This is a genomic window from Pseudomonas sp. SK2 (genome assembly GCF_016772395.1).
Classification (GTDB): Bacteria; Pseudomonadota; Gammaproteobacteria; order Pseudomonadales; family Pseudomonadaceae; genus Aquipseudomonas; species Aquipseudomonas taiwanensis.
This window is the reverse complement of record NZ_CP061944.1, coordinates 2,925,179-3,148,477: the sequence shown is the minus strand read 5'-3', so window position 1 is coordinate 3,148,477 and position 223,299 is coordinate 2,925,179. Positions and strand designations below refer to the sequence as shown.

208 protein-coding genes, 9 pseudogenes and 2 riboswitches (2 of these 219 only partly in view) are annotated in these 223,299 nt (G+C 62.1%); of the genes and pseudogenes, 102 read left to right on the top strand and 115 right to left on the bottom strand.

The window, feature by feature from the left end:
- Positions 1–572: the beginning of a winged helix-turn-helix domain-containing tetratricopeptide repeat protein gene (locus IF103_RS14090; protein WP_023381027.1), read on the bottom strand. The gene continues 994 nt to the left of window position 1, outside the view; only the first 572 of its 1,566 coding nucleotides appear in the window; it begins with the start codon at positions 570–572; the stop codon falls past the left edge of the window.
- A gap of 242 nt (positions 573–814) precedes the next feature.
- Between IF103_RS14090 and IF103_RS14085 the strand changes: the two genes are divergently transcribed.
- Both IF103_RS14085 and IF103_RS14080 read left to right on the top strand, forming a co-directional pair.
- The gene (locus tag IF103_RS14085; RefSeq protein WP_202675416.1) at positions 815–1,558 is read left to right on the top strand and encodes an SDR family oxidoreductase; all 744 of its coding nucleotides are present in this window, start codon (positions 815–817) and stop codon (positions 1,556–1,558) included.
- Positions 1,559–1,595: 37 nt separating this feature from the next.
- Positions 1,596–2,009, top strand: coding sequence for a cupin domain-containing protein (locus tag IF103_RS14080; RefSeq protein ID WP_023381025.1), 414 nt, complete (start codon positions 1,596–1,598; stop codon positions 2,007–2,009).
- A 3-nt stretch (positions 2,010–2,012) separates the two neighbouring features.
- Here IF103_RS14080 and IF103_RS14075 read toward each other — a convergent pair whose 3' ends face one another.
- Positions 2,013–2,516: a CinA family protein gene (locus tag IF103_RS14075; protein WP_202675415.1), complete on the bottom strand. Its 504-nt coding sequence runs from the start codon at positions 2,514–2,516 to the stop codon at positions 2,013–2,015.
- A 193-nt stretch (positions 2,517–2,709) separates the two neighbouring features.
- Here IF103_RS14075 and IF103_RS14070 point away from each other — a divergent pair, with 193 nt between their 5' ends.
- Complete coding sequence (locus tag IF103_RS14070) at positions 2,710–2,943, top strand: PLD nuclease N-terminal domain-containing protein (protein WP_023381023.1); 234 nt, start codon at positions 2,710–2,712, stop codon at positions 2,941–2,943.
- A gap of 225 nt (positions 2,944–3,168) precedes the next feature.
- Here the strand turns inward: IF103_RS14070 and IF103_RS14065 are convergent, their stop codons facing one another.
- From IF103_RS14065 to ligD, 9 genes are all read right to left on the bottom strand, one after another.
- Positions 3,169–4,026: an SDR family oxidoreductase gene (locus IF103_RS14065; protein WP_027906757.1), complete on the bottom strand. Its 858-nt coding sequence runs from the start codon at positions 4,024–4,026 to the stop codon at positions 3,169–3,171.
- 134 nt (positions 4,027–4,160) lie between these two features.
- Positions 4,161–4,574, bottom strand: a complete 414-nt coding sequence (locus IF103_RS14060) for a low affinity iron permease family protein (protein WP_027906756.1) — start codon at positions 4,572–4,574, stop codon at positions 4,161–4,163.
- A gap of 134 nt (positions 4,575–4,708) precedes the next feature.
- Positions 4,709–5,044 (bottom strand): hypothetical protein, encoded by a 336-nt coding sequence (locus tag IF103_RS14055; protein WP_027906755.1) that lies wholly within the window; start codon positions 5,042–5,044, stop codon positions 4,709–4,711.
- Between the two features lie 173 nt (positions 5,045–5,217).
- Complete coding sequence (locus IF103_RS14050) at positions 5,218–5,877, bottom strand: glycosyltransferase family 2 protein (protein WP_023381019.1); 660 nt, start codon at positions 5,875–5,877, stop codon at positions 5,218–5,220.
- The gene (locus tag IF103_RS14045; RefSeq protein ID WP_023381018.1) at positions 5,874–6,473 is read right to left on the bottom strand and encodes a class I SAM-dependent methyltransferase; all 600 of its coding nucleotides are present in this window, start codon (positions 6,471–6,473) and stop codon (positions 5,874–5,876) included. Before IF103_RS14045 ends, IF103_RS14050 begins: the two co-directional genes overlap by 4 nt.
- A gap of 9 nt (positions 6,474–6,482) precedes the next feature.
- A complete protein-coding gene (locus IF103_RS14040; protein ID WP_023381017.1) occupies positions 6,483–7,238 on the bottom strand; it encodes a PIG-L deacetylase family protein in 756 nt (251 codons plus the stop codon).
- The gene (locus IF103_RS14035; RefSeq protein ID WP_023381016.1) at positions 7,235–8,275 is read right to left on the bottom strand and encodes an acyl-CoA dehydrogenase family protein; all 1,041 of its coding nucleotides are present in this window, start codon (positions 8,273–8,275) and stop codon (positions 7,235–7,237) included. The genes IF103_RS14040 and IF103_RS14035 overlap by 4 nt, the downstream gene beginning before the upstream one ends.
- A complete protein-coding gene (locus IF103_RS14030; protein ID WP_023381015.1) occupies positions 8,272–8,520 on the bottom strand; it encodes a hypothetical protein in 249 nt (82 codons plus the stop codon). The genes IF103_RS14035 and IF103_RS14030 overlap by 4 nt, the downstream gene beginning before the upstream one ends.
- Positions 8,520–10,988, bottom strand: coding sequence for a DNA ligase D (gene ligD, locus IF103_RS14025; RefSeq protein ID WP_202675414.1), 2,469 nt, complete (start codon positions 10,986–10,988; stop codon positions 8,520–8,522). Before ligD ends, IF103_RS14030 begins: the two co-directional genes overlap by 1 nt.
- A gap of 153 nt (positions 10,989–11,141) precedes the next feature.
- Here ligD and IF103_RS14020 point away from each other — a divergent pair, with 153 nt between their 5' ends.
- Both IF103_RS14020 and IF103_RS14015 read left to right on the top strand, forming a co-directional pair.
- The gene (locus IF103_RS14020; protein ID WP_023381013.1) at positions 11,142–11,603 is read left to right on the top strand and encodes a hypothetical protein; all 462 of its coding nucleotides are present in this window, start codon (positions 11,142–11,144) and stop codon (positions 11,601–11,603) included.
- Positions 11,603–11,833: a metallothionein gene (locus IF103_RS14015; protein ID WP_023381012.1), complete on the top strand. Its 231-nt coding sequence runs from the start codon at positions 11,603–11,605 to the stop codon at positions 11,831–11,833. Before IF103_RS14020 ends, IF103_RS14015 begins: the two co-directional genes overlap by 1 nt.
- A 49-nt stretch (positions 11,834–11,882) precedes the next feature.
- Here IF103_RS14015 and IF103_RS14010 read toward each other — a convergent pair whose 3' ends face one another.
- The 6 genes from IF103_RS14010 to IF103_RS13985 all read right to left on the bottom strand — a co-directional run bounded on the left by IF103_RS14010 (position 11,883) and on the right by IF103_RS13985 (position 20,431).
- On the bottom strand, positions 11,883–12,311 hold the full coding sequence (locus IF103_RS14010; RefSeq protein ID WP_023381011.1) for a hypothetical protein: 429 nt from the start codon (positions 12,309–12,311) through the stop codon (positions 11,883–11,885).
- A gap of 39 nt (positions 12,312–12,350) precedes the next feature.
- Positions 12,351–13,298, bottom strand: a complete 948-nt coding sequence (locus IF103_RS14005) for a lysylphosphatidylglycerol synthase domain-containing protein (RefSeq protein ID WP_104881622.1) — start codon at positions 13,296–13,298, stop codon at positions 12,351–12,353.
- Complete coding sequence (gene clsB / locus IF103_RS14000; protein ID WP_027906751.1) at positions 13,295–14,500, bottom strand: cardiolipin synthase ClsB; 1,206 nt, start codon at positions 14,498–14,500, stop codon at positions 13,295–13,297. Before clsB ends, IF103_RS14005 begins: the two co-directional genes overlap by 4 nt.
- Positions 14,497–15,270 carry an endonuclease/exonuclease/phosphatase family protein gene (locus IF103_RS13995; protein ID WP_202675413.1) on the bottom strand — a complete coding sequence of 258 codons (774 nt, stop codon included), beginning with the start codon at positions 15,268–15,270 and terminating at the stop codon, positions 14,497–14,499. The genes clsB and IF103_RS13995 overlap by 4 nt, the downstream gene beginning before the upstream one ends.
- The gene (locus tag IF103_RS13990; RefSeq protein WP_023381007.1) at positions 15,267–16,184 is read right to left on the bottom strand and encodes a DUF72 domain-containing protein; all 918 of its coding nucleotides are present in this window, start codon (positions 16,182–16,184) and stop codon (positions 15,267–15,269) included. The genes IF103_RS13995 and IF103_RS13990 overlap by 4 nt, the downstream gene beginning before the upstream one ends.
- Before the next feature lie 134 nt (positions 16,185–16,318).
- The gene (locus tag IF103_RS13985; RefSeq protein WP_023381006.1) at positions 16,319–20,431 is read right to left on the bottom strand and encodes a CheR family methyltransferase; all 4,113 of its coding nucleotides are present in this window, start codon (positions 20,429–20,431) and stop codon (positions 16,319–16,321) included.
- A 186-nt stretch (positions 20,432–20,617) separates the two neighbouring features.
- On the opposite strand from IF103_RS13985, the gene IF103_RS13980 reads away from it, so the two are divergent.
- On the top strand, positions 20,618–20,860 hold the full coding sequence (locus IF103_RS13980) for a hypothetical protein (RefSeq protein WP_023381005.1): 243 nt from the start codon (positions 20,618–20,620) through the stop codon (positions 20,858–20,860).
- 63 nt (positions 20,861–20,923) lie between these two features.
- Here the strand turns inward: IF103_RS13980 and IF103_RS13975 are convergent, their stop codons facing one another.
- Both IF103_RS13975 and IF103_RS13970 read right to left on the bottom strand, forming a co-directional pair.
- Positions 20,924–21,304 (bottom strand): hypothetical protein, encoded by a 381-nt coding sequence (locus IF103_RS13975; protein ID WP_023381004.1) that lies wholly within the window; start codon positions 21,302–21,304, stop codon positions 20,924–20,926.
- A gap of 110 nt (positions 21,305–21,414) precedes the next feature.
- The gene (locus tag IF103_RS13970; RefSeq protein WP_023381003.1) at positions 21,415–21,915 is read right to left on the bottom strand and encodes a DUF4142 domain-containing protein; all 501 of its coding nucleotides are present in this window, start codon (positions 21,913–21,915) and stop codon (positions 21,415–21,417) included.
- A gap of 232 nt (positions 21,916–22,147) precedes the next feature.
- Between IF103_RS13970 and IF103_RS13965 the strand changes: the two genes are divergently transcribed.
- From IF103_RS13965 to IF103_RS13950, 4 genes are read left to right on the top strand one after another with little or no spacing between them, the layout of a single operon-like run.
- Entirely contained in the window at positions 22,148–22,333 is a 186-nt protein-coding gene (locus IF103_RS13965; RefSeq protein ID WP_104881625.1) for a hypothetical protein, read from the top strand.
- Between the two features lie 38 nt (positions 22,334–22,371).
- Positions 22,372–23,682, top strand: a complete 1,311-nt coding sequence (locus IF103_RS13960; RefSeq protein WP_202675412.1) for an iron-containing redox enzyme family protein — start codon at positions 22,372–22,374, stop codon at positions 23,680–23,682.
- Positions 23,682–24,635 carry a methyltransferase gene (locus tag IF103_RS13955; protein WP_104881627.1) on the top strand — a complete coding sequence of 318 codons (954 nt, stop codon included), beginning with the start codon at positions 23,682–23,684 and terminating at the stop codon, positions 24,633–24,635. Before IF103_RS13960 ends, IF103_RS13955 begins: the two co-directional genes overlap by 1 nt.
- Positions 24,636–24,642: 7 nt before the next feature.
- Positions 24,643–25,767, top strand: coding sequence for a carboxylate-amine ligase (locus tag IF103_RS13950; protein ID WP_104883587.1), 1,125 nt, complete (start codon positions 24,643–24,645; stop codon positions 25,765–25,767).
- A 257-nt stretch (positions 25,768–26,024) separates the two neighbouring features.
- Here IF103_RS13950 and IF103_RS13945 read toward each other — a convergent pair whose 3' ends face one another.
- The 4 genes from IF103_RS13945 to IF103_RS13930 all read right to left on the bottom strand — a co-directional run bounded on the left by IF103_RS13945 (position 26,025) and on the right by IF103_RS13930 (position 28,956).
- Positions 26,025–26,564 carry a type 1 glutamine amidotransferase domain-containing protein gene (locus IF103_RS13945; RefSeq protein ID WP_023380998.1) on the bottom strand — a complete coding sequence of 180 codons (540 nt, stop codon included), beginning with the start codon at positions 26,562–26,564 and terminating at the stop codon, positions 26,025–26,027.
- 93 nt (positions 26,565–26,657) lie between these two features.
- Positions 26,658–27,899: an MgtC/SapB family protein gene (locus tag IF103_RS13940; protein WP_023380997.1), complete on the bottom strand. Its 1,242-nt coding sequence runs from the start codon at positions 27,897–27,899 to the stop codon at positions 26,658–26,660.
- Entirely contained in the window at positions 27,884–28,705 is an 822-nt protein-coding gene (locus IF103_RS13935; RefSeq protein WP_104881630.1) for a helix-turn-helix domain-containing protein, read from the bottom strand. The genes IF103_RS13940 and IF103_RS13935 overlap by 16 nt, the downstream gene beginning before the upstream one ends.
- A 2-nt stretch (positions 28,706–28,707) precedes the next feature.
- Complete coding sequence (locus tag IF103_RS13930) at positions 28,708–28,956, bottom strand: hypothetical protein (RefSeq protein WP_027906748.1); 249 nt, start codon at positions 28,954–28,956, stop codon at positions 28,708–28,710.
- 372 nt (positions 28,957–29,328) lie between these two features.
- Between IF103_RS13930 and IF103_RS13925 the strand changes: the two genes are divergently transcribed.
- A complete protein-coding gene (locus IF103_RS13925; protein WP_023380994.1) occupies positions 29,329–30,255 on the top strand; it encodes a universal stress protein in 927 nt (308 codons plus the stop codon).
- A 27-nt stretch (positions 30,256–30,282) separates the two neighbouring features.
- Here the strand turns inward: IF103_RS13925 and IF103_RS13920 are convergent, their stop codons facing one another.
- On the bottom strand, positions 30,283–30,831 hold the full coding sequence (locus IF103_RS13920; RefSeq protein WP_023380993.1) for a GNAT family N-acetyltransferase: 549 nt from the start codon (positions 30,829–30,831) through the stop codon (positions 30,283–30,285).
- Between the two features lie 187 nt (positions 30,832–31,018).
- On the opposite strand from IF103_RS13920, the gene IF103_RS13915 reads away from it, so the two are divergent.
- The 5 genes from IF103_RS13915 to IF103_RS13895 all read left to right on the top strand — a co-directional run bounded on the left by IF103_RS13915 (position 31,019) and on the right by IF103_RS13895 (position 35,385).
- Positions 31,019–31,933, top strand: a complete 915-nt coding sequence (locus tag IF103_RS13915) for a universal stress protein (protein WP_027906746.1) — start codon at positions 31,019–31,021, stop codon at positions 31,931–31,933.
- 2 nt (positions 31,934–31,935) lie between these two features.
- Entirely contained in the window at positions 31,936–33,303 is a 1,368-nt protein-coding gene (locus IF103_RS13910; RefSeq protein WP_202675411.1) for an MBL fold metallo-hydrolase RNA specificity domain-containing protein, read from the top strand.
- A 55-nt stretch (positions 33,304–33,358) separates the two neighbouring features.
- Positions 33,359–33,967, top strand: coding sequence for a hypothetical protein (locus IF103_RS13905; protein ID WP_104881632.1), 609 nt, complete (start codon positions 33,359–33,361; stop codon positions 33,965–33,967).
- A gap of 61 nt (positions 33,968–34,028) precedes the next feature.
- Positions 34,029–34,733 carry a phosphoribosyltransferase gene (locus IF103_RS13900; protein ID WP_202675410.1) on the top strand — a complete coding sequence of 235 codons (705 nt, stop codon included), beginning with the start codon at positions 34,029–34,031 and terminating at the stop codon, positions 34,731–34,733.
- Positions 34,726–35,385 (top strand): dienelactone hydrolase family protein, encoded by a 660-nt coding sequence (locus tag IF103_RS13895; RefSeq protein WP_252189403.1) that lies wholly within the window; start codon positions 34,726–34,728, stop codon positions 35,383–35,385. Before IF103_RS13900 ends, IF103_RS13895 begins: the two co-directional genes overlap by 8 nt.
- 18 nt (positions 35,386–35,403) lie before the next feature.
- On the opposite strand, the pseudogene IF103_RS13890 reads toward IF103_RS13895, so the two are convergent.
- From IF103_RS13890 to IF103_RS13880, 3 genes and pseudogenes are all read right to left on the bottom strand, one after another.
- Positions 35,404–36,771: pseudogene (locus IF103_RS13890) on the bottom strand (erythromycin esterase family protein).
- A 95-nt stretch (positions 36,772–36,866) separates the two neighbouring features.
- Entirely contained in the window at positions 36,867–37,436 is a 570-nt protein-coding gene (locus IF103_RS13885) for a GNAT family N-acetyltransferase (RefSeq protein ID WP_023380986.1), read from the bottom strand.
- A 110-nt stretch (positions 37,437–37,546) separates the two neighbouring features.
- Entirely contained in the window at positions 37,547–38,143 is a 597-nt protein-coding gene (locus tag IF103_RS13880; RefSeq protein ID WP_158664634.1) for a universal stress protein, read from the bottom strand.
- On the opposite strand from IF103_RS13880, the gene IF103_RS13875 reads away from it, so the two are divergent.
- Both IF103_RS13875 and fnr read left to right on the top strand, forming a co-directional pair.
- Positions 38,114–38,527 (top strand): hypothetical protein, encoded by a 414-nt coding sequence (locus tag IF103_RS13875; protein ID WP_158664635.1) that lies wholly within the window; start codon positions 38,114–38,116, stop codon positions 38,525–38,527. The two genes, IF103_RS13880 and IF103_RS13875, sit on opposite strands and share 30 nt — an antisense overlap.
- 120 nt (positions 38,528–38,647) lie before the next feature.
- Positions 38,648–39,379: a fumarate/nitrate reduction transcriptional regulator Fnr gene (gene fnr, locus IF103_RS13870; protein WP_049818693.1), complete on the top strand. Its 732-nt coding sequence runs from the start codon at positions 38,648–38,650 to the stop codon at positions 39,377–39,379.
- Here the strand turns inward: fnr and IF103_RS13865 are convergent.
- Complete coding sequence (locus tag IF103_RS13865) at positions 39,354–40,085, bottom strand: ferredoxin reductase domain-containing protein (protein ID WP_023380983.1); 732 nt, start codon at positions 40,083–40,085, stop codon at positions 39,354–39,356. The two genes, fnr and IF103_RS13865, sit on opposite strands and share 26 nt — an antisense overlap.
- 194 nt (positions 40,086–40,279) lie before the next feature.
- Here IF103_RS13865 and IF103_RS13860 point away from each other — a divergent pair, with 194 nt between their 5' ends.
- The 3 genes from IF103_RS13860 to IF103_RS13850 all read left to right on the top strand — a co-directional run bounded on the left by IF103_RS13860 (position 40,280) and on the right by IF103_RS13850 (position 43,782).
- Positions 40,280–40,840 (top strand): Hsp20/alpha crystallin family protein, encoded by a 561-nt coding sequence (locus IF103_RS13860; protein WP_027906740.1) that lies wholly within the window; start codon positions 40,280–40,282, stop codon positions 40,838–40,840.
- 62 nt (positions 40,841–40,902) lie between these two features.
- Complete coding sequence (locus IF103_RS13855) at positions 40,903–41,367, top strand: CBS domain-containing protein (RefSeq protein WP_023380981.1); 465 nt, start codon at positions 40,903–40,905, stop codon at positions 41,365–41,367.
- Positions 41,368–41,406: 39 nt separating this feature from the next.
- Complete coding sequence (locus IF103_RS13850) at positions 41,407–43,782, top strand: phosphoketolase family protein (RefSeq protein WP_202675409.1); 2,376 nt, start codon at positions 41,407–41,409, stop codon at positions 43,780–43,782.
- 7 nt (positions 43,783–43,789) lie between these two features.
- On the opposite strand, the gene IF103_RS13845 is transcribed toward IF103_RS13850, so the two are convergent.
- The 3 genes from IF103_RS13845 to IF103_RS13835 are packed head-to-tail and all read right to left on the bottom strand — an operon-like array spanning position 43,790 to position 46,759.
- Positions 43,790–44,215, bottom strand: coding sequence for a potassium channel family protein (locus tag IF103_RS13845; RefSeq protein WP_023380979.1), 426 nt, complete (start codon positions 44,213–44,215; stop codon positions 43,790–43,792).
- 27 nt (positions 44,216–44,242) lie between these two features.
- Positions 44,243–46,084: an ATP-dependent zinc metalloprotease FtsH gene (gene ftsH / locus IF103_RS13840; RefSeq protein ID WP_186598186.1), complete on the bottom strand. Its 1,842-nt coding sequence runs from the start codon at positions 46,082–46,084 to the stop codon at positions 44,243–44,245.
- 27 nt (positions 46,085–46,111) lie between these two features.
- On the bottom strand, positions 46,112–46,759 hold the full coding sequence (locus IF103_RS13835; protein WP_023380977.1) for a BON domain-containing protein: 648 nt from the start codon (positions 46,757–46,759) through the stop codon (positions 46,112–46,114).
- 197 nt (positions 46,760–46,956) lie between these two features.
- Between IF103_RS13835 and IF103_RS13830 the strand changes: the two genes are divergently transcribed.
- The 4 genes from IF103_RS13830 to IF103_RS13815 all read left to right on the top strand — a co-directional run bounded on the left by IF103_RS13830 (position 46,957) and on the right by IF103_RS13815 (position 52,148).
- Positions 46,957–47,211 carry an Lpp/OprI family alanine-zipper lipoprotein gene (locus IF103_RS13830; protein ID WP_041925689.1) on the top strand — a complete coding sequence of 85 codons (255 nt, stop codon included), beginning with the start codon at positions 46,957–46,959 and terminating at the stop codon, positions 47,209–47,211.
- A 5-nt stretch (positions 47,212–47,216) separates the two neighbouring features.
- Positions 47,217–49,499: a heavy metal translocating P-type ATPase gene (locus tag IF103_RS13825; protein ID WP_027906736.1), complete on the top strand. Its 2,283-nt coding sequence runs from the start codon at positions 47,217–47,219 to the stop codon at positions 49,497–49,499.
- A 110-nt stretch (positions 49,500–49,609) separates the two neighbouring features.
- Positions 49,610–51,229 carry a chaperonin GroEL gene (groL, locus tag IF103_RS13820; RefSeq protein ID WP_023380974.1) on the top strand — a complete coding sequence of 540 codons (1,620 nt, stop codon included), beginning with the start codon at positions 49,610–49,612 and terminating at the stop codon, positions 51,227–51,229.
- Positions 51,230–51,257: 28 nt separating this feature from the next.
- Positions 51,258–52,148 carry a universal stress protein gene (locus tag IF103_RS13815; RefSeq protein WP_202675408.1) on the top strand — a complete coding sequence of 297 codons (891 nt, stop codon included), beginning with the start codon at positions 51,258–51,260 and terminating at the stop codon, positions 52,146–52,148.
- A 15-nt stretch (positions 52,149–52,163) separates the two neighbouring features.
- On the opposite strand, the gene IF103_RS13810 is transcribed toward IF103_RS13815, so the two are convergent.
- Positions 52,164–53,123 carry a ribose-phosphate diphosphokinase gene (locus IF103_RS13810; RefSeq protein ID WP_202675407.1) on the bottom strand — a complete coding sequence of 320 codons (960 nt, stop codon included), beginning with the start codon at positions 53,121–53,123 and terminating at the stop codon, positions 52,164–52,166.
- Between the two features lie 155 nt (positions 53,124–53,278).
- Here IF103_RS13810 and IF103_RS13805 point away from each other — a divergent pair, with 155 nt between their 5' ends.
- Entirely contained in the window at positions 53,279–53,770 is a 492-nt protein-coding gene (locus IF103_RS13805) for a BCAM0308 family protein (protein ID WP_023380971.1), read from the top strand.
- A gap of 55 nt (positions 53,771–53,825) precedes the next feature.
- Here the strand turns inward: IF103_RS13805 and IF103_RS13800 are convergent, their stop codons facing one another.
- A complete protein-coding gene (locus IF103_RS13800) occupies positions 53,826–54,815 on the bottom strand; it encodes a universal stress protein (protein ID WP_041925688.1) in 990 nt (329 codons plus the stop codon).
- 68 nt (positions 54,816–54,883) lie between these two features.
- Here IF103_RS13800 and IF103_RS13795 point away from each other — a divergent pair, with 68 nt between their 5' ends.
- The gene (locus tag IF103_RS13795; protein WP_104881634.1) at positions 54,884–55,774 is read left to right on the top strand and encodes a universal stress protein; all 891 of its coding nucleotides are present in this window, start codon (positions 54,884–54,886) and stop codon (positions 55,772–55,774) included.
- Between the two features lies 1 nt (position 55,775).
- Here IF103_RS13795 and IF103_RS13790 read toward each other — a convergent pair whose 3' ends face one another.
- Complete coding sequence (locus IF103_RS13790) at positions 55,776–56,348, bottom strand: phosphoribosyltransferase family protein (protein WP_023380966.1); 573 nt, start codon at positions 56,346–56,348, stop codon at positions 55,776–55,778.
- A 271-nt stretch (positions 56,349–56,619) separates the two neighbouring features.
- On the opposite strand from IF103_RS13790, the gene IF103_RS13785 reads away from it, so the two are divergent.
- The 3 genes from IF103_RS13785 to IF103_RS13775 are packed head-to-tail and all read left to right on the top strand — an operon-like array spanning position 56,620 to position 60,111.
- Positions 56,620–57,813 (top strand): cation:proton antiporter, encoded by a 1,194-nt coding sequence (locus IF103_RS13785; RefSeq protein WP_027906732.1) that lies wholly within the window; start codon positions 56,620–56,622, stop codon positions 57,811–57,813.
- A 55-nt stretch (positions 57,814–57,868) separates the two neighbouring features.
- Positions 57,869–59,200 (top strand): putrescine-ornithine antiporter, encoded by a 1,332-nt coding sequence (gene potE / locus IF103_RS13780; RefSeq protein WP_023380964.1) that lies wholly within the window; start codon positions 57,869–57,871, stop codon positions 59,198–59,200.
- Positions 59,197–60,111 (top strand): transporter substrate-binding domain-containing protein, encoded by a 915-nt coding sequence (locus tag IF103_RS13775; RefSeq protein ID WP_104881636.1) that lies wholly within the window; start codon positions 59,197–59,199, stop codon positions 60,109–60,111. Before potE ends, IF103_RS13775 begins: the two co-directional genes overlap by 4 nt.
- Here IF103_RS13775 and IF103_RS13770 read toward each other — a convergent pair.
- Together IF103_RS13770 and IF103_RS13765 are read right to left on the bottom strand one after the other, a co-directional pair.
- Positions 60,108–61,139 (bottom strand): hypothetical protein, encoded by a 1,032-nt coding sequence (locus IF103_RS13770; RefSeq protein WP_023380961.1) that lies wholly within the window; start codon positions 61,137–61,139, stop codon positions 60,108–60,110. The genes IF103_RS13775 and IF103_RS13770 overlap by 4 nt on opposite strands.
- Positions 61,140–61,277: 138 nt before the next feature.
- On the bottom strand, positions 61,278–62,696 hold the full coding sequence (locus IF103_RS13765) for a DUF2252 domain-containing protein (protein WP_049818691.1): 1,419 nt from the start codon (positions 62,694–62,696) through the stop codon (positions 61,278–61,280).
- A 240-nt stretch (positions 62,697–62,936) separates the two neighbouring features.
- Between IF103_RS13765 and IF103_RS13760 the strand changes: the two genes are divergently transcribed.
- Both IF103_RS13760 and IF103_RS13755 read left to right on the top strand, forming a co-directional pair.
- Positions 62,937–63,374, top strand: a complete 438-nt coding sequence (locus tag IF103_RS13760; RefSeq protein WP_104881638.1) for a YeeE/YedE family protein — start codon at positions 62,937–62,939, stop codon at positions 63,372–63,374.
- A 1-nt stretch (position 63,375) separates the two neighbouring features.
- Positions 63,376–63,798 carry a DUF6691 family protein gene (locus IF103_RS13755; RefSeq protein WP_023380956.1) on the top strand — a complete coding sequence of 141 codons (423 nt, stop codon included), beginning with the start codon at positions 63,376–63,378 and terminating at the stop codon, positions 63,796–63,798.
- A gap of 45 nt (positions 63,799–63,843) precedes the next feature.
- Here IF103_RS13755 and arsJ read toward each other — a convergent pair whose 3' ends face one another.
- The 3 genes from arsJ to IF103_RS13740 all read right to left on the bottom strand — a co-directional run bounded on the left by arsJ (position 63,844) and on the right by IF103_RS13740 (position 66,577).
- Positions 63,844–65,076 carry an organoarsenical effux MFS transporter ArsJ gene (gene arsJ / locus IF103_RS13750; RefSeq protein WP_023380954.1) on the bottom strand — a complete coding sequence of 411 codons (1,233 nt, stop codon included), beginning with the start codon at positions 65,074–65,076 and terminating at the stop codon, positions 63,844–63,846.
- A 9-nt stretch (positions 65,077–65,085) separates the two neighbouring features.
- On the bottom strand, positions 65,086–66,090 hold the full coding sequence (locus tag IF103_RS13745; RefSeq protein ID WP_202675406.1) for an ArsJ-associated glyceraldehyde-3-phosphate dehydrogenase: 1,005 nt from the start codon (positions 66,088–66,090) through the stop codon (positions 65,086–65,088).
- A 130-nt stretch (positions 66,091–66,220) separates the two neighbouring features.
- Positions 66,221–66,577 carry a metalloregulator ArsR/SmtB family transcription factor gene (locus IF103_RS13740; RefSeq protein WP_023380951.1) on the bottom strand — a complete coding sequence of 119 codons (357 nt, stop codon included), beginning with the start codon at positions 66,575–66,577 and terminating at the stop codon, positions 66,221–66,223.
- Positions 66,578–66,772: 195 nt separating this feature from the next.
- Here IF103_RS13740 and IF103_RS13735 point away from each other — a divergent pair, with 195 nt between their 5' ends.
- The 4 genes and pseudogenes from IF103_RS13735 to IF103_RS25210 all read left to right on the top strand — a co-directional run.
- Positions 66,773–67,312, top strand: coding sequence for a chalcone isomerase family protein (locus tag IF103_RS13735; protein ID WP_202675405.1), 540 nt, complete (start codon positions 66,773–66,775; stop codon positions 67,310–67,312).
- Complete coding sequence (locus tag IF103_RS13730; protein ID WP_371919393.1) at positions 67,309–67,857, top strand: DUF3833 domain-containing protein; 549 nt, start codon at positions 67,309–67,311, stop codon at positions 67,855–67,857. The genes IF103_RS13735 and IF103_RS13730 overlap by 4 nt, the downstream gene beginning before the upstream one ends.
- A gap of 42 nt (positions 67,858–67,899) precedes the next feature.
- Positions 67,900–69,426 (top strand): cryptochrome/photolyase family protein, encoded by a 1,527-nt coding sequence (locus IF103_RS13725; protein WP_202675404.1) that lies wholly within the window; start codon positions 67,900–67,902, stop codon positions 69,424–69,426.
- Positions 69,423–69,545: pseudogene (locus IF103_RS25210) on the top strand (DUF2256 domain-containing protein); the annotation flags it as partial. The gene IF103_RS13725 and the pseudogene IF103_RS25210, both read left to right, overlap by 4 nt.
- Here the strand turns inward: IF103_RS25210 and IF103_RS13715 are convergent.
- From IF103_RS13715 to IF103_RS13685, 7 genes are all read right to left on the bottom strand, one after another.
- Positions 69,543–70,031 (bottom strand): DUF2878 domain-containing protein, encoded by a 489-nt coding sequence (locus IF103_RS13715; RefSeq protein WP_027906724.1) that lies wholly within the window; start codon positions 70,029–70,031, stop codon positions 69,543–69,545. The pseudogene IF103_RS25210 and the gene IF103_RS13715 overlap by 3 nt on opposite strands.
- On the bottom strand, positions 70,031–71,293 hold the full coding sequence (locus tag IF103_RS13710) for an SAM-dependent methyltransferase (RefSeq protein WP_023380945.1): 1,263 nt from the start codon (positions 71,291–71,293) through the stop codon (positions 70,031–70,033). The genes IF103_RS13715 and IF103_RS13710 overlap by 1 nt, the downstream gene beginning before the upstream one ends.
- Positions 71,268–72,077, bottom strand: coding sequence for a DUF1365 domain-containing protein (locus tag IF103_RS13705; protein ID WP_104881640.1), 810 nt, complete (start codon positions 72,075–72,077; stop codon positions 71,268–71,270). The genes IF103_RS13710 and IF103_RS13705 overlap by 26 nt, the downstream gene beginning before the upstream one ends.
- Positions 72,074–73,321 (bottom strand): NAD(P)/FAD-dependent oxidoreductase, encoded by a 1,248-nt coding sequence (locus IF103_RS13700; protein ID WP_023380943.1) that lies wholly within the window; start codon positions 73,319–73,321, stop codon positions 72,074–72,076. Before IF103_RS13700 ends, IF103_RS13705 begins: the two co-directional genes overlap by 4 nt.
- 6 nt (positions 73,322–73,327) lie before the next feature.
- Positions 73,328–74,080, bottom strand: a complete 753-nt coding sequence (locus IF103_RS13695) for an SDR family NAD(P)-dependent oxidoreductase (protein ID WP_027906723.1) — start codon at positions 74,078–74,080, stop codon at positions 73,328–73,330.
- Positions 74,077–74,499, bottom strand: a complete 423-nt coding sequence (locus tag IF103_RS13690; RefSeq protein WP_202675403.1) for a nuclear transport factor 2 family protein — start codon at positions 74,497–74,499, stop codon at positions 74,077–74,079. The genes IF103_RS13695 and IF103_RS13690 overlap by 4 nt, the downstream gene beginning before the upstream one ends.
- 106 nt (positions 74,500–74,605) lie before the next feature.
- Entirely contained in the window at positions 74,606–75,052 is a 447-nt protein-coding gene (locus IF103_RS13685; RefSeq protein ID WP_023380940.1) for a PAS domain S-box protein, read from the bottom strand.
- A gap of 147 nt (positions 75,053–75,199) precedes the next feature.
- Here IF103_RS13685 and IF103_RS13680 point away from each other — a divergent pair, with 147 nt between their 5' ends.
- Entirely contained in the window at positions 75,200–76,087 is an 888-nt protein-coding gene (locus IF103_RS13680) for a MerR family transcriptional regulator (RefSeq protein ID WP_202675402.1), read from the top strand.
- A gap of 51 nt (positions 76,088–76,138) precedes the next feature.
- Here IF103_RS13680 and IF103_RS13675 read toward each other — a convergent pair whose 3' ends face one another.
- A complete protein-coding gene (locus IF103_RS13675; protein ID WP_023380938.1) occupies positions 76,139–77,260 on the bottom strand; it encodes a mechanosensitive ion channel family protein in 1,122 nt (373 codons plus the stop codon).
- Between the two features lie 305 nt (positions 77,261–77,565).
- On the opposite strand from IF103_RS13675, the gene IF103_RS13670 reads away from it, so the two are divergent.
- From IF103_RS13670 to IF103_RS13660, 3 genes are all read left to right on the top strand, one after another.
- Positions 77,566–77,880, top strand: coding sequence for a hypothetical protein (locus IF103_RS13670; protein WP_027906722.1), 315 nt, complete (start codon positions 77,566–77,568; stop codon positions 77,878–77,880).
- A 74-nt stretch (positions 77,881–77,954) separates the two neighbouring features.
- Positions 77,955–78,251 carry a DUF6555 family protein gene (locus tag IF103_RS13665; protein WP_023380936.1) on the top strand — a complete coding sequence of 99 codons (297 nt, stop codon included), beginning with the start codon at positions 77,955–77,957 and terminating at the stop codon, positions 78,249–78,251.
- Between the two features lie 222 nt (positions 78,252–78,473).
- Entirely contained in the window at positions 78,474–78,692 is a 219-nt protein-coding gene (locus IF103_RS13660; protein ID WP_104883610.1) for a hypothetical protein, read from the top strand.
- A gap of 201 nt (positions 78,693–78,893) precedes the next feature.
- On the opposite strand, the gene IF103_RS13655 is transcribed toward IF103_RS13660, so the two are convergent.
- Entirely contained in the window at positions 78,894–79,808 is a 915-nt protein-coding gene (locus tag IF103_RS13655; protein ID WP_104881643.1) for a LysR family transcriptional regulator, read from the bottom strand.
- A 183-nt stretch (positions 79,809–79,991) separates the two neighbouring features.
- On the opposite strand from IF103_RS13655, the gene IF103_RS13650 reads away from it, so the two are divergent.
- From IF103_RS13650 to IF103_RS13640, 3 genes are read left to right on the top strand one after another with little or no spacing between them, the layout of a single operon-like run.
- The gene (locus IF103_RS13650; protein ID WP_104881644.1) at positions 79,992–81,329 is read left to right on the top strand and encodes a nucleobase:cation symporter-2 family protein; all 1,338 of its coding nucleotides are present in this window, start codon (positions 79,992–79,994) and stop codon (positions 81,327–81,329) included.
- Positions 81,330–81,388: 59 nt separating this feature from the next.
- Positions 81,389–81,895 (top strand): nucleoside deaminase, encoded by a 507-nt coding sequence (locus IF103_RS13645; RefSeq protein ID WP_023380932.1) that lies wholly within the window; start codon positions 81,389–81,391, stop codon positions 81,893–81,895.
- A complete protein-coding gene (locus IF103_RS13640) occupies positions 81,892–82,242 on the top strand; it encodes a hydroxyisourate hydrolase (protein WP_104881645.1) in 351 nt (116 codons plus the stop codon). Before IF103_RS13645 ends, IF103_RS13640 begins: the two co-directional genes overlap by 4 nt.
- 120 nt (positions 82,243–82,362) lie before the next feature.
- Here IF103_RS13640 and IF103_RS13635 read toward each other — a convergent pair whose 3' ends face one another.
- The 6 genes from IF103_RS13635 to IF103_RS13610 all read right to left on the bottom strand — a co-directional run bounded on the left by IF103_RS13635 (position 82,363) and on the right by IF103_RS13610 (position 88,566).
- Positions 82,363–83,307, bottom strand: coding sequence for a PDR/VanB family oxidoreductase (locus IF103_RS13635; protein ID WP_104881646.1), 945 nt, complete (start codon positions 83,305–83,307; stop codon positions 82,363–82,365).
- Positions 83,304–84,734: an amidohydrolase family protein gene (locus tag IF103_RS13630; RefSeq protein WP_023380929.1), complete on the bottom strand. Its 1,431-nt coding sequence runs from the start codon at positions 84,732–84,734 to the stop codon at positions 83,304–83,306. Before IF103_RS13630 ends, IF103_RS13635 begins: the two co-directional genes overlap by 4 nt.
- 16 nt (positions 84,735–84,750) lie before the next feature.
- Entirely contained in the window at positions 84,751–85,554 is an 804-nt protein-coding gene (locus tag IF103_RS13625) for an ABC transporter permease (protein ID WP_202675401.1), read from the bottom strand.
- 10 nt (positions 85,555–85,564) lie between these two features.
- Positions 85,565–86,413 carry an ABC transporter ATP-binding protein gene (locus IF103_RS13620; RefSeq protein WP_202675400.1) on the bottom strand — a complete coding sequence of 283 codons (849 nt, stop codon included), beginning with the start codon at positions 86,411–86,413 and terminating at the stop codon, positions 85,565–85,567.
- A 66-nt stretch (positions 86,414–86,479) separates the two neighbouring features.
- Entirely contained in the window at positions 86,480–87,505 is a 1,026-nt protein-coding gene (locus IF103_RS13615) for an aromatic ring-hydroxylating dioxygenase subunit alpha (protein WP_023380926.1), read from the bottom strand.
- A gap of 41 nt (positions 87,506–87,546) precedes the next feature.
- A complete protein-coding gene (locus IF103_RS13610) occupies positions 87,547–88,566 on the bottom strand; it encodes an ABC transporter substrate-binding protein (protein WP_104881647.1) in 1,020 nt (339 codons plus the stop codon).
- A 636-nt stretch (positions 88,567–89,202) separates the two neighbouring features.
- Between IF103_RS13610 and IF103_RS13605 the strand changes: the two genes are divergently transcribed.
- Positions 89,203–90,009, top strand: a complete 807-nt coding sequence (locus IF103_RS13605; protein WP_023380924.1) for an outer membrane protein OmpK — start codon at positions 89,203–89,205, stop codon at positions 90,007–90,009.
- Between the two features lie 222 nt (positions 90,010–90,231).
- Complete coding sequence (locus IF103_RS13600; RefSeq protein WP_023380923.1) at positions 90,232–91,023, top strand: substrate-binding domain-containing protein; 792 nt, start codon at positions 90,232–90,234, stop codon at positions 91,021–91,023.
- A 345-nt stretch (positions 91,024–91,368) separates the two neighbouring features.
- Here IF103_RS13600 and IF103_RS13595 read toward each other — a convergent pair whose 3' ends face one another.
- The 7 genes from IF103_RS13595 to IF103_RS13565 form a co-directional block, all read right to left on the bottom strand.
- Entirely contained in the window at positions 91,369–91,992 is a 624-nt protein-coding gene (locus tag IF103_RS13595) for a TetR/AcrR family transcriptional regulator (RefSeq protein WP_027906716.1), read from the bottom strand.
- Between the two features lie 2 nt (positions 91,993–91,994).
- Entirely contained in the window at positions 91,995–92,597 is a 603-nt protein-coding gene (locus IF103_RS13590; protein ID WP_023380921.1) for an NAD(P)H-dependent oxidoreductase, read from the bottom strand.
- 352 nt (positions 92,598–92,949) lie between these two features.
- Positions 92,950–95,358, bottom strand: coding sequence for a TonB-dependent siderophore receptor (locus tag IF103_RS13585; protein WP_202675399.1), 2,409 nt, complete (start codon positions 95,356–95,358; stop codon positions 92,950–92,952).
- A gap of 80 nt (positions 95,359–95,438) precedes the next feature.
- A complete protein-coding gene (locus tag IF103_RS13580) occupies positions 95,439–96,437 on the bottom strand; it encodes a FecR domain-containing protein (RefSeq protein WP_202675398.1) in 999 nt (332 codons plus the stop codon).
- Complete coding sequence (locus IF103_RS13575) at positions 96,434–96,940, bottom strand: sigma-70 family RNA polymerase sigma factor (RefSeq protein ID WP_104881652.1); 507 nt, start codon at positions 96,938–96,940, stop codon at positions 96,434–96,436. Before IF103_RS13575 ends, IF103_RS13580 begins: the two co-directional genes overlap by 4 nt.
- 271 nt (positions 96,941–97,211) lie before the next feature.
- On the bottom strand, positions 97,212–97,538 hold the full coding sequence (locus IF103_RS13570) for a DMT family transporter (protein WP_104881653.1): 327 nt from the start codon (positions 97,536–97,538) through the stop codon (positions 97,212–97,214).
- Between the two features lie 76 nt (positions 97,539–97,614).
- The gene (locus IF103_RS13565) at positions 97,615–98,733 is read right to left on the bottom strand and encodes an SLAC1 anion channel family protein (RefSeq protein ID WP_252189402.1); all 1,119 of its coding nucleotides are present in this window, start codon (positions 98,731–98,733) and stop codon (positions 97,615–97,617) included.
- Here IF103_RS13565 and IF103_RS13560 point away from each other — a divergent pair.
- Both IF103_RS13560 and IF103_RS13555 read left to right on the top strand, forming a co-directional pair.
- Complete coding sequence (locus IF103_RS13560) at positions 98,732–99,688, top strand: GlxA family transcriptional regulator (protein ID WP_104881655.1); 957 nt, start codon at positions 98,732–98,734, stop codon at positions 99,686–99,688. The two genes, IF103_RS13565 and IF103_RS13560, sit on opposite strands and share 2 nt — an antisense overlap.
- A 276-nt stretch (positions 99,689–99,964) precedes the next feature.
- Positions 99,965–100,720 carry a bestrophin-like domain gene (locus IF103_RS13555; protein ID WP_104881658.1) on the top strand — a complete coding sequence of 252 codons (756 nt, stop codon included), beginning with the start codon at positions 99,965–99,967 and terminating at the stop codon, positions 100,718–100,720.
- 116 nt (positions 100,721–100,836) lie between these two features.
- Here the strand turns inward: IF103_RS13555 and IF103_RS13550 are convergent, their stop codons facing one another.
- Positions 100,837–101,418, bottom strand: coding sequence for an MliC family protein (locus IF103_RS13550; RefSeq protein WP_202675397.1), 582 nt, complete (start codon positions 101,416–101,418; stop codon positions 100,837–100,839).
- A gap of 448 nt (positions 101,419–101,866) precedes the next feature.
- On the opposite strand from IF103_RS13550, the pseudogene IF103_RS24920 reads away from it, so the two are divergent.
- Positions 101,867–102,070 (top strand): annotated as a pseudogene (locus IF103_RS24920) (IS5/IS1182 family transposase); the annotation flags it as partial.
- A 92-nt stretch (positions 102,071–102,162) separates the two neighbouring features.
- Here the strand turns inward: IF103_RS24920 and IF103_RS13545 are convergent.
- Entirely contained in the window at positions 102,163–103,092 is a 930-nt protein-coding gene (locus IF103_RS13545; protein ID WP_023380913.1) for a LysR family transcriptional regulator, read from the bottom strand.
- A 244-nt stretch (positions 103,093–103,336) separates the two neighbouring features.
- On the opposite strand from IF103_RS13545, the gene IF103_RS13540 reads away from it, so the two are divergent.
- Together IF103_RS13540 and IF103_RS13535 are read left to right on the top strand one after the other, a co-directional pair.
- Positions 103,337–103,663: a nuclear transport factor 2 family protein gene (locus IF103_RS13540; RefSeq protein ID WP_023380912.1), complete on the top strand. Its 327-nt coding sequence runs from the start codon at positions 103,337–103,339 to the stop codon at positions 103,661–103,663.
- Entirely contained in the window at positions 103,660–104,442 is a 783-nt protein-coding gene (locus IF103_RS13535; RefSeq protein ID WP_023380911.1) for an SDR family oxidoreductase, read from the top strand. The genes IF103_RS13540 and IF103_RS13535 overlap by 4 nt, the downstream gene beginning before the upstream one ends.
- Positions 104,443–104,602: 160 nt before the next feature.
- On the opposite strand, the gene IF103_RS13530 is transcribed toward IF103_RS13535, so the two are convergent.
- The gene (locus IF103_RS13530) at positions 104,603–105,604 is read right to left on the bottom strand and encodes a zinc-dependent alcohol dehydrogenase family protein (protein ID WP_041925507.1); all 1,002 of its coding nucleotides are present in this window, start codon (positions 105,602–105,604) and stop codon (positions 104,603–104,605) included.
- A 106-nt stretch (positions 105,605–105,710) separates the two neighbouring features.
- Between IF103_RS13530 and IF103_RS13525 the strand changes: the two genes are divergently transcribed.
- Together IF103_RS13525 and xth are read left to right on the top strand one after the other, a co-directional pair.
- Positions 105,711–106,610, top strand: a complete 900-nt coding sequence (locus IF103_RS13525) for a LysR family transcriptional regulator (protein ID WP_027906708.1) — start codon at positions 105,711–105,713, stop codon at positions 106,608–106,610.
- Positions 106,611–106,855: 245 nt separating this feature from the next.
- Positions 106,856–107,644: an exodeoxyribonuclease III gene (xth, locus tag IF103_RS13520; RefSeq protein ID WP_023380908.1), complete on the top strand. Its 789-nt coding sequence runs from the start codon at positions 106,856–106,858 to the stop codon at positions 107,642–107,644.
- Positions 107,645–107,648: 4 nt separating this feature from the next.
- Here xth and IF103_RS25425 read toward each other — a convergent pair.
- Positions 107,649–107,744: pseudogene (locus IF103_RS25425) on the bottom strand (hypothetical protein); the annotation flags it as partial.
- Positions 107,745–107,821: 77 nt separating this feature from the next.
- On the opposite strand from IF103_RS25425, the gene IF103_RS13515 reads away from it, so the two are divergent.
- Positions 107,822–107,977, top strand: a complete 156-nt coding sequence (locus tag IF103_RS13515; RefSeq protein ID WP_177429940.1) for a hypothetical protein — start codon at positions 107,822–107,824, stop codon at positions 107,975–107,977.
- Positions 107,978–108,273: 296 nt separating this feature from the next.
- Positions 108,274–108,789, top strand: a complete 516-nt coding sequence (locus IF103_RS13510; protein WP_186598210.1) for a cupin domain-containing protein — start codon at positions 108,274–108,276, stop codon at positions 108,787–108,789.
- A 168-nt stretch (positions 108,790–108,957) separates the two neighbouring features.
- Here IF103_RS13510 and IF103_RS13505 read toward each other — a convergent pair whose 3' ends face one another.
- Positions 108,958–109,407, bottom strand: a complete 450-nt coding sequence (locus IF103_RS13505) for a carboxymuconolactone decarboxylase family protein (protein ID WP_023380906.1) — start codon at positions 109,405–109,407, stop codon at positions 108,958–108,960.
- A 183-nt stretch (positions 109,408–109,590) separates the two neighbouring features.
- On the opposite strand from IF103_RS13505, the gene pdxR reads away from it, so the two are divergent.
- The 4 genes from pdxR (at position 109,591) to tcuB (ending at position 115,094) form a co-directional block, all read left to right on the top strand.
- Entirely contained in the window at positions 109,591–111,105 is a 1,515-nt protein-coding gene (gene pdxR / locus IF103_RS13500; protein ID WP_027906707.1) for a MocR-like pyridoxine biosynthesis transcription factor PdxR, read from the top strand.
- Positions 111,106–111,408: 303 nt separating this feature from the next.
- A complete protein-coding gene (locus IF103_RS13495; protein WP_104881666.1) occupies positions 111,409–112,329 on the top strand; it encodes a LysR family transcriptional regulator in 921 nt (306 codons plus the stop codon).
- A 148-nt stretch (positions 112,330–112,477) separates the two neighbouring features.
- Positions 112,478–113,932 (top strand): FAD-dependent tricarballylate dehydrogenase TcuA, encoded by a 1,455-nt coding sequence (tcuA, locus tag IF103_RS13490; RefSeq protein ID WP_202675396.1) that lies wholly within the window; start codon positions 112,478–112,480, stop codon positions 113,930–113,932.
- The gene (tcuB, locus tag IF103_RS13485) at positions 113,913–115,094 is read left to right on the top strand and encodes a tricarballylate utilization 4Fe-4S protein TcuB (protein WP_023380902.1); all 1,182 of its coding nucleotides are present in this window, start codon (positions 113,913–113,915) and stop codon (positions 115,092–115,094) included. Before tcuA ends, tcuB begins: the two co-directional genes overlap by 20 nt.
- Before the next feature lie 60 nt (positions 115,095–115,154).
- Here tcuB and IF103_RS13480 read toward each other — a convergent pair whose 3' ends face one another.
- Positions 115,155–116,048, bottom strand: a complete 894-nt coding sequence (locus tag IF103_RS13480) for a LysR family transcriptional regulator (protein WP_023380901.1) — start codon at positions 116,046–116,048, stop codon at positions 115,155–115,157.
- Positions 116,049–116,195: 147 nt separating this feature from the next.
- On the opposite strand from IF103_RS13480, the gene IF103_RS13475 reads away from it, so the two are divergent.
- The 4 genes from IF103_RS13475 to IF103_RS13460 all read left to right on the top strand — a co-directional run bounded on the left by IF103_RS13475 (position 116,196) and on the right by IF103_RS13460 (position 121,393).
- Entirely contained in the window at positions 116,196–117,275 is a 1,080-nt protein-coding gene (locus IF103_RS13475; protein WP_023380900.1) for a 4-oxalomesaconate tautomerase, read from the top strand.
- A gap of 63 nt (positions 117,276–117,338) precedes the next feature.
- The gene (dctA, locus tag IF103_RS13470) at positions 117,339–118,652 is read left to right on the top strand and encodes a C4-dicarboxylate transporter DctA (protein ID WP_023380899.1); all 1,314 of its coding nucleotides are present in this window, start codon (positions 117,339–117,341) and stop codon (positions 118,650–118,652) included.
- A gap of 123 nt (positions 118,653–118,775) precedes the next feature.
- Entirely contained in the window at positions 118,776–120,080 is a 1,305-nt protein-coding gene (locus tag IF103_RS13465; RefSeq protein ID WP_023380898.1) for a CitMHS family transporter, read from the top strand.
- A gap of 59 nt (positions 120,081–120,139) precedes the next feature.
- On the top strand, positions 120,140–121,393 hold the full coding sequence (locus tag IF103_RS13460) for an OprD family porin (RefSeq protein WP_202675395.1): 1,254 nt from the start codon (positions 120,140–120,142) through the stop codon (positions 121,391–121,393).
- Between the two features lie 497 nt (positions 121,394–121,890).
- On the opposite strand, the gene IF103_RS13455 is transcribed toward IF103_RS13460, so the two are convergent.
- Positions 121,891–122,241 (bottom strand): hypothetical protein, encoded by a 351-nt coding sequence (locus IF103_RS13455; RefSeq protein ID WP_202675394.1) that lies wholly within the window; start codon positions 122,239–122,241, stop codon positions 121,891–121,893.
- A gap of 162 nt (positions 122,242–122,403) precedes the next feature.
- On the bottom strand, positions 122,404–122,868 hold the full coding sequence (locus IF103_RS13450; protein ID WP_023380895.1) for a PA2171 family ribosome-binding persister protein: 465 nt from the start codon (positions 122,866–122,868) through the stop codon (positions 122,404–122,406).
- Between the two features lie 214 nt (positions 122,869–123,082).
- Between IF103_RS13450 and IF103_RS13445 the strand changes: the two genes are divergently transcribed.
- Positions 123,083–123,607, top strand: coding sequence for a hypothetical protein (locus IF103_RS13445; protein ID WP_023380894.1), 525 nt, complete (start codon positions 123,083–123,085; stop codon positions 123,605–123,607).
- A gap of 116 nt (positions 123,608–123,723) precedes the next feature.
- Here IF103_RS13445 and IF103_RS13440 read toward each other — a convergent pair whose 3' ends face one another.
- The 3 genes from IF103_RS13440 to IF103_RS13430 form a co-directional block, all read right to left on the bottom strand.
- Positions 123,724–123,981 carry a DUF2790 domain-containing protein gene (locus IF103_RS13440; protein ID WP_081669618.1) on the bottom strand — a complete coding sequence of 86 codons (258 nt, stop codon included), beginning with the start codon at positions 123,979–123,981 and terminating at the stop codon, positions 123,724–123,726.
- A 65-nt stretch (positions 123,982–124,046) separates the two neighbouring features.
- Positions 124,047–124,517 carry a cyanase gene (gene cynS / locus IF103_RS13435; protein WP_023380892.1) on the bottom strand — a complete coding sequence of 157 codons (471 nt, stop codon included), beginning with the start codon at positions 124,515–124,517 and terminating at the stop codon, positions 124,047–124,049.
- 30 nt (positions 124,518–124,547) lie between these two features.
- Positions 124,548–125,207: a carbonic anhydrase gene (locus tag IF103_RS13430; RefSeq protein ID WP_023380891.1), complete on the bottom strand. Its 660-nt coding sequence runs from the start codon at positions 125,205–125,207 to the stop codon at positions 124,548–124,550.
- Positions 125,208–125,317: 110 nt separating this feature from the next.
- On the opposite strand from IF103_RS13430, the gene cynR reads away from it, so the two are divergent.
- Positions 125,318–126,265: a transcriptional regulator CynR gene (gene cynR, locus IF103_RS13425; RefSeq protein WP_104881673.1), complete on the top strand. Its 948-nt coding sequence runs from the start codon at positions 125,318–125,320 to the stop codon at positions 126,263–126,265.
- Between the two features lie 305 nt (positions 126,266–126,570).
- Here the strand turns inward: cynR and IF103_RS13420 are convergent.
- The 10 genes and pseudogenes from IF103_RS13420 to IF103_RS13375 form a co-directional block, all read right to left on the bottom strand.
- Positions 126,571–126,705: pseudogene (locus IF103_RS13420) on the bottom strand (AbrB/MazE/SpoVT family DNA-binding domain-containing protein); the annotation flags it as partial.
- Between the two features lie 369 nt (positions 126,706–127,074).
- On the bottom strand, positions 127,075–127,536 hold the full coding sequence (locus tag IF103_RS13415) for a type II toxin-antitoxin system YhaV family toxin (protein WP_023380887.1): 462 nt from the start codon (positions 127,534–127,536) through the stop codon (positions 127,075–127,077).
- Positions 127,536–127,853: a type II toxin-antitoxin system PrlF family antitoxin gene (locus IF103_RS13410; protein WP_023380886.1), complete on the bottom strand. Its 318-nt coding sequence runs from the start codon at positions 127,851–127,853 to the stop codon at positions 127,536–127,538. The genes IF103_RS13415 and IF103_RS13410 overlap by 1 nt, the downstream gene beginning before the upstream one ends.
- Positions 127,854–128,453: 600 nt before the next feature.
- Positions 128,454–128,759 (bottom strand): hypothetical protein, encoded by a 306-nt coding sequence (locus tag IF103_RS13405; RefSeq protein ID WP_023380885.1) that lies wholly within the window; start codon positions 128,757–128,759, stop codon positions 128,454–128,456.
- 32 nt (positions 128,760–128,791) lie between these two features.
- A complete protein-coding gene (locus IF103_RS13400; protein ID WP_023380884.1) occupies positions 128,792–129,205 on the bottom strand; it encodes a hypothetical protein in 414 nt (137 codons plus the stop codon).
- Positions 129,206–129,252: 47 nt separating this feature from the next.
- Positions 129,253–129,861, bottom strand: a complete 609-nt coding sequence (gene hxsA, locus IF103_RS13395; protein ID WP_023380883.1) for a His-Xaa-Ser repeat protein HxsA — start codon at positions 129,859–129,861, stop codon at positions 129,253–129,255.
- Positions 129,858–131,087 (bottom strand): His-Xaa-Ser system radical SAM maturase HxsC, encoded by a 1,230-nt coding sequence (gene hxsC, locus IF103_RS13390; RefSeq protein WP_023380882.1) that lies wholly within the window; start codon positions 131,085–131,087, stop codon positions 129,858–129,860. The genes hxsA and hxsC overlap by 4 nt, the downstream gene beginning before the upstream one ends.
- A 5-nt stretch (positions 131,088–131,092) precedes the next feature.
- Positions 131,093–132,580: a His-Xaa-Ser system radical SAM maturase HxsB gene (hxsB, locus tag IF103_RS13385; RefSeq protein ID WP_202675393.1), complete on the bottom strand. Its 1,488-nt coding sequence runs from the start codon at positions 132,578–132,580 to the stop codon at positions 131,093–131,095.
- On the bottom strand, positions 132,577–132,876 hold the full coding sequence (gene hxsD / locus IF103_RS13380; RefSeq protein ID WP_027906702.1) for a His-Xaa-Ser system protein HxsD: 300 nt from the start codon (positions 132,874–132,876) through the stop codon (positions 132,577–132,579). Before hxsD ends, hxsB begins: the two co-directional genes overlap by 4 nt.
- 210 nt (positions 132,877–133,086) lie before the next feature.
- Complete coding sequence (locus IF103_RS13375; RefSeq protein ID WP_023380879.1) at positions 133,087–134,001, bottom strand: LysR family transcriptional regulator; 915 nt, start codon at positions 133,999–134,001, stop codon at positions 133,087–133,089.
- A 205-nt stretch (positions 134,002–134,206) separates the two neighbouring features.
- Here IF103_RS13375 and IF103_RS13370 point away from each other — a divergent pair, with 205 nt between their 5' ends.
- The 6 genes from IF103_RS13370 (at position 134,207) to pgm (ending at position 144,146) form a co-directional block, all read left to right on the top strand.
- Positions 134,207–135,229: a zinc-dependent alcohol dehydrogenase family protein gene (locus tag IF103_RS13370; protein WP_023380878.1), complete on the top strand. Its 1,023-nt coding sequence runs from the start codon at positions 134,207–134,209 to the stop codon at positions 135,227–135,229.
- Between the two features lie 468 nt (positions 135,230–135,697).
- A complete protein-coding gene (locus tag IF103_RS13365) occupies positions 135,698–137,080 on the top strand; it encodes a hypothetical protein (protein WP_104881674.1) in 1,383 nt (460 codons plus the stop codon).
- Complete coding sequence (locus tag IF103_RS13360; RefSeq protein ID WP_104881675.1) at positions 137,080–138,435, top strand: aminotransferase class I/II-fold pyridoxal phosphate-dependent enzyme; 1,356 nt, start codon at positions 137,080–137,082, stop codon at positions 138,433–138,435. The genes IF103_RS13365 and IF103_RS13360 overlap by 1 nt, the downstream gene beginning before the upstream one ends.
- Positions 138,436–138,514: 79 nt before the next feature.
- Positions 138,515–140,164: a VRR-NUC domain-containing protein gene (locus tag IF103_RS13355; protein WP_027906699.1), complete on the top strand. Its 1,650-nt coding sequence runs from the start codon at positions 138,515–138,517 to the stop codon at positions 140,162–140,164.
- A complete protein-coding gene (locus IF103_RS13350) occupies positions 140,161–142,422 on the top strand; it encodes an ATP-dependent DNA helicase (protein ID WP_202675392.1) in 2,262 nt (753 codons plus the stop codon). Before IF103_RS13355 ends, IF103_RS13350 begins: the two co-directional genes overlap by 4 nt.
- An 86-nt stretch (positions 142,423–142,508) precedes the next feature.
- A complete protein-coding gene (gene pgm / locus IF103_RS13345) occupies positions 142,509–144,146 on the top strand; it encodes a phosphoglucomutase (alpha-D-glucose-1,6-bisphosphate-dependent) (RefSeq protein ID WP_104883819.1) in 1,638 nt (545 codons plus the stop codon).
- A 106-nt stretch (positions 144,147–144,252) separates the two neighbouring features.
- Here pgm and IF103_RS13340 read toward each other — a convergent pair whose 3' ends face one another.
- The gene (locus tag IF103_RS13340) at positions 144,253–144,951 is read right to left on the bottom strand and encodes a pirin family protein (protein ID WP_023380872.1); all 699 of its coding nucleotides are present in this window, start codon (positions 144,949–144,951) and stop codon (positions 144,253–144,255) included.
- Positions 144,952–145,126: 175 nt separating this feature from the next.
- Between IF103_RS13340 and IF103_RS13335 the strand changes: the two genes are divergently transcribed.
- The gene (locus IF103_RS13335) at positions 145,127–147,631 is read left to right on the top strand and encodes a UvrD-helicase domain-containing protein (RefSeq protein WP_202675391.1); all 2,505 of its coding nucleotides are present in this window, start codon (positions 145,127–145,129) and stop codon (positions 147,629–147,631) included.
- 7 nt (positions 147,632–147,638) lie between these two features.
- Here the strand turns inward: IF103_RS13335 and IF103_RS13330 are convergent, their stop codons facing one another.
- Complete coding sequence (locus IF103_RS13330; RefSeq protein ID WP_353843713.1) at positions 147,639–152,516, bottom strand: NEL-type E3 ubiquitin ligase domain-containing protein; 4,878 nt, start codon at positions 152,514–152,516, stop codon at positions 147,639–147,641.
- Between the two features lie 231 nt (positions 152,517–152,747).
- On the opposite strand from IF103_RS13330, the gene IF103_RS13325 reads away from it, so the two are divergent.
- The 3 genes from IF103_RS13325 (at position 152,748) to IF103_RS13315 (ending at position 156,062) form a co-directional block, all read left to right on the top strand.
- Entirely contained in the window at positions 152,748–153,674 is a 927-nt protein-coding gene (locus IF103_RS13325; protein ID WP_023380869.1) for an alpha/beta fold hydrolase, read from the top strand.
- A 76-nt stretch (positions 153,675–153,750) separates the two neighbouring features.
- The gene (locus IF103_RS13320; RefSeq protein WP_023380868.1) at positions 153,751–154,164 is read left to right on the top strand and encodes a VOC family protein; all 414 of its coding nucleotides are present in this window, start codon (positions 153,751–153,753) and stop codon (positions 154,162–154,164) included.
- Between the two features lie 218 nt (positions 154,165–154,382).
- On the top strand, positions 154,383–156,062 hold the full coding sequence (locus tag IF103_RS13315; RefSeq protein ID WP_023380867.1) for an MFS transporter: 1,680 nt from the start codon (positions 154,383–154,385) through the stop codon (positions 156,060–156,062).
- 86 nt (positions 156,063–156,148) lie between these two features.
- On the opposite strand, the gene IF103_RS13310 is transcribed toward IF103_RS13315, so the two are convergent.
- Positions 156,149–156,718 (bottom strand): hypothetical protein, encoded by a 570-nt coding sequence (locus IF103_RS13310; protein WP_023380866.1) that lies wholly within the window; start codon positions 156,716–156,718, stop codon positions 156,149–156,151.
- A gap of 142 nt (positions 156,719–156,860) precedes the next feature.
- On the opposite strand from IF103_RS13310, the gene IF103_RS13305 reads away from it, so the two are divergent.
- The 7 genes from IF103_RS13305 to IF103_RS13275 are packed head-to-tail and all read left to right on the top strand — an operon-like array spanning position 156,861 to position 163,141.
- Positions 156,861–157,538 (top strand): thermostable hemolysin, encoded by a 678-nt coding sequence (locus IF103_RS13305; RefSeq protein WP_023380865.1) that lies wholly within the window; start codon positions 156,861–156,863, stop codon positions 157,536–157,538.
- The gene (locus tag IF103_RS13300; protein WP_027906695.1) at positions 157,528–158,988 is read left to right on the top strand and encodes an AMP-binding protein; all 1,461 of its coding nucleotides are present in this window, start codon (positions 157,528–157,530) and stop codon (positions 158,986–158,988) included. Before IF103_RS13305 ends, IF103_RS13300 begins: the two co-directional genes overlap by 11 nt.
- Positions 158,989–159,000: 12 nt before the next feature.
- Positions 159,001–159,681: an iron-containing redox enzyme family protein gene (locus IF103_RS13295; protein WP_023380863.1), complete on the top strand. Its 681-nt coding sequence runs from the start codon at positions 159,001–159,003 to the stop codon at positions 159,679–159,681.
- The gene (locus IF103_RS13290) at positions 159,668–160,474 is read left to right on the top strand and encodes an SDR family oxidoreductase (protein WP_023380862.1); all 807 of its coding nucleotides are present in this window, start codon (positions 159,668–159,670) and stop codon (positions 160,472–160,474) included. Before IF103_RS13295 ends, IF103_RS13290 begins: the two co-directional genes overlap by 14 nt.
- Complete coding sequence (locus IF103_RS13285; protein ID WP_023380861.1) at positions 160,471–161,112, top strand: tetratricopeptide repeat protein; 642 nt, start codon at positions 160,471–160,473, stop codon at positions 161,110–161,112. Before IF103_RS13290 ends, IF103_RS13285 begins: the two co-directional genes overlap by 4 nt.
- 2 nt (positions 161,113–161,114) lie before the next feature.
- Positions 161,115–161,777: a response regulator gene (locus IF103_RS13280; RefSeq protein ID WP_023380860.1), complete on the top strand. Its 663-nt coding sequence runs from the start codon at positions 161,115–161,117 to the stop codon at positions 161,775–161,777.
- Complete coding sequence (locus IF103_RS13275; protein WP_027906693.1) at positions 161,774–163,141, top strand: ATP-binding protein; 1,368 nt, start codon at positions 161,774–161,776, stop codon at positions 163,139–163,141. Before IF103_RS13280 ends, IF103_RS13275 begins: the two co-directional genes overlap by 4 nt.
- A 6-nt stretch (positions 163,142–163,147) precedes the next feature.
- On the opposite strand, the gene IF103_RS13270 is transcribed toward IF103_RS13275, so the two are convergent.
- The 4 genes from IF103_RS13270 to IF103_RS13255 form a co-directional block, all read right to left on the bottom strand.
- Positions 163,148–163,534 (bottom strand): VOC family protein, encoded by a 387-nt coding sequence (locus IF103_RS13270; protein WP_023380858.1) that lies wholly within the window; start codon positions 163,532–163,534, stop codon positions 163,148–163,150.
- 170 nt (positions 163,535–163,704) lie between these two features.
- Entirely contained in the window at positions 163,705–164,976 is a 1,272-nt protein-coding gene (locus IF103_RS13265; RefSeq protein WP_202675390.1) for a carbohydrate porin, read from the bottom strand.
- Between the two features lie 111 nt (positions 164,977–165,087).
- Entirely contained in the window at positions 165,088–167,505 is a 2,418-nt protein-coding gene (locus IF103_RS13260; RefSeq protein ID WP_202675389.1) for a glucose/quinate/shikimate family membrane-bound PQQ-dependent dehydrogenase, read from the bottom strand.
- A 298-nt stretch (positions 167,506–167,803) separates the two neighbouring features.
- Complete coding sequence (locus IF103_RS13255; RefSeq protein ID WP_023380853.1) at positions 167,804–168,157, bottom strand: cupin domain-containing protein; 354 nt, start codon at positions 168,155–168,157, stop codon at positions 167,804–167,806.
- 116 nt (positions 168,158–168,273) lie between these two features.
- Here IF103_RS13255 and IF103_RS13250 point away from each other — a divergent pair, with 116 nt between their 5' ends.
- Positions 168,274–169,173 (top strand): LysR family transcriptional regulator, encoded by a 900-nt coding sequence (locus IF103_RS13250; protein WP_027906690.1) that lies wholly within the window; start codon positions 168,274–168,276, stop codon positions 169,171–169,173.
- Between the two features lie 24 nt (positions 169,174–169,197).
- Here the strand turns inward: IF103_RS13250 and IF103_RS13245 are convergent, their stop codons facing one another.
- Positions 169,198–169,809 (bottom strand): LysE family translocator, encoded by a 612-nt coding sequence (locus IF103_RS13245; protein ID WP_027906689.1) that lies wholly within the window; start codon positions 169,807–169,809, stop codon positions 169,198–169,200.
- A 101-nt stretch (positions 169,810–169,910) separates the two neighbouring features.
- Between IF103_RS13245 and IF103_RS13240 the strand changes: the two genes are divergently transcribed.
- Positions 169,911–170,879: a GlxA family transcriptional regulator gene (locus IF103_RS13240; RefSeq protein ID WP_027906688.1), complete on the top strand. Its 969-nt coding sequence runs from the start codon at positions 169,911–169,913 to the stop codon at positions 170,877–170,879.
- Between the two features lie 20 nt (positions 170,880–170,899).
- On the opposite strand, the gene IF103_RS13235 is transcribed toward IF103_RS13240, so the two are convergent.
- From IF103_RS13235 to IF103_RS25415, 5 genes and pseudogenes are all read right to left on the bottom strand, one after another.
- Complete coding sequence (locus IF103_RS13235) at positions 170,900–171,751, bottom strand: CAP domain-containing protein (protein ID WP_023380848.1); 852 nt, start codon at positions 171,749–171,751, stop codon at positions 170,900–170,902.
- A 173-nt stretch (positions 171,752–171,924) separates the two neighbouring features.
- Entirely contained in the window at positions 171,925–172,536 is a 612-nt protein-coding gene (locus tag IF103_RS13230; protein WP_041925504.1) for a cell wall hydrolase, read from the bottom strand.
- Positions 172,537–172,584: 48 nt separating this feature from the next.
- Positions 172,585–173,502, bottom strand: a complete 918-nt coding sequence (locus IF103_RS13225) for an AEC family transporter (RefSeq protein ID WP_202675388.1) — start codon at positions 173,500–173,502, stop codon at positions 172,585–172,587.
- 179 nt (positions 173,503–173,681) lie between these two features.
- Positions 173,682–174,194: pseudogene (locus IF103_RS25420) on the bottom strand (methyl-accepting chemotaxis protein); the annotation flags it as partial.
- A 393-nt stretch (positions 174,195–174,587) separates the two neighbouring features.
- A pseudogene (locus tag IF103_RS25415) lies at positions 174,588–175,505 on the bottom strand (methyl-accepting chemotaxis protein); the annotation flags it as partial.
- A gap of 533 nt (positions 175,506–176,038) precedes the next feature.
- Between IF103_RS25415 and IF103_RS13215 the strand changes: the two are divergent.
- Positions 176,039–177,358, top strand: coding sequence for a Na+/H+ antiporter family protein (locus tag IF103_RS13215; RefSeq protein WP_023380842.1), 1,320 nt, complete (start codon positions 176,039–176,041; stop codon positions 177,356–177,358).
- A gap of 12 nt (positions 177,359–177,370) precedes the next feature.
- On the opposite strand, the gene IF103_RS13210 is transcribed toward IF103_RS13215, so the two are convergent.
- The 3 genes from IF103_RS13210 to IF103_RS13200 all read right to left on the bottom strand — a co-directional run bounded on the left by IF103_RS13210 (position 177,371) and on the right by IF103_RS13200 (position 181,980).
- The gene (locus tag IF103_RS13210; RefSeq protein WP_023380840.1) at positions 177,371–178,378 is read right to left on the bottom strand and encodes a FecR family protein; all 1,008 of its coding nucleotides are present in this window, start codon (positions 178,376–178,378) and stop codon (positions 177,371–177,373) included.
- Positions 178,379–178,548: 170 nt separating this feature from the next.
- On the bottom strand, positions 178,549–180,318 hold the full coding sequence (locus tag IF103_RS13205; protein ID WP_023380839.1) for an acyl-CoA dehydrogenase C-terminal domain-containing protein: 1,770 nt from the start codon (positions 180,316–180,318) through the stop codon (positions 178,549–178,551).
- 39 nt (positions 180,319–180,357) lie between these two features.
- On the bottom strand, positions 180,358–181,980 hold the full coding sequence (locus IF103_RS13200) for an acyl-CoA synthetase (protein WP_202675387.1): 1,623 nt from the start codon (positions 181,978–181,980) through the stop codon (positions 180,358–180,360).
- 194 nt (positions 181,981–182,174) lie between these two features.
- On the opposite strand from IF103_RS13200, the gene IF103_RS13195 reads away from it, so the two are divergent.
- The 5 genes from IF103_RS13195 to IF103_RS13175 all read left to right on the top strand — a co-directional run bounded on the left by IF103_RS13195 (position 182,175) and on the right by IF103_RS13175 (position 187,622).
- A complete protein-coding gene (locus tag IF103_RS13195; RefSeq protein WP_104881688.1) occupies positions 182,175–183,581 on the top strand; it encodes a sensor histidine kinase in 1,407 nt (468 codons plus the stop codon).
- A gap of 14 nt (positions 183,582–183,595) precedes the next feature.
- Complete coding sequence (locus tag IF103_RS13190) at positions 183,596–184,228, top strand: response regulator transcription factor (RefSeq protein WP_104881689.1); 633 nt, start codon at positions 183,596–183,598, stop codon at positions 184,226–184,228.
- Between the two features lie 164 nt (positions 184,229–184,392).
- Positions 184,393–184,866: a MarR family winged helix-turn-helix transcriptional regulator gene (locus tag IF103_RS13185; protein WP_023380833.1), complete on the top strand. Its 474-nt coding sequence runs from the start codon at positions 184,393–184,395 to the stop codon at positions 184,864–184,866.
- A gap of 30 nt (positions 184,867–184,896) precedes the next feature.
- Positions 184,897–186,090, top strand: coding sequence for an HlyD family secretion protein (locus IF103_RS13180; RefSeq protein ID WP_023380832.1), 1,194 nt, complete (start codon positions 184,897–184,899; stop codon positions 186,088–186,090).
- Entirely contained in the window at positions 186,087–187,622 is a 1,536-nt protein-coding gene (locus tag IF103_RS13175; RefSeq protein ID WP_023380831.1) for a DHA2 family efflux MFS transporter permease subunit, read from the top strand. Before IF103_RS13180 ends, IF103_RS13175 begins: the two co-directional genes overlap by 4 nt.
- A gap of 42 nt (positions 187,623–187,664) precedes the next feature.
- On the opposite strand, the gene IF103_RS13170 is transcribed toward IF103_RS13175, so the two are convergent.
- Complete coding sequence (locus IF103_RS13170) at positions 187,665–188,855, bottom strand: type II secretion system F family protein (protein WP_202675386.1); 1,191 nt, start codon at positions 188,853–188,855, stop codon at positions 187,665–187,667.
- Positions 188,856–188,866: 11 nt separating this feature from the next.
- Positions 188,867–189,292, bottom strand: coding sequence for a type II secretion system major pseudopilin GspG (gspG, locus tag IF103_RS13165; protein ID WP_104883830.1), 426 nt, complete (start codon positions 189,290–189,292; stop codon positions 188,867–188,869).
- Between the two features lie 185 nt (positions 189,293–189,477).
- Here gspG and IF103_RS13160 point away from each other — a divergent pair, with 185 nt between their 5' ends.
- The 4 genes from IF103_RS13160 to IF103_RS13145 all read left to right on the top strand — a co-directional run bounded on the left by IF103_RS13160 (position 189,478) and on the right by IF103_RS13145 (position 194,829).
- Entirely contained in the window at positions 189,478–190,074 is a 597-nt protein-coding gene (locus tag IF103_RS13160; protein ID WP_023380828.1) for a lytic transglycosylase domain-containing protein, read from the top strand.
- A gap of 118 nt (positions 190,075–190,192) precedes the next feature.
- Positions 190,193–191,650 (top strand): sensor histidine kinase, encoded by a 1,458-nt coding sequence (locus tag IF103_RS13155; RefSeq protein ID WP_202675385.1) that lies wholly within the window; start codon positions 190,193–190,195, stop codon positions 191,648–191,650.
- A 292-nt stretch (positions 191,651–191,942) separates the two neighbouring features.
- Positions 191,943–193,436 carry a sensor histidine kinase gene (locus IF103_RS13150; protein WP_202675384.1) on the top strand — a complete coding sequence of 498 codons (1,494 nt, stop codon included), beginning with the start codon at positions 191,943–191,945 and terminating at the stop codon, positions 193,434–193,436.
- The gene (locus IF103_RS13145; RefSeq protein ID WP_104881691.1) at positions 193,405–194,829 is read left to right on the top strand and encodes a sigma-54-dependent transcriptional regulator; all 1,425 of its coding nucleotides are present in this window, start codon (positions 193,405–193,407) and stop codon (positions 194,827–194,829) included. Before IF103_RS13150 ends, IF103_RS13145 begins: the two co-directional genes overlap by 32 nt.
- 31 nt (positions 194,830–194,860) lie before the next feature.
- Here IF103_RS13145 and IF103_RS13140 read toward each other — a convergent pair whose 3' ends face one another.
- Both IF103_RS13140 and IF103_RS13135 read right to left on the bottom strand, forming a co-directional pair.
- The gene (locus IF103_RS13140) at positions 194,861–196,213 is read right to left on the bottom strand and encodes a GntP family permease (protein WP_023380824.1); all 1,353 of its coding nucleotides are present in this window, start codon (positions 196,211–196,213) and stop codon (positions 194,861–194,863) included.
- Positions 196,214–196,324: 111 nt separating this feature from the next.
- A complete protein-coding gene (locus IF103_RS13135; RefSeq protein WP_023380823.1) occupies positions 196,325–196,864 on the bottom strand; it encodes a gluconokinase in 540 nt (179 codons plus the stop codon).
- 207 nt (positions 196,865–197,071) lie between these two features.
- On the opposite strand from IF103_RS13135, the gene gnuR reads away from it, so the two are divergent.
- The 3 genes and pseudogenes from gnuR to IF103_RS25405 all read left to right on the top strand — a co-directional run bounded on the left by gnuR (position 197,072) and on the right by IF103_RS25405 (position 199,522).
- A complete protein-coding gene (gnuR, locus tag IF103_RS13130) occupies positions 197,072–198,091 on the top strand; it encodes a transcriptional regulator GnuR (RefSeq protein WP_023380822.1) in 1,020 nt (339 codons plus the stop codon).
- 111 nt (positions 198,092–198,202) lie between these two features.
- Positions 198,203–198,937 (top strand): annotated as a pseudogene (locus tag IF103_RS25410) (PAS domain-containing protein); the annotation flags it as partial.
- 12 nt (positions 198,938–198,949) lie between these two features.
- Positions 198,950–199,522, top strand: coding sequence for a methyl-accepting chemotaxis protein (locus tag IF103_RS25405; protein WP_412458212.1), 573 nt, complete (start codon positions 198,950–198,952; stop codon positions 199,520–199,522).
- Here the strand turns inward: IF103_RS25405 and IF103_RS13120 are convergent.
- The 7 genes from IF103_RS13120 to IF103_RS13090 all read right to left on the bottom strand — a co-directional run bounded on the left by IF103_RS13120 (position 199,497) and on the right by IF103_RS13090 (position 206,006).
- Positions 199,497–202,769: a transporter substrate-binding domain-containing protein gene (locus IF103_RS13120; RefSeq protein ID WP_202675383.1), complete on the bottom strand. Its 3,273-nt coding sequence runs from the start codon at positions 202,767–202,769 to the stop codon at positions 199,497–199,499. The genes IF103_RS25405 and IF103_RS13120 overlap by 26 nt on opposite strands.
- Before the next feature lie 13 nt (positions 202,770–202,782).
- Positions 202,783–203,397, bottom strand: a complete 615-nt coding sequence (locus IF103_RS13115; RefSeq protein WP_023380819.1) for a response regulator transcription factor — start codon at positions 203,395–203,397, stop codon at positions 202,783–202,785.
- A 216-nt stretch (positions 203,398–203,613) separates the two neighbouring features.
- Positions 203,614–203,856 (bottom strand): DUF1272 domain-containing protein, encoded by a 243-nt coding sequence (locus IF103_RS13110; protein ID WP_023380818.1) that lies wholly within the window; start codon positions 203,854–203,856, stop codon positions 203,614–203,616.
- 66 nt (positions 203,857–203,922) lie between these two features.
- Positions 203,923–204,675 (bottom strand): precorrin-4 C(11)-methyltransferase, encoded by a 753-nt coding sequence (cobM, locus tag IF103_RS13105; protein WP_027906681.1) that lies wholly within the window; start codon positions 204,673–204,675, stop codon positions 203,923–203,925.
- 32 nt (positions 204,676–204,707) lie between these two features.
- Positions 204,708–205,118 carry a cobalamin biosynthesis protein gene (locus tag IF103_RS13100; RefSeq protein WP_202676168.1) on the bottom strand — a complete coding sequence of 137 codons (411 nt, stop codon included), beginning with the start codon at positions 205,116–205,118 and terminating at the stop codon, positions 204,708–204,710.
- The gene (locus IF103_RS13095) at positions 205,118–205,810 is read right to left on the bottom strand and encodes a CbtA family protein (protein WP_023380815.1); all 693 of its coding nucleotides are present in this window, start codon (positions 205,808–205,810) and stop codon (positions 205,118–205,120) included. The genes IF103_RS13100 and IF103_RS13095 overlap by 1 nt, the downstream gene beginning before the upstream one ends.
- A 10-nt stretch (positions 205,811–205,820) precedes the next feature.
- A complete protein-coding gene (locus tag IF103_RS13090; RefSeq protein WP_023380814.1) occupies positions 205,821–206,006 on the bottom strand; it encodes a CbtB domain-containing protein in 186 nt (61 codons plus the stop codon).
- A 94-nt stretch (positions 206,007–206,100) separates the two neighbouring features.
- Positions 206,101–206,322: riboswitch (cobalamin riboswitch) on the bottom strand.
- 2,144 nt (positions 206,323–208,466) lie between these two features.
- On the opposite strand from IF103_RS13090, the pseudogene IF103_RS24915 reads away from it, so the two are divergent.
- From IF103_RS24915 to IF103_RS13070, 5 genes and pseudogenes are all read left to right on the top strand, one after another.
- Positions 208,467–208,603 (top strand): annotated as a pseudogene (locus tag IF103_RS24915) (IS481 family transposase); the annotation flags it as partial.
- A gap of 34 nt (positions 208,604–208,637) precedes the next feature.
- A riboswitch (cobalamin riboswitch) is annotated at positions 208,638–208,846 on the top strand.
- Positions 208,847–208,941: 95 nt separating this feature from the next.
- Positions 208,942–210,009: a cobalamin biosynthesis protein CobW gene (gene cobW / locus IF103_RS13085; protein ID WP_023380813.1), complete on the top strand. Its 1,068-nt coding sequence runs from the start codon at positions 208,942–208,944 to the stop codon at positions 210,007–210,009.
- A gap of 3 nt (positions 210,010–210,012) precedes the next feature.
- On the top strand, positions 210,013–213,774 hold the full coding sequence (gene cobN / locus IF103_RS13080) for a cobaltochelatase subunit CobN (RefSeq protein ID WP_202675382.1): 3,762 nt from the start codon (positions 210,013–210,015) through the stop codon (positions 213,772–213,774).
- A 1-nt stretch (position 213,775) separates the two neighbouring features.
- Positions 213,776–214,777: a magnesium chelatase ATPase subunit I gene (locus IF103_RS13075; protein ID WP_023380811.1), complete on the top strand. Its 1,002-nt coding sequence runs from the start codon at positions 213,776–213,778 to the stop codon at positions 214,775–214,777.
- 110 nt (positions 214,778–214,887) lie between these two features.
- The gene (locus IF103_RS13070) at positions 214,888–215,448 is read left to right on the top strand and encodes a vWA domain-containing protein (RefSeq protein WP_027907332.1); all 561 of its coding nucleotides are present in this window, start codon (positions 214,888–214,890) and stop codon (positions 215,446–215,448) included.
- A gap of 112 nt (positions 215,449–215,560) precedes the next feature.
- On the opposite strand, the gene IF103_RS13065 is transcribed toward IF103_RS13070, so the two are convergent.
- Positions 215,561–215,827 (bottom strand): hypothetical protein, encoded by a 267-nt coding sequence (locus IF103_RS13065; protein ID WP_023380809.1) that lies wholly within the window; start codon positions 215,825–215,827, stop codon positions 215,561–215,563.
- Between the two features lie 344 nt (positions 215,828–216,171).
- On the opposite strand from IF103_RS13065, the gene IF103_RS13060 reads away from it, so the two are divergent.
- A complete protein-coding gene (locus tag IF103_RS13060) occupies positions 216,172–217,497 on the top strand; it encodes a sigma-54 dependent transcriptional regulator (RefSeq protein ID WP_023380808.1) in 1,326 nt (441 codons plus the stop codon).
- A gap of 68 nt (positions 217,498–217,565) precedes the next feature.
- On the opposite strand, the gene IF103_RS13055 is transcribed toward IF103_RS13060, so the two are convergent.
- From IF103_RS13055 to fapC, 5 genes are all read right to left on the bottom strand, one after another.
- Positions 217,566–219,788, bottom strand: a complete 2,223-nt coding sequence (locus IF103_RS13055) for an LTA synthase family protein (RefSeq protein WP_502709906.1) — start codon at positions 219,786–219,788, stop codon at positions 217,566–217,568.
- Between the two features lie 103 nt (positions 219,789–219,891).
- The gene (fapF, locus tag IF103_RS13050) at positions 219,892–221,172 is read right to left on the bottom strand and encodes a fibril amyloid transporter FapF (RefSeq protein ID WP_023380806.1); all 1,281 of its coding nucleotides are present in this window, start codon (positions 221,170–221,172) and stop codon (positions 219,892–219,894) included.
- A 50-nt stretch (positions 221,173–221,222) separates the two neighbouring features.
- Entirely contained in the window at positions 221,223–221,969 is a 747-nt protein-coding gene (gene fapE, locus IF103_RS13045) for a fibril amyloid subunit FapE (RefSeq protein WP_027907334.1), read from the bottom strand.
- Between the two features lie 33 nt (positions 221,970–222,002).
- Positions 222,003–222,683, bottom strand: coding sequence for a fibril amyloid maturation endopeptidase FapD (fapD, locus tag IF103_RS13040; RefSeq protein WP_023380804.1), 681 nt, complete (start codon positions 222,681–222,683; stop codon positions 222,003–222,005).
- A gap of 68 nt (positions 222,684–222,751) precedes the next feature.
- Positions 222,752–223,299: the end of an amyloid-like fimbrin subunit FapC gene (fapC, locus tag IF103_RS13035; RefSeq protein WP_023380803.1), read on the bottom strand. 988 nt of this gene lie beyond the right edge of the window; 548 of the gene's 1,536 nt are visible here — the last part of the coding sequence; its start codon lies off the right edge, out of view; its stop codon occupies positions 222,752–222,754.

Sequence of the window (223,299 nt, the reverse complement as noted above, 5' to 3'; positions counted from 1 at the left end):
ACGCCCAGGGCCTGGCCGACCTGTTGCACGTCGACACGCTGGCCCTTGAAGGTGAAGCTTGAGTTGCGGGCGATGACGAACAGCCAGCGGATGCGCGACAGGGCGGCGATGATGTCCTCGACCATGCCATCGGCGAAGTAGTCCTGTTCGGGGTCGCCGCTGAGGTTCTGGAACGGCAGCACCGTGATCGAGGGTTTCTCGGGGAGGCTGGGCCCGACAGGGGCGCTCACAGGCCCGGTGGGAACAGGCGCTTCGGTGCTGCAGGCTTCGCGGACCCGGGCCACGAAGCGGTAGCCCTTGCGCGGCACGGTGCGCAGCAGACGTTGTTCCTCACCGGTATCGCCGATGGCTTTGCGCACGGCATTGATATGGCTGGTGATGGTCGACTCGGAGACGATCTTGCCGTTCCACACGCGGGCCAGCAATTCATCGCGGCCCAGCACCCGGTCGCGGTGGCTGACCAGTTGCAGCAGCAGGTCGAACACCTGCGGGCCGATGGTCACGGCCTGTCCGCGCTGAGTCAGCTCCCGACGCTGCTCGTCGAGCACATAGTCGTCAAACTCGAATGGCACGTGATGTCCTCGCGCGCGCCCTAGGCTCGGTGTCCGAGGCGACTGTTCATGGGGGTTGTTCGATGATACGGCAGCGCATCGCCGGCTGCACATGCTTGGGCGCGGTTTGAACGGTTTGGACGCAAATTCAAGCGTGCCTGGAGGCAAATCCAGCCTGCCAGCAAGGCTTTTGCCGCGGCGACGGCACACACTGCATGCCTGACGACGGCAAAGGTTGCGGTCGAGCACGCGGAGAGAGCGCCATGAAAATCGTGGTCATCGGAGGCACCGGTCTCATTGGTTCCAAGCTTGTCAACGGCCTGCGCGAGCGAGGCCATCAGGCCGTCGCCGCAGCACCGAGCACAGGGGTGAACAGCGTCACCCGCGAGGGGCTGGCCGAAGCGATGAACGGGGCGGATGTGGTGGTGGATGTCGCCAACGCGCCGTCCTGGGAGGACCAGGCCGTACTCGCGTTCTTCGAGACGTCCACCCGTAACCTGTTGGCCGCCGAGAAGGCGGCAGGGGTCGGACACCATGTCGCGCTGTCGATCGTGGGCAGCGAGCGGTTGCCGGAAAACGGCTATTTCCGTGCCAAGGTCGCTCAAGAGGCGCTGATCGAGCAGTCTGGGGTGCCCTACACCGTGGTGCGCGCCACCCAGTTTTTCGAGTTCGTCGAAGGCATTGCCCAGTCGGGAGCGGTGGGTGAGGAGATTCGCCTGTCACCGGCACTGTTCCAACCCATGGCGGCGGACGATGTGGTTGAGGCGCTCACCGACGTCGCGCTGGCGGCGCCAGCCAATGGCACGCTGGAGATCGCCGGTCCCCAAGCCACTCCGCTGGATGAGTTGGTACGCCGTTTCCTGCGGCGCAAAGGCGATGCGCGCAAGGTGGTGGCGGACGTCCACGCACGCTACTTCGGCGCCGAACTCGATGACAAGTCGCTGACCCCTGGCAAGGTGGCGCGGCTTGGCAAGACACGCTTTGAAGACTGGCTGGCGCGCCAGTGAACCCATGCAACCCCTACCGAACAGAAGGAGCTTCGCCATGTTCAGTCGCACTCTCCTGGTCGCCGCGTTCACCGCGCTGACCCTCACCCCGGTACTGGCCGCCGAACGGCCGGTCAGTAAAGTCACCGTGGTCTTTGACCACCCACTGCCGAACGTGCCGGGCAAGAGCATGCGCGGGGTGATCGTCGATTATGCCCCGGGCGCCGCGTCCCCTGCCCACCGACACCCGAAATCCGCGTTCATCTATGCAACGGTGCTCGAAGGTGAAGTACGCAGCAGTGTGAATGGTGAACCAGCCAAGGTCTACAAACCCGGTGAAAACTGGTACGAGGCGCCAGGGGCGTTTCATGGTGTCAGCGCCAACGCCAGCGACAGCAAGCCCGCCAAGCTGATGGCCGTGTTCGTGCTCGACAGCAGCGAAACAGTGTTGGTGACGCCGAGCGAGAAGTAAGCCTCAGGCGCGCTCGCCGCGAAGCCAGCGCTGGTGGTAGTGCGCGAGCCGGGTCAGCCCGAATAGCGCGCCTTGCTGCATGACCTCGGAGCGATCTCCGAAGAACCGCTGGGTTCGTGTGAAAACAGCCACGGGTTCCCCGGCGAATGCCCAGGCAAAGCACAGGGTGCCTGGCGCAACACCGTCCTGTCGCTCGGGCCCGGCCACGCCAGTGGTGGCGATGACCACATTGGCGTCGCTGTCGCGCAGGGCGCCCAGGGCCATTTCCCATGCCACTGCCTCACTGGTGAGGCCGTATCGTTCGATGGTCCTGGGGGCGACGCCGAGCAAGCGTTTCTTGGCAGTCGGGGAATAGACCACATACCCGCTTTCGAGTACTTCTCCGGTGCCGGGCACTGCCGCTAACAAGGCCACCATGCAACCCGCCGTGCAGGACTCAGCTGTGGTCAGGATCAACCGATGATCCTTGAGATAGCCGAGCGTGGCCAATACAGGTTCGGTTTCCATCAGGGGATCGACTCGTCTGTTGTTGTGCGGTGGACGCCATCCAGGGCTATTTGGTTCAGCGTTCGTTGGCCCCGATCATCCCTTGCATACGGATCGGCCTGAACTTGTTGCCACTGGCGGCTTCCTCTGTGTAATAGGCAGCAATCGCTGCACAGCGATGCGGCCAGTTGCGCACAAAGAAGGAGAGCGCGCCATGAATGCCCCTGTGACTTATTTCTGGATTGCCGTCGCCGTGATCATCCTGCTGGTCGACCTCTGGGCAATCGTGAGTGTTTTTCGTAGCGACAAGTCAGATACGACCAAGGTGGTGTGGTCCTTGATTCTCGTGGCGCTGCCGATAGTCGGGCTCGCCCTCTGGGGCGTGGCCGGGCCGCGCGGAATCAAGCGCGGCACCGGACCAACGTCCCCCGAACACAGCAAGGGATAGGAGTGCAGCATGAGCAAGGCAGACCCGTCGCAAAACACTGACACCCAGCAAAACCCCAAAGGCGAGCAGGAGAGGGATAACGACGCACTACGTCCAGACGGCTCGACGGGCACCTCCCACGACTCCACCGCTCAGAAAGCCGCGCGTGGACAGGGTCGACCCAAACGCTGAAATGGGCCCTGTGGTTGGGTGGCAAGGCTCGCCGCAAAGGCGAGCCTGCGTTTCTCACAGGATCGGTTTACCCCCGGTGACAGCATAGCGCGACCCGCTGATGTAGCTGGCTTCATCCGAGCCAAGCAGCACGTAGATTGGTGCGACCTCGACAGGCTGACCTGGCCGCCCCATGGGATAGCCAGAACCGAAGTTCCTGACAGCTTCGTCCGGCATTGTGGCCGGGATCAGGGGCGTCCATATCGGGCCTGGGGCTACGCTGTTGACGCGAATCCCACGCTTGGCGAGCAGCTGCGCCAACCCAGCCGTGAAGTTGGCAATGGCACCCTTGGTGGTGGCATAGGGCAGTAGTTTTGGCGAGGGGTCGTCGGAGTTGACCGAGCTGGTATTGATGATCGAGCTGCCCTCGGGCATGGAAGGCAAGGCCGCCTGGCAAATTCGGAAGATGGCGGTGATGTTGGTGTCGAAGGTCTTCACCCACTCGTCATCGTCGATTTCTTCGAAGGTCTCGTGGGACATCTGGAACGCCGCGTTATTGACCAAGATATCGATTCGACCGAACTGCTTGACGGTCTTCTCGACGATGTCACGGCAAGTTTGCTTTTGGGACAGGTCTCCCGGCAGCAGCAGACATTGTCGACCGGCGTTCTCCACCCAGCGCGCGGTTTCCTTGGCGTCTTCGTGTTCGTCGAGATACGCGAGGGCAACGTCGGCGCCTTCGCGGGCATAGGCGATGGCCACAGCCCGGCCAATACCGCTATCGGCTCCGGTGATCAACGCCACCTTCCCGCTCAGTCTATCGTGACCGGTATAGGACTGCTCGCCACAGTCGGGATACGGGTCCATTTTTCGTTGCGAACCTGGCACGTTTTGCGGTTGGGAGGGAAAGGGGGGAGTAGGGTAGGGGTGCATGGTAAAAACTCCTGCGGTTGAGAAGGCTCATACCTGTTCGAAACACCGGCCCGCGGCGCGTTGGCTCCGATGTGCAGTCGACTCGACGAGTGGTACTCCCCCGGCCGCCGGCTACAGCGCGACGGCGCCTGGGATCAGCGCTGCGCGTCGTCGCCAGCTGCATCCCGGGGTGGCGCCTCAGGGCTGTCTGTTTCGTTTTCACCCTGGCAGCCCATGGCCTGGTAAGCTTCGCGCAGCTTGTGTATCTGCCGGTTGTCCAGGTCCTCGAGGTCCAGCACCGAGCGTTGAGCCGATTTCGTGGCGCGGATGAGCTCGTCGAGCTTCACATGAATGATGTCGTTGTCGCGGTTTTGGGTGTTCTGGATAAGAAAGACCATCAGGAAGGTAATGATCGTCGTCGACGTATTGACGATCAGTTGCCAGGTATCGTTGTAGTGAAACCATGGTCCGGTTGCAGCCCACAGGGCGATCAGCAATAGAGCGGTGAAGAAGGTGCTCGGTTTACCGGCATGGTGGGAAAGCCATTGGCAGAACTGCGCGAATTTCATGGTGTTGACTCCACGAGGATCTACAGAATCTGACCTCCGTGGGAGCGCTGAGTCTTATTTTTCGGACTGTGCGGCGATGGCATGTCATGCGTAGGCCCAGTGCCAAGGCGATCCTTCGCCTCGGCCTACGTGGTTTAGCGGTTGTCGTCGGTCATGCCGCTGTCTTCGTCCTGGACGGTTTGTGAGTTGTCGTCCATGTCCTGGGGACGGCGATTGTCGGATTGGGTGTCGGCCCCATGCCCACCTTTTGCGCCTTGCTGATTCGCACCGCTCGCACGCTCAAGGTCGCCACGCTGTTTGTCCTCCCACGATCCCTGGCCGCCCTGCTGCCGCTCCTCAGGCCTGCCTCCGGTCGTTTGGCCACCTTTTTGTCCTGCCTCGGACGTGCGGCCAGGGTCGTTGGCGCGGCTGCCCTGGGCGTTCTGGGAGGTACCACCTTGCTGTCCACTTCTATCTTGTTCGTTAGCCATGGTCTTGAACCTCGTTTGTTCACACAGAAAAGACTGTGTTTACGTGTGAGATCAGGCAGCAGGCGATTGCTCCACTCACTTTCGAACGAGCAGACAGGGTGCACGAAATACCCAGCGCTCAATGGGTTGCGTCGTAAAAGCCGGGGTCTTGCGCAGACCCTGGCGCGCCGTCATCACAGCTGACGTTCCAAGCGAGTAAGGTAGTCGGCGAAGCCGCCCTTCGCCCGGCCATCCCGCCGGCTGCTGGTCGCCACGCTGTGTTCTGCGGTCCAGACGATCTGCGCGCCACTGGCTTCCAGCGCCAGCACCAACTGCACATCCTCATGGGCCGGTAGCGGTTGGAAACCGCCGACGTGCTGATAGGCCTCGGTACACACGCCGAGGTTGGCTCCGTGAATATGCCGATGACCCTCCAGGGCCTGGTAGCCGCTACGGTACAGCTCGCGCAGCGCGTGACTGTGCCAGGGGTGCCAGCGCTCGATGTGCACCGTGCCGCAGACCACATCGGCATGCCATTGCAGTTGCGACACCAGCCAGTGCTCCGGAACGCGGCTGTCGGCATCGGTGAATGCCAGCCAGCGGGCGCCCCGGGCGATCATCCGCGCCGCGCCCGCTCGCCGGGCAATGCCGACATTACCGGCTTGCAGTGCAAGGGTTTGCACGCCATGGCGGTGGGCGATAAGCGCACTGGTGTCGCTGCAGCGGTCCAGCACCACCAGCACCTCGACGGCAAGTCCAGCCGCTTCAGCGCGTGCAGCCGCAGCCTTGATCGCCCTTAGGCAGCGTCCCAGGCGCCGGGCCTCGTTGTGGGCGGGTACAATGACGGCGATCATTGGCAGCGCTCTTGCAGGTCCACCACGCTGGGCTGGCATGACCAGTATTCGAGCAGAAAGTCCGCCTCTTCGTGGCGCACCAGGGGGTAGAGCGGTAGGTGACGGGCCAGCAGGGCGTGTACCTCGCGACCATCTTGCGGACAACCGGCGATAGGATGGCGCCAGTGGCAGGCGAGCAACCCCCCCTCGTTGGCAAGGCTCGCCACCGATTGTTCGATCACTTGCAGCCAGTCGGTCGGGTCTAGGTAGTAGCCGATCTCGCTCAGTACCACCAGGTCGAATGTCCCGCCTGGCCAGTCGCCCGGCAAGTGCCCCTGTTCGACCAGGGCGTGGGGTGCGCCCGTCAGGCGATGGCGAGCCAGGGATACGGCGGTGCTGTCGATGTCCTGGCACAGCAGGCTGGCGCAGCGTTCGGCCAACAGCACGCTGAGCTCGCCGTTGGCGCAGGCCGGTTCGAAGATGCGCGCGTAGCACTGGCGAGGCAGGCAGGCCATCACCAGGTCACGCTTGCGGCGCTCGTACCAGCGGGTGCGGAAGGCCCATGGGTCATCGCTGGCGGCATACAACTCGGCGAAGTACTGCGCGTCGAGGCTCATGGCGACTCCTTATAGGAAAAGCAGTTCGAAGGGTTGCAGTAGGCATGTCTGCAAAGGCGCTGGCAGCACTGGAGGACGATCGCCATCGGGCTGCAGTTGGCTGGCGTGCGCGGCCAAGGCCTCCCGCTTGCGTGCCAGGCGTGCTTCGTCCACCTGCAGGCGATGCGCCCGAGGCCAGGGCAGGCGAGGGTCGTCAGGCTCGGCCCAGTGCCAGGCCCACACCGGCGCTTCGGCCAGTTGTGCCCGGCGCGACAGGGCCGCCCGCGCACCGGCGCGGCCAGCGGCCTCATGGTCGCAGTGGCCGTCGCCGCGCCAGGTGGTCAGCAACAGGTCGTCGGGTTCCAGTAGCTGCTCCAGGTGGTTGACCAGGAAGGCTTCATCGCGCGGCAGGGCTCCGTCCTTGAGGTTGAGCCGTCGCCAGTCAAGGCGGGTGAGGTCCAGGTCCAGGTGCTGCAAGGCATGTCGACTCTCCAGCGGGCGCTGGTGACGCAAGCGGTGCTCGGTCCAGTACGCGGAATCGCGGTGGCTGCCCTCACCATTGGTGGCGGATATCAGCACCAGCTCGTTTTCGCGCCCGCGAAAGCTCGCCAGCAGCCCGCCCGCCATGAGGATTTCGTCGTCTGGATGCGGCGCCAGCAGCACCAGGCGCCGGCCAGGAGGGCACAGCTGCTCGGGCGTCAGCCAGCTCGCGCGTGCCAGGTGCGCGGAATGCTGCCATTCACTCCACGGCGTGCCGGAGGCTGCCTGAATCAAGTTTTCGCTCATAAGTGCCATGCTCCTGGCGGAAGGTGGGTCACTTGCCGGCCCAATTCGGCCAAGTCTCGTTCGGCGTGGCTTTGACGCAGGTAGACCGGGAGGTCCGCGCTGAGCCGGGCGAAGTGGCTGCTATGACAGAACGGCGTAGCGCCCAGTGCCCGGCCAACGTGGTGAATGACCTGTTCGACCGCCTGCTCGACCTGGGCGCGGGTACGGCGCACCTCGACGCTGGCGTCGGCCTGGGGGTGCCTGTCTATCCAGGCCGCGCATTCGCGAAGCGCGGCGCGGGCCCCCTGCAAGGCGGCATCGACCGCTCCCAGGTGAGCGTCGGCGTGCGGATCGGGCCGAGGCTTGCGGCACTGTTCGCGCAGGTACTCGGCCAGCGCCTCGGCCGCACCGTACCAACAGGCCGCGATGCCTGCGCCGCCGTGCCAGAAGCCCGGTCGCGACAGGTATTGACCCGGCAAGCCGACGGCCAGCCCCGGCGAGTCGTCGAATGTGACGGTGACACTGGCGGTATGGGCCATGCCCACGGCTTGCCAGTGATCGGCCTGAACCTGCTGGCTGGGGTGCGCCATCTCGATGACGACCAGCTGTGGCTGGTCGTGTGCCCAGGCGGTGATCAGCGCACGGTCGATTTGCAGCGCGCCCGAACACCAGGCCTTGCGGCCTTGCAGGCGTACCTGATCGCCAGTGCGCTGGACGATGTGGGTCCGGGCATTCGGCGGTTCGGCCGCCCAAACGCCCCAGATGCCCATTTGCGTAAGCTGCGCCGCGCCACATTCGGCAAGGATCGCCAGGGCATCGGTATGGCCTTCGTAGAGTTTCGCCAGACCTAGATCGCAAGCCGCCACCCGCGCCAGGGCTTGCCAGCGTTGCAGGGTCTTGCCTTGGCCTGGGAGCGGCAGCAAGTCCAGGTGGTCGGCCTGCAAGGCATGCAACAGCGCTGGCAGCGAGCCTGCCAGGTCGATAGGGCGCGGTCGTGCGCCGAAGCGCTGCAGCAGCCGGTCGAGATGGCCTGGGTCGAAATCCGGGTCGAGACTCATGGGCTGCTCCCTCCTTGCACATTCTTCTTCCACCCCCGCAGGTTCATGGCGCACAGACAGAACTGCAGGACGATCAATGCCCAGGCTTGCACCTGCCAGCCCCATGCCACCCAGAGCACGTTGCTGCCAATGAAGCAGCAGAATCCCATGCGTCGCCGACGGGGTTGGCGCGAGCCGATGCACCAGGCCGCTGCGAGCGTGAGCAGCATCGCCGGCCATTGCAGCAGGTCGATCAGCCCCCCCATCAAGCGAGCCCCAGTTGCTTGCGCATGCGTGCGGTGATCGACTGCCGGGTCTTGCTCATCTCGGCCCACGGGTCGTCCACCTGCGCCAGCCGTTCGTGCAGGTTGCCGATGTTCCATTGGTTGGCCCCCTTGAGCTGCGTCAATTCCTCGCGCCAGATCGGTACCGACACCGGCAGGCCTTCGCGCGCGCGCAGCGAATAGGCGGCCACGGTGGTGGCGCCTTTGCCGTTGCGCAGGTAGTCGATGAAGATCTTACCCACCCTGTTTTTGGGCCCGGACACGGCGCTGAGCCGATCCGGGAAGAGGTTCGCCATGTGTTCGACGATAGCGTGACTGAACTCCTTCACGTGCTCCCATCCGGCTCTGCGGGTCAGCGGCACGACCAGGTGCATGCCCTTGCCGCCACTGGTCTTGAGGAACGTCTTCAGGCCCAACTCATCGAGCAGGGTGAGGGTCAGCTGGGTGGCCTCGAGCATGGCTTTCCACGGCAGTGCCGGGTCAGGGTCCAGGTCCAGGACGAAGCGGTCGGGGCGGTCGAAGTCCTTGTCGGTGGCGTTCCAGGTGTGAAGTTCCAGCATGTTCATCTGCACCGCTCCCAGCAGGCTGTCGGCGCGGTTGAGCACCATCGCCGCCTGGCCGGCTTCGGCCTTGCTGTAGCTGACGACATGGGGAATGTGCAACTGACCGGCGTTCTTCTGAAAGAACAATTCACCGTCAAGACCGTCCGGTGCGCGAACCAGCGCCACGGGACGGTCCTTGAGTTGTGGCAGCAGCCAGTCGGCGACCTGTGCGTAGTACTGCGCGATCTGGCGTTTGGTGGTGCCGCTGGTCGGGTCGATGACACGTTCGGGGTGGGTGAGGCGTAATTTGCCCAGCCCGTTCGGCTGAGCCGTCGTTGCGGTCTTGGCGGGCACGGCGCGCTCCAGGTCGATGGCGGTTGCAGGCTTGTCGTCGCGCAGGCCGTGGAATACCGAGTGGCGCACGATGCCGCTGCGGGTCATCTGGGCGTAGGCGACCTCGGCCAGCAGGCGCGGTTTTAGCCAGTGCACGCCGCGGGCATCGGCCCCGGTCGGCGGCTTGGGCAAGGGTGGCGTGGCGGTCTGAAGTGGTTTCAGACGGTCGCGGATGCTCGCCAGGGTGGCGGCGCTGAAACCGGTGCCTACCTTGCCGGCGTAGCGCAACTGGCCGCTGTCTTTGTCGTGCAGGGCCAGCAGCAGGGCGCCGAAGCCGTGACGGCTGCCTTTGGGATCGGTGTAGCCAACGATCACGAATTCCTGGCGCTGCTTGCACTTGAGCTTGATCCAGTCGCTGCTGCGCCGGCTCATGTAGACGCTGTCGGCACGTTTGCCGATCAGGCCTTCCAGTCCGAGCCAGCAGGCGCTGGCGAGCAGTGAGTCGACCGGTTGGTTGAAGTCCTCGGAAAACTTAAGCGTGTCCGATGTGTTGTGCTCAAGCAGTTTGGCCAGGGTTGCCCGGCGGTCTTGCACGGGCAGTTCACGCAGGTCCTTGCCGCTCAGGTACAGCAAGTCGAACAGGTAATAGGTGATGTTGTCGTCGTGTTCGGTGTCGAAGGCGTTCTGCAGGGCCTGGAAGTCGGTGCCGCCGTTCTCGTCGACCACTACCATCTCGCCATCCAGCCAAGCCGAATCGAGCCCGAGCGCCTTGAGTGCCTCGACCTGGCGCGATAGCTTGGCGCTCCAGTCGTGACCATTGCGGGTGAACAGGCGCACATCGTCTGCGTCGATGCGGGCCAGGATGCGGTAGCCATCGAACTTCACTTCATAGTGCCAGTCGCCGCTGGGGGGCGAATCGACCAGGGTGGCCAACTGGGGTTGAAGCTTGTCCGGCAGGGCGCTGGGTTTGGCCTTGCGCCTGGGCTTGGCGGGTCTGGCGTTGGTCGGGCGCCGCGGCAGCAGGGTACGGTCGCTGAGCACGCTGTCCGGCAGGGCCTCGACGATGCTGTAATCGGCTTCGCTGCGGGCCTGGTCGTCATGGGACTTGACCAGCATCCACTGCTCTTTCTTGCCGGCCAGATGGGTGCGGAACAGGTTCCAGACACCCGACAGCTTCTCGCCTTGCAGGGCAAAGCGCAGCTTGCCTTTGGCATAGGCTTCGCGCGGGTCGCCCTCGGGCTCCCAGATGCCCCGATCCCAGACGATCACGTCCCCGGCACCGTAGTGTCCCTCGGGGATGTGGCCTTCGAAATTGGCGTAGTCCAGCGGGTGATCCTCCACATGCACAGCCAGGCGCCGGACCTTGGGGTCGAGTGAGGGGCCCTTGGGGATCGCCCAGCTTTTCAAGGTGCCATCGAGTTCCAGGCGAAAGTCATAATGCAGGTGGCTGGCGTCATGCTTCTGAATGCAGTACTGCAGCCCATGGGCGGGGCGTGCGCGTGCGCGCTTGCCAGCCGGCTCGGGGGTGGCGTTGAAGTCGCGCTTGCGCTGGTACTCCTGCAGGGGCTTGGCCATGGCGGGCTCCGAAACGATTCGCGGGTCTCTAGAGTGGGAGAGGGCGCAGGAACGGGGAGTTCCAAAAAAAGCGAGGCGCGCACAGCCAGAAACTCTGAATCATTTACCCATGAGGGTAGTCGACCGAATGAAGCCCACAGACGGAGAACCCTCATGGCTACACCCGATGACCCAAGACCTCAGGTCGAAATAGACGACACCGAAGACCGTATGGGCAGTGTCCATGAACTGGATTTCAGCGAGCGCCGCGATGAGCGCAGGGGTCGCATCGGCGACGAGCGTCCGGCGCGGGAGGTGCACGAGGACTATCCGCCCCGGCGCGTCGCCGAAAGCGGCATGACCGGTGGCGAAGCCCTCAGTGACAGCCTGCACGAGGACAATGTCACCCTCGATGACCTGAGCCCCGATACGCTGCTGGACGAAACTGGCGCCCGCGATCCCCATGAGCCGGGGACGGGGGGCGGCCCGGCGGACAAGACCTTGCGTCAGGTCCAGGCCCATGAAATTGGCGGTGGCATTGGTTTGGACGAGGCTGAACTGGCGCGCTCGGCACCCTTGGACGGCGAGCCGTGGACCGATGAAGTCACACCTGAAGACGACCGGAGAGCGCCCTGATGAACGAGCAACGCTGTTCCTGCAACCCTTGTTCCTGCACCGTCGACGCCAATGCCGTGGTCCAGGATGGCAAGGCCTACTGCTGTGAAGCGTGCGCGACGGGTCACCGTAACGGTGAGCCTTGCCGCGTGGCCGAATGCAAATGTGGCGAAGCCACCCAGCCCAAGGAAAGCAGCGTCGATAACGCCCTGGATGAAACCTTCCCGGCGAGCGACCCGATCTCACCTTGAGGCGCGGCGCGGGGCAAGCCGTGTACCGGTTCGCCCCGCCCTGATCACCTCAGTGAGTCTGCCAGATACCATTGTTGCGCTCGCAGTCACTGCGCGCCTGGCCAAGGCTTGGGGTGTCGTAGTAGTAGGTGATGATCCGCGCATCCTTCGGCACCTGCGGGCGGGTCGAGGGTTCATCGCGCCCCGCGGCGTCCGGGTTGGCCAAGGTCTCCTGAGTCAGCGGCGCGATGCAACTGCCAACGCTGCCGTCGCTGCAGCGCTCGACCTTGCGCTTCTGGCTGTTGAGCATTTCCTTGCTTTCATTGCTGCAAGACCAGGCAATCGCTTCGGAAGGCATGTTGCCGAAGGTGTAGCAGGTACGTTGTTGCACCGGTTTGACCGCTTCGCTGGAAGACCGGGTGACCACCTCGCAGCCTTCGGCCAGCGCATCTCCGCTGGCCAGGGCGCCCAGCAGTGCCACACACAATAAGCATCGCATGATGTACCTCCCGGGCCAGACGGCCCATCGACGCTTGCCTCAGGCCTGCCCGGCCTGCTGGCGCAGGGTCCTGGCGCGCTTTTCCAGGATCAGGTAGGTGATCACCGCCAGCACCAGCGGTATCAGGTAGTACAACGTCCGATAGCCCAGCAGGGCGGCTACCAGCGTGCCTTGGCCGAGTTGACCGTGCAGCAGGGCAAGGAACACCGCCTCCAATACCCCTAGCCCGGCCGGAATATGCGCAACCACGCCGGCCAGGCAACTGATCAGCAATACACCCAGTACCGAGGGGTAGAACAGCTCAGGTGGCAGCAACAGATGAATCAGCGCCGCCATCAGGGCCCAGTTGCTGGCGCCGAGCACCAGTTGGCACACCGCCAGGCGCAGGCTCGGCAAGGCGATCTCATGCCCTCGCAGGTGCCACGTCCGGCGCTTGGCGAAGGCGCAGGCAAGCAGATAGACCACCGCGATCGCTACCATGAGCACGCCCACCAGGCGCAGGCCGAGGGTACCCAGTGCCCAGCTTTCAGGCAGTTTGACCAGGCTCAAGGCGAACACCGTGCCGGCCAGCAGCATATAGCCCATCCAATTGGTGAGCAGGCCCAGGGTCAGTATGCGCGTGATGGTCGCCGTATCCAGTCCCAATCGACTGTACAGGCGGTAGCGCAGGGCCACACCGCCAACCCAGGTGGTGAAGTTGAGGTTGAACGCATAGCAGACGAACGCCACTGGCAGTACCTGTCGGGCTGGCAAGTGGTGGCCGGTGTAGGCACGGGCCAGCAGGTCGTAGCTGGCGAACACCAGGTAGCTGCACAGTGCCAGTAGCAGGCCAAGGGCCAGGGTCGAGGGCCGGTAGGCCAGCAGTGACTGGCGAACTTCGGACCAGTCCAGGTTGCGCGCCAGGGTGAACAGCAGTACCGGGATCAGCACCACGAACAGCAGCGTCAACAGACGCTTGCCCCAGGTCTTCCAACGTTGCCCGCTCATCCGGTTTTGCCTCCGCGGTAATCCACCGGCGCCGTGAGGTCCACTTGCACGGACTGCAGGCGCTGGCGGTGTGCCGGGAACCAACCGGCGATGCGCGGGAAGTAGCGAGTGATATGGAAGCCGAGGAAAATCAGCGGCGCACGCCACCAGTAGCCGCGTACCATCCGTTCGAGGGTCACGGTCTTGCAATGCTTGCTGGCCAGTTCGCTCAGGTGCTCGTGCAAGCCATGGTTGAACGCACGATCGCGGATCAGCAGGTTGGCTTCGAGATTGAACGACAGGCTCAGCGGGTCAAGGTTGCTGGAACCGACGGTGGACCAGTGGTCATCCACCAAGGCCACCTTGCCATGCAGAGGCCGCTGGCAGTACTCGCGGATGCGCACATTGTCGCGCAACAAGTAGTTGTAGAGCAGGCGCGATAGGCTACGAACCCAGCGCATGTCCGGTTGGCCCTGAAGAATCAGGGTGACGTCAACGCCGCGCCGTGCGGCGTTGCGCAGTTCGCGCAGCAGGCGATAGCCGGGGAAGAAGTAGGCATTGGCAACGATGATGCGGTGCTTGGCCTCGCGAAAGGCCTGCAGGTAGCACACCTCGATATCGTTGCGGTGGTGACGGTTGTCGCGTTCCACCAGCAAGGCACTGGCGGTGCCGGCAGGGGGGCTGGCCGAGGGCAACTGGCTGATGCTTTCGAGCACGGGCGCAAGCAACCGGCAACTGGATGCATGCACCTGCGCCACCACCGGGCCTGCGACCTCCACGGCATAGTCCTGCTTGGCTTGCGGCCCGAAGTCGCCCAGGTGGTCGGCGCTGTAGTTGATGCCGCCGAGGAAGGCGCGCTGACCGTCGATGACCACCACCTTGCGGTGCAGGCGGCGGAACAGGTTGGTGCGCATGCCGGCCAGCTTGGGCTGGGGATCGAACGCATGGAAGCGCACCCCGGCCTCGGTCATGGAGGAAATGAAGTCATCGGGCAGGTCGGCGGTGCCATAGCCGTCCACCGCCACCTCGACCCGCACGCCTCGTCGGGCCGCGTCGATCAGCGCCTGACGCAGGGACTGGCCGACCTTGTCGTCGAAGATGATGAAGGTTTCCAGCAGGATCTCGTGCCGTGCCTGGGCCATGGCCTCGAACACCCGAGGGTAATATTGCTCGCCGTTGATCAGCAGTTCGACGTGGTTGCCGTCGCTCCAAGTGTGTTTCACAGGGTCACCTCCGCTACCAGGGGGGCATGGTCGGAAAGATGCGACCAAGGGTATCGGGACAGCACCCGCGCTTCGCTGGCCTTGGCATTGCGCAGGTAGATGCGATCCAGGCGCAGCAGCGGCAGGCGGGCAGGGAAGCTGCGCGCCGGTTTGCCAAAAGCTTCGGCCAGGTGCCCGGACAGCAGTGCATCGGCCCTCAGTCGCCAGTCGTTGAAGTCACCGGCGACGATGACCGGCTCGTCCGCTGGCAGGCTGTCGAGCAACCCCAGGAGCAGGCCGACCTGGCGCTGACGGTGCTCCTCGCGCAAACCCAGGTGCACGCAGATGGCGTGCATTCGCTCATGGCCGGGCACTTCCAGTTGGCAATGCAGCAGGCCGCGCTGCTCGTTGCCGTGGATCGACACGTCGAGATTGTCGTAGGCGCGGATCGGAGACTTCGACAGCAGGGCATTGCCATGGTCGCCATGGGGATAGACCGCATTTCGACCGTAGGCGAACTCAGGCCACATGCTGTCGGCGAGAAATTCGTACTGGGGTTCCTGCGGCCAGGTTGGATGGCGCTCGGCATGCCACTGATGGCTGCCATGCACTTCTTGCAGGAACACGAGGTCGGCACCGGTAGCGCGCACGGCTTCGCGAAGCTCAGGGAGGATGAAGCGGCGGTTGAACAGGGTGAAGCCTTTATGCACGTTCAGGGTGAGCACTGTCAGGCGATGCACCGCGCTCGCCTCGTCGATCACGCAGCTTGCGGTAGGTAGGGTCCGGTTCATGACTGCACCTGCGGTTCGACGCCAGGCTCGGTCACAAGCTCACCGTCCAGGCCGAGTTTACCCAGCAGGCGGCGCGCATCGTACGGGGCATGCACCTTCTGGTCGTTGTCGAAATAGCAGTACACATCGCGAGAGGCGCGTCTGGCCGGTGCGCGCTGCATCACCAGCTCGGCATCATCTGGCTGGCTACCGGCAGCCCAGGCCTCGATACGCAAGCGCCAACGGCGCAGGGCTTTGGCGGTGTAGCCACTGCTGTAGAGTTCGACATCGCCGTGCAGGCGCAGGTAGACGAAGTCGGCGGTGACATCCTCGACGTACGGCCATTTGCCGGCGCTGTCGGCCACTACCAGGGCCACCTTGTGTCGACGCAGCAGGTTGATGAAGGTGTCGCACAGGAAGCTTGGGTGACGGATTTCCACGGCATGACGGAGCCGGGCATTGCCGCCAATGGCGGTACCGCCATTGTCCTTGAGGCGCGCGGCAGCTTGCCCTGCGCATTCGCGGGCAGCCTTGCGATCACGGGGCAACTTGCCGAGGAAGTCGCTGAAACGCTGGGCGTCGAATTTCAGCGTGGCGGGAAACTGCCACAGGAATGGGCCCAGTTTGTCGCCCAGCAACAACGGGCCGGACGCGAAGAAGTTGGCAAGCGCCTCGTCGATGTCGCGCAGCCTGCGCACATGGGTGATGTAGCGCGGCGCCTTGACCGAGAACACGAACCCGTCCGGTGTCTGGTCACGCCAATGGCAATAGCGTTCCGGTGTCTGCAACGCATAGAACGAGCCATTGATCTCGATGCTGTTGACCGCCCGCGAGGCGAACGCCAGTTCATCGTCCTGGCGCAGCCCCTTGGGGTAGAAGTCCTTGCGCCATGGACCATAGCGCCATCCGGAAATACCAATGCGAATCTCGCTCACGCCAGCTCCCCTGCATTCGTGGACTCACCTCTAGCGACCCGTGGTGGGGTGCAAGGGTTCACCACGATTGACGAGCGGGCCGCCGGGACAGCAGGTAGACTCGTGCGGCACAGCGCCAGGCGCCAGCCGCGCGATCAGCGGGTTTGCGCGCCGTTCAGGCGTTCAAGGGTTTCGATCAGGTCCTCGTAACCGACAGGCTTGTTCAAGTGTCGGTCGAAGCCGGACTGTCGCGATTTGTGTTGATCGGCGCTGGCGCCGTAGCCGGTCAGGGCAATGGCCGGAACGTAGCGAAGATGCTCAAGGCCACGCAGTGCTTTGATCAGCGCGTGTCCATCCATGCCGGGCATGCCGATATCGGAAATGATCACGTCATATCGCGCATCCGCCGCTGAGGCCAAGGCCAGGTGTGGATCGCTGTAGGCATCGACTTCGGCATTTTCCATGAGCAGTAACTGCTCCATCACATCCAACACATCGACCGAGTCATCCACCAGTAATATGCGGATACCGGCGAGCCGCCCCTCAGGCACTGCATCGCTAGCCTGTTCCTGGGTTTGCTGAGTGTATTCGCATAACGGCAGGGTGATGGTGAAGGTGCAGCCCTGGCCAAGCCCTGGTGACTGTACGCGCACGTTACCGCCATGGGCCTCGACCAGTTGGCGTACCAGGGAAAGGCCGATGCCGAGGCCTTCGCGGCCATGGCTGGTGGGGGCGGCCTGGCTGAACAGTTCGAAGATGTTTTCCAGCGATTCTTCGGCAAGCCCAATGCCGTGGTCGATCACCTGCAGTTGCGCATGCTCGTCCAACTGCGTGAGCACCAGCAGGATCTCGCCATCGGCGGGGCTGAATTTCAGCGCGTTGTTCAGCAGGTTCCAGATAATCTGTTCCAGGCGCGTACTGTCTGCCATGACATACACCGGCGCGCCATTGGCTGGCAGCGTCAGGCGCACGCTACAACCGCGTTGTTCGCTGCAGGCCACCGAGTGGATACCCTGCAGCACAGCGCACAGGTCGACCGGCCGGGTCTGGAGCTTGAGCTTGCCCGTACGTATGCGTGCGACATCGAGCAGGTCGTCGATGATACGCGCCTGGCTGGCGACCGCTTCGCAGATCACGCTGACGGCCTTGTTCGCCGCGCTGGTACTCTTGACCGGAGGCAGACGTCGCAGGATATCGGCATTGAGCTGGATGAGGTTCAACGGATGCTTGAGCTCATGGGACATGACCGCGAAGAACTCATCCTTCATGTGGCTGGTGACCTGCGACTCGGCCAGTCGCTTGCTTTGCTCGTCGTGAAGCCGCTTGTGCCCTGTCAGGTCGCGGGCGATCTTGACGTAGCCGCGCAGGCTGTTGCCCTTCAGGCGCGACACTTCGCCGCTGCAATAGAAGCGACTGCCGCCCTTGCGCACATGCCAGCGCTCGTCCTGGCCGCGACCCTGCAGGCGAGCGGTGCGAAGTTCACGCTCCGGCACCCCGTTCTCGCGGTCTTTCTCGGTGAAGAGCAGCGAAAAGTGCTGGCCCAGCACTTCGTCCTTGGCGTAACCGAATATCAGCGCAGCGCCGGTGTTCCAGTCGATGATCAAGCCTTGTTCGTCGAGCAGGATGATGGCGAAGTCGTGGGTGCTCTCCGCGACCAGGCGCATGCGCTCTTCCCCTCGTCGCAAACGTTCTTCGGCAGCGCGACTCTTGGTGATGTCGATGAACGTCAGCACGGTGCCATCGACGTTCTGTTCATTGGCCCGATAGGGCAACAGGCGGGCCAGGTACCAATGCTGGTCATTGCCGATCACCTCGCGCTCTAGCGTGGTCTCGCGCTCGATCACCGCGCGCGCGTCGTCCGCCAGCCCTGGGTAGTCCAGGCGGTGGGTGATGTCGAGCAGCGAGCGGCCGGTATCGACCGGCAGCATGCTGAAGATATCGGTGGCCCGGGGGGTGAACCAGCGGATGCGCAGGCTGCGGTCGACGAACACTGTCGCGATCTGGGTGGAGGCGATCAGGTTGCTCAGGTAATCGTTGATCTTGTCGGTTTCATCGACCTTGGACTTGAGCTCGTAGTTGACCGTCAGTAACTCTTCGTTGATCGACTGCAGTTCTTCCTTGCTGGTTTCCAGCTCTTCGCTGGCAAGGCGCAGTTCTTCGTTGATCGCCTGCATTTCCTCGTTCGAAGCGGTCAGCTCCTGGCTGGAGATCTCTGACTGCTCGATGGTTTCCTGCAACTGTTGGCGGGTTCGCTGAAGTTCGCGCTCCAGGGTGTTCAACACCATGCCGTCGGTCTGCTCGGCAATGGCCGGGCCGTGCGCGTCGGCTTCGCTCACCTGGAAGACGACCAGCAGGCATTCGCTGCCGCTGGGCTCGTCCTGGTGTGGCTGGACCTGCATCTTTACTTCGATACGCTGCTCATCGACAGCGACGATGACCGGGCCTGAGGTGACCAGTTGGCCGGTGTTCTGGGCTTGTAGCACGGTACTGCGCAAGGTCGGTCGAAGCGGCACCAGCACCAGGTTCAGCAGGTTGTGACTGAGTTCTCCCCCTGGGTGGCGCAGAAAGCGGCCGACCCCTTCGCTCATGTGCAAGATGTTGCCGTCGGCGTCGATGATCAGGCTTGGTGGCGTGCGCCTGGCCAGTGCGCGGTGATGGATCTCGGCATAGGACAGCTTGCGAACGGGCCTGGTCTTGACCCGCGCCACCTGCGACTCGGGCGCCTGCAGGCGGGCGGTGCGACGCGCAGGCTCCACCTCCCTGGCCTTGAAGATACGATGGCGTTTGTCCACCGGAATGAACAGATCGGCAGCCGCATCCGCCGACTCCGATGAACCCAGAAACAGGTAGCCCCCTTTGCGCAAGGCGAAGTGAAAGATTCGCAGGATTTCGTGTTGCACTTCTCGGTCAAGGTAGATGAGCAGGTTACGGCACACGACCAGGTCGAGTTGGGAGAAGGGTGGGTCGGACAGCAGGTTATGGCGGGCGAACAAGACCTTTTCGCGGATGTCCTTGCGCACCCGGTAGTGCTGGTCTTCCTTGATGAAGAACTGGCGTAACCGCGCGGTAGGCACATCGGTGGCGATGGCATCAGGATAAACACCCAGGCGGCCGACATTGATAGCGCGTTCGTCAAGGTCGGTGGCGAACACCTGAATCCTGGCGCTACGTTGCTCCCGCGCCAGTTGTTCGGTGGCCAGCATCGCCAGACTGTAGGCTTCCTCGCCGGAAGAGCAGCCTGCCGACCAGATGCGCACTTCGCGCTGCGGATCTTCGCCGCTCTGGTCATGGCTAAGGCCGGGCATCACATGCTGTTGCAGCGCCTCGAAGGCGTCACGGTCGCGGAAGAAATTGGTCACCCCGATCAGCATGTCGGCGAGCAAGGCACGGCTCTCCTCGGGGTGTTGCTCCAGGTAGTCGCGATAGCCGGCCAGGTCGGTCTGCGCGGTGACATGCAGGCGCCGTTCAAGCCGACGCAAAACCGTTGCGCGCTTGTAGTGCTGGAAGTCATGCCCGGTGGTGGCGTGCAGACGGGCCAGGATGTCGTCCAGGAGCGGATCGCTTTGCTGTGGGTCGCCTGAGCGCTCGCCCAGGGCAGGGGGCAGGCTGTCGTCGTCTATTTCAGGCAGTTTGACCTCGCGTGCCGTGCGCCACAGTTCCACCAGCTTCCCAGGGATCTGGGCCACTGGAAGCACCAGGTCGACCATGCCGGTGTCGATCGCCGCCTTGGGCATGTCGGCGTACAGCGCATCGTCGGGTGCCTGCACCAGGGTCACACCGCCTTGCTCCTTGATTCGCGACAAACCCACTGCGCCATCGCTGCCGCTACCGGAAAGAATCACGCAAAAAGCATGATCCTTGTGCACATCGGCCAGGTCCCTGAAGAACAGGTCGATGGCGACATGATCGCCGCGACTGCGCCTGGCTGGGCTGACGCGCAGGTAGCCGTCGTTGGTGGACAACCGGTTGGCCGGAGAAATCACATAGACATGGTTGCGCTCGATCGGCACCGGCTCGCTCACCTGACAGACGGGCATGCGGGTGACCCGCTGGATCAAGCGGTCGGCCTGGCTCTGATGGTCCGGCGACAGGTGCAATACGACGACGAACGCGACGCCGCAGTCGGCCGGCATGTGCTGGAAGAACGTCTGGATCGCCTCCAACCCGCCAGCCGATGCGCCGATGCCTACGACCGGGAAATCCAGATGGCTGGGGCTGAGCGCCGGGTTGTGCGGTGCTGCGAGTGTAGTCTTGCTGGACGACTTCATGGGCACGAACCTTGTGCGGACCGGGTAGGGTCCCTGTATGAATCATGGGCATTGGCAGCGATTATAGGCTTCACATCATCCGAGCGACGAGGGTTTGGCGACGTCGCGATGACGATCTCGCCCGATCCGGGTGAACGTCGCCCGGCGGATGGACTCTCACTGCAATGAGCACCGAGGAGTCTTGCCATGAGCATCGAACGCAGCATCCCAGAGCTTGAAGCCTGGTACGCCCAGTACGACGACACCAGCTACCGCACCGAGTCGCCGGATGCCTACCACCACGCTTTGGTCCGCACCGCCGAGGCCTTGCGTGACGATGGCGCCATCGACTGGGACGATTGGCTGGCACTCAAGGCGCTGGCCGATGAAGCCCACGTGCGGGCGCTTGAAGATGCCGTGCAGGCCCATGTGAGCGATCCGGATGCATGACCGCTCAAGGAGCTGGCCAGCATCCGTCAAACCCAAGCAGGCCGCCGACGTGCGTCGAGCATCTCAACCATGCTTGCCTAACGCCTCGACCAGTTCTGCCTTGCTCATGGTCGAGCGGCCTTTGATGTTCTTGCTCCGCGCTTCCTTGAGAAGGCTCTGCTTGGTTTGCGTGTTCAGCGACGTACTCGATGTACGTGAGTGCCCCTGACGTGTTTGCGCCGCCCGCTTGGCCGAATCCGAACGGGCGGTGGACTGGGCCTTCGACGAGGCGGCTTTGCCCGAGCCGCCTGGCTTTTCGCCGCCGCCCGATTGCTTGTTGACCGTTGCCCAGGCGCGCGCCTCGGCTTCGTCCTTGGACAGGCCTTTATGCTCGTAGCGCTCTTCGATGTGTTCAGCCTTGCGCTTTTGGGTGTCGGTGTATTTGTCTTTGTCTCCACGTGGCATGCTGTTCTCTCCGCGTTCGAGTGATACAAGGTCACAGAACCGTTGAGCAATGGGGCAGGATGGCTGCCCCATTGGCGTCGGGCCTACCGTCGCCTGGCCTGTCGGCTGGGTTATTTGCCGTGAGTCGTCTGCAAAGCTTTGGCCTGCTCGAGGTGATGTTCCAGCGTCGGCAGTTTTTCGCTGGCGAAGGCCTTCAGCTCTGGTTTGTCGGAGGATGTCGACTCCTTCTTGAACAGCTCCACGGCTTTTTCGTGCGCATCGACCTGGTTGTTGACATAGGAACGGTCGAAGGACGCTTCGCGCCATTCGAGGATCATTTTTTTGACCTTGTCGGTCAGCGCCGCTTCGTCGGGCACGCTGATGTCAAGCTTGCGGGCGATTTCGCCCAGCTGCTGGTTGGCCTTGGTATGGTCGGTGACCATCTGCTGGGCATATTTCTTGATGTCGGCGTTCTGGCTTTTTTCCTGGGCAAGGTTACTGGTGACCACCTCGGCGATGCCTGCCTCGATCGCCGCGTCGACGAAATCGTCCGAAGAGGCCGCCTGGACCTGCAGCGAAGCAAGGCTCATCAACAACGTGACGCCTGCGAGTTTCAAGAAGGGTTGGCTCATGTCTGACTCCTTCGTTCAGTTGGCGCGACCTCGATGTCGCATTCGGTTGAGCCAGGCGAGGGCGGGAAGGTTTAGTTTTTCTTCGATCATCGTGATGGCTACCCGCGCCTCCCGATGCACCCCGCCCCGGTATTTAGCGCCGTTCATCCACTGCAGGGTAAAAAAAACGAATCCAGCCGCGTCGAGCGCACTCGTTCGTTATGAACCCTCGCAACTACAACCGGAGCCCGACATGAAATACACCCTGCTCCCCACGGTGCTGCTCGGCGCCAGCCTGACGCTGCTCGGCGGCTGTTTCGACCGTGATTCAGATCATCCCGCCAAGGATGCGGACCCCAGCAAGCCGTCCTTGCAGATGGAGCAACCCGATACACCCACCACTCATCCGAGCCCCGAGACCAAGCCCCAGAATCCCTGAGCGAGGTGCGGCCCATGAGGTTGATACCGTTAGAAATCATGCAGCAGTCAGTCCGGGTTGTGCCGGACGATCCGCAGCGGCAGTACTCGGCAATGCTGCAGTCGGGTGGCTACGACGCGCGGGAGTGGTTGGCCGGTCAACTTCAGCGGACGATATCGATGACCGATGATTTGCCGGACGATCCCGCGGATTTGGCGCAGTGGTCGGTCGATCATGCCGCCCGGGTCGCCGCAGAGCATGCGCGTTACCTGGCGCAGCGGCGTGAGGGCGCACCACGGCGGTTCTTCGCCAACCGGGCACAGGCCCTGTGGTTCCTGCAACAGGTCGCCCCGACCAAAGAGGTGGATGGCGCTTGGCTGCACGGAACGCTCAAGCACTGGCAAGATCCACGGTTCCATGGGCTGATCCGTACCTTCCTAGAAGAACTGGGCGATGGTGACCTCCGCTGCAACCATGTGTTGATCTACCAGCGATTGCTGAGCCGCCTGGGTTGTGACCAAGGGCTGCCTTTGGACCCGTCGCGGTACCTGCAAGGCGCGGTGCAGTTGGCCTTGGGGCGCAACGTCGAGCAGTATTTGCCGGAGGTCATTGGCTACAACCTGGGGTATGAACAGCCGCCTTTGCACTTGCTGATCACCACCCACGAGTTGGCCGAACTGGGCATCGATGCTCATTACTTTCAGCTGCACGTCACGATCGACAATGCCGCCAGCGGTCATGCTCGTCGCGCATTGCAAAGCCTGTTCCTGCTGATGCCGGGGCCGTCGGAAAAAGCCTGCTACGAGCGAGTGCGCAGGGGCTATCGTCTCAACGATCTTGGGCTCGACACGGCCTCGCTGATTGCGTCCTTCGACCTGGAAACGGAGTTGTTGGCCGCCTTGCAACGCAAGCGGGTATACGGCCAGTTCATGCACAGTGACCGTTGCCGCCTGCAAGGTCGGACCATCAACCAATGGCTGGCCGATGCCAGCGCGTTACCCGGCTTCCTGCGCGCCCTTGAAACGCAACAGTGGGTGCAACGAGGCGAGGCGCCTTCGAATAGCCGGTTCTGGGCCTTGATCGACGGACCGCATGCCGCGATGTTTGGGGTTTTCACCGCTTACGAAAAGCAGCTCTGGCATGACTGGATTGCCGGTGACAGGGCCGGCGTGCCGTATCGGCGCGTCGCACCGGGGCACTGGGAGCAGGGTTTGGCCTTGGAAGAGGGCGGGCCGGCCACGCAAGGGCTGCCTCGTGTCGAGTGCATGATCGAACGGATGTCCGGTAACCATCACGCCGAGCCCGATGGACTGCGCGCCACCCGCGATTTCATTCTTGCCACCGGCTTGACCCACGCAGGAGAGTGCTGATGTTGCTTGACCAGAACCAAGCTTATGCCGACCAGGCACTGTTGCACCTGGGGCGGCGCCTCAGCGCCGACGGTTATCGTTTCACCTGCGTGACCCCAGCTACCCATGCTCGCGTCAACGACCGGACCGCCGCCCAGCAGGCCCACGACCTGCGGGATGTGTTCGGCTGGAGCCGGCCGTTCCCGGCCTCGCTGATCAGCAGTGACGAGTTGGCCCAGTTGAAAACCGCTGGTGTGGTGCAGGCGCAGGGTGAGCTATTGCGCAGCGCGGTGCGTTGGTCGAGCCTCGACAACCTGTTGCTGGTCCATTCCGCGTGGCCGACCGACAGCCACGACGCGGTGTTCTTCGGTCCCGATAGCTACCGATTCGCCCAGGTGATACAGGACTTTCTGCAGCACAGTCCCCGGCGCGTGGAACATGCGGTCGACCTTGGCTGTGGCACCGGCATCGGCGCGCTGATCATCGCCCGTGCAGCCCCCCATGCGCAGGTTTGCGCGGTGGACATCAACCCTTTGGCGTTGCGTTATACCGCCATCAACGCTGCACTGGCGGGGGTGGCCAACGTGTCGGTCGAGCCCAGTGACCTGCTCGATGGCATCGGCGCGAACTTCGACCTGATCGTTGCCAATCCGCCTTACATGCTCGACGCCCAGCAGCGCGCCTATCGCCATGGTGGCGGTGCGCTCGGAGCCGAGCTTTCCCTGCGCATCATCGAACAGGCGCGCGAACGCCTGGTCATGGGTGGCACGTTGTTGCTGTACACCGGGGTCGCGATCGTCGACGGTCGCGATGCCTTGCTGGACGCTGTGCGCCTACGCCTGGCCGGGCCTGCCTTCAGTTGGCATTACCGTGAGCTGGACCCGGATGTATTCGGTGAGCAACTGCTCGAACCAGGCTACGCGCATGTCGAACGCATCGCCGCAGTAGCACTGACCCTGACTCGCATCGCCTGAGTGCACGATGGTCAGGGCGCAAGGGTTCGGCATCGAAGAGGAATACTTGCTGGTCGACGTTACCCGTGGCGACGTCCTGGCCAGGCCGTCGCACGCAGTGGCGCGCCGTTGCCGTGAAGTGGTGGGCGAGCATTTCGCCGAGGAAATGTTCTACAGCCAGATCGAGGTCGCTTCACCGGTGTTGGCCAACCTGCATGAAGCGCGCAGCTATTTCACCGAATGTCGACACAATCTGTGCAGCGCGCTGGCGCAGGAGGGGGTGGCCCTTTATGGCGCTGCCAGCCATCCCACGGCGCGGTGGCAACGCCAGCATGCCCGGGACCAGAATCACTACCGCCAGGTATTCGACGACTATCAAATGGTCGCCCGCCGTAGCCTGCTCTCGGGGCTGCATGTGCACGTGGGGGTGGCGCCGGAGATCGACCGCATGCAGCTGATCAACCAGATGCTCTGCTGGTTGCCGCTGTTGCTCGTCCTGACCACCTCTTCGCCGTTCTGGTGCAGCCAAGTGACCGGTTACCAAAGTTACCGACGCGTGGTCTGCGGGGAGTGGCCGCACATGGACATGCCAGAGCCGCTGGCTGACTGGAATGCCTACCTGCGCTACAGAACACTGCTCCAAGGTATAGGCGGGCTTGCCGAAGACGGCGACTTCTGGTGGGCGATCCGCCCGTCGCGGCGATTTCCGACAATCGAGTTGCGCATCTGTGATGCGTGCCCACGCTTGGAAGACGGCCTGGCCATCGCCGGGCTGTTCCGTCACCTGGTAGAGCAGACGCTGCGGGTTCGTCAGCATTGGCAGCCGCTCGGCCCCGAGCAACGTTGGATCATCCAGGAGAACTACTGGAGGGCGCTCCGCCATGGCGGCAATGGCATGTTCATAGGCGCGCACGACAGGCAACCGGTGACCGCCCATGGCTGGCTGGCACAGCTGCAGGGCCTGGTACCCGCCGACACCCAGGATGCCGAGCACGCATTCGGCCACGCTGCGCGTATCCTCCAGGACGGCAGTAGCGCTCAACGCCAACTGGCCGCCTTCGAGCGCGCCCTCGCCCAGGGGAGAGACCGGCGCCAGGCCTTCCGGGCGGTGGTCGACCAAGTGGTGGGCGAGATGACGCCGGCCACAGGTTGACGCCGGCGAACCCGTCACTCAACCATCGGATTGCTCTTCTGGCGGGACTTGGTCCTCTGGCCAGTCCGGCGCCTCGGTTTCGGAGTCTGGTGCAGGCATCGGTTCACCTGGGTTGTGGGGGACGTCATCGACATATGGGTCTGGGGCATTGGGATCGTGCATGACGAGGTACCTCCAGTAGCGGATGGGTACCTCTTTAGGTCATGGGGCCGCGCGCGACGTTCAATTCACTTGCAGCGGCGGTGTCAACGCGCAGCTCAAACGGCCAGGGCGCGGACCAACTGGTCGTTGAACGCGGGAATGTCATCGGGCTGACGGCTACTGATCAGGTTGCCATCCACCACCACCTCTTCGTCCACCCAGGTGCCGCCTGCGTTGCGAATGTCATCCTGCAGTGTCTTGTAGCTGGTCATCCGCTTGCCCTTGGCCAAACCGCTCGACACCAACAGCCAGGCGCCATGACAGATCACTGCCAACGGCTTGTTGGCCGATTGATGGCTTTTGACCAGTTTCTGCGCGCCGGGAATCAGCCGAATGGTATCGGAGTTCTGCACGCCGCCGGGCAGCACCAGCGCATCGTACAGATCCAGATGCGCATTCTCGAAGGTGGCATCGACGGCGAATTCGTCAGCGGGCTTGTCGTGGTTCCAGCCCCGCACAGTGCCTTCCTTGTCGCTCAGGATATCGACCACGGCGCCATTGTTTTGCAATGCTTCGCGGGGGCCGGTCAGCTCGACTTGTTCGAATCCATCGGTGACCAGAAAGGCCACGCGCTTGCCATTGAGTGGTGCACTCATCGTCATAATCTCCGTTTTTCGATAGACCTGGAACAGGAGGCCTGTCCGACGGGTGCAAAGTTCCTGCGCAATGCCCGAGTGGCGTTCGACAAGTCAGGTCACTAAAAGCCCCAGCCACATCGCGCCAAGAATGATCAACTGTGCCGGGGCGAGGTAACGTGCGAATGCGAAGCCGCCATTGCTGAACGCCAGTACGCATTTGGTCAGGCTATTGCCCGTCACTGCCATCATCCCTGGTACCACGACATCGGCTGTCCCCAGCTGTCCTGCCACAACCAGCGAGGCTACCGATGCGGTGGCTGCGTGGGCATCGCCCATCCCGCCGAGGAAGGCCGCGATACTAACGCCGCTGTGGCCCAGGTGGTGAAGCAGGAATGCCGAGAACAAGGCGATTCCGGCCAGCGCCAGGGTGATGATCAAGGCTGTCCAGAGGTTGAAGGCGCCATCGCCCTGAGGTGCCGGGCACGCGCCTTGGTCGTTGCGCCAAGGTGCCAGTAACAAGGTTCCGTAAACCACCGTAACCCCTACACCGAGCCCGATCGAGGCCATGAAAGGTTTCAACAGGCGGCGGTCGACGATGCCCAGTACCAAGGCGAATTGCGCGATGCTGGCGAGGTTGGACAACACGGCCGCGGCGGCCAGGGATTTTACGGCAGCGACGCGTTGACGGGCTTGATGGGCAAGCAGCGCAATCGTCGCCGTGCCCGAGGCGAAGCCGGATGCGATGGCGCTCAGGGGCAAGCCGTAGCGTGGGCCGACCAGACGCAAGGCAATGTGCCCCAGCGCACCGACGGTCATCAGCAGCACGACCAGCGTACAGAGGGTGCGAGGGTTGAGTGCGCCATACGGCCCCATGAACCTGTCCGGTGTCGACGGCAGCACCACCAGCGCCATCGTCAACAGCATCAAGCCATCGCGCAGCTCTTGCTCGTTCAGTTGCTGGAGCACGAAATGATGCAGCTCGCGGCGCAGTGCCAGGAGCAGGGTCAGTACCACGCCGACAGCGGTGGCCAGTTCTGGTTCCTCGAGGCTCAGTGCTCCGAGGGTCAGCACCAGCAGCAGGGCGATTTCGCTGGTGACTTCGGGGTCTCTGTCGGCATGTTTGTGGTAATGCATGCACAACATCAGTACCAGGCCAAGGCTGGCGAACCCGACCAGCATGGGCCCGGCCAGCAACATGCTGACGTAGCCCAACAGGGCGGTGATGGCGAAGGTCCGGAGGCCGGCGGCGGCATGGTCTTCATTGCGGCCTTTCTTGCGCTCGCGCTCAAGCCCCACCAGCATGCCGATGCCCAATGCCACGGCGCCGTGGCTGATATTCACCGCGTCGAGCATGGCGCCTTCGGGTTGTCCTTGGGCGCGACGTCCGCGCCGCCTTGCTCAAGGGCTATCAAGGCTGGCAGATTGAGTATCTCGACAAGCCTGCCACGCATGCTGACGATACCCAGCGCACGCAAGCGGGCGACCGAACGACAGACGGTCTCAAGCCGCAGTCCCAGGTACGAGGCCATGTCTTCCCGGGACATGCGCAGCATGAAACCGTGGGCAGAATAGCCCCGGCTGACGAAGCGCCGTGACAACCCCACCAGGAAGCTGGCCAGGCGCTGCTCGGCGGTGAGGTTGCACAGCATCAACACCCGTTCATGCTCGCGCACGATTTCCCGACTCATCAAACGGTTCAGGCTTTGCTGCAGGACGGGAAAGTCGTGTGCCAGGGCCTGCAGCCGGCGGTAGGGGACAGGGCACACCTCGCTGTCTTCCAGGGCAATGGCATCGCATACGTGGTGTTCGGTGGCGATGGCGTCGAGGCCAAGCACATCGCCCGGCATCCAGAAATTGATCACCACGCCCTGGCCTTCGGCACTGTTCAGGCTGGTCTTGAAGCTGCCGCAGCGCACGGCATAGAGCGTTGTCAGCGGGTCATTGGCGTTGAACAGCGCGGCGCCTTTGCGAACACGCAGGCGTGGGCCGATCAGGGCGCCCAGGCAACTGTTGTCTTGCACCGGAAGACCGGTGGGCAGGCACAACCCGCTGACACGGCACTCGGTGCACAGGGTCGTGAGCGGTTTCAGGTGGATCGGCGTCGCGGGACTCGACGCTGGCGGTTGGTCGAGCAAGGTCACGTTCAGTAGGCCAGTCATTTTCAGGCCTCCTTCGCGCATCGGAGATCTGCCTGAGTGGCCATCCGAGCATTGGCTTTACCCGTGCTGCCCATGCCGGGGCGTGGTGACCAGTCGGCAAGCATGTCGCGTGAATGGGGTGCATTGAGACGGGCGTTAAGCCGATCGACGAAGGCTTGCGCTTCGTCGGGCGTCGTGAAGCTCACCCGGCAGTCGTCCATGCGGACCCACCAGCGGTTCTGTTCAGGGCTTGTTTCGACGTAGATGTTCATGGAAGCCTCCAGAAGCATGCATGAGCAAACCAACTGCAAATCCATGCGAAACGAAGGCATCCCTGCCAGCAACAGGGGTGGTTCAGGGCGTATTGGCCATTTTCGTCACGCCATTGGGCGGGTTGGCGAATGATTCATGGCCGACTTCGCAGGTTGTCATGAGCGTCATGGCACGCCTCCAGGGAGTTCGATGATTGTTGTTGGTATAGAGTCAGGTTGCGCCGTAAACGCCAGGAAGCTTTGATCCGCATCAAATTCTCGCGCAGCTGGCATCGCCGTTTGTCCGTCCAGTGGTTCAGTTGATAAACGTCAAGTCCGCATAGGGCGGTTCAGGGATGATCCAGGGACACTTCCCAAACGCTGAGGTGCGCCATGGACAACCCGCAAAGACTTCTGCTGATCGCTTCGCCTCTGATGCGGCGCACCCCGGTCTACGACCGTGCGGCGGCGCTGGCCAAGGCCAAGGGCATGGCCCTGCATATCGTGGCGTTTGACTACCTCGAAGGCCTTGCCACCGCGGGCTTGGTCAACGACCAGGCCCTGGCGGTGATGCGCGAAGGCTATGTACAGCAACACCGTGAATGGCTGGAAACCCAAGCGCTGTCGATGCGCCGCAATGGGGTGACGGTCACCACCGAAGTGGTATGGGTCCAGCATCCGCTGGACGAGATACTCGTGCACCTGCGCGAGCAGCCTTTCGCCATGCTGATCAAGGCCTTCGAGCATGAACCCTGGTGGGCACGGGCAATGTTCACCTCGCTCGACATTCAGTTGCTGCGGGAAACCCGCATTCCCCTGCACCTGGTTCACCAGGCCAGCCATGCGCTGCCGCGCAAGATTCTGGCGGCCGTGGACCTGTCGCGCCCGGAAGACCAGTTCGAGGGCTTCAACGACCAGATCATCAGCGAGGCGCTGAAGCTGGCATTACAGTGCAATGCCCAGATCGAGTTGCTATATGCCTACGACATGGGGTCGATGTACCTGGACGCCGGCGGCAGCCGCGAGCATTCATTCCTGTTCGACTCCAACCTGGCCCAGACACTGCACGAGGCGCAAAGCGATGCCTTCCAGGCACTTGCCGAGCGCAATGGAATCGCCGCCGAACACCGCCACCTGCGCTTGGGAGACCCGGCCAAGGTGCTGGCGCTGTTCATGGAGAACAACGATATCGACGTACTGGTCATGGGCAGCTACCACCATCACGGCATCGGCTGGTTCATCGGCAGCACTGCCGAGCGGGTGTTGAATCGCTTGTCCAGCAGCGTGCTGGTGATTTCACCGGAGCATTCCCAAGGCTGAGAGACAAGGCCCCAAAGGGCCTTGTCTTCAGGTGCGAAGGTCAAGTTCGTGAATGATCTCGCTGACATCGCCACCCAAGTAGCGTGAGCTGAAGCCCAGGCCCTTGGTCAGCCGGTGCATGGCATAGTTGTTCGCCAGGTCCCTGGAAATCATGCAGTGAAAGCCGTTGCGCTTGGCGGCTGCGATCAGGTGCTGCATCAGCAACCGGCCCAGCCCCTTGCGCTGCCATTGTTCGTCCACGGCGACGGCGCATTCGCAGAGGCGGCTGCCGGGCACGCTGGCATACCGGCTTACCCCGATCTGGTGCAACTGGCCATCTGCATGGACCAGGGCAACGTAGGCTTCGCGCTGGTGGTGATCCACTGGCATTTGCTGCGCATCCAGGCTTGGCACGCCGCCACTGAGCCCAGCGATCAAGCGGAAACGTCGGGCTTCGTAGGCGATCGTGCTGAGAAAGCGGCGGTCCCTTTCGCGGTCCTCTTCTCGCAGCGGACGGATCAGTACGGCAGCGCCGTCCGAAAGCTTCTCGATCCAATGCTCGCCCGTATCTGGCTGGTCAGCCTGCTGCTTGTTCATGTCGCCTCCCGATTACCTGGTCGATGCTTGCTGCAGCCGTTGTACCGTGCTGGGCGGCGCCGGTTCTGACAATCGTCAAGTTCAGGCGCGGCAGGTGGTTTTTCTGATCTGCATCAAGCGCGCATCAGCCTGCCTCCGGACAATCGCCTACATCATCACGCCAGCCGCGCAAGCCCGGAGGTTCGCCATGGGTCAATATCGACAACTGCTGGTGCTGCTCACCGAGGTCGATCCGCATTCGGCCGCGCTGCGCAGGGCCCTGGCCCTGGCGCATGTCAGTGGTGCCAGCGTGCATGTACTGGGCTTGTTCGAACCGACGCAGGAGCACCTGTTGCGTGAAGAGCGATTGAACGAGGCCGATATCCAGCGCCAGTTCGACCACTACCGTGTACGGCTGGCAGGTTTGGTCGAGCGTCACCGTGGCAGCGGTGTCGCCTTGACGGTCGACAGCCTGCAGGCGGACGACATCCGCAGCCAGGCCCTCGACTACATCAGCGAACTGCAGCCCGACATGGTCATCAAGGACAGCGAAGCGACGCCAACCATGGTGCGACTGTTCAGCACGCCCCTGGATTGCGCCTTGATGCGGGGCCTGAAGGGCATCACGCACTTCGTGCCGGCGGCAGCGGTGTCGCTGCCCCAGCGCGTGCTGGTCGCCGTTGACACTTCCTTCAGCGAAACCCCCGAGGTCCAGGCATCCTTCAATCGTGGGCTGATCCGTGCCGCGCAGGCGCTGGCACTGCAATGCGATGCACAGTTGCACCTGCTCTCGGCCTACAACCTGGCCGGCGTATTCGCCTCGGACATGAACGTCACCCAGGCGTGGATCGATGAGATGCGCAACGCCTTGAAGGAGCCGTTCGACACCTTGGCGGACACTGAGGGGGTCGCGGCGAATCGCCGCCATTTCATGGAAGGTGGCCCGGTGCAAGTGATTCGCGAGCAGGTCGCTGCGCTGGATATCGACGCGGTGGTCATGGGTGTGGTGCAGCCCAAAGGGCTGGACAAGCTGCTGGGCGATACCACCGAGCGCATCGTCAGCCGTCCACCGTGCAGTGTCCTGGCGGTTCACCCTCAAGCGGTCGAAACCCTGGAGCCCTAGCCATGCAACTGACATTTCTCGGTGGTACCGGGACCGTGACCGGCAGCAAGTTCCTGTTGACCCGCGACAGCAGCCGTGTGCTGATCGACTGCGGACTGTTCCAAGGTTACAAGCAACTGCGCCTGCGCAACTGGGAACCGCTTCCGGCGGCGCTTCATGCACTCGATGCGGTGGTGCTGACCCATGCCCATCTCGACCACAGTGGTTATCTTCCAGTGCTCGCACGGGAAGGCTATGCCGGTCCGATCTACGCAACCCCGGCCACCTGCGCCTTGGCCGAGATCCTGCTGCTCGACAGTGCCCGATTGCAGGAAGAGCAGGCCGAGCATGCCAACCGCCACGGCTACTCCAAGCATTCACCGGCACGCCCGCTGTACACCGAGCAGGATGCGAAGCGCGCCTTGGCACTGCTGCGCCCTGTGGAGTTGCATCACCCGATCATGGTCGTGCAAGGCATGGAGCTGCTGTTGCGCACGGCCGGGCACATACTTGGCGCGGCAACGGTGCAGATCAAGGTCGATGGCCAGACGCTGGTCTTCTCCGGGGACCTTGGCCGGCCACAGGACCCGATCATGCGCGCGCCTGAACTGATCAGGACGGCAGACGTGCTGCTGGTGGAATCCACCTATGGCGATCGCCAGCACCCAACCGGATCAACCGAGCAATACCTTGCCCAGGTCATCAACCAGACCCTCCTGCGCCATGGCATCACGTTGGTACCGTCATTCGCCGTCGGTCGTGCCCAGTTGCTGATGTACTACCTGTACAAGCTCAAGCGCGATGGCCTGATACCCGACATCCCGGTCTACCTCAACAGCCCGATGGCCACCGATGCAACCGCCCTGTACCAGCAGTTCAGAAGCGAGCATCGCTTGACGTCCACGGAATGCGCGGCAATGTGCAGGGGCACGCATATCATCCGTACGGTCGATGAGTCCCGGCATCTGGATCAGCTGCGGGAACCTTCGGTGATCATCGCCGCCAGTGGCATGGCGACTGGTGGACGGGTGCTGCACCATCTCAAGGCGTTGGCCCCCAACCCACGCAACAGCATCCTGTTCTCGGGTTTCCAGGCCGGTGGTACGCGCGGGGCTGATATCGTCGCCGGTGCACACAACGTCCGCCTGCATGGCGAAGACGTGCCCATCCGGGCCCAGGTGCATGCCATGGAGAACCTTTCAGCGCATGCCGATGCCGACGAGATCATGGAGTGGCTGCGCGGATTCGCCCGCCCGCCACGCCAGACCTACGTCATCCATGGCGAGCCCCATGCCGCCGACACGCTGCGACGGCGGATCAGCATCGAGCTCGGTTGGCAGGTCTGCGTGCCCGAGTACCAGGAAACCGTTGCCATTGACCCAGTGCGCTAGCGTGGGCCGGGAGGCTGTCATGGAAACACAAGCGAGGGCGAAACTCCGGGCCTGGATGCATCGGCCACGGGGTAGCCTGGGGTGGATCGTGGCGATCTTGGCATTGCTCATGGTGGCCGCTACCTACCGGTCGTTGAGCCCAAGCTGGCGTCTGCCCATGCAACACCCGTTCGTGCTGCTGGCTTTGCTGGCCTTGTGCGTGGCGTTGGGCTGGGTGGTGCAGCGTGGCGTCAAGCGCACGGTCGGCAAGACCATTTTCAATGGTCAGGCCACGGGCTGGCAGGCTCGGCTTGCCTTCCTGCGCTCGGTCACCCAGGAGTCGAATGTTCTTTTAGGCCTGTTGCTGCTGCTGGCGTTGCTCGCTGGCGGCACGCTTTGGCTGGCGGGGCGCTCGGTGGACCGTATCGTGGAGAATTGCGCAGACAACTTGCAGGCCCAGGTGAACACCCCAGGGGATGAGAAGCTCACGGCACTGGTCGGCAAGCCGGTGTGTACCTGCCTGGCGCAAACGTTCCTCGATCGCAATGGCGTGATCCGCCTGGCCTTGTTCGAAACGCCGATGCGGGAAGTGAGCGCATACAAGGCGTTGACGGCGGACGATGAACAGCGCTGTCTCGAGCAGTTCGACCTGCTACCTGAAGAAGCCCGGGCGACGGCGCCTTGAAGGGTGGTAGTGCTTGCCAGTAGGTGAAACGACAGGCGCCGTCTCGGCGCGGGAGGTTTCCATGTCACATGATCTTGCGCGTCGCACCCTGTACCCCGACCGCGCTGAAGCCGGTCGCTGCCTGGTGGCGCCGTTGAGCCAATACGCCGAACGGGCTGATGTAATCGTGCTCGCCTTGCCACGGGGCGGGGTGCCGGTGGCTTACGAGGTCGCCATCGCCCTCAAGGTTCGCCTGGACCTGCTGGTGGTGCGCAAGCTTGGCATGCCATCGCACCCGGAATATGCCATGGGCGCGATCGCTGGGGGAGGGGTGAAGATTCTCAATGACGATGCATTGCGGGCCTATCCGGTCGATCGGGCCCTGCTTGAGAGCGTGATAGCCAGGGAAACACAGGAACTGAGACGTCGTGAGTGCGCCTATCGGGGTGGCCGACCTCCGCTTCGGCTCAAAGACCAGACCGTGATCCTGGTCGATGATGGCCTGGCAACCGGGGCCTCGATGATGGCGGCCATCCAGGCGGTGCGTGCCCAATCGCCAGCGCGGATCGTGGTCGCGGTGCCGGTCGCGCCACCGGAAACGCTAGAGGCCCTGTGGAGCGAAGTGGACGAGGTGATCTGCCCGCTGGTGCCCGATCGGATGGTTTCGGTCGGCTATTGGTACCAGGACTTTCCGCAGACCTCGGACGAGGAGGTCATGGCGCTGATGGACAAGGCCGGGATCGCAGCGTCGTCCGGGGGCCGTGGCGGGGAGGCTGAAGATGACTGAGGTAGTGCTGCGCTCGATGAAATGGCCCGGCGTCGAACTGCTCGCGGACCTACGGTTACCCACCAACACCCAGGCCTTGGTCATTTTCGCCCATGGCAGCGGTAGCGGTCGGCTGAGCGCCAGAAACCAGTATGTGGCGGACGTGCTCGCCAGTCGCGGCCTCGGCTCGTTGCTGTTTGACCTTTTGACCGAGCAGGAGCAGCGACTGGACAACCAGACCGCCGCGCTGCGCTTTGATATTCCGCTGCTGGCGAAGCGGCTTACGGATGTCATCGATTGGGTTGGCCAGGACCCCGACCTTGCTAGCTTGCGCATTGGCGTGTTCGGCGCCAGTACGGGTGCAGCGGCGGCTTTGTGTGCGGCGGCCGAGCGCCCGGAGGTGGTGGCGGCGGTGGTCAGCCGGGGAGGGCGCACCGATCTGGCAGGCGAAGCGCTCAAGCGGGTACAAGCCCCGACCCTGCAGATCGTTGGTGGCAGGGACGTTCAGGTCCTGGAACTCAATCGTCAGGCCAGTCGGATGCTGCTTTGCGAGCATCGCTTGGAGGTAGTAGCAGGTGCTTCGCACCTGTTCGAAGAGCCTGGCACCCTGACCGAAGTCGCCGTTCTGGCGGGTGACTGGTTCGTCACCCACCTGCAAGACCCATCCCCTTGAGCCTTGCAGGCCGGATGTTCAGACGCCGAACGGATAGGTTTCGTCCTCCGGTTCAAGGTGTTGTTGTTTCGGCAGAGGCAGGGCGTCAACCGGTTGGGTCTGTTCGATCCAAAGCAGGGCGTCGAATTGCTCGGCCAGCACTGCTTCGAAGTAATGGCTCAGCCGTTCGCTCTCCGGTCGGTAGATGACGCCGATCGCGCGTTCGAGCAGTGGCATTGACAAGATGCGACGAAGCTCCTTGCGCTGTGGGTCTCGCCAGTCGGTCAAGGAAGCCGGTACGCCTGCCAGGCGGAACTGGTGCTCCCAACTGTCCGACCGCGAAGGACGGATGTCCTTGATCAGCATGTCGCCATCCCAGTCACTGGCGGCGGCCACTTGTCCGCGGTCGGTGGCCATGCCGATCAGCACGGCGTCCCGGCCAAACGCGTGGCGGCACAGTTGGCCGATGTTGAATTGGCCTTTCCAGCCCATTTACGTGGCATCGGCGTTGCCGATGTGAGAGTTGTGTGCCCAGACCACGGCTTTGGCGTGTGGCCCGCGATGTTCCAGCAGTGCGCGCAGGGTATCGAACATGTGCCGGTCGCGCAGGTTCCACGAGGCAGTCGAGCCTCGGTAGATCGCCCGATAGTATTGTTCTGCGGCGATGATCACGCGTGCGTTCTGGGTGGCATTGAAAAACGCTTCATCATTGCGGATCAGGCCCGACAGCTGATCGGCCAGCATCACATTCAGTTGTTCGACCACAGGCTGCTCGCAGGGCATGACGCCACCCCGTTCGACGAAGTGGCCATACAGTGTCGGGTCATCCTGCCAGGGCGTCAGGCAACCATACCGTCGGCGCGCTTCGCGGGCCAGGTGCGGATCTGTCCGGTCCAAAAAGGCCAGCACTTCGTGAATGGAGTTGCGCAGGCTGTAGACGTCCAGGCCGCGAAACTCCACGCGGCGGTCGACGGCGAGCAGGCGATTATGCCCATGCAGCCAGTGGGCGAATGCCTTGACCTCGCTGTTGCGCCACATCCAGGTTGGGAAACGGCTGAATATATGGCGCTTCCATGCCGAATGAGCCAAGCCCCGCACGTACTGGTCAACGTGCCCTGCATCCGGCCAGTCGGCTTCGACGGCCACGATGTTGAAGCCGTGCTGTTCGATCAGCCGCCGGGTAATGGCTGCACGGGCGCGATAGAACTCGCTGGTGCCATGGCTTGCCTCGCCCAGCATCACCACACGGGCGTCGGCGTAGCGATCGAACAGCGCGGCGAAGGCGGGGGACTCGAGGTCGGGCAAGGGTTCGGCGAATTGATGCAGCAGGGGGGCGATCTCCGCGCTGTCGACCTGGTATTGCTTGCCGTAGAGCATTTCCATCAGTTTGCGCGAGTTACCGTTCATGGATACCCTCCTCGTGCGGATGTGGCCGCAGGTCGTGGGGCGAAGAGCGGGTGGGGCAGCGCTGTGGCCACCCCAGGCGCTGGCGCAACGACGCTTCAGGTCAGGTTCAGGCGATGGATGACCTGGGTCGGGTCATCCGGGTCGGTGCTGGTGGTGAATCCTGCCGCCTTGGCCAGGTCACGCATCGCCTGGTTGGCGGCCGAGTCGATCGAATACATCTGTCGTAGGCCCTTGGCCCGGGCATGATCGGTCAGGTGCTTGAGCAAGAGTCGACCCAGACCATGGTGCTGCCAGCTGTCGAGCACGGTCACGGCGCATTCGCATTCATCCTTGCCGGCAATGGCGGCGTAACGGGAAATGCCCACCTCTTGCAGCTCGCCGTCCACATGGGCGAGGGCGACGTAGGCCGCTTGGCGGTCCTGGTCGACCGCCATCAACTGGTCGAGCATTGCCTCACCGGGCTCCTTGATCTGGCACAGGAAGCGAAAATGCCGCGACTGCGGTGACAGCCGTTCGATGAAGGCCCTCTCGCGCTCCCGGTCCTTGGCTTGCAGCGGTCTGATCAGCACATGGGTGCCATTGTCGAGGGCTTCGATCCAATGCTCGCCCGCAGGCTTGGGAAACGAGGGCGCGGTGTATTGGCGGGAGGGTTCTGTAGGAGCCATGGCAATAATCCTCGTGTGTCGGGAATGGACAATGGAGCTTCAGTTTCGACGCTTGGCCCTGCGCGGACTTGATAGTTGTCAATTGCCTGCCCTCCAGCGGGTGTCACCTGTCAGGCAGGGAACAACAGCGGATCGTCAAGGCTCGCCCAGGCTTGGGTCGCTGGCTGCATTGCCCTGTTCGGTGCGTTGACCACCAAAAGGCTGCAGGTGAGGTGGCTCAGCAAATAGCGCAGTGTCTCGTGCTGGCGCAGGTTATAGGCATTGGCGATCACCACCAGGTCGTATTCGCACCGATTGGCATAGGCGCAGAGGGTATGGGCGCAAGAGCCGACGATCAGGTGATGGTGAAGCGTCGGTATCCCAAGCTGCCCAGCAAATGCCTTGAACGTGGCGGCCAAGGTTTCGTACCTTGGGATTTCTGCCAGGCTGTAGTGCTCGCTATGGCGCAGCAGCGCCGCCTGGTCGTAGACCGAAAACAGGTGCATCTTGCCTTTGCGGGCCTGGCATACGGCCTTGGCTACCTCGATGACGTGGGCATTCAATGCCCGTTCGTCGAGGTCTTCGCAGCTTGCTGGCGCGGCGACGAACAGCTTCTCCAGGTTGGGCGCCACCTGTTCGCGAGCGAACAGCACCGGGCAGGGAGCTTTTTCCAGCAGTTGCAGGTCCAGGTTGGCCTGATGCGCCGCCTCGTCGGCGGCATGGTCCATGACCACCAGGTCCGCGCCACAGCGCGTGACTTGCGCCGCGACGCCGTTTGCCGTGGGTTTGAGTACCGTGACATCAGGACTGACACGAAGGCCCCTGGACGCAAGATGGGAGGCCCGCTGTTTCAGGTACGACTCGACGGACGGTTTCTGCCCGCCAAGGGATGGGGCACGCAGCGCGGCAAGCGAAACACTGGCGTCCAAGGCCATTGCCAATTCGGCGCTTTGCTCAACCGCCGGGCTGTATCGATCATCGCAAGGGGCGATCAAAAGCAAGTGATTGATTTTCATAAATGGGGCCTTCTGTCTGGACTGAGCATCGATCGAGCCGCACTGGCTGCTTGCAACCTGCCGACAGTCGAGCATGAGAGCAGCGCGCAGACCTGACTTGATCTTCATCAAGCCTTGAGCAGGACGGCGTGACCCTTGGTCGGAGGGCGCGAAAAGGCCGGGGGAACCAGCTAATTTGTATTAATACCCCCCATGCACATTAGCGGAGGCATGGTCATGTCAGGCTCACTGGATATGGGGGCAAGGCCCCATGTGAAGTGCCTTGCGTGTTCGTTGAGCCGGCTTTGCCTGCCCGCCAGCCTCAGTGCCGACGAAGTGGACAAGCTGGAGCGAATCGTGCGCCGTAACCGCCCGTTGAAGAGGGGCGAGTATCTGTTCAAGGCCGATGAGCCGATGGAGCACGTGTTCGCCCTACGCTCAGGGGCGATCAAGAGTTTCCTGCTCGATACCGAGGGCAACGAGCGGATTACCGGTTTCGTCCTGCCGGGGGAGATGCTGGGGCTGGACGCCATTGGTGCAAGGCATTATCGAAGCTATGCCCTGGCGCTGGAGGTTTCGCTGGTGTGTTCCATCAGGCTGGATCAGCTGGTCGACCTGTCGGGGCAGATCCCAGGCTTGCGTTACCAGCTGTTGCATATGCTGAGCATGGGGATTCAGGGCAAGGATGAGCACTTGCGCTGCTGCCACGGCCGAGCCGAACAGCGGCTTTCGATATTCCTGCTCGGCATGTCGGCGCGTTATCACGAACGCGGCCTGCGCGCAGACGTCTTCAACCTGCCGATGTCCCGTGGCGATATCGCCAACTACCTGGACCTTACCCTGGAAACCGTCAGTAGGCTGTTCAGCCGTTTCACCCAGGCAGGGTTCGTGAAATGCGTCGGGCGGGAAGTTCGGCTGGTCGACTTGCAAAGCCTGCTGAACCTCAGCCGGCTGGAGGAACCCACTTGAGCGCAGCCAGGACCCTGTCATAGCGCTGGACCGGCCCTCCCAGTGGACAGTGATCCCCCCAGGTTGGCCGAGGCATATGGTCGGTCCGCAGCCAGATGCGCTGTGGCGATATCCCCTTTTGCCAACACAGGCGTGCTGCTTGTCGAGCCACCTGGGGCGGCGCGCAGCAGTAGACCGTGTCTGGCCTGAATGCTTGCAGTTGCTGTGTCAGTTGCATCCATCCGCTTGAGGGGTCGCGCGGCGCCGTCGTTTGCGCGCGAAGCCATGGCCGGCATTCAGCGGGCAGGTGCTCCAGCGCCAAGCCCTCGTGTAGCAAGCGCACCTGTACCCAAGGCAGCCAGCAGCGGACCTCATCGAGCATGCACAATAGCGCCAATATCCCTTCGCCCCGTGTGATCGCCAGCAGGCGCGCACTCTGCAAGGGCACTGGCCAGCCGCTGCCCAACGGGCCTGAATACCCCAGCAGCTCGCCTGGCTGCCCCAGCGGGTGCGCACCGTGGGTAGTCACCACGAACCGTCCATCCACTCCGGGCAGGCTGACGTAGCTGCATGGCCAGCGCTCGGTGCGATTGGCCAGCAGGCAATACTGGCCTGGCATCGCCTCGGTGAATTGCGGGCTGCACTGTGCCAGGCGCAGGCATTGTTGAATACCCGGGCCAGGGAAGGTTTCCAGCAAGCGGACACGCTTGCCGTCGTCCCGCTCCATAGTCGCCTCGATAGTGTCTGGATGGACCGCACTGTTTTCAGGCTAGGCGTCTGCCAGAACGGGACTTTGATCAGGATCAAACCGACAAGCGATGGCAGCAGCGCGCTGATTGATAAAGGTCAAGCGCGGGGTTGCCTGCCCGCGCACGATCGAGGTGTCTCCCTGGGAGGCATTACTCATTCGAGGAGGTCGCCATGTCCGAAGCAGCCAAGAAAGTACCTGTCACTCCCGCAGCCACCCAACCTGCCAAGGCTTCTCCACCCGGCACCGAGCCGTCGGACCTGTGGCGGCCGTTCCAGCAGCTGCGGCGCCAGATCGACAGCCTGTTCGACGATTTCGGGCGCCGGCCATTGCGCATGCCGTTCAGCCACACCCCATTCGATGTCGAGCCGTTCTGGCGCCGTGAGCTGTTCGCCCATGGCATGCCGGCAATGGATATCAGCGAACTGGCCGATGAGTTTCGCATCAGTGCCGAACTGCCAGGTGTGGACGACAAGGACATCGAGATCAAGCTGGTCAATGGCAATGTGGTGATTCGCGGCGAGAAGCAGGAAGAGGTCGACGAAAAGCGTAAGGAGTACCACCTGTCGGAGCGGCATTACGGCAGCTTCGAGCGGGTCTTCCAACTGCCCCGTGAAGTCGACGCTGAAAAGATCAATGCCCAGTTTGCCAAGGGCGTACTGTTGGTGCACCTGCCCAAGCGCGCCGAAGCGATTCACCCTGAAAAAGTGATTCCTATCAAAAGCAGCAAGTGATTGACCCGACCGATTTCAGGAGCAGGGACGCTCCGCCTTCGCATTCCAAAAGGTAGAACATCATGTCCATTGGCAAATACTGCAACCGGGATGTGGTCACAGCGCCCCCCAGCATTTCCATCTACGCCGCGGCGCGGATGATGAGCCGGTACCACGTCGGGGACCTGGTGCTGGCCGAGCCTGTCGACCGCGACCGTTGCCGGCCCATCGGCCTGATCACCGACCGTGACCTTGCGCTGAGGATCATCGCCCGCAACCCTCCTGACCAGGAAGACCTGCAGGCCATCGACGTGCTGCCACGTCCATTGATCACCGCGAACCAGAACGAAGACCTGTTCGATGTGATTCTGAACATGCGGCGAGCCAACATCAGGCGGATCCCGGTGGTCGATGACTTTGGCCTATTGGTCGGAATCGTCACCGCGGACGACTTGGTGGGGCTGTTGGCCGACCACCTGCACGAGCTGACGTTGCTGATCCGTCAGCAGAGCCGGCGGGAAGAAGATATCCGCGCCGGGGACATCTGAACCCCATGCGCGTGCGCGCCATCGACAGAGGGGGCGATCATGAACGATTTTCCAGGCACCGAGGAACTGGAATGGCTGGATGCCTACTGGCGGGCCGCGAACTACCTTACCGTTGGCCAGATCTACCTGCAGGGCAATCCCTTGCTGGCCACGCCGCTGAAGCTGACCGACATCAAGCCTCGGTTGCTGGGGCACTGGGGCACGTCGCCAGGGCTCAACCTGATCTACACCCATCTGAACCGGCTGATCCGCCATTACGACCTGAACATGTTGTTCGTCGCCGGCCCTGGCCATGGCGGCCCGGCCATGGTTGCCCAGGCGTACCTGGATGGCACCTACACCGAGCTGAACCCTGCGATAGAACGGAACGCGCAGGGAATGGCGCGGTTGTTTCGTCAGTTTTCCTGGCCGTACGGCATTGGCAGCCATGTCGGCCCGCATGTTCCGGGTTCTCTGCACGAAGGTGGCGAGCTGGGCTATGCCTTGGTCCATGCCTATGGCGCAGCCCTGGACAATCCGCAGCTGATCGTGGCCTGCGTCATCGGCGACGGCGAGGCGGAAACCGGAGCGCTGGCGGCGAGCTGGCATTGCAACAAATTCCTCAATCCCGCGCGCGACGGTGCGGTACTGCCGATCCTGCACCTCAATGGCTACAAGATCGCCAACCCGACGGTGCTGTCGCGGATCAGCGAGGACGAGTTGACCAGCCTCATGTATGGCTACGGTTATGATCCTTATTTCGTCGAGGGCGACGAACCGATGGAGGTGCATCGGGCGTTGGCCAGGACGCTGGATGTGATCTACGAGAAAATCTGCCAGATCCAGCGGCTTGCCCGGCACACCGAGGCGGGCCAAGCCATCGACCGGCCATTGTGGCCGGTGCTGGTCTTGCGCACCCCAAAAGGCTGGACGGGGCCGACGTTCGTCGATGGGCAGCGGGTAGAGGGAACCTGGCGCTCCCATCAACTGCCCCTGGGAGACCTTCGCAAGCCACTGCACTTGCAGCAGTTGCAGCAATGGCTGGAAAGCTACCGGCCGCATGAATTGTTCGATGCCCAGGGCGCGTTGTTGCCGGAACTGGCCGCGCTGGTCCCGACCGGGCGGCGGCGCATGAGCGCGAACCCACATGCTAATGGCGGGCTGCTGTTGCGAGCGCTGGACCTTCCGCGCTTCAGCGACTACAGCGTGAAGATGGACGGGCCTGGACGCGTACGCGCAGAGGCGACCCGGGTTCTGGGCAGCTACTTGCGCGACGTGATCAAGAACAGCCTGGTGTCCCGCGATTTCCGCCTGTTCGGCCCTGACGAGACGGCTTCCAACCGGCTGGATGCGGTATTCGAGGCGATCTGCAAGGTCTGGCTGGACCCCCACGGTGCCGAGGATGACCACCTCGGTCCAGATGGCAGGGTGATGGAGATTCTCAGCGAGCAGATATGCGAAGGTTGGCTGGAGGGTTACCTGCTGACCGGCCGCCACGGCTTGTTTTCGTGTTATGAAGCGTTCATCCACATCGTCGATTCGATGATCAACCAGCATGCAAAATGGCTCAAGACAGCCGCCGAAGTGCCGTGGCGCAAGCCGATCGCTTCGTTGAACATCCTGCTGACCTCGCATGTCTGGCGTCAGGACCACAACGGCTTTTCGCACCAGGACCCAGGTCTGCTGGACCTTCTGGCGAACAAGAAGGCCGATCTTGCGCGTATCTACCTGCCCCCGGACGCCAACTGCCTGCTGTCCGTGGCTGACCATTGCCTGCGCAGCCGTGGCTACATCAATGTGATCGTTGCCGGCAAGCAACTGGAGTGGCAGTGGCTGGATGGGCAGGCGGCGAACCTGCACTGCCAGGCTGGCATCGGGCGTTGGGCATGGGCCAGCCATGACGATGACCTGCCGGAGGTGGTCCTCGCCTGCGCAGGCGATGTGCCGACGCTGGAAGTGCTGGCGGCGGTAACCCTGCTTCGTGACGACGTCGCCGACCTGCGGGTCAGGGTGGTGAACGTGGTCGACCTGATGGCACTGCAATCACCGCTACAGCATCCGCACGGCTTGCCCGACAGTGACTTCAATGCGCTGTTCACCGAAGAGCAGCCGGTGATCTTCGCCTTCCATGGTTACCCGGCCCTGGTTCACCGCCTCATCTACAAGCGTGCCAACCCGCAGCGTTTCCATGTGCATGGCTTTCGTGAGGAAGGGGCGACCACCACGCCGTTCGACATGGCGGTCATCAACAACCTCGACCGCTACCAGCTGGTGCTGGATGTGTTCGAACGCGTGCCTCGCCTGCAAGCGCAGGTGGAGCGGGCGCGAACCCGCTACTGGTCGACCATGGAAAAGCACAAGCTGTACCTGATCGAGCATGGCGAAGACATGCCTGAGGTTGCGCAATGGCACTGGACACCGCACCCAGACGCCTGAACCGGCGCTATTTGGCTTTCCAGTATTTCTGCATTTCGAGGAACAGGAACGACGCGGTCCAGGTGATCAGCACCAGGCCTGTCAACGCTTGCAGGCCGGTGAGGTACTTGAGATGACCGGTAGGGGCGATGTCGCCAAAGCCTATCGTGGTGTAGGTGGTAAAGGAAAAGTACACGCAATCGAGCAAGCTGCCGTCGAAGTTGCCACTGAGCGTGCCCCAGCCCTCGGCGTGGGCCATCAGGTAATACACCAGGGCGAAACACCAGACCTCCAAGGCATGGGCCAGCAGCGCGCCAAACACGCCAGCGACGATCCGGAACCGGCTCCACAGCTTCAGCCGCGGTAGCCAGTCGTTCAGGCGAAGCAGGCATTCGTAGTGGATGATCACCACCAGGATCACCACCAGCATGTTGATCAATGTGACGGTGAGCATGGTCGGTACTCGGATTGGATCGGTCTGTCATTTGGCCGCATCGACCAGATTATAGGTGGCAGGCTCCTTGGCCAGGGGCAGCAGCGCGGGGAATTCTTCCGGGGTGATGGTTTCCTTGGCCAATAACAGGCGTGCCCCAGCGTCCAGGTCGGAACGTCGCTGTTCGAGCAACGTCCGGGCACGGGCGTAGGCTTCCTCCAGCAAGCCGCGAATACCCAGGTCGATTTCCCTTGCGGTCTGCTCCGAGTAGTCCTTGCGCTCCTGGCGCAACAACGATTCGCCCAGGTAGCTGGCCTGCTGCCGCTCCAGCACTGCCTGGCCCAGCTCCGTGCTCATGCCGAAGCGGGTAATCAGCTGGCGGGCGATGTCGGTGGCGCGTCCCAAGTCGTCAGCGGCTCCGGTGGACACCTGGCCGAATACCAGGCTTTCGGCGGCCCGCCCGGCCATCAGTACGACGATCCGGTCGCGCAGCATCTGCGCGCTGATCAGGTAGCGGTCATCGGTCGGCCGTTGCAGCGTGAACCCCAGCGAGCCAGCGGCTCTGGGGATGATCGACACTTTGTGCACCGGGTCCATCGCCGGCAGGCTGCTTGCCGCGAGTGCGTGGCCCATTTCATGGTACGCCACAACCTGGCGTTCATCGTCGCGCAGCACGTTGCCCTTGCGCTCCACGCCTGCCACCAGGCGTTCGACGGCAGCGGTGAAGTCCTGCAGCTCAACCCATTGGCTGGCGCGCCGGGTGGCGACGATGGCGGCTTCGTTCACCAGGTTGGCCAGGTCGGCGCCGGTCAGGCCAGGGGTGATCTCGGCAATGCGTTCCAAGTCCAGGTCGTTCTTGTAGACGATCTTGTGCAGGTGCACCTTAAGGATCGCCAGGCGGCCCTTGCGGTCGGGGCGGTCGATCAGGATCTGCCGGTCGAAGCGTCCGGCGCGCAGCAGCGCCGGGTCCAGTATCTCAGGGCGATTGGTCGCTGCCAGCAGCACGACACCTTCGCGTGGATCGAAGCCATCGAGCTCGGCCAGCAGTTGATTGAGGGTCTGTTCCTTCTCGTCGTTGCCGCCCAGGCTGCCGATACCACGCATCTTGCCCAGGGCGTCCAGTTCGTCGATGAAGATGATGCAGGGCGCTGCGCGCCGGGCCTGGTCGAACAGGTCGCGCACCCGCGCCGCGCCCACGCCGACGAACATCTCGACGAACTCCGACCCGGAGATCGAGAAAAACGGTACCGCCGCCTCTCCGGCGATGGCCTTGGCGACCAGGGTCTTGCCGGTGCCAGGGGGGCCGACCAGCAACGTGCCCTTGGGCACATGCGCCCCCAGGCGGGCATAGAACGCTTGGTTCTTGAGAAAGGACACCACTTCGGTGAGCTCGCCCTTGACGTCGTCTATGCCCGCCACATCGGCGAAGGTGACCTTGGTATCGCGCTCGACATAGACGCGCGCACGTGACTTGCCCACGCTCATCAACCCGCCCAACCCCTGTTTGTCGGTCACGCCACGAAACAGGAAGAACCACAGCGCCAGCATCATCATCAGCGGCATCAGCCAACCCACCAGGCTCGTCAGGTTGCTGTCCTCGGCTACCCCAGTGAAGGTAACGCCCGTACGGCCCAATTGCTCGCTCAACTGCGGGTCGACCCGCACCGTGGAGAACACCGAACGCCCGGCGATCGGTTCCTGCAATGTGCCCAGGATGCGGTCATGTTCGATCCGCAGCTCACTGACCTTTTGCTGTTCGAGCAATTGCAGGAACTGGCTATAGGAGATGGTCTGAACGGCCGCTCGGTTGAACAGGCCGAACTGGATGGCGGCGAGCACGGCCAGGCCGATTGCCAGCAGGTATAGCGTCCAGGGCTGATCTTTGTTCATGACCGTCTCTCCTGGTGGGCCGCCGGGCTAGGCGATCAACAGGTAGTCTTCAACCTTGCTTACGCCAGGCACTGCCCAGGCAGCGCGCTCGACCACTTCCCGTTCACGAAGCAAGTGCACCTTGCCTTCCAGCCGGACCACACCGCCGTTGACGGTAATGCGGATGCCCTCGGCCTGGATCTCTGCGCTGCGCTTGAGGGCCTGTTCGATGCGATGGCGGATATCGCTGGCATTGGCCCGCGCCTTTAAGGTGATGCGATTGTGCACGCCGACCACGCCCGACAGACGCCAAACCGCTTGCTCGATCACTTCCTTCTGGTATTGCCAGTCCAGTTCGCCTTCCAAGGTCACCGTGCCTTTGTGAACGGTGACCTTGATGCCCTCGACATTGGCATCCGAGCTCCAGGCGATGATCTTCAGGGCGCGGCTGGCAATGGTATCGTCCGCAGTACCTTCGAGCTTGTTCAGTCGGACTTCGATTTCCTCGGCCAGCCCACGCACGCCTTTCATGGCTTTGACGGTGCGCTCGGCACTGATCTTCTGGGCATAACTGCTGACGTGGCCGGACAGTGTGACCACGCCATCCTGCACCGTCACACCGATGCTGGCGGCATTGATGTCAGGTTGAAACGCCAACTCTTCAAGCACCAGGTCGCGCAAATCAAGGTCGTTCATGATGGTCTCCGCTATCCATTGGAAAGGTGGGCCGAGATGCCCTCAGCCCATGTTTCTACCCTCCAGCGGTACCACGCGATTGACAAAGGTCAAAACCGGCGCGCTACCGTACGCCTGGCGAGATTGATAAATGTCAGGCTGCGGTGAGTGCCGGTGCCGATACTAGGGGTGTCTTGAGCATGCGCGAGGGCACCACCATGCAACGCTATCTGCTTGCCGGCTTGTCCAGCCTGCTGCTGGTATTGGTTTGGGGATGCACGCCATGGCACGCTGAGCAATACGACGCACGGCTGGAGTCGGCCGAGAACAACGCGGCGACCGCGCGCTTGCGGGCCGACCAGGTGTGCTACCGCATCGATATGGTCGAGCAGACCGCCAACGAGGCGTTGCGCAGAGCGACACAGGCCCAGGAACAGGTCCAGCAGTTGCTCCAGCAGGCCAAACGCAAGTAACGGCCATGTCACGTCGATGGCTGGACCCAAGCCTGTTGCTGGTCTGCGTCCTGTCCCTGCTGTTGGGCGGGCTGGTCTATGCCGCGCAACAGCCGGTTTGGGCGGCGTTGATCTGGGCCGGCGGCAGCGCGCTCATGGCAGTGGTGCTGGCGGTGGAAATGGTCCAGCGCCTGGCCAGGCGTGAGGCGGGCATCGACCTGATCGCGCTGATGTCGATTGGCGCGGCCCTGGCCCTGGAGCAAATGCTGGTGGGCGCCGTGGTTGCGCTGATGCTGGCCACGGGGCGTGCCTTGGAGACGCTCAGCCTGCGTCACGCCGAGCGCGAATTGCGCGCACTGATCGACCGGGCGCCACAGCGGGCCTGGATTCAGGAGCAGGAGGGCTTGCGTGAGGTGCCGGTCGACGCAGTCCGCGCTGGCCACCGCGTCCTGGTGCGCCTGGGCGAAATCGTGCCAGTGGACGGGTACTTGCAGTCTGAGCAGGCGACTCTGGACGAAGCTGCGCTGACCGGCGAATCGTTGCCCGTCACCCGCCATGCCGGTGAGCCGGTGGCCAGTGGCGTGACCAACACAGGCGCGCCGCTGCTCCTGTTGGCCACCCGTACCGCAGCGCAAAGCACTTACGCGGGCATCGTGCGACTGGCCGAAGCGGCACGTCAGTCACGGGCACCGTTCGTGCGCCTGGCCGACCGCTACGCACTGGCGCTGATCCCGTTGACATTGCTGATGGCTGCGCTGGCGTGGTGGGCCAGTGGCGATGTGCAGCGGGTGCTCGCCGTGCTGGTGGTCGCCACGCCTTGCCCGCTGATACTGGCTGTGCCGATTGCCATCATTTCAGGCATTTCGAGGGCTGCACGGCGCAACATACTGGTGCGTGACGGCGAGGTGCTCGAAGCCCTCGCCGGCGTGCGCCAGGTGTTCCTCGACAAGACCGGGACCTTGACCAGTGGCCATGCCCAGTTGCAGTCGATCGAGGTGAGGGGGCAGGGCGCGCCCTTGCAGATGCTGCAGCTGGCCGCTTCGTTGGCCCAGTCATCGACCCATCCGATTGCCCAGGCCATTGTTCATGCTGCCCGATTGCGCAACGTGACGCTGACCGCCGCCCAGCAGGTGGAGGAAAGCCCCGGCCAGGGGCTCGCCGGGGTTGTGCACGGCAAGGCTGTACGCTTGGGTGCCCTGGCCTATGTGCAGCAGGAGAAAGACGATGGGCACTGGGCACAGGAGCGTTTGCAGCAACTGGACTACTTGGCCAACAGCGGCAGTTTCGTGGCGGTTGACGGTGAGTTGAAAGCGGTACTGCGGCTGGCCGATGACCTGCGCCGGGAAACCCCCCAGACACTGCGACGCCTGCGGGCGCGAGGGATCGACAAGGTGGTCATGCTCACCGGTGACCGCCCGGAAACCGCGGAAATGGTCGCGCTGGCGGCGGGTATCGACGAGCTTCGCTCAGGGCTCTCGCCAGAAGACAAAATTCGCCTGGTGCAGGAGGGCTGCCGTACGGCCCCCTCGCTGATGGTCGGCGACGGCATCAACGACGCACCGGCATTGGCGGCGGCCGATGTCGGGGTTGCCATGGGGGCTTCTGGCGTGACGGCCTCCGCCCAGGCGGCCGGTGTGGTGTTGCTGGTCGATCGGCTCGATCGCTTGGTCGAGGCCCTGGATATCGCCCGGCATGCCGTGTACATCGCCCGGCAGGGAGTATGGGTGGGGATGAGCCTGTCGTTGCTGGCGATGGTGGTTGCAGCCGCCGGCTACCTGCCGGCATTGCTGGGGGCGGTGTTGCAGGAAGGTATCGACCTGTTGATCATCGTCAACGCCTTGCGTGCGCTAGGCCCCTTGACGGCCAGGCAACGCAGCGGGCTTGCCGTCGAGGACCTGGATCGGTTGCAGGACGAGCATCGGCAACTCGACGGGTTGCTGACGGAACTGAGCCAGATGGCCTGCGACTTCGCCAAGCGTCCCATCGAGCAGGCGCGGGCTGACCTCGGCAGGCTGGTCACCGGGCTGCATGACCTTCTGGAGCGCCACGAGCGCGATGACGAGCGTCGTCTGTACCCGCTGCTGAGCCGCTTCATGCCCGGCGAAGACCCGTTGTCGGCGATGAGCCATACCCACCGGGAAATTTTCCGCCTCATCCATCTTCTGTCCTGCATGAACCACGATTTCAGTCAGGCGGCAGCGAGCCCGAGCGCAGATGACATCCAGCACCAGCTGATACGCCTGGACACCTTGGCAAAGTTGCACTTCGACCAGGAAGAGGCCCTTTACCGGTACCTGGATCAACGCTGAGCGCAGCGTTCAGCGCCTTGTAGGGTTGATAAAAATCAAGCACCCAATGTGGTGGAGCGGGATGCTGGCAGCAGCTGTTTCATGCCCTAGCCTACACGGGAGGCAATACCATGCCCCACAGCAAAATGCTGTTCCGCTCTGCAGCGCGGGAGAAAATTCTCAGTGGCGCCACCCAGCTCGCCGATGCCGTGCGCGTTACGCTAGGGCCCAAATCGAAATCGGTGCTGATGCAGAGCAGTTGGGGTAAGCCGACCGTCTGCAACGATGGAGTCACCATCGCCAAACGGGTCGATCTGCAGGACCCAGAGGAAAATCTTGGCGCCCAGATGCTGCGCCAGGCGGCCGAACGCACCGGTGAAGCGGTGGGGGATGGCACCAGTACCGCGACAGTGCTCGCCCACGCGATCCTGGCCGACGGCGTGCGCAACGTGGTGGCCGGGGCCAGCGCCATCGACCTCAAGCGAGGCCTGGACAGAGGGCTGGCGTTGGTCATGACATCGCTGCTGGCGCAGTCACGCCAGGTCAGCACTGCCAAGGAAAAAGCCCAGGTGGCGACGTTATCGGCGCACAACGACCCGTTGATTGGCCAGTTGGTCGCGGATGCCCTGGAGAAGGTCGGCGTGGAAGGCGTGGTCAGCGTGGAGGAATCCAAGACCACCGAAACCGTGGTCGAAATCATGGATGGCATGCGCTTCGACCGGGGCTATGTGTCGCCTTACTTCGTCACCGACACCGAGAAGATGCAGGTCGAGCTGACCGATGCTTGTGTCTTGCTGTGCGATCACAAGATCGGCGCACTCAACGATCTGCTGCCCCTGCTGGAACAAGTGGCGAAAAGCGGTCAGCCGCTGGTGGTGATCGCCGAAGACATCGACGGCGAGGCCTTGACCACGCTGGTGGTCAACCAGATCCGCGGCGTGCTGCGAGCGGTGGCCGTGAAGGCTCCTGGGTATGGCGACCGGCGCAAGGAAATGCTCCAGGACATCGCGGTGCTCACGGGGGCGACCCTGGTGTCGGCGGAGCTTGGCATCAATCTCGATCAGTTGCAGTTGTCCCAGCTCGGCCAGGTGCACCGTGCGGTGGTGTTGAAAGACAGTACGGCGTTGATCGGTGGCAAGGGCACCCAGCAAGCGGTGGCTACCCGCGTTGCGCAGATCCGCGCCCAGATCGAGGCCAGCACCAGCGATTACGACCGGGAAAAACTGCATGAACGCCTGGCCAGGCTTGCGGGTGGTGTGGCAGTGATCCGCGTCGGGGCACCGTCCGAAGCGGAGATGAAAGCGCGCAAGGACGCGTTGGATGATGCCCTGGCCGCCACCCGCGCGGCCATCGCCGAAGGCATGGTGCCTGGCGGTGGCCTGGCTTTGCTCAAGGCGGTGCCTGCGTTGCTCGCTGAAGAGGCGGGCAGCGAAGGTGATATACGCACCGGCTTGCAGATACTGCGCCGTGCGCTGGAGGCCCCAGCGCGGATGATTGCCGAAAATTCCGCGGTGGACGCGGGCGTGGTGGTGGCACGCATGCTCGCCGAAACGGGCAGCATCGGGTTCGACGCGGCGGCCAACACCTACGTCGACCTGTACGAGGCCGGCATCATCGACCCCACCAAAGTGGTACGCATCGCCCTCGAGAACGCAGTCTCAGTCGCCAGCATCCTGCTGCTGACCGAGGCAACCATGACCGATATCCCGGAAAAGACAGCACCTTTGATGCAACCCCCATTGCCTGAGTGATCAGGCGAACCGATCGTCGGAGGCTACCATGAGCCACTATCAACGCCTGTTGCTGATCCTGCGCCCTGCATTGCGCCAGTCCTGTGCCTTGGAACAGGCGGCCGCCCTGGCCAGGTCAAGTTCGGCCAGCCTGCACATCGTGGGTTTGCTGGAATCGCTGGACAAGCTCAGGTTCCTGGAGACAGGTGACCATCAGAGCGAGCGGCAGGCTTACCTGCAATCCCAGCAGGCGCAGCTCGAAGCGCAGGCCCAGGTGCTGCGGGCATCGGGTGTGCAAGTGACGACGGAAGTCGCCTGGAGCAGCGATCTGCAGGCGGATATTCTCGAACATGCCCTGGAGATGCAGCCGGATGTACTGCTCAAGCAGGTCGAGCGCGAACCGGTGCTCAAGCGGGCCTTCTTTACCCCATTGGACTGGCAGTTGCTGCGGCATTGCCCGATCCCGGTCTACCTATTGGGCGCAGCCAGACCGGCCTTGCCTCGCCAGATCGTCGCGGCGGTAGACGTGGCCGATCCATCGCCCGAGGGCCAGGCGCGCAATGACAGCATCGTCCAGCAGGCCAATGCGCTCGCGTTGCAGACCGGCGCGCAACTGGACCTGCTGTTCGCGTGCGACCTGACCATGGCCTACATGGGCGACATGGGATATGGCGCCTGGGCCATTGACGACGTCGGCGAGTCCCTGCGCCAGGCACTGGAGGAGGATTTCAAGGCGGTGGCTGACCGCTATGGCGCTCCGGCCGAGCGCAGGCACTTCATACTGGGCCGCCCGGTCGCGGTGCTGAGCGAATACGTCGAAACCCATCCGGTGGACGTGATCGTCATGGGCAGGCCGCTCGCCCGGGGACTGGACCGACTGTTCGGCAGCACCACGGAGCATGTGTTGTACCAGATTCCCTGCAATATCCTGGCGGTGTAAGGCCCGGCGCCGGAGTCATGCGTCCAAGCCCCGGCGGCAGGCAAGCAAGTCGGCAACCAGGGCGCTGGTATCGACGATATCCAGCTGTTCCAGACATCGCACGGGTAGGCGAAAGGGCGAGATGCTGTCGGTCACCAGTACTCGTTCGAACGCACAGCTGTCGAACAGCTCGCCACCTGTAGTGAACAGGCCATGGGTGGCTGCGGCCAGTATGCGGGTGGCGCCGGCCTGCCGGCAGGCGTGGGCAGCGCGGAGCAGCGTCTGCCCCGTGCTGATCAGGTCGTCGAACACGATGACGGTGCTGCCTGCCACATTGCCAACCAGATGTTCGCCGCTCAGGCCCGTCGGCTGGCGATGCTTTTCCATCATGGCCACCGAAACCGGGCGCGCCAGCAGGTCCGCCAGGACCTGGCGAAACTGCTCGGCGCGTTTGATACCACCGATATCCGGCGAGACGACCGTGACAGCCTCTTCTCCGAGCAGCGGGGCCAGGTGTTGGGCGAATAGCTGGGTGCATTGCAGGTTCCAGCTCGGGATTCGGTAGGCGTTGTCGAAGGCGCTGGGGTTGTGTACGTCCAGCGCGACCACGCGGTCGATGCCGCAGCTTTCCATCAGCCGGGCTACATGGCGGGTAATGGTCGCGTCCTGAAACTCCACCTTGCGGTCCTTGCGGCCATAACACAGGTAAGGCGTGACAGCTGTCACCTGGCGGGCACCGGCGTCCTTGAGCGCACCACAGAAGAACAGCAAGCGGCACAGCTTGTCGTGCGCGCTGTGGTGCGCGTCACCAAAGAGCGAATGGAAGACGATGACCGATCGACCGTCGACCGACTCGGCAGGCCAGCATTTGTGTTCTCCATCCTCGTAGTCGCGCTCTTCATGCGCAGACAGCTTCCAGCCCAATCGTTGCGCCACGGCATGACCATAGGCCTGGCTGCCTTGCACGGCGAACAGTAACGGTGGTGTGTCATTCATGCCCTGCGCTCCAGAGGTCGTTCACAGCAACATAAGCGGCATGCCACTGCGCGGTTTGACGATTATCAAGTCGAGCATAGCCAGCGGGCGGACACTGGGCATGTCAGAGCATGCAATGGCCTGCGCCCCCTACACCCTGCACGGAGAGTACGCCAATGGACAAATACCAGAAAAGCCACAAGGACAAACTGTTCAAGCCGCATCCGTTCGACCCCTATGCCACGGCGCATCGTCCTGCTGGCAGTGCGCGTTGTCCGCAATGTGGCGCTGCCTACCATGGAGGCGAGTGGCACGCCCATGGGGCGACGGGGCCTGGGCCGGTTGAGTCGATCGTCTGCCCGGCATGCCGGCGCATCGAAGACCGTGCCGCTGCCGGACAAGTGCGGGTGTCGGGCCGTTTTCTGGCAGCGCATGAAGAGGAGATTCGCAAACTCATGCACAACGTGGAGCAACAGGAAAGGCAGACGCATGTTCTTGAGCGCTTGATCGCGATCGACTACCAGCAGGGCCAACTGGTGGCAACCACCACTGGCACGCACCTGGCCAACCGCATCGGTCATGAACTGGAGGCCGCCTACGATGGCGCGTGCAGCTACCGCTATAGCGACAGCGATGTGTACTTGAGTGTCGATTGGCATCGAGACTGAGGTCGCCTGGCCTGGTTTCACTCCAGGGAGGAGGTGAAACCAGGCGAGCGATCGTTCAACCGTGGATCGCCAGAATGCTGGAGTGAACCTTGTACAGGGTTTGCTCGGTGGTACTTCCGACCACCTTGCTCACCCCCTCATGGTACAGCGTGCCCATCACCACCACATCGAAGCCATGCTGGTTGGCGTATTCGCTGACCACGTTACGGGCAGCGCCTCTCACCAGGTGCAGATGATCTGGCTTGATGCCGTAGCGGCCGCCGAACGCTGCCATGCGCTCGCGCGCACGACCCGACATTTCCTCGACCAGTTTGTCAGTCCAGGCGACGGGGGCGGCGGCATAGGCAACGAAGCTTGCACTGGGTTCATAGGCCTGCAGCAGATGCAGTTGCGCCTTGCATCGCTGTGCCAGGGCCTGTGCCGATTGCAGGATGTGGTCGTTGAGCTTGTCGATCACAGGGTCGTGCTCGACCAGATCGACGGCGACAAGTATGCGCGCTGGCAAGTTGGTCTGCGCCTGGGCCACCAAGTGCAGCGGGATCGGGCAACGGCGCAGCAGTTGCCAGTCCAAAGGCGTGAGCAGTGCACGGCTCAAGGCGGTTTCGTGCTTGATGTCCTTGATCACCATCTCTACCCGGTGCAACTGGGCCAGCCGGATCAAGTCCTTGAGCGGGTCTTCATCGTCCAGTGTCTCGGCGTAGGCGCTGATGCCCAGTTCGCCCAGCGCCTTCACCTGGTCGGCCAGCCAAGCCTTGCGGTGCTCGGCGTCCTGCTTGCGGGCATTGGCGCGCAGCACTTGGTCCAGGGTGGCCAGACGTGAGGGGAGTTGGCTGAGCACCACCAGGTGCAAGGTGGCGCCAGTCGTGCTGGCCAGCGCCTGGGCACGCGTCAGGGCAGGCGAGGGGTGCAGGTCTGGATGGCAGATCAGTAGCAGTCGCGAGTAAGCATTCATGATGGCCTCCACGGCGATGGCAGCCTCGATGAAGGCCCACCGGTTCAGGCCAAGGGTGACGCAGTGGGGCTTGATGGCCTTGATATTTATCAAGATTGGCTGACCGCCAGCTTCGATAATGACAGCGGTGCGGCACCCCCATTCGCGCCAGGAGGTGGCTGATGAGCCTGTACCGTCGGATGCTTCTGGTCATGACCCAGGTCCAGGTCGATGCAGCGTTGCGTCGGGCCCTGGGATTGGCTCAAGCGTCAGGTGCCTCGCTGCATGTACTGGGCATCCATACGCCTGCCGAACGTGGCGTGCCCGATCAAGGGCGGCAAGCTGCCCAACCGTCAGCCGCATTCGCGCATTTCGCTTCCGGGCTCAAGGCATTGCTCGATGAGCAGGCGCCCACAGGGTTGCACATCACCTTCGAAGCGCTGGAAACCGCCACGGCGGGTGATCTCCTACCGGCATGCATCGCGCGTTGTGCGCCTGACTTGGTGATCAAGGGGCTTTCCGCCAGTCCGGTACGTGGCCTGATCGACAAGTACTCGGTTGACCGTGCGTTGCTGCATACGTGTCAGGTGCCTTTGCAACTGGTGCCTGCCGAGGCCCCGGCCATGCCCGCGAGCATATTGGTCGCCGTGGATGTGGCCAAGGCGGACCTTGCGCAGCAAGCGCTGAACCATGCGCTGGTGGAGGCAGGTCGACAACTGGGTAGCGCATGCAACGGCCAGGTCCATTTACTGTCGGCGTACGACCTGCCCATGGCTATGCTGGCCAATCCCGACCTTGCAGCGCCCTGGGCGGAGCAAGTGCGCGAGTCGCTCCAGGCACCGTTCGATGAGCTGGCCGATATCCATGGCATTGTCCATGCGCAGCGCTACTTCATCGAAGGTGCGCCGCTGCGCGTGATCCAGTCTCTGGTCGCCACGCTGAAGATCGACGTGGTGGTGGTCGGCGTGGTGCAGCCCAGGCGCTGGGCCAAGCTGATCGGCGACACCACCGAACGGCTCCTCAACCATGCGCCGTGCAGCCTTCTGACGGTCCGGTCCGCGTCCGCGGATTGATTCAGGCGGTGTCGCCAGCTCGGCCGTGGCGAACCACTTCCACGCTGAAATCCGCCTCGAAAGGTGGCACATGACATTCGACGATGTCCTGCTCGGCGACCTGCAGGTGTATACCCACGATCTGCGCATGCACGGGTTGGTGACAGACGTGACGGTCAACGAGCACCGCGCTGAATACCCGTCGCGCGCCAAGCTCAGCCAGGTAGGCGCAGGTACGCAGCAGGGAGTGCCCTTCGTACAGCACGTCATCGACCACCAGCAAGGTGGTATCGGCCAGATCCAGTTTGGCCAACTCAGGGTTCTCGGTAAGCTGCGTATAGGCATGCAGGATGCTGAGGTCGTCGGCGTAGCGCTTGACCTTGATCGGGTAGAGTGGCAATGGCGCCGCCCCGGTCAGTCGGTGCAAGTGCAGTTGCAGGCGGCGCGCCAAAGGCTCCCCTCGGCGTTGAATCCCCACCAGCACCGTGGGTTGGGCAGTCATGAACGCCAGGGCCTGCTGCGCCATGCTACGCAGCACGCTGTCGAGGTCTTGTTCGTCATACAGGCGAGCGCGTGAGGGGGCGGGGCGGTTCATGATTGTTTTCCGTGGTCGGCCAAGGGTCATTGGCAACCTATACCGCTGCCACCTGCTCGACTTGATAAAAGCCAAGCACAGGTCATTTCCACGATGATCCCCGCGGTCGCTGGCGAGGGCCTTGGGGCAGGCACCACCTGATGCACAGCGGTCTTGCAGGTTTATTACCTCAACTGTTGACCTAGGATAACTTGCGCCGCCTTTTGGATCGTGGCGCCACGAACGCAGTGGTAGCGTATTCATACAGTCGTGGCGATCACGGTGGGTTGTCATGTATCAGAATCTGGCTGTCCTGGCTGCCTTGCTGGTGCTGTACGCCAACCTGGCCGGCGCGCTCGAATCCAAACCTATCAATGGCCCCCTGTTGTTCTTGCTGGCGGGGCTGGTGGCAGGCCCCGCTGGGCTTGGGGTGCTGAACCTTTCCCTGGATCGTCATGATCTTCGGCTGCTGGCCGAGCTTACCCTGGCGATCGTACTGTTCAGCGATGCTGCCCAAGCTGATCTGGCTCAATTGCGCCTTCACCGTAGCCTGCCACTGCGTCTGCTGACGATTGGCTTGCCGCTGACCCTGGTCGCCGGTTGGCTTGCTGCGTGGCTGATGTTTCCACGCATGCCCTGGCTGGAAATGGCCCTGTTGTCGACGATCCTGGCGCCCACCGATGCCGCCCTTGGCAAGGCAGTGGTGAGTAACCCCCTGGTGCCGGCCAATGTGCGTGAAAGCCTGAACGTCGAAAGCGGACTGAATGACGGCATCTGCGTGCCGGTTCTGCTCTTGCTGCTGGCATTGCTGATGGAAAGTCGCTCGACGATGCCCTTTGCCCTGGCGGGATACTTCTTGCTGGAGGAGTTGGGCATTGGCGTACTGACGGGGGCAGTGCTGGCGCTGGTGGTGGGAGGGCTGCTGCGTCTTTCCCAACGCCGCTGCCTGCAAATGGACTCTTGGCAACAACTGGTGATGCCCGCCCTGGCGTTGCTGAGCTTCGCCAGCGCCCAGGCAATGGGCGGTAGCGGCTTTATCGCAGCGTTCTGTGCAGGTGTGTTGACCGGTTACCTGTTCAATCGGGAAACGCAGCCGCTGCTTAAGACCGGCGAATCCTGCGGTGAAGCACTTTCGCTGCTGACCTGGGTGGTGTTCGGTGCCTACGTAGCGCCCAAGGCCTCGCAAATCCTGTCGCCCTCGGTATGGTTCTATGCACTGCTGAGCCTGTCGCTGGTGCGTATGGTGCCTGTCTGGGTGAGTCTGGCCGGCAGCGAGCTGGCTGCCGAGAGCCGTCTGTTCATTGGCTGGTTCGGACCGCGTGGTCTAGCGTCTATCGTCTTCGCCGTGCTGGTACTCGATGCGCCGCTGCAAGAGGGCAGCACGATCATCGCCACGACCATCGCCTGCGTCGTGCTCAGCGTGATATTGCATGGCATAAGCGCTGCACCCGGTGCCCGGCGGTTGGGGCGCAGGGCTCGAAAGTGAAGGCGTGGCACATGAGCGATCGGTTCTTCGACAGGCTTTCGCGGAGGTGGCAGCCATGCGTGATAAAGCAAAGAAAATGGGCCTGGTCGGACTGACGACACTGGTCACTGTGAATATGATGGGTTCGGGCATCATCATGCTGCCGGCAAGCATGGCGCAGATCGGCGCCGTCTCGCTGCTGTCCTGGGTGATTACGGCCATCGGCTCGATGGCTATCGCCTACTGTTTCGCCCAATGCGGCATCTACTGCACGCAATCGGGCGGCATGTCTGCCTACAGTGAACAAGCCCATGGCAAGTCTGCTTTCTTTCTGTGCTCCTACCTTTACTTCCTGTCGCTGATGATTGGCAATGTAGCCATCGCCATTTCTGCCGTTGGCTACCTCACGCCTTTCATTCCCTGGCTTGGAACTGGTGGTGGGCCGCTATTGGTTGGAGCGGTGACGTTGATCTGGTTTACCACCTTGTCCAACCTGGGGGGAGCCGAAGTTACCGGTCGTATTGGCGCTGTCAGCGTGTGGGGCGTCATCGTCCCGGTTGCCGGTTTAAGCCTGATCGGGTGGCACTGGTTCAGCCCCGCGACCTTCCAGGATGCCTGGAACCCGGGTCAAATGCCGGTCGCCCAGGCCATTACCAACAGTATTCCGCTGACCTTGTGGGCGTTCCTGGGCATGGAATCGGCTGCGCAGAACTCCGACGCGGTGGAAAACCCCAAGCGCAATGTGCCTCTGGCGTGCTTGCTCGGCACCCTTGGCGCAGCGGTGATCTACATTCTTTCGACCAGTGTCATCCAGGGCATCGTGCCGAACCCGGAACTTGCAAACGCCAGCGCGCCCTTCGCCCTGGTCTATGCGCAGATGTTCAATGACGCTGTCGGCAATGTCATCATGGCCTTGGCGGTAATCGCCTGTGTGGGTTCGTTGCTCGGCTGGCAATTCACCTTGGCTGAAACCGCCAGAGTGACTGCCGGGCAGGGGCTTTTCCCAACGCTGTTCACGCGCACCACGGCACGTGGTGTGCCATTGATAGGCATGCTGACCTGCGCCGTGCTGCAGAGCCTCATTGCCCTGTCGACGCTCTCGCCCAATGCCAGCGCCCAGTTCAGCAAACTGGTCAACCTGGCTGCCGTGACCAACATCATTCCCTACATCACCTCGCTGACCGGGCTGTTGGTGATCATGTACAAGGCCCAGGTTCAGGCAGCCATTTTTCGCCGTAACAGCGCGGTCATGGTGGTCGCGGTGTGCTATTGCTTCTACGCACTGTACGCCTCGGGCCTGGAAGCCGTATTCGGTGCCGCTCTGATCATGGCGCTGGGCTACCTGCTGTTCGGTTTCATTGCCAAGCGTTTCGTCAAGGCGTTGGACATGATCGGAGGTGCGCCATGAAGCGTTCATTGAAAGCGACCGGTTGGTGTCTTGCCAGTTTGCTGTTGTGCGCGGTAGCAGACAGCACTGTCGCCGCTGCGGACGTATTGAGCAGGTTAAGGCAAGGGCAGGTGCTCAATCTCGGATTCGTGGAGGGGTTCGCTCCCTTCTCATCTGGCAGCGAACAGGCACCGGAGGGGTACTCCATCGACCTTTGCCAGGCAGTCGTCGCACGCCTTCGGGAGTCGCCCGGGCTCGCGGGCTTGCAGGTACGCTGGCGCTCCCTGGCAGAGCCGCAGGCTGTTCGCACCGTGGGTGACGGGCAGGTCGACCTGCTCTGTACACCGATGGTGGAAACCCTATCCAGAAGGGGCACCTTGGACTTTTCCATCGCGGTCTTTACTTCCGGCCTTGCGGCTCTGGTCAGGCGTGATGCACCGAATACCTTGCTCGGCCCCCTCAGCGGTGGCGCGCAGGACACCAGCCCGCGCTGGCGCGCGACGATCAACGCGGGGTTGAGCAAGCACAGCTTTGCCGTCCTGCGTGGCACCTTGAGCAGTCGCTGGGCCCATGAGCGGATCCGCCAGCTTGGTTTGCAATCCACGCTCCAGGAAGTGTCGACGTACGCGGAAGGGGTGCAGCGGGTGGTCGACCGCAAGGTCGACGCGCTCCTGGGAGACAGGGTGGTCCTGCTGGCCTATCAGGCCCGGCAAGCTGAGCGCGACCAGCTGTGGGTTCCGGATCACTTGTTCGTCATGAGCCGGGTGGCGTTGTCGATGCCAAGAGGAGACGACGATTTCCGTTTGTTGGTGGATACCGCCTTGAGCCAGGCACTTTCGGGCCCACAAGGCGAGGCCCTGTTCGTTCGCCATCTAGGTCCCCTGTCCGCGCAGGATCGTTTGCTGCAAAGCCTGTATCCGCTGCCTGACTAGTTGGCGGGGATCGTGATGACCGGTGTTTCCGGGGCTACGCCAGTTTCGGCGAGGGACAAGAGCACGAGAATGAAGAGGAACTCGGATTTGGACTTCAGGTCGCGATCGTCTATCCAGAACCAGTGATCGCGGTAGTGCACGGCGGCATAGGCATTGTCTGGCTTTCGCTCGCTTGAATGGATACGCACCAGTGGCGTGTCCCATTCGTTGGAAACCTTGGGAAGGGCGGGTTCGGGGTTTGCCCGACCCTCTTGCACATGGATGGGCGGGGCTTCGATGGTGGCGGCGATCTCCGAGAAGATCTCCGACATCGAACGTGTCAGCAAGGCCACCTCGGTATCGTCCCTCTGCACCGAGCCGAAGGTGAGTTTCAGTATCTCCGCGTCGGGTCGAAGGTGCAGCGACTGGCGCACCAGTCGGCGATCGGTTTCGACGATTTCCGACCGGGTGTCGGCGATCAGCAGCAGTTCACTGTCAGTCCCGGCACGTTGGCTGATTCGCATGCCCAGCTTTTCTGAACGCTGAATCCGCCGAAGCGCATCCAGCACCGCATAGAACTCTGGGTCTGCTGCACGCAGCCGAGACGGGGAGGTTGACCTGTTGTACAAGCCGTTTGCGGCACGCGTGGTCAGGTGCAGCACACGATCGACCGGATAGCCCGCCTGGACGAGCGAGAATATAGCCGCTGGCGAAAGGGGCGTGAGCAGGTAACGGGAGAAGCGTTCGCCGGACAACGGTGTGTAGCTGATGGTAGGGCGATCTGTGTAGAGGCCTGAAGCGCCCAAGGTCTGGTTGTTACCCTCAGCGGGCGAACCGCTGAACCAACTGGCGCTGAGGTTCACCTGACTTTGGATGGCCGTGGAACTGATCACCGATGACACCTCCAAATAGACGGGGGCATCGGCGTAACGCAACTTGACGATGTTCAACAGGGTCTGTTCTTTCCAGGTCGTGGCTATGACGGTCGCGTAATCGCTTCTGTCGCGCTCGATGGTGGAGGGACCGAGGGTTGAACAGGCGGTCAGCATCAGTATGGTCGCGACGAGAACGGCCCAGTGGAAACGAGACGATCTTGAACGCGCTGGGGGAAAACGAGGGTCATGCATCTTCTTGAATCCAGATGAATGCAGTTAGGTCACCCCCCATGGCATAGGCCATGGCAGTGCTCAATCGTCTTCCTCGCGAAGTGCCTTGATCCTGCCCTTTTTCTCGGCATTGACCAGCGCCGCGTAGTCCATGGCATTTTGCTTGGCATAAGCCAGTGCGAACTTGCCAAGGGCTTGATCGAAGGCGTCCGACTTGCCGAGATATCCACTGATCAGCGCTGCGTCCCCTGACTTGGCATGCGCCCGCGCCAACGTCATGCCACACACCTGCGCATACATGTTCATCTGCTCGAAGGTCGCACCTTCCACTGGCAATGACATCTTCATATCGCGTAGCTGTCGGACGAAAAACTGCCGGCCCTTGGTGCTTTCGGTCCAGCCCAGAAAAATGTCGCTGGCGGATTGCGAAAGGCGCTGGCCGGTAACCACTCGCTGACCTTGATTGGCAAACTCGCTTTTGCCGGCATAGGGCGCCAGCACGGACGGGCAGGCTTCCTTGAATTGCAGCAGCAGCGGATGGTTTTCGGCCGAAAAGAACAAGCCGACGAAGCAGAACGTGCCCACGCTGCCAATGCCCACGGCTTTCACTGCGAAGTCCTCCAGGCGATAGCGGTCGTAGAGCACTCTGCGCTCGGGTAGCAATGAACGGCGGTAATCCTCAAGTGCAAGCTTCACGCGCTTGGCGAAACCGGCTTCTTGGATATGGAACAGGATCGGAGGCTGGTCGACCAGGCGTCGCCTACCGCCCACTTCATCGCTGATCTGGGGATACAGGTAGTCCCCGATCCGCGTTCTGGCCCTGGCCATCAATGCTTCGCGCGCCTTGCGGTATTTCTCGTTGGGGGCCATGTCGATGATGGCCTGAGCGTCCAGGCGGTCGTACCAGACGTCAAGCGGGCTCATATCCGACAATTCACGCATGCGCTTGCGGTAGGCCTCCACGCAGGCCATGGCCAATTGTCCGGCCTCTTTGTCGTTCAGCCGATTGTCTTGGGCGGCGACGGCAAAGCTGACTGCCAACCGTTTGATGTCCCATTCCCACGGCGCGGGAAGTGTCTCGTCGAAGTCGTTGATATCGAAGATCAGGTTACGTTCGGGGGTGGCGAACAAGCCAAAGTTGAGCAGGTGGCAATCGCCGCAGGCTTGGACGTGTACGCCGGTACAAGGCAGCGTGGCGAGGTCGCGTGCCATCAGGCCGGCCGAGCCACGCAAGAAGGTGAATGGGCTGCGCAGCATTCGCCCATAACGGACAGGCACCAGTGCCGGATGGCGGTCACGGTTGGACAGTTCGAGCAAACCGACGGGATCACGCTGCCTGGGCTTGGATTTCCACGTTGCATGAGCCGCCCGCGGAACGACGTCTCGCAGACGTTTACCGGCCTCCAGTCTCTCCTTGCGCGAATGGAAATTCTTTTCTTCACGGATGTCGTCTTTCACCTTGGACAACCGCTTGGTCGAATGCTTCTTGAAGTCAGCCATGTCGGCACCTTTGTTGAGCAAAGGTCATGCGCAAAGGGTGGGCCCGAACGACAATGGAACTCATCGGTGCTGAACTGGCAATGCAGCAACGAGGATTACCGGTCAGCCTCTGAAAAGCGTAGCAGTAATTCACCTATCCCCAAGCCACGGCGGGCTGCCGCAGACTCGGATTTCAACCCTGCTGGCCCAGGGCTAGAATAAGGGCATGCTCACCCCTTTCTCTTGAGTTGGAGCGTTGCGATGCTTGTTAACATGAATGCCTTCACGCCATGGTCGGCGCTCGGAGGAGGCGTGCTGATTGGTCTGGCCGCAGGGCTGTTCGCTGCAGCCAACGGGCGGATAGCCGGTATCAGTGGGTTGCTGGCTTCGATGTTGCAGCGGTCAGGGGAGGGGCGTGGCGACAAAGCTGCGTTCCTGCTGGGCATCATTGCTGCACCGCTGCTGTGGCAGGTGTTCGTGTCGCTTCCCGCCGTGGAGTTCACCCGTGCACCCTGGGTTCTCATGGTCGCAGGGCTGCTGGTCGGCCTGGGCACTCGCTACGGCGGCGGCTGCACCAGCGGTCACGGGGTGTGTGGCCTGTCGCGGCTGTCACCCCGTTCGGCAGTGGCGACGCTGTGCTTCATGGCGGCCGGGTTCGCCACCGTGTTCGTCGCTCGGCATCTTCTGGCGGGCGTGTGACATGACGCGGATCACTGGTTTCATCGCAGGGTTGCTGTTCGGGTTGGGCTTGTTGCTGTCCGGCATGGCGAATCCCGCCAAGGTGCTTGGCTTTCTCGACCTGGCCGGGCAGTGGGATCCTTCGCTTGCATTGGTCATGGTCGGTGCCATTGGCGCAGCGTTGGTGCCGATGGCCTGGGCGCGCCGACAGTCGGTGGCGCTGTTGGGGGGCACGATGCAGTTGCCCACCCGGCGTGACATCGACCGTCGCCTGGTAGGCGGAAGCCTGCTGTTCGGCATTGGTTGGGGGCTGGCTGGCGTATGCCCGGGCCCTGCGCTGGTGCTGTTGCCGGGTGGTTATTGGCAGGCCTGGCTGTTCGTGGCAGCCATGTTGCTGGGCATGCTGGTGTTCAATGGCATCGAAGCGATTCGCGCCCGTCGGTAGTACCCGAACAGCGCAGGCCCCACAGCCTGCGCTGTTCGGCGCCGCTCAGTCGTGCTGTCGTACCCGGTTGCCGTGCCTTGGCAATCCGACCGAGATGAGTGCCGCAGCCAGGACGAAAACGCTGGAAACCCACAAGCAGGCCTCCAGGCCATAGGCCTGGAATACCCAACCCGAAAGCAGCGTGCCCATCAGCCGTCCCAGGGCGTTGGACATGTAGTAGAAGCCCACGTCCAGGGAAACGCCATCCTCCTTGGCATAGCTCACGATCAAATAGCTGTGCAGCGATGAGTTCACCGCGAACAGCACGCCGAACAACATCAGCCCGCCCAGTAGCACGATCTGGGCCGAGCCACCGGCTGTGAGGCCCAGTGCCATGAGCAGGGGCAGCCCGGCCAGGGCGATGGCCCAGGTGAAGGCGGCTCGGCCGTCGGGCACATGGCCTTGCTTCTTGCCGGTGAGGTAAGGGGCGAACGACTGGACGATGCCGTAGCCGATGACCCAGGCGGCCAGAAAACCGCCGACCATCCAGAAGTCCCAGCCGAAAGTGGCGCTCAGATAGACCGGCAACGCCACCACGAACCACACGTCGCGGGCCCCGAACAGGAACAGCCGTGCAGCCGAGAGGATGTTGATCGCCCGGCTCTTGGACAGCATGTCGCGGAACTTCGGTTTGGCCTTGGCCTTGCCAAGGTCTTTTTTCAGCAGGAGCAAACTGCCGATCCAAACCGCTGCCAACACGGCCGCCATGGACAGCACCGCGTGGGTGAAACCAAGCAGCGCGAGCAGCGCTCCACCGAGGAAGAAGCCCACGCCTTTGAGCGCGTTCTTCGAGCCGGTGAGGATGGCCACCCACTGGTAGAGGGTGCCTTGCTGGCTGTCCGGCACCAACAGCTTGATCGAACTTTTGGCGCTCATCTTGTTGAGGTCCTTGGCGATGCCGGACAGCGCCTGGGCAGCCATCACCCAGGGCACCGTCAGCCCGGCCGCCGGGACCGTCAGCATCATCAAGGCCACGACTTGCATGCCCAGGCCGATGTTCATGGTGCGATTGAGCCCCAGGCGTGCGCCAAGATAGCCCCCCGTCAGGTTGGTGATCACGCCGAACACCTCATAGAACAGGAACAACGCCGCGATCTGCAGCGGCGTATAGCCCAGTGCATGGAAGTGCAGGACCACCAGCATGCGTAACGCGCCGTCGGTGAGCGTGAAGGCCCAGTAATTGCCGGTCACCAGCAGGTATTGACGCACGTCCCCGGACAGGGCTGACAACGCCTTCATGATCGTTGTCTACTCCGCCATGCCGACGAGTCGGGCCAGTTCTGCTGCACGGTTGGCATAGCCCCATTCGTTGTCGTACCAGGCGTAGATCTTCACCTGGGTACCGTTGACCACCAGCGTGGACAGCGCGTCGATGATCGAGGAGCGTGGATCGGTGCGGTAGTCGATGGACACCAATGGCCGTTCTTCATAGCCCAGGATGCCCTTCAACCCACCTTCGGCAGCCGCTTTGAGCAGGGCATTGACCTCTTCGGCGGTGGTCGCGCGTTGAACCTCGAACACACAGTCGGTCAGCGAGGCATTGGCCAGCGGGACACGCACGGCGTGACCATTGAGCTTGCCGCGCAGCTCAGGGAAGATTTCCGCGATCGCAGTGGCCGAGCCGGTGGTGGTGGGGATCAGGCTCATGCCTGAGGCCCGGGCGCGACGCAAGTCCTTGTGTGGCGTATCGAGGATGCTTTGGGTATTGGTCAGGTCGTGGATGGTGGTGATCGAACCGTGGCGGATGCCCAGGTGCTGATGAATTACCTGGACCACCGGAGCTAGGCAATTGGTGGTGCAGGAAGCAGCGGTGACGATGCGGTGCAGGGCCGGGTCGAACACGTGCTGGTTGACACCCATCACCACGTTAAGCGCGCCCTTTTCCTTGACTGGCGCACACACCACCACGCGTTTGACGCCCTGATCCAGATAGGCCTGGAGCACGGCCACCGACTTCATCTTGCCGCTGGCCTCGATCACCAGGTCGCAGTCGGACCAGTCGGTTTCTGCAAGGGTTTTGTTCGCGCTGACCTTGATGCGCTTGCCATCGATTACCACCAAGTCGCCGTCTGCGCTGGCTTCGCGGTGCCAGCGGCCGTGGACCGAGTCGAAGTTGACCAGATGGGCGTGTGTCTTGGCGTCGCCGGCTGGGTCGTTGATCCGGACGAATTCGAACTCTGGCCATTCCCAGGATGCGCGCAGCGCCAGGCGGCCGATACGTCCGAATCCGTTGATGCCTACTTTGATTGCCATGTCGTTGTACTCAGGTTGTGCTCAGAGAGCGCTCATAGGGGTAGGGGGGCAATGGCCGCTCGATGACCGATGCGGCGGACGTCGGTCTTGTTCAGGGTGAAGGCGAAGGAGGTTCTTCCATCCGATGGCATCAGCAGCAGTTGGCGACGCGCCGTGGGCGATCCCCCATGGCGTCCAGCCGATCGGCAGTGCGACTCAGCCATTCGCGATTGGCCTCGAGGGTGATTGCCAGTACCTCTCGCACCCAGGCGGGCAGCGCTGGATGCAGGCGGTAATAGACCCATTGGCCTTGCCGGCGGTCCTCCAGCAGGTCACAGGTGCGCAGTTGCGCCAGATGGCGGGAAACCTTGGGTTGGCTTTGTTCCAGTGCGCAGGTCAGCTCACAGACGCAGAGCTCTTGCTCGCGGGCGATCAGCAGCATCATCCGGATGCGATTCTCATCGGCGAGGCATTTGAAAACCTGGAGGGGTGACAGCGGGTCAGTCATGGCGTGTCTCGGTGGCTGGGTTTCACTGCCAGCCCGCAGGGGTGCACTGAGCGTATATGATTTTCCGAATATACGATTTTCCGGATGTATTGCAAGTCGGACGTGAGGGCAGGTTTCGTCAGAAGCTGTACATCCCCTTCATAAAGTTGTACAAATGTATCTTCTTGTACAGGATTGAGTGAGCTGGAGGTCAGCATGACGCACGCTGCGCGTTGGACCTGCCTGTGGTTCCTGTTGATCTGCCTGCAAGCGGCAGCAGCTGACTGGCGGACAGCGCTGCCCACGGCACAGCGACTGGGCAGCGGTGAGTTCACCTGGTTCGGGTTGCGTGTCTACAGCGCCAGGCTTTGGACCGACGGACCTGTACAGGATTGGCGACAGCCCTTTGCGCTGGAGCTGCTCTACCACCGACCGATTTCCCGCGAAACTCTGGTCCAGGCCAGCATGGATGAGATTCGCCGACTGAACACGGGGGCCGTGACGCCGGAGCAAATCGCTGCATGGGCCGAGCTGATTCAAACGGCATTCGTGGATGTGCGCCCTGGAATGCGCATCACCGGTTTGTACTTGCCGGGTGAGGGATGCCGCTTCTATGTCGACGGCACGCTCCACCGGGAAATCGCCGACCCGGCCTTTGCGCGGGCGTTCTTTGCGATATGGCTCGACCCTCGGGCCAGAGACCCTCGACTGCGCCTGCGCTTGCTGGGGCAGGTTAGCGACGACGAAGGAGCATGAGCATGTACAGGGCACTGGTGTTGGCGGCCTGCGTTTTATTGGGTAGCTGTGGCAATGTTGGCGTCGAGCGCTACGCCTCGGAGCAGCCGAAATTAGACCTGGCGGGTTTCTTCTCGCAGCCGGTGCAGGCCTGGGGCATGTTCCAGAAGCGCTCCGGGGAAGTGGTCAAGCGTTTTCACGTGTGCATCGCCAGCCGGCGGGACGGTGAGCGGCTGATCCTCGACGAGCGTTTTCTTTACAGCGATGGCACGCGTCAACGGCGCGTCTGGACCCTCGTGCCAGACGGCCCTGGCCGCTGGCGCGGAACCGCGGCGGACGTGATTGGCGAGGCCCGCGGCGAGGTGGCAGGCAATGCGCTGCGCTGGCGTTACCAGCTGGATCTGCCCGTGGACGGGCGGCACTGGGAGGTCGACCTGGACGACTGGATGTACCTGATGGACGACGACACCCTGATCAATCGCTCGCGCATGAGCAAACTGGGCGTGGAACTCGGGCAGATCACCTTGTTCTTCCGCCGTCTGCCGGAAGGCGCTCCCTGCAACTGAATAAGGGCCTCTGACCATGGCCAGCCAATGGTGACCAACGCAATGCGTCTCGGCCTGGTGCTCGGTGACCAGCTGTCATTCGACCTGGCGAGCCTGGCGGCGCTGGACCCGACCCAGGACGCCGTCCTCATGGCCGAAGTCCAGGGGGAGGCCCGCTATGTGCCGCATCATCCGCACAAGATCATGTTCATCTTCAGCGCCATGCGTCATTTCGCCCAGGCCCTGCGCGAGCGTGGGTGGCAGGTGCATTACGTCGAGCTGGATGCCGAAGGCAACAGCGGCAGCATCGCCGGCGAGCTGCGGCGCTGGTGCAAGGTGCTCGGTGCGAGCGAAATTCACCTGACCGAATGCGGCGAGTGGCGTCTGGAACAGGCGCTGCGCGATGCCGGGCTGCCGCTGGTGTGGCATCGCGATACCCGCTTCTTGTGCTCGCGCGAGGCATTCGCGCGCTGGGCGCAAGGGCGCACGCAACTGCGCATGGAGCATTTCTACCGAGGCATGCGCAAGCATTGTGGCCTGCTGTTGGAGCCCGACGGCAGTCCGGCAGGCGGCTCGTGGAACTTCGATGCCGACAATCGCAAATCCTTGCCGCGAGGCCTGCGCGGGCCGATTCCGGCGCAGTTCGACCAGGATGCGATCACCCAAACGGTGGTGGACTTGGTACGGCAGCGTTTCAATGATCATTACGGTGCCATGGACGGTTTCGATTACCCCGTGACCCATGGTCAGGCCCAGCAGCTCTGGCAGCATTTTCTCGACTTTGGCCTGGCGGCATTCGGCGATTACCAGGACGCCATGGCCGAAGGCGAACCGTACCTGTTCCATGCACGCATCAGTGCGGCCCTGAATGTCGGGCTGCTGGATGTCCGGCAGTTGTGCGCGGATGTCGACCACGCCTGGCGCAGCGGCCAGGTACCGCTCAATGCCGCTGAGGGCTTCATTCGTCAGTTGATCGGCTGGCGCGAATACGTGCGGGGCATCTACTGGTTGCGCATGCCCGAGTATGCTGGGCTGAACCACCTGGGCAACGATCGCGCGCTGCCGACGTTCTACTGGACCGGGGATACGCGCATGCGCTGCATGGCGCAGGCCATTGGGCAGACCCTGCGGCTTGGCTACGCGCACCATATCCAGCGGCTGATGGTCACTGGCAATTTCGCTCTGTTGGCCGGCATCGCACCAGACGCCATTTGCCAGTGGTACCTGGCGGTGTATATCGATGCGTTCGATTGGGTCGAGTTGCCCAATACCTTGGGCATGGTGATGCACGCCGATGGCGGCTATCTGGGCTCCAAACCCTATTGCGCGAGTGGTCGATACATCCAGCGGATGTCCAACCATTGCCAGGCCTGCAGCTACAAGGTCGGGCAGGTCACGGAGGAGAATGCCTGCCCGTTCAATGCGCTGTACTGGCATTTTCTGATTCGGCATCGTGCCCAGCTATCTGCCAATCCGCGCCTGCGCCTGGTCTATGGAAGCCTCGACAACATGTCACCGGCGCGTCGCCAAGCGGTGTGGGAGCGTGGCCAGGAGTTGTTGGCACGGCTGGATGCCGGGGAGGCGCTATGAAGAAGGGTTTATTGCCGAGCAAGGTTTGCGTGGTGTGTGGTCGCCCATTCGATTGGCGCAAGCGCTGGGCGCGGTGTTGGGACCAGGTGCGGTACTGCTCGCAGCGCTGCCGAAGGTCAGCGCCACGCGGCGATGCGCACCAGCAGGGGGAAGGCCAGCGCCCAGATCGGGGCCAGCAACAGCGCGGTGGGCAGTGACCCCAAGGGTAGCGCCACATCAGCCAGCCCGGCACCGCCCAGGTAAGCCGCCGGGCCGCCCAGAGCACCCAGCAGTGCGCCACGCCAGAATGGGCTGCCAGCCCAGGCCAAGCTGTGGCGCAAGCCGCTGGCCAGCACCAGCCACAAAAGCCCCAGCCACAGGGGCAGTGGCCAGGTGCCGAAATCGAAAACGCCCAACGATCCCAGCAGACTGTCCATGACGCAGCCGGCCAGTGTGACCCGCCACAACGCCTTGGTCTCGGCGGCAAGGTCCGCGCACAGGTACAGGTGCACGGCCAGCCCGATCGGCACCAGTAGCAACAGCCACGGGTATTTTGCGCCGAGCACGCAAAGCCACCAGCCGGCCTGCAACCATAGGGCGTTGGCCACCAGCCAGGCGCTGGGCATCATGGCTGTGCTGGCAACGGCGCACGCCGGGCCAAGGGGGCTGCCCACAGCAATTGTGATACACCGATTGCACGCTCTTCGAAACCGCCCTGGCAATAGCACAGGTAGAACTCCCACAAGCGCTGGAACGTGTCGTCGTATCCCAGCGCGGCCAGCGTGGTGCGTGACTGGCGCAGGTTGTCGCGCCAATGCTCCAGCGTGCGTGCATAGTCCACACCGAAATCTTCCAGATGCACGAGGTTGAGCGCGGTCTGCCGGCTGGCGGTGTCGAGCATCACGCTCAGCGACGGCAGGGCGCCACCGGGGAAGATGTAGCGTTGGATGAAGTCCACAGAGCGCCGCGCCTGGGCATAGCGCTGGTCACGGATGGTGATGGCCTGCAGCAGCATCAGCCCGTCGGGCTTGAGCAGGGCGGCGCACTGGCGGAAGTAGGTCGGTAGGTAGCGGTGGCCCACGGCCTCGATCATTTCGATGGACACCAGCTTGTCGTAGCTGCCGACCAGGTCGCGGTAGTCGTCTTGCAGTACGGTCACGCGCTGCTCCAGGCCAAGGTCCCGGACCCGCTGCAAGGTATAGCTGTACTGCGCTTGCGACAGCGTGGTGGTGGTGACTCGGCAGCCGTAGCGGGTTGCGGCATGGATGGCCAGGCTGCCCCAACCGCAGCCGATTTCCAGCAGGTGGTCGTTCGGGCTGAGTTCGAGCTTCTGGCAGATGCGCTCCAGCTTGTTCAGTTGCGCCTGTTCCAGGGTTTGCCCTGGATGCTCGAACTTGGCCGCGGAATACATCATGGTCGGGTCCAGCAACTGCTCGAACAGTGCGTTGCCCAGATCGTAGTGGGCCAGGATGTTGCGCCGGGCACCGCGCCGGCTGTTGCGGTTCAACCGGTGCAGCAGGCGCAGGGCTGGTCGGCCAAGACGTGCCAGGCCACCTTCCAGGGCGTCCAGTACGTCGAGGTTGGCCACGAACAGGCGGGTCACCCGCGCAAGGTCCGGGCTGCGCCAGTAGCCATGGATATACGCCTCGCCGGCGCCAATCGAGCCATTCCCGGCGATCATGCCCCAGGCTGCGTCATCGAGAATCTCCACCTCGGCCTGCAACGGGCTGGCGGCATCGCCAAAGTTCCACTGCCGCCCATGGCTGAGCAGCCGCAGGTGGCCGTGGCGTAACTTGCCCAATTGGGCGAGCAGGGCGTTACGTGCCAATGTGCCGAGCAAGGGCGCCAGGCCTGCGGACTTGCTAACGCTCAGAGTGGGGTTGGGCATGGTTGGGGTCCTCGCAGGGTTGGCCGAGTACCAGGTCGCCCTGGCGTTCGGTGTGGTCATGGATGGGCGTGCGTTTGAGTAGAAGGCGCAGCGCCTGCCAGTAGATGGCCGAGACGGTGCGCAAGCTCATCCAGGGGAAGGTCAGGATGTACCCCCGCAGTGCGCGCCTATCCAGGGGCTGAAGCTGCAGGGCGAGATCGGCATCGAAGACTTTCTGGCCGTCCTGCCAGTTCTGCATGTGAATGCGTACTTGCGTCGCCGCCAGGCGAAAGTGCAGGCGGTAGTCCATGTTCAACGGCATGAACGGCGACACATGGAAGGCCTTGGCCAGGGTGAAGGACGTCGCCAGGTTGCCCTCTACCGGCAGCACATAGTGGTAGCGCTCGCGCCAGGGAGTGTTGCGGACTTCCAGCAGGATCGCCGCCAGCTGCCCGTCGTGGTCATGGCAGAAGTAGAAACTCACCGGATTGAACGACAGCCCCCAGCAACGCAATTGCGTCAGCAGTTGGACGTGTCCAGTGGGTGTGCGGCCGGTGGCCTGACCGACCAATGTGCGGGCAGCTTCGGCTAGCGGTGTACCTTGGCGGGTCAGGGCGGGCAGGTAGTCGGTGTCGCGCCAGCTCAGAGGGGCCAGGCGCCAGCGTCCGATCCAGCGCGACAGCCCCAGCCATGCGGCTTGTTCGTCCAGGTCCAGCAAGAACATGCCTACCCGGTAACGGAACGCGTGGGGGCGTGGCGCCAGGCGGCGGTGGCTGAGCCAGCCCAGGCAAAGGCTGCTGTTCACAGCTGCTCTCCAAAGTGGCGCGCCACCTGCAGCGCGCTCACCACGCCGTCTTCATGAAAACCATTGCCCCAATAGGCACCGCAGAAGTAGCTGTGCAGATGGCCTTGTATCTGTTCCTGCCTTGCCTGCGCGGTGGAGGCGGCCAGGCTGTATTGTGGGTGGGCGTAACGCAGGCGGGCGATGATGTGTGCCGGGTCTATGAGTGCGGTTTGGTTGAGACTGACGCAGAAGGTCGCCGGCGCCTGGATACCCTGAAGAATGTTCATGTTGTAGGTGACCGCGGCCGGGGCATGCTCGGCGCCGCCCAAGCGGTAGTTCCAACTGGCCCAGGCTTTCCTGCGGCGCGGCAACAGGCGGATGTCGGTGTGCAGCACCACGTCGTTCTCGGCGTACCCTATGGCGCCTAGCACGGCGCGCTCTTGGGCGCTGGGTGCTTCCAGCAGCCCGAGGGCCTGGTCGCTGTGGCAGGCAAACACCACGCTTTCGAAGCGTTCGGTGCCGGCGCTGGTGAAAACGCTCACCCCCCCCTCGTCGCGGCTGACCCGGTGGACCTTGGTGCCAAGGCGAATACGATCGGCGAACGGTCGGCACAGCGGCTCGATGTAGCTACGCGAGCCACCCTGGATGACCCGCCATTGCGGGCGATCGTTGACCGACAGCAGGCCATGGTTGCGACAGAACCGCACGAAGAACCGCAGCGGGAAGTCGAGCATGTCGGCGCGGGACATCGACCAGATGGCCGACCCCATCGGTACGATGTAGTGTTCGATGAAGCGTTGCCCATAGCCATGGGTCGTGAGGTAGCTGCCCAGGGTGGTGGAGGCATCGATGCGCTGGTTGTCCAGGTCGGCCAGTGCCTGCCGGTTGAAGCGCAGGATGTCGCGCAGCATCCCCCAGAAGCCCGGCGACCACAGGTTTCTGCGTTGGGCGAACAGGGTATCGAGGTCGTGACCGTTGTATTCCAGGCCAGTGAGCGGGTCATGGACCGAAAAGCTCATCTGCGTTGGTTGCGACGCGACCCCGAGCTGACCGAGCAGGCGTATGAAATGGGGGTAGGTCCAGTCGTTGAAGACGATGAAGCCGGTGTCGATGGCATAGCGTTGGCCCTGCCAGTCCACATCCAGGGTATGGGTGTGCCCGCCGATCCATTGCTCGGCCTCGAACACTGTCACTTCGTGTTTGCGCGACAACAGGTAGGCGCAGGTCAAACCTGCGATACCGCTGCCGATGATCGCTATGCGCATGGGGCATCATTCCTGTTCATGGCGTGCCAGGCGTCGGCCAATCGCCAGGCGCAGACGCGCAGGCAAAGCACCGAGCAGGCGCAGGACAAAGGTGAATAGGCCGGGGAAATTGATCTCCAGCGGGCGCTGGGGCAGGCGCTTGGCGATATGGCTGGCGGCGCGCTGGGCTGGCCAGATCTGGGGCATGGGGAAGTCGTTGCGGCGGGTCAGCGGCGTGTCGACGAACCCCGGACTCACCAAGGTCACGTCGATACCCTCGCGCGCCAGGTCGATGCGTTGCGATTCCACCAGGTAGCGTACAGCCGCCTTGGATGCGCCATAAGCTCCCGCCCGAGGCAAGGCCAGCCAGGTAACCGAACTGCCCATCACCACCAGGTGCGGGCGCTCCCCAGCGCGCAGCAAGGGCAGGGCGGCTGCCAGACAATGGTTCAGCGCGAGGAAGTTGGTGCGGATCACGCGTTCGACCAGCTGCGGGTCGTATCGGCCGGGCTCCAGGTATTCGCAGGTACCTGCGTTGAGGATGACCATGTCCAGGCCACCCCAGGCCTGCTCGATGCAGGCGGCGACCTGGGCTACCTGGCGTGGGTCGTCGAGATCGCCGATGGCCAGCAGCACTTGGCCAGGAAACTGTTCGGCAAGGGGTGACAGCCGCTCGGCATGACGGCTGCCGAGTGCCACTTGGTGCCCCTGTTCGAGCAGGCATCGCGCAAGTTCGGCGCCGATCCCGCTGCTCGCGCCGGTCAGCCAGCAACGGCTCATGCCAACCTGCCTTTGAGCCAGCGGATAGCGCCGCCCATGACCGGAACATGCTCGTAGAGCAGGGCTCCTGCGTCGAAGAAGTCCTGATGCAGATGCACCCGGTCCTGCCATTGCAGGTAGCTGCAACCTTGCAAGGTGATCGGCCGTCCGCCGGACAGGCGAGGGTGGCGGAACTGCAAGGTCCAACGCAAATAGCCTCGACCAGGCCCTACCTCATCGGCGCCTGTGAAGGTATAGCGGATGTCCTGCGCGTTGGCGTAAAGCTGGGAGAAGTAGGCCTTCAGTGCCTCAAGACCCTGAATCTGATGCAGGGGGTCGCGAAAAGTGACCTCTTCGTTGTACAGGTTTACCAGCGCATCGATATTGTGCGCGTCGAGCCGCGCGAAGCGTTGCGCGAATTGCTGCAGGTAGGCGGACATGCGAGTCTCCAGGCAGGCCTGTACAGATAATGAATCTTGTACAGGTATAGCTGAAGACTACGTCTAAAATTGTACAAGTCAACGGCCTTGTACAGCTTTTTTTGTATCAAGCTTCGAGCTCGCCCAATTTGCCCTGCAATTCAGCGACTTGCGCTTCCAGTTCCCGGATCCTTTGCTGGGCTTCCATTCGTGCCGTGACGTCGTGCTGGATCCCGATGTAGTAGGTCAACTGGTCCGCCTCGTTATGCACCGGCGTGATGGACAGTTCGTTCCAGAACAAGCTGCCATCCTTGCGGTAGTTGCGCAGCACCTGACGGCAGGGCTGCCCTTGGGCGATGGCCTGGCGGATGGCAACGAGCCCTGCCTGGTCGTGGTCCTGGCCTTGGAGGAAGCGACAGTCCTGATAAAGGATATCGGCGGCGCAATAGCCTGTGAGGCGTTCGAAAGCGGGGTTGACGTAGATAAGGATGCTGTCGTCGCCTTCCTGTTCGGCGACGACGATGCCATCGTTGGAATGCTCGACCATCAGTTGCAGGAGTTTTGCGTTGATCATTTAGCCACCCACGGATTCATATTCAGTATGCGCAGCGTAGCTCTACTGTCGAGAGCTTCGGTGCGGTTCGTCGAATGATGACTCAATGATGCTCGCCCAAGAAGATGTGCAGGGGTTTAGAATGTGTTATCTCACGGATGCCCCACGATGACTGAAGCCACCCCACCTGATCTTTTTCCCATGCGCGATGTGGTCACCATGACCGGCATCAACCCCGTTACCTTGCGTGCCTGGGAGCGGCGCCATGGCCTGATCCGCCCACAACGTACCGATGGCGGCCACCGGTTGTACACTGCCACGGACGTGCAGCGAATCCGCGACATCCTGCGCTGGACCGCCAATGGCCTGCCGATCAGCAAGGTCGGCGAGATGCTCGCGGGGCAAAGCAAGACCAGCCTTATGCGCGACGATGCCTTCGATGAATGGCGTACGGCCGTTGTGCGCGCAACCAGAACATTCGATAGCCAGGCGCTGGAAGGTATCCATGGCCAGTTGTTCACGCTCTTTCCCAAGGCCAGCGTGATGCATGACGTGCTGATGCCGGTCTGGCGTGGTCTGGCATCCGGTAGTGGTTTCGGGGAGCGCAGCCAGTGGCTTTTCCTCGATACCTTCCTGCGCGCCAGGTTACTCCTGCGCCTGCAGATGAATCAGCCCGATGCCCCTCGGGTCCTGCTGGCTGGTTTGGAGGACCATGCCGAGCTTGAGTTGCTTAGTACCGGTTTGCTGCTCAGTGGCGAGCGCCAGCGCATCGAGGTGCTCGGTCGTGGCCAACCCCTCGAAGAACTGGCCCTGCTGTGCGCGGCGATCCAGCCCGCGGCGGTGGTGATTGCCGTACGGGAGCCTGTTACCCCTGTGCTGGCCAGGCGCCTGCGGTCGTTGCAGATGGACGTCGCTTGCCCGTTGGCGGTGGTGGGCGAGGGCCTGGACGATTCCCTGGGGGTTTTGCAGGGTATTCCGCTGTGCCTGCTGAACGAGCGTCAGAGCAATGTGGCGGGTGTCCTGGAAGCGCTGCTCAGCGGTGCGCTGGACCTGTGACGGAGAGGGAAGACGCCTTGGCTGGCGACGCCTTCCCTGGGGCTTGTGCATTCAGGCTCCTCTGAAGCCACGGCCTTCGCGCCCTGCAGACTCAACGTTGGCCTCTGGCAAGGCGGTGACCTTGATTGCCCGTACCGGAACGGCGAATGTGGCGCCGATCCGGGAGAAGCGTTCCAGTAGACGGAAATTGATCGCTTGCTGGATATCCATGTACAGGTTGTAGCCTGGGTCCTTGACGATATACACGCACTCGAACTCCAACGCCTCCTTGCCGAAACCGCGCAGGTGAGCACGGTCGAAACGCACCTGATCCTGCGCCTTGATCGCTTCTTCGACGATGCCCGGCGCCTTCTTCACCGCCTCGGTGGGTGTGTCGTAGGAAAGGCCGAATTCGAACACGATGCGGCGTTCCTGCAACCGCTTGTAGTTCTGGATGGTGCTGCTGATCATGCTGGCGTTGGCCATGACGATCTGCTCGCCGCCAAGGCTGCGGATACGCGTGGTTTTAAGACCGACATGCTCCACGGTGCCCGCCAGCGGGCCGATGACGATGAAGTCGCCGACTTCGAACGGCTTGTCCACGGCGATCGACAGCGAGGCGAACAGGTCGCCGAGGATGTTCTGCACGGCCAGCGCCACCGCGATCCCGCCCACACCCAGGCTGGCAACGAAGGCAGTGATGTTCACGCCCAGGTTCGACAGCATCGCCAGCAACACCACCGACCACAGTAACACCCGCGCGCCCCAGGCCGAGAGCGTGGCCAAGGCGCTGCCCTGGTTCAGGCCATCGGCCCTGTGGCGTGCGAAGTAGCGGCTAAGGCCTAGGCTTATGGCGCGGTTGGCCCACAGGCCAATCTGCAGGGCGGCGACCACGAACCACAGGCTGCTGACCCGGCTGAGCCAGCGCTCGGGCAGGTCGAGCAGGCTCAAGCCTACAAGCAAGGAGGCAAGGAACAGCAGGAAATTGCTGGTGCCAGCCAGCACCTTGGCCAGCACTTGGCTCAAGGCGCCATCGTGCATTGACCAGCGCCGGACCCGGTGCAGCAGGAAGCTGATCGCCGCACGGGCGACCAGGAAGGTCACGAGGGTGGTGGTCAGCGCCAACAACACGTTGAGAATGGAAATACCGAATACGGTGGTGTCGGTGAACAGTGCAATGATGCGATCGTTCATCAGTGGCTCGCCTCCTGGTTGCCATCGATAGGTGTGCAATTCCTTGTCTTGGACGTCCGGCAGACGCTACAGGTCGATTGGATTTCATCAACCGAGCGATAGCGCCGAATGTTTCGGCGCGTTCAGTGGGAAGGACGGGCGGGACGCAGAGGGGGTGGCTCATTCGCGCACGGCCGATGACCGGTGGTTGTACAGCGTCAGTCGTTTTGTAGAGGCCTGGCCGGTTGTCCGACGGCGTCGATTTTTTTCGATCGGCAGCGCCGATCAGAGGATCTACCGACGACAACAGCGGCGAGGGCCAGCAGATGAAGCACAGAGGCGAGACCTATCGACAGTGGTGTGACCCGATCCTGCATCATCAGGCCCATGAGGAGACCCTCGACGATGGCACCTGTCTGGAAGTGCAGACGCGTCTGTCACGCACGGGAGAAACGCAGTTGTTCATTGGTGTCTATCGACGCGATGGCTCGGTGGTGCGCGAGCGGGTCTACAGCCGACGCCCCGGAGAAACCATGAGCCGGGCATTGGTATGGGGCGTGGGATATGCCAGGCGAGTCGCGGTCGCAGGTGATGCAGTCAGGGCCGAGGCCGCTGGCGGTTCGCTTGGCCAACAACAGTGACCAATCGGTCAAATTAACTGAATCTTTTCTGCCTCGACTCGCTCCATTGGCTTGAATCGAAGGAGGAGAGTCCAATGGCAGGACAGCAGTTGTATGTGATCGAATATGAGCTTCACGGGGAGTTTCGCACGTTCATCATCCGCCAGGAGCGTATGGACAATGCTCAGGCCTGGCACTGGGCGAGCTGCGATGCGGGGGTTGGCATCATCCCCAGGTTTGGCCAGCACAGGATCAAGAAGGTCAGCCGGCCCATGGCCGAGCGGTACGGTATCGCCAACGTACGGTGGTGGGTATCGGGGCAAGGTCCGGAGTTCGTCGCGCCGCTTATCGATATGAAGAAGTTCTCTAATAGCGGCACTGCCGACACGTGAAGCCTTGCAGACGGGCACGATGAGCCAGGGCGATTTGCCCTGGCTTTTTTGTTGCAACCCCTTTACGGGTTGTAAATGAGCATTCCGAGGCTGGTTCAACGCAGCATCACCCGGTATCAGGGCTTTTCGCACAGAGCCTAAAACCTTTGAACGAATACGAAGGTATGACACTCAGCTGTTCATGCAGGGCCATCAGCGTGAGTCAGAGGAGGAGCTTCAACCATGCTCAACGAGCCCACCAACCAGGAAGTTGCGACCTTGATCGACATCAGCGAATCACAAGTCCAACACTACCGGGGAGAATCATATCTGCTGGGTGATGGCACCTGGCTCGTCCACTTCGCCTATTTCATGCCCAAGGAACTGCGTGCCAAGTTGACCGGCAGTTTCACCTTGATGATCAAGCCTCACGCCTGCGCGGGCGAGCGGCGCAGTGGATAGACCGTTCGCCAGCAGCGTCGTGCCCGTAGATGAACCGTTGCCCCCGTTCCAGGTTCTCCACGCGACAGCGTTCTCCAGGTGGCATACCCGGTTGCGGGACGTATCGGGGCTTCACCTCAGCTCGTGCAGACGCTGTTGCGGGCACTGAGCGCCTGGCCTTCAGCGGCAGGCGATTTCCGCCGCCACCCCACGGACACGCTTCTATAAAGTCGTTGCCCGCCCAAGTCGATCCAGCTCGAACACCTTGCTGTGCTGCAGGCGGTCGCGCAGGTAGCTCGCCGCCGGCCCCGCTTGGCGGCTGCGATGCCACAGCAGGTCCACCCCCACCAGCCAGTCGGTGTGTGGGTAGGCTTCCAGTTGCAACTCCACCAATTGGCCGCTCTCCAATTCGCGCTGCACCAGCAGGCGCGGCAGGGTCGCCCAGCCCAGCCCTGCGCAGACCATCTCGACCAGTGCCAGGTAGCTCTCCGCACGCCATAGCTGGCCCGCACGCAGATACTCGCTGCTGGGCAGTTTGTCGGCATGGGCAAAGAAGGCCAGCCGGCGATGGGCGTTGAGGTCGGCGAAACTGACCGGTGATTGTCGCGCCAGGGCGAACTGGTGATGGCAGACGTGGGTCATGATTAGCTTGCCCAACTGCTGGAAGGCAAGCTCAGGCGGGTAGTCGGGCTGGGCGAATGTCACCCCAAGGTCAGCTTCGCCGGTGAGGATCATCTCGCTGACATCGCCGTGCAGCGGGTGGCGGATCAGCAGATCGACGAAGGGGAACGCTGCGTCGAAGCCCTTGAACGGCGGTATCAGTGGGCCATACGGGACTTCGATGGCTAATGTCAGTGCCGCTTCGACCTGGCCGGCCAGGCTGTCGGCGCTGCCCTCCAGGGCATAGCAGCGTTCGAGGATGCCTTCGGCCCGCAGCAGCAGCTTGTGGCCGGCGGGTGTCAGACCAGGAATGCGGCTGGAGCGGTCGAACAGCTGCACGCCAAGGTCGGTTTCCAGGTTGCTGATCGCCGCACTGACCGTCGATTGCGTGCGCCCCAGTCGCCGCGCCGCGGCAGAAAATGAGCCTGCCTGCACGGCGCTGACGAACACCTGAAGTTGTTCCAGTGAAAAGCGCATCGCCTGATCCTTCCCAAACGGTCCAACCATCGATATTAGCGATGGTTAATCATTTGCTCCATCGTTGAATTAACAGGATGCTCCCCGTCGACATCGGCGACAGCTGCCCATGCTTTCCTGTGCTGCATGTCACTCCGGGCGCCTTCAACAATAAAAAGAGCCGCACTTCAGGAGCGTCACAACATGAGCCAATCTCTGATCCACCCCGTGGACGAAGTACTGCCTCCACGGGAGCTGTTCACCTTCGGCCTGCAGCATGTGCTGGTGATGTACGCCGGTGCCGTCGCCGTACCATTGATTCTCGGTAGCGCCCTGGGACTGAGCCATGCCCAGGTGGTCACGTTGATCAATGCCAACCTACTCACCTCGGGAATCGCGACCTTGCTCCAGACCCTCGGCCTGAGGTGCTTCGGTGCCCGCTTGCCGCTGATCCAGGGCTGCTCGTTCATCGCCTTGGCACCGATGATCATGATCGGTAAGGAATTCGGTCTACCCCATGTGTTCGGTGCGGTGATCGCCGCCGGTGCACTCACGATGGCCATAGCACCGCTGTTCAGCCGCCTGCTGCGTTTCTTCCCGCCGGTGGTGATCGGCAGCCTCATCACGGTCATTGGCATCTCGCTGATGCCTGCGGCAGCGATCTGGCTCGGGGGAGGTCAGCCAGGTGCCCCGGATTTCGGCGCACCGGCCAACTTGTTGCTGGGCCTGGCGACGGTGGCGATAACCCTGGTGATCCATGCCCGCTTTCGCGGTTTCATCGGCAATCTCAGCGTGCTGCTGGGGCTGATCGTCGGCAGCTTGGCGGCGGCGGCATGCGGCATGACCGACTTCAGCCGGGTGGGGGCGGCGGCGTGGTTCGAGCTCAGTGCGCCAATGGCGTTCGGTGTTCCGCAGTTCTCGTTGACGCCGGTGCTGATCATGTTCCTGGCCATGCTGGTGATCATGGCCGAGACCACCGGTAACTGCCTGGCCATCGGCAAGCTGACCGGCAAGCCTGCCGACCCGCGAACCCTGGGCAACGCGTTTCGTGCCGATGGTTTGTCGACCATGCTGGGCGGGTTGTTCAACAGCTTCCCCTACAACGCGTTTACCCAGAACACTGGCCTGATTGCACTTTCTGGCGTCAAGAGCCGTTACGTGGTCGCTGCCGCAGGCGCCATCATGGTGTTGATGGGGCTGTTTCCCAAGCTGGGTGCTCTGATCGCCAGCGTGCCGACACCCGTGCTCGGTGGCTGCGCCATCGTGATGTTTGGCATGACCACCGTGGCGGGGATCCAGGAACTGTCGCGGGTGCGCTTCGAGGGGACTCGCAACGGCCTGGTGGTGGCGGTATCGGTCAGCATTGGCGTATTGCCGATGTCAATGCCGGCGCTGTTCGAGCATGTCAGCGGTCCGCTGAAACTGGTGCTGGAGAGCGGCATCTTCCTCGCCGCAGTCAGTGCCATTGTGCTCAACCTGCTGCTCAATCGTGAAGCCGAGACAAGCACTCAGGACGCCATCGACTCCAAACTGGCCAAGTGAGCCTTTCTTCACGCGCGCCCGTCGGCGCGCTTTCAACTGCCTCTCAGGGAGCAACCGCCATGACGCTGTCCACCCCCCATGCCACCGACCTGTCCGAGCTGGACCTTGACCTGCTGCGCCAGTCGATCAGCCTGTCCGAGCAATCGCGCAGGGATGGCCGACATCCATTCGCCGCACTCGTCGCCGATGCCCAGGGCCGCATCATCGCCAGCGCTGGCAACAATTCCATGCCCCCCGAGGGCGATCCGACCCAGCATGCCGAGCTCGTGGCGGCCGCGCAGGCAGCCAAGCTGCTGACACCTGAGCAACTCGCGTCCTGCACGCTATACACCAGCGCCGAGCCCTGCTGCATGTGCGCCGGGGCGGTGTATTGGACCGGTATCGGCAGGGTAGTCTATGCGTTGTCGGAGCATGCCCTGCTGGGTTTGACCGGCGCCCACCCGGAAAACCCTACGTTCTCGTTGCCATGCCGCGAAGTGTTCGCCCGTGGTCAGCGCATCGTGAAGGTGCATGGGCCAGTGCTGGAGGATGAGGCGGCGCGAGCTCACCAAGGGTTCTGGTCATGAACGGCGGCGTTTCCGTGCATGTCGTCGACATCGCCAGCGGGCGCGCCGCGCATGGGCTGCGGGTGAGCATCGGGGCAGTTGGCGAGGCGGCGTTTGCCGAAGGCATTATCGACGCCCGCGGCCAGTGGCCGGCTCTGGCTGCGCTGAACGAGCGATTTGGCGTCGGCGTCTACGAACTGCGCCTGCAGGTGGCGCAGTTCTATCGCCAGCTCGGCACCGAATTGCCCGCCATACCCTTCCTGGACGAGTTGGTGTATCGCTTCGGCATCGGCGAGGCGCAGGCGCACTATCACCTGCCTTTCAAGATCACCGCCTGGGGTGTCAGCTGTTTTCGTGGAGGCGCTTGAGCTGCATCGCTGCCAAGCTTAAGCCTGGCAGGGTTGGCGATCGAGCATTGCGGGTGCGCCCGCCCCTGTAACCTCGCCAACCCGTTGGATGTCAGGTTATCGGGCACTGGTTGCCCGGCCTCAGGCGTCCAGCACCAGGTGCGGACCCCGCGCGACCGAGACACATGGCGCGATCCATTCACCGCTGTTGCGCTGTGCCTCGCTGAGGCATTCGTCACGGTGTTGCGGTTCGCCCTCGATGACCCGGCACACGCAAGCACCGCAAATACCCATGCCGCATGAGATGGGCAGCGCCACCCCAACTCTCGCGGCAGCCTGGACCAGGCTTTCGCCCGCGTGCACTTGGACTTCACGCCCACTGCGCTGCAGAACCAGCACACTGCTGGCGCCGGCTTGATCGAGTGGCTCAGCCGGCCTGAAGTGCTCGCGGTGCAGCGCCGAAGCCGGCCAGCCGCGAGCCAGGGCGATCTGCTCGACGCTTTCCATGAACCCCGCAGGCCCGCAGCAGTACACGCTGGCTTGATGTTGCCAGTCGGGCAGTTGCTCATGCAGGCAGTCACGGATCTGCGCCGCGCGCAAGCCTCTGAACACCTCGACGTGCGGACCCAGGTGCTGGACAAGGGGCGCCTGGTGCAAGTGCCGGGTGAAATACAGCAGCCGCACCGCACGCCCCTGTGCCTGGCATTGCCGGTACATGGGCAGCAGCGGCGTGATGCCGATGCCCGCCGCCAGCAGCGTCACCGGGCCGTTGCCAGGTTGCAGGGAAAACAGGTTGCGCGGCGCGCTTACCTCTATTCTTGCACCCAGGCGCAGGTGCTCATGCAGCCATTTCGAACCGCCCCGTGAAGTGGGTTCACGCTTGATGCCCAGGTACAGATGCCCCTCATCGGGCAGGCTGGCCACGGAGTATTGGCGCACCACGCCGTTGCCCAGGCGCAGGTCGACGTGGGCGCCGGCGGCCCAACTGAAGGGCAGGGCGCCGCCGCCCGGTGTGCCCAGTTCGACACCCAGCACATCGTCGGCTTCCAGGCGCAAGGCACGTACTTGCAGGGACGTCCAGTTCATGCGCGTACTCCCGCCGCCCGTTGCAGGCGCACCACGGCCTCGCGGGCCTGGCAGCCCAGTTCGGCAAGGTCCAGGCCAGGGATGGCGTCGTTCTCCACCCGCAGCTGGCCGCCGACCAGCAACGCCCGCAACGTCGGTCGCCCGCCGCCGACCACTGGCGCGATTCCGAGGTCATGCAAGCCAAAGTAGCGTGGCTGGTCGAGCCGGTACAAGGCGAGGTCCGCCGCCATGCCGACTTCCAGCGTGCCCAGCGCATCCAGCCCCAACACCTGGGCGCCGCCGGCCGTGCCCCAGCGCACCACGTCTTCCACACAGGCGACATGGGCACCCCCCTCCAGCGTGCCGCCCGCGTAACCAGGCAAGGCCCGCTCGCCGCCCTTGGCCCGCTGCATAAGCCAGGCGGCGTGGGTTTCGCTGATCATGTCGCAGGCTTCGTTGGAGGCCGCCCCGTCCACACCGATCGAGATCGCCATGCCAGCAGCTTCCATGGCGACGATGTCGGCAATGCCGCTGCCCAGCCGGCCGTTGCTCTGGGGGCAATGGGCAACGCCGGTTCCGGTCGCGCCCAACAGCCGGATTTCCTCGGCGCTGAGCTTGACCAGGTGGGCGAACCACACATCCGGCCCCAGCCATTCGTGTTCTGCGCAGAAGGCAACCGGTGAGAGCTGATGGCGACGCTGGACTTCGTTCTGGTACTCCACCGTTTCGCTCAAGTGACTGTGCAGGCGGATGCCCAGCTTGCGGGCGGCGCGGGCGGTTTCACGCAGGTGCTCGGGTGGCATCGAATAAGGTGGGCTGGTGGGCGCCATTACGACCCGGCGCCAGGCGTCGGCGGCGTGGTCGTGGTAGGTGCGTACCAACCGCTCGACGTCATCCAGGTACTGCTCCAGGGTCTCCGGCCCCGCACTTGCCGGGCCTTCGGCCTGGCGCACCTGGGTCGCGCCGCCGCGGCACAGCACGAAGCGCAGGCCAAGCTGCTGTGCTTCCTCGAACAGGATCTGTGCGCTATCGAAGCCCATGCCTGGCAGGTAAAGGTAATGGTGGTCGGCAACCGTACTGCAGCCGGAGCGAGCCAGTTCAACCAGGCCGATACGTGCGGCCAGGCGGAAGCTGTGCTCATCGAACAGCCCGCGGTAGCGATACGGGACCGCGCCCAACCACGCCCCAAGGCTTTGGTCGATCCCTGCCGGAATACCCTTGAGCAGCGACTGGAACAGGTGGTGGTGGGTATTCACCCAGCCGGGATAGACGACGCAATCGGTAGCGTCGAGCACGGGTTCGCCTGTCTCCGGCCGCAGTGTGCCAATGGCTGCGATACGCCCTTGGCTGATGCGGATGTCCGGCCCGGCATGACGCGCTGGCACGCCACGCAGGCCGGTGAGAATGGCGCTGGCGTTGCGGATCAGCCAGCTGTCTGAATGCTTCATGTGGGTCTCCATAGGCTTAGCCCAATTCACTTTCGTGCCAATGGCGAAGGCTCAGGCGAGCCAGCACGGCCATCAGGCTGAACAGCGCGACGCCGGTCAGCGCGATCAACACCAAGGCGGCGAACAGCCGCGGGATGTTCAGCTGAAAGCCCGCTTGCAGGATCTGGTACGCCAGCCCGGCGCCCGTCCCCCCTGTGCCGGCAACGAATTCGGCCACCACTGCACCGATCAACGCCAGCCCGCTGGCAATCCGCAAGCCGGCGAAGAAGCATGGCAACGCGCTGGGAATACGCAGACGCAGCAGCACCTGCCAGCGGCTGGCGCGATTGAGCCGAAACAGGTTCAGCAGCCCCGGGTTGACGCTGCGCAGTCCCAGGACCGTGTTAGCGATGATCGGAAACACCGCGACCAACGTGGCGCAGATCACCAGTGCCAGGGTGGTGTCGCTGCACCAGATGATGATCAGTGGTGCGATGGCAACCACTGGCGTGACCTGCAGCAGGATGGCGTAGGGGAACAGGCTGGCTTCCACGACGCGGCTCTGCACGAACAGGAAGGCTGCCAGGGTGCCGATGACCACCGCGAGGGCAAACGACAGGAAGGTGATCTTCAAGGTCATCCACAGTGCACCCAGCAGCATCGGGCCGTCGGCGATCAGCGTGCGACCAATATCGGCGGGTGAGGGCACCAGGTACACCGGTACCTGCCAGGTGATGCACGCCAGTTGCCAGAGTGCGAGCAACGCGGCGCCGACCACCAATGGTGAGGCGATGCGCAACAGGGCTGGGTTGTGTAGCCAGGGCGTAGAGGTTCGGCTCATGTCGGGGCTCTCAGGAAGGCTCGCCGTTGGCCTTGGCCAGCAGCTGGGACAGGTGGGCACACTGGGCGATGAAGGCGGGGGAAGTGCGGTAGGCTTCGTCGCGCTCCCGTGGCCCGTCGATGGCGACATCGGCGATCACCCGACCGGGGCGGGCGCCCATCACCACGACACGCGACGACAGGTACACCGCCTCGAAGATGCTGTGGGTGACGAACACCACCGTCAGGTCGCGCTCGGCCCAGAGTTGGCGCAGGTCGCTGTCGAGCTTGTTGCGGGTGAACTCGTCCAGGGCGCCGAACGGCTCGTCCATCAGCAGCAGGTTGGGTTCGGTGGCCAGCGCCCGGGCGATCGATGCGCGCATCTGCATGCCGCCTGAGAGTTCCCGCGGATAAACCTCGCCGAACGCGCCCAGGCCTACCCGTTCAAGTGCGGCCTGCACCTTGGCCTGGCTGTCGGCCCGCGGCACGCCGGCCAGGTCCAGGGGCAGGCGCACGTTGTCCTGCACCTTGGCCCAGGGCATCAAGGTCGCTTCCTGGAACACCATTGCCAGGCGGCGGCCAGTGCCGCGGCTGTCGCTGCCGGGGGCCTCTTTGCCCCACCAGCGCACGTGGCCGGCGGAGGGCTGTTCCAGTCCGGCGAACATCTTCAACAAGGTGCTTTTGCCGCAGCCTGAGGGGCCCAGCAACGACACGAACTCGCCGCGCTGGATCGCCAGCTTGACTCGGCTCAGGGCATGGGTGCCATTGCTGTAGGTCTTCTCGACCTGATTGGCGAACAGCGGGGTGTCGGCGCTCACGGCGTCGGCACCGATGGGGGCCTGCAGCCGGGCGTTGGCTTCGGATAAGGTCTGCATCAACATGGCGCTCTCCCGTGGGACATTGAGCGGTTGCGTATGCCCCGGCGCACCGGGGCGTCGAACAGGTAGTCAGTGGCTAGCGAACACTTCGCTTTCGCCATGGGCTTCGAGCAGCCCCAGCAGTTGCCGGCGGATCACCAGGCCAGGCTTGTCCGAGGGCATGTGCAGCTCGACGCGCCGACGGGTATCGACACAGGCGTCGGGGTCGGTGGCTTCGAGGATGTCGCGGTCCTCGGCGGTGATCGCCGCATCCCAGTCGATGAGCGCCTGGGTCGAGCACTGTTCTTCGCTGTCGTTGCGGTACAGCCATTGCACGAGCATCAGGCGGCCATCGTCGATGGGTGTGGCGCAGTTGTAGATGATGTGGTGAATGCCGCTATCGGGGTACATGCAGCCGAAGCGGCGCGAGAACGGCAGGTAGTAACGGTTGATCAGATGGCGCTCGGTGATCGGCGCACGGGTTCCGGTGATGGCGAAGCTTTCTTCTGGGTTGCGAATCGGGACGCGTGTTTCGGCCTCGAAGCCGTAGTCGGTCTCGCGAAATTCGTAGCTGGCCGGTTGCGGTTGGTCGAACAGGCCGAAGTTGGCCTTGTGCACGAAGGAGAAGTGCGAATTGTCGAAAGAGTTTTCCATGACCCGCAGCGGGCTGGTTTTCCACTCTTCGTAGAATTGGAAGATTCGGCGATAGCCAGGGGCACCGTCCTCGGGGAAGTCGGGGATCGGCTGCAGCGGATCGTCCAGTGCCACCCAGGCATAACCGTATCGCGCCTGGCAGTGGAAGGTCTCGACCGCCGCACCGGGTGGAATCGCGCCGGTCGGGTTCTGCGGGATCTTCACGCAGGCGCCGGTGCAGTCATATTCCCAGCCGTGGTAGCCGCAGGCGATGTTGCCGGCCTCGCTGACAAAGCCTTTGGACAGTTTGGCGGTGCGGTGGCAGCAACGGTCGCGCATCGCCACCGGCGTGCCGTCGGGGCGTTTCCACAGGACCAGGGCTTCACCGAGCAGGGTGAACGGCTTTGGCCCGTCGTCCAGGGCGGTCAGGGGCAGCAGGGCGTACCAGAAGCGACGCAATACAGGTTGTTTGGTGACCAACATGATCCAGTTTCCTCACACGGCTTGAAGTTGTCGTTATTCGTTCAGCGGCTAGCGGCCTGGGGCGCGTCGGGCAGCACCCTCAGGTCGCCCACGAAGCGAGTTGTGTAGGCTTGCTGCCACGGTGCGGCGGCGCCGAGCAGGCCGGCCTCGACCATGAAATCGCGGGTGGCCTGCCAGCGGGCGTCGCTCATGGTGCCGATGCCTTGGGTCGCGGCATCGCCGCGGGTCAGCAATTGGTGTTGCTTGAGGGTCGAGAGGCCCCAGGCCAGCAGTTCGTCAGTCATGTTGGGGTTATCGCGCTTGATCAGCGCATTGCCGGCGGCGGGGTTTTCCAGGTAGCGCTTCCAGCCCTCGAGCGAGGCTCGGACGAACCCCGCGACGCGCTGCGGATGTTCATCGATGATGTCCTGGCGGGTGGCCAAGGTGGAACCGTAGGGTGGGTAGCCTGCGTCGGCGAACAGGAAGAAATTCGGCTGCTGGCCGGCTTTGATTGCCTGGAACAACTCCGAGCTGGCGTAGGCCTGCTGGGTGGTATCCGGGCCGGCGAGGAACGGCTGCAGGTTGAAGGTATAGGGGCGCGCCTGGTTGTCCTGGAGCTGGTACTTGCCCTTGAGCCACGGCCACCAGGTTTGCTGGCCGGAGGTAGACACCAGCACCTGCTTGTTCTTCAGCGCGTCGAGGCCTTGGATGTCAGCGTGGGTCATCAGGCCCTGTGGGTCGCCCTGAAAGGGGGCGGCTACCGCAACCACTGGGAGGCCTTGTTCCACGCTTTTGAGGATCTGCAGGTCGTAGTTGACGATGAAGTCGGCCTGTTTGCTGACCAGCAACTGCATGCCATTGACCTGCGGGCCACCCATGCGGATGGTCACATCCAGGCCTTCCTTCTCGTACAGACCCTCGGCCAGGGCCTGGTAGAAGCCACCCTGTTCGGCCTGGGCGTACCAGGAGGTGAGCAGCACGACCTTGTCGTTGGCCACGGCCAGGGACGTGCCCGCCAGCATCACGCTGAGCGCTGCCGCCAGCGAGCGCAGCGGTTGAGTCAAGCCAAAGCGGTTTTTCATGATTGTTCTCCACCTCGATTCGAAATCCGCAGGGTGCCTGTGGGCACCTCAACGAGAAGACCGAGTGGAGAAACAACGCGGCAGGAGCAGGGTGAGTGTTCTCGGCTGACATTGTTCTCTTGCCCATGGCCGATTGGCCGCGTGCAAACATCCACTCGGATGTACGCCTGATCAAAGGCGCAAGAGCAATGCCCCATGCCGTCCACCGGCACTGACCGCTTCTACTCGACCGTACACGAAGCCAGAAGCGTGCCAGTTCCTGAGAACCGCTGAAACAGGGCTGGCGGAGCCTGGCCGGGGCGTTGCGAGGTCAGGGCAGTGGATCGATACGGTGCAGCGAGGCCTGCGCCAGCGCTATTTGAGTGCGCAATATCGTGACTGGTGAGTATTCATTTGTCGGATTTATTGATCACAATCCATGCGTATTACTGTATTCGATCAGCTGGCACGTACCCTGCTAGGGATCATGGGAGTAGAAGCGGTCAGTGCCTGGAAATGGCATGGGACATTGCTCTGGCGGCATCACGCCGCACACCCGGCAGGGGTGGCGCCACGGTTTGCTCCGTGGCCAGAGACGAGGTCTGTCCGCCTATCCCTTGCGGGTGAATTTCACCGACCTCAACCCAAGGGATGCCCATGAAACTCAGCCCATTTGCCTGGTTCTTCCACAGCTTCCTGCCCGTCTGCGCCCTGGCGAGCGCCAGCGCCCAGGCTGGCCCGTTGATGTGGAGCGACAACAGCCTCAGTTATCTCTACGGCCATAACTACAAGGTCGATGGCACCGGCAATGACATCCAGCAGACCGTCACCTTCGAACATGCCAGCGGCTGGAGCTGGGGGGATGTGTTTCTGTTCGTCGACAACAAGTGGTCGAACGGTTTATCCGGCAGTGATGGGTATACCTACTATGGCGAGTTTTCTCCGCGCTTGTCGCTGGGCAAGGTCAGCGGGCAGAACCTGCGTTACGGCGTGATCAAGGATGTGCTGATTGCCGCCACCTACGAGCGCGGGGAGGGGCGTATTCGCCGGTACCTGTTGGGGCCAGCGGTGGACCTGTTGCTGCCTGGATTCGACCGCTTTTCGCTCAACACCTACTATCGCAAGCCCGACGGCATCACCGGCAAGGCATCGGGGCAGTGGCAGATCAACCCGACCTGGGCGATGACCCTTCCGTTGGGGCGGTCGGACATCCTGTTCGATGGTTACCTGGAATGGTATGTGAACGACGTTGGCCGCAAGGGCACGTCGGACTATGTAGCCAAGAGTTTCCACTTCAATCCGCAGATCAAGTACGACCTTGGCAAGGCGTTAGGGCACAACCCGAAGCAGTTCTACGTGGGGGTAGAGTGGGATTACTGGTCGGACAAGTATGGGATCGAGGACAGTCACGGCTTTGCAACCGACCAGAATGCGCTGAGCGCATTGCTCAAGGTTCATTTCTGAAGAGCAGGGTCGGTCCAGTGCCGTCCTGTGCATGTCCCTGAGCACCGAGCGCCGTCCAGGCGGCGCATCGGTAACGCTGTGGCCGAGGATGACGGCGCGCCGACTCACGTTCGCATCGCCCGTACGGCTTGGGATATGAAACATTCTTAACGACTGATTAACCATGGCTGTCTCCGCACTTCGGTAAGGTTCTGTTTTTCATGAATTTGCGGAGAACCCACAATGTTTCGGATGCTGTCTTGCACTGTCCTGTTGATGGCCACGTTCGCCTGCTCGGCGGCTGACGCGGCGCCCTCGGGGGAGGCTCTGACGGTGCTCAGTTCTGGCGGAATCATGGGCGCTATCCGCGAAGTGGCCCCCGCGTATGAAAAGAAATTCGGCGTCAAGCTCAACGTCGTGGCTGCTCCGTCGATGGGCGAGACCCCGCAAGCCGTGCCGAACCGACTGGCTCGCGGCGAGCCGGCAGACGTCGTGCTCATGGTCGGATCGGCGCTCGATAAGTTGGTCGACCACGGCCAGGCGGACAAGGCCAGCCGAGTCGACCTGGGCAAGTCTTTCATTGCCATGGCTGTGCGCAAAGGCGAACCGAAGCCGGACATCAGCACCCTGCAGGGCTTGCGTACGGCTCTGCTCGACAGCAAGTCGGTTGCCTATTCCGACAGTGCAAGCGGCGTGTACCTTTCCAAGACTCTTTTCCCGCGCATGCAATTGGGCACAGCGTTCGATGCCAAAGCCCACATGATCCCTGCCGAGCCGGTCGGGGCCGTGGTTGCCCGTGGCCAAGCGCAGATCGGTTTCCAACAACTGAGCGAACTCAAGCCCGTGAAGGGCATCGACATCGTTGGCCTGATCCCGGCCCAGGCGCAGAAAATGACAATGTATTCGGGCGCCATCGTCAGCAAGAGCCCGCACCATGCCGCGGCCCAGGCACTACTGGACTACCTGGCCTCGCCACAAGCGGACGCGGCGATCGAGGACAGCGGCCTGAAGCCATTGATTCACAACGCCGGCTGAAACCAGGGGCGATGCCTGGTTTCATGTAGCGTGCGCGATTAGTGCGGTTCGACGGTTTGCTGCAGATGATGTGATCTGCCGCTAGGTGCGCTCGGGTCCTTCCTGGAATGCTCGACCCGGGCGACCGCCACCTTGAAAGGCCTGCCACTGGGATTGATCGCCTGAACGCGCAAAACGATGGAGTCAGGGGAACGGGATTGCCCGGCAAGGTGGCGCAGTAGCAGAAAGATCACTCCTGGGAGCAGAGCACCCTCTCAAGCACCGCCCACTGGGTCATACGCAGTGGCACCTCGGGCAGTAAGCTGATTGGCAGGAGACGGTTACCGGCCCGCATCGTCATGACACCTACTCGGTCGGTCGCCTACTCTGCGGCGTGTTGCGCTCAATGCCGCCCAGTAGCGTTTGTCGTAGTTCTTCCTTCGCCTGGGCCTGAGTGATGTCTCCTGCCACGGCTGCATCCGATAATGCATCGGCCGCCCCCAACATTCCCCAGAGGTAGGCGTTGGAAATACCAGCAGGCTGGGCGAAAGGTGCAAAAATCCCGAGGCACTTCGTGATCAGGGCCTTTTGATACTGACGTTTCAACATGGCCAATTCCGGTGAACCGCTCAGGGCTGCCAGCACACCCTGAATCTCCCGCCCCTGGGTCATCACGCAATCGACATAGGCGCTGGCGAAGGCAGTCGCTTTATCCTGCAAGGTGGACTCAGCCGCCGCGATCGCGGCGTCGAAGAGGGCGGTTTGGCGAGCGTCATAGTCTTCGTACAGTGCAGCCAGCAGGCCTTCGCGGGTACCGAAGTGGTCGTAGACCACCGGCTTGGTTACGCCCGCCGCTTCGGCCAGGCGACCTAGGGTCAGAGCATCCGTGCCCTCTTCGGCGATCAGCATCCAGGATGTTTCCAGCAACTGGCGGGCGCGTGCAGCTCTGGGCAGGCGTCGACGGGAAGGTGCGTCACTTGGCGTTGTCATGCTCAACGCCCCTGCGTGTGTGAAGCGAAGATACCGGCACCGATGGCCTGTGCTGTTTCCAGATGAGCCTGCGGATAACCCTTTTCCGAAGGAAGCAGTACGCTTGAACTGTGCACCTGTGCGCCGCAGTAATCAAAAATGCCGTGCTCGATCTGGGTCTTCATGGCGGATGTGTAGCCGTGCCGCGTATAGGTACCTTCATCGGCGCCGCCAATGGCTACCAGGTGAACGTTAAGGCGCTTGAGCTTCTTCACAACCTTACCGTCGCTGTCGTCGTAGGCCCAACCCTGGGAGAAGACGCGGTCGATCCAACCCTTGAGCAGGGCAGGGAAGGACCACCAATGGACTGGGTAGACCAAGACCAAAGCGTCTGCACGGTCCAGTCGTTCTTGTTCGGCAGCAACGTCGGCGGGTGGCTCTGCCTGCTTGTGAAATAGCGCTTGGTCCGCCAGGTTGAAACGCGGGTCGAAGCCCTCGGCGACGAGATCGGCAAACTCTGCGCTGTTGTGTGGGTTAGAGGCCGTGATGCCGTGGACGATGTGCTGGGCGATGGCATGGGTCAAAGAACGCGGATCGGGATGGGCGACGACGATTAAACTGTGCATGATCGGTTCTCCGACAGAGGACGCGTGGTCCTCGATGTAGAAGCGACCGCGCTTTAGCTACTAAAGGTAACCTACTGATAGTAGATTTTCCAGTTCGGTATGCTACTCCGTGAATTTTTTATACTGCAGAGGTCTGTGAGGTCGGCAGTAATCTTTGTAGGAACGGGTTCACCCGCAAACACGGGCGAAGCCCTCGCCATTCACCGCGCGGCCTGCTTCGTGGGCGAACCTGCTCTCCCACCGTCCATTGCGCACTCTCCGGCATTTTTACCCAACTTGGCAGGCATGCCATGCTCGGCCTGTAAGGCGGTCGTTGCTATCGACCCATCGCCCAGCACGAAGCGCGCGAACGTCAGAAGTTGTACTTGAAACCCGTCATGATGTTTCTTGGAGCACCGTACATACCGTGGTCGCCGGCATAGCTGAGGTATTCACGGTCGAACACGTTGTTCAGATTGACTGACGCACTTAGATGCTGGTTGAAGTCGTAGCGAGCCAGGAGGTTGGTGACGGCATAGCTACCCTGGGTGAAGGTGTGCAGGTCGGCACCGGTTTTGCTCTGCCAGTTCACACCGCCGCCAAGGGTGAGCTTGTCCAGAATCCCCGACAGGCGATAGCGGGTGAAAGTCTTGAGACTGTGGCGAGGCAGGGTGGTAACGATACGCTGGTCGTCAGCGTCGGTGCTGACCGCATAGGCATAACCGGCAGATGCCTGCCAGCCTTCGGCCAGCTCTCCGTCCAGGGTGAATTCAGCGCCTTTGGTAGTGGTTCCCTGTTCCGATTTGTACGTGTTACCGCCTGGAGTATCGATCCAGATTGCCAGGTTGTCCTGCTCGATCTTGAACAGCGCGACGCTGGAGTTCAGCTTGCCGTCGAAGTGGCTTCCCTTGACGCCGACTTCATATCCGGTGCCCTCCATCGGATCCAGTGGTTTGTTGTCGATGTCGCGAACCCAGGACGATTGTGGGTTGAAGATTTTCGTATAACTGGCATACAGCGACCACGTATCGTTGACGTCATACACCACGCCAGCATACGGGATGTACACGCCGGTTTCCGACTCCTTGGTCTTGGTTTGCTCGGCGTTGTAGGGTTTATCCTCGGTGTCACGATGCCAATCGATCACGCGGCTACCCAGCAAGACACTGAGATCGTCGGTGGCGTGCAGGCGCGTGGCGAGATAAGCGGCGTATTGAGTTTCGTCGGCAGTGGATTTGCCAGTGACGTCGAATTCCGGTTTGACCGAGCCGCCGTTCCAGTTCAACAGGTTATCGATTGCGCCAGCCGGAGAGCCGGAATAGTCGTATTTCCAGCCGCCGTAGCTTGGCACGTCCTCGTAGTAGTTGGACAAGGTCACGCCGGCGATCAATTCATGCTCGCGGCCCAACAGACTGAACGGGCCGGTCAGGTAGGCATCGATGTTGTTCTGGCGGGGGATGCCGGAGAAGCGCACGGGCAACTGTGTGGTGCCGCTTCCGTCCGGGTTGAGGCTGCCGTTGACGTAGTTGAAGACTTCATCAAACTTGTTTTCGGAGTGGGTCAGCTCGATCTTTCCGCTCCAGCCATTGGCGAACTGCTGTTCGATCGAGGTGAAAAAACTGGTTTGCTCATGGTCGTTGTAAGACCACGTTTGAGCCGAATTGAGTGAGCGTTTGAGGTTGGTGCGAGACCCGTCGGTGAAGCGGGTCGGCAGGCCGGAGCGCATGGGCGAGTCAACGTCTGTGCGTTGGTAACTGAAGCCCATCGTCAGCAGGGTGTCTTCAGTCAGGTCGAACTCGGTAATGCCGTAGATCAGCTGCGAGTCCTGTTTGTAGCGGTCTACCCATGACTGCTCTGTCTTGAAGTCGGCGACCAGACGACCGCGTACGTTGCCGGTTTCGGTCAGCGAGCCAGATACATCAAAGCCAGTTCCGTAGCGGTCCCAGTTACCCGCTTCTGCGGTGACGCTGGCCTGAGCCTCGGAGGTCGGACGCTTGCGGATCAGGTTGATCGTCGCTGAAGGGCTGCCCAGGCCGCTGATCAGGCCGGTAGCACCGCGCACCACCTCCACCCGGTCATACATGGCCATGCTCTGGGTGTAATTGTCCATGCGCTTGACGGTGGGCACACCATCGATTTCAAAGTTCTGAACCTCGAAGCCGCGTGAGAAGTAACCATCGGATTCGGCACCCAGCCCGTCGCGCAACACGATCATGCCCGGTGTGGCATCGAGGGTATCGCTTAGATTGGTAAGGCGCTGGTCATCCAGGCGCTGGCGGGTCATGACGGTCAGCGACTGCGGGGTCTCTTTGGGGGTCAGGTTCAGACGGGTCGAACTGCTGGATGAGTAGGTGGTGTAGAGCCCGGTACCTTCTGTAGTCGACCCGGGCGCTTTGCCCGAAATTGAAATGCTTTGAAGCTCCAGCACGTTAGAGGCCGGCGCTTGCTGGAGGGTGTATCGCCCATCCGGCTGGCGCACCGCTATGAGCTGGCTGCCCTCAAGCAGCGCCTGTAACGCACCGTCGACCGTGTAATCACCCTTCAAGCCAGGGCTGGTTTGTCCGGCAATCAATTCATTGGGAAACGACAACAACAAATGGGCTTGCTGGCCCAGGTGATTGAGCGCAGTGCCCAGTGGCGCCGCGGGGATTTCGTAGTGTTGCACGCTGCTATCGGCGGCTGCCCACACTGGCGATGAACTGGCAATCAGAACCGCCGCGGCGCAACCCAGGGTGCTGGCGAGCGGGGTTGCGTAGCACGACGAAATACTGCGGTGATGCATGTGAAGTTCCCCGATGTTTTTGATGTTTGGCCTATAAGTCTCGCCAGAAATCAAAACGGCTCATCGAAGACGAAAATAGTTCAAACGGTTGCTGGCAAGGCGCGCAAGTTGACCCATAGGCGAGTGAAACGCTGGACATCCAGTTTCAGTGTCTGGGCAATGGCATCGATGATTCGATCACTGTCTGCCAGCGGGTAGGATCCCCATACACGCAGGTTGGCCAATGCGGGGTCGCACCCGAGATGCCCATGACGATAACGACCCAGTTCATCCAGGAAAGCCTGGAGCGGTTGGCCGTTGGCGACGATCATGCCTTCTGCCCAGGCCGGAGCGTTTGCTTGCAGTGCATCCTGATCGAGCAGCCCGAGCGGCCCGAAACGAGCCAGTTGCCCGGCCTGCAAGGGAGTCCACGTGCTCGCTTCTGCCGGTTTTACCTGAAGCGAGCCACGATAGACCGCCAACTGAGTCGAGCCATTCTCAAATTGGCGTACCGTGAAGCGCGCCGAGGACGCCTGCGCGCGGATCTGAGGGGCTTCGATGGAGAGTGCCTGGTTCAAAACCGTGTCGACCAGGATCTCGCCGCTGAGTAATCGAAGGTGCCAGCGATGATCTGTATGACGAACATTTATCGCGCTGTGGGTATTGAGATCAAACGACAGATTGGCGTTCAGCGCGACGCGTCGCTGCTCTCCAACGCCCGTGACGTAATCGGCGCTCAAGCGCGAAACCACTTCGCTGCCTCCGGCCAACCATGCACCCGCGCCTGTGGTAAGCAGCAGGGCCAGGCCCTTGATAGCCCGTCGTCTGCTCAACCCTTCCTGAGAAGAAAGCAACAGGGCCTGTCGGGCAAGGTTTGGATCGCCCTGGGTACGTATTGAGTCTAGCTGCGCAGCCAGGGCCAAGGCCCTTTCCCAGGCCAGCTCATGCAAGGGGTGTTCACTACGCCATGCCATGAAGGCGGCCTGTGCGGGTGAATCAAAGTGAGCTTCCTGCATATCGAGCCACCACGCCATCGCCGCCTCGCACATTTTCGGTGATGGCGCGGGTTCTGGGGTAAAGGCGTTTTCGGTGATCGTCATCCCAGCGCTTCCGTGACCAGCATGCACTGCGCACCTGCCTTGATGATGTGGCGTTTGACGGTAGCGATTGAAATACCCAGCCGCTCGGCAATTTCCCCATGGCTGAGCCCATCCAGTTGCGACCAGAGGAATGCCTTTTTGACGGCGACATCCAACTTACAGAGTGCTTCGTCGAGTCGAACCAGCGTCTCGAAAATAATCAATTGGGTAGCCAGATCCGGCAGCACGTTTTCGTCATCCGTCTGAATTGCATCCAGATAGGCTTTTTCCAGGCGTGTGCGGCGGTAGTGGTTTGACAGGACACTGCGTGCAACCTTCGCCAGAAACGGTCGAGGCTGTCGGACTTCCAACGCCTCTTTGCTGAGCAACAGGCGCATGAAGGTGTCCTGCATCAAATCAGCGGCGCGGTGTGAGCAGCTCAATTGCCGATACAGCCAGCGACGCAGCCAGCGGTGTTGCTGTTCGTAAAGAGCCGTGAGCTGAGCATTGTCGACGGATGCCATGAGTTTGAGTCGATGCAAATGAGACGTAGTATCATATGTGACTATTGGGCTGCCGACAAGAACGCAGAATGTCTGCTTAGGATCGTATAGCGACGGTCATACCTTCACTGTCGCTATACGCTTTCAGACCAGCAAACGACCCTTAGCTGCCCGTTGCGACAGACAGAAATCGACACAAAGCTTTCTGTTCAGTATGAACCGCTGCTGACATTTCAAACCAACCGTCGACTATTTTCCTTTCTCATAAAGTATGAAAGTTGATTCGACCTGATTAGGCGCCCCAGTGTAGCCCGGCGACACTCAGCAGGATCAAGCCAATCCAGAAGAACCGCCAGAACGAAACCCCGTCACCCAACCAATACATGCCAACGAGGGCCGTGCCTGCGGCGCCGATGCCGGTCCACACCGCATAGGCGGTGCCAACGGGCAGGACCCGCAGGGCCATCGTCAGTAAAGACAAGCTGCCGGCCAAAACCACGAAGGTGCCGGCGAGCAACCAGGGCCGCTCCATGCCATTGGCGGATTTGAGTCCGATCGCAAAGGCAATCTCTAGGAACCCGGCAACGATCAGCAGTAACCAGGAGGCGGTGTTAGTCATGGGGCGAGACCTTTCAGGGCAAAAAAAGGCGAGCCACCGAGGGCTCGCCAAAGGGGAGGTAAACGGAGATGAAACGTCAGTTGGCCAACAGTCTGCCGCGCACCAGGCTGGACAGTGTTTTCAAAGTCAGCACGCTCAGTGCCATGGTGAGGAACAGCAGGATCAGTACAGCGATGACCATCAGCACAGTGTTGTCCTGGGCATGTGCGTATTTCAGCGCCGCATTGCTCAGGGCCGCGATGGGAAAGCTGATTGCCCACCACGAAGGGGCAAAAGGCACATCGCGACGGAACACTTTGAAGCTCAGCACCACGAACAGGAACAGGCCGAAGTAGAACAGCACGCTGGCAAACCGGTCGATCTCGCCAAACACGTTGGTGTACGCAAGGAAACCGACTTCAAAGGGTGCAATCAGGACCATCAGCGAAGGCACCATGCCTTTGGCCAGGGGGGCCTGATGGACCAGGCGCGAGAAGATCCGGGTGTAGAAAACCAGTGCCAGCACCGCACCCACGGCCAGTGCAAACATATTGAACTCGGCAGCCCAGACCATCGGCATATGCGCACCGGTGACCGCGATATCAAGGGTGGCAACGCCCGGGATCAACCAGGCGGGGACTGCATTCAAGGGGTCCTGCGCGCCCGACAACAGGCGCGAAACCACCAGGCCGGCGAGCAGTACGGTCAGTACGCTGCCCAATATCCACAGTGCTTCGCCGAGCAGCCTGCTGTGAGGCGCCGCCACGGCTGATAGCAGCAACAACGCGATGGTGACGGTGCCGAAAAAGTTGCTTGCAACCGGGTGATTGAATTCGCCCCGCACCGCTTCAGGATGTTTGAACCATTTGGTCAGGTAACCTAGGGTCAGCAACACGAATACCAGCCCGGCAAACGCGCCTATCGCCTCACCCAGCTGGCCGCCGATACCGAAGTAGTGGCCATTTAAGCGCCAGGCCAGGCCCAGGCCAGCCAGGCCCATGACTGAGCCAAACAAATTGATGGGCAGGTTTTTAATGGAAGTCGTGCTGATGGTTACCGATTGAGCCACAGCGATGTTAGGGGTGGATGCAGTGTTCATGGCAGTCTCCCGTTTGACTGAATTTGCTGCTGAGGTTATTTTCAGCCAAACATGCTTTGGCCGAAACAGCCGCGTTACGACGTATTCAGCCATTATTTCGACGAGTACAGACATCATGCGCATCACCCTCCTTGCCTTCCCCCGCGTGCAGCTGCTGGATGTGGTCGGTCCGGCTGATGTCTTTGCCGAGGCGGCCAAGCAACTGGGCAATCCACGGGCCTACCGGGTCGAAGTGATCGGCACCGAAAAAGGCATGATCAAAGGCTCAAGCGGTTTGAAGCTAGCCATCGACGAGACCTTCGAAACCTATAAAGGCAGGATCGATACCTTGCTTGTGGCCGGCAGTCCGCACATCGACGAGATCGCGCTCAACCCTGCCTTGCAGCAGTGGCTGCGCAAACAGGCCACGACGGTGCGCCGCATTGGCTCGGTGTGCAGCGGCGCGTTCCTGTTGGCCGCCGCCGGCCTGCTCGACGGCCGTCGTGTCACGACCCACTGGAACTCCAGTGCGAAACTCGCCAAAGAGCACCCGCACACCCAAGTCGACGCCGACAGCATTTTCATCAAGGACGGCAACCTCTACACCTCGGCGGGGGTCACTGCGGGCATGGATCTAGCCCTGGCACTGGTCGAAGAGGATCACGGCAGGGAACTGGCGCTTAGTGTGGCGCGAGAGATGGTGATGTTCTTCAAACGACCGGGCGGGCAATCGCAGTTCAGCGCGCAGTTGGCCGCCCAGACCGCCGAACGTAGCGTGATCAGGGATGTGCAGGATTATGTGCTGCAGCATCTGAAGGCCGACCTTAGCGTCCCCACCCTCGCCGCACGCGCCGGCATGAGCGAACGTAACTTTGCCCGGACCTTCAAGGCCGAAGCCGGCACGACGCCGGCCGAGTTCGTGGAGCTGGCGCGCATCGATGCCGCCAGGCGCTTGATCGAGGATTCAGACGTATCCCTCAAGCGCCTAGCCGACACCGTGGGTTATGCCAATACCGATGGTTTCAGAAGAGCCTTCACACGCCGTCTCGGGGTCGGTCCGAGTGACTATCGAAAGCGGTTTTCTTCAATGTGATGTAGAAGGGGGCCGTTAAAATCTAGAGGTACTGATGGAACAGCCAATGTGACGTTGTGATAGTCATCGACACGTGCGTTCAATGATGCCTTGGCTTCACGGAACTTAACTGTATCGGGCCAGTATTTCAATGTCCGCGTCTAGCCGAATTCTTCCGTATCTGACCGGCAGCTATGGGTCGAAAGCGGTCACCCACGACCGGCTGCATTCGACCCAAAGCGGTCGGTCACGGTCTATCTTCTAAGACTTGAGTCAGATTAATCGAGGCCTTGACGCATGAATTCTCTCTGGATCGCAGTGGCCATTTTTGGGTGCTTGGTTGCCGCCTCGCTTCTCATGATGCACTGGTACCCAAAGCTGGCATCCCACCATAGAGATGAAGACACAAATGCAGTAATTCGCCTAGTAGCTAATATTTTTGTGGTTATGACATCGCTGGTCTTTGGATTGATGATCAACTCTGCCAAAAATACCTTCGAGTCGATTGACGCGAACTTTCATGGGTATGCAACCAGCATGATCATATTTGATCGGACACTGCGGGGCTATGGTGATTCGGCACAAGACACCCGCAACCGACTGGTCACCTATCTTGAGCACGCTATTGAGACCCCGTACCGGGGGGACGAGGCGCTGCAACATCGTAACAGCGAGGCAGCTAAATACTTGGATGACATAGGAAAGTCTTTGGCTGCCATAAAGCCGCAAGACCGCTACCATGAAACTATGCTTCAGGATATTCGTCAGCAATATCATTCGCTTATCGAGCAACGTTGGAGGATCGTCGAGCAGTCAGAGGGGGCAATTCCCGGCCCACTCATTGGGATGCTTGTTACTTGGTTGACGCTCATTTTCGCCAGTTTTGGATACCGAGCGCCACGTAATTCAATGGTGATAGGAATGTTCGTCGTTTCTTCAATGCTTATCGCGGCTTCCGTGTATCTGGTATTGGATATGGACGTGCCATTTCACGGTCCTATCCAAATATCCGACGAGCCTCTGCGCAGGGCGCTCGCCGTAATGCAGCTTTAACGAAGCAGGGCGCGCTTGTGTTCTGGATGATGACTTCGTGGCGGACCACATCGAAGTTCGATATTGGCCGATAGCTACCCCTGGAGAATTTCTGCAATGGGTCATAGCGGCGGCTTTCAACGCGCTGTGCAGTGCATTTCCGGCCCCTGATACCCCCACACCACGATGGCCTCGCCATGGTGCTCCCATAAACTCTCATTTTGTCCCTGGTAGCGCGCGCCGCTTGCGGTCTGTTCTAGGTACATCAGCGAACTGCGGTCACCGAACTCGACGATGGCCGTGGGCGGCTCGGTGCGGAAGAAGCTGGCAACCACCTCCTTGGCCGGGTTGCCGTCACACTGGTAGAAAACCGGGCCGGTGGCCTCGATCAGCCCGTAGCGCGCCTGCAGTTCGGCGATGCGCAGGCGGTAGCTGTCGGCGATGCATGCGGGCTGGTCCGCGCTTTTCCAGCAATCGTTGCGGCCTTTGATCCAGCCCCGCTGCTCGGTCTTGAGCACCGGGGGATGTTCATTGCCGGCCTTCTGCTGCGCGGCTGTGTAGACCTCGGCCATTTTCCGGTCCAGTGCCGAGAGCGGCTCGCTCTGGCAGATCTGTTGTTCGATGCTACCGGCCTCGACCTGAGTGCAGTTGAAAGCAGGTTCCGCAGCTTGGGTGTGCGACAGAGGCAGGGTGAGCAGCAGGGGAAGCCAGTGCTTCATGGGAACCACCATTAGCGATTCAGAATACTGGGCTCAGTCTAGCTCGGCGCTGAATGACGTGGAGGGTGGCCTAGCTTTTCGGCGGCTAATGACAGCTGTTGGCCGATTGCTGTCCTCCGCGAATGGCCGCTATGGGTCGAAAGCGGTCACTCACGACCGGCTGCTTTCGGCCCGAAGCTGCCATTCATGAAGGGCAGAGATCAGCCAAAAGCAGCTAGGCTTTGTACGAAAAGCCTTGAAACTCGGTGAGGCTGCGTTGAGAACAGCCTCGCCTGACCTTCGCCTCAAGACTTGTCACATGGCGCCAAGTTCTGACGGGCTGATAATCCGACTTTTTCAACTACATTGTCCCATGGCTACTCGGTATGAAGGGCACCAATTGAGGCCAGGCTGTGTGAAGACACCTGCGATTGTCTAACGTTTTGATCGCCGCTAAATGGCCACGAGTGGCCGAGGCACGGTTGGCCACAACGTACAAACAGCAGTCGATAACACACACATTCTGATCACTGCCCATAAAGTCACCAATGTTGGAAATGGCCGAGCGCAGCTGAGCAAGCAGGGCTTCATCTACATCGCTGCATCGGATGAATACCGATGCCCTGCAGATCAGCTACTGACCTGCAGGCATTCTTCGAAGGAAGATGGGATGGCGCAGGACAAGCACTCAAACGCTACCGTCGCGTCCGCTGTTGTTTCGAGGGGCTCAATGTCATGTTTCCCGCTACCCCTGCCTCGCGCTTATCATCGATGGGTTTCGGAATGGGCCTGATCGAACGGTTTGCGATCCAATAGGCAGTCTATGAACGCTCCTAGGGCGGCTGGCCGGTGTTGCCTATTCGGGTAATAGAGGAACAGCCCTGGACGTGAAATCGACCAGTCAGCAAGGACTTGGATCAGCCGTCCCTGGGCCAACAGCTCGCCCACGTCTTCTTTCTCGAAATGATAGGCGATGCCGAGCCCATGCAGGGCGGCAGCGATGCCGATGTCAGGGTGATTGGTGACGACGGGGCCGTCGACCGCCACTTCCAGCGGCTGTCCCCGTTCCTGGAACTCCCAGCGATACGGCCTACCGTCCATCTGCAGCCGCCAGTTGATGCATGCATGATCCTGCAACTCAGCAGGTGACTGAGGGATGCCTCGACGTGCGAGGTAGTCCGGAGACGCCACGGCGACCATGTTCAGGTCTGGCGTCAGGCGGACGGCCACCATGTCTTTCTCAAGCCGGCCACCTACACGGATGCCCGCGTCAAAACGGCCAAGAACGATATCGGCCAGTGCGTCGTCGACCACGATATCGAGCACCACGTCAGGGTGTGCCTGATGGAAGCGTGCCAGCCGGGGCGCAATGAGGGTTCTCGCGGCGATCCCCAGCGTATTGATACGCAGCGTGCCGCTTATCTGGCCTGTGGCCTCACTGGCTTCGGCGACGGCAACAGCTATCTCTCGAAACAAGGGGGCGACACGCCTGTAGAGCAGCTCGCCACTCGTCGATGGCGCGACGCTTCGGGTCGTGCGATTGAGCAGGCGTGCGCCGATGCGACGTTCGAGCTGTCGAATGGTCTGGCTGAGTGCAGAGGGCGATAAGCCCAGATGATCGGCGGCCCGCGCGAAGCTTTGACGCTCCACGATGGCCACAAAGGCTTTTAGCTCAGCAAATTCGGATCCACGCATTATGCATTCGCTTCTACATAGTCCATTCGGATTCTAGAGCATTCAATTAATGCTGTCCGGTACGCATCCTAGGGGCTGTACAAAAAGTATTGAGACGAAGGTCAGGCAAGGCGAAAACAGCCGAGGAAGCGGAGTTTACGGTTGTAAATGAGCATTCCGAGGCTGTTTTCAGCGCAGCATCACCGAGTTTCAAGGCTTTCCGTACAGAGCCTAAGGCTGTCACTGACCCCATGGAGCCAACAACATGCATACCTTGACCCTACCTGATCCGATTGCTGCGTACTTCGCTGCCGAACACGACCCTGAAGCTTTGGCACATTGCTTCGATACGCAAGCCGTCTTGAAGGACGACGGTCACACCTACACGGGTATCAACGCCATCCAGGCATTCATGGCCGAGGCCTCGGCCAAGTACAGCGCGACGAGCGTGCCCTTTGCCATTGAGCGCCAGGACGGACTCCAACTGGTGCGCGCCAACGTCACTGGCAAGTTCCCTGGCAGCCCGATCGTTCTGTCGTACCGCTTTCGTCTTGAACGCGGCCTGATCGCATCGCTGGAAATAACGGCATGAGCTTCGACCTTCAACTCAAGGGTTTGCGCACAGTCGTCACTGGCGGCACGATGGGCCTTGGCGCTGCAGTCGTGCAGACCCTCGTGGAGGCTGGTGCCAGAGTCGCAACGTCGGCGCGCGACGTGTCGGCACGACCGGTGGATGGCGTCACCTATATCGGTGCCGATCTGACGACGGCACAAGGCGTGGCTCACGTCGCGCAGACCGTGCTGCAGAGCTGGGGCGGGGTCGATATCGTGATTAACGTGGTTGGTGGTTCAAGCACTCCAGGTGGTGGCTTTGCCGCCATCAGTGACGAGCAGTGGCTAGCAGAGCTGAACCTCAATCTGATGCCTGCCGTACGCCTGGATCGCGCGCTATTGCCGTCCATGCTTGCCCAGGGCTCAGGCGTTATCATCCATGTGAGCTCGATTCAGCGCATGATGCCTGTGCCTGAATCCACCACCGCCTACGCCGCCGCCAAGGCAGCGCTCATCACCTACAGCAAATCCCTTGCAAGGGAAGTGACGCCAAAGGGGGTTCGTGTGCTGAGCGTCGCGCCTGGGTGGATTGAGACCGAGGCGTCCGTAAGGCTGGCAGAGCGGTTGGCTGCCCAGGCAGGAACGGCCTACGAAGGAGGCAAACGAATTGTCATGGAGTCGATTGGCGGAATCCCACTGGGCAGGCCGGCCGAACCTCAAGAGGTTGCCGATTTGATCGTCTTCCTCGCGTCCCCCCGTGCCGCCTCGATCTCAGGGTCCGAGCACCGTATCGACGGCGGTACCATCTCAACGCTGTAATCGACGGCTGCAATCAACGGGACGACGGCGAGCCCTCAAGGCTCGCCGCATCACCGAAATTGTTTACTGCTTGGGCCGTTAGCTGCCCTTGCCCACAGACTGCCTTCGGTCCCGCTCGGCAAATGCTGGTCGGGTACTTTGGCTTCCAATCGTCTCGGCTCTATTCGCTCGGCAACTGGATTATCGTCTTGCCCTTGGTTCGGCCTTCAGCAACCTGGCGGAAGGCGTCGTTGACCTCGTCCAGTGCGAACCGTTGCCGATCCACCCGGATCCTCAGTTGCCCGGCATCTGCCAGCTCAGCCGCCTCGTGCAGGATTGCTCCGTGGTGTTCGCGGCCCTTGCCCGTAAGCAACGGAGTCAGGGTGAACACGCCCGAATAGGTGGCGCTTCTGAACGATAGCGGCGCAAGACTGTGCTGGCCCCAACCGAGGCAGCTCAGCACGTGCCCGGTATAGGGCTTCACGGCCTCGAACGATGCATCCAGCGTGCTACCGCCCACGGTGTCATAGACGATGTCGAAACCTTCCCCGGCCGTATGTTGCGCCACATAGGACGCTACGTGCTGGGCCTGGTAGTCGATCGCCGTGGCTCCCAGGGCGCGTATGAAGTCGAGGCTGGCGGCCGATCCGGTGGCGTAGACTTTGGCCCCACGCGCCTTGGCCAGCTGGATGGCCATTTGGCCGACTCCACCGGCGCCGCCGTGAATCAGCACCTGCTGGCCTGCGCGGACATTGGCGCGATCCACCAAACCTTCCCAGGCGGTGATGAACACCAAAGGCAAGGCGGCCGCCTCGCACATGTCCAGAGCGTGCGGTTTGGGTGCGATCAGCCGGGCATCCACGGCGATGTATTCGGCCATGGTGCCCTGGGTCCCGCCGATCCCACCGGCCATGCCGAAGACCTCCTGGCCGAGCGTGAAGCCTTCTACCGCCTCGCCGAGCTCGACGACCGTGCCGGCCAAATCCAGGCCGAGCACCGCCGGCAGCGGCTGACGGGCGTGTGCCCCAGCACCGTTGGCGATCTTGGTATCGAGCGGGTTGACCCCGGCGGCGTGCACCTTGACGAGGATCTGCCCCTTACCGGGAACTGGACGAGCAATGCGCCGTACGACCAGTGGAGCGTGGGCGGACTCGGCGATAGCGGCAAGCATGGTCTGACTCATGACGGAAACCTCTGTTTGAGTGGATGCATACAAGTTGCTCCTTTCGAGCCATTCCGATAAGAAGCTAAATTTGCATATGACTCATTCCCAAGAGAGGGCTGGTGGCATGGACCTGTTCGACAGCATGCGCGTCTTCGTGAGGGTCGTGGAGCGTGGGTCTTTTTCGGCAGTGGCTCGGGAACTGAACATGGGCCAGCCCGCCGTCAGCAAGCAGATCCGCGCTCTGGAGCAGTACCTGGGCGGGCCAGTGTTCGCCCGCAGCACCCGACACCTCGCGCTAACCGACCAGGGGCAACGTTTCTACAGCCACTGCCAGGAAATTCTCGGGCAAGTCGAAAGCGCCACGCGCAGCTTTGCCAGTGGCCAGGAGCAGGTCGCAGGCCCCCTGCGCGTCGCCGCACCGGTCAGTTACGGGCGATTATGCATCGCGCCTCTGATCGGGACGTTTCTGCAGCGCTATCCCGATGTGCGAATTGACCTGCGGCTGAGCGATCACAACGAAGACCTGCTCATGGAAAACATAGACCTGGCGATCCGAATTGGAGTGGTGAAGACCGAGGGCCTGGTGGCGGTATCATTAGGCACAACCACGCGACGGGTATACGCCTCGCCTATTTATCTAGAACGCTGCGGTGTGCCCCTGGAGCCGAGTGAACTGGCAGGTCACAATTGCATCGGTTTCACCTTGCTGGAGCATTACGACCGCTGGCGCTTCACGCGCGGGGCGCACGAGTTCGAGATCGCCATCACCGGTAACGTCACCAGCAACAGCAGCGAGGCCATTCGTGAAATGGTCCTCTGCGGCTTGGGCATCTCCCTCTCTCCACAATGGCTTTTCGCTGCAGACGTTGAACGAGGCCGCGTGCAAAGTGTGCTCGACCGTTACAAGGCCACCGCGCTGCCAGTCAGTGCGGTGTTCAGTCGTGAGCGGCGTCATTCGGCGCGGGCGATGGCGTTCATCGATTTTCTGCGCGAGCACCTGCACGTTCTCCCAGGTAGGGCATAGACCCGCACCTGTCATGCGTGATGTACGCGGTCGGCGTGCGCCCACCTCACGGCAGATGAGCATCGACCAACCTGGCCATCCTGTCCTGGGGCAACTGGAGTCTATTCGGCGCCCCCTCGGCGGTGCGCTGTCCAGCAAAGCCTGCCATCATGTCGCTACAGACCTGGCGCTCAAGACGCGGGCCGTCCCGGCCCGTGTGCATGCGCTGGAAACTTCGTGCAGGCCCCAGGGAGCGCCCCTGACGCATGAAAACGCTGAAGATCGCAACCTTCAACATCAACGGCATTCGCAGCCGCCTGCCGGCCCTGCTGAACTGGCTGGAGCGCGAGCAGCCGGACATTGCCTGCCTGCAGGAGCTCAAGGCAACCGATCAGCAATTCCCGCGCCATGACCTGGAAATGGCAGGCTATGGCTGCCTCTATCAGGGGCAGCCGTCGTGGAATGGCGTAGCCATCCTGGCGCGTGACAGCGAGCCGCTGGAAGTGCGCCGGGGCTTGCCGGGTATGGAGGATGACCCGCAGAGCCGTTACCTCGAGGCAGCCGTTCACGGGGTGCTGGTCGCCTGCCTGTACCTGCCAAACGGCAACCCGCAGCCGGGGCCCAAGTTCGACTACAAGCTGCGCTGGTTCGAGTGCCTGATCGAGCACGCCAAGGGTCTGCACGGCAACGGCCATCCAACGGTGCTGGCGGGCGACTTCAACGTGGTGCCTACCGACCTGGACATCTACGACCCGCGCTCATGGCAGAAGGATGCACTGCTGCAGCCCGAGTCCCGCGCCTGCTATCAGCAGCTGCTGGAGGTGGGCTGGGTCGATGCCATTCGCCACCTGCATCCCGATGAACGCGTTTACACCTTCTGGGATTACTTTCGCAATCACTGGGCGCGCAATGCCGGGTTACGCCTCGACCATTTGTTGCTCAACCCCGAACTTGCACCTTACCTGAAACGGGCGGGGGTCGATGCCTGGGTACGCAACCAGGTCAAGGCCAGCGACCACGCGCCCGCCTGGATCGAACTGGGCGGGCGCAGGTAGTGGGTTACAGGAGTTTGTCGAGGGTGATCGGAAACTCCCTGACGCGTTTGCCAGTGGCGTGGTAGACCGCATTGGCCACCGCCACAGCAACGCCGACCAATGGCCACGCCCCACACCACGCCCCGAGGATCTGGCTGCGGGCGGTGCGTTTTCGCTCCCTTTAGGGAAATGGCACTCATGGCAGGTCCTCACGGTGGGGTATTTCTTGCCGGGCAGTACCGAGCTGAGTACCTGCTTGGCGGTCTGCACGATGACCCCAGCCTGGTTCGGGGCGCCCTTGAGCAGGGTGCTGGCGAACTGCTTCGCCTGTTCCAGCTTGATATGCGGCGGTAGCGGCGGCACGTTGGGGTCGGTCTTGAATTCGATCAGCACAGTGCGCCGAACATGCCATTGATGCCATCGCCGGGGTAGCCGAAGATGCGCCGTACCCCCCACTGATACAAGCGCTCCACCAGAAAGTGGCCTACCGTGCCGCTCATTGTCTTCTCCCGGTCTGTCCTCGATAGGGGTCTGGACTTGGCACGCGCCGGTAAAGTTTCAACGGCGTTCACGTCGGTCGGCTAACCGGAACCTCATCTCGGGCGAGGGGTTCCCAGGCACATCGACAACCTGATCGGGACGGGGCACAGATGAATGACATCGACACCAGCAGTGGCGCGCTGCAGACCCTGCACTTCGAAGACGACGGGGTAACGCCCAACAACCGTTTCCCCGTGTTGTGCTATCGCTTGCAGCTCGACCCTGATAATGACAATGCCAATGCGTTCGAGGCATTGTTCGCCGGCCATGGCTGGACGCCGCTCTGGCGCGCCGGGATATTCGACTATCACCACTTTCATCCCAATGCCCATGAGGTATTGGGCGTCGCCGCGGGCCGCGCCCAGGTGACCCTCGGTGGCGAAGCGGGTCAGACGCTGAGCGTGAGGGTTGGCGATGTGCTGGTGTTGCCGGCCGGGACGGGCCATCGCTGCGTCGAGTGCAGCGAAGACTTCCTGGTGGTCGGGGCCTATCCCCGCGGGCAGGAGGACTACGACATCCAGCGGCCTGATGCCCACACCTACGCTCAGGCAATTGCGCGCATCGCTGTCGTACCAGGCCCCGTGCAGGACCCCGTCACAGGCGCGCCGATGACCCATTGGCGCTGAGGCTGGCACGTGGCGGAGGTTGCCGTTCGTCGGTGTGATCCGTATCGCTGAAAAACCTTTGCCGGGGGCGCTCATCAGAACAGATGTAACGTTCGTTCGACGTTCCCAATCAGGTCTTCGGCCCGTTCTAGCGCGGGCCTTTTTTTGCCTTCTTCATGAACCTCGGGATCAAGCCTCGGCAGCAGGCCGTAACCGGAAGCTGACTCCCATACGGTTGAAAGCATTCATGGCGGCAATGGCCGCCGTCAGGTCAACGAGGTCCTTCTCTGCAAACATCGCCGAGGCCGCTGCGTATGCTTCGTCCGACACATGGGTCTCGCTAACCCGTGTGACTTCCTCTGCCCAGGCCAGAGCCGAGCGTTCCAGATCCGTGAACAAGTCCTGCGCTTCATGCCATACCGGTACTAACACCAGCTTGTCCACCGACATACCTTCTTTGATCAGATCCCGTGAATGCAGATCAATGCAGTGGGCGCATCCATTGATCTGGGACACTCTGAGAAACACCAGATGGATGAGGGGGGCCGGCAGATTCGTAGCCGTGGTCACGAAATGATGCAGACCTCCAAGGGACTTGGCTGCGCCAGGCGAAGCTTGAAACCAATTGAGGCGACTCATGGGTTGTTTCCTTTCTTCGGGACGGTGGTGAGCGCGCGACATGCGGGGCGTCATTTGCGGGATTCCCTGGCCCGGTTCGCACACAGCGCGAGAAGCTTGGGTAGGGTTCAATTGTGGTCATGAAGCGGACTATAGTATTGATCCACTTGGACTCTAATTCACTGATCCACTTTTGAGGTGCCCATGCCATCCGATGCGACCCTGTTCGGTGCGATAGCGCTACCCTCGGGAAGGTCAACTGCGGGCGTCAATCTTCAGGAGTGGCTGTATCTGGAGTTGCGCGAGGCAATGCTTGCCGGGCGTCTGGCTGCAGGAAGCAAGCTCCCGGGAAGTCGGACGCTGGCTGCACGACTCGGCGTCGCACGCGGAACGGTACAGGCAGCGTATCAGCAGCTTTTGTCTGAGGGCTATGCGGTCAGCCGAACAGGCAGTGGCACCCGTGTGTGCTTGGAGCTGCCTGATGCCAAACAACGGGTGTTTCCCCGCCAGCGAGGCGGTGGAGCGCAAATCCCGGTGCGGCGGATTCCCCCAAGCACGGAATGGGTCGAGCGGCTGCAGACTGCCACGCCGGCATTCGCCAGGCGCAAGGTCGCGCCTGGACTTCGTCCTTTCTTCCCGATGCGTAGTGACGTTCGGTCATTCCCGATAGACCTTTGGCGCAAGCTGCATATCCAGCAGATGCGCAGTTCCAAACTGGAAGCGCTGCTCGATTATGATGCCGCCGGGTTGCCGAGTTTGCGTCACGCCATCGCCGACTATCTGGGCTGCGCTCGAGGCGTGCATATTTCGGCTGACCAGATCGTGGTGCTCAGTAGCGTGCAACAGGGGATCGATCTATGTTTGCGCTTATTGGTTCCGCCAGGGGAGAGCGTCTGGATGGAGGACCCGGGTTACCCGGGGGTACGTCAGCTTATGGCGGTGGCAGGTTGTGAGGTCGTGGGCGTCCCGGTGGATCAACAGGGTATGCGGGTCGAGGATGGTATTCAGGCCGCCCCTAAGGCTAAGCTCGCTTATGTGACGCCCTCGCGGCAAATGCCCACCGGCCATGAACTGTCTCCCGCCAGGAGGCTTGCATTGCTGCGTTGGGCGAGCGCTTCTGGGGCCTATATCATTGAAGATGACTACGACAGCGAGTATCGATTCATTGCCAAGCCCATTCCAGCCTTGCGCGCCATGGCGGGTGCCGATGAGTCGGTAATCCTCGCCGGCACATTCAGCAAACTGCTGTTCCCGTCCGCTCGCCTGGCGTATCTGGCGCTCCCTACACATCTGGTCGATGTCTTTACCCGCGCGGTAGCGTTGACCTCACGACACCCTAACAGCCTGAGTCAGGCGGTGCTGGCGGCATTTTTCGATCAAGGGCATTTCGAACGGCATGTCAGACGCATGCGCAAACGCTATTCGCTGCGTGCTGAGGCGCTCAACTGCGCAGCTCAAGCACACTGGCAGGGTTTGATCGAGGTGCCGGAGATTCGTGCTGGCCTGGACATCGCTTGCTCATTGCTGGTCGGTAGCGAGTCTGAAGCGGGTCGTCGAATCGAAGAAGCCAACGTTGATGTACTGCCACTTTCGCCATTTTTCCAAGCGCCGGTGTCTGCAGGTTTTTTGCTGGGATTCGCGCCTTATGAGGAACGGTCCCTGTTTGAAGCAGCGTTGGCGGTCAGGAAGGCACTGCAGAACCACAGGCTGTTGCTCTGATACGCCAGCGTGCGTCCAGGCCACTTTGGGAGCGGCTTTACCCGCGAAGCGGGCATGGTCGAACCGCATTTCGAGTCTGACGCACGGGTTCGGTTGCTGGCGTGCTGGTCGCTTGAGTCCAATCCGATCTCTATGGTCTATTCCCCCAATCGCCTTTTGAGCGCCCGGGTGCGGGTTTTCGTGCAGTGACGTGTGGAGTCGTTTGAGGCCACCGGGTTGCGCTGAGGCTTTCGCACCTTGGCCATTGCACTTTTGCCTTTACCATGGGGCCAGACCAGACCCATATCGCTGAAAGAGACCCACATGGAATTACGTCAACTTCGCTATTTCCTCAGTGTATTGGAGTGCGGCAGCCTTGGCCGTGCTGCGCTTGAGCTTGGGGTTGGCGCTTCTGCCTTGAGCCAGCAACTGTCGAAGCTGGAAAGCGAAGTGAGTACTCGGTTGTTGACGCGGTCTAGTACCGGTGTCTCGCCGACGGCAGCGGGCCTGGCCTTCGAATACCATGCACGGCTGGCGCTACGGCAGGCGGATCATGCTGTCCTAGCCGCGCAAAGCGGCCGTATGAGCGGTTATGCCAGTGTCGGATTGGCACCGACTACTGCATCCATTCTTGGTCTGGCGTTGATCGACAGGATGCGCGAACGCTATCCCGATATCCGTCTGCACCTGGTGGAGATGCTGTCGGGCTACCTGATGAACCAACTCAACGCCAGGCACCTTGACCTTGCTGTGCTGTTCCAGGCAGACGCGGGGCCTAGGCTGGAGGTCCGGCCGCTACTCAACGAGCGGTTGTTCGTCCTGGTTCCCGCCGCGCTGGTCGATGCCAACTGGGGCGAGGCCCTGACCCTGCAACAAATCGCCTCGCTGCCTCTGGTGATGCCCAGCACACAGCACGGCCTGCGCACCACGCTGCGCTCGATCTTCGAACGGGCCGGGCTGGAACCCTCGATCGTCATGGAAGTCGATGGCCTGTCGCTGTTGATGGATTGCGTCTGTGCAGGGCATGCCGCCACCATCCAGCCCGGCGCGACCGTCGCACGGGCGCATCACGCAGGCTTGCGGGTGTTCGCCATTGACGAAGCACAGGCGCAGCGCCGGAACCTGATCGTCAGCCTGACCGATGACGAGCTCTCGCCGGCCGCCTTGGCGACACGGATCGTGCTGCAGGAGGTTTCTCGGGAGTTGGTGGAGCAGGACCGATGGCCCGGAGCGCAGTTGCTTTGACTCAGTCTCCCGGCATTGCCATCCGTAGCCTTTAGAAAAACTGAATGCCTCCCCCCGCTAATCGCGTTTCGGACCCTCTGGGTACTCATTAGAGTCCCTGGTCACGAGGAGCAGCCGAACATTCGGCGCTTCGTGACTTGGAGGCGAAATGATCGATGTGCTAGTCATTGGAGGGGGCAATGCCGCCCTCTGTGCCGCGCTGATGGCGCGGGAAGCCGGAGCCAGCGTACTGCTGCTTGAGGCTGCCCCCCGCGCCTGGCGGGGTGGCAATTCCCAACACACGCGTAACTTGCGGTGCATGCATGATGCCCCGCAGGACGTACTGGTCGACGCGTATCCGGAAGAAGAGTTCTGGCAGGACCTGCTGAAGGTCACCGGTGGCCAGACCGACGAAAAGCTCGCGCGCCTGGTGATCCGTGCCTCCTCCAATTGCCGCGGGTGGATGCGCCGTCATGGCGTGCACTTTCAGCCCTCGTTATCTGGTGCGCTGCATACCGCACGAACCAACGCCTTTTTCATGGGCGGCGGCAAGGCGCTGATCAATGCCTACTATCGCAGCGCCGAGAACCTTGGGGTGCAGGTACGTTACGACACGCCTGTCGCCGACATTGAACTGCAAGAGGGATCCTTCGTTGCAGCCCATGTGCCGGCGCGTGAGGTCCAGGGCCGGCACCTTCCTGCCGAGCGCATCGAGGCGCGCACTTGTGTGCTTGCAGCCGGGGGGTTCGAGTCCAACCGTCAGTGGTTGCGCGAGGCCTGGGGGCAGAACCCGCGAGGGGAGTGGCCCTCGGACAATTTCCTGATTCGCGGCACGCGTTTCAACGACGGGGTTCTGTTACGCCGCCTGATCGAACAGGGCGCAGACAAGATTGGCGACCCGACGCAGGCACACATGGTAGCGATCGACGCCCGTGCGCCTCTCTACGACGGCGGGATCTGCACCCGCATCGATTGTGTGTCGCTGGGCGTGGTGGTCAACCGCGACGGGCAGCGCTTCTACGATGAAGGTGAGGATTTCTGGCCCAAGCGCTATGCCATCTGGGGGCGTCTGGTGGCCCATCAGCCTGGGCAGGTGGGTTTCTCGATCATCGACCAGAAAGCCCTGGGTCGATTCATGCCGCCGGTGTTTCCGGGCGCTACCGCCGACAGCCTTGAGGCGTTGGCGGGCCTGCTTGGCTTGCCTGTCCAAGCCTTCGTCGAAACCGTGCTCGCCTACAACCATGCCTGTCAGGTGGGTACCTTCGATCACACGCAGCTGGACGACTGTCACACCGTAGGCCTGGCGCCTGTGAAAAGCCACTGGGCGCGCCCGATCGATACACCTCCGTACTACGGTTACCCGCTGCGACCGGGTGTGACCTTCACCTACCTGGGGCTGCGCACCGATGAAACGGCCGCCGTCCATTTCGATGGGAATCCCAGCCCGAACCTGTTTGTTGCCGGCGAGATGATGGCGGGCAATGTGCTGGGCAAGGGCTACACCGCCGGTGTCGGCATGTCCATCGGTACCGCCTTCGGGCGCATCGCCGGGACCAGCGCCGCTGCTGCGGCAGGCTACGAACATCCAGAAAAAGAGAAACGCCATGACCGCGCAACTGCCTGAACCATTCCAGCCTGATACCGCCCAGCCCGCATTCGATTTGATCCCGGTGTTGAACGTCGAGGAGCAGGAAGTCGACCGGCAAATGCGCATTTGCAACGCCTGCCGTTACTGCGAGGGCTTCTGCGCGGTGTTCCCGGCCATGACCCGCAGGCTTGAGTTCGGCAAGGCAGATATCCACTACCTGGCCAACCTTTGCCACAACTGCGGCGCGTGCCTGCATGCTTGCCAGTACGCTCAACCCCACGAATTTGCCGTCAACGTGCCGCAGGCTATGGCGAAGGTGCGTGGGCAAACCTACGCCGAGTACGCCTGGCCGGCCCTGTTCGGACGCTTGTATCGACACAACGGCATCTTCGTCGCCAGTGCTTTGGCAGTGGCACTGTCGTTGTTCTTGCTGTTGACCTTGTGCGCCAACGGCACGCTGTTGCCCGGTCGGTTGGCGGGGAATTTCTATGCAGTTTTCCCGCATAACACCCTGGCGCTGATGTTCGGCGGTGTCTTCGCTGCGGCGAGTCTGGCGCTGGCGGTCGCGGTACGCCGTTTCTGGCGTTCGGTCTCGCCGGCCGAGGCGCAGGCGCAACCAGTCAAAGGGGCTGTGGTGGAGGCATCGAGTGCGGCATTGACCCTCAAGTATCTCGATGGAGGGCATGGCCAGGGCTGCAACAACGCCGACGATCGCTACACACTGTGGCGGCGACGTTTCCATCACTTCACCTTCTACGGCTTCATGCTGTGTTTCGCCGCCACAGTGGTTGCCACCGGGTATCACTACCTGTTGGGCTACCAGGCGCCATACCCCCTGTTGAGTGCACCGGTGTTGCTCGGCACGTTGGGCGGTCTTGGGTTGATCGTCGGGCCAGCCGGGCTGCTGGCGCTCAACCTTCGCAGGGCGCCGGAGCAGGGCGATGTCGCCCAGCGTCCCATGGACCGGGCGTTCATCTTGCTTCTGCTGCTGGTCAGCGCCACGGGCCTGGCGTTGTTGGGCCTGCGTGACACGGCTGCGATGGCGATCGTGCTGGCGATTCACCTGGGTACGGTCATGGCGCTGTTCATCACGTTGCCCTACGGCAAGTTCGCCCATGGCCTGTTCCGCAGCGCGGCATTGCTCAAGTTCGCGATCGAGAAACGCCGACCCAACACGCTGGGCCTGGGAGGGGAATGAGCCATGATCGCATCTGGCATTCGCCCTGCGTTGCGCCAAACCACAGGCAAGTCCTCTCGCTCAACGGTTAGGCCACTTGTCCAGCAGGATCGACACGAATTTCTCCGCTGCGGGCGACAGCGACGCCCCTCGGCGATAGACCAGGCCCAGGGTGCGGGTCACCTGGGGTTCGATCAGCGGCACGCTGACCAGCGTCGGGTGGTCGGCGCTGGGCATCGCCAGGCTGGGCATGGCCGACACCCCCAGCCCGGCCTCGACCATGCCCAGCGAGGTGGACAGGTGCTGGACCTCATAGAACCACTTGGGCCGCAGGTTGAGCCCGGAAAGCGCATGGTCCAGCAGCATCCGATTGCCGCTCAGGCGGCCTACGCCGATCAGGCGGTAGTCGGCAAGTTCCGTCCAGGTGACGGCGTCGCGGGTCGCCAGCTTATGGTCCCGGCGGCAGGCCAGGACGAAGTGTTCCTGCACCAGGGAGACGAATTCGATGTCCGGGTGCTGGCCACTCATCATGTTGATGCCGAAGTCAGCCTCACCCCGCAGCACGGCCTCGAGCCCATCGTTGGCGCTAAGGTCCAGCAAGCGAATGCGGATCTTCGGGTATTGCTCGTTGTAGTCGCGGATCACCGAAGGCAGGAAGTAAAACGCTGCGGTCGGAATGCAGGCGAGGGTGACCTGGCCGGTCTGTCGTTCGGCCAGTTCGCGAATGCTCAGGATCGAGTCCTCGAAGTCATCGAGCAAGCGTCTGGCCTTGGGCAGGAAGTCCCGCCCGACACTGGTGAGGCTGACGCGACGGGTGGTGCGTTCGAGCAGCGAGGTGCCCAAGCCTTCCTCGAGTTTCTTTATCCGCCGACTCAGGGCCGGCTGCGACAAATGCAGCGCTTCCGCAGCCTCATGGAAACTGCCAAGTTCGGCGATTTTCACGAACGATCGTATATCTTGCAGCTCATATTCCATCTGATTTCGCTCCCCGGCCTTAGCGGTGAATTAATCCACGTTTCGCAATAATGCCTACGATATTTGCATTGGATTGATTTATCCATCCCTGTCAATCTTGTGTCCACAACATCAATGATGTCCATTGATCAACAAGAGTGCGAAATCATGCAACGAATTCCTTGCGTACTCATGCGCGGTGGCACCTCCAAGGGGCCTTTTTTCCACGCATGGGATCTTCCTGCCAATGTGGTCGAACGCGACGAATTGCTGATCAACCTGATGGGTTCCGGGCACGAACTGGAAATCGACGGTATCGGTGGTGGTAGCCCGCAAACCAGCAAGGTGGCGATCATCAGCCCTTCGCTGCATGCCGACGCAGACGTCGACTACCTCTTCGTTCAGGTCATGGTTGCCCAGCGCCGGGTCGATACCGCGCCCAACTGCGGCAACATGCTCTGCGCCGTTGGCCCGTTCGCCATCGAGCAAGGCCTGGTCAAGCCTCAGGATGGCAAGACCTTGGTTCGCATCCGCAACCTCAACACCAACACCTTCGTCAACTCGCTGGTGGAAACACCAGGTGGCATCGTGCGATACGAAGGCCGCACGGCAATCGACGGCGTACCAGGGACTGCCGCCCCGGTGCACCTGACCTTCCTCGATGCGGTCGGTAGCAAGACAGGTAAACTGTTCCCCACTGGCCAGGCCCAGGATGTGATCGACGGTGTACCGGTCACCTGCATCGACATGGCCATGCCGATGATGATCGTCCATGCCAGCGAATTGGGCATGACCGGTTCAGAGACCCCGGCGCAGCTGGATGCCGATACCCGCCTGCTGCAACGGCTGGAGGCCCTGCGCCTGAAGGCCGGCAAGGCGATGGGGCTGGGCGATGTCAGCGGCATGGTGATCCCGAAGCCTGTCCTGGTTTCTCCGCCGCGTCATGACGGCACGCTCCAGGTGCGTTACTTCATGCCTCATAACTGCCACCGGGCCTTGGCCATCACCGGTGCTATTGGCTTGGCGACTGCCTGCGTCAGCCCTGGCACCGTGATCATGGACATGCTCGGCGAGCAAGCCCAGCACTTGGAAGAAGTCCGTCTGGAACATCCGAGCGGTGGCATCGACGTGGCGCTCTCGCGCAGCGGTGCCGACGGCAAGACGCTCCAGGCCTCTGTGGTACGAACCGCCCGCCGGCTGTTCTCAGGTTTCGTCTACGCCCCAACCTTGCGCAGGCTGGCAGGGTAGGCAACAGGCCGATCACATCGGCAACCAGCACATCCGCACAATTTCAACAATGGGTGATGCCTCATGAAACTCGCGAAGTCACTGTATTTCCAGATCCTCTGCGCCGTCCTGCTGGGCGTGGTGGTCGGCCACTTCTGGGCGCAACAGGCCGTTGCGCTCAAACCACTGGGTGATGCGTTCATCAAGCTGATCAAGATGATGATCGCCCCCGTGGTTTTCTGCACCATCGTCACCGGTATTGCCGGCATGACCGACAAGCGCTCCCTGGGGCGGTTGATGAGCAAGACGTTGCTGCTGTTCCTGGTACTGACTGTCGTCAGCCTGGTGATCGGCCTGGCAGCGGTGCATCTGTTGCGCCCAGGTGTCGGCATGAACATCGACCCCGCCACGCTCAGCACCGAGGGGCTTGGCCAGTACGCCGCCTCTGCGGCGAAGCTCAGCGTGGTCGATTTCTTCATGCACATCATCCCTGACACCTTCATCGGTGCATTCAACAAGGGTGAAGTGCTGCCGGTGCTGTTCATTGCGGTGCTCAGCGGTTTCGCCCTGTCATCGATGGGCGAGAAGGGCAAGCCGGTGCTCGATGTGCTGGAGTCCGTCTCGACCATGGTCTTTCGCATCTTCGGCTACCTGATGCGCTTTGCCCCTGTCGGCGCCTTCGGTGCGCTGGCGTTCACCGTCGGACAGTACGGGGTGACGTCCCTGGGGGCATTGGCCAAGCTGGTCGGGACGCTGTACATCGCCTGCGCGTTCTTCGTGCTGGTGGTGCTCGGTGGTATCTGCCGTGCGCATGGCTTCAGCCTGTGGAAGCTGCTGCGATACTTCCGGGAGGAGTTCCTGGTGGTGCTCGGCACATCGTCCACCGAGCCCGTTCTGCCGCGCATGCTGGAGAAACTGGAGAAACTTGGCTGTAAGAAGGGTGTGGTGGGGCTGGTGTTGCCAACCGGCTATTCCTTCAACCTCGACGGCACCGCCATCTACCTGTCGCTGGCGGCGGTGTTCATCGCCCAGGCCTGCAACATCGACCTGACCCTGGGGCAGACGGTGACGATGCTGGCAATCATGCTGTTGTCGTCCAAGGGCGCTGCGGGTGTGACCGGCAGTGGTTTCGTGGCGCTGGCCTCGACCCTGACGGTCATCCACGACATCCCGCTGGCCGGCTTGGCCTTACTGATCGGCATCGACCGCTTCATGTCGGAAGCGCGCGCGCTGACCAGCCTGGCAAGTAACGCCGTGGCGACCGTGGTCATCTCGTTGTCGGAAAACGCCTGTGAACGGGAAACCCTGCTGCGCCGCCTGAATGGCGTTCCGGTAGCGCAGGCAGAAACGGGAGCCGAAGAGGTCGAATGGTCTGCCGAGCCTCGGCGTCACGGCTGAAAGTCGCTTCCACTTCCCATCGTTGACTTAGAATCCCACTCAACATCCCAGTGATGTCGAGTGGGGTAGGGGGCCGTCTGCCTTGGCGATGGCCGCAATAGAATAAAAACAAGAGAAAAAACCATGCTCGCACTCCTGGGCCTGATCATGGTGGTGACCTTCACCTACCTGATCATGAGTAAACGCCTGTCGCCGATCGTTGCGCTCACCGTGGTACCCATCGTTTTCGCGGTGATCGGTGGCTTTGCCCCCGAACTGGGCAAGATGATGCTCGATGGCTTGAAGATGGTGGCGCCATCGGCAGCACTGTTGCTGTTCGCGATTCTGTTCTTCGGCCTGATGATCGATGCCGGTCTTTTCGACCCGCTGATCCGCAAGATTCTCAAGCGCGTCAATGGCGACCCGATCAAGATCGCCATTGGTACCGCGCTGTTGTCGTTGCTGGTAGCACTCGATGGCGACGGCACCACCACTTACATGATCACCTGCGCGGCAATGCTGCCGTTGTACAAGCGCATTGGCATGAATCCGATGATCCTGGCCACGGTGTCGATGCTGTCGTTGAGCATCATGAGTGGCATGAGCCCTTGGGGAGGCCCGGCTACTCGAGCCATCGCTGCGCTCGGACTGGATGCGACCGAATACTTCATTCCAATGCTGCCGACCGTGATCGGTGGCGCTGTCTGGGTGGTGTTCACCGCCTACCTGCTCGGTCGTGCCGAGCGTCGCCGGATCGGCAACATTGCCCTGGAGTCCGGGGGTGGCAACTGCTATATCAAGGAAATCCTCGGCGACAACCCGCACAAGCGTCCTCGGCTGGCGTATGTGAACCTGGCGCTGGTGATTGCGGTGATGACCGCCCTGGTGTTGGGCGTCATGCATTCCGCGCTGCTGTTCATGATCGGTTTCGTTGCGGCGCTGATGATCAACTATCCGCAGCTGGAACTTCAGAAAGAGCGCATCCTCGCCCACTCAGGCAACGCCATGACCGTGGTCCTGCTGGTTTTCGCCGCGGGGATCTTCGCTGGCATCTTCTCCGGTACCAAGATGGTCGATGCCCTGGCGCAGACCCTGGTCGACTGGATTCCCGAGGCCTGGAGCCACTGGTTCCCGCTGGTGGTGGCGGTGACCAGCATGCCGTTGACCTTCGTGCTGTCCAACGACGCCTACTACTTCGGCGTGGTGCCGATCCTTGCCAACGCGGCCGCGGCCTATGGCATCGACCCGGTTGAAATTGCCCGCGCCTCGGTGCTGGGGCAGCCGGTGCACCTGATGAGCCCATTGGTGGCCTCGACCCTGCTGTTGGTGGGCATGGTCGATCGCGATATCGGCGACTTCCAGAAAGCCACCGTGAAATGGGCGGTGCTGACGTCGTTGGTCATCACCGCGCTGGCATTGCTCACCGGAGCCTTGTCCTTCTTCGTCTGATCTGCACCGGGCGCCCGTGGCGCCCAACTCTATCCAAGAACAACAAAAGAGTACCGATCATGTCCCGAGCTGTTTTCCGTGGGGCCACCTGTGGCCTGCTCTGCGGCTGGCTGCCTGTTGCCGGCGCTTCCGGATTCATCGACGACAGCAAGCTCAAACTGCAGCTGCGCAACGTCTATTTCAACGAAAACTTCCGCGACGAGCAGGGCATGAGCGCCCGTGCTGCCGCGAACGCCAAGAGCGAGCGGGTGGAATGGGCGCAGGGGTTCCTGCTCGACTACCAATCAGGGTTCACTCAAGGCCCGCTCGGCCTGGGGCTCGATGCCCTGGGGCTTGTCGGTGTACGGCTCGATTCGGGGCGCGGACGCAGCGGTACGGGCTTGCTGCCGGTGCATGACGATGGTCGCGCCGCCGACGAGTTCGCCAGTGCCGGGGTGACCGCCAAGGCGCGCCTGGGCCAGACCGTGGTCAGGCATGGCACCTTGCTGCCCAAGACGCCGGTGCTGGTCTATAACGACGCGCGGTTGCTGCCGCAGACCTACCAGGGCACGCAACTGACCAGCAACGACATCGACGGCCTGACCCTGACTGCCGGCCACCTGGACCGCTTCAAGCAACGCGACTCCTCCGACAGTACAGGCCTGTACCTCGATGGCTATGGTGGCGACGAGTCTGGCGATTTCAGCTTCGCAGGTGCCGACTACGCCATCAGCAATCAGCTGCGCGTGAGCTATTTCCATGGGCAGCTCGAGGACTTCTACCGCCAGGACTATGCCGGGCTGGTACACGACCTGCCGTTGGCCGGCGGTGTGTTCACCACCGACCTGCGCTATTTCAAGAGCCGCGACAGCGGGGCCGCCTACGGTGGCAAGATCGACAACGACATGTTCAGCGGTCAGGTTTCCTACGCCCACAGCGGGCATACCGTTGGTGCCGGGTACCAGGTCCTCGATGGCGACGCGGGATTGCCGTACATCAGCGGTGCGACGGTCTACTCGTTCAGTAACGTTGGTATTGGCAAGTTCATCGAGGAGGAAGAGAAAACCTGGATGGCGAGCTATGCCTACAACTTTGCGGCGGCCGGTATCCCGGGCCTCACCTTCATGGCACGCTACCTGAGCGGCGACAATGGTCGCTCCGCTGACGCAGGGATCAGCGAATGGGAGCGAGACGTAGAGCTTGCCTACGTGGTGCAATCCGGGCCTATCAAAGGGTTGGGCGTGAAACTGCGCAACTATGTCTACCGTTCTGATTTCTCGCGCGGTCGCGACAGTAATCGGATTTACCTGACCTACGATATTGCGCTTTGGTGATGCGGTGGGGCGAGCCTGCGCAACCGATGCGCTTGCTCGCCCAGTCATTGGTTCAGCCCCAGGAAAAACCCACCGCCGGCGCGGCACCGCTCAATTGTCGCTGACCTGCGAAGCGGCCGGGGCGATGTGCTTGAGCGAGCGCCGGTCGGCTGCGACACCCCACAACGTCGGTGAGTACCAAGGCCAAGGACCACTGCGCCCATCGCGCCCAGCGCTGCGCCAATCCAGAGCGAGCTATCGATGGTCAGGTCGACCTAACCCCGTTAGCGTGCTGGGGTGAACTCCTGAGCGGCGGAGTGATGCCTGTGTATTCACCGGCAATGCCGGCGCTGGTGGGGAGGCGCAATCGCAAGCAGCTGCACAGGCGGCACGACAACGCAGTTGGCGCCGTGGCGCCAATGTACGGGCACAAGATGATGGAGAACAGTACCGTAGAAGCGCTATTGGCTCGAATCACCGCTTGGCCGCTGCAATGCCTGGGTCGTCATGGCGATTCTTTAGCCACCGTTACCACCCGTACCGCCGCTGCCGGAACCTGCGCCGTTATCTTTGTCAGTCCCTGTGTCATTGCTTCTAGAACCATCGGTGCCAGACCCCTGGCTTGAGTCGTGGGTGGTGCCGTCGCCGCCAGTGCGGTCGGTGTCATTACTGTCGGTTCCACCCGACCCGGTGCCCATGCCATCCGCAGGGGTGCCGGACCCTGTGGCTCGTCCCCGGTCGTCCATTTGCCTGTGGTCCTGGCTGTGCGTGCGCGATTGATCTTGGCTGTCAGGGGCAGCAAGGGCCCAGGGTGGGCAGGCGCCCAGGTACAGCGCGAGCATCAGTGAATGGGGCTTCATGACGTTCATGGTGATGGTCCTTTTTTGGGTATGTTCACCTTCTGTTGGTCCTGCTGGCTTGGGCAAGGGTGCATCGCGATCGACGGACGGACGCCATTGGGCCATCGCGTCTTCCTTGGGGCTTCCCCGACGGTCAAACCTGCGCGCCGGGGAGGCGCGCAGGTTGCTTTATCAGGCGGCGCGTAGCTCGCCCTTGAGTAGTTTTTTCTGCGCCTCCATGGCCTGGCCCATTTCTTCCAGCGCCGTCTTGCCCAGCAGCTTTCGGGCTGTCGGGAAGAGGTCGCTTTCTTCTTCCTCGATATGATGCTCCAGCAATTCCTTCATCACCTTTACCCGACCGGCGAATTCAACCGTGCCGGTGTCGGTCTGCAACAGGTCGGGGAGGACCAATGAGTCGACGGTGCGGTGCTCCTCCTTGGCTTCGTAGTACATCTTTGCTTCTTCCTTGCCGCCTGCCTGCTTGATCGCCGGGTACAGGATCTGCTCCTCGAGGGTCGTATGGATGCTGACCTCCTGCTTGATCCGCGCAAGCAGTTCGGCACGCTTCTTCACCGCGCGCTCGGTCGTCGAGGACAACTCTTCAAGCAGTTTCTTCACCAGTTGATGGTCTTGGATCAACAATTCGATTGCGTTCATGGGGCACCTCTTCACGGCTGGGAAAAGTTACGGCTGCCAGCAGTGGAGCAGGGCGCAAGCGGCAAGGTTCAATGCGGATGATCAGCGCACCGGCTATTGGGTGTACTGGCTGCGGTATGGGTTCGTCGTCGATGACCTGACTCGATTGCACTGAATCTTTGTTGCTTCAGCCGCATCTACCGGACACGAACGGTCAATGCCCAGGAGCCAGCGCGTGCCGCGAATCATCACCCCGACCACTCCTGAACACGAAATCAGTGAGCACAACGCCCGCATGTTCGGGTCACCCAAGGAACGGTTGGATTTCTATCGTTGCGAAATCCAATACGAGACCAGCATTCTCGCCAACCGCACTGACGCCTATCTTGCCGCCCAGTCGTTTCTGGTGATCGCCTTCGTATCGTCGATGGGCAACCTCAACCAAAGCTGGGGCGAGATGTTCACCTTGCTCGTCCCTCCATTTCTCGCCCTGCTGGGCGTATTGAGCTCGCTCAATGCCTGGCCGGGTATTCGCGCGGCCTACAAGATCATCGAACACTGGCAATTGAAACAGAGCAATCTGCTGCGCAGCGAGCCATTGATGGGTCTGGCCTATGACGAATCGCCGCTGTTCAGCGAGGCGGAAACCTCACAGGTCGGGCACCGTAAGTCGCTGTTGTTCTCTCTGCGCACGCCATGGATATTTCTGGTGTTCTGGGTGATCCTCGGCGCCTATGCGGTATTCATCCAGTTGGCATGAGACGATTTTTTCGCTCCGCCGGTATCGCTGACTTTCTCCAGCAGGTCAGCGCGGGGAAGAGGGGCTGGCGCTGCAACTGACGGAAGTTGTCAGCGAGAGCGGCGATCAGTTGTGCATCAGTTGTTGGAGCACCCATTGCCCAAGACGCGGTACTCAACAATGTGTCGATGGCCATGGGAGTCGTCATAAGTCATGCGCGCGGGCACGACTTCGCAGACATCTGGGACACTGCTGAGGGAGACGACCCGGGCAATATCCAGGGGGTGGGAATAGCTGTATGGCTCGACTGGGATATGCCCGGTGTCGGCCGACGGCTCCTCTGCCATCGCCAGGGAGCAAAGGCCGCAAAGAAGCAGAGTCAGTAATGCTTTCATCGATGTTTACCTGTCCTGGAGGAGGGGCCCAGACGCCGCCCGGCGTCGGGCCGTTTACCGTGGAATTAGAACGGTTTGGTCGGCAGGTACTTGCCATCGAGCGTGATCACCGCGCGGGAGCCGCCTTCCGGATCTTCGACCTTCTTGACGTCCAGCTTGAAGTTGATGGCGCTGATGATGCCGTCACCGAACTTCTCGTGTACCAACGCCTTGAGTGTGGTGCCGTAGACCTGGAGCATCTCGTAGAAGCGGTAGATGGTAGGGTCGGTGGGTACACCGCGTTCCATGCAGCCGCGCACCGGTATGGTCTGCAACAGGGCAATGCCATCGGCGTCAAGGCCGAGCTTGTCGCCGACCACTTGCGCTGCGCTGGCGGGCAGCGGGTGCTGGCCCAGTAGCGCGGCGGTGACGAACGCTTCGGACAGGCCGGTGCCCTCGGTGATCTGGGCATACGACAGGTCTTTGCGGGCCTTGGCCATAAGGATGACTTCGGTCAGGGCCTGGCGAACACTTTGGGTGGCTTGGGTCTGGATCATGGCGTTTTCTCCTAGGGTGGATAGCCGTATTCAGGCAACGTGCTTGGGTGGATGGGAAACAGCGTGTACCTGCGGGTTATCCGCGAGGGGCACGAATTTGCCGGTGCTGCCATCGAATGCGTCGATACGGCCGCTCTCGATGTCGTAGATCCAGCCGTGCAGGGTGACGCGGCCCTCTTCGAGGGCGAGGCGGACCGACGGATGGGTTTGGATGTTGGCCAGTTGCGCGATGACGTTTTCACGCACCATGGCCCTGACCTTGCCGTGCTGGTCTTCATGGTGACGGGCTTCATTGACCACCCGGGCGGAGTCGGCATAGCGCAGCCAACCGGCGACGGCGGGCATGTGGTCCAGGCATTTGCAGGTGGCGATGGCGGTCATGGCGCCGCAGTCAGAGTGGCCACAGATCACGATGTCCGCGACCTTGAGCGCCGCCACCGCATACTCGACCGAGGCGGATACACCGCCTGGTTCAGGTCCGTAGGACGGCACGATATTGCCGGCATTGCGGATGACGAAGAGGTCGCCTGGCTCACGTTGGGTCACCAGTTCCGGCACCAGACGGCTGTCGGAGCAGGAGATGAACAGCGCTCGTGGGTTTTGCTGGGTGGCCAGGTCCTTGAACAGTTTGACCCGCTGCGGGAAGGCGTTTCGCTGGAACTTCAGGAACCCATCAATGATGTCTTTCATGGCTGTTGCCTCGGTCTCGCGGTGTGTGAGGCAAAGGTTACGGAGCAGATGGCATAAGGTAAAAGTCTCATTTATTATCGAATGGATCAGATAATCTTATGTGAGTGGTCATGCTTGCCCGACACATCCAGTACTTCCTCGCCGTGGCGGAGCATCTGAGCTTCACGCGGGCCGCGGCGGCCTTGCATGTATCCCAGCCGGCCCTGTCGCAGCAGGTCAGGCAGTTGGAGGAAAGCCTTGGCGCACAGCTGTTCGACCGGTCGGGGCGTACGACGCGGCTGACCGATGCGGGTGAGGTCTACCTGCGCTATGCACGCCGGGCAGCTCAAGAGCTGCAGGAGGCCAAGCGCGCCATACACGATGTCAGCGACCTCAGCCGGGGTTCGCTGCGGGTGGCGGTCACGCCAACCTTCACCACCTACCTCGTGGGCCCCTTGGTCGAAGCCTTTCACAGCCGTTACCCGTCTATCACCTTGGACGTACGTGAACTCTCCCAGGAGCGCATGGAGGAGCTGCTGGTCGCGGATCTGCTGGATGTGGGGATCGCGTTCGAGGACGTACAGGCCCACGATGTCGAAGCCCGTCCGCTGCTGGTCGAGACGCTGGCGCTGGTGGTCAACGAGCGGCACTCGCTGGCCACGGCGCGTTCCATCGGGCTGGAGGCACTGAGCGCGCAGTCGCTGGTGCTGCTCAGTCCGGAGTTCGCTACTCGTGAGCAGATCGACCGATTCTGCCAGCAACACGTCATTCAGCCGCAGGTACGGATGGAGGCCAACACCATCAGTGCGGTCATCGAGATCGTCCGTCGGACCACACTGTCGACCTTGCTTCCCGCCAACATTGCACTGGCCCATGAGGGTTTGGTGGCCATCGCGCTCGAGCCAGTGCGCTTACAGCGCACCGCTGCGCTGGTGCGTCGCAAGGGGGCCTATCAGAGTGCCGCAGTGCGGGTTTTCATCGAGGTGGCGATGGCAGTGGCGACGCGGCTGGAGGGGGGCATGAACAATGAGGGATTGGTAACTCGCGCGTGCCCCAATCCTGGGCTCAATGGTGGATGAAACCCCGTGTTCAAGGGCTTCCAGGGTGTTTTCCAGACGGGGTCTTGGAGACTATCCGGGTCGCGGAGGAGCATTTGGCCATTCATGGAAATCCATTGGTTATGAATGGGGAACTGGTTTTGTACCCCCAGATGCACCCCTTTTGACAGCAGCTACGAGTGGATTACAGTGGACGCACCGGGGGCGGGGCGGGCGCAGAACCTGCAAACCCTCACCCATTTGCGCAACTTATGCTTTGAACTCGACCCCGTCGCTACGCGTCGCAGCAGTCAGCGCATCCCAGTCATCAGGAGGATTGCCGCGCCGACCACGATTTCACCCCCGCGTACGTCGAATGCGATCTTGCCTCCAGTGTCTATGCCCAACAGCTGGCGAACGGATTTGGGCAGTGTGAGCTGCCCCTTCGAGGTCAACGTGGCGATTTCGTGGATGGCAGGCATGAGCGTTCTCCCGGATCTGTTAATTGAGTGGTAAGGAATAATCCTTGCGTGGTCAATCTTGGTTTTCTGCTGATCAAGCACAGGCGGGGAGGACGCTTAGTAGCGCCACAGGGTGAGTTACACCACTTCCAGGGACATGATCTAGGAAAAGGCAGAAATGATCAGCTAACAAGCATGCGCGAAGCCCTAAAGACTGTCAGGGTCCCCGAAGAACATTTGGACATTCATATAAATCAAATGGTTATGAATGGGAAATTGTATTTGTACCCGCAGATTTACCCCTTTTAACAGCAGCTACGAGTGGATTGTAGTGGACGCAACAAGGAGGGATCGGTTTCAAAGGTGCAATCCCTCACCCACTCGCGCAATTTATGCTTTGGGCTCGTCCCAGTCGCTACGCGTCGCAGCAGTCAGCGCATCCCAGTCATCAGGAGGGTTGCCGCGGCCCAGCATCTTCTCGAATATGGCGTAGGGATCGGATTTGCTGCCTGCGGAGCGTAGGGTGTTTTCGTCGTTGACCCATGCATAGACGATGACCTTGGATCTTGAGTCGTAGCGAAAGAACAGCCGAAAGCGCCTGCCGATTTTTGCACGGCGCCAATGTCGGTAGGCAGTGCCCAGCGTGTTACCTTGGCGGAACTCATCACGGCCCGGGTCGGCAGGCACAGCCTCCATGATCAGATGGCTCAATGCCCGAAACAGCTTCACGTTGGCGTTACTTTCAAAACCTTGCGGGTCGTTCTGCTCGGCCCGGGCGGCGGCTTCTTGCAATTTGCGTAGCTGTAAAATCACACCTTCATGGAACAACAGTGTCCAGCCATGTCGCAGCATCAGATCGCGACCTCACCATCGATATCTTCGTCCAGGTTTACCGAGTGGTTTGCGTTGGCGAGCATGGTTTGCGCCAAGTCTACCGGCAGAGTGGTGAGGTTGCGGCCGCCTCGGATGTCAGCCTCCAGCAAACCCAGGAACGCACCGATGGCAGGGTCTTCATGCGTGGTTTCTACACGGCTGACCACGATTTCACCCCCGCGCACGTCAAATGCAATCTTGCCACCAGTGTCAATGCCCAGAAGCTGGCGAACGGATTTGGGCAGTGTGATCTGCCCCTTCGAGGTCAATGTGGCGATTTCATGGATGGCAGGCATGAGCGTTCTCCCGGATGTACAGAATGAATTGTAAGGAATAATCCTTACATGGTCAATCTTGGTCTCTCCTGATCAGGAACAAATAGGGTCCTATTGGTAGTCCATACCAGATCAAAGTCTTTCCTCCATTGTCTTTTTAAAGCCATTTATCTGTATCGACGGCTTTTTTGGTTTTGGAGGTTCAGGGGCTGGAAGATGCAGATCCCGCCGCTTAAGCTCTTCTATGCCCCTGTAAGAAATGGATCGGTGGAGAGCCACTGATGCACCTTTACTCATCCACTGATGTCTTAAGCTGCCGTCCTGCTGGCTCAGCAACCAGAGCTAACGCGGCATCGAGTAAGGCTTAATCTCTGAAGCAGCGCTGCTGAGCAGCCGAATCAGCGCGGGGGATTGCTTGACGTGTCTGCCATGGTTGTCATTGCAACCTTGAAAGGCGGAATAGTCGACACGATGACATCGTAATTTTCGGCAGGCTGTAGACGAACGCCAAAAAAATCCATGCGGATAGCAATACTTGGCCGCCTTGATGTACGTCCTGTTCTGCCAGTTGAGGTGGATGACCCCTAGGCGGCCCATCAAACCCCCACGAGTTCAGTTTATTTATGTGGGCACGAATGACGAATCAATCGGCTGGCAGACAATTCGCCACATGCCGCGTACGCCGTCTTCGACCCAAGTGCCTTCCAGCACATTCGAGCCTTCGAAGCAGTGCAGCGTTGCTCTGCCGTCGAAGCCTTCTGCTTGCAGTTCGTAATGCCCCGGGCCTTTTGCTTGGCCTCGGTATTGCCAGGTCTGCCCCGCGTCGTCATAGGATACGGTGATAAACTCGATGTCGATCGTAACCTTGCAGGGTTGATCAAACGACGCGGCACTGCTGGGGCGGAAGGTGTCCATTTTGGCGTACATGTTGGCGTCCTTGTAAAGATATCAGGAGCTGTTCAGGGCAGCAGCCAAGTGCTGTTGGGGGTGGTGGACCGGATGCCGACTGCCTGGCACTGCTCCAGAATCGGCAGAATGTAGGTGATGTTGGTACGGCCCGGTTTACCCTCTGCTCTGTAACGGGCCGCCCGGCAAAGTGGGCCGGCTTTTTCGTAGGTATGGTTAGAGCTGATTTCCACAGCTTGTGCTTGGCCGAAATGATTGTTACTGGCGAGGTAGGCCAGCGTTTGCTGAAAAGCTGCTCGAGTCAGCGCCAACTGCGAGTTTTCTGATCCGGTCTCAATCACAACGCGATTTGCATCAACGGTCGTAATACGGAAACGGGCGCTACGCGACGGTGTTTGCAGTTCCTTGCCTTTCAGGCGGCTGATCAATGCCCAGAGTGTGTGGTCGACTTGAATGATGTGCTGCATTGGATAACTCCTTCGTTGCTGAATGGACGCTTTAACCCTGAAGCGGCTTATGGAATCTTGATACCCAACGCATTCAGCGATGGCGTATCCATCCGGCCATTTACGGTCAGCCCACTGTCCATCTGAAAGGCCATCAACGCACCACGTGTCGCCTTGCCCATCACCCCATCGATGGTGCCTTGGTAATACTGGCGCACCATCAGCGCGGTCTGCACACGGGTTATCAGGTTGCTTTTCTGCTCATTGGTCGCACGGCTCTTTGAATTGCTCGAGCTAGTCCCGCTCGTAGTGCCAGACGACTGATAAAGGCTGTTGCTGCTGGACGTGCCGCTCGAAGCACTCGGCGCGCTATAGCTTCGGGTGCTGGTAGCGGGTGGGCTGTAATAGCGAGGTGCGCTATAGCCACCCGAGCCGCTGTGATGAGAGCTGTGCGAACTGTGGGAACGGTGCGAACTGTGCGAGCGATGTGCCGCATAGATGTTGACAGTGTCTGGCGCATTGAGCGTATCGGCAAATACCGGGGGCTGTAACATATCGTTGGGTTGCCAGTTCACATCGGCGAGCGGCGGATGCCCCGCCTGGGCCAGGGTGGTACCAGCCATTGGCAGCAAGCTGATCCCACTAATCAGGACTTTCCAGCGGTCGAACAATTTCACTGTGCACTCCTTGCATAGGCGCTAAACGCCTCTGTCGATAGTCGCTGTACGCCGCGGCTCTGCCAGCGGTCGGTATGCGATTTGAAGAAGCCAGAACAATGTTTCACTGCAGCGCATTGCTGGCAGGTATCGATGAACAGATTCTTCCAGTCCGAGATGCTCTGGCGAGCGAAACGCGAAAGGTGTGCCGGGATTAGGCACAGAGGCAAGTTGTAGATCGAAACCGGCACTCCGCGGTTGAACAGGAAATACACAGCCTGGCTTAACGATTCTTGATAGTCCACCGGGTCAATCCACAGCTCTTCGTAGTTCTTCCTGGCCAGGCCGGTGCTTTCGATACCCATCAGCGCAACATGCCGCACGAAGGGCAAGTTCCTGAACACGTAGTGGGCGAGCTCTGGCAAGCGTGGCGTAGTCAGGCGATTGAGCACCACGCGTACCTCGATGATCTGCTTGGCGCGCGCCAGATTGTAAAGACCTTGCAGGGTTTCGCTGAACGCGCCTGGAGCCTGTACTACATGGTCATGATCCTCGGCATTGTCGGCATACAGCGGGATACCCCAGCTCAGCTGAGGGTGGCCGATTGCAGAGAGCGCTGCGATCCAGCTCGTGTCGTGGAACAGACGCCCGTTGCTGAGCACATGAATGGATTTCTGCGGCAAAATGGCTTTGCACTTGGCCAGGATTTCGAGCAGGCCGTCGCGATAAAGCGTTGGTTCTCCGCCGCTGACTCCCAGACTTTCCTCGCCCGGGTCCATCAGGTCGATCAGCCGTAGGTTCTCTTCGATGTGCCAACGGTCATCGATATCTTTGGGCGGCTGCGAGCACATCAGACAGACACTGTTGCAACGATCGGTCATGAACAGCAGGTTGCTGTCTGAGCCTCGTCGATAGAGCACTCGCACCAACGTGTTGCCTGGTGTGATGGCAATGACATCGCCGGGCTGCACGACATCCGCATCTCTGGGGGTGTGCAGATGTGGCCGCGCGCTGTTGAAGTCGCCGATCAATGGCTCCGGTATCAGGAATCCACCCAATGGTAACGAGAGCAGATGCGGGCTCCGTAGCCGTTCTTCGTTTGGCAACCAAAGCAGCAGATCACCGAACTCAGCGCTTCCGGCACAAACAGCCAGGCCTTGTTCGATGAACTCATCAAGAGTGATGACTTTGAGCAGTTTCGGCTCATTCAGGTGATGGATTTCGAAGTGGGTATCTTTGCGCAGCATCGCCTTCAGCCCCTGTAACCCGGGAACCGGACATCGTTGTAAGAGCGCCTGTTCAACCAAGACAGCAGAACCCTCTGCACGTTGTCGTTGCCATCGCAAAGCAGGCCGAAAAGATGCTTCAGCAGCCCCATGTTCTTCTTGCAGAAGTTGCTGAACACTCTGTGTCCGATCGGATCAGCTTGGCGGGCATAGTGTTCGATGGGGTCAGCACCACAGTACGGGACAAGTGCGCAATCGGAGCAGCCAGGCAGCGCCTCTGCAACACCACTGGCGAGCAACGCATTCATAACGGGCGATGCGAGCAATTCAGACAAGGGTTGTTGTACGGTGCCAAGCCTCAAGCCGTCCTCACCCATTTCCAGCAACATTCGGGCTTCGTCCGAGGGATAGACGTAACCGTCATAGTTGTAAACCAGCGCGGCAGTACCAGCGCCAGCAGGGGAGCGCAGGTCTACATAGCCGGAGGAGAAAGGGGTCAAGATATTCTTCAGCAACAGACTCGTATAACTCTCAGAGAGGTATACGCCCTGTTGATTGATGTGCAGCAAATAGGCCAGTGCTTTCTTGTAAAAGGCCACGTACTGCTCAATAGGATAATCAAGTCGATGGGCACTCTTGGTGGCAAACCCATAAGGGCTCAGAGGCCGAAGCGAGATGCTGGAGAAGCTCTGGTTTACATACTCATCGATGATCGCTTCAGGTTGTTCGAGGCTTCTTGAAGTCAGCGTGGTTAGTGCGGAAACCGCATCATGGCCTAGGCGCTCACGGACCCACTGGATGCCTTTTACAGAGCGTTCGTAGGAGTCTCGTGACGGGGTAGGGCGGTTGGCATTGTGCAGGGGCGCTGGCCCATCGAGCGAGGTCGAAAACTGGATGCGATGTTGTTCTGCGAAGTCGAGTATTTCTTCCGTCAGGTGGTGCAGCGTGGTGGTGATGACGAACTGGATATCCCGTTGTTCGACCACGTTCCGTTCAACGATCCATTCGACAATCTGGCGGACTCGCTCGAAGGCCAGAAGCGGCTCGCCACCCTGAAACTCCACAGTCAGGGCGGGAGCGTTCGATTCGAACAGGCGATCGATCGCCGCCTGTGCATCCGCTTCCGACAGGTCGTGGCCGGATCCACCCAGAGGGGCCCGCGACACTTGGCAGTACTGACAGGTGTGGTTACAGCGCAGTGTAACCACGAACAAGTGCAGTGCAGGGCCCTGGAAGAGGAAGTCCTTGCGGCTGCGATACTGAGCGGCCATTACCGGAAGCGGGTCGTAGCGGCCCGGTTCGTAGATGAAGTGGCGGGCCAGCAGATCCTTGTAAAGAGGCGTGCCTGCTTGAACGTCGAAGTGACTGAGTGCTTGTAGTTGCACATCGTTCACGTGCAAATACTCCCCGGTATCGGCGGTGAGCAAGATGTCACGGTCGTTTCCATTGTTCATCCGCATGAATCGAAAAGGCAGCAAGCGGTACTGCTTAGCGTCAGTGGCAATGAGAGTCACTGGGCAATTCCACAGCCAGAGAGTGCGGCTCGGACAAGGACTTCGCGCAACCCTGCTGTTTCGCGATTGATATGGTCGCGTAGGGCGAAGTCGTTCAAATGCTGGAGGATCAGCGAGTGAGCCTGCTCAGAAGCAAGCGTCAGCCTTGCAGCAGCGGGAAGGACCGTGAGGCTTATCTGATCCGCTTCAATACCGATCTGGATCGCCACGGTGTCGGCCAGAGAGTAAGCGGCGCGTTGCACTACGCTGAGCGGGTAGGCTGCGCTGTCAAGTTGCAGCGTGACTGGCCATGTCATCGGAACCGGTCCTTAAATCCGTTGGGGACATGTGGATTTTGCCGGTTGCTGAGGCGTTATGCCATCACCTTTTTTACATCTGCTTGCATTTGTACAGCGCATTGGTCGACATGCTCACGGTGACTGAGCCATGACCTAGGAGGGCGTGCTCGGAGCACAAATCTCCCTCAGTCCATTCATCCTTATCAACAGCCCGTCTGCCCCAAGGCTTCAAAGACTGTCAGGGTCCCCGAAGAACATCTGAATCCGCGACCGCAGCCAGCGCTCGGCCGGATCGTTGTCCTGCGCCCCACGCCAGGCCATGTGCAATTCAAAGCTGCGCACGTCCAGCGGCAGGTCTTCGGCCCGGAGCCCGCCGGCGGCGGTCAGTGCATCGGCGGTGTAGTCCGGCACGGTGGCGACGATATCGGTCCCCGCCAACAAGCTTCCCAGCCCGTTGAACTGCGGAACGGCCAGGACCACATGGCGTTTGCGGCCCACTTCCTCCAGCGCTTCGTCGATGAAGCCCGACAGATCCCCCGCGAAGGAAACCAGCGCGTGGGGGCGTGCGCAGAAATCGTCCAGGGTGATGCTGCCAGGCACGCTGTCGGCTCGCAGCAGCTTGGGCTTGCTGCGGCGAAGGACCTTGCGCTTGGCATTGGCGGGGAGCTCGTTGGTATAGCTCACACCTACCGAGATCTCTCCCGAAGCCAGCAGCGTCGGCATCAACAGGTAATTGACCCGGCGTACTACCAGGACGATGCCCGGCGCTTCGGCGCGGATACGCTTGAGCAATTGCGGTAGCAAGGCGAACTCGGCATCGTCGGACAGGCCGATGCGGAAAACCGAATTGCTGGTGGCCGGGTCGAATTCGGCAGCGCGGCTGACTGCGGTGGAAATCGAGTCCAGCGCCGGCGACAGCAGCGCGAAGATTTCGTGGGCGCGTGCGGAAGGCTCCATGCTGCGGCCAGTGCGGACGAACAGCGGGTCGTCGAACAGGTTGCGCAGGCGCGAAAGGGCGGCGCTGATCGCCGGCTGGCCGAGAAACAGTTTCTCGGCGGCACGGGTCACGCTGCGCTCGTGCATCAGCGTTTCGAACACGATCAGCAGGTTGAGGTCTACGCGACGCAGGTCGTTTCGATTCATCGGTGCGCTTCACCTAAAGTGGGGCAGGGGTGAATCTTAAGGCCAAAGGCTGTTAACCTGCACCGATTTCCGGGGGCCAATGCACAGGAATGTGGGGTGCCCAATCAATGACAGGCATGTCGACTATTAATAGCCACTGATGGTCTAAAGGCAAAAGCCCGGATAAAGTCCGTGGTAATAGAGGTTCAAACAGGCGAGGTATGCGATGTCCCGCATGATCCGTTTCCACAAGTTCGGTGCGGCCGATGTGCTCCGATGCGAAGAGCAGGCCGAGCCGTCCCCTGCTGTGGGTGAGGTGCAGATCCGCGTCGAGGCAATCGGCGTTAGCTGGTACGACGTGCTTTGGCGGCAGAACCTTGCGCCGTCCCAGGCGCGCTTGCCGGCCGGGATCGGCCACGAGATGGCGGGTGTTGTGACTGCAGTCGGTGAGGGCGTCGATGACATCGCCGTCGGCGATCGTGTTGCCAGCTTCCCTGCCACCAGCGCCAACGAGCATCCGGTATACGGCGATGTGATTGTCCTGCCGCGCACGGCCATCACCCGTTACCCGGACATCCTTACGCCTATCCAGGCCAGCGTGCATTACACGCCGTTGTTGATCGCCTACTTCGCCTATGTCGATCTGGCCCGGGCCAAGGCCGGGCAAACCGCCTTGATCACCGATGCCAGCCATTGTGCCGGACCTGCATTCGTGCAATTGGGCAAGGCACTGGGGCTGAAGGTGTTCGCCGCCACCAAGGATCCTGATCAACGTGAATACCTGTTGGGCCTGGGTGCCGACAAGGTGATCGTCACCGAGGAGCAGGACTTGGTCATGCAGGTGGGCAAGTACACCGATGGGCGCGGGGTCGACATGGTGCTCGATGGCATGGGGGGGCCGCAGATGTCGCTGCTGGGCGATGTCCTGGCGCCACGTGGCAGCCTGGTGCTGTACGGCCTGCAGGGGGGGAACCAGACGCCGTTCCCGGCTTGCGCGGCGTTCCGCAAGAACATCCAGTTCTACGTGCACTGCATCGGCAACTTCACCGGCAAGCCTGAGCTGGGCATCAGTCAGGACCAGGTGGCTCTGCAGCGTGCGCTGCGTGACATCAACCAGTTCACCGCGGACCAGTTGGTAAAGCCGCTGAACATCAAGGTGTACCCCTTCAGTGAAGTGGTCGAAGCCCATCGCCTGATGGATGAATGCCCTTGCGGCGGCCGTGTGGCGCTGGACATGCTGCAGCCTTGAAAAATGGCGATACGAAAAGCCCGGACAACGTTCCGGGTTTTTTTTGGGCATTTAATGGCGTTGTCGAAGGAAGTTTCCTACATACTTTCTAGGTGCGCCGATTGTCTGGGAAATATTCTGGAAAGTGTTGGCCGTTGAACTGGCCGGCAGCCATGGGCATTGTGTGTACACGCACGGGCTGAATGGTTTTTTTACCCCTCTCTGTATCTTTTATTCACTTTACAACGCTCGATAATGGCGCAGTGATAGTTTGGCGCAAGGAGCGTGGAATGAGCGAGGGTTGGCCAGGCGGTGAGCAGTGCACGGTAGCGCTCCTTCATCAGGGATATGGCTTTTTTTCAATGGCTTGGCGACAGTGATCTGTCACTTCTTTGTTTCCATAAGTTGTAGGAAATTTCTTCAATTTCTAATCGTCGATGCATTTTCTCAGCATGCGGGGCGAACGGATAAAGTTGATGAGGTGACAGCATGAGTGCTATTCACGACCAAGCGATGCACTATATCTACAAACAGGTGCTCGAGCGTGTGTTGGGCAACATGTCGCAGGCGCAGCGTGCATCTTTGCAATTACTGGTTCAGCGTCTTCTGGTGGCCGCTGGGGGCGTGGAATACATGGGGGCTCTGCGTTTGTTGGTGGTGCAGGGCAATGACCGCGGTAGTGCCCGCCTGCTGACCCTGTTGCGTGCCGCCCAGTTGACCATCGCCCTGCGCGCGCCGGAAACGTTCCGGTTGCGGGTGCTGGTTGTATGCCTGCCGGCGCTTGGCAACCACAAGCTGGAAAGCCACGAGCGCTTGTTCAACACTCTGTTCATGCACGATGACGTCCGGGTGCAGTTGCAGATGATCGAAGGCGGTGAAGTGGTTCCATTCAGCCGTCGCCCAACGCCCAAGGCCGAGCGTTGGACACTGGCCCGCAATGCCCTTTTGCTGTTCGGTCACATGATCGATGCACGCCCGGAAGCCCTGCTCGGCAGTCGTATGCACCTGGAGTTGGCCGATGCCTTGCGCCAGGCCCTGGCCGGGCAGAAAGGCGGGGACGTGGTGCTTACCGCCATGCCTGCGCGTCAGCGGCGACGTTACCTGTCCTGGGCCCGGCGGACCTTGCGCCAAGCAGGTGAGCAAGGGCTGCGCGGCATGCCCCAGTGCCTGGCTGAGGTGCTTGATGGCCTGGGTGCCTTGCATGCTGTCGCCGGGACAGCCTTGGACCCGGCGCGCGATCCAGAGCTACCGGCGTCGGAGCCCGCAATGCTGAGGGTCATCGCCGTGGATGATCTGTGCGTGTCACAACCTGGTTCGGACCCACTGGATGAACTGCTCGGGTGCCGCTTTGAATCCAACCTCGATGGCAAGCCGCTCGGAGCGTTTCTCGATCCGCTGGCCATCACGCATTTGCATGAGATGCGTGCGCAGTGCATCGATCCCGATACCCCCAGATTGTCATTGCGCCTGGCCAATGCGTCTTCCCTGTTACGGCCTTATGAGGCGGTGCAGGCCCGATTCGCGAAGACCTATGGCATAAGCCAGGCGCAGCTTACCTGTGCGCTGTTCAGCCCATTCGCCCACCGCGGACGTGATCTGGAGCGTTACCTCCAATGCCGGCAGCCTGACATGCTGGTCGCCTTGCCGTACCTTCATCGTGCCTTGCAGGGCAAGCCGTGCCCTGAACCGGTCAAAGACTGGTTGGTCAATACCAGCGGCTTGACCTTGGCGCAGATGAGGGCGATCTACGAGGGGCGCATACCGCCCTCAGCCAGGCAGATACTGACGTCCCTGGCTCGGCGCGACGTGCAATTGCGGTTGCTGCGCCGCCAGCCCCATTCGACTCCAGCGCCGTGCAAGGCATCCCCCTGATGGTGCGATCGCCACGGGGCGAGTTCGCCTACCAGACGGTGTATCACTATCTCCAAGCCCTGATCGCCGATGCCCAGCAAAGCGGAGAGCGGCGCTTGCCTTCGTTACGCGATCTCTCCAGGCGGCTACGTGTGTCGCTGGCTACCGTGCAAAGCGCCTACAGCTTGTTGGAACATGAAGGGCGTGTGGTGTCCGTGCCCAAGTCGGGGTACTTCGTACAGTCCGATCCGCAGCGGGGCGTTCAGGTGTCACAAGGAATGACACTTGGCCGGCCTGCCGTGCCTGCACACCCGGCATTGGAGCGGGTGCTGCTGGCTCACGAGCGGCGCTTGGCCCGGCAACGGGAGCGGGCGGCGTCCACCTGGGAGAACACCGGCGACATACGGCTGCGTAACGCCTTGGCCGAGCGTTACACCCGGTCCTCCCAGCAATACTGGTGCGGTGAGGATGTTCACCTGGGTTCCGATGTGCAGGGGCTGTTGGAGACCGTACTGGAGGCATTGTCGCTGCGAGGTGCCACGGTAGTGGTCGCTTCACCGTGCTGCTGGCGTCTGCTGCAGGTTTTGCAACGTTGCGACATGCAGGTGCTGGAGGTGCCTCTGCGCGACTGTGGCAGCCTGGATGTGGAGCGTTTGTCGTGTTTGCTCGGTCGCGAGTCGGTGCGCATGTTGGTGATGCCGTCCTGCCTGGGGATGCCGCTGGGGCGTCTGATGCCACAGCACGATCAACGGCGCATCGCCCAGTTGCTCGATCAGCATCCCGTGTGGTTGCTGGAGAACGATCTCGATAGCGAACACTGCTTCGATGCACCGCCGGCTGCGCGCCTGCGCGACTGGGTCGACCCGTGCTGGTTGATGGTGCTCGGATCATTGGAGGCCAGTGTCGGGGCCGAGGCGCCCTATGCCTATGTGCTATGCCGCAACCCGTTGCTCTGCCCGGCCATTGCGCAACGGGGCTTCCTGTTGGCGCCACTGCGCCAGTTGGCGCTCGCCCAACTGTTGGCCAAGGGCGAGGTCGATGCCAATCTGGCGCTGTTGCAAGGGCAATGGCGCCAGCGCATGGAACTGCTCTGCGAACTGGTCGAGCGGCACTTGGGTGCGTTGGTGGCGTTCAAGATGCCCGAAGGCGGGCGAACCTTGTGGGTCCGCCTGCATCGGTCGCAGCCGCTCGGTGCCTTGTCCGGGCCTGTATTGCAGGTCATGCCCGGGCAGCGCTACAGCGCCTCGGGGCAGTATCGCCAGCACATCGCGCTGACCTGGCTGGCTGATCAACCACACGCGCTGGCAGAAGCACTGCAGCGCTTGGCCCGTGTTCTGGAGTCCTGTGCTGGCTGGCCTGAGGCCGATCGGGTCTGACCGCTGATCCGTCACGCTTGCCAGTCGCCATGATCTGTATGTATAAACAGTGTTTTGTGACCGTGGCCCGACCCTACTCGTGATTGCCCATTCCGTCGACGACCCGCTCTACTACCTGCATAACTTTCGTCAGGTATTGCTGTGGGTCGAGCAACGTTACGCCGACTTGCTGGATACGCACGAGCTGGCGTTCATCCAGGCCTTCGCCCAGCTGGAAGTGCCAGCACAGGCATTGATGGTGCGCATGGTCATGCGCAAGGGCGAGCTGTTTCGCAGCGACCGGCTGGACTACGCCGAAATCGGTGACCCCATGCTGGCGCTACAGCCGTTGCAAGCGCTCGGTTGGGTCGCTGAGCCTGCGTCGCTGAGCCTGGAGCACCTGTTCGCCCTGCTGCGCAAGGACGAGCTGGCGGCATGTTTCGCGGGCCAGTTGACCCGGCCTAGAGCATCGAAAAGCGATATGTTTGCGCAACTGCAGCCATTGGCGCTCGAACCCCGGCCGTTGGCCGAATGGTACGTCGATGCCCCCATGCGCATCGTTCAGTGGCGCCGGCAGGTGCTGTGCGACCGTATTCGTCTGCTGTTCTTCGGCAACCTGTACCAGGACTGGTCAGAGTTCGTGCTCGCCGACCTGGGCTTGCTGCGCTTCGAAACGGTGCCGTTCAGCCACGACTCCCGCGCCTTGCGTGAACGGGCCGAGGTCGATCTGGCGATGACGCTGCATCGGTGCGCCGAGGGCCTGGAGCAGGGCGAGTCACCGGTGGCCATCCTCACTACCTTGCAAGGCCTGAGTTGTGACAACCCCTGGCTGGCACGACGCCGTTCGCGTTTGCTGTTTGCCCTTGGCCAGCAGTGCGAGCGCCTCGGCGATTGGGACCAGGCCCTGGCAGTGTACGCCCAAAGCAACCATGCGCAGGCACGGATCCGCCAGGTGCGGGTGCTGGAGCGCAGTGAACGGTGGCCGCAAGCCCTTGAAATGGCCCAGCAGTTGGCCGCCGCACCGGCCAACGCCCTTGAGGTCCAGGCCCTTGAGCGCATGTTGCCCAGGCTGGTGCGCAAACTCGGTGGTCCAGCGCAAAAACGCAGCCGTACGGCGCCCTTGACCCTGCTCGAACTGGAGCTGCCCCGCGAGCTGGCAGCGCTGGGCGTCGAGCAAGCGGTGCGGCAACATCTGGCCGGGCAGGGCGCAGTGGTCCACTACGTGGAAAACACCCTGTTCAACAGCCTGTTCGGCCTCTTGTGCTGGGATGCGATATTCGCTCCGGTGCCGGGGGCTTTTTTCAACCCGTTCCAGAGCGGGCCTCAAGACCTGCACGACAGCGACTTTCAGCAGCGTCGTGCCGCCCTGTTCGACGCCTGCCTGGCAAGGCTCGACGATGGTAGCTATCGCCAGGCCATGCGTGAATGCTACATCGCCAAGCACGGCCTGCAGTCGCCGTTCGTGTTCTGGGGGCAGTTGAGCGAGGCGTTGCTGGACCAGGCACTGGACTGCTTGCCAGCCGCCCACCTGAAACACTGCTTCACGCGGCTGTTGCAGGACATTCGCAACAACCGTGCGGGCATGCCCGACTTGATTCAGTTCTGGCCTGAGCAAGGCCGTTACCAGATGGTCGAGGTCAAAGGGCCGGGAGATCGCCTGCAGGACAACCAGTTGCGCTGGTTGGCATTTTGCGCCGAGCATGACTTGCCGGTGGCGGTGTGTCATGTTCGCTGGAGCGAGGCGCCGTGACCTACTCGGTAGCAGTACGTGCGCTTTGTGAGTTCAGTGCCAAGGTCGGTGACCTGGACCTGCGCTTCACGCCATCGCCCACGGCGCTGGAAGGCATCGAGGGGCATCGGCGAGTGGTGGCCCGGCGCGCGGCCGACTATGAGTCGGAAATCACCCTTGAAGGCCAGTATCGGGGTTTGCAGGTGCGCGGGCGTGCCGATGGCTACGACCCCAGTTGCAATCGGCTGGAGGAGATCAAGACCTACCGTGGCGATCTGGCGCGCCAGCCGGCCAACCATCGGCAACTGCACTGGGCGCAGGCGAAGGTATATGCCTGGCTGCTGTGTCAGGCCCGGCAGCTGGCGTCAATCGACGTCGCGCTGGTGTATCTGGACGTCGACAACGATGGCCAGACGCTGATCAGCGAGCGCTACCAGGCTGGACAATTGCAAACCTTCTACGAAACCCAGTGCCAGCGATTTCTCGCCTGGGCCCAATATCAGGAGCAGCGCCTGGCCGAGCGCAACCAGGGTTTGCAGGTATTGGGCTTTCCATACCCGCAGTTTCGCCAGGGCCAGCGCCAATTGGCCGAGACCCTGTACAAGGCGGTCAGCACTGGCCGTTGCCTGATGGCCCAGGCCAGCACGGGGATCGGCAAGACCCTGGGTACGCTGTTCCCGTTGCTCAAGGCCATGGCGCCGCAACAGCTCGATAAACTGTTCTTCCTGACGGCCAAGACCCCAGGCCGGGCACTGGCCCTCGACGCCCTGCGACAGATCGACGATGCCTCGGCGCAGCCGGCGTTGAGGACCCTGGAGTTGATCGCTCGCGACAAAGCCTGTGAGCACCCCGACAAAGCGTGCCATGGCGAGTCCTGTCCCTTGGCCCAGGGCTTTTATGATCGCCTGCCGGCGGCGCGTGAGGCAGCAGCACGCCTGCCGATGCTCGATCGGCAACTGCTTCGCGAGGTGGCTTTGGCCCACCAGGTGTGTCCGTACTACCTGGGCCAGGAAATGGCCCGTTGGGTGGATGTGGTGGTGGCCGACTACAACTACTACTTCGATGCCCATGCGTTGCTGTTCAGCCTGACCCAGGCCAACCAGTGGCGGGTCGCGGTGCTGGTGGACGAAGCCCACAACCTGATCGAGCGCGGCCGCGGCATGTACAGCGCCAGTCTCGACCAGGGCCAGTTGCTTGCGCTGCGCCAGAGTAAACCAGTGGGCCTTGGCAGCGCGCTGGACCGTCTGAACCGGCAGTGGAATGCCGTGTTCAAGGCCCAACAGGCGCCGTATCAGGCCAGCGACAAACTACCAGAGGCTTTTCTGCGAGCCCTGCAGGGATGCATCGGGGTCATCCAGGAACGCCTGGACCAGTCCAATGGTGAAGTGGACCCGCAGGTGCTGCAGTTCTTCTTCCAGGCCTTGCAGTTCAATCGGGTGGCCGAGCTGTTCGATGAGCACTTCCTGTTCGATATCAGCTTGCGCAGCGGTCAGCGCAATCGGCGTCTGGCCACCCTGTGCCTGCGCAATGTCACGCCGGCGCGGCTGCTGGGCCCGCGCATGCAGGCTGCCCGGAGCGTGACGCTGTTCTCGGCCACGCTCAGCCCCAGGCATTTCTATGCCGACCTCCTGGGCATGCCCTCGGATACCGCATGGCTTGAGGTGGCGGCGCCATTTCGGGGTGAACAGCTGCAAGTGCGTATCGCCAGCGAAGTGTCCACCCGTTACCACCAACGGCACGCCTCGCTGGAGCCTATTGCCACCCTGATCGCCGAGCAGTATCAGCGGATGCCGGGCAACTATCTGGCGTTTTTCAGCAGCTTCGAATACCTGCAACAGGTCGCCGACGTGCTCGCCCGTCGCCACCCGACGATCCCATTGTGGCTGCAGTCGCCGGGCATGGACGAACAGGCGCGTCAGGCGTTTCTCGACCGCTTTGTCGCCGACGGCCAGGGGGTTGGCTTCGCGGTCCTTGGTGGCGCCTTCGGTGAAGGGGTCGACTTGCCGGGTACGCGCCTGGTCGGCGCCTTTGTCGCGACCCTCGGTCTGCCGCAAGTCAACCCGGTCAACGAACAGTTCAAGTTGCGACTGGGTCGCCAGTTCGGCGCCGGATTCGACTACGCCTATCTGTACCCAGGTGTGCGCAAGGTCATTCAGGCCGCTGGTCGGGTCATACGAGGCGATCAGGACCGTGGCGTGCTGGTGCTGATCGACGAGCGCTTTGCCCAGGCGCGGGTCCAGCAGATGTTTCCGGGATGGTGGCACATGGCTGGCGAATAATCCTCGGCGGGCCCATCGCGCAGTATTGCAACTCCCAGTACACTGCGTGTTCCAACACCAACATCCGTTGAACTCGAGGTTTTTGCATGACGCTCAGTCCTTTGGCAGGCAAGCCGGCTCCGGCCAGCGTGCTGGTCGATATTCCCCGCCTGCTCACCGCCTATTACACCGGCCGTCCTGACGCCGCCGTGGCGGCCCAGCGCGTGGCCTTCGGCACCTCGGGGCACCGGGGCAGTTCGCTTGAACTGAGCTTCAACGAGTATCATGTCCTGGCCATTACCCAGGCCATCTGCCTGTACCGTCAGGAGCAGGGCATCGACGGCCCCCTGTTCATCGGTGCCGATACCCATGCCTTGTCTGCCCCGGCAGCGGCCAGCGCTCTGGAGGTACTGGCCGCCAACGGCGTGCAGGTGATGCTGTCCAAGGACGATGAGTACACCCCGACGCCCGCGGTGTCCCATGCCATCCTCTGCTACAACCGCGGCCGCACCCAGGGCCTGGCCGACGGCATCGTCATCACGCCTTCGCACAACCCACCCCAGAGCGGCGGTTTCAAGTACAACCCGCCCAATGGCGGCCCTGCCGACAGTGATGTGACCAAGTGGATCGAGGCCAAGGCCAACGAACTGCTGGCGGCGGGCCTTGTCGGCGTCAAGCGCGTGGACCACGCCCAGGCGCTGCAGGCAGCGACCACCCAGCGTCACGATTATGTCTCCAGCTATGTCGCAGACCTTGAGAACGTCATCGACTTCGATGTCATCCGTGGCGCCAACCTGCGCCTGGGCGTCGATCCGCTGGGCGGAGCAGGGGTGCGCTACTGGTCGGCGATCGCCGAGCGTTACCAACTGAACCTGGAAGTAGTGAACACCGAGGTTGACCCGACGTTCCGCTTCATGACCGTCGACTGGGACGGCCAGATTCGCATGGACCCCTCTTCGCCATACGCGATGCAGGGACTGATTGGTCTGCGCGAGCGGTTCGATGTGGCGTTTGCCTGCGACCCGGACCACGACCGTCACGGTATCGTCACGCCCGACGGCCTGCTGCAACCGAACAACTACCTGGCAGTGGCCATCGACTATCTGTACCGCCACCGCCCGCAATGGCGCAGCGATGCCGCCGTGGGCAAGACCGTGGTGTCCAGTGGCCTGATCGACCGGGTTACCCAGCATCTGGGGCGTGCATTGTACGAAGTGCCGGTCGGCTTCAAGTTCTTTGCCCAGGGCCTGTTCGACGGCTCGTTGGGCTTTGGCGGTGAGGAAAGTGCCGGTGCCTCGTTCCTGCGCAAGGACGGCACGGTCTGGGCGACTGACAAGGATGGTTTGATCCCGGCGTTGTTGGCGGCGGAAATGACCGCCCGTACCGGACGCAACCCAAGCCAGGCCTATGCCGACCTGACCAAAGCACTGGGTAAACCGTATGCCACGCGTGTCGAGGCGAAGGCCGATGCACGGCAGAAAGCCTTGCTGAGCAAATTGGCGCCAGAGCAGGTGACATCGACGGAACTTGCCGGCGAGCCAATCGTGCAGATCCTCAGCCATGCACCGGGCAACGGCCAGGCCATTGGCGGGCTGAAGGTGATGACCGCCAACGGCTGGTTCGCCGCGCGGCCCTCGGGTACCGAGGATATCTACAAGATCTACGCCGAGAGCTTCATCGACGAAGCGCATTTGCAGCGTCTGGTGCAAGAAGCCCAGGTGTTGGTGGATGCGGCGATTGCCTGATCGAAACGGTTAAAACAGGGGCTGTCGTGCAGCCCAATCGCCAGCCAGCCGGCCCCTACAGAAATTGCGATGTAGGAGCCAGCTTGCTGGCGGTTGTTCCCTTCACTCAAGCTACATCGACCAGCACGATCTCGCTGTCTTCGATCGCGGTCACCTGCAGCAGTTCTTCCTGCTCGATCGCCACCCCGTCGCGGGCTTTGGCTCGCAGTCCATTGATTTCCACCAGTCCTTTGGCTGGCACCAGGTAACCGCGGCGCCCTGCATCGAGGCGGTACTCGGCACTTTCCCCTGCACGCAGGGTGGCTGCCACGAGTCTTGCATCGGTGCGAATCTGCAAGCTGTCTTCGTCGCCGGCACGGCCACTGGCCAGGGTGACGAAGCCCTCACCGCGTTCGCCTTTGGGGAAGGGACGGGTTCCCCAGGACGGCGCATCGCCAACCCGCTCAGGCACTATCCAGATTTGGAAGATCCGCGTGTCGACGTCTTCCAGGTTGTACTCGCTATGAACGATGCCGGTCCCGGCGCTCATCACCTGGACATCGCCCGCCTCGGTACGGCCCTTGTTGCCAAGGCTGTCCTGGTGGGTGATGGCGCCTTCACGGACGTAGGTGATGATTTCCATGTCGCGGTGCGGGTGCGGTGGAAACCCGCTGCCGGCCGCGATCAAGTCGTCGTTCCAGACCCTCAGGTTGCCCCAGTGCATGCGCGCCGGGTCGTAGTATTCGGCGAAGGAGAAATGGTGGTGGGCATCGAGCCAGCCATGATTGGCGTGGCCAAGGCTTTCGAACGGTCGCAGTTGCAGCATGGTCGTGCTCCTTGATTCGGTGGAATGACGCCATAATGCGTGGGTTAAAGATCGAAAAAAAGCGTAAATATCGGCTTAAAACAATCTATAAAATAGATTGAATTGCAGATGGCATTTGACCGCTTTGTCGCCTAATGCACTGATTCGCTGGCGATTTTTCTTAGATGCAGCGAACATGGCTGCTGATTCGATTTTCAACGGAGTGATCGTGGCCCACGAGCAAACCCAGGCGCCCGCCGACCTTACCCCTCCAGCCCAGCTGCCTTGGTTTCGTCGCCTGGCCGCACGCCTGCTTGGGCGTGGCCTGAGCCGTCTGCAAGCGCAACACCGCGACTCCTGGTTCCTGGGGCACGCCACTGGCCAACGTAGCGGCCACGCTGACGGCCTGCGAGAAGGTTTCGAGCGTGGACGGCTGGAAGGTTACGAAGCCGGGCGCCAGGTACTGGTGATTCGCGACACTCGCCCCGATGCGCCTGCGGTTCCCGGCCAGGACGACAAACTGTTCGATGATTGGCGTCTGCCGCTGAGCGCCGAGTTGAAAAAGCGCTTCAAGGCCGATGTCGCCCAGCGCCTGCCTGCCGAGGCCCAGCCCAGCGCCGCGCAGTGGAAGCTGATTTTCAGCGACACACCGTCCACCTGCGTGGTGGCGGGGGCCGGCGCGGGTAAGTCTACCTCGCTGGTGCTGCGGATATTGCTGCTACGCCATTACCTGGGCTACGAGCTTGACGCGATGACCGTGGTCACCTTCACCCGCGAGTCACGCAAGGATTTCATCAAGCGCCTGGTGCAGGTCTTCGCACGCTGGCAGATCGATCTGTCGCCTGCCCGTGCCCGGGAAATGGTGCGAACCTTCCATTCGCGCATTCTGCCGCTGGTCCGCAGCCTGCCGGGTTTTGGCCAGGTACGGGCATTCGAGACACTGGGCAGCGAGATGCCGGCCGGGCAAGAGGCTGAGGCTGACAGTAATCCGTTCGATCTACGTCTGAACGACGCCCAGCGTCAGCAGCTGAACCTGTGCTACAGCCAGCTGCTCGATCAAAGCCCGCGCTTTGCCCAGATCATCGCGACCTTGCGTCGCGAGGCCCTGCAGCTCAAGCCCCTGGACCCGGACCACCCGGACGTGCAAAAGCGTGTGCAGGTGACCCAGCTGGCCGCCCAGCGTGACGAAGAGCTGTGCGATGTGATCGAGGACCTGTGGTTCGCGGCGGGCGCCTGGCCGATCAGGGGCATCGAGCCGTGCCGCGAGACGGTAGACATTCGCGGCAGTCGCTTCCATGTCCACGGGCATCTAGAAGGGCTGGATACCTGGGTGGTGCTGGGCTTCGACCCCTCGGAAAGTGCTCAGTGCCAACGCCCCGGCGCCAAGCTTGCGGTGCGTGCGGAATGGGCGGTCAAGCGCACGCTGTTGCAGGCCTACTGTGACAAGCCGCTGATCTGGCTCGACAACTACGCGATGGCCCGGCGCCTGGCGGCGTCGTTGGCGGGGGATGCGGTGTCGGGACCGGGTTTCGAGTACAAGGTCAAGGGCGAACTGGCAGCGGCGCCGCTGCTCGATGCCTTCGTCGGCGCGGCAAGTTTCATCGAGAACCTTGGCCTTGAGGTCGGCAGAGCGGTCGCAGCGATGAGCTTCCCCGCAGGCGACAGTGATGGGTTGTTCTTCGAAGCGCTGGCATTGTACTGGAAGGCGCTGGAGGCGCATTTGCTCGCCCAGTCGCCGCCGGTGATGAGCTACAACCGCATGTTCGCCCTGTTTGGTGAAAACAATCCCGAGAACCTGCAGCTGTTGCCCGACCCATTGCTGCGCCCGTTGGCCCATTTGATGATCGACGAGTTCCAGGACGTTTCACCACAGATCGTCAGTTGGCTCCGGGCCAGCCTCGCTGAAATTCGCCGGCGTGGCACAGCCATGCATACTGGGCGTAATGCCCAGCACTCGTCGTTGCTGTGCGTGGGGGACGACTGGCAGTCGATCTACGGCTGGCGTGGCAGCTCGCCCAAGTACTTCATGGAGTTCACCAAGACCTTCCCGTCACCGGCCAATACCCGGGTGATGCTGGTCGACAATTACCGCTGCCAGCAGCAGGTGATCGACGCCGCCGAGCATCTGGTCAAGGGGACCCCGGCCATCGCGGGCAAGAAGGCGCGTGCCGCGGGGCCGGCTGCGGAATTGCCGGGCTCGCCGGTCCGGGTGTTCGACCGTGACGAGGCGGCACTGGGCCAAACCTTGATCGAGCACTACCAGCGCGGTGAGTCGGTGATGATGCTGTACCGCAAGGGCAGTGACCGGGCCTTGATGAGTGAGCACCTGCAAACGGTACTGCAAGCCGAAGCGGCACTGCCCGCCGAGCAGCGTCGGCTGCGTCAGTTGACCTATCACAGCGCCAAGGGCCTGCAGGCCGATGCGGTGTTCATGTTGGGCGACTGCCAGTACCTGACCAGTTCGCCGTACAAGAACCAGGTCTATCGACTGGCCGAATTGGGCCGTTCAGGCGATGCCCAGCCTTTCGATACCGCGCAGAAAGAAGAGGTACAGCGCTTGGCCTACGTAGCGGTGACGCGGGCGGTCCGGCACTGCTATTGGCATGTCGAGGCTGCCAATGGCGAGGCGGCGAGTGCGCCGCGTGCGTCCAGCCAGGTGGATGGCCGGCAGGCCTTCTTCGAAGACCTGCGCGGACAGTGAGCGCGACCTAGCCGCCGAGGGTTGCCACCTGGTGGGTGAGGCTGAGCAACAGGCCATGTTCGACCTGCTGTTGCTCGGCGTTCAGGGCATCCATGGCTTGCTTGAACTGCCCGTCGTTGAGCTGCACGCGGCGCAGATGGTGCTGTTCGTCCAGGGGACTGGCCGGCATGACTTTCGCCAGAGCGGTGGTGACCGAGGTATCTAGGCGCGTGACAGGCTCATTGCTTCGATCCAGGCAGTAGAACAGGTAGTCATGGCCTGATCGCCAGAAATCGGTGAGCAGGATGAACTGCTCGGCATAGCGGGTCTTAATGTGCATGACCCAACCTGGTTGCTCGATCAACCAGCGCTCCCGAGCCTGGTGGTCACGATCGAGCCGTTCCACCTCGGCAGCCACTTTGTCGATGATGCCTTGGGTGATTCTGGCGGTGTCACGGTACAGCATGCCCCGGCTCGGCTCGGGGAAGTCCAGGCGCGCGGCCAGCGATTGACGCAAGGCCAGTCGTACCTCGATATCGTCGACCAGGCCGGTTTGCAGGTACAGATCCGGATAGGCCAAAGGCTCGTCCAGCTCATCGTATGGCGGCAAGTCTTCGTCAAAGACATCATCTTGCAGGGCCTGCTTGCGTAGCGTTCTTCGCAGACTGATGCGGTCGGCCAGTTCATTGACTCTGCTGCGCCGGAACAACCGGTGGTAAAGGTGCAGCAGCGTTTGCGAGCGATCACCGAGCCGACCCGCCGTCTCGTGGGCCAGCACCTCGATCTCCAGAGCGCTGAAAGCATCGGCACCGGCATCCCCACAGGTGGATGGGTAGTCCTGGGCGACTTGTTCAAGGCGCTCTCGTAGCCCGGTGTCCTGTCCGGCTTTCTCGAGCATGGCCCACACGCGCGTCGCAACGCCTTGTGCGTCCTGGCGAGCTTCTGCCGATTGCGCCAAACGCTCCAAAGCGTTGAGCAGATGGCGGTTCCCGCCGTGTTCGAACAGGTCGCTCCAGAGTCGTTGCTGGTGACTGCTGGCCTGGTCACGCCATATCCCCCGATCCCCTTGTCGTGGCGTACGCTCGGTCACGTTGACACCACCGTTCGCCAGGCGAGTACGCGTTGGGCCTTCGAGCGGGTTGAAATTGAACAGCCAGCTGCGTCCTTCGACACGGGCGGCAACATCGCGGGCGAAGGGTGTCTGTAACACGTCGGACAGATCGGGGACTGTACCGATGCGATTGTGGGAAAGGTCCAGGATGCGCAGTTGGTACTGCGGCTGGCGCATTAGGGTGGACAGCCCGTTGGGCCATTGGCTGAGGTCGCAGCGGTCCAGGTCGAGTTGCCTCAGCCGCGCCATGTAACGCAGGTCGGGGGCCAATTGCAGTGGATTGCCACTCAGTCGAAGCACCTTGAGATGCACCAGGTCCTGGAAGCGCGCCGCCAGTGCCGGGTTCAGCGTGATGTGGTTGTCCGACAGGCCCAGGGCCTCCAGCGGTAATCCTGCCAGGCAATCCAGGCTGGCATCGTTGAGCTCCAGCAGGTTGCCATGCAGATTGAGCACACGCAGGTCACGCATGGCGCCCAGGGCCCGCAGCGCCGTGGGGGGCAGGGTGGTGAGGCGGTTTTCGCCCAGCGACAGCGCCTGTAATTTAGGGGTCGACCTCAGGGCGTCGAACAGTGACTCAGCGTCGATTCGCGGGTTGTCGATCACTTCAAGCTGCGAGAGGTTTGGGAAGCACGCCAGAAAGGCGCCTTCCAGTCGGGTCAACGTCAGACGCTCGAGGGTAAGGGCGCGGACCTGTGGGAAGCGTGCGCTGATTGCCGGCAGTTCGGTCAGTTCCAGGTCATCGAGTACCAGCACCGAGGCGTCGGGCTCGCCTTCTTGGCGCCATGCACGCATGAGCCGTTCGCTGCATTGCCGGCGTTGGTCACGCAGGGGCGACTGCTCGACGGCCTGATGCCAGCGGTTCAGTGCGCTCAGCAAGGTGCGCTGTTCTTCTTCGAGTCGTTGGATTGCGCTGCCCAAGTCACCGGCTTGGGACAGTTGCGCTTGCAGCGCGCTGAGCTGCTCGGCATTGAGCGTTGGGTAGAGGGCCCGGAGTCGTCCGGTGGCGACGCTCGTGGAGGCGCCTCGGCCACTGAGCGGGTAGCCCAGACGGCCGTTGGCCAGGCGCAAGGGTGATCGCACGCTCGGCCGGATGGGCTGTTGGCCGAGCAGGGCAGCGCAATGCCCTCGGTCGGCGGTGGCGTGGCCGAACAGCTCGGTGGCCGTTGCGCCGGGGTGTTCGGCCAGCAACGCCTGTTTCAACAAATGGCTGTCGGCATTGGCCAGCGAGGGCCGATACAAGCCCAGGAGTGCCTGATCGAGCCGTGCATGGGCTTGCAGCAACCGTGCTTCTTCGGCAATGCGCAAGGGCATCCGCCCCGATGCAAGTCGTTGCCGCTCGCCGTGCCCGATGTGTCTGAGTATCTCCTCCAGCGCGCTGTCCGGTAGCCCAGGAAACTGCCGTGCCAGTGTTTGCTCGGCAGGGCTACGCAATTTGCCCTGGCTGTGCCGCAAGCTGTCGAAAATGTCCTGGCGCTTGCTGTCCAGGCGATCGGCCAGTCGTTGGTCCAGGGTGCTGGCACGCTGCGCGGAAGGCGTATCGCCCAGCAGGGATTGCCGCTGTTGCTCACCCATCTGGGCCAGCACGGTCTGGCTCAAATGGCCGCTTTCCAGGTCCGAGCGAGTGATCTCGATTTCCACCTGGCCAAGCATCGGTGGCGCGCCGTAGCGCACCGAATCGCCCCAAGGCTCCGGGCCGTCGTACACCTTCAGCACATGATCCAGGGGCCATTGGGGCATGTTCAGCAGTTCTGGCAGTGCGTAGTTCTTGTAGGCGGCCAGGCGTTGGCCATGGCGTACGCTGCCGACGATGTGCTCTACCTGGTTGTCCAGGCGCAGGCGAAGCAAGGTTTCGCGCAGCAGTGCCGGAGGCTGCAGCCCGGTAGCCTGGGTGCGCCGCAGGACCGTGCTGTCGATGCCGGTAGTACGCAGGGCGGCGGCCAGTTCGGCATCGTCGAGCCCGGCGCTGAACTGGCCCAGGCGGCGCAGCAACTGGGCTGGCTCCCATTCCACCGGTCGTTCGAAAGCCAGTTGCCAACGACCGTCACCGTGGTGGTGCAGACGAGGGGCATAAGCATTGGGGTCGTGGGGATGGCGAACACGCCACTGCTGTTCGGCGTCCTGGAAGATTTCGAACATCGCGCCATCGTGCATCCAGTAGATCTTACCCTCGACCCGGTAATAGCCTGACGCGTCCATCACTGCACCCTCCGGCAAGACTGTGGAGCTGGCATAACGGGCCATTTGCGGGTGCCACAGCAATGCTTGCCCGTCATGCCAGACGCGTTGCAAGGCATCGACGAAGCCAGAGGCCTGCACCAGCCGCGTACCTACCGCAAAACCCGCCGTTACCGCCGCATTGATGGCCAGTGCGGTCAATTGCCCCAACGCTTGGGCAGTATCGCCTTCCTCCCAGGCGTGGAACCCGGTGAACACCGAATCCATGATTTGATAGGCGAACACGCCCGCCATGACCGTATTCAGGCCGGGGACGAAAAAGGCGGCGACATTGAGAAGGCTCACGCCCGTCTCGGCCCAATGGGCCAGACGTTCCTGGCGGGCCTTGGCGTCGACATCGGCGGTTGGGACGGCGATGGCCCTGGCATCTGCTTTCATCCGCGAGACATTGGCCGCGTAGAGCGCCGACCAGAGCCCGCCATTGACTCGCGAAGGGGTGAACCGCAGATCGATCTCTCGGCGCGGGTGGACGAGGCCGTCACGCGGTTCGAACAGTGCCTGCTCAAGCAAGCGGTTCAGCTCCGCCTGTCTGTCCTGGTAGGCGCAATTGATCAACAGGCGGCGGAACGTGCTCTGCAGCAGCCTGTGGCTGAGATGCCGTCCAGCCTCCTGGCGTGAGCTGAACTCCCTGACCGGGTGTTCGCTGTCATTCGGCATGTAGACGATGCATGGATTGTTCTGGTCGGGTTGGTCTGGCCCGATCAGCAGGAGGTCGTGGAGGGGAATGTCGAACAGGCTCAGGCGCCAGCAGTGCAGGTCGTGTTGTCCATAGGTTGGCCGAGCTGCGTTTTCGGCCAGCTGGTTCAGGCCGCGGAGGCCGCGTTGGCTAAGCAGTCCCTGAAGGGCCGCGACCTGCGCCCGCACCCGTAATGAATGGCGCAGGGTGTCGAGGGTCAGTCGCTCGATTTCAGCCTTGCGCGGGCCGTCATAGTACGACTGAAGATGGGCCTGGTACTGTCGACCCAGGTCCAGCTCCCGGCAATGCCTGACGAAGCTCGCCATCGATAGCCCTTGCAGTGGGCTGTCATCGTCTGGCGCGTTGATCAGTGTGCTGTAGGCGCCGACTTCATCCAGGCCTTCGAAGTTGTGCAGGGCCGCCTCGAACAGGCTGCGCGACTGCGGCGCGCCGACAGGTCGGGTGGCCAGGATGTCCACTTCCCGCTCCGGTACCAGCGGTATCTCCGGGTTGGGAACGCCTGGCCAGTTGCTGCTGGCGGGTTCGAAGGGTTGGAACACATAGTGGGCCTTGTCCACGGCCACAGCGATGTTCAGTCGGCGGGTCAGCAACGGTTTGCAGAATTCGGTGATCCCTTGGAACCCGCGCAGGCTCTTTTGCAGGGCTCGTTGGTGGGTGTTGCGCGCTTCGATGAGTGAGCGCAGTCGCTGGCGATCATCATCCGAGGCGGTGCTGTACCAACTGAAGGGGGCGCCGTCATCGGCGAGGTAGTCGGCACGCAATTGCTCGACGATGTACTGGGTATGCGTTGGATGCAACATCGTGACCCATTCGGGCAGGGCGCGGCTGATAGATGCCTGGTGGAGCGGGGGTGTGCTGTACATGGCGAGAGCCTCTGGTCTTCAGAGGCGATAGTCGACCTTCGTTTCGCGGTCAGGATGCGGTAGATACTTGCCCGCAAGGGTCGGTCTCGCGCATGTATGGGTCGGTACGAGGGCAGCGTTGCCGGGGCTTCTGGAGGATGGTGTGGCTATACACGGTGTCACCGGGTAGGCATGAGGACGGTGGCGAATTCCGTCTGGCCATGGCGCCAGGTTTAGCCAGGGAGTAGTTGCATGCGTTCGCTATGCGGTCCGAAGGATCATCTGCTTGACCTCGAAGGCATTGAAATTGCCGTGCGCACGTGGGGGCCTGAAGATGGGATCCCGGTATTGGCCCTGCACGGCTGGTTGGACAACGCGGCTTCGTTCGAACGGCTCGGGCCGTTGCTCGACGGTTGTTTCGTGGTGGCCCCGGACATGGTTGGCCACGGGCGCTCCGACCATCGACGCCATGACAGCGGCTACTACCTGTGGGAGCATGCCGAGGACATGCTGGCGGTGACCGACAGCCTGGGCCTGTCGCAGTTTCATGTGTTGGCCCATGGCATGGGCACCGGGGTCGCATCGCTGCTTGGTGCTATGACCAGTGGCATCGCCAGCATGATCTTCCTCGACGGCATGGGAGCCCCGTTCACGGTTGCCGAGCATGACCGCGTGCAGCACCTGGCGCGCGCCTATCGGCTCAAGCGCATGGTCCAGCGCAGCCAGTTGCAAGGCTTCGGCGAGCCTGACACACAGCGTTTCGACACCATCGAGATGGCCTTGGCGCAACGGCGCAAGCGCCTGGACGGTGAATTGTCCGAAGAGGCCACGCGACTGTTGGCCCTGCGCGACTTGCTGCAACTGGGCGATGGCTACTGCTGGCGCCACGACCCACGGCTGGTGCTGCCCGAACCCATGCCGCTGACCGAGGGCGAAGCCTGCGACCTGCTTCGGCAAATCCGTTGTCCGCTGTATCTGATGTTCGGTCGCCAGGGGGCGTTCACCGGTGAAGGGTTCGAGCAACGCAAGGCGGCCTTGCCTGAACATGCCCGCGTTTCTTGGCATCCGGGTGGCCACCATTTTCACCTGGAAGCACCTGATCGCGCGCTGGTCGACCAGATACTGCGCATCCTGGCCCGCCACGAGGGGAGCTTGCTGCAACGACGGGTCAATGAGTGACGGTTATGGCGACGGTGTCAGGTCCTGAGCTATGGTGACAGGCAATGATTGCCTGGATGCCATAGGGAGGCTCGGCATGCGACCTTTCGCCATCGCCCATATCGACCATCTGGTCTTGAGGGTCACGGACCTTGCGCGCAGCGTTGCGTTCTACCGCGATGTATTGGGCTGTCGGGTCAGTCGCGAGCGGGAGGATCTGGGCATGGTCCACTTGGCGACCGGTTCGGCGATGATCGATCTGGTCACCCTCGATGGTCCACTGGGTAAACCGGGCGGTGCGGGTCCCGGGTCGCAAGGGCGCAACCTGCATCACTTCTGCCTGCGCATCGAGCCTTTCGATGAGCAGGCGCTGACCGCCTACCTGCTGGAGCAGGGAATCCGTGTCGAACCTGCCGAACGACGCTACGGTGCCGAAGGGGAAGGGTTGTCGCTGTACTGTTATGATCCCGACGGTAATCAGGTCGAGTTGAAGGGGCCAGTGCAGGACTGAACCCCAGGGCGAGGAACGCGGAGCCCTCGGCGCTCACTGGCGATGCTGGCCAGTGGATATCCTGGAAAAGCCGATTATGCTTCTACTGTCCTTGCTGCGATCCGAGGCGGCTTGCCTCGTCGTGCTTCGCGCAACCAATGCAAGCCCCAGGGCCTGGGTGCGACGCTGAAATGGGTGTGAGGTACTCCGGCCTTAGAACAACAAGACGGAGGCAACCCATGGCGGTACTCGATAGCGCAACCACGGGCAATAGCGCACCCCAACGCGGCATCACCCGAGAGGAGCGAAAAGTCATTTTCGCGTCATCCCTGGGTACGGTGTTCGAATGGTACGACTTCTACCTCTATGGCTCATTGGCGGCCATCATCGCCAAGCACTTCTTCGCAGGCGTCAATGAAACCACCGCGTTCATCTTCGCCTTGCTGGCCTTCGCCGCAGGCTTTGCCGTGCGGCCGTTCGGCGCCATCGTGTTCGGTCGCCTGGGCGACATGATCGGGCGCAAGTACACCTTCCTCATCACCATTGTCATCATGGGCTTGTCCACCGCGGTGGTGGGTATCCTGCCCAGCTATGCGACCATCGGGGTTGCGGCGCCGATCATTCTGATTAGCCTGCGCCTGTTGCAAGGCCTGGCTCTGGGAGGCGAGTACGGCGGCGCGGCGACCTACGTGGCCGAACATGCACCCAAAGGGCGGCGAGGTTTCTTCACCGCCTGGATCCAGACCACCGCTACCTTGGGGCTGTTCCTGTCGCTGCTGGTGATACTGGCATGCCGCACCGCGATGGGGACCGAGGCATTCGAAGCCTGGGGCTGGCGCATTCCGTTCCTGCTGTCGATCCTGCTGCTGGCGATATCGGTGTACATCCGCATGCAGCTCAACGAATCGCCGGTGTTCATGAAGATGAAGGCCGAAGGCAAAGCGTCCAAGGCGCCACTGACCGAGTCCTTCGCCCGTTGGGACAACCTGAAGGTGGTGATCATGTCGTTGCTTGGCGGGACCGCCGGCCAGGCCGTGGTGTGGTACACCGGGCAGTTCTATGCGCTGTTCTTCCTGCTGCAGACGCTCAAAATCGACCCGCAGACCGCCAACCTGTTGATTGCGGGTTCGTTGCTGATCGGCACGCCGTTTTTCATCGTCTTCGGCAGCCTCTCCGACCGCATCGGACGCAAGAAGATCATCATGGCGGGGTGCATCATCGCGGCGTTGACTTACTTCCCGATCTTCAAGGCACTGACCGAGTACGGCAACCCGGACGTGTTCGTCGCCCAGGAGCAGAACCCTGTTGTGGTGGTGGCCGATCCTGACCAATGCGCCTTCCAGTTCGACCCGGTCGGCAAGGCCAAATTCACCAGTTCCTGCGACATCGCCAAAAGCCTGCTGGCCAAGCGTGCGATCCCCTATGGGAACGAAAAGGCCGAGCCGGGTAGCGTCGCGCAGATCCGTATCGGCGAGCGGGTGATTCCGAGCTTCGATGGCAGTGGCCTCGCGGCCGCTGACTTCAAGTCCCAGAGCGATGCCTTCACCGCTACCTTGGCGGGCGCTCTGAAGGATGCCGGTTATCCGGAAAAGGCCGACCCGGCGAAGATCCATTACCCCATGGTGTTGCTGCTGCTGACGATTCTGGTGATCTACGTGACCATGGTCTACGGGCCGATAGCCGCCTGGCTGGTGGAGCTGTTCCCAGCGCGTATCCGCTACACCTCGATGTCGTTGCCATACCACATCGGTAATGGCTGGTTCGGTGGCTTCCTGCCGACGGTGGCATTCGCCATGGTGGCGGCGACCGGCGATATCTACTATGGGTTGTGGTATCCGATCGTGATTGCGGTGATGACCGCGGTGCTGGGGATCTTCTTCTTGCCGGAGACCAAGGATCGGGATATCCATCACAGTTGAGGCTTCATTGGCCCTTTCGCGGGCAGGCTCGTTCCCACGCAGCCAGGAACGGGCTTACCCGCCCAAGGGCCGCTGCAGGTGCTTGCTCAATCGAAGTACCCGCGCAGGGTGAAGGCGTAGCCGATATCCACCTGCGCGGCCTCACCCCGGCTCCAGCGCTTGTTCAACACGAACTCGAATGCCGGCTCGTACAACCCTTCGCGCACCACGGCACCCGCCAGCACCTCCACGTCATACCAGCCGTTATCGAGCTCGATGATCGGCCGCCCGGGCTCCTGGTAACGTGCCAGTAGGTCGCCCAAGGTCTTGGGGGTGAAGTGTTGCAGGATGCGCCAGGTGAACAGCATCAGCGCGCGGTTCTCAACCCGCAACACATAGCCGGAGCGTTGATGCTTGAGGCGGCTGCCGGGTTGGCGCAGCGCGGGCGGGTCGCCGTCGAGGGTGAAAAGGATGCGGTAGGGCAGGTTGTCGACGCCGGCCAAAGGCAGCACGACCCCCTCGCGCACGGCCTGGTCGCCGCTGTCGCCATGGGTGAACTCGTAGGCCAGATCGTCTGGCAGGCCATGGGCCTGCTTGTAGCTTTCGAGCAACTGGATATCGCCGACCAGAAAGTAGTCGACCCAGTCAGTGAGCACTTCGCTGAATTCGTGGCGCATCGCTGTTCCTTGTTGTAATACGCGGTGAGCAAGGGCAACTGTAGCGGACGCCTTGCAGACTGTGAACGCAGGACAGCCACTTCAGACTGGCTTCAGATTTCTCCGGGATACTGCGCCGAACGCATGAACCCAGGGGGATACCATGACCCAGAACGATTGCGGCGCGATGTTTCCATTGGCCATAGGCGTGCATCCCGAGCGCCAGGCCCATCTGCTGCTGCATGGCGTGTCCGACCCAGGACGCGCCGAACTGGAACAGTTCATCCATGCCCGCTTCCAGTCCATTCACCACGCCGACGTCCATCACTATCTGCCTGAGCTACTGGGGCTGTACGACAGTCACCATCGTCTGATCGCCGCGGCGGGCATTCGCCCGGCCATCAGCGGTCCGCTATTTCTCGAACGCTATCTCGATGAGCCACTGGAGGCTTGCGTATCGCGCCTGGCCGCCGGCACGGTGCAGCGCTCGGAACTGGTGGAGGTCGGGAACCTGGCCGCACTCAGTGCGGGCAGCGCGCGGATCATGATCATTGCCGTGACCTGGTTGCTGGCCGAACGTGGTTTGCAGTGGGTGGCCTTCACAGGGGCGACGACCTTGGTCAACAGCTTCCATCGACTTGGCCTGGTGCCAACGGCACTGGCCCCGGCGGACCCGGAGCGCCTGCACGGCGAGGCAGCGAGCTGGGGGCATTACTACGCCCAGCATCCGCAAGTGTTCGTCGGACGCATCGGTGGTGGCTACACGGCGCTCGCCCAGAGTGGGGTATTCGAGCGGTTTGGCTTGCCGGTATCTGTACAGGAGGCCGGTCATGCCGCATGAACTGCAAGCGTTTCAGCAGATCCTGCACCGGCATGCACGTAGCCGTGGCGCGCAACCCGCCGTGCAAGGCAGCAGCGGCGCGTTTACCTATGACCAGCTGCTGGCCGAAGTGCAATGGCGGCAGGACTGGTTGGCCGGGCAACCTCGCGGTACCTTCGTGCTGGCCCTGGAGAATGGCCCCGAGGCCTTGTTCTGGGACCTGGCGGCACTGTTCGGCGATCGCCCGTGCGTGATCCTGCCGACGTTCTTCAGCCATGCCCAGCGCAGGCACTGCCTGGAGCAGAGCGGCGCGGTACTGGCGGTGGCCGATGAGGGCTTCGCCGAGGACCTGCGCCAATGCGGCTTCAACCCGCGTGAACAATACTGGACGCGTGAAGCCACAGTCGCCCAGCCGTTGCCCCTCGGCACCGCGAAGATCACTTACACCTCCGGCAGCACGGGGGCGCCCAAAGGTGTGTGCCTCAGCGCCGACAGCCTGTTACGGGTCGCCAGTGAGCTGGAGGCCGCCAGCCGCGCTGCGGCACCGGGCAAGTACCTGGCAGTGCTGCCTTTGGCCGTTCTACTGGAGAACCTGGGCCTGTACGCCGCCTTACTGGCAGGTGCCAGTGTAATGCTGTACCCGCAGCAGCAGTTGGGCATGGGTGGCGCCAGTCAGGTCGACTTCAAGCGTCTGCTGGGCTGCATCGCGTTGTCCGGAGCCGAAAGCCTGATTCTGGTTCCACAGCTGTTGCTGGGTCTGGTCACGGCCATCGAGCGGGGCCTGATGCGTGTGGGGCCCTTGCGCTTTGTCGCGGTGGGCGGTGCGCGAGTGGCTTCCAGCCTGCTGCAGCGAGCCGAGGCCGTCGGGCTTCCGGTGTTCGAGGGCTACGGGTTGTCCGAATGCGCATCGGTGGTATGCCTCAATCGTCCTGGCGAGCAGCGCCTGGGCAGTGTCGGGCGGCCCTTGCCCCATGTGCAGGTACGTATCGCCGAGGACGGCGAGGTACTGGTCTGTGGCTCGGCCCTGCTGGGTTACCTGGGGGAGCCTGGGTTCGACGGCGCCTGGTGGCCCACGGGGGACATCGGGCACTTCGACCCGGACGGTTTCCTGTACCTCGATGGGCGCAAGAAGCACCAGTTCACCACCAGTTTCGGACGCAACGTGAACCCTGAATGGGTGGAGGCCGAGTTGACGCAAGGGGGCGTGATCGCGCAGGCGTTCGTGCACGGCGAGCACCTGCCCCACAACCTGGCGTTGCTCTGGCCGCTGGACCCGTCAGCGTCCGATGAAGCGATCGAGCAAGCGGTGCGTCAGGCCAACGCCGGGCTGCCGGACTATGCCCAGGTGCATGCCTGGAGGCGTTTGCCCGAGTCACTGAGTGTTGCCCAGCAGACCCTCACGGCCAATGGCCGCCCGCGGCGTGAACACATTCTGCAGCGCTACGAGTCGCTGCTAACTGAAATTCAATGAAAGAGGTCCATCATGTCATTCTTTGCAACCTTGCAAGCGGAAACCGCCGAGGAACGTACGGCGTTGTTCAATGTGCCTGTGATCAAGGACGCGCTTGACGGCAAGGCCAGCCTTGAGTCCTACAGGGCCTTCCTCGGCCAGGCGTATCACCATGTCCGGCATACCGTGCCACTGATGATGGCCTGCGGGGCGAGACTGCCTGAGCGGCTGGAGTGGCTACGCGGTGCGGTGTGCGAGTACATCGAAGAAGAATATGGCCACGAACACTGGATTCTCAATGACATCGCTGCCTGCGGTGGCGAGCCGCAACAGGTACGCGATGCGCGGCCGGCGCTACCCATCGAGCTGATGGTGGCGTTTCTCTATGACCAGGTCGCCCGTGGCAACCCCGTGGCGCTGTTCGGAATGGTCAATGTACTGGAAGGCACCAGCATTGCCTTGGCCACTCAGGCTGCCGGTTCCCTGAAGCAAGGCCTCGGCCTGCCGGACACCGCATTCAGCTACCTCAGCTCCCACGGCGCGCTGGATCAGGACCACATGGCCACGTATCGCAAGCTGATGGATCGCCTCGACAGTCCCGAGGACCAGCAGGCTGTAGTCCACGCAGCGAAAGTGGTGTACCGGCTGTACACCGCGATGTTCGAAGGGTTGCCACGCGCCAACCGGGGCGAGGTGCGCCATGCGGCTGTCTGACTGCGTGGTGGTGCTGACTGGCGCGAGCGGCGGCATTGGCCTTGAGTTGGCGGATCAACTCTGCGCGGCGGGGGCGCGGGTGTTGGCGGTCAGCCGCCACCTGGGCAAGCTGAGCAGCCTGATGAATCGCTACCCGCAGCAATTGCGCTGGCAGGCGGCTGATCTGTGCAGCGCCGAAGGCCGCGGCGAGGTGTTGGCAGCGGCGCGGGCCATGGGCGGTTTCAATGTGTTGATCAACGCGGCGGGCGTTAACCGTTTCGCCTTGATCGAACAGCTCGACGAAGCCGCGCTCGACGAACTGTTCGACCTGAACATCAAAGCCGCAGTGAAGCTCACCCGCATCTGCCTGCCACTGCTGCGCGAACAGCCTGCGGCATTGGTGGTGAACGTAGGCTCGACCTATGGCTCGATCGGTTACCCAGGCTACGCCACCTACTGTGCCAGCAAGTTTGCCCTGCGTGGTTTCTCCGAAGCCTTGCGGCGCGAACTGGCCGACACCACGGTAAGCGTGCTGTATGCCGCCCCTAGGGCCACCCGTACGGCAATGAACAGTAGTGCAGCGACGGCCTTGAACCAGGCTTTGAAGGTGGGCATGGACGACCCGCAAGATGTTGCCCGCGCCGTGCTGGCGGCGGTGCAATCGGACCGCAACGAGCTGTACCTGGGGTGGCCAGAGAAATTATTCGTCCGTCTGAACGGCATGCTACCGGGCGTGGTCGACCGCGCGCTGCGCAAGCAACTGCCGCTGATTCGCCGCTACAGCACCTCGCACAGCAAGGAGTCGAGCAAATGAAACCCCTGATACTGGCCAGTCTGCTGGTCATCGCGCCTTTCACCTGGGCCTTGGATCAAGCCGGCACGCAGCAGCTCGGTGCCATCCAGCAGCGCTGGGCCGAGGTTCGCTACCGTGTACCCGAGGCGCAGCAGGCTGCCGCGTTCGAGGCCCTGGCCGGGCAATCGGCGGCCCTGGTTCACCAGCACCCAGGTTCAGCCGAGCCGTTGATCTGGGACGGAATCGTCAACAGCAGTTGGGCGGGTGCCACCGGCGGGATAGGGGCATTGGGCAAGGTCAAGGCGGCACGGGCCAGCCTGGAAAAGGCCTTGGCCATGGACCCCAAGGCCCTGCAAGGCTCCGCTTACACAAGCTTGGGGGCGCTGTATGATCAGGTGCCGGGGTGGCCATTGAGTTTTGGCGACCATGACAAGGCCGAAGCGATGTTGCGTCAAGCCCTGGCGATCAACCCTGATGGCATCGACAGCAACTACTTCTGGGCTGACCACTTGTATCGGCAGAACCGCTACGATGAGGCCCGCGCCGCACTGCAGAAGGCCTTGCAAGCGCCCGCCCGGCCCGGCCGCGAATTGGCCGACCAGGGCCGGCGAGGGGAAATCGATGCTTTACTCAAGGCAATCAAGGACAAGCAGGATTAAGCATGCGTCTACTGCTGGTTGAAGATGATGCAGCGTTAGGAGAGGGGATCTGTGACGGCCTGCGCCAGGAAGGGTATACCCTCGACTGGCTGCAGGATGGCGCCAGTGCGCTGCACGCCCTGGTGCACGAGGCTTTCGATTTGGTCATCCTGGACCTGGGGCTGCCCCGGTTGGACGGTATCGAACTGCTCAGGCGCCTGCGCGCCAGCGGCAAGAACCTGCCAGTGCTGATACTCACCGCCAGGGATGCCACCGAAGATCGCATCAATGGCCTGGATGCCGGGGCCGACGACTACCTGGTCAAACCCTTCGACCTGAACGAGCTCAAGGCCCGGTTGCGGGCCCTGCTGCGCCGCAGTGCCGGTCGTGCGCAACTGGTCATCGAACATGCCGGGGTGCGTCTGGACCCTGCGACCCAGCAGGTGTATTACTTGGACCAGCCGGTGGTGCTGACACCCAAGGAGTATCGCTTGCTGCACGAACTGCTCGCGCAACCGGGCAAGGTCTTCACCCGTGAGCGCCTGACCCAGTTGTTGTATGGGTGGGATGAGGAGCCTGAAAGCAACACCCTGGAGGTGAACATCTACCAGCTGCGCAAGAAGCTGTTCAATGGCTTGATCCGAACCGTGCGAGGTATTGGCTACCTGGTGGAAGGCCATCGATGAGTTCATTGCGCCAGCGCACGTTGTGGCGCGTCATGCTGTCGTTGCTGGTCGGGAGCGGAGCGCTTGCGCTGTACAACTACCACGACAGTCGACACGAAATTAACGAGGTCTATGACGCCCACCTGGCGCAGAACGCGCGGCTGTTGCAAGGGATCATGAGCCTGCCGGTGCAGGAACAGAGCCGCGATGCCCTCTACCGTGCCTTCAACGAGGCGCTGAGCAAGGCGGGGCACCACAGGGTGGGCCACCCTTATGAAAGCAAGCTGGCATTCCAGGTCTGGTCCGATGATGGCAGTTTGCTGGTGCACACGCCCAGCGCACCGCGTATCGAGCCAGCCCCGCGCACGCCGGGGTTTGCCGATATCGTCGTGGCCGAGCAGCGCTGGCGCAGTTTCATGCTGCCGGTACCCGAAAAGCGCTGGGTGATCTGGGTCGGCGAGCGCAACGATGTTCGCTATGACCTGATCGACCGCATCGTGCGCCACACGTTGATGCCGTTCCTGCTCGGCAGCCTGGTGCTGGCACTGTTGGTCTGGGCGGCGATTGGCTGGGGGCTGAAGCCGTTGCAGAACATGGCCACGGTCATACGCGCGCGCCACGCCGAATCCCTCGAGCCCTTGCAGCTGGTACCGCTACCGGCTGAGCTCGAGCCCATGCAGGCCGCGATCAACCGGTTGCTCGCGCAGATCGACGAAATGCTCCGGCGCGAGCACCGTTTCATCGCCGATGCCGCCCATGAGATGCGCACGCCGTTGGCAATTCTGCGCCTGCATGCGCAGAACGCGCTTGCTGCTGCCAGCGAGGCGGAGCGACAAAAGGCGCTGACCTACCTGATTGGTGGTGTCGACCGCCTTGCCCGGGTGGTCAACCAACTGCTGACCCTGGCGCGGCTGGAGCCACAACTGGGCCCGCGTGACTGGCAGCCGGTCGATCTGGCTGAGGTGGTCACCGATACCCTGGCCGACCTGACCCCTTGGATGCTCGCACGAGGACTGGAGCCTTCCCTGGACATTGCCGAAGCTGACTACCGCGTCAGTGCCGATGCCGGTGCCCTGGGTATCGCCATCCAGAACCTTGTGACCAACGCTGCAGATCATTCGCCAGCGGGTGGACGGGTGAGTGTACGCCTGCGTCGCGAGGGCCAGACAGTGCGGCTGGATGTTGATGACGAAGGGCCTGGCATCGAGCCTGCGAACCTGAAGCGGGTCTTCGAGCGCTTCTACAGCAAGGATGCACCCAATGGCGCTGGGTTGGGGCTATCGATCGTCGCCGCCATCATGAGCCGCGTGGGCGGCAGCGTGCAGTTGGACAACCGGGCACCGCATGGCTTGCGTGCAACGCTGCGTCTACCGACGAAGTCGTGAATGCCTTCAGTGCTTCTGGGCGAGCTGGATCAGGTTGCCGCAAGTGTCATCGAACACCGCGGTGGTGACCGGCCCCATGACGGTAGGCGGCTGGGTGAACCTCACGCCAGCTTTGCACAGGCGGGCGTACTCGGCCTGGATATCGCGCACCCGAAAGGTCGTGAAGGGAATACCCTCCTGCTTGAGCGCTGACTTGTAGGTCTTTGCTGCAGGGTGTACATCCGGTTCGAGCAGCAGTTCGACCCCGTCAGGGTCATTGGGTGAGGTGAGGGTCAGCCAGCGATGCTGGCCCATGGGCAGGTCATGCTTGGGTTCGAAGCCGAGCACGTAATGGTAGAAGGAAAGGGCCTTGGCCTGGTCGTCTACGAGGATGCTGGTGACTACGATCTTCATGGGCGTCCACCGTTTCCAAAGCTCGTTATCCTCTAGTAAAGCTGCTCTGCATCGTTTGGCCAGCGTTATCCGAACTCGGCCTGAGCCTTGGGGGGACGGGCCGGCGGTTGCCCCCTCCCTTGATGGAAAAGGGCGCGCAAACCACCGGCGCGTTCTAGCCTGAACCGCTATCAGAACGTGGCTTTGACCTGCAGGCCAACCACCAGTGCGTTGTCGATGTCCTTTCCGGAGAAGGCGCCTGGCTCGATGATGTATTGCACATCAGGTCGTAGGTTCAGCCATGGAGTGGCCTGGTAGCCGTAGCTCAGCTCGATCAGTTGTTCGGCGCTGTCGATATCGGGGAAGGCCTGGCCATTGTTCAGCGCAGTTTCTTCCAGCACGTCGCGGCTACGCGGGTTCGGCACGGCGCGACCGTAACCCAGGGCCAGGGTATCGCGAGGGCGCCCTTCGAACGGCTTGTACAGCACCACACCGGCGCCATACCACTTGGTGAATGGCGAGGCGGCCTTGCTCGATGCCGAATACTGGCCGAAGGCATGCAGGCTGCGGCCAGCCGATTGCGGATCGTTCCACACGGCTTGGTCGATCAGCAGGTAGTGACCACCACGGCCCGACAGTTCGTCGTCGCTGCCAATGCGTTTTACATCGGAGCTGTCGTAGTAATAGCCCAGCTTGTACTCGCCCGGCAGCTCGCCTTGAAGCTTGTACACCAGCTCTACCGGAACCACGGTGCCGGTGGTGTGCTTCGGCCCCAGGTGCCAGGCGCGACTGGAGTTGCCATTGCTTTCGGGGTCGACATTGAACGCCGCGACGCGCAACTGCCAGGACGGCGAGAAGTCGTACTTCACACGCACACCGAGGTGGGCGTTGGGATAGTTGGTCCAGCCGCTACCGCCCGACATGTTCAATGGGTGGCCGCAGAAACCGGCGTTCATGAAGTTGCACAGGATGCCGCTGTCCAGCCCGCCCAGGTCGTTGCCCATGGCCATGTAGCCGAGCTTGACGTTCAGCGCCGGGGTGAACAGGGTGCGCTCATAGCTCAGTTCGGTCAGGCGGGTGTAAAGGCCGCCGTAGTTTTCCTGGATCGGAAGACGGTTGCCCACCAGATCTTCCGAGGCGCTGTTGCCGCGACGGTCATTGATGGTCAGTTGGACTTTGCCGCCGTTATCCAGGCCGTAGAGCTTGGACAGGTCAAACTGCACACCGAGCTTGAGGTTCTGCGAATAGCGCGCGGAGCGGTGCAGGCCGCCATGGGCGTTGTAGGCGGTTTCGCCGCTGTAGTCACCGGTGAATTTGATGCCGTCCTCTTCCAGCTGGTGACGCAGGCCGCCCCAGTCACCGGTCAGGGTGCTGCGGGTCATGAGGTCGCCATCGGCCAGGGCTGTGGTACTGGCCAGGGCCAGGAGTAGAGCAGTGGGGGTGTAGCGAAGAGCGGGGGACATTACGGGGTCTCGGATAGTCTTTCAGGGCCTCATCGCCAGCAAGCCGGCCACTACTGGGACCTTCGCGGGTCCTGTAGTGGCCGGCTTGCCGGTGATGACGGACGAAGCGGTTTACGGCAAGGCGTACGAAATGACGTAGTCGCCACGGTCGGTCGACTGACGGGCACCGCCGGCAGTGACGACCACATACTGCTTGCCGGTTTTCGGCGAGACATAGGTCATCGGGCCACCCTGGCTGCCTACGGGCAGGCGGGCTTTCCAGATCTCGTTACCGTTGCTGCTGTCGTAGGCGCGCAGGTAGAAGTCCTGGGTGCCGGCGATGAACACCAGGCCACCTTGGGTCGACAGGGTGCCGCCAAGGGTCGGCAGGCCGATCTTGATTGGCAGGTGCATACGAATGCCGAGCGGGCCAGTGTCTTCGACGGTGCCGACCGGAACCTGCCAGGCAACCTGACGGGTTTTCATGTCGATGGCGGTCAGGGTGCCAAAAGGCGGTGCCTGGCATGGAATGCCGGCTACCGACAGGAAGCGGTTCTTGTTCACCGCGTAAGGCGTGCCCTTGAGAGGTACCGCGCCCATGCCGGTGTTCAATGCTTCACCACCACCTGCGGCCTGACCCTTGTTCTGCGATGGGATCATCTGGATCCACAGGCCCAGGCGCATGTCGTTGACGAAGATGAAACCGTGTACCGGATCGGTAGAGATGCTGCCCCAGTTCATGCCACCCAGCGAACCCGGGAAGCTCAGCGACAGGTCGGTACCCGGCGCGGTGTACAGGCCGTCGTAGCGCATTTTCTTGAAGTCGATGCGGCACAGCAGCTGGTCGAACGGCGTGGCACCCCACATGTCCGATTCGGTCAGGGTCTGCGCGCCGATCTGCGGCATACCCACCGATTTCGGTTGCGTCGGGGAGTACGGCTCGTTAGGGATATTGCCCGGCTTGACCGGTACTTCGTCAACCTGGGTCAGCGGCTTGCCGGTGGCGCGGTCGAGTACATAGATCTGCCCAGCCTTGGTGCCGATCACCACCGCAGGAACGGATTTGCCGTCGTCCTTGGTGAAGTCGATCAGGCTCGGCTGCATTGGCAGGTCGAAGTCCCACAGGTCATTGTGTACGGTCTGGAACACCCACTTCTGGTTGCCGGTGGTGGCGTCGAGGGCCAGCACCGACGCGCCGTAGGTGTGGTCCAGCTTGCTGCGCTCGACACCGTAGATGTCGGTGGACGAGGAACCCATCGGCAGGAACAAGGTGTTCATCGCCGGATCGTACGACATGGGTGCCCAGCTGTTGGGGGTGCTTCGCACGTAGGTCTTGTCACCTGTCGGTGCGTTGCGATCTTCCGGATTGCCTGGGTCGAACGCCCAGCGCATGGCCCCGGTGATGACGTCGAAGCCACGGATCACGCCGCCTGGCATGTCGGTCTGGACGTTATCGGCAACGCGGCCGCCGACCACGACGGTGGTACCGGCCATCAGCGGCGCGGACGAAAGCTGGTAGTAGGAGTCAGGGACGTTGCCCAGGCCAGCCTTGAGGTCGACCTGGCCATTGTTGCCGAAGCCCTGGCAAAACTCACCATTGTCGGCGTCGACGGCAATCAGGCGACCGTCGATGGTGTTGGTCAGCAGGCGACGCTGGCAGTTGGCGCCGGCTGGCACGCTGGCCTGGGTGATTGGCGAGCTGTTTGGCTGGGTCGGCTGTGCGATCGGCGCGGTGGCGTCGAAGTAGGCCATGCCACGGCAACGCTGCCAGACTTTGGACTGGGCGTTGATCTCGTTCTTCCACAGCTCTTTGCCGGTGTCGGCGTCGAGGGCGATCAGGTTGTTGTGCGGCGTGCAGATGAACACCTTGCTGCCGATCTGCAGGGGGGTCAGCTGGTCCTCGGCCCCGTTGCCGTCGCTGAGGGCGACGTCACCGGTGCGGTAGGTCCAGGCCACCTGCAGCTTGTCGACGTTGGCGCGGTTGATCTGGTCCAGCGCGGCGAAGCGGTTGCCACCTTCGGTGTTGCCGTAGTGGGCCCAGTCTTTCTGTGCTTTTTCCGGCGCCACTGGGGTCAGGCCAGGGCCTTTACCGGTGGGGGCGACACTGGGGTGGGCAACGAACATGTTGCCGACGGCGATGGCCAGCACCACAGCCAATACGCCCGCGATGCCATAAGCGCCACGGCCGGCGCTGGCACCGTTGGCGCGGGCCAGCATTGGGTACACCAATGCCACCACCAAGCCAATCGCGGCAAACATGAACAGGCGCGAGAACAGCGGCCAGAACTGCAAGCCGGCATCGACCAGCGCCCAGATCACGGTACCGACCAGGAACAGGGCGTACAGCCAGGCACCGGCGACCTTGCGGCGTGCGATGAGGACGCCGGCGATGGCCATGGCCAGGCCGCCGATCAGGAAGTACCAGGAACCGCCCAGGCCAGCGAGCTTGATGCCGCCAGCAGCCAGGAGAAGGCCAAGCAGGGCGACGATTACGCCCAAGCCGACCAGAATGAGGGTTGTGGCGCCAGAGGCGCGCGGGGTTTCTTTCATGCCAGAGATCTCAGCAGGTGGAATGCGGCGGAGTTTAAGCCCTTAGCAAGCTAATTAACAAGTTAGTACAAAATTTTCTGAGGCTGATTGTCGCAGGGTTGAACTTGCCAAGGAGTGGCTAAAAGTCTAGATCAGGCCGGTAAATGTGCACGGGGTGTGCCGTTCGTGTTCATTTGTCGATGTGACGCAGTAGACTTTCGTCGTAATGCGCCACCCAGGGGCAGTCGGTAACGCTGCGCGGCGCCGCCACCAGCGGGCAGCAGGCAGGCGTTCAGTCAGTGGACGTGGGCAGGTCGGCTCAGCTATTTGGCCAGGGCAGGGAGGCGCTGTAGAACACCGCGAGCCAGATGGTGGAAGTTTGCTGGGAGGTCCACTCCACCCGATGGCGGCAGTGGGGAGGAATGTCGAGGCAGTCCCCCGGCTTGAGCAGGCGGGTATGGTCTTCGTGCTCCAGACGCAGCCCGGCTGCGCCGCTGAGCAGCACGACCCATTCGCCTTCGGCCTGGTCGTACCAGAAGCCGGGGGGGCTGGCCTGGCCGGTGGAGACGATACGTTCTATGCGCAGGCCGGGGCGCTTGAGCAACGCGTCGACCAGTTCGACGTCGCTCGGGCAACGGGACGGAAGTGCGTCGAATACATTCGCAAGGGGCATTTGGGATCTCGCTCTACGGGGGTGTTTCCACTATGAACGGGAGGAGTCATCAGTGCGCTTCTTGACCTGCCACACCGATTGTAGGACCGTTCCGAGATTTCAACGGCGGGAAAGATATGGACAAGCTCTTGGCGATGAAGATGTTCGTGGCCACCGTCGATGCACAGGGTTTTTCAGCCGCTGCCCGCTCCCAGGGTGTGGCTCCGTCCTCGGTCACCCGGCTGGTCGATGCCCTGGAAGGCGCCCTGGGGGCCACGTTGCTCAATCGCTCCACCCGCCAAGTCAGCCTGACCGAGGCGGGGGCCCGCTACTATGAGCGCTCACGGGCGATTCTCGAGGCGTTGGCAGAGGCTGACGCCAGTGTGGCCGACCGAGGCGAGGAGCCGGTAGGGGTGTTGCGCCTGTGCTTGCCGGTGGAGTTCGGTCGCCGGGTGATCGCCCCGCATCTGGGGCCGTTCATGGCACAGCATCCGGCGCTGGAGTTGGACATCGACATGAGCGACCGTCTCGATGACCTGCTCGATGGCCGTTATGACCTGTCGATCCGCTTGGGCGACCCGGCGCCGGATGACGAACTGGTCTGCCGCCAGCTGGGCACTTTCGACCGCTGGCTGGTGGCCAGCCCGGCGTATCTGGCTGGGCGCGAGCCGTTACTCCACCCTCGGCAGCTGCTGGATCACGCCTGCCTGCGTTTTCGCTACGGACAAAAAGCGCGGCCCTGGCGTTTGCGCCAGGCAGAGCAGGCGTTGGAACTGGACGTCAGCGGGCCGTTGCGCAGCGCCAACGCCGATATGTTGCGCGAGGCTGCCCTTGCGGGCTGCGGCATCGCTCTGCTGGCCGACTGGCTGGTGCGCGAGGACGTGGCGGCTGGCCGGCTGCAGCGGATTTTCGGTGATTGGCAGGCAAGCCCAGGCGCGGCCAGTGACAGCATCAATGCGTTGTACCTGCCCAATCATCGTGGCTCGCGTCGGGTCAAGACATTCGTCAGCTTCTGCGAAGGCTTGCTCAAGCCCTGAGTCGAGGCTTTCAAAGGATGGCCTTCAGCGACCCAAGGGCAGCGCCGCGCCAATCAGCGCGAACAGGCTGGCGCAGCAGCGATTGAATCCTTTGCCACCTTTGGCCAACCAGGGACGGATGCGAAATGCCAGACGCGCCAGCACATACTCGACCAGGCACTCGACGCTGGCGAAAGTAGCAGCCATCACCACGAACTGCATGAGCAGCCCGCGCTGCGGGTCGATGAATTGCGGCAGGAAGGCGCCATAGAACAGCAGCACCTTGGGGTTGGCCAAGGCCGACAGCAGGCCCTGGCGAAACAGTCCGGCATTGTTCAGTCGAGCAGGCCGCGCGTTCATCTCCAGGTGCAGGGCTGGGCTGCGCCATAGCTGGATCCCCAGCCAGATCAGGTAGGCGCCGCCAACCCACTTGAGCACGGTCAACACCGAGGCAGACGCTTGCAGCAGGGCGCTAAGGCCGAACATGGCCAGGGCGATCAGGGCGCTGAAGCCAAACACACCGCCGACGATGGTGAACAGCGTCCGGCGAGCGCCGTACTGGGCGCCGTGGGTCAGGGCCAGCAGGCTATTGGGGCCTGGGGTCAGCGACAGGCCGGTGCTGGCCAGCAGGTAGATCAGCCAGGTGTCGAGTGCCATGTAAAGTGCCTTGTCGATTCACAGACGTCCAGTTTAGGGTACGCCGTTCGAATCAAAGGGTATTATCTGGCCATTCAATGGTGTTTTCTGGACATTGTGCAATGCCCCCTGATCTTCGCCTGTTGATCCTGCCGTTGCCGGATTTTGCCTTGCTGCCCTTCGGCGGCTTTCTCGACAAGCTGCGTTTCAGCGCCGACGATGAGGATTACAGCCGTCAGCGGTATTGCTGTTGGACATTGCTGGGCCTGACTGACGATCCGGTGCCATCGAGCAGTGGGGCGGTGGTCCATGTGCACGTAACGCCGGAGCAGCTGGAACTGCGCGGTTACGACTACCTGGTGGTGTTCGGCGGACGCAGCGCGGGCGCAACCGCCCAGCTCGCTCCGCGTTATCAGGGCCTGCTCAGGCAGGCTGTCAAGGCGGGCGTGAAGCTGGTCGCAGTCGACAATGCAGCCTTTCTGCTGGCGGCTTGTGGCTTGCTGGACGGGCACAAGGTGGTGGTGCACTGGCGCCACGAAGTGGAGTTCAGAGCCAGTTTCCCGCACCTTCAGGTTCTGCCCGAGCAGCTGTACTGCATCGATGGCGGGCGCATTACCTGTGCAGGCGGTACGGCGGTCATCGACCTTGCAGTGGAGCTGTTGTCGGCAGCCTGCGGTCGAACCCGTGCACTCAAGGGGTTGGCCGACATGTTGGTGGACGAAACACGCCACAGCCGTCACGCGCTGCGCTCGCTCGAAACCGGGGCTGGGCAGGGGCGTCAGGTTACGCGGGCCTTGGCGCTGATGCGTCACCATCTGGGGGCGAAGCTGTCCGTCGAACAACTGGCCAGCGAGCTTGGCATCAGTCGGCGCCAGCTGGATCGACAATTCCAGGCCAGCCACGGCATGAGCGCCAAAGGCTGGTGGCTGGAGATGCGCTTGCAGCAGGCGCGTTGGCGACTGCTCAATTCCAGTCACAGCTTGGCGCAGATTGCCGACGAGGTAGGGTTGGGCGATGCGAGTTACCTGGGCAAATGCGTGCGCCGGCGCTTTGGTTGCACGGCGCAGGTCTTGCGCCGGACAGGTCCTTGAAACCCCTTCACCAGAAGGACTTACTGTGGACTGCCGAACAGCGCCGTCCAGTAGATGCCTGCATCGCTTTTCGGGTCCACCGCATAGGCCGCGCCCAGTTCGCGGAAGTCTGGGTTCATGAGGGTGGCGCAGTGTCCTGGGCTGTCCAGCCAGCCGTCGACCACCTTGCGCGCCGTATCGCGACCGGCGGCGATATTCTCGCCGATTTGCTGATAGAGGTAGCCGGCAAGCTCGGCGCGGTCGCCCGGGGTGCGGCCATCCTTGTCGACATGGTCGAAGAAATTCTGATTGGCCATGGCTCGGGTATGGCTGGCGGCCACGCCTGCCAGCGTCGCGTTCCAGCCCAGTGCGGGGGCAGCGGCATAGGGTTGGCCACCGCATTGGCGTGGCACCTTGCGTGCGGCATTGATCGCCTGCAGCACCTTTTGCCCCTCGGCTTGCCAGTCGCCCAGCCCGCCGCTTAGCAGCGGACGGGCAAGAACGATACGCCAGTCACGGCCTTCCTGGCTCACACCGATGTCGACGAATTGGGGGTCGAGCACCACCTGGCAAAAGCTCTCTTCGATGGCGTTCATCGCGGCACGGGCGTCGCGCGGGCCGGACAGGCTGATGGCCTGGACATTGACCATGGGGTAGGCCGCGCGGGACATGGCCTGCTGCAGGTCGCGGGTGCCTTCCGGCGACAGTGCCAGGCGCGTATCGCTGTTCAGGGGCGGCAGTTCCAGCGACACCTCGCCGCCGCAGCGTTGCGTCTGACTGCGATAGGCATTGATCGAATCGATCAGTTGCGCCTCTTCGCCAGTAACGGCCAGGGCCCCCGTCGAGACGACCAGGCCCAGTGACAAGGCGGCAACGGATGACAGGACGCGCATGTGGATCTCCCTATGGCTGGCAGCGTCTTGGTAAGCGCTGCCCATCCTACACAAGCTCGAGGCTTTTGGCCCGGAATCGTGCAGCTTGCCGGTGAAGCCGGCAGAAAGGTTATGGGCGGCAAAGGAGGGGATAGACCATTGGTCGCCGGAAAAGTGCGATCCAATGACCTGGCTCAGCGGGCCAACGCCTGGTTTGGCTTGTAGAACAGAAAATGCTGGGTCTCGGCGGTCTTGCGGTAGGCCTTGGCCCACTCCGGGTGTACGTTGCGGTCATGGAAGTACAGTGCGCCGCCTGTGGGGTCCTTGAGTTGCTGGTTGAGGGCCCTGCGCGCGATTTCCTTGGCGATGGTGTAGCGCTGTTCTTCTTCGACCTGGTCCGGGCGACCATCGCACCACCAGGAGAACTGGCAGGATTTGGTTTCGACCCCTTGCTTGACCACCGCGCAGATCGAGTCCGGGAAGCCCTCATGGCCCAGGCGATTGAGCACTACACTGGCCACCGCACTCATGTCCTCGTCCGTGGCACCCTTGGCTTCCCAGTAAATGGTCCGGGCCAGGCAGGTGATGCTGTCGTCCATCGGCGACTGGCCGGCCGGGTCCACCGCTTTTACCTCGCTCGGGGTCAGGGTTTCGCTTTTCTTCGGTGGCGGGGCATCCTCGACGACTTTTTCCTCGAGCGCTTCGGCCTTGTCCTCGGCGACCGCGGCCTTGGTACTGTCGGCCGCGTGAAGAGGGCCTGCAAGCAGGGCTGTGGTCAGCGCGATTACCATCCACGATAGGCGCATGGGCGAATGTCCGTACTGTGAGCTGAATCACAGTCTAGCCAATCGCCATCAACTCAACGTCAGCGAGAGCATCAATGGCAGGGTGACTGCGCCAGCCATTGTCTGCAGGGCGATGATGGTGGCCATCAACGGTGCGTTGCCGCCCATTTGCCGGGCCATGACATAGGACGATGAAGCCGTGGGCAACGCCTGGAACAGCACTGCCACGACGGCCGCCTGACCGCCCAGCCCCAGCAGCCGGCACAGCCCCCAGGTTGTGAGCGGCATGACCAGGAACTTGAACGTCGAAGCGGCCACCAACGGCCGCACCTGCTGGCCAAGTCTTGCACCGCCCAGGGCCGCTCCCACGCAAAGCAAGCCCAAGGGCAGGGCAGCCTGGCCCAGCGCCTTGACCGTGGGTTCGATACCCGCGGGCAGACCCAGGCCACTGAACCGCAACAGCAGCCCGCCCGCGCAGCCGACGATCAAAGGGTTGGCAAAGATTGCCCGCAGTACCGTGATCGGTGAGCTGTGGCGTGCGCTGAAACGAGCGAAGACCAGGACGCAAAGCAGGTTCACCAGCGGCACGATCGCTGCGTTGGCAACTGCCGCCAGTGCGATGCCGGCGCTGCCATAGATGCCGGCTGCCAATGTGGCCCCGATGTAGTTGTTGAAGCGCACGCCGCCTTGGAATACCGAGGTGAAGTCGGCCCCGTCATGGTTGGCGGCGCCTTGGTAAAGCATCAGCAGCAAGGCACCCAGCACGGTCGAGAGCATCAGCACGACAACCATGCCCATTACCGGAACGCCATCGAGGTTGGCGGTCGCCAGGCCATGCAGGAACAGCGACGGCAGCAGCACGTAGTAACTGAGGCGTTCTGCGCCGGGCCAGAATGGTTCGGCCAGAAAACCACGAACGCGCAGGAAGGTTCCCAAGGCAATCAGCACGATGATCGGGACCAAGGTGGTCAGCAGCAGGTGGAGCATGGTCGGTGTTCCGTTGTCGGATTCCGGCACAGACTAGCGTGGACCGATGTTTGGGAACACGTTGTTTTGCACACAGACGGTTGACGGGTGTAATGCCGCGCTCAGAAACCAGCGCCGCGCACCTGGCGGCCAGCGTGGTGGCCATGTGAAGAGGGCCGGCTTTTGCCGGCCCTCGAGGCTCAGACGCGGAACTGGTCCATCAACGCCTGTTGCTGGTTGGCCAGGCTGTTGAGCGACTGGCTGACCCGCGCCGACTCGTTGGCTTGCCCGGACAGCGACTCGGTCACATCGCGAATGGTCGCCACATTGCTGTTGATCTCTTCGGCCACCGCGCTCTGCTCCTCGGCTGCTGAGGCGATCTGCAGGTTCATGTCGGTAATCACCGTCACGGCCTGTCCGATACGCTGCAGCGCGGTCACGGCCTGTCCGACCTGCTCGACACCGCCCTGGGCCTGGCGGTGGCTGTTGTCCATGGCACCGACCACTTCGCGGGTACCGGCTTGTAGGGCTTCGATCACCTGACGGGTTTCTTCCACCGATTCCTGGGTGCGTTGCGCCAGGTTGCGTACCTCATCGGCGACCACGGCGAAGCCACGGCCGGCTTCACCCGCCCGTGCAGCCTCGATGGCGGCGTTCAGAGCCAGCAGGTTGGTCTGCTCGGCGATCGAGCGGATCACTTCCAGCACCGAACCGATCTTCTCGCTGTTCTGTGCCAGCCCTTCGACCTCGGCCATGGCGGTGCTCATGTCGGCGGCCAGGGTGTCGATGCTCTGGGTGGTGCGGTCGATTACCGCAAGGCCTTCGCGGGTTGCCTGATCAGCATCGCGGGCGGCCTGGGCGGCCTGGGCTGCGCTGCGGGCGACGTCCTGAGCCGTGGCGCTCATTTCATGGGATGCGGTGGCGACCTGGTCGACCTGGCGGTATTGCTGCTCCATGCCGGCGCTGGTCTGAGTGGCGATGGCCGAAGACTGGTCGGCGGTGCCGCGAGCAGCCTGGACCGAGCGTTTGACCTCGGCAATGGTGGGCTGCAGTTTGTCCAGGAAGCGGTTGAACCAGCCAGCCAGTTCACCGAGCTCGTCGCGCTTGTCATAGGTCAGGCGGCGGGTGAGGTCGCCTTCGCCACTGGCAATGTCCTTGAGCATCGCCGCTACCCCAAGAATCGGTCGGGTGACGCCACGGGCCATCAGCCACACCATCAGCAGACCGGCGATCGCCGCTGCCAGGCCCAGGCCCAGTTCAAGCAAGGTGCCGCTGGTGTTGAGGGTGTCGAGTTCGCGCTTGAGGGTTTCAGCCGGCCCGGTCAGGGCGTTCTCCGGCACATCGAGCAGTACACCCCATGGCTGGGCGCCTGGGATCGGCTGGAATGCCGTCAGTACCTTCAGACGTTGCTGGTCGTGCAGGACGTTGAGCTTGCCTTCCGCCAGCTTGCGGACCAGTTCGTCGCCCTTGGCCGGGTCAACCTCGTCGAAACGATGGGCAAGCTTGCTGGCGTCGGCGCTGTAGCCTGCCAGCAGGCCTGCCGGGCTGAGGATGCCGACGGTGGTACGACCTTCGTACAGGCTGCGGCTGGCGTCTTCGCTCAGGGCTTGCAGGCTGTTGAGATTGATGTCGACGGAAAGCGTCGCGACCACTTTGCCCTGAACCGACAGCGGGAAGACGATGCTGGTCATCAGCACCCGTTGGCCGTCGATGTCATAGAAGTAAGGCTCGACCACGCAGACTTTACCGGTGGTGCGTGGGCACACGAACCAGGTGTTGGCCGGCTGCCCGCTCGGCCCGATTTGGGTATCGGTCAAGTCGCGCTCGGGGAGGGACATGGAGGTCAGCTGGCCTGCTCGTGGTTGCGACCAGTACAGGGAAAAACGCCCGGTTTCGTTGCTGCCCAGCTCCGCCTTGTCTGCGAACAGGCTGTCTTTGTTATCCAGAGCGTTGGGTTCGAACACCAGCGACAAGCCGAGCAGGTCGGGGTTGGCCTGCAGCGCGGCGCGCACCTGGCGGGTCATGTCCTCGCGCAGGTCGAAAGCGTCGAGGAAACGCTTTTCGGCTTGTTCGCGCAGGAACAGCACCTGACGGGCGAACCCTGCGCCGTATTGATAGGCGTCCATGAACTGGCGGCGAATGTTCAGCGCTTGGACTTCACCTTGTGACTCGATGCGTGCCTGGGCTGCCTGGGTGAGCATCTGCGTGCTGCTTTGCTTGACCAGGTCCGAACTGTGGTCCATGCGATACAGCGATAGTCCTACAAGCAACGTGACAATACCCGCCAGGCAGAGACCGGCGAGCAGGGTGATTTTCCACTGGATGGAAAGTTGTCGCAAAGGCATGGGGAGAATTCCCTTGTAATAGGTCTGGGCTAGAGACTGTGTCGGCGCTGAAATTTTTTTCTTTATTCGAACGATCAATTTAATTTTTGGCCCAGCCTGTGGCGACGCGTTGATAGCCTCGAAACAGGTCGACACATGGCGCTTTTGACATCCTTCGCTCGGTGCTTCAGAGTGCGCGCTTTTTTTCTGTCGCAAACGAGGTAAGCCAAACCATGAATGCAGTGATCGCCGCGGTCGGCATCATGCTGATACTCAGCCTGTCTCGGGTGCATGTGGTCATCGCCCTGATTATCGGTGCGCTGGCTGGAGGGCTGTTCGGCGGCCTGGGTATCGAAGGTACGCTAAAGGCGTTCAACGGCGGCTTGGGCGGTGGTGCCACGGTGGCGCTGTCCTATGCGTTGCTGGGTGCGTTCGCCGTGGCCATCGCCAAGTCCGGGCTGGCCCATGCGCTGGCTGACCGTGCCCTGGCCATGATCGACCGCCAGGGACATGCCGAGGGTGGTCGGATGAAGTGGCTGCTGATCGGCCTGATGCTGGTGGTGGCGGTGTCGTCGCAGAACATCCTGCCTATCCACATCGCCTTCATTCCATTGCTGGTTCCGCCCCTGCTGTACGTGCTGACTCGATTGCGCATCGATCGACGCCTGATCGCCTGCGTCATCACCTTCGGCCTGATCACGCCCTACATGTTTCTGCCGGTAGGCTTCGGCAACATCTTCCTCAATGAAATCCTGTTGGCCAATGTCGCTCGCGCCGGGGTCGATGTCAGCGGTATCAACGTGACCCATGCGATGGCCATTCCGGCTGCCGGTATGCTGGCAGGCCTGCTGATCGCGGTGTTCTTCAGCTACCGCAAACGTCGTGACTATGACCTGGAACGCATCGAGCAAGTGGAGCAGGTCAGTGTGCAGTACAACCCTCTGACCCTACTGGTGGCGGGACTGGCCATTGCCTGCGCGTTCATCGTTCAATTGTGGCTGGATTCGATGATCATCGGCGCGATGGTGGGTTTCCTGATCTTCTCGCTGTCGGGCATCGTGCGCTGGAAGGACACGGACGACCTGTTCACCGAGGGCATGAAGATGATGGCCATGATCGGCTTCATCATGATCGCCGCTTCGGGGTTCGCCGAAGTGATGAAGGCGACTGGTGAGGTCAAGGGCCTGGTCGAGGCATCGGCGCAGTGGATCGATCACAGCAAGGGCATCGGTGCCTTGCTGATGTTGCTGGTGGGACTGCTGGTGACCATGGGCATTGGCTCGTCGTTTTCCACGGTGCCCATCCTGGCGGCGATCTTCGTACCGCTGTGCGTGCAACTGGGCTTCGACCCGGTGGCCACCGTCTGCATCGTCGGTACTGCTGGAGCGCTGGGGGATGCGGGTTCGCCGGCGTCAGACTCGACCCTGGGTCCAACTTCAGGTCTGAATGTCGACGGCCAGCATCACCACATCTGGGATACCGTGGTGCCGACCTTCATTCATTACAACCTGCCGCTGCTGGCCTTTGGCTGGCTGGCGGCAATGGTGCTGTAAGGCTGGCCGCCGTCAGCCCTCGCTCGGCGGAGGAGAAATGCGGTTGAGGACGGTGCTGCCGTCCTTGCTGCGGGTCAGGTAAACCGGCAGGACCTTGGGCAGGTTGTCGACCAGCCGCTCGACCTCGCGGGTGTTGTAGATACCGCTGATACGGATCCGGCCGGTGCTGGCATCGGCGAGCAACAGCGGTGCGTCGAGGTAGCGGTTGATCACCGGCAGGGCCTGGTCGAGGCTCAGGTTGTCCAGAATCAGTTTGCCGCTGCGCCAGGCCAGGGCGTTGCCAAAGTCGTTGCTCTGCACCAGTTGCGGCTCGAAGTCGCCGGTGTGGTAGCTGGCCTGCATCCCAGGGCCCAGGCGGTAGCCGCCTTCGCTGCCGTCGCTGCTGACCAGAACCGAACCTTCCACCAGGGTGACCTTGACCTCGTCCTGGTACTTCCACACGTTGAACTGGGTACCGGTGACGCGGGTCTGGCCACGACCGGCGTGGACGATGAACGGGTGCGCACTGTCGTGGGTGACGTTGAAGAACGCCTCGCCGCGCTTGAGCCTGACCTGGCGTTGATCCTTGAAATTGAGGTAGGTCAGCTCGGTGTTGAGGTTGAGGTCGACCTGGCTGCCATCGCCCAGTTGCACGGTCTGCATCCGGCCGTCGGCTTCGAAGTGCTGGTACTGGTTGGGTAACCAGCCTTGTTCCCACCCGATCCAGCCCGCCAACGGCAGTACCGCCAGGGCAATGGCCGCGGCAGAAGCGAGCGGGCGCCACGTGCGAGTGCGGCGGGTGACGTGCGGCGCCGGATTGAATTCGACCACCGTGGCCGTACGGGGCAGCAGCTCGGCGGTATCCCAGATCTCCAGCATCGCCTGGTACTCTTCGGCGTGCCGCTTATCGGCGGCCAGCCAGCGAGTGAACGCCTCGCGCTCGGCCGCCGTGCAGTCGTCGGCATGCAGACGCATGCACCAATGCGCGGCGGCGTCGGTAATGGCATCGTCAGGGGCGGGGGTCAAGGGATCGTGGTTCATTGCGGCTCCGGTTTTGCGCATTCTACCCCTGGCGAGGGGTTTCCGAGAACCGAGGTAATGGCGAATGACTATCAGATGAGCGGTCTTTTGTCGGTTTTGCGCTGAATATTCAGCGTTTGAGAATGCTTCGCGCCCCATCGGACATTGCGGGCCATGGGGCGCGAGGTGGGTCAGAATTGCGCGGGCGTCATCCCATAGAGGCTGGCGCTGCCGGCCCGAATGCAGGCCTCGAGGGCCAGGCTGCGTGGCAGGATGCGTTGGAAGTAGAAGTCGGCGCAGGCCAGCTTGGCGCCGTAGAAGGACGGGTCTTCATCGGCCTTGGCCTGCGCCACGGCGGCCATGCGCGCCCACATGTAGGCATAGGCGGTCAAACCGAAAAGGTGCAGGTATTCCACCGCCACGGCACTGACGAGGTTGGCCTGGGCAGGGGCCTGTTGTTGCAGCCACTGGCTGGTAGCTTCAAGGCGTGCCAGGGCTTCCTGCAGGGCGTCGCGGTGCAGGGGAGCGGTCACGGCGAAGGCGCGCACTTCGTGGATGAAACTGGCCAGGGCCTGGCCACCATCGGCGAGCACCTTGCGTCCCAGCAGGTCCAGGGCCTGGATACCGTTGGTGCCTTCATAGATCTGGGCGATGCGCACGTCACGCACACGCTGCTCCTGGCCCCACTCGCGGATGTAACCGTGGCCACCATAGACCTGCTGCCCGAGCACGCAGCTTTCCAGGCCGTTGTCGGTAAAGAATGCCTTGGCCACTGGCGTGAGCAACGCCACGAGGCGCTGGGCTTGCTCGCGTTCATTGGTGTCCTCCGCGTAGCGCGACAGGTCCAGTTGCTGGCCGACGTAGGCGGCGAAAGCCCGGCCACCTTCGGTGAGGGTGCGCATGGTCAACAGCATGCGCCGAACGTCACCATGATGGATGATCGGGTCGGCAGCCTTGTCCTGTGCTTGCGGGCCACTGGCGGCGCGGCTTTGCAGACGCTCGTTGGCGTATCGGGCGGCGCTTTGGTAGGACGCTTCGGCGCAGCCGATACCCTGGATGCCAATCGATAGCCGTTCGTAGTTCATCATGGTGAACATGGCGGCCAGGCCCTTGTTTGGCTCACCGACCAGGTAACCAGTGGCACCATCGAAGTTCATCACGCAGGTGGCTGAGGCCTTGATACCCATCTTGTGCTCGATCGAACCACAGTGCACGGCGTTGCGTACCCCCAGGCGACCGTCTGCCTCGACCATGAACTTGGGTACCAGGAACAGCGAGATACCCCTGGCGCCAGCAGGGGCATCCGGCAGTTTGGCCAGTACCAGATGAATGATGTTCTCGGTCAGGTCCTGTTCGCCACCGGTGATGAAGATCTTGCTGCCGCTGATCTGATAGCTGCCATCGGCTTGGGGCTCGGCGCGGGTGCGGATCATTCCCAGGTCGGTGCCGGCGTGGGGTTCGGTCAAGCACATGGTGCCGGCCCAGCGGCCTTCGTACAGGGGCGGGAGGTAAGTCGCCTTGAGCGCTTCGCTGGCGTGGGCATCGAGTGCCAGGCAACTGCCGGCGCTCAATGCCGAATACAAGCTGAAGCTGCAATCGGCGGCGTAGAGCATCTCTTCGAACAGCACGCCAAGCATTTTCGGCATGCCCATGCCGCCGTACTCAGGGTTGCCGCCCAGGCCCACCCAGCCGCCTTCGCGGTAGGTTTGCCAGGCTTGACGGAAGCCTTGCGCAGTGGTGACCAGGCCGGCATCGAATTGCACGCCTTGCTCGTCGCCGTTGCGGCTGAGCGGGGCGATCAATTGGCCGGCGACCTTGGCCGCTTCTTCGAGGATGGCATTGGCGGTGTCGGCGTCGACCCGTTCGGCCAGGGCCGGCAGGCGCGCCCATAGGGCGGGGCCGTCGAACAGCTCATGGAGGACGAAGCGCATGTCGCGCAAGGGGGCATTGTAGTCAGTCATGGCAGCGCTCTTGAAGAAGTCGGATGGCAGTAGGGCAGGTCACAGTCCTTTGGCCCGGTCACGCAAGACGTATTTCTGGATCTTGCCGGTCGATGTCTTTGGCAGTTCACCGAACACCACGGTCTTGGGCACCTTGAACCCGGCCAGGTGCTCGCGGCACCAGCTGGTGATCTCGCTTTCACGGGTGGCCTCGTGTCCTGGCTTGAGTGCCACGAAGGCGCACGGTGTTTCTCCCCATTTCTCGTCCGGGCGGGCTACCACGGCGGCCTCCAGTACGGCAGGGTGCTTGTACAGGGTGTCTTCCACTTCAATGGTGGAGATGTTCTCGCCACCTGAAATGATGATGTCCTTGAGTCGGTCTTTGATTTCGACGTAGCCGTCGGCATGCCACACAGCCAGGTCACCGGTGTGGAACCAGCCGCCTCGGAAGGCCTCGGCAGTGGCTTCGGGGTTTTTCAGATAGCCCTTCATCACCGTATTGCCGCGCATGAAGATCTCGCCCAGGGTAGTCCCGTCGTGAGGTACGGGCTGCAGGGTCTGTGGGTCGGCGACCATCAGGCCGTCCAGTGTCGGATAGCGCACACCCTGGCGCGACTTGATCCGCGCCCGCTCGGCCAGTGGCTGTTCATCCCACTCGGCGTGCCAGGCACAGACGGTGACGGGGCCATAGACTTCGGTCAGGCCGTACACATGCGTGACCTTAATGCCCATTTCTTCCACCGCGCCGATCACCTTGGCCGGCGGGGCGGCTCCTGCGACCATGGCGTTCACGGGGTGTTCGATAGCCGCCTTGGCGGTCTCTGGCATGTTCACCAGGGCATTGAGCACGATCGGCGCACCGCACAGGTGGCTAACCCGATGCTCGCGGATCAGGGTTAGGATGCGCTGGGGATCGACCCGGCGCAGGAACACATGGGTACCAGCCAGGGCAGTGATGGTCCAGGGGTAGCACCAGCCGTTGCAATGGAACATCGGCAGGGTCCACAGGTACACCGGATGGTGGCCCATGGCCCAGGTCATCTGGTTGCCCAAGGCATTGAGGTAGGCTCCGCGGTGATGGTAAACCACGCCCTTGGGGTTGCCGGTGGTGCCCGAGGTGTAATTGAGGGAGATGGCCTGCCATTCGTCAGCGGGCCATTCCCAGTCGAACGCCGGATCACCTTCGGCCAGAAAGGCTTCATAGTCCAGTTCGCTGACTGGCTGGCCCTCGCCGTATTCGGGGTCGTCCACGTCCACGACCAGTGGAGGGTGTTCGAGCAGGGCGAGGGCGGCGCTGATCACACCATGGAACTCGCGGTCGGTGATCAGCACCTTGGCTTCGCCATGCTGCAACATGAAGGCGATCGCTTCGGCATCCAGGCGCACATTGAGGGTATTGAGCACGGCGCCAACCATAGGTATGCCGAAGTGCGCTTCGAGCATGGCCGGGATGTTCGGCAGCATCACCGCCACGGTGTCGCCAGGGCCGATGCCGCGCCCGGCCAAAGCGCTGGCCAGGCGGCGGCAGCGTTGGTAGGTTTCGCGCCAGTCACGGCGGATGGCGCCATGGATCACCGCCGGGTAACTGCCGTAGACGGCAGCGGTGCGTTCGATGAAGCTCAAGGGGGTGAGGGCGACGTGGTTGACAGCAGCGGGCATCAGGCCCTGAGAGAAGATCGACATGCGGTTTTCCTGTAGGGGAGACAGGCGCAGGTTGTGCGCATGACCCCGGTGGCTGATTGTTAGCTCTGATCAGGGAACGGGAAGGCGCGCAATGGGCCGCCTTCCTCTGTCGCTGTTTTACGCGAATTGCTATGGTATCTGGAATATCGACCATAGCAATATAGTATAAATACTATACGAGTGAGCTTTGTAACGTGGACACACACCCCTCACCCTTGCTCGCCCTAGATCCACAACCGAGCCTGATTCTGGCGGCCGATGCCCAGCCCCTCGCCGTAAACCCGGCTCTCCAGGCGTTGCTTGACGAGGGCCTTGCACTGACCGGCTGGCTGCCGTCTAACGCTGGGGCGCTGGTGCGTGCATGTCTGCATCAGCACCGGGCAATTGCCGACGTGGAGGTGCAGGTCGGTGAGCGCATCCTGTTATGGACTTTCATCCCTGACGATCGGCGCCAACAGGTGCTGGCCCGCTGCCGCGATGCGAGCGACGAACGTATGGGGGCTCGGGAAGCCGCCCAGGCGCGACGCCTTTACCGCTTGATCATCGAAAACACCACTGACCTGATCTCACGTCACAGCCCCGATGGCCGTTTCCTCGACGCCTCGCCCGCCGCCTATCGACTGGTGGGCGTATGGCCTGAGCACCTGCGTGGCACGGCGGTTCGCGCGCTGTTGCACCCCCGTGAGCGCCGTCAGGTATTGCAGCAGGCCGCGGAGGCCCTGGATCAGGACGGCTATCACACCATGACCTGCCGCGTGCGCCACGCGTCGGGCAACTACCGCTGGTTCGAGATCGCCGCCCGCGCGATACGTGAAACCTACACCGGTGCGGTGGTGGAGATCGTTTGTGTCTCTCGGGACATCACGTTGCGTATCGAGGCCCAGGAGAGCCTGGCTCATGGTGCGCGGCTGGCCACCCTGGGCGAGCTGGCCTCGGGCATCGCCCATGAAATCAACCAGCCATTGGCGGCGGTGGTCAATTACGCCAACGCCAGCCAGCGCTACTTGCAGGGCCTGGACCACGACCCGCAGGCGCGTGAGCGGGTTGGCCAGGGATTGCTGCGTATCACCGAGCAGGCTACCCACGCGGCCGAAGTGATCCGCCGTTTGCGGGCGTTCCTGCGCAAGGGGCCAAGGCGCCTGCAGGCCATTGAAGTGGCCGACGTGGCGGGCGAAGCCATTCGCCTGTGTGCTTGGGAGGCTGCCCGCGAGCAGGTCAGCATCGAACTGCGTGTGAGCGCGCAGTTGCCTGCGGTCTATGCCGACCGGGTGTTGCTGGAGCAGGTGCTGCTCAACCTGTTGCGCAATGCCATCGATGCCAACCGCGAGCAGCACGGCGAGCGACCGTCGCGTATCCTGCTGGGCGCGGTGCGCGAGGGCGACAGTGTGCTGGTCGAAGTGAAGGACCAAGGGCCAGGCGTAGCGCCTGAACGCCTGGAGGATATCTTCATACCGTTCACTACCAGCAAGGCGGACGGTCTGGGGCTTGGGTTGAGCATGAGCCGCAGCCTGATCGAGGGCTTTGGCGGCAACTTGTGGGCACGATTGGGTGAGCAGGGCGGGTTGGTGATGTGCTGTCGGCTGGCCGTGAGCCGGGGATAACGGGAGGCAGAAGGGTGCAAGCGAAAGTGTATGTGGTCGATGACGACAAGGGCATGCTCGACTCGACGGTATGGCTCTTGGAGTCGGTGGGGTTGCAGGCGTTGCCGTTCGCCAGCGGACCAGCGTTTCTGGAGGCATGCGTGGACGATGGGCCGGCCTGCGTATTGCTCGATGTACGCATGCCGGGAGTTGGCGGTATGGCGGTGCAGCAGGCACTGCGTGAGCGGGGATTGGAGATTCCGGTGATCTTCGTCAGCGGCCATGCCGATGTGCCCATCGTGGTGCGGGCATTCAAGGCCGGCGCCTGTGACTTCATCGAGAAGCCTTACAACGACCAGTTGCTGTTGGACAGTGTCCAGGCCGCGCTGGAGCGTGCCGGGCGAGCGCGGCGTGGCGAGCTGGCGCAGGTGCAGGCGCGGATCGATGCCCTGACACCGCGTGAGCGCGATGTATTCGTGCCTCTGGCCCAAGGCCTGAGCAACCGCGAGGTGGCCGAGCGGCTGGGGGTGAGTGTCAAGACCGTCGATCTTTATCGCGCACGGGTGATGAAGCGATTGCAGGCGCAAAGTCTGGCAGAGCTGGTGGGAATGGCGATTGCCTGCGGCGTGGTGGAAGCACTGGGGTTGGGAGTGGTAAGCAAGGCTTGAATCACCTACGTGTTTACATCCGCTGTTTGAGCGGCCTTTCGCGATGCAAGGCCGCTCGAACCAAGGCGGACCATTCATCTCTATTTACATAGCCACCTAATCAAAGCTTTGACATTAACTGCCTAGGCAGTAATATTTTTACACATCTAATCGAGCAGACCCCGATGTCCCATTTCAACCCGGAAAATTTCCATACCTGTGCCATCGGCATGCTCCTGGGCCGGGCGGCGATCCTCAAGGACCGCATTCTGGACTGGCACCTTGAGTCCGAGGGCGTGACCGCTGCTCAGTTCAAGGTGCTGATCATCGTCACCCAGTACCAGGTGGATACGCCGGCCGAATTGTGCCGCTACCTGGGACTGGACAGTGGTTCGATGACCCGCATGCTCGACCGCCTCGAGCAAAAGGGCTTGGTCCTGCGCAACCGCTGCGAGGACGACCGGCGCCAGGTCCGCCTGGCGCTGACTGCCGATGGCCAGCGCCTGGCCGATCGCCTGCCCGAGATCGGCGCCCTGGCGATGAACGAGCTGGTCGGTGTGTTGCAGCCTGAGGAACTCAAGACCCTCGAAAGCCTGCTGGCCAAGGTTCTGCTCGGTTCTGGCGACCCCCTGACGATCCGCCGCTTCGGCGATCGTTGATCCCTGTCAAGCATTCTCCAAGGTACTGTCATGGCTACTCCCGCAGACGCCTCTCATCCCTCCGCCACCCCCGAACCTTCGCGCAAGCGCAAGGTCTGGCTGCTCGGCCTGCTTCTGCTGCTGGTCCTCGGTGGCCTCGGCGCCTGGGCTTGGTACAGCCTGGTCGGGCGTTGGCACGAAAGCACCGACGACGCCTACGTCAACGGCAACGTGGTGGAAATCACCCCACTGGTGACCGGCACGGTGACCAGCATTGGTGCTGACGATGGTGACCTGGTCCACGCGGGCCAGGTGCTGTTGCAGTTCGACCCGGCCGACAGCGAGGTTGCGCTGCAGTCCGCCGAAGCCAAGCTGGCCCGCACCGTGCGCCAGGTCCGAGGCCTGTACAGCAATGTCGATGCCCTCAAGGCCCAGTTGCAGACCCGCCAGGCCGAGCTGCAGAAGGCCCAGGACAACTACAACCGACGCAAGGTGCTTGCCGACAGCGGGGCCATCGCGGCTGAGGAAATCTCCCACGCTCGTGACGACCTGAGCGTGGCCCAGAGCGCCCTGAACAGCGCCCGCCAGCAGCTCAACACCAGCGCGGCGCTTATCGACGACACTGTGGTGTCTTCGCACCCTGAGGTGATGGCTGCCGCCGCCGATCTGCGCCAGGCCTATCTCGACCATGCCCGTACCACCTTGGTGGCCCCAGTGACCGGTTATGTCGCCAAGCGCACCGTGCAGTTGGGACAGCGCCTGCAACCGGGCACTGCGACCATGGCAGTCATTCCCTTGGACGAGGTCTGGATCGACGCCAACTTCAAAGAAACCCAACTGCGCGAGATGCGCATCGGCCAACCTGTGCAGATCACTGCAGACCTTTACGGCAGCCAGGTCACCTTCAGCGGTACGGTCGACAGCCTTGGCGCCGGCACCGGCAGTGCCTTTGCCCTGTTGCCTGCGCAGAACGCCACCGGCAACTGGATCAAGATCGTGCAGCGTGTCCCGGTGCGTATCCAACTGAACCCCGAGCAGCTCAAGGACCACCCGCTGCGTATCGGCCTGTCCACGGTGGTCGAGGTGGACTTGCACGACCAGAGTGGCCCGGCGCTGGCCCAGCAGCCACCGCAGCAGGCCAGTTACACCACGCAGGTTTACGATCGCCAGTTGGTCGAGGCTGACAAGCTGATCGCCCGGTTGATTCACGAAAACAGCGCGACTGGCAAGACGGCCCAGCGATGAGCAACCAAGCCCCTGCGCAGTTCACGCCGCCGAGCCTGCTGCTGACCACCATCGGCCTGTCGCTGGCTACCTTCATGCAGGTGCTCGACACCACCATCGCCAACGTGGCCTTGCCGACCATCTCCGGTAACCTGGGTGTCAGCTATGAGCAGGGCACCTGGGTGATCACCTCGTTCGCGGTGAGCAACGCCATTGCGTTGCCGCTGACCGGCTGGCTGAGCCGCCGCTTCGGTGAGGTGAAACTGTTCATCTGGGCCACCTTGCTGTTCGTGCTGGCCTCTTTTCTTTGCGGTATTGCGCAGTCGATGCCCGAGTTGGTGGGCTTTCGGGTATTGCAGGGTGTGGTGGCCGGGCCCCTGTACCCGATGACCCAGACACTGCTGATCGCGGTGTATCCGCCGGCCAAGCGGGGCATGGCGCTGGCGTTGCTGGCAATGGTCACGGTGGTGGCGCCGATCGCCGGGCCGATTCTGGGCGGCTGGATCACCGACAGCTACAGCTGGCCGTGGATCTTCTTCATCAACGTGCCCATCGGTTTGTTCGCCGCAGCCGTGGTGCGTCAGCAGATGCGCACCCGCCCGGTGGTCACCAGTCGCCAGCCGATGGACTACATCGGCTTGCTGACGCTGATCGTTGGCGTCGGTGCCCTGCAGGTAGTGCTGGACAAAGGTAACGACCTGGACTGGTTCGAGTCGTCGTTCATCATCGTCGGCAGCCTGATTTCGCTGGTGTTCCTGGCGATTTTCGTGATCTGGGAGCTCACGGATCGACACCCTGTGGTCAACCTGCGGCTGTTCGCTCACCGCAACTTTCGTATCGGCACGCTGGTGCTGGTCGGGGGCTACGCCGCATTCTTCGGCATCAACCTGATTCTGCCGCAGTGGTTGCAGACCCAGATGGGCTATACCGCCACGTGGGCAGGCCTGGCGGTGGCGCCGATCGGCCTGCTGCCGGTGGTGCTGTCGCCGTTCGTGGGCAAGTATGCGCACCGCTTCGACCTCCGGGTACTGGCCGGGCTGGCGTTCCTGGCCATCGGCACCAGTTGTTACCTGCGCGCAGGCTTCACCAGCGACGTTGATTTCCAGCACGTAGCCTTGGTGCAACTGTTCATGGGCATCGGTGTGGCGCTGTTCTTCATGCCAACCCTGAGCATCCTGCTGTCGGACCTGCCGCCGCAGCAGATCGCCGATGGTTCTGGCCTGGCGACCTTCCTACGCACCTTGGGTGGCAGCTTTGCCGCCTCGTTGACGACCTGGATCTGGATTCGCCGCGCCGACCAGCACCACGCCTATCTCAGCGAGCACATCAGCGCCTACGACCCGACGACGCGGCACACCCTGGAGCAATTGGGCGGCGCCACCCCACAGCATTACGCGCAACTGGAACAGATGCTCAACGGACAGGCGTACATGATGTCGACGGTGGACTACTTCACCTTGATGACCTGGGTGTTCGCCGGCCTGATCCTGCTGGTATGGCTGGCCAAGCCACCCTTCACCGCCAAGGCCGGACCGGCGTCGGCAGGGCACTGAGTCGCGCCACAGGCGGGCGGAGCCGTCTCGTCCGCCTGATGGTCAGTGGATGCTCGATGCCAGCTCGAAGATCGGCATGTACATGAGGATCACGATCAGGCCGATCAACAGCCCGATGAAGGTCATCAACAACGGTTCGAACAGACGAACGAACCACTCCACCCAACGTCCGATTTCCTGGTCGTGGAAGTCCGCGCAGCGCTCCAGCATTTCGCCAAGGTTGCCTGACTGCTCACCCGCCCGAAGCAGCCGCAACGAAACGGGCGTCACCAGTTGGCCCGCTTCCAGCGCATCGGACAGTGGCAACCCTTCACCCACCCGTTTGCTGGCTTGCTCCAGCCCCTGGCCCGCGGCACTGCCCAGCAGGCCGCGGGCCATACCCATGGCGGTGAGGATGGGAATACCGCCCTGCAACAATATGCCCAGCGAGCGATAGAACCGAGCCAGCTCGTACATCATCAGGCGCTGATGCAGGGCCGGAGCACGTCGCAGTTGGCGGGATGCCCAACGCCGCAGCGCCGGACGCCGGCGCAGTACGACCAGTGCGCTTATGCTCACCAAGGCCGACAGGCCCAACGGCAGTTGTTGGGCGTGCAGGAACAGACCGATCTGCATCAGTACCCGTGACAACCAGGGCAGTTCGGTGCCCATGCCTTCGAACACAAGGCTAAAGCGGGGGACCACGTAGCCCAGCAGAAACAGCACCACACCCCCACCCACCAGCAGTAACAGCAAGGGGTAGATCGAGGCGCCCACCAGCTTCTGCCGAACCATGTCCAGGCGCTGGCGATAGCTGATGTAGCGGGTCAGCGCATCTCCCAGGGCGCCGGTGCGCTCGCTGGACTGCACCAGCGCCACATACAGGTTTGGGAAGACCCGCGGTTGTTGTCCCAGGGCCTGGGACAGCGAGCGGCCCTCGTAGAGCTGGCTTACCAACGCCGCCAGCACCTTGCGGGTCGCGGCGGCAGGAGCCTTTTCCGCCAGGCTTTCCAGGGCGTCGATCAAGGGGAGGCCGGCATTGAGCAAGGTTGAAAGCTCCTGGCTGAACAGCACCAGGTCGAAGGTTGCCTCGCGGCGCCAGGTCAGGCCGCCGAGCCAGTGCCCTTGGCCACGCACACTGACCACCTTCAGGCCTTGCTCTTCGGCCTTGCGCCGCGCCTGCTCGATATCCTCTGCGTCGATCTGCAACTGCACCAGGCCCCGGCTACCCAAGGCTTTGAGGCTGTAGCGCATGGCCGTTCTCCTTACTGCCAACTGGTGATTTCGGCATTCTCCCCATCGCCGCCGGGCTGGCCGTCCTTGCCCATCGAGAGCAGGTCGTACTCGCCGCCGTTCTCACCCGGTTGGCGGTAAATATAAGGCCGGCCCCAGGGGTCCTGTGGCACCGCTTTCTGCAGGTAAGGCCCGGACCAGCGTGCCTCGCCGTTGGGGGCTGCCACCAGCGCCTGCAATCCTTGCTCACTGTTGGGGTAATGCCCCACTTCCAGGCGATAGAGGTCCAGCGCCTTGCTCAGCCCCTCGATCTGTGCCCGCGCCACCTTGGCCTCGGAGCGGCCGAGCTGGCTGAAGTATTTGGGCGCGACGATCCCGGCCAACAGGCCAAGCACCACCAACACCACCAGAAGCTCAAGCAGGGTGAAACCACGTTGGGTATTGATTCTGCGCTGCATGGTGAAGCCCTCCGCTGCATGTGGACATGCTTTTTCAAGCCTTATGCAACTGCCGTGCACGTCTGCCTCGGGGCCTTGCGGCATGCGGGATGGCAAGCGGCACGGTGCTTGCGTCGTAGCTCGAAAGCTCAGGTTTTCTGGGGCATATCCCCCAAAACGGGGGCAGCGAACGGGAGGTGACCGAGATGCGAGTTATCATTCTGGGATTGATCTGGCTGGTGGCAGGTGCGGCCCAGGCCGACGTGTACATCAGCATTGATGCCAAAGGCGGCTATGTCCTGACCAACGTCCATCGGCCAGGCAGCCACTACCAGCGGGTGATCAGCGAAACGGTCGCCCAGGCCGGTCCTGCCGATGCGCAGAGGGTGACCGGAAGGCCATACGCCGATGTTGTCGCGGCGGCGGCGCGAACCCATGATGTACCCCAGGCGTTGCTGCATGCCTTGATCAAGGCCGAGTCCGGCTATAACCCCAAGGCCCGTTCGGCGGCCGGGGCAGTCGGGCTGATGCAATTGATGCCGGACACCGCCCGGGAGATGGGCGTGGAGAACGCGCTGGATCCTGAAGACAACGTGCAGGGCGGGGCACGCTACCTCAAGCGAATGCTGAAGCTGTTCGATAACGATATCACCCTGGCCGTGGCTGCCTACAACGCTGGACCCGATGCGGTGCTGCGACGTGGACGGGCGGTTCCGCCGTTCGCCGAAACCCGCCGATATGTCCCCAACGTATTGCGTGAATACCGTAAATTGCAGGGGTTGGCCGAAGATTCCCCTTTGTAGTACCGCACTGCTGCACGCGGCTCTAGAACGTATAAACCGCAGCGTTCCGACCAATCGGCGTCATGATTCCCCAACTCTGGGCTATAACCTTCAAAGGTGACCCGCCTTGGAGTCCGGCATGGACAGCGCCCCGCATTCGAACAGCCTCGACGTGCCCACAGCTGGCGAGGCCGCTCCACAGCGCAAGCCATTCAATTTGTTGAGTTGGTATGCCTGGGTCAGCCTGGCGATCATTCTGTCCATCGGCGTTGGGCTGGGCCTGATTTCAAGCCGCTTCATCATCGATGAAAGCGTCGAGCGCGACGCATTGCTCACGGCCCAGTTCATCACCGCCATTGCCGATGCCGAAGTGCGCCATGTGTCCATCCCCAATGTGCGCACCATGGGCGAGTTGATCGACCCTCGCACCGACCAGGAAGCCTTGCCTGACGTGGACCCGGACGCGCGGCGCAGGGCTCGGGGTGAGTTTCTCGACCATATCGCCCACCTGCCGGACATGCTGCTTGCCAACATCTATGCACCTGACCGCACGGTGATCTGGTCCAGCAACCCTGCGCTGGTGGGCAAGCTGATCGAAGGCGACGAAGACCTGGACCGCGCCTTCGAGTACAAGATGCGGGTGTCGGCGAGCTATCACGACTTCGAGCAGGCGCGGGCCGAGCAAAAGTTCGTGACCCCGCCTCAGCAGTTGTTCATCGAGAACTACATTCCGCTGTTCGATGCTGGGGGCGAGCAGGTCACGGCGATGGTGGAGATCTACAAGGAGCCCCACGACCTGATCGTGCGCATCGAGCACGGCCTGTTGCTGATCTGGCTGGCGATCGCCGTCGGTGCAGGCCTGGTCTACATCGGCCTGTACGGCATCATGCGGCGTGCCTCGCGGGTGATGGCGGTACAGCAGAAGCGGCTGATCAACAGCGAGACCTACGTCGCCCTGGGCGAGGTGTCCTCGGCGGTGGCCCACAGCTTGCGCAACCCGCTGGCCAGCATTCGCTCCAGTGCAGAGCTGGCCCAGGCATTCGACGACGGCCCCGCACAGAAAAACATCAACGACATCATCAGCCAGGTCGACCGCATGTCGCAGTGGATCCGCCAGTTGTTGCAATCGTTGCGGCCGCTGAACGACGACGCGGTGCCGGTGGACCTGTCCCAGGCGCTTCAGGAAAGCCTGCAGACATTCGCGGCGGCGCTCGCGCGGTCAGGGGTCAGCCTGGAAGTGCGACCATTACCCGCCGTTCAGGTGCTGGGTCAGCCAGCGTTGCTTGCGCAGATATTCAACAGCCTGATCGCCAATGCCCTGGAGTCGATGGAGCAGGGTGGGCAACTCAAGGTCGAGGTGGTACGCCACGATCGCACCAACCTGACTTTGCGTCTTTCCGATACCGGCAAGGGCATGAGCGAGCAGCAGCAGCGATTGGCGTTTCGACCCTTTTTCACCACCAAGCAAGGTGGCTTGGGGGTGGGCCTCATGTTGGTAAAGCGCATCATGGAGCGTTTTGGAGGCTCGGTAAGGTTGAGCAGCCGCGCGGGCCATGGCACCCGGGTCTCGTTGAGCTTCCGATTGGCGAGAACGTGATGTCCTGAATTACATGTTGACCTTAAGTATCTGATTTAAAACGTTTTCTACGAATTGGGTGGAAAACACCCGATGTCGGGGAATTATTCTCGAATCTGTATAATAAAAGTGCCATAAGTCATTGAATTGTAAATATAAAATATAATCTAAATAGCCTGGCCAACTTTTTGCAGCGTCATGATCACGACAAATGGCGGCTGTTGCCGCTCTGGCGAAGTGCTATCAATTTGCTACGTACGGTAGCAACCCCTTGAGGCCTTCCTGAATGGACTTGCTGAGCGGGAACCAAGCGATGCAGACGCTGGAAAACGAAGTTCCGGGCACGACGCGTGGCCTTACCAGTGGCCCAGCTGTGCCGTTGCGCGAATTCAATCTGCTGCGCTGGTTTTCGATCATCAGCCTGCTGATCATCGCCGCGGTGGCGGGGGGCTTGGGGTATTTGTCGACCCGGTTCGTGGTGCGCGACAGCGTCGAGCGCGATGCCATGCTGACCGCCCAATTCATCCAGTCCATGGCCCAGGCTGAGGTACGCCATTCGCAGTTGCCCCCAGGTGTCACGATGGGCGAATTGCTTGACCCACGACGGGATGAGCAGCATCTGCAATTCGCCCCGGCGCTGGCCGAGTCTACCCGCGTCGAGTTCCTCGATCATGTCGAGCACCTCCCGGACACCTTGCTGGCCAACGTCTATGCTCGCGACAGGTCCATCCTGTGGTCCACCAACCGAGAATTGATCGGCGTGCGCATCGAGGCCGATGGCGACCTCGATCGTGCGTTCCGCTCACGAAAGGCTGTGTCGGCCAGCTATCACAAGGCCCACGAAGACCGTGAAGAACAGAAGTTTCTGCGTGAGCCCGAGTACCTGTTCATCGAGAACTACATCCCCTTGTTCGACAGCCAGGGGGAGCAGGTGCTTTCTATGGTTGAGATCTACAAGGAACCCAAGGACCTGATCCGTCGCATACAGCGCGGCTACGTACTGATCTGGGCGTCGACCTTGGTCGGCGGCGCGCTGATTTACTTCGGCCTGTTCTGGATCGTACGTCGGGCAGCGTCCATGCTTCGTCAGCAGCAGGACCGCCTGGTGGCCAGTGAAACCTATGTGGCGCTTGGCGAGATGTCCTCGGCGGTGGCCCACAGTTTGCGCAACCCGCTGGCCAACATCCGTTCCAGTGCGGAGTTGGCGCAGGAAATCGCCAATCCCGTGGCGCAGAAGAACATCGTCGACATCATCGGTCAGGTTGACCGTATGTCCCGTTGGGTGCGCGATCTACTGGTATCGCTACGCCCGGCCAGCGATGAAGCCGAGGCGGTGGATCTGGTCGCTGCCATCGAGGATACCCGGCTGGCATTCACGCAGCAGATCGAGCGCAACGGTGTGCAGTTCAGCTTCGAGGGGCCATCGGTGCAGTGGGTCGCCAGCCAGCCGCTGCAGCTTACCCAGATTCTCAACAGTTTGTTCGCCAACGCCTTGGAAGCGATGCCTAACGGCGGCGAGCTGCGCGCCGAGGTAAGTGTGCAGGACGGGCAGCGCGCTCAGCTGCTGCTCAGCGACACCGGCAAGGGCATGACCCGGCAGCAGGAGCGGATGGTGTTCAAGCCTTTCTTCACCACCAAGCAAGGCGGGCTGGGTGTTGGCCTGGCCTTGGTCAAACGCATCATGGAACGTTTTGGCGGCTCGGTCAGCTTGAGCAGTCGTGAAGAGGAAGGAACCCGCGTCAGCCTTACTTTCAATATCGCAGCGGGAGGAGACCATGGAGCACAGCATCCTGGTAGTCGAGGATGATGAAGTCCTCGCCGATAACATTCGCACGTACCTGGGCATCAAAGGCTTCGAGGTGACGGTGTGCCACAGTGCCGAACTGGCACTGGAGCAGATCAAGCGCGTCCAGCCCGATGCGGTGCTCACCGACAATTCGCTACCCGGCATGAACGGTCATGACCTGTTACGCACCCTCGTCGGACAGGCGCCCGACCTCAAGGTGATCATGATGACCGGCTACGGCAATGTCGAAGACGCCGTGCTGGCGATGAAGGAGGGGGCCTTCCATTACCTGACCAAGCCGGTGGTGCTGGCAGAACTCAAGTTGACTTTGGACAAGGCGCTGGCAGCGGACCGCATGGAGCGCACACTGTCGTTCTATCAGGAGCGGGAAGCGCAGAAGTCCGGCCTGCAGGCGTTGATCGGCGAGTCGCCGGCGATGCTCACGCTCAAGCACACCCTGCATCAGGTGCTCGATGCCGAGCGCCGCATGGCCAGTGACGATCTGCCGCCGGTGCTGATCGAAGGGGAGACCGGCACTGGTAAGGAGCTGGTGGCCCGTGCCCTGCATTTCGACGGCTCACGCAGCAAGGGGCCGTTCATCGAGTTCAACTGCGCCTCGATTCCGGCCAACCTGCTGGAAGCCGAGTTGTTCGGTCACGAGAAAGGTGCCTTTACCGATGCCAAGGAGCGCCGCGTAGGCCTGGTCGAGGCAGCGGACGGCGGCACGCTGTTTCTGGATGAAATCGGTGAAATGGACCTGGTCCTGCAAGCCAAGCTGCTCAAGCTGTTGGAAGATCGCTGCATTCGGCGGATCGGCGCGGTCAAGGAGCGCAAGGTCGACCTGCGGGTGATCAGTGCCACCAACTGCAACCTGGAGCAAATGGTTCAACAGGGCAAATTCCGTCGCGACCTGTTCTTCCGCTTGCGCATCATTGCCTTGAAGGTGCCACGTCTGTATGCCCGCGGGCAGGACATCCTGCTGCTTGCCCGGCACTTCCTGGCCCATCACGGGCGTCGCTATGGCAAGCCCAACCTGCGTTTCTCGGCCGAGGCCGAGTCGCTGATGCTGGGTTACAGCTGGCCTGGAAATGTGCGTGAACTGCGTAACATGCTGGAACAGACGGTCTTGCTGGCACCTAATGAAGTGGTGCAGGCACACCAGCTGAACCTGTGCATGACCTTGATCGACGAGCCTTTGGCTCATCCTGCGCCTGCGTCGTTCGAGGCACCACGCTTCGAGCCTGACCCGGGTACCAGTCTGCCGGACATGGAGCGGGATCTGGTATGCCGTACGCTGGATCGCACCGACTGGAATGTCACCAAGTCGGCGCGGATGCTCGGTCTGTCACGCGACATGCTGCGCTACCGGATCGAGAAGCTTGGGTTGACCCGGCCTGACAAGCGACAGTGGTGAAGTGGGGGGGCGTTGGCCGCCCCCTTGAGGGTCACACCACCAACGACAGCAACATGATGAAGATGATGCCGACTATCGACAGGATGGTCTCCATCATGCTCCAGGTCTTGAAAGTTTCGGCCACGGTCATGTTGAAGTACTGCTTCACCAGCCAGAAACCGGCGTCGTTGACATGCGAGAGGATCAGCGAGCCGGCACCGGTGGCCAATACCAGCAGTTCACGGTTCACGCCCGGCACCAGGTCGATCACCGGGGCCACGATGCCTGCGCCAGTGATGGTGGCCACCGTCGCCGAACCGGTGGCGATACGAATCACTGCGGCGACCAGCCAGGCCAGCAGGATCGGCGAAATCTCAGCCTGTACGGCCATTTGCCCGATCACGTTACCCACACCAGTATCGACCAGCATCTGTTTGAAACCACCGCCGGCGCCGACGATCAGCACGATGGCCGCTGTTGGCGCCAGGCTCTGGTCGAGCATCTTCATGATCTGTTGGCGATTGAATCCCCGGGCCGAGCCGAAGGTGTAGAAGGCCAACAGCAAGGCGGCGAGCAAGGCGGTAATCGGGTGTCCGATCAGGTCCATCCATTGGCGCACGATGTGCTCGGCTGGCAGGACCACGTCGGCGAAGGTCTTGAGCAGCATCAGCACCACTGGCAACAGTACGGTGACCAGGGTGATGGTGAAGCTTGGCAGGTTGCCTTGGTCGGACTCCTTGGCGATCTGGTCCATCAGTTCTTGCGAGGGGTTGCCCGGAATGTAGCGGGCGATGAAGTTACCGAACAGTGGTCCGGCGATCACGGCGGTCGGCAAGGCAATCAGCAGGCCATAGAAGATGGTCTTGCCGATGTCTGCGTGGAAGATGCCGATGGCCAGCAGTGGTCCCGGGTGCGGCGGCACCAGGCCGTGGACCACGGAAAGACCGGCCAGCAGCGGGATGCCGATCTTGATCAGCGACACGCCTGAGCGGCGGGCCACGATGAACACCAGCGGAATCAGCAGCACGAAGCCGATCTCGAAGAACAGCGGGATGCCCACCAGGAACGCGGCGAACATCATCGCCCAATGCACGTTCTTCTTGCCGAAGGCGCGAATCAGCGTTTGTGCGATCTGGTCCGCGCCACCTGAGTCGGCCATCAGCTTGCCCAGCATGGTGCCCAGCGCCAGCACGATGCCGACGAAGCCAAGCACGCCGCCAAATCCGTCCTGGAACGACTTCATGACCTTGGCGACCGGCATGCCGGAGGTCAGGCCGAGGAAGCCGGCGGCGAGTGTGAGGGCGACGAAGGGGTGGACCTTGAAATGGGTGATCAGCAGGATCAGCCCGACAATGGTGACAAGGGCGTCGAGCAGCAGGTAGGTATCAGTTGCCAGTCCGAACATGGTTCTTATGCCTCGGTCTTATCGTTGTTTTTGGCGTAGCTTTTTGATTTTTTTAAGGTTTGTTAGCGTAAAGACAGCGCTATCTCAGGTGAGCCAGGAAAACCGCCGGGATCAGGCGGTCCGCGCCAGGCTCCGCTCACCGCAAGGCTTTAGCCATACGTCGACCTGCTCTGCGAGCGTGTCGAGCGGACGAGTCGCGTCCAGCGCGAGGGTCAGCGTCTCGCCATGGGGTGGTTCGAGCGCGGCGAACTGGCTGTCGATCAGGCTGGCAGGCATGAAGTGGCCGGGGCGTGCCAACACCCGCTTTTCCGCTTCGGCCGGACTCAGTTCGAGGAATACGAAACACAGGTTCGGCACCGCAGCGCGCAAGGTTTCGCGATAGCGGAGCTTGAGGGCGGAGCAGGTCAGGATCGGGCGTTCGCCAGACTGGAGCGTCGACTGTAGCTCCTGGCCAAGGCGAACCAGCCAGCCGGCACGGTCGTCGTCGTTCAGAGGGATGCCGGCGCTCATCTTGCTGATGTTTTCGGCAGGGTGGAAAGCGTCGCCTTCGATCAGGCGGCCTCCGCTCCTGGCGGCAATGGCGGCGCCTACGCTGCTTTTACCGCAGCCGGCGACACCCATCACCACAATGGCGGACAGGGAAGAGTTCATCAGTACCTCCTGCGGAGTGAGACAGCGCTGTCTCGTCTTCGACGACACGCCACCTCCCCGGTGTTATTGGTCTTGTCCTTACGCAGTATGGACGCTTGGCAGGCTATCAGTGCCGGGCACTACCAAAGATTACATTGCCTGCGTCCTGAGACAGCGCTACCTTATGGCCGTTCCCCCTCCTTGGCAAGTAGTAAAATTACAACATTCATGTCTCGCACAGGCTCTCGCACTACCGGTCGTCCCACGCTGGCAGAAGTCGCCCGGCTTTCCGGGGTTTCCCCCATTACCGCTTCCCGTGCCTTGCGCGGCGTCAGCACCGTTGCGCCAGAACTGGTCGAAAAAGTCATGGCTGCCGCCGCGAGCCTGGGTTACGTCGCCAACCCGGCCGCCCGCGCCTTGGCATCGGCGCGTAGCCAGTCGGTGGTGGTTCTGATTCCTTCGCTGTCCAACCAACTGTTCATCGACACCCTCGAAGCTATCCACGAGGTGATGCGTCCACGCGGTCTGGAAGTGCTGATCGGCAACTATCACTACGATATCGCCGAGGAAGAGAACCTGATTCGCAATTATCTGGCTTATCAGCCGTGTGGCATGTTGCTGACCGGGTTCGACCGTAGCGACGCGTCGCGCCAGATGCTGGCGGCCAGTGGCGTGCCATGTGTCCACATGATGGAGCTCGGCGGGGAAGCGGGGCAGTTATCGGTGGGGTTCTCCCAGCAGCAGGCTGGCCGTGCTGCCGCCCGTCACCTGATCGAGCGCGGCCGCCGCCGGTTGGCGTTCATTGCCGCGCAGCTCGACCCGCGGGTGATGCAGCGTGCCGAGGGCTTCCGCCAGGCCTTGGTGGAGTCCGGATTGCAGGCCTCGGAGCTGGAGATTCTCGCCCCGCAACCGTCGTCCATCGCCTTGGGTAGCGAACTGTTCAGCCAGTTGTTGGAGCAGGCACCGGACGTCGACGGCATATTCTTCTGCAACGACGACTTGGCCCAGGGTGCAGTGCTGCAGGCCATGCGTCAGGGCGTCGAGGTGCCAGGTCGAGTGGCCATGGTGGGGTTCAACGACTTGCCAGCCTCGGCGCACATGGTGCCGCGCTTAACCTCGATCCGTACACCACGAGCGGCCGTCGGGCGCGGCGCGGCCCAGGCATTGCTGGCATTGCTCGATGGCAAGCGGGTCACGACCGAGCAGCAGGACCTGGGGTTTGAATTGATGGTGCGCGAGAGTTCCTGAGCGAGTGCGTAATCAGGCTTGGCGCCTAATTACAAAGTGATATCAACGTGCTTGCACGCCTCCAATGCCGATCTATGCTCTGAAAATTCCGCCCAGAAGGAGCCCGGCACCATGTTCGATTTCCATCGCAAGTCCGACTTGATCGAGATCCAGCGCTGCCATCAGGCCTTGGCCGGCGTGGAGGCGAAACTGGCGGCGATCAGCCGGTCCATGGCGATCATCGAGTTCGAACCCGATGGCACCATTCTCGATGCCAATGAACAGTTCTGTCGGGCCATGGGCTACAGCGCTGAAGAACTGCGGGGCAAGCATCATCGGCTGTTTTGCGACCCGGGTTACGCCCAGAGTGCCGAGTACCAGCAGTTGTGGCGTGAACTGGGCCAGGGTAAAGCCATCAGCGGCACCTTCGAACGCATCAACAAGGCCGGCGAAGAGGTGTGGCTGGAGGCGAGCTACATGCCTGTGCTCGATGACCAGCAGCAGGTCACCAGCGTGCTCAAGGTCGCCGCTGATATCAGCCAGCGCGTAAAGGACGAGCATGAAAGCGAAAGCCTGATCACGGCCCTTGGCCGCTCCATGGCAGTGATCGAATTCACGCCCCAGGGGCGGGTAATCAAGGCCAACCCGAATTTTCTCAACACCATGGGCTATCGGCTCGAGGAAGTGGTGGGCCGGCATCATGGCTTGTTCTGCCTGCCCCATGAGCGTGAGTCGGCCGAATACCGTGAGTTCTGGGCCTCACTGAACCGTGGCGAATACCATTCCCATCGCTTCGAGCGGGTCAATAAACAAGGCCAGACCGTTTACCTGGAAGCCTCCTACAACCCGATCTTCGACAGCAAGGGGCGACTGTACAAAGTGGTGAAGTTCGCCAGCGACATCACTGCCCAGATCAGCACCCAGCAAAGCGCCGCCGAAGCGGCCCATGCCAGCTCGGTGCAGACCGATGCGTGCGCCCGCAAGGGCACGGAGGTGGTCCAGCAGACGGTCGAGGTAATCGAGCAGATTTCCCAGGACTTGAACGATGCCGCCCGTAACATCGATGCGGTCAGCCGCCAATCCGACGTGATAGGGCAGATCGTGCTGACCATCCGCGGCATTGCCGACCAGACCAATCTGCTGGCATTGAATGCTGCCATCGAGGCTGCGCGTGCAGGAGATCAGGGGCGTGGTTTTGCCGTGGTGGCCGATGAGGTGCGCAGCCTGGCGGCCCGGACCAGCAAGGCGACCCTGGAGATCGTCGATGTGGTGCGGCAGAACCACGACCTGTCACTGACAGCGGTGGCGAGCATGCAATCGAGTTTGTCTCGCACCGGTCAGGGGGTGGCGCTGGCCAACGAGGCCGGTACGGTGATCATGGAGATCCAGCAGGGGTCGCGGCATGTGGTCGACGCCATCAGCCAGATCAGTTCGACGTTGCAATTGCACTGAGGGTATCGGCCAGTTCGCGTTGCAGGCTCTGCAGGCTCGCTTCCAGGCGGCGCTGCAACGCGGCGGTAGGCAGGTCCTGGGCCAGGGCCTGCTCGATGGCCTCGCAGTCGCCGACCACGCCACGCACCCTGACCATTTTGGCGCCACCTTTGATACGGTGTGCCACGGTGCGTAATGCGTCGGCGGGGGGAGTGGGGCCCAGTGCCTGGAGAGTTGCCAGGTCTTCGCGGGCACTCTGCGCCAATTGTTCGAGCAAGCTGCGCGTCAGTTGCTCGTTGTCCTGAGTCAGATGACGGAGTTCCTTGAGGTCAAAGCCGCTTGACGGAGTGCTTGACGGCTCCGGCTGGGCAGGCAGCCGGGGCAGGTGCGCCTTGAGGGTCTGTAGGCCAATCGGTTTGAACAGGCAGTCATCCATGCCACTGGCCAGGCAACGGGCACGCTCCTCGGCCTGGGCGTTGGCGGTGACGCCAATGATGCGGCAGGCGGGTCGCTGCCGTTGGCGCTCGAGCTCGCGAATGCGCCGGGTAAGGGCGTGGCCATCGAGCACCGGCATGCTGCAGTCGGTAATCAGCAGATCGAACGTCGCCTCTTGCCAAAGGGCGAGGGCCACTGCGCCATTCTCGGCGAGGGTTACGCGGTGGCCCAGGCTGGTTAGCTGCTTGTCCAGTAGCAACAGGTTGGCCGGGTAGTCGTCGACCACAAGGATGTGCAGTGGGCTGCCGTCGCTTTCCCGGGCCGGGGTATCGGGCGCAGCGACAGCGGGCTGCTGGCAGGCGGGTAGCCTGAGCAGCACTTCCACCTTCGTGCCAACCCCTTCGACGCTCTGCAGGCTGAGAGTACCTCCCATCAGCTCCGCCAGGGTACGGCTGATGACCAGACCCAGGCCTGCACCTTGGCGAGCCCGTGGTCCATTGGCCTGGGCAAAGCTGGTGAACAGTCGGGCCTGGTCGGCCACACCGATACCAATGCCGGTGTCGCGTACGCACAGTTCGACTTCACGTTTGCCTTCCTCCAGCACCGAGCTCACAGTCAGGCTCGCGATGACTTCGCCGCGGTCGGTGAACTTGATGGCGTTGCTCAGCAGGTTGGAGAGGATCTGCTTGAGCCTGAGAGGGTCGGCCAGCACCCAGACCGGCTCGGGAGGCAAGGCGCTTTGCAGGTGCAGGCCTTTGATCCGGGCATTGCCCTCGAATACACGTGCGGTGGCGCGTACCAACTCGACCAGGTCGATAGGCACCGGTTGAAGCGTCATGTGGCCAGACTCGATGCGCGAGATGTCGAGGATGTCGCCAATCAGCTCGAGCAGGCCCACCGCCGAATCGTGGGCTGTCTGCAAAGTCTGGCGATCGGAGTGCGCGCAGCTGCTGTCTTCCAGGGCCAGCTCCAGCAAGCCGATCACGGCGTTCATCGGCGTGCGGATTTCATGGCTCATGGTTGCCAGGAAGGTGCTTTTGGTCTGGCTGGCCTGTTCGGCATCCTCCTTGGCCTGACGCAGTTGCTCGAGCAGGCCGCGGCTCAGCGCTAGTTGGTCCTGCAGGGCCCTTTGGGCCTCGGTACGCTGCTGAATCAGCTTGCGCAGGTAACTGTTCCAGAACACCACGCCAGCCAGCAGTAACGTGGACAGCACCAGCACTTGCAAGGCCAGGGTGCGATAGTCACGCCATGGACTATCGCTGACCACGGTGCTGGTGCGCCAGCGATTGATCAATTGGTCCAGCTCTTCCGGCGGGATGCTCAGCAGCACCTTGTCGAGGATGCCCTGCAGTACTGGCTGGCCGGGTGCCACGGCGAATGCGGCGACGGCGGGTTCGTCGCCAAGGACGGCGGCAATATGCAGTTTGTCCTTGAAGACGTGGTTGATGTAGTACGTCGCATTGATATGGTTGCTGTAGGCGACATCGGCTTCATCGTTGGCCACGGCCTCCATCAGCCCAAGCGGGTTGTCGACTTCGACGATACTGGCGTGCGGGTACTGGCGTTTCACGTCCGCCAGCTGCGGTGCGCCCCGCAACAAAGCAATTCGCTGGCCATCCAGGGCGGTGGCCTGGGTTGGCGAAGCCAAGGCGCTGCGGGTCACCAGTACCCTGGGGCTGACCAGGTAGGGGCGGGTAAAGCGCAGTTGTCGAGCACGTGCCACGCCGTAGCCTAGCGCGCCGATCATGTCCGCCTGGCCTTGGGCCAGTTGGTCCACCATGGCCTGCACCGAATGCTGCTCGATCAACTTGAACTGCAAGCCGGTGCGCAGGGTGATCTGTTTCAGCAGTTCCAACGTGATGCCACTCAAGCGTTGTTGGGTGTTGTTGAACGTCAGTGGTGCCAGTGCCGGGTTGATCAATACGCTGACGGTAGGGTGCCGGGCGATCCATTCTTCTTCCTCGGCGGTCAGTGCGGCCAGGTGACGCTCCATCAGCAAGCTGGTGTTGCCGCTGGTCCAGCGCCGCAGGATGTTCAGGCGCTCACTCTCGCTGACTCTGTCCAGGGCCTGGTCCACCAGGCGCTTCAGGCGTGGATTGTCATTGGCCAGGGCGAAGGAGAAGGTGCCTCCCGGTGCCAGGCAGAAGTGGTCGATCTTGACCGTGCCTTGGTAGCTCTTGCCGATCAGGAAGTCGGTGCTGATCGCATCACCCAGGTAGGCATCCACCTCGCCCAGTTCGACGGCGGCAAGGCCGGCCTGGGTAGAGCGGTAGAGGCTCAACTGGGCCTTTGGATAAAGCGCGCGTACAGCCTCGCCTGGCAGGTAGTGATCGACCATGGCCAGGCGCAGCCCATCCAGTTCCAGGTTGCTTTTCAGGGAGCGGCCTTCGCGAGTGGCGATGACCGGCAGGTCGTCGGTATAAGGCTGGCTGAGGACCAGGTGGGCATCGTCAGCCTCGAATGCGTTGGAGCTGCCCAACAGGTCGATGCGACCGTCGCGCAGTGCGGCAATCGCTTCGTGGCGATTGGCGAAGCGCATTACCTTGATGGGCACCCCCAGTTGTTCGGCGATCAGTCCGGCGTAGTCTGCGCTCAGGCCTTCGTAGTCCGACAGGCTGGTGTTGATCTCGAACGGCGGATAGTCGGGGCGGGAACTGCCCAGGATCAGTGCCTCGCGCCGCTGGAGCCATTGGCGGTCCTGGGCATCCAGCGTCAACGGCGAGGCAGCGCTCAACGCGCGTGCAAGCAGGTCTCGCGGTTCACCATCGGCCAGTGCGCAAAGGGGCAAGGCCAGGAACAGGGCGAGCAGCATGGTCGACAGTGGGCGCTTCATGGCAGCGGACTGCTCAGTTGACGTTGTTGCGCTTGGCCAGATCGACCATCTCTACCAGCGATTCGGTCTTGAGCTTTTCCATGATGCGCCCGCGATAGGTGCTGATGGTCTTGGCGCTGAGGTTCATGCAGGTACCGATATTCTTGTTGTTTTCGCCCCGCGACAGGCGCCGAAGCACCTCCATCTCACGGTTGGAGAGGCTGCTCAGGCGCACGGTTTCGCTTTCCAGAGAATTGCTGTTCACGGACATCTGCGGGAAGGTCGAGTAGCCTTTGACGAGGGCCTTCAAGGCAAAGATCAGCGCCTCGTGGTCTTCATCCTTGGTGACGAAGGCGCCGATACCGGCATCCAGGCAGCGGCGTACATAGAGGTCGGTGGCCTGGCCGGTAAGCACCATTATCTTCGGTGCGGGTTCCATGTTCTGCAGGCGCTTGATCACCTCCATGCCGTCCAGGCCGGGCAAGCCGATGTCCAGCACCACCACGTCCGGGCGCAGCTCCCGTGCCTTCTGCGCGACTTCACTGCCATCGCCCACTTCGCCGACGACGTGAAAACGTTCGCGCTCAAGTAGCAAGCGCAATGAAAGACGCACGATGGGGTGATCGTCGACGATCAGCACGGTTGTCATGTAGCTAACTCCTGTCGGAAGGTGGTCCGTTTCCTGAAACTGTCAGGAATACGTCTGCATCGGCTTTTTCAGCAGCGCTGCAAGATACTTCCATTCAGGATGATTGGTAACGGCGAGTATAGAACTGTTGAATAAGCAGCCGATACCTGTTGAAAAATCCTACAAGATGCTTGAGATAGGCATCGCCAAGCGAACCCTGGCGATGCCCAAGACAGATCAGGCGCAAGCGGCGTGTGGTTTTAGCACCCGTTCTATGGAGGCGGGGTTGTCGCGAAGAGCCTGGCCTACGCGGCTGGGGCGAGCCACCAATTGCCCAGAGCAGTTCGGGCAGCGGCCTTTCAAACGGGTATCGGCGCACGCACGGCAGAACGTGCACTCGAAGGAACAGATGAACGCATCCGGGCTGTCACCCGGCAGATCGGCATTGCAGCATTCGCAATTCGGGCGTAGCTCCAGCATGGACGTGACTCCGGTTCGAGAGAGGTACAGCGGAGTCTGCTACGGGCTTCAGGCGCTTGGCAATGGTCAATCGCCAGGGCGATACAGGTGGGCGTGACCTGCCCGATACAGGGCGGACTCGGCAAAGGGGGCATCCCCAAGTACATGGCCGACGAGAATCAGCGAGGTGCGGCGAAAGCCCTTGGCCGCCACGCGTTCGACGATATTCCCAAGGTTTCCACGCACCCAGTCCTGATCGGGCCAGGTGGCGCGATGGATCACGGCGATCGGGCAATCAGGGCCATAGTGGGGCATCAGCTCGTCCACGATACGCGGCAGGTGCTTCACCCCTAGATGAATGGCCAGGGTGCTGCCATGGCGGGCCAAGTCGCCCAATTGCTCGCCAGCCGGCATGGGGGAGCTGTCCCCGTAGCGTGTGAGAATCACGGTTTGCGCCACATCGGGCAGTGTCAGCTCGCAGCCGAGCAGGGCGGCGCTGGCGGCAGCGGCGGTAACGCCAGGTACGATCTGATAGTCGATGCCAAGTTCGCGCAGGTGGCGGATCTGTTCACCGATGGCGCCATAGAGACTTGGATCGCCGCTGTGGACACGAGCTACATCCAGCCCCTTTTCATGGGCATCGCGCATCGCCTCGATGATTTGCTCCAAGTGAAGCTGGGCACTGTTGATGACGGTGTGTGCCTGATGGCCTTCGAGGACGGCTGGCGGAACCAGCGAACCTGCGTAGATGATCACGGGGCACTGACGGATCAGGCGCTGGCCCTTGACCGTGATCAGATCCGGGTCGCCGGGGCCGGCACCAATGAAGTAGACCGTCATGGAGAGTCCTTGCAGATAAATGAATGAAGCGATTATCGGCCACAAGCAAGGGCGAGGGTAGCCGGGCCGAGCACAAGACGGGGCACGACAAGCCTGGCCGAACCGTGATGGTGGGTGGCAAGCGCCAATGCGGCACTCTCCGCCACGCCCCAGCAGCCGCTGTGGGCGAACACCGTTGGTGAACGGTGGCTCAATAGCGGTTCGAATGGCTGTAGTTGTACCGAGTCGAATACGGTTAGCGGAAGGCCCAGTCGCGCGCAGAGTTGCCGCAACCCTGGTTCATCGGCCTTGGTTGGAATGCTGGCAATGCCGCCAAGTGCCGTCAGTGGCAGGCCATGCGCATCCAGTGTCTGGCGTAGCAGGGTGTCGAGCGTGGCCGCCGGGCAGCCTTCGCGGCAACCGAAGCCTGCATAGAGCAGGGACGAGGACACCCCGCAGGCCATCAAGCCTGGCTGGAGCGACGGTACAGCCAAGCGCTGATCAGGCCCAGCGCTACCCAGAAGGCCGCGTTGGTCAGCCAGGAGGCGAACACGAATTGGGTTTCCAGCGCTTCGGGGGCCAGGCTTTGATGCACTTCAGGCTGCGGCGCGCCGATCACGTGTGGCAGCACCAGCAGGGCGGCGCCCACGACCTTGAGCAAACCGTGGCGAGCGAAAACCAGCAGTGCCAGGCCCAGTGCGGTCGCTGCAGCGGTGCCGATCCACCAGGTTTGGCGTTGCCCCAGTTCAGCGGCGGCCGTGCCGGGCAGTTCCGGTGGCAAGCCAAGGGTGGGCGCCAGGCAGAACACCGCGAAACCGGCCAGGCCCCACAGTGCGCCGGTGGCTACGCGGCTGGGTTCGCGCAGGCTGTACAGTGCAGCCAGGATCAGCGCGAAACCAACGGCCACGACGAGATTGCCGCCAGTGGTGGACAGCACGCGTTGCCAGCCATCTTCCGGCGACCAGGCTTGTTCACTGTGTTCGTGGGTGTGAGCGGCTTGGCCCTCATGGCTGTGCGGCTCGACAGCGGGGGGAGCGGACTCGTAGGTTTCCGCTTCGAGGATCAGGGGTGTAACCCAGAAACTCTGCAGCAAAGTCAGCAGGAGGGCGGCAAGCAGGCCGCTGAAGCCTGCCGTACGGGCGATGCGCTTGATCATGCGGGCAGGCTCAGTGGCAGGGGAAGGCGGCGCTGTGGCGAGTATCGTGGGCGGCGTTGTGCACTGCCTCAATGTGCGAAAACCCTGCGAAGTAGACCAGGCACAGGCCCAGCAGGCTGGCACCAACGGCGATGACGACACGCTGGCTCAGGGTAACGGGGGTGGCGACGGTGTGTTTGGCGCTGGTGACGGGCATGACGCGTTCCTCTGCTTTTTGTGGGCAATGGGCAGGCGCGGCAACCCCGAGCGCGAAGTGCCCAGGGGAATGCGACAGCGCCCGCCCACCGCGGGGTGTTCATGAACGCCAGGCCGGTCTCCGGGCTCACGAGGAGGAGCAGGGCTCCTTGTAAAGGGTCACCTTCCCATGCCAGGGGTGCTGGCACAGTGGTCTAGACGCTTCGCTCGCTTACCGTTGCGGGGGCAGCACCGGCTTTGTCCACCCCTGTCGGGGGTTGTGACGCACCGGTTTCCCGTTTCACCCCTGATGGGGCACCTGAACGCAAGGCGTAAGGAGAGCACGGGGCGGGATGCACGTCAAATGCAGTTACATTTCAACAGCGATTTTGCGTTGTTGTCGCTTTGTTGTTGCTCCTCTATGCGGGTTGGTTCAGGCGCAGCCAAATGCGAGGGCAGGGGGCCGAGCGTAGGTTTTCCCGGGAGCAAGCCCGTAGCGAGGGGACCCCGGAGCGCAGCGTAGGGGCCGGAGTAGGTCGCCGTAAAGGCGAAAGGGTTAATGTGCGCCTCCATGGTGAATGAATATTCACGCTATCTGAATGCCGTCCTTAAATCTGGGCTTTGAAGTTTGAAGTTTGAAGTTTGAAGTTTTGGTTTCTGGATGCGTGAGCATATCCATTTGCCAAGGTGACGCTCAATCACCTTTCCGCTCTTACAGCGGGTCACTTTTTGGCAGACGCCCCAAAAAGTAACCAAAAAAGTCTGGCTCCTATCATCCGGCCCCTGCGCTGCGCTCCGGGGTTCCCTCGCTCCGGGCTTGCTCCGGGAGGACCGCGCTGAACGGCCCCTCCTGGGCCGCAGCGCTTGACGGGCATCCATGCCCGTCACCTCCCTGCGCAAGCCCTGCGCTCGGCCTCCTGAAGTCGCACCAGGTGGCGTCTGAACTACCGCGCGCTAGAAGCAAGAGCAAAGCGAAGCAAAAGAAAATTTGCCTCGCATTTATAGTTTTAATATTGAATGTGCGGCTGGTTCAGTTGTTGTTGTTGTTGTTGTTGTTGTTGTTGTTGTTGTTGTTGTTGTTGTTGTTCGGGTTTGGTATTTCATGCTCCGCTTTTGCTTTTAATGCGCGATATTCCAGGCGCTGCAAATTGCGACGTCAGTAGGCCGAGCGTAGGGCTTGCGGAGGGAGGTGACGGGCATGGATGCCCGTCAAGCGCTGCGGCCCAGGAGGGGCCGTTCAGCGCGGTCCTCCCGGGAGCAAGCCCGTAGCGAGGGAACCCCGAAGCGAAGCGTAGGGGCCGGATGATAGGAGCCAGCGGTTTTTGCCTACTTTTGCCCAAGAGCAAAAGTAGGTCGCCGTAAAGGCGAAAAGGTGAATGAGCGCCTCCATGGCGAATGGATATTCACGCTATCTGAATGCCGCCCTTAAATCTGTGCTTTGAAGTTTGAAGTTTGAAGTTTGAAGTTTGAAGTTTGAAGTTTGAAGTTTGAAGTTTGAAGTTTGAAGTTTGAAGTTTTGGTTTCTGGATACGTGAGCATATCCATTTGCCAAGGTGACGCTCAATCACCTTTCCGCTCTTACAGCGGGTCACTTTTTGGCAGACGCCCCAAAAAGTAACCAAAAAAGTCTGGCTCCTATCATCCGGCCCCTGCGCTGCGCTCCGGGGTTCCCTCGCTCCGGGCTTGCTCCGGGAGGACCGCGCTGAACGGCCCCTCCTGGGCCGCAGCGCTTGACGGGCATCCATGCCCGTCACCTCCCTGCGCAAGCCCTGCGCTCGGCCTCCTGAAGTCGCATGAGGTGGCGCCTGAACTACCGCGCGCTAGAAGCAAGAGCAAAGCGAAGCAAAAGAAAATTTGCCTCGCATTTATGGTTTTAATATTGAATGTGCGGCTGGTTCAGTTGTTGTTGTTGTTGTTCGGATTAGGTATTTCAAGCGCCGCTTTTGCTTTTCATGCGCGATATCCCAGACGCTGCAAATTGCGACGTCAGTAGGCCGAGCGTAGGGCTTGCGGAGGGAGGTGACGGGCATGGATGCCCGTCAAGCGCTGCGGCCCAGGAGGGGCCGTTCAGCGCGGTCCTCCCGGGAGCAAGCCCGTAGCGAGGGAACCCCGAAGCGAAGCGTAGGGGCCGGATGATAGGAGCCAGCGGTTTTTGCCTACTTTTGCCCAAGAGCAAAAGTAGGTCGCCGTAAAGGCGAAAAGGTGAATGAGCGCCTCCATGGCGAATGGATATTCACGCTATCTGAATGCCGCCCTTAAATCTGTGCTTCAAAGTTTTGGTTTATGGATGCATGGGCATATCCATTTGCCAAAGCGACGCTCAACCACCTTTCCGCTCTTACAGCGGGTCACTTTTTGGCAGACGCCCCAAAAAGTAGCCAAAAAGGTCTGGCGGCATGACTCACCCACATGGGTTACAAATCAGATCACGCACATAGGTAACAGTCTTTGACTGACAGGGTCGGTATTCGAGGTTCTGACCATGCCTTGGCGAGAGCTGAAACCTATGGACCTGAAAATGCTTTTCATCGCGGATTCCTGCAAGGGGCGCCCAGCTTCAGCGCCCCATGCCAGGCCTACGAGATCAGCCGAAAGACCGGCTACAAATGGGTCGAGCGATTGTGCGAACAGTTGACCACCTGCCACCCCACGCGTAGCCTTGCCGCTTCGAGGTTCTTCGGCTGCGCCGAAGCTAAGACGGGAACGCGGTACAAGCCGCGGCTGCCCCCGCAACTGTAAGCACCGACAACGGATCGACACAGCCACTGCGCCCAAGCGCGGGAAGGCGTCATCCCACAAGCCCCCGCAGAGAGAGGGCGAAGCAGTGCAAGCCAGGAGACCTGCCTCGGACGATTTCGACTTTCAACCGGGCGGGGTGATCCGGTGGCGAACAAGCCCGGCCACTGGCCCGTGGCTCTCGTCCCGCATGCCCGCCATCCTGCCAAGGGCATTGCGACATGAAAACACTGGCCAAGCTACCCGTCACCATCGTCACCGGCTTCCTCGGCTCGGGCAAAACCACGTTGCTCCGGCACATGCTCGACAATGCCCAAGGCCGCCGTATCGCGGTAATCGTCAATGAATTCGGCGAACTGGGCATCGACGGCGAAATTCTCAAGCAGTGCAGCATCGGTTGCACCGAGGAAGAAGCCAGCGGACGCGTCTACGAACTGGCCAATGGCTGCCTGTGCTGCACCGTACAGGAAGAGTTCTTCCCAGTAATGCGCGAATTGGTGGCGCGCCGTGGCGACCTCGACCACATTCTCATTGAAACCAGCGGCCTGGCCCTGCCAAAACCCCTGGTACAGGCCTTCCAGTGGCCGGAAATTCGCAATGCCTGCACTGTGGACGCCGTCATCACCGTGGTCGACAGCCCGGCGGTGGCCGCCGGCACATTCGCAGCCTATCCAGACCAGGTAGATGCCCAGCGCAAGCTCGACCCCAACCTGGACCACGAATCGCCGCTGCACGAACTGTTCGCCGACCAACTGGCCAGTGCCGACCTGGTGGTGCTCAACAAGGCCGACCTGATCGACGCCCAAGGCCTGGCTAAGGTCCGGGCGGAAGTCGCCGAAGAGCTGCCGCCAGCAGTCAAGGTGATCGAAGCCAGCAGCGGTCGCCTGCCACTGGACGTACTACTGGGCGTGGGGGCTGAATCCGAGGCGCATATCGACGGTCGCCGCACCCACCACGATTCGCACCACGATGACGACGACCATGACGATCATGACCACGATGCCTTCGACTCCATCTCCATCGACCTGCCCGAAGCCGATGAAAGCTTGCTGCTCGATGCCCTGACCCAGTTGGTGGTCGAATTCGGCATTCTGCGCGCCAAAGGCTTCGCGGCCATTCCGGGCAAGCCGATGCGCCTGCTGGTGCAGGGCGTGGGCACGCGCTTCGACAAGCATTTCGATCGCGCCTGGCGCGCCGACGAGCCGCGTATCACCCGCCTGGTGCTGATCGGCCAGGAGCTGAACGCCAGTGAACTGGAAGCGCGACTGCGCAAGGCCCTGGGCGCCTGACCCATGCACCTGCTGCGGACCCAGCCCGGCGGTTTCGTGCCGGACGACAGCATCGCCGACCTCGGCCAGACCCCCGCCGACCTGGTGATCCTCTGCAGCGGCGATTCGCACCTGGCGTTGCTCGCCGACACCGCCGAGCAACTGCCGCCTGGCTTCCCCAGCGTACGTCTGGCCAACCCTATGCAGGTGCAGAACCATGCTTCGGTCGACCTGTATGTCGATCAGGTGCTGCGCCATGCCAAGGTGATCCTGGTCTCGCTGCACGGCGGCGTCGGCTACTGGCGCTATGGCGTCGAACAGCTGGTCGAACTGGCAGCGCGCGGGGTGCAGTTGATTCTGGTGCCCGGCGATGATCGCCCGGACCCCGAACTTACCGGTTTGAGCACGGTGGCCCCCGAGCAGGCGGACCGCCTGTGGCACTACCTGCGCCAGGGCGGCAAGGCCAATGCCGTCAACCTGTTCAACTGCATCGCTAGCCAGTGGCTGGGCTGCGACTACGCCTGGGACGAGCCTCAACCGCTGCCCCGGACCGCCGTCTATCACCCCACCAAGGCCAGTGCATCAATCCAAGACTGGTATGGCCATTGGCGCCCGGAACAGCCGGTGGCACCGGTGCTGTTTTACCGCTCGCACTTGCAGGCGGCCAATACCGCATTCATCGACGTGTTTTGCAAGCGCTTGCAGAAGGCCGGGCTCAATCCATTGCCCATCGCGGTGGCCAGCCTCAAGGAAAGCGCCTGCCTGGAGCAGGTCGAGGCCTGGCTGGAAGAGGTCGAAGCCGAAGTCCTGATCAACACGACCGGGTTTGCCCTGTCCAGCCCAGAGCGACCCAATTCGCGACCATTCCGGCGCGACATTCCAGTTCTGCAAGCGATCTGCGCCCAGGACAACCAGCCCGGCTGGGAGGCAAGCGAGCAGGGCCTGGGCGCCCGCGACCTGGCCATGCATATCGCCTTGCCCGAGCTTGACGGGCGCATCATCACCCGGCCAGTGAGTTTCAAGGATCTGGCCTGGCGCAGCGAGCGTAGCCAGGCGGACGTGGTGTGCTACCGCGCCCATCCCGAGCGCATGGATTTCGTTGCCGAGTTGGCGCGCCGCTGGGTGGAGCTTGCGCGCCTGCCCAATGGCCAGAAACGCATCGCCCTGGTGCTGGCCAACTACCCGACCCGTGACGGGCGCATTGGCAACGGTGTCGGCCTGGATACGCCGGCCGCTGCATTGAATATCCTCAAGGCCCTGCAGGACGAGGGGTATCCGACGAGCGAGCTGCCTGGCAGCGGCACCGCGTTGATCCATCAACTGCTGGGCGGTGTCACCAACGACCTCGACCACGTGGACCAGCGCCCCTGTGCCCAGAGCCTGAGCCTGGCGGATTATCAGGCAGCCTTTGAACGTCTGCCGGATGCCAACCGCCAAGCCGTGCTGGAGCGCTGGGGGCCGCCCGAGCAGGACCCGATGTTCCGCAGTGGCCGCCTGATGGTAGCGGGTCTGCGCTTTGGCCTGACCTTCGTTGGCATCCAGCCCGCACGCGGCTACCAGGTCGATCCCAGCGCCGTCTACCACGACCCCGATCTGGTTCCGCCGCACGGCTACCTGGCGTTCTACTTCTGGATGCGTCATGCCTACGCCGCCGATGCGGTGATCCATGTCGGCAAGCACGGCAACCTCGAATGGCTGCCTGGCAAGGGGGTCGGCCTATCCGCCCAATGTTGGCCCGATGCATTGCTAGGGCCGCTGCCGAACATCTACCCGTTCATCGTCAACGACCCGGGTGAGGGCGCACAGGCAAAGCGCCGTACCCAAGCGGTGATCATCGACCACCTGATGCCGCCACTGACCCGCGCCGAAACCTACGGCCCGCTGCGCCACCTGGAACAACTGGCCGATGAATACTACGAGGCGCAACTGCTTGACCCGCGGCGTGCCCGCGAGCTTCAGCGCGACATACTCGAACTGGTCAAGGTCAACCATATCGACCGCGAACTTCAGCTCGAAGGCCAGCTGGACGACGCAACGGTATGGTTGCCGCGTCTGGATACGTACCTGTGCGACCTCAAGGAGTCGCAGATCCGCGATGGCTTGCATGTGTTCGGCCAATCTCCTGAAGGACGGCTGCGCCTAGATACCTTGCTCGCCTTGCTGCGGGTAGAGCGTGGCGATGGTCGTGGTGGCAACGCCAGCTTGCCGCGAGCCCTGGCCAAGGCGCTGGAACTTGGCTTCGATCCGCTGGACTGCGAGCTCGGTCAACCCTGGCAAGGGCCGCGCCCCGACGTGTTGCAGGCCGTCAGCGGTTCGGCGTGGCGAACCTGTGGCGACACCCGCGAACGCCTCGAACTGATGGCCTTGCAGGTGATCGAGCAAGCCCTGGCCGGCACGCTGCGACTGCCCGAGCAAGCCCCGTGGCAGTCGGTACGTGAGGTGGTGCAGGCGCTGCAGGACGAGGTCGCGCCGAATCTGGATGCTTGTGGGGCGGCCGAAATCGGCAGCCTGCTGGCAGCGCTGGAGGGGCGCTTCGTGCCTGCCGGCCCCAGTGGTGCGCCCAGCCGTGGCCGTCTGGACGTACTGCCCACCGGCCGCAATTTCTACACCGTGGATGTACGCAACCTGCCCACGACCACGGCTTGGCGCCTGGGCTTCGCTTCGGCCAACCTTGTCTTGGAGCGTCATCTGCAGGACCATGGCGACCATCTGCGCCAATTGGGCCTGTCGGTCTGGGGCACGGCAACCATGCGCACGGGGGGCGACGACATCGCCCAGGCCATGGCATTGATGGGCGTTCGGCCGGTGTGGGCGACCGGTAGCCAGCGGGTCGATGATTTCGAGATATTGCCCCTGAGCCTGCTGGACCGCCCTCGGGTGGACGTGACCTTGCGTGTTTCGGGCTTTTTCCGAGATGCCTTCGGAAACCTGATCCGGCTGTTCGATGCCGCCGTGCAAGCGGTGGCTGCACTGGATGAGCCAGATGACCTTAACCCTCTGGCGGCTCGGGTGCGCAGTGAGCGTGAAGTGCTGATCGCACAAGGCGTCTCGGCCGAGCAGGCCGCCCGTGAAGCGGGTTGGCGGGTTTTCGGTGCCAAGCCAGGCGCCTATGGCGCCGGCGTGCAGAACGCCATCGATGGACGCTTGTGGCAGCAGCGTGAGGACCTGGCCGAGGTCTACCTCAACCACGGTGGTTATGCCTATGGCAGCGCTGACCAGGGCACACCGGCACGCACTCAGTTCGCCCGTCGCCTGAGTCAGGTGCAGGCGGTGTTGCAGAACCAGGACAACCACGAGCACGACGTGCTCGACTCCAACGACTATTACCAATTCCAGGGTGGCATGCTGGCGGCCTCGGAGACGCTGGCCGGTACGACAGTGGCCAGTTATCACGGCGATCACAGCCAGGTCGACCGCCCCCGTATCCGTACCCTGAAGGAAGAGCTGAACCGGGTCATTCGTGCGCGTGCGCTGAACCCCAAGTGGATCGACGGGGTGAAGCGCCACGGTTACAAGGGGGCTTTCGAAATGGCCGCGACGGTCGACAACCTGTTCGCCTTCGATGCCACCACGCACCTGATCGATGACCATCATTACCAGTCCCTGGCCGATGCCTATGTGCTCGACCCGGCGACGCGCGAATTCATGCGCGAGCACAATCCAGAGGCCCTGCGCGATCTGACCGAGCGCTTGCTGGAGGCTCAGCAACGAGGCCTCTGGCAGGCCCCAGGCGATTATCGAGAGGCCCTCGAGGAGCAGTTGCTCGACGGCGAGGAACAGGCTTGAAATGAGTGAACCCGTACAATTTCCCCTGGCGGCCGTGGTTGGCGCCGACGACCTCAAGCTGGCGCTGTGCCTGACGGCCATCGACCCGAGGATTGGCGGCGTACTGATCGAAGGTCCGCGCGGCATGGCCAAGAGCACCTTGGCGCGTGGTTTGGCGGATTTGCTGGGTGAAGGGCCGTTTGTCACCTTGCCTTTGGGCGCCAGTGAAGAGCGGCTGGTCGGTACGCTTGACCTGGACGCGGCGCTGGGCCAGGGCAAGGCGCAGTTTTCCCCAGGAGTGTTGGCCCAGGCTGACGGCGGCGTGTTGTACGTCGATGAAGTCAACCTGCTGCCCGATACCCTGGTGGACTTGCTGCTGGATGTGGCGGCCAGCGGAACCAACCGAGTCGAGCGCGACGGCATTTCTCATCGCCACAGCGCCCGGTTCGTGCTGATTGGCACGATGAACCCGGAAGAGGGCGAGCTGCGCCCGCAACTGCTGGACCGGTTTGGCTTGAATGTGGCTCTTGAAGGGGTGCCTACCCCAGACGCTCGTCAGCACATCATTCGCCGCCGTCTGGCTTTTGACAGCGACCCTCAAGCGTTCTGCGCGCAATGGGCCGCAGCCCAGGCGCAACTGCGTGAACGCTGTCAGGCCGCGCGTCAGCGGCTCGAGCGTATTGCCCTGGATGACCAGGCTCTGGCCTGGATCACCGAGCGCTGCTTCGCCGCTGGCGTCGATGGCCTGCGTGCCGATCTGGTCTGGCTGCGAGCAGCCCGCGCCCACTGCGCCTGGCGCGGCGCCGAAGTCATTGCAGAGGAAGATGTCGACGCCGTAGCGGAGTTCGCCCTGCGCCACCGCCGTCGGGTCTCGCCCCCCGCCATGCCGCCATCGGCAGCGCCTGAGGGCGGCCAAGGAGAAGGGCAAAGGCAAGGCGGGCAGGGTGATTGGGGCGCCATGGCGCCTCAGCCGGTAGCCACCGGGGCCCGCCGCGAGGTGCCGAACTGGGCAAAAAAGCCCTGAGCATCCGCCCGCCTGACGCCAAGGCGACGGATGCCAGGCCCCGCGTCGGACCGCTCAAGGGCGCCAGCCGGGGCCGTGTTCAGGCGGCTGCCACCGGCCGGGTTGCCTGGTTGCCGACCCTGCTCAAGGGGCGGCCACGCGTGCGCAAGGATCTGTGCTGGCAACAGCGGCGGGCCCAAGCGAACGAATTATGGCTGGTGATCGTCGACGCCTCAGCGTCGACCCGTCGTCACCAGGCGTTGGCACACACCAAAGGGCTGCTGGCAGAGCTGTTCGACCAGGCCTATCGCCAGCGAGCGCGTCTGGCCTTGCTGACCGCCAGCGGAGGTACGCCACAATGGCAGCGCCATGGCCTCAAGGCCTCTGCAGCGTTGCAACCCTGGTTGCAGGCGCTGGGCGCCGGTGGTGGTACCCCCCTGATCGCGGCCTTGGACCAGGCTCGTCAGTGGCTGCTGGCGCGGCGCAAGGCCTGTCCACAGGAGCTGCAGCGCTGCCTGGTGTTCACCGATGGCCGCCTGCAGCGTTGGGGCGCTGTGCAACCACTGGCTTGCGACACCCTGCTGGTGGATATGGAAATGGCGCCAGTACGCCTGGGGCGTGCCAGACAATTGGCCGAAGAACTGCAAGCCGAATACCGGCACCTGCAAAACTTCAAGGTAATGCAAAAGTGACACTTGTCAGCAGGCTGCGACACTGTGCCGCAATAAGGAAAGTTGCCGTGGCAGTAACAGCACATGTTTCACAGGTGCGTGCACTGGCACGCACTTGTGTCACCCGCAGCTATTACTTCGGCATCGACCAAGGTTGCAGGTCATAACCTTTTTCGGAGAGTTCGGCACGCACTTCCTCGATCAGGTTCGCCCATTGCGCTGGGTCGGAATAGATACGCGAGGAAACCTGTTTGCTGCCGATACGGGTGCTGGTCCGGTCGATGACTGCCAGACTCAGCTCGCCCGAACCGTTTGGGGCATCCCAGGCAACGCACTGGAAGGGTTCAAAGGCATGGTCGGCAATCAGCAGTGCTTCGTTGACACGGAGCGGGGCATTCATGGTTCGGTCTCTCTATGGTCCCAAACATCGAAGTGAAGTCCGCGTTGTCGAGTGCTCGCTAAAACATTTCGCGATACGCAGCGCGGGGTTATTCGTACTGATGCTCCAAGTCGGTGTTCAAGTCACATGGCAGTTGTAAATTTTTTGGGGGCGGAGAAATGACTCTCCATTCTACGCCCCGTGTGACGTCATCAACCGGTGAAAATTCCCTTGTCGAATTGTAGCCACTCCCGTTTACAGACAAACGGTAGTGGGCGGCGCCAAGTTCGTTGCTACTGTTAATTCGGGCGTCGCAACTTACTGTTTTCATGTAAAAAACCATAATTTGGCGCCAAGGAAAGGTTATGCACGAGCCTGCATCTCAACGCCGCTTGCTCATTGTCGATCCTTGCGACGATTGCCACCGTCTTTTGCCAGGCCTGAGTGGAGCGGGCTGGGACGTGCATAGCTGTACGCTGGGCGCTGCGCTGGAGTACCCATGCGATGTCGGCTTGCTGCGCCTGCAGGCGTCGCACCTGCGCCACCCCGACGCAGTCAAGGACATGATCAAGCGCAGCAACACCGAATGGATTGCCGTGTTGAGCGCTGAAGAGCTGCGCATGCAGAACGTCGGAGATTTCGTCTGCGAGTGGTTCTTCGATTTCCACACCTTGCCGTTCGATGTGTCCAGGGTTCAGGTTACCTTGGGGCGTGCGTTTGGCATGGCGCGCTTGCGTGGCAAAGGTGCGATGCAGGTGGAGGAGCTTGAGCACGAACTGCTTGGCGACAGCAGGCCCATCCGTGAACTGCGCAAGTTGTTGGGCAAACTGGCGCCGACCGAATCGCCGGTGCTGATCCGGGGAGAAAGTGGCACGGGCAAAGAGTTGGTGGCCCGCACGTTGCACCGTCAGTCGCAACGCTTCGATCAACCGTTTATCGCCATTAACTGCGGCGCGATCCCGGAACACCTGATCCAGTCCGAACTGTTCGGTCATGAAAAGGGGGCTTTCACGGGTGCCCACCAGCGCAAGGTCGGGCGAATCGAAGCAGCGCACGGCGGTACGCTCTTTCTCGATGAAATCGGTGACTTGCCGTTGGAGTTGCAAGCCAATTTGCTGCGTTTTCTGCAAGAGAAGCACATCGAACGGGTGGGAGGCAGCCAACCTATCCCCGTTGACGTCAGGGTACTGGCCGCGACCCATGTGGACCTGGAAAAGGCCATCGAACAGGGCCGCTTTCGCGAAGACCTCTATTACCGGCTGAACGTCCTGCAGGTCGTGACTGCGCCCCTGCGTGACCGCCATGGTGACCTGTCGATGCTCGCCAACCACTTTTCGCATTTCTACAGCCTGGAAACAGGGCGCAGACCGCGTTCGTTCAGCGACCATGCGCTGGCTGCGATGGGCCGACACGACTGGCCGGGTAATGTGCGGGAACTGGCCAATCGTGTGAGGCGAGGTTTGGTCCTGGCCGAAGGGCGGCAGATTGAGGCGCAGGACCTTGGTTTGCAGGTAGTGGAGCAACAGGATCAACCGCTGGGCACGCTGGAGGACTACAAGCACCGCGCGGAACGTCAGGCATTGTGCGATGTGCTCAACCGGCACAGCGATAACCTGAGCATCGCGGCGCGGGTGCTCGGGGTGTCGCGGCCAACCTTCTATCGCCTGCTGCACAAGCATCAGATCAGGTAAGCATTCAGCCGGGCTGACTCAACGTGTGGGGTTGTTCGGAAGCAGCCTGGACACTTTGGCACTGCGTCTCAACTCGACTGCGCAATATGCCCGTCGGCAATTTCCTCGACAGCCTCGTCCTCGCCCGGCAGCGCTGTGATCACACTGAAGTCACTGACCTCCACCTCGCCACCGCCGTACCCCAGCAAATGGAAAGAAAACGCCTTGCGCTCAGTCGGGTTGTCGAAACCGAACTCCATGTCCAGAGGCTGGTCCGCCGTTACCAGCATTTCTTCAGGTAGCCCCAATGGTACATCCTGCTCTAGCTCTTTGGCTTTGAGCTGAATGTAGGCATTGTGCTGCGGGTCGAGGGAGCGGATCTTGACCCGTACCCTGGTGTGCGAGCCCTCCGGCAGTTCCAGATACTGTGCGCCGATCAGGTTATCGGCCCAGTCGTCGTGTATTCGGGCTTGCAGCGGGATGGCGGACGGACCGCCGAACTGGTAGCGAAGGTTCAGCGGTGTCTGCAGCAAGGACTGGTCGAGCACTCCGGCCAGAGCGCTGATCTGCAGCCCGGTAATCGCATCGCCTGGCCCCAGGTACTTGGCTTGGTCGGCAATGAATCCCTCGCTGGCGTATCGCCGGCAGCGCTGCTGGAAGTCGCACTCGGTGAACACGCCCTTGCCGTCATGGTAGCGAAGCATGCCGTTGGTGTAGGCGATCATCTCGCGGCCACTGTCATAGTCGCGAAACAGCGAGCGCCCGCCGAGGGCGGCGGGAATGGGCAGTGCGAAGTAATCGAGCAACGAAGTGGCTAGGTCGATATGCCCATAGGTGCCGCGGTTCACGCGGGGCAATGCGGCTTGCTCGGGGGCGAGGGTGAGGTTGAAACCCCAGGATGATGCCAGGCGTACTCCGTCGATGCCGTGGGACTCATCGGACGTAACCACTACCAGGGTATCCTTGAGGACACCCTGTTGTTCGAGGCTGTCGAGAAACGCGCCAATGGAATCGTCCAGATAGGCCACTGCCGCCTGCTTGGCGGTATCGTACCGCTCCAGGTACTGCTCGGGCGCCGAGTAGGGCTGGTGCGTGCCCACGGTCAGCAGGGTGAGCATCCACGGCTTGTCCTGTTTGCGTAGCTGGCCCACGTAGTCCAGCGCACCCTCGAAGAAGGCCCGGTCATCCTTGCCCCAGGGGAACTCCAGGTAGTTCCCGTTGCGGAACCATTCCTGGCCATTCACCGAGTCAAAGCCAATGTGCGGCATGATCCGGTCCTTGGCCATGAAACGCAGGCCTGCACCCTGCAAGTAATGGGTGGTGAATCCTGCCTGACGCAGCTGCGCCGGCAGGCAAGCCTGATTGCGCTGTTGCTGCGTCAACAGCTCCATGCCCTTGGGAGTGCCGTTGGCGAGCTTGTCGTAGTCACCACAGAGCATGGCGTACAGGCCGCGAATGGTCTGGTGGGTATGCAGCACGTAATCCGGGGTATTCATGCCGCGCTCTGCCCAGTGGCTGAGCTTGGGCATCAGCTCTTCGTCGAAGCGGCTATTCAGGGCCTGGCGATTAGGCCTGATATAAGCCCCGGGAATACCTTCGAGGGTAATCACCAGCAGGTTGCGCGCCTGGCCGGGCACGCCCAACAGCTTGCGGCCATGCAAGTCGGACTGGGTAAGGCCCGCGCTTGGCAGCGGGGTTACGGGCTGTTGTTCGCCAAACGCATCGAGGGCACGTTGCTGCACGCTTCCGACGCCTGCTGCCAGCAGTTGGTGGGAGAGGTTGTATTGGCGCCATTGGTCGGCGTCCGACGGCGCCAGGTGCTGACCGCTCCAGTGCAGGCCGAACAGCAGCACGGGAATGGCCCAGGCCTTGCGGGGTAAGGGAGTAGCAGGCGAACGGACCCCGAACGATAGGCTCGCCAGCCACCCCAGCAGGCCCAGCGCCAGTGCCCAGGGTAGCCAGGCATGGGCAAGGCCGCCACCGGTGGAGTTTTCCACGAACTGTGGGTCGGTCAGGTAGCCCAGGTCGGCGGCGGTGGGCAGCCGGCCCACTGCACTCACCAGCTCCGCCGAAGTCACCCAGAACCCGGCCCAGGCCAGAAGCACCGGCAGGGCCAGCCACCAGGGGCGGCGATGCAGTGCCAGCACCAGCAGGCTGCCGATCGCGAGGTCCGACAGGTAACCAAAAGCGTTGGACCAACCCAACATGGCGCGCGCGCCCAGTGGGATCACCAGCACCAAGGTCGCCAGGGCGGCAAGACGGGTGCGAGGGTGGCCTAACAGGTCATTCACGAAAACTTTCCTTATTGCCATTAAAACGTCATGTTTCTGTGCTCGATGATAACAGGCCAAGTTCAGGAAAGCGGTCGGTTACAAGGTTGGTTACCAATTGCCGGGCCGGGCAGGCCCGGACAACTCAGAAGTAGTAAGGGAATTTGAGGCTGAAGGAGAAGTCCGGCGCATCATCGGTCAGCCCGATGGACAGGTTCGGTACGATCGTCAGGTTGTTGGTCGCAGCGAATGTCATGCCAATGTTGAAGTTCGCAGCGTTGTAGTCACTGTTGCTGATCGACTGCCAGTCGCCCCCGTCAGGCTTGATCTTGCTCTTGCTCGAGAACTGGTCGGTTACCGAGAACGACATACTCATCTTCTCGTTGAGGGCAAAGGCGATACCGCCGCCGATCTGCCACGAGTCCCCGAGTTTCACGTCCCCGCCAACCTTGGAATTGACCTGCGGGCTGATGTCGCTGAACGAGTCCTGCATGTTGTAGGTGTACTGCAGGCTGGCGAACAACACGGCCGGGTCGAACGTCTTGACCAGCGAGATGCCGGGCGAGATCGACCAGACACCATTGCCGGTCGGCAGGTCTTCCGGAACCGCCAGGTTGTCGTTGCCAGGGCTCTGGATCAGCTTGATGCCATAGGGGTCCTTGCCGGTGGGTGCCTTGACGCGCAGTGTAGCCACGGCGTCCGGCCAGGTTTCGTCTTCGTCGAGGAACTTGTAGGCGATCCCGAAGTTGACGTCGCCGATGGCCGGGTCGCGGGTCACCGTATCATCGGACGTCACCCCAGCGGCACCGCCTGCGCCGCCTGAGGAGTAGGTGGATTCGCGGTAGACGATCGGGACGTTTATATCGAACTGCCAGCGCTGATCCATGTTGTAGCGGGCTGTCAGGTCCAGGGTCCAGTTGTCCGCCTTGATACGGTCGATGTTGATATTGCCCAGGAAAATCGAATCCAGCGCCAGGAATCCGTTGAGGGTAAGGGCGCGGGTGTCGTAATGGGTATAGGTCAGGCCGGTCTCGACGCTGAACTTGCCGCCACCGAAAAAGCCGCTGGCTTCGTCATACAGGTTGGACACGCTTTGCGCGGGCTCGGAATTGTCCTGCAACGATTGTCCGTAGGAACTGCCTGTGGTACCGGGCGCGCCAGAGGCCACGGTCTGGCTGCCCTTGACCCCTTCGGCAGGCGATTTGGTCAGGCGTTTCGGGGCTGGGGCCTGAGGTGCCTCTTCGACCTGGCGCAGTCGTTGCTCCAGCACCATCAATGCGTTCTGTTGTGCTTCATAGCGCTGTTTCAGCGCGATAAGCTCCTGTTTCAGCGCTTCGACCTCCGGGTCGGCCGCAGCCTGGAGCAGAGTGGCCGGTGCCAGGGTACTCAAACAGACGATAGCTCTTAGCGTCAACAAACGGTGCATGGGTTAGCCGTCCCTTCTGACTGACTGCATTCGATGAGACTGAGCGTAGATCAGTATCCGAGGTTTCGAAGGCCTTTGAGCTGGTCCAGGTTGACATTCATCGTGCCGGCCGTGCGAGCACTGTCTCGCATCACGACATTGAGCGACGTCAGGTTGCTGACCCGGTTGCTGGCACCGAGCAATGTCGTGTTCTGCATCAGTCCACCTTGGCCGATGCGCTGGAAGGTGTTGCCCTGGTTGTTATTGGCAACGATGCTCATCTGAACCCCGGTGCCGGAAGCTGACACGTTCAGCGAACCCGCACCGTTGCTGCCGGTCAGCGAGGAGCCGTCAGTCAGGGCTTGACCTTGGGGGCTGCTGGTTGGGGCCTGGTTGCCCTTGGTCACGTTGATGGCGACATTGTTGTGTGCTGTGTTGAAGTCACCCGCGGCACGTACCACCTGGGTCACGCCTTCGGTGGTGTTCAGGCCGCTGCCGCCGGTGACGGTCCCTGTGCCATTGCTCGTGGGTTGGGAGGTGCCGGTGCCTTTTTCGTCGATCATCGACACATAGAACTGCGGCTTGATGGTCGATTGCTGAATCTGCATCGAAGACGTTGCGCCAATCACCTCGCCATTGGCGTTCTGCCAGGTGCTGGTCATGACGATGCCGAAGCTGACGATCCGTCCGGGCATCACGTAGCGGCCACGCAGGTTGGCCAGCTCCTGATCCTTCAGCTCGATGGGTTTGAATGTCTCTGCCTGGGTCGGCAGGGTAGCGGCCAGGCACATCAAGGCCAGCCAGGTAGAAGTTTTCATGGGGAGCTCCCGGAGCGTCTTGCCCATTGATTGCTAGAAGAAGTCGCTTTGGATAAAGCCAAAGTCCATCAACTCAGCGTCCTGCACCGGCGTGAAGTTACTGATGCGGTTCTTGGCGCTCAGCGGCAACGGTGGGTCGAGCAGGATGTTGTTCTTGTCGTATCCCTGGCCAATGACGGCGAAGATGATGCCGTTCCAGCCCTTGAGAAAGTCCTCTACCTTGAAGCGCTTGTGGCCCAGCACCGGATCGCCGATGTAGACCCAACCACGATCGACCTTCTGCATGACCACGAAATGCTTGTAGCCGCGGATGTCCATCAGCACGACCACTGGAATACGGATGCTGTGCAGGGTATCGGGGGCCACCTTGTAACCACGGGCGCGCATGCCGAGGCTTTCCACGTAGCGCTTCATGTCCAGCATCGAGAAACCTTGGACGCGCACCTGGTCGGGGTCGGCATGGGCCAGCATGCCTTCGATGATCTGCTGCTCGTCGACGTCCAGCCAGTAGGCTTGGCGCAGGATGGTCGCCAGGGCCGCGGCGCCGCAACTGAAGTCGGTTTTCTGTTGCACCAGGTCGGCGAACTTGCGTTCGCGGATGCTCTGGATGGGTTTGTAGATGACCGCGCCTCCCGGCAGGACGGACAACGGCATCTGGGCTGCTTCGATCACACTGGCCATGCACAGCAAAAACGCCAAGGCGATAATGCGCATGTTCGACGCCCCCCTTTGATTTCTTGTTAGAAAGAGGCCCCCCGAAGGGGGCCTCCACGCCGCAGTTGCTACATCGAGGTGTTGGAGATGGCCAGCGAGTTGCTTTGCTGGTTGCCCACACCGGCTGCCACGTTGACGCCCAGGTTGCCGCTGCCACCGTTCACCGAGCCACTGAGGGTTGCGGTGTTGGTCACAGGGTTGGCCCAGCCGGTCGGGGTCAGCACTTGGAACGACACGGTGTTGCTCAGTGCGTACTCGCTAGACTCGCTGTAGCTCTTCGAGATGCTGTCCGAAGATTGCGAGGCTTTCTCGCCGGACTTCTCGAAGGCCGAAGCGTTGGCTTTTTCCCACTCCGAGGCTCTCGCTTTTTCGTACGAAGAATCGCGAGACTTCTCGTAGGAGGTGTCGCGAGATTTGTCGTAAGAAGAGTCGCGGGTCCGGTCATACGAAGAGCTATACGACTTGTCGAACGACGAATCGAAGGACTTGTCGAAGGACGACGCGTGGGTTTTGTCACTCGAGGTATCGACGTCTACGTCGAGGTTAGCGCTGAGCGAGCCGTCGAAGCTTTCGCTGCGGGTCCGGGTGAACGGGCCGAAGGACGAGCTGGAGGTTG

What these genes read in the sequence shown, in the direction of transcription:
- IF103_RS13680 (WP_202675402.1), top strand. Translation starts at nt 75,200, where the DNA reads ATGACTGAAGCCACCCCACCTGATCTTTTTCCCATGCGCGATGTGGTC.
- IF103_RS13535 (WP_023380911.1), top strand. Translation starts at nt 103,660, where the DNA reads ATGAGCTTCGACCTTCAACTCAAGGGTTTGCGCACAGTCGTCACTGGC.
- IF103_RS13985 (WP_023381006.1), bottom strand. Translation starts at nt 20,431, where the DNA reads ATGAAGTCGTCCAGCAAGACTACACTCGCAGCACCGCACAACCCGGCG.
- IF103_RS13155 (WP_202675385.1), top strand. Translation starts at nt 190,193, where the DNA reads ATGGACAGCGCCCCGCATTCGAACAGCCTCGACGTGCCCACAGCTGGC.
- IF103_RS13230 (WP_041925504.1), bottom strand. Translation starts at nt 172,536, where the DNA reads ATGCGCCTATCGTGGATGGTAATCGCGCTGACCACAGCCCTGCTTGCA.
- IF103_RS13695 (WP_027906723.1), bottom strand. Translation starts at nt 74,080, where the DNA reads ATGAGCCGTTGCTGGCTGACCGGCGCGAGCAGCGGGATCGGCGCCGAA.
- IF103_RS13790 (WP_023380966.1), bottom strand. Translation starts at nt 56,348, where the DNA reads ATGAACCGCCCCGCCCCCTCACGCGCTCGCCTGTATGACGAACAAGAC.
- cobN (WP_202675382.1), top strand. Translation starts at nt 210,013, where the DNA reads ATGCACCTGCTGCGGACCCAGCCCGGCGGTTTCGTGCCGGACGACAGC.
- IF103_RS13305 (WP_023380865.1), top strand. Translation starts at nt 156,861, where the DNA reads ATGACCCAGAACGATTGCGGCGCGATGTTTCCATTGGCCATAGGCGTG.
- IF103_RS13640 (WP_104881645.1), top strand. Translation starts at nt 81,892, where the DNA reads ATGAACGGCGGCGTTTCCGTGCATGTCGTCGACATCGCCAGCGGGCGC.
- IF103_RS13715 (WP_027906724.1), bottom strand. Translation starts at nt 70,031, where the DNA reads ATGCCCAGCGCCTGGCTGGTGGCCAACGCCCTATGGTTGCAGGCCGGC.
- IF103_RS13980 (WP_023381005.1), top strand. Translation starts at nt 20,618, where the DNA reads ATGAGCATCGAACGCAGCATCCCAGAGCTTGAAGCCTGGTACGCCCAG.
- IF103_RS13925 (WP_023380994.1), top strand. Translation starts at nt 29,329, where the DNA reads ATGGACAACCCGCAAAGACTTCTGCTGATCGCTTCGCCTCTGATGCGG.
- IF103_RS13545 (WP_023380913.1), bottom strand. Translation starts at nt 103,092, where the DNA reads ATGCGTGGATCCGAATTTGCTGAGCTAAAAGCCTTTGTGGCCATCGTG.
- IF103_RS13280 (WP_023380860.1), top strand. Translation starts at nt 161,115, where the DNA reads ATGCGTCTACTGCTGGTTGAAGATGATGCAGCGTTAGGAGAGGGGATC.
- IF103_RS13725 (WP_202675404.1), top strand. Translation starts at nt 67,900, where the DNA reads ATGCGTCTCGGCCTGGTGCTCGGTGACCAGCTGTCATTCGACCTGGCG.
- IF103_RS13310 (WP_023380866.1), bottom strand. Translation starts at nt 156,718, where the DNA reads ATGCGCCACGAATTCAGCGAAGTGCTCACTGACTGGGTCGACTACTTT.
- IF103_RS13630 (WP_023380929.1), bottom strand. Translation starts at nt 84,734, where the DNA reads ATGAAGCATTCAGACAGCTGGCTGATCCGCAACGCCAGCGCCATTCTC.
- IF103_RS13865 (WP_023380983.1), bottom strand. Translation starts at nt 40,085, where the DNA reads ATGGAGCGGGACGACGGCAAGCGTGTCCGCTTGCTGGAAACCTTCCCT.
- IF103_RS14020 (WP_023381013.1), top strand. Translation starts at nt 11,142, where the DNA reads ATGGCTACACCCGATGACCCAAGACCTCAGGTCGAAATAGACGACACC.
- IF103_RS13675 (WP_023380938.1), bottom strand. Translation starts at nt 77,260, where the DNA reads ATGAACGATCGCATCATTGCACTGTTCACCGACACCACCGTATTCGGT.
- IF103_RS13325 (WP_023380869.1), top strand. Translation starts at nt 152,748, where the DNA reads ATGCGTTCGCTATGCGGTCCGAAGGATCATCTGCTTGACCTCGAAGGC.
- IF103_RS13410 (WP_023380886.1), bottom strand. Translation starts at nt 127,853, where the DNA reads ATGCCTGCCATCCATGAAATCGCCACATTGACCTCGAAGGGGCAGATC.
- gspG (WP_104883830.1), bottom strand. Translation starts at nt 189,292, where the DNA reads ATGCAGCGCAGAATCAATACCCAACGTGGTTTCACCCTGCTTGAGCTT.
- IF103_RS13235 (WP_023380848.1), bottom strand. Translation starts at nt 171,751, where the DNA reads ATGCGCGTCCTGTCATCCGTTGCCGCCTTGTCACTGGGCCTGGTCGTC.
- IF103_RS14065 (WP_027906757.1), bottom strand. Translation starts at nt 4,026, where the DNA reads ATGCACCCCTACCCTACTCCCCCCTTTCCCTCCCAACCGCAAAACGTG.
- IF103_RS13785 (WP_027906732.1), top strand. Translation starts at nt 56,620, where the DNA reads ATGTATCAGAATCTGGCTGTCCTGGCTGCCTTGCTGGTGCTGTACGCC.
- IF103_RS13110 (WP_023380818.1), bottom strand. Translation starts at nt 203,856, where the DNA reads ATGCTGGAGCTACGCCCGAATTGCGAATGCTGCAATGCCGATCTGCCG.
- IF103_RS13400 (WP_023380884.1), bottom strand. Translation starts at nt 129,205, where the DNA reads ATGCAGCACATCATTCAAGTCGACCACACACTCTGGGCATTGATCAGC.
- IF103_RS13095 (WP_023380815.1), bottom strand. Translation starts at nt 205,810, where the DNA reads ATGATCAAGCGCATCGCCCGTACGGCAGGCTTCAGCGGCCTGCTTGCC.
- IF103_RS13245 (WP_027906689.1), bottom strand. Translation starts at nt 169,809, where the DNA reads ATGGCACTCGACACCTGGCTGATCTACCTGCTGGCCAGCACCGGCCTG.
- IF103_RS13595 (WP_027906716.1), bottom strand. Translation starts at nt 91,992, where the DNA reads ATGACAACGCCAAGTGACGCACCTTCCCGTCGACGCCTGCCCAGAGCT.
- IF103_RS13655 (WP_104881643.1), bottom strand. Translation starts at nt 79,808, where the DNA reads ATGCGCTTTTCACTGGAACAACTTCAGGTGTTCGTCAGCGCCGTGCAG.
- IF103_RS13540 (WP_023380912.1), top strand. Translation starts at nt 103,337, where the DNA reads ATGCATACCTTGACCCTACCTGATCCGATTGCTGCGTACTTCGCTGCC.
- IF103_RS13270 (WP_023380858.1), bottom strand. Translation starts at nt 163,534, where the DNA reads ATGAAGATCGTAGTCACCAGCATCCTCGTAGACGACCAGGCCAAGGCC.
- ligD (WP_202675414.1), bottom strand. Translation starts at nt 10,988, where the DNA reads ATGGCCAAGCCCCTGCAGGAGTACCAGCGCAAGCGCGACTTCAACGCC.
- IF103_RS13285 (WP_023380861.1), top strand. Translation starts at nt 160,471, where the DNA reads ATGAAACCCCTGATACTGGCCAGTCTGCTGGTCATCGCGCCTTTCACC.
- IF103_RS13585 (WP_202675399.1), bottom strand. Translation starts at nt 95,358, where the DNA reads ATGCATCACCGCAGTATTTCGTCGTGCTACGCAACCCCGCTCGCCAGC.
- IF103_RS13415 (WP_023380887.1), bottom strand. Translation starts at nt 127,536, where the DNA reads ATGCTGCGACATGGCTGGACACTGTTGTTCCATGAAGGTGTGATTTTA.
- IF103_RS13735 (WP_202675405.1), top strand. Translation starts at nt 66,773, where the DNA reads ATGACGCACGCTGCGCGTTGGACCTGCCTGTGGTTCCTGTTGATCTGC.
- IF103_RS13635 (WP_104881646.1), bottom strand. Translation starts at nt 83,307, where the DNA reads ATGAACTGGACGTCCCTGCAAGTACGTGCCTTGCGCCTGGAAGCCGAC.
- IF103_RS13700 (WP_023380943.1), bottom strand. Translation starts at nt 73,321, where the DNA reads ATGCGCATAGCGATCATCGGCAGCGGTATCGCAGGTTTGACCTGCGCC.
- IF103_RS13250 (WP_027906690.1), top strand. Translation starts at nt 168,274, where the DNA reads ATGGACAAGCTCTTGGCGATGAAGATGTTCGTGGCCACCGTCGATGCA.
- IF103_RS13600 (WP_023380923.1), top strand. Translation starts at nt 90,232, where the DNA reads ATGTTTCGGATGCTGTCTTGCACTGTCCTGTTGATGGCCACGTTCGCC.
- IF103_RS13660 (WP_104883610.1), top strand. Translation starts at nt 78,474, where the DNA reads ATGCTCAACGAGCCCACCAACCAGGAAGTTGCGACCTTGATCGACATC.
- IF103_RS13145 (WP_104881691.1), top strand. Translation starts at nt 193,405, where the DNA reads ATGGAGCACAGCATCCTGGTAGTCGAGGATGATGAAGTCCTCGCCGAT.
- IF103_RS13625 (WP_202675401.1), bottom strand. Translation starts at nt 85,554, where the DNA reads ATGAGCCGAACCTCTACGCCCTGGCTACACAACCCAGCCCTGTTGCGC.
- IF103_RS13205 (WP_023380839.1), bottom strand. Translation starts at nt 180,318, where the DNA reads ATGACTGACTACAATGCCCCCTTGCGCGACATGCGCTTCGTCCTCCAT.
- IF103_RS13850 (WP_202675409.1), top strand. Translation starts at nt 41,407, where the DNA reads ATGAACGATTTTCCAGGCACCGAGGAACTGGAATGGCTGGATGCCTAC.
- IF103_RS13330 (WP_353843713.1), bottom strand. Translation starts at nt 152,516, where the DNA reads ATGTACAGCACACCCCCGCTCCACCAGGCATCTATCAGCCGCGCCCTG.
- IF103_RS13860 (WP_027906740.1), top strand. Translation starts at nt 40,280, where the DNA reads ATGTCCGAAGCAGCCAAGAAAGTACCTGTCACTCCCGCAGCCACCCAA.
- IF103_RS13730 (WP_371919393.1), top strand. Translation starts at nt 67,309, where the DNA reads ATGAGCATGTACAGGGCACTGGTGTTGGCGGCCTGCGTTTTATTGGGT.
- IF103_RS13945 (WP_023380998.1), bottom strand. Translation starts at nt 26,564, where the DNA reads ATGAGTGCACCACTCAATGGCAAGCGCGTGGCCTTTCTGGTCACCGAT.
- IF103_RS13060 (WP_023380808.1), top strand. Translation starts at nt 216,172, where the DNA reads ATGCACGAGCCTGCATCTCAACGCCGCTTGCTCATTGTCGATCCTTGC.
- IF103_RS13775 (WP_104881636.1), top strand. Translation starts at nt 59,197, where the DNA reads ATGAAGCGTTCATTGAAAGCGACCGGTTGGTGTCTTGCCAGTTTGCTG.
- IF103_RS13805 (WP_023380971.1), top strand. Translation starts at nt 53,279, where the DNA reads ATGGACAAATACCAGAAAAGCCACAAGGACAAACTGTTCAAGCCGCAT.
- cynS (WP_023380892.1), bottom strand. Translation starts at nt 124,517, where the DNA reads ATGATCCAGACCCAAGCCACCCAAAGTGTTCGCCAGGCCCTGACCGAA.
- IF103_RS13055 (WP_502709906.1), bottom strand. Translation starts at nt 219,788, where the DNA reads ATGGCAATAAGGAAAGTTTTCGTGAATGACCTGTTAGGCCACCCTCGC.
- xth (WP_023380908.1), top strand. Translation starts at nt 106,856, where the DNA reads ATGAAAACGCTGAAGATCGCAACCTTCAACATCAACGGCATTCGCAGC.
- potE (WP_023380964.1), top strand. Translation starts at nt 57,869, where the DNA reads ATGCGTGATAAAGCAAAGAAAATGGGCCTGGTCGGACTGACGACACTG.
- IF103_RS14085 (WP_202675416.1), top strand. Translation starts at nt 815, where the DNA reads ATGAAAATCGTGGTCATCGGAGGCACCGGTCTCATTGGTTCCAAGCTT.
- IF103_RS13495 (WP_104881666.1), top strand. Translation starts at nt 111,409, where the DNA reads ATGGAATTACGTCAACTTCGCTATTTCCTCAGTGTATTGGAGTGCGGC.
- IF103_RS13815 (WP_202675408.1), top strand. Translation starts at nt 51,258, where the DNA reads ATGAGCCACTATCAACGCCTGTTGCTGATCCTGCGCCCTGCATTGCGC.
- IF103_RS13910 (WP_202675411.1), top strand. Translation starts at nt 31,936, where the DNA reads ATGCAACTGACATTTCTCGGTGGTACCGGGACCGTGACCGGCAGCAAG.
- IF103_RS13440 (WP_081669618.1), bottom strand. Translation starts at nt 123,981, where the DNA reads ATGAAAGCATTACTGACTCTGCTTCTTTGCGGCCTTTGCTCCCTGGCG.
- tcuB (WP_023380902.1), top strand. Translation starts at nt 113,913, where the DNA reads ATGACCGCGCAACTGCCTGAACCATTCCAGCCTGATACCGCCCAGCCC.
- IF103_RS13965 (WP_104881625.1), top strand. Translation starts at nt 22,148, where the DNA reads ATGAAATACACCCTGCTCCCCACGGTGCTGCTCGGCGCCAGCCTGACG.
- pgm (WP_104883819.1), top strand. Translation starts at nt 142,509, where the DNA reads ATGACGCTCAGTCCTTTGGCAGGCAAGCCGGCTCCGGCCAGCGTGCTG.
- IF103_RS13575 (WP_104881652.1), bottom strand. Translation starts at nt 96,940, where the DNA reads ATGGCATCCGTCGACAATGCTCAGCTCACGGCTCTTTACGAACAGCAA.
- arsJ (WP_023380954.1), bottom strand. Translation starts at nt 65,076, where the DNA reads ATGAAGGCGTTGTCAGCCCTGTCCGGGGACGTGCGTCAATACCTGCTG.
- IF103_RS13300 (WP_027906695.1), top strand. Translation starts at nt 157,528, where the DNA reads ATGCCGCATGAACTGCAAGCGTTTCAGCAGATCCTGCACCGGCATGCA.
- IF103_RS13090 (WP_023380814.1), bottom strand. Translation starts at nt 206,006, where the DNA reads ATGCCCGTCACCAGCGCCAAACACACCGTCGCCACCCCCGTTACCCTG.
- fapD (WP_023380804.1), bottom strand. Translation starts at nt 222,683, where the DNA reads ATGCGCATTATCGCCTTGGCGTTTTTGCTGTGCATGGCCAGTGTGATC.
- fnr (WP_049818693.1), top strand. Translation starts at nt 38,648, where the DNA reads ATGTCAGGCTCACTGGATATGGGGGCAAGGCCCCATGTGAAGTGCCTT.
- IF103_RS13570 (WP_104881653.1), bottom strand. Translation starts at nt 97,538, where the DNA reads ATGACTAACACCGCCTCCTGGTTACTGCTGATCGTTGCCGGGTTCCTA.
- IF103_RS13240 (WP_027906688.1), top strand. Translation starts at nt 169,911, where the DNA reads ATGCCCCCTGATCTTCGCCTGTTGATCCTGCCGTTGCCGGATTTTGCC.
- IF103_RS13770 (WP_023380961.1), bottom strand. Translation starts at nt 61,139, where the DNA reads ATGCTGACCGCCTGTTCAACCCTCGGTCCCTCCACCATCGAGCGCGAC.
- IF103_RS13140 (WP_023380824.1), bottom strand. Translation starts at nt 196,213, where the DNA reads ATGTTCGGACTGGCAACTGATACCTACCTGCTGCTCGACGCCCTTGTC.
- IF103_RS13365 (WP_104881674.1), top strand. Translation starts at nt 135,698, where the DNA reads ATGAGTGCTATTCACGACCAAGCGATGCACTATATCTACAAACAGGTG.
- IF103_RS13510 (WP_186598210.1), top strand. Translation starts at nt 108,274, where the DNA reads ATGAATGACATCGACACCAGCAGTGGCGCGCTGCAGACCCTGCACTTC.
- IF103_RS13580 (WP_202675398.1), bottom strand. Translation starts at nt 96,437, where the DNA reads ATGACGATCACCGAAAACGCCTTTACCCCAGAACCCGCGCCATCACCG.
- IF103_RS13610 (WP_104881647.1), bottom strand. Translation starts at nt 88,566, where the DNA reads ATGAAAAACCGCTTTGGCTTGACTCAACCGCTGCGCTCGCTGGCGGCA.
- pdxR (WP_027906707.1), top strand. Translation starts at nt 109,591, where the DNA reads ATGCCATCCGATGCGACCCTGTTCGGTGCGATAGCGCTACCCTCGGGA.
- IF103_RS13560 (WP_104881655.1), top strand. Translation starts at nt 98,732, where the DNA reads ATGCGCATCACCCTCCTTGCCTTCCCCCGCGTGCAGCTGCTGGATGTG.
- IF103_RS14045 (WP_023381018.1), bottom strand. Translation starts at nt 6,473, where the DNA reads ATGAGCCTCGACGCGCAGTACTTCGCCGAGTTGTATGCCGCCAGCGAT.
- IF103_RS13475 (WP_023380900.1), top strand. Translation starts at nt 116,196, where the DNA reads ATGCAACGAATTCCTTGCGTACTCATGCGCGGTGGCACCTCCAAGGGG.
- IF103_RS13180 (WP_023380832.1), top strand. Translation starts at nt 184,897, where the DNA reads ATGGCTACTCCCGCAGACGCCTCTCATCCCTCCGCCACCCCCGAACCT.
- IF103_RS14005 (WP_104881622.1), bottom strand. Translation starts at nt 13,298, where the DNA reads ATGAGCGGGCAACGTTGGAAGACCTGGGGCAAGCGTCTGTTGACGCTG.
- IF103_RS13405 (WP_023380885.1), bottom strand. Translation starts at nt 128,759, where the DNA reads ATGTACGCCAAAATGGACACCTTCCGCCCCAGCAGTGCCGCGTCGTTT.
- IF103_RS13835 (WP_023380977.1), bottom strand. Translation starts at nt 46,759, where the DNA reads ATGAACGACCTTGATTTGCGCGACCTGGTGCTTGAAGAGTTGGCGTTT.
- IF103_RS13645 (WP_023380932.1), top strand. Translation starts at nt 81,389, where the DNA reads ATGACGCTGTCCACCCCCCATGCCACCGACCTGTCCGAGCTGGACCTT.
- IF103_RS13905 (WP_104881632.1), top strand. Translation starts at nt 33,359, where the DNA reads ATGCATCGGCCACGGGGTAGCCTGGGGTGGATCGTGGCGATCTTGGCA.
- IF103_RS13295 (WP_023380863.1), top strand. Translation starts at nt 159,001, where the DNA reads ATGTCATTCTTTGCAACCTTGCAAGCGGAAACCGCCGAGGAACGTACG.
- IF103_RS14035 (WP_023381016.1), bottom strand. Translation starts at nt 8,275, where the DNA reads ATGAGTCTCGACCCGGATTTCGACCCAGGCCATCTCGACCGGCTGCTG.
- IF103_RS13505 (WP_023380906.1), bottom strand. Translation starts at nt 109,407, where the DNA reads ATGAGTCGCCTCAATTGGTTTCAAGCTTCGCCTGGCGCAGCCAAGTCC.
- IF103_RS13950 (WP_104883587.1), top strand. Translation starts at nt 24,643, where the DNA reads ATGGTCAGGGCGCAAGGGTTCGGCATCGAAGAGGAATACTTGCTGGTC.
- IF103_RS13765 (WP_049818691.1), bottom strand. Translation starts at nt 62,696, where the DNA reads ATGGCTGACTTCAAGAAGCATTCGACCAAGCGGTTGTCCAAGGTGAAA.
- IF103_RS13605 (WP_023380924.1), top strand. Translation starts at nt 89,203, where the DNA reads ATGAAACTCAGCCCATTTGCCTGGTTCTTCCACAGCTTCCTGCCCGTC.
- gnuR (WP_023380822.1), top strand. Translation starts at nt 197,072, where the DNA reads ATGTCTCGCACAGGCTCTCGCACTACCGGTCGTCCCACGCTGGCAGAA.
- IF103_RS13555 (WP_104881658.1), top strand. Translation starts at nt 99,965, where the DNA reads ATGAATTCTCTCTGGATCGCAGTGGCCATTTTTGGGTGCTTGGTTGCC.
- IF103_RS13460 (WP_202675395.1), top strand. Translation starts at nt 120,140, where the DNA reads ATGTCCCGAGCTGTTTTCCGTGGGGCCACCTGTGGCCTGCTCTGCGGC.
- IF103_RS13265 (WP_202675390.1), bottom strand. Translation starts at nt 164,976, where the DNA reads ATGTCCCCCGCTCTTCGCTACACCCCCACTGCTCTACTCCTGGCCCTG.
- IF103_RS13740 (WP_023380951.1), bottom strand. Translation starts at nt 66,577, where the DNA reads ATGACTGACCCGCTGTCACCCCTCCAGGTTTTCAAATGCCTCGCCGAT.
- IF103_RS13525 (WP_027906708.1), top strand. Translation starts at nt 105,711, where the DNA reads ATGGACCTGTTCGACAGCATGCGCGTCTTCGTGAGGGTCGTGGAGCGT.
- IF103_RS14040 (WP_023381017.1), bottom strand. Translation starts at nt 7,238, where the DNA reads ATGAGCGAAAACTTGATTCAGGCAGCCTCCGGCACGCCGTGGAGTGAA.
- IF103_RS13880 (WP_158664634.1), bottom strand. Translation starts at nt 38,143, where the DNA reads ATGGACCATGCCGCCGACGAGGCGGCGCATCAGGCCAACCTGGACCTG.
- IF103_RS13615 (WP_023380926.1), bottom strand. Translation starts at nt 87,505, where the DNA reads ATGTTGGTCACCAAACAACCTGTATTGCGTCGCTTCTGGTACGCCCTG.
- IF103_RS13845 (WP_023380979.1), bottom strand. Translation starts at nt 44,215, where the DNA reads ATGCTCACCGTCACATTGATCAACATGCTGGTGGTGATCCTGGTGGTG.
- IF103_RS13855 (WP_023380981.1), top strand. Translation starts at nt 40,903, where the DNA reads ATGTCCATTGGCAAATACTGCAACCGGGATGTGGTCACAGCGCCCCCC.
- IF103_RS13430 (WP_023380891.1), bottom strand. Translation starts at nt 125,207, where the DNA reads ATGAAAGACATCATTGATGGGTTCCTGAAGTTCCAGCGAAACGCCTTC.
- cobW (WP_023380813.1), top strand. Translation starts at nt 208,942, where the DNA reads ATGAAAACACTGGCCAAGCTACCCGTCACCATCGTCACCGGCTTCCTC.
- IF103_RS13335 (WP_202675391.1), top strand. Translation starts at nt 145,127, where the DNA reads ATGGCTGCTGATTCGATTTTCAACGGAGTGATCGTGGCCCACGAGCAA.
- IF103_RS14015 (WP_023381012.1), top strand. Translation starts at nt 11,603, where the DNA reads ATGAACGAGCAACGCTGTTCCTGCAACCCTTGTTCCTGCACCGTCGAC.
- IF103_RS13170 (WP_202675386.1), bottom strand. Translation starts at nt 188,855, where the DNA reads ATGCGCTACAGCCTCAAAGCCTTGGGTAGCCGGGGCCTGGTGCAGTTG.
- cynR (WP_104881673.1), top strand. Translation starts at nt 125,318, where the DNA reads ATGCTTGCCCGACACATCCAGTACTTCCTCGCCGTGGCGGAGCATCTG.
- IF103_RS14030 (WP_023381015.1), bottom strand. Translation starts at nt 8,520, where the DNA reads ATGGGGGGGCTGATCGACCTGCTGCAATGGCCGGCGATGCTGCTCACG.
- ftsH (WP_186598186.1), bottom strand. Translation starts at nt 46,084, where the DNA reads ATGAACAAAGATCAGCCCTGGACGCTATACCTGCTGGCAATCGGCCTG.
- IF103_RS13210 (WP_023380840.1), bottom strand. Translation starts at nt 178,378, where the DNA reads ATGAACCACGATCCCTTGACCCCCGCCCCTGACGATGCCATTACCGAC.
- IF103_RS13135 (WP_023380823.1), bottom strand. Translation starts at nt 196,864, where the DNA reads ATGAACTCTTCCCTGTCCGCCATTGTGGTGATGGGTGTCGCCGGCTGC.
- IF103_RS13620 (WP_202675400.1), bottom strand. Translation starts at nt 86,413, where the DNA reads ATGTTGATGCAGACCTTATCCGAAGCCAACGCCCGGCTGCAGGCCCCC.
- IF103_RS13875 (WP_158664635.1), top strand. Translation starts at nt 38,114, where the DNA reads ATGCGCCGCCTCGTCGGCGGCATGGTCCATGACCACCAGGTCCGCGCC.
- IF103_RS13920 (WP_023380993.1), bottom strand. Translation starts at nt 30,831, where the DNA reads ATGAACAAGCAGCAGGCTGACCAGCCAGATACGGGCGAGCATTGGATC.
- IF103_RS13755 (WP_023380956.1), top strand. Translation starts at nt 63,376, where the DNA reads ATGACGCGGATCACTGGTTTCATCGCAGGGTTGCTGTTCGGGTTGGGC.
- IF103_RS13260 (WP_202675389.1), bottom strand. Translation starts at nt 167,505, where the DNA reads ATGAAAGAAACCCCGCGCGCCTCTGGCGCCACAACCCTCATTCTGGTC.
- IF103_RS13150 (WP_202675384.1), top strand. Translation starts at nt 191,943, where the DNA reads ATGCAGACGCTGGAAAACGAAGTTCCGGGCACGACGCGTGGCCTTACC.
- IF103_RS13930 (WP_027906748.1), bottom strand. Translation starts at nt 28,956, where the DNA reads ATGAACATCTACGTCGAAACAAGCCCTGAACAGAACCGCTGGTGGGTC.
- IF103_RS14010 (WP_023381011.1), bottom strand. Translation starts at nt 12,311, where the DNA reads ATGCGATGCTTATTGTGTGTGGCACTGCTGGGCGCCCTGGCCAGCGGA.
- IF103_RS14080 (WP_023381025.1), top strand. Translation starts at nt 1,596, where the DNA reads ATGTTCAGTCGCACTCTCCTGGTCGCCGCGTTCACCGCGCTGACCCTC.
- IF103_RS13275 (WP_027906693.1), top strand. Translation starts at nt 161,774, where the DNA reads ATGAGTTCATTGCGCCAGCGCACGTTGTGGCGCGTCATGCTGTCGTTG.
- IF103_RS13455 (WP_202675394.1), bottom strand. Translation starts at nt 122,241, where the DNA reads ATGAACGTCATGAAGCCCCATTCACTGATGCTCGCGCTGTACCTGGGC.
- IF103_RS13465 (WP_023380898.1), top strand. Translation starts at nt 118,776, where the DNA reads ATGCTCGCACTCCTGGGCCTGATCATGGTGGTGACCTTCACCTACCTG.
- IF103_RS13900 (WP_202675410.1), top strand. Translation starts at nt 34,029, where the DNA reads ATGTCACATGATCTTGCGCGTCGCACCCTGTACCCCGACCGCGCTGAA.
- IF103_RS13290 (WP_023380862.1), top strand. Translation starts at nt 159,668, where the DNA reads ATGCGGCTGTCTGACTGCGTGGTGGTGCTGACTGGCGCGAGCGGCGGC.
- IF103_RS13550 (WP_202675397.1), bottom strand. Translation starts at nt 101,418, where the DNA reads ATGAAGCACTGGCTTCCCCTGCTGCTCACCCTGCCTCTGTCGCACACC.
- IF103_RS13200 (WP_202675387.1), bottom strand. Translation starts at nt 181,980, where the DNA reads ATGTCGATCTTCTCTCAGGGCCTGATGCCCGCTGCTGTCAACCACGTC.
- IF103_RS14055 (WP_027906755.1), bottom strand. Translation starts at nt 5,044, where the DNA reads ATGGCTAACGAACAAGATAGAAGTGGACAGCAAGGTGGTACCTCCCAG.
- IF103_RS13120 (WP_202675383.1), bottom strand. Translation starts at nt 202,769, where the DNA reads ATGAAGCGCCCACTGTCGACCATGCTGCTCGCCCTGTTCCTGGCCTTG.
- fapE (WP_027907334.1), bottom strand. Translation starts at nt 221,969, where the DNA reads ATGAAAACTTCTACCTGGCTGGCCTTGATGTGCCTGGCCGCTACCCTG.
- IF103_RS13685 (WP_023380940.1), bottom strand. Translation starts at nt 75,052, where the DNA reads ATGATCAACGCAAAACTCCTGCAACTGATGGTCGAGCATTCCAACGAT.
- IF103_RS13975 (WP_023381004.1), bottom strand. Translation starts at nt 21,304, where the DNA reads ATGCCACGTGGAGACAAAGACAAATACACCGACACCCAAAAGCGCAAG.
- IF103_RS13370 (WP_023380878.1), top strand. Translation starts at nt 134,207, where the DNA reads ATGTCCCGCATGATCCGTTTCCACAAGTTCGGTGCGGCCGATGTGCTC.
- hxsD (WP_027906702.1), bottom strand. Translation starts at nt 132,876, where the DNA reads ATGACATGGCCAGTCACGCTGCAACTTGACAGCGCAGCCTACCCGCTC.
- IF103_RS13810 (WP_202675407.1), bottom strand. Translation starts at nt 53,123, where the DNA reads ATGAATGACACACCACCGTTACTGTTCGCCGTGCAAGGCAGCCAGGCC.
- IF103_RS13955 (WP_104881627.1), top strand. Translation starts at nt 23,682, where the DNA reads ATGTTGCTTGACCAGAACCAAGCTTATGCCGACCAGGCACTGTTGCAC.
- IF103_RS13895 (WP_252189403.1), top strand. Translation starts at nt 34,726, where the DNA reads ATGACTGAGGTAGTGCTGCGCTCGATGAAATGGCCCGGCGTCGAACTG.
- IF103_RS13745 (WP_202675406.1), bottom strand. Translation starts at nt 66,090, where the DNA reads ATGGCAATCAAAGTAGGCATCAACGGATTCGGACGTATCGGCCGCCTG.
- IF103_RS13255 (WP_023380853.1), bottom strand. Translation starts at nt 168,157, where the DNA reads ATGCCCCTTGCGAATGTATTCGACGCACTTCCGTCCCGTTGCCCGAGC.
- IF103_RS13650 (WP_104881644.1), top strand. Translation starts at nt 79,992, where the DNA reads ATGAGCCAATCTCTGATCCACCCCGTGGACGAAGTACTGCCTCCACGG.
- fapF (WP_023380806.1), bottom strand. Translation starts at nt 221,172, where the DNA reads ATGCACCGTTTGTTGACGCTAAGAGCTATCGTCTGTTTGAGTACCCTG.
- IF103_RS14075 (WP_202675415.1), bottom strand. Translation starts at nt 2,516, where the DNA reads ATGGAAACCGAACCTGTATTGGCCACGCTCGGCTATCTCAAGGATCAT.
- IF103_RS13830 (WP_041925689.1), top strand. Translation starts at nt 46,957, where the DNA reads ATGCAACGCTATCTGCTTGCCGGCTTGTCCAGCCTGCTGCTGGTATTG.
- IF103_RS13760 (WP_104881638.1), top strand. Translation starts at nt 62,937, where the DNA reads ATGCTTGTTAACATGAATGCCTTCACGCCATGGTCGGCGCTCGGAGGA.
- IF103_RS13480 (WP_023380901.1), bottom strand. Translation starts at nt 116,048, where the DNA reads ATGGAATATGAGCTGCAAGATATACGATCGTTCGTGAAAATCGCCGAA.
- IF103_RS13530 (WP_041925507.1), bottom strand. Translation starts at nt 105,604, where the DNA reads ATGAGTCAGACCATGCTTGCCGCTATCGCCGAGTCCGCCCACGCTCCA.
- IF103_RS13515 (WP_177429940.1), top strand. Translation starts at nt 107,822, where the DNA reads ATGGCAGGTCCTCACGGTGGGGTATTTCTTGCCGGGCAGTACCGAGCT.
- IF103_RS13940 (WP_023380997.1), bottom strand. Translation starts at nt 27,899, where the DNA reads ATGCTCGACGCGGTGAATATCAGCCACGGCGCCGTGGCATTGGGCATC.
- IF103_RS13960 (WP_202675412.1), top strand. Translation starts at nt 22,372, where the DNA reads ATGCAGCAGTCAGTCCGGGTTGTGCCGGACGATCCGCAGCGGCAGTAC.
- IF103_RS13915 (WP_027906746.1), top strand. Translation starts at nt 31,019, where the DNA reads ATGGGTCAATATCGACAACTGCTGGTGCTGCTCACCGAGGTCGATCCG.
- cobM (WP_027906681.1), bottom strand. Translation starts at nt 204,675, where the DNA reads ATGACGGTCTACTTCATTGGTGCCGGCCCCGGCGACCCGGATCTGATC.
- IF103_RS13100 (WP_202676168.1), bottom strand. Translation starts at nt 205,118, where the DNA reads ATGGCCTGCGGGGTGTCCTCGTCCCTGCTCTATGCAGGCTTCGGTTGC.
- IF103_RS13360 (WP_104881675.1), top strand. Translation starts at nt 137,080, where the DNA reads ATGGTGCGATCGCCACGGGGCGAGTTCGCCTACCAGACGGTGTATCAC.
- IF103_RS13935 (WP_104881630.1), bottom strand. Translation starts at nt 28,705, where the DNA reads ATGACTGGCCTACTGAACGTGACCTTGCTCGACCAACCGCCAGCGTCG.
- IF103_RS13825 (WP_027906736.1), top strand. Translation starts at nt 47,217, where the DNA reads ATGTCACGTCGATGGCTGGACCCAAGCCTGTTGCTGGTCTGCGTCCTG.
- IF103_RS13690 (WP_202675403.1), bottom strand. Translation starts at nt 74,499, where the DNA reads ATGTCCGCCTACCTGCAGCAATTCGCGCAACGCTTCGCGCGGCTCGAC.
- dctA (WP_023380899.1), top strand. Translation starts at nt 117,339, where the DNA reads ATGAAACTCGCGAAGTCACTGTATTTCCAGATCCTCTGCGCCGTCCTG.
- IF103_RS13340 (WP_023380872.1), bottom strand. Translation starts at nt 144,951, where the DNA reads ATGCTGCAACTGCGACCGTTCGAAAGCCTTGGCCACGCCAATCATGGC.
- groL (WP_023380974.1), top strand. Translation starts at nt 49,610, where the DNA reads ATGCCCCACAGCAAAATGCTGTTCCGCTCTGCAGCGCGGGAGAAAATT.
- IF103_RS13175 (WP_023380831.1), top strand. Translation starts at nt 186,087, where the DNA reads ATGAGCAACCAAGCCCCTGCGCAGTTCACGCCGCCGAGCCTGCTGCTG.
- IF103_RS13885 (WP_023380986.1), bottom strand. Translation starts at nt 37,436, where the DNA reads ATGGCTCCTACAGAACCCTCCCGCCAATACACCGCGCCCTCGTTTCCC.
- IF103_RS13320 (WP_023380868.1), top strand. Translation starts at nt 153,751, where the DNA reads ATGCGACCTTTCGCCATCGCCCATATCGACCATCTGGTCTTGAGGGTC.
- IF103_RS13160 (WP_023380828.1), top strand. Translation starts at nt 189,478, where the DNA reads ATGCGAGTTATCATTCTGGGATTGATCTGGCTGGTGGCAGGTGCGGCC.
- IF103_RS13065 (WP_023380809.1), bottom strand. Translation starts at nt 215,827, where the DNA reads ATGAATGCCCCGCTCCGTGTCAACGAAGCACTGCTGATTGCCGACCAT.
- IF103_RS13670 (WP_027906722.1), top strand. Translation starts at nt 77,566, where the DNA reads ATGAAGCACAGAGGCGAGACCTATCGACAGTGGTGTGACCCGATCCTG.
- hxsC (WP_023380882.1), bottom strand. Translation starts at nt 131,087, where the DNA reads ATGCTGCGCAAAGATACCCACTTCGAAATCCATCACCTGAATGAGCCG.
- IF103_RS13075 (WP_023380811.1), top strand. Translation starts at nt 213,776, where the DNA reads ATGAGTGAACCCGTACAATTTCCCCTGGCGGCCGTGGTTGGCGCCGAC.
- IF103_RS13315 (WP_023380867.1), top strand. Translation starts at nt 154,383, where the DNA reads ATGGCGGTACTCGATAGCGCAACCACGGGCAATAGCGCACCCCAACGC.
- IF103_RS13995 (WP_202675413.1), bottom strand. Translation starts at nt 15,270, where the DNA reads ATGAACCGGACCCTACCTACCGCAAGCTGCGTGATCGACGAGGCGAGC.
- IF103_RS14060 (WP_027906756.1), bottom strand. Translation starts at nt 4,574, where the DNA reads ATGAAATTCGCGCAGTTCTGCCAATGGCTTTCCCACCATGCCGGTAAA.
- IF103_RS13225 (WP_202675388.1), bottom strand. Translation starts at nt 173,502, where the DNA reads ATGCTCCACCTGCTGCTGACCACCTTGGTCCCGATCATCGTGCTGATT.
- IF103_RS13115 (WP_023380819.1), bottom strand. Translation starts at nt 203,397, where the DNA reads ATGACAACCGTGCTGATCGTCGACGATCACCCCATCGTGCGTCTTTCA.
- IF103_RS14050 (WP_023381019.1), bottom strand. Translation starts at nt 5,877, where the DNA reads ATGATCGCCGTCATTGTACCCGCCCACAACGAGGCCCGGCGCCTGGGA.
- IF103_RS13590 (WP_023380921.1), bottom strand. Translation starts at nt 92,597, where the DNA reads ATGCACAGTTTAATCGTCGTCGCCCATCCCGATCCGCGTTCTTTGACC.
- IF103_RS13710 (WP_023380945.1), bottom strand. Translation starts at nt 71,293, where the DNA reads ATGCCCAACCCCACTCTGAGCGTTAGCAAGTCCGCAGGCCTGGCGCCC.
- IF103_RS13215 (WP_023380842.1), top strand. Translation starts at nt 176,039, where the DNA reads ATGAATGCAGTGATCGCCGCGGTCGGCATCATGCTGATACTCAGCCTG.
- IF103_RS13970 (WP_023381003.1), bottom strand. Translation starts at nt 21,915, where the DNA reads ATGAGCCAACCCTTCTTGAAACTCGCAGGCGTCACGTTGTTGATGAGC.
- IF103_RS13565 (WP_252189402.1), bottom strand. Translation starts at nt 98,733, where the DNA reads ATGATGTCTGTACTCGTCGAAATAATGGCTGAATACGTCGTAACGCGG.
- IF103_RS13185 (WP_023380833.1), top strand. Translation starts at nt 184,393, where the DNA reads ATGTCCCATTTCAACCCGGAAAATTTCCATACCTGTGCCATCGGCATG.
- IF103_RS13665 (WP_023380936.1), top strand. Translation starts at nt 77,955, where the DNA reads ATGGCAGGACAGCAGTTGTATGTGATCGAATATGAGCTTCACGGGGAG.
- IF103_RS14070 (WP_023381023.1), top strand. Translation starts at nt 2,710, where the DNA reads ATGAATGCCCCTGTGACTTATTTCTGGATTGCCGTCGCCGTGATCATC.
- IF103_RS13450 (WP_023380895.1), bottom strand. Translation starts at nt 122,868, where the DNA reads ATGAACGCAATCGAATTGTTGATCCAAGACCATCAACTGGTGAAGAAA.
- IF103_RS13795 (WP_104881634.1), top strand. Translation starts at nt 54,884, where the DNA reads ATGAGCCTGTACCGTCGGATGCTTCTGGTCATGACCCAGGTCCAGGTC.
- IF103_RS13375 (WP_023380879.1), bottom strand. Translation starts at nt 134,001, where the DNA reads ATGAATCGAAACGACCTGCGTCGCGTAGACCTCAACCTGCTGATCGTG.
- tcuA (WP_202675396.1), top strand. Translation starts at nt 112,478, where the DNA reads ATGATCGATGTGCTAGTCATTGGAGGGGGCAATGCCGCCCTCTGTGCC.